This window comes from Enterobacter cloacae complex sp. 2024EL-00227, from assembly GCF_043945315.1.
Classification (GTDB): Bacteria; Pseudomonadota; Gammaproteobacteria; order Enterobacterales; family Enterobacteriaceae; genus Enterobacter; species Enterobacter roggenkampii.
On the sequence record NZ_JBIMQP010000005.1, the window covers coordinates 55,932 to 286,617 of the forward strand.

Genomic DNA, 230,686 nt, shown 5'->3' on the forward strand with positions numbered 1-230,686 from the left:
ACGGCCGCCGAGGATCACGCCCGCGTTGGCGGCGTTATCGGAGATGGTGTCGAACACCTTGCGCGGGCGCTGGGTGTCCGGGTCGACGTTGTGGCAGCGGGCGTCGATCAGCTCCAGCGCGGGGATCACGTAGTCCGTGGCGTTGTAGACGTCGAAGATCGTGCAGTTCGGGCCGCGCAGCGGTTTTGCCAGCACGAACGCCAGCTCCACTTCAATGCGCGGGACGATAAAGCGATCCACGGGAATGTCGCTGCCGTCGTGGAAGAACATGTCGTCCAGCAGCGCGCCGTAGTCCGGCTCGCTGATCTGCGAGCTGGCCTGCATCGCTTTGGAGGTCAGGCCGATCTTGTGGCCCTTCAGCACGCGGCCTTCGGCGATCTTCAGGCTGACCCATTCGCGCTGGACGGCGTAGGCGTCGTCGATGGTGATCGTCGGGTAGTCGAGGGAGATCTGGCGGATCTGCTCCCGGGACTGCTCCGCCTGATGCAGACGATGGGCGATCAGGGTATGGGTGTGTTTATCGAGCATGGCGTATCCTTTATGCGGCTGTTGCCGGGTGGCGCTGCGCTTACCCGGCCTACGTTCGAGCCGTTGTAGGTCCGGTAAGCGAAGCGCCACCGGGCGGAAAAGATGTCTACTTAAACAACGCGTGCACGTTGTTTTGTTTGTAATTAAGCGTCGGGTGCAGCTCGTCCAGCTCAAACGACAGCGCCAGATAGCGGCTCGCCATCAGCGCCGCGAAGTGCGTTTTAATCAGCGCAAACAGCATTTCACCGACCTCTTCCCGGCTCTCCAGACTGCGCCCCGCGCCAATCTTCAGCGTCATATGGACAAAGGCGTAATCGTGCTTGCCGTCGGCCATCTGCCAGGTGTCCAGCCAGTGGGCGCGGCTGCGGATACCGCCGATAGGGAAGATGCCCGTGGCGGCGAGCGCCTCGTTCACTTTGGCGAACAGTCCCGGCAGGTCGGCCTGCTCGCGGATGTTGTCGGTACATTCAGCAATAAAGTGCGGCATGGTGGCTCCTTAGGCGGGCAGCGGGAAAACGGCGTTGACCTGGCCGGTGCCGGAGCTGGCGAACAGCTCGGTGAGAAACTCCACCTTGCCGTCGTATTTGTCCCAGCCGAGCATCCCCAGCAGCATCACCGTGTCGTGCATGTTGCCCTCGCCGTAGCAGTAGTCGGCGTACTCCGGCAGCATGCTGCAGAATTCTTTGAACTGACCCTCGCGCCACAGCTTCACCACGCGCTCGTCCATCTGGCGGTCGAACTCCCGGGTGTAGCTGTTCATCCCTTCTTCCGCGCGCTGGTCGTCGATAAAGCGGTGCGACAGCGAGCCGCTGGCGAGTACCGCCACGGTGCCGTCGTATTTCTCAATGGCGCTGACGATGGCCTCGCCCAGCCTGCGGCTGTCGGCGAAATCGTGAACCGTGCAGAACGCCGAGATGGAGACCACTTTGAAGTGCTTATCCGCGTTCATGTAGCGCATTGGCACCAGCGTGCCGTACTCAAGCTTGAGGCTCGGAATGTTGTGCGCTTTGGCGCGCACGCCACGCTTCACCGCTTCGTCGGCGATCAGCTGGCCGAGTTCCGGGTTGCCGTCGTAGTCGTAGGTCATGTCGCGGATAAAGTGCGGCAGCTCGTTGCTGGTGTAGACGCCCGAAAAATGGTCCGCACAGTTAATGTGGTACGCGCTGTTCACCAGCCAGTGGGTGTCGAACACGATGATGGTGTCCACGCCCAGCTCGCGGCAGCGCTTGCTGATTTCTTTATGTCCGTCGATGGCCGACTGTCGGCAGCCGTGGTTTTTGCCCGGCAGTTCTGAGAGATACATCGACGGCACGTGGGTGATTTTTGCCGCTAACGCTAATTTGCCCATTTTCAGATCCCCCACTTTGGAATCGGATGGTCGCCCATGGAGATGCAGACGTTCTTCATCTCCGCGAACACCTCGAAGCTGTACTCGCCGCCCTCGCGGCCGGTGCCGGAGGCCTTCACGCCGCCAAACGGCTGGCGCAGGTCGCGCACGTTCTGGGTGTTGACGAACACCATGCCCGCTTCGATATTGCGCGCCAGGCGCAGCACCTTGCTGACGTCCTGGGTCCAGATGTATGACGCCAGGCCGTACTCCACGTCGTTGGCCAGGCGCAGCCCTTCCGCTTCGTCCTTGAACGGCAGCAGGCAGGCCACCGGCCCGAAGATCTCCTCCTGCGCCACGCGCATGCGGTTATCAACATCCGCCAGCACGGTCGGGCGCAGGAAGTTGCCGCCCTTCAGGTGCGCAGGCAGATCGGTCGGTTTGTCCGGGCCGCCCGCCAGCAGGGTTGCGCCTTCCTCGATGCCGAGGCGGATATAGCCGGAGACTTTTTCCCAGTGCTGTTGGCTGATGAGCGCGCCAATCTGGGTGTTCGGATCGGTCGGGTCGCCCACGCGCAGGCGGCTGGCTCGCTCGGCAAAGCGCTTCACGAATTCCGGGTAGATGCTCTGCTGGATGAAGATGCGCGAGCCCGCGGTGCAGCGCTCGCCGTTGATGGAGAAGATGGTGAACAGGGCGGCGTCCAGCGCGCGCTCGATATCTGCGTCTTCAAAAATCAGTACCGGGGATTTGCCGCCCAGCTCCATGGAGTACTTCTTCAGCCCGGCGTTTTTCATGATGTTGCGCCCGGTGGCGGTGCCGCCGGTGAAAGAGACCGCGCGCACGTCGTGATGACGCACCAGCGCATCGCCTGCCGTCGCGCCGTAGCCCTGCACCACGTTGAGCACGCCCGCCGGAATACCCGCTTCGAGGGCCAGTTCGCCCAGACGGTCGGCGGTCAGCGGGGAGAGCTCGGACATCTTCAGCACCGCGGTATTGCCTAAGGCCAGACAGGGCGCGACCTTCCAGGTGGCGGTCATAAACGGTACGTTCCACGGCGACACCAGCGCGCAGACGCCCACCGGCTGCACCAGGGTGTAGTTGAGCATCTTGTCGTCGACCGGGTAGGTCTTGCCGTTCATCTGCTGGCACACCTCGGCGAAGAATTCGAAGTTGTGCGAGGCGCGGGGAATGAGCACGTTTTTGGTCTGGTGGATCGGCAGGCCGGTGTCGGCGGTTTCCATGGCGGCGATCTCGGGCACGTTCTGGTCGATCAGATCGCCCAGGCGGCGCATCAGGCGCGCGCGCTCCTTCATCGGCAGGTTGGCCCACTTCGGAAACGCCTCTTTGGCGGCGGCAACGGCCTGATGGATTTCGGCTTCGCCGCCGGAGGCCACTTCTGCCAGGACCTCGCCGGAGGCCGGGTTAGTGGTGTGGAAGTAGTCGCTGCCCGCGACGTTTTTACCGTTGATCCAATGGTTTATCTTTTTCATTTTGCCGTCTCCTCACTCACAATTCGGTTCACCAGGCGTCCCACGCCTTCCACTTCCACCACCACCTCATCGCCCGGCACCACGTCGGACAGCCCCTTCGGCGTGCCGGTGGCAATCATGTCGCCCGGCTGCAGGGTCATAAAGTCGCTCAGGTAGGCGATCAGGTACGGGATGCTGAAGATCAGATCCGCCGTGGTGCCTTCCTGGCGCAGCTCGCCGTTGACGAAGGTGCGCAGGGCGAGGTTGTGCGGGTCCGGAATGGCCTCTTTTGGCACGATGTTGGGGGAAATGGGGGTCAGCCCGTCGCGGCTTTTTACCCGCAGGTTCGGGCGGTAGTAGTTTTCGAGATAGTCACGAATGGCGTAGTCGTTGCAGACCGTGTAGCCCGCAACATAGTCCATCGCCTCGGCTTCGCTCACCTTGCGGGCGGTTTTGCCGATGACCACCACCAGCTCCGCTTCATAGTGCATGTACTCGACGTTGTTCGGGCGCACCGAGGTCTGGTTGTCGCCGTTGAAGGTGTTCGGCGCTTTGATAAAGACCAGCGGCTCGGTGGGCGGCTTGAAGTCCAGCTCGCTGGCGTGATCGGCATAGTTCAGGCCGAGGGCAAACAGCGTGGCGTGCGGCGGCGTGCTGTGCGCAATAGTGACGTCGCGCTCGTCCACCACCGGGTTTTCCAGCGGCGGAAACCCTTCTGCCAGAATACGCACGCGATCGCCCGGGCGGATCTCAACGCGGCTGTGCGGGGTACCGAGCAGGATCGCATCGCCGGGATTAAGGGTGGCGAACTCGCTCAGGGCGCTCAGCAGTTCGGCAGCGTTACGCTGCAGATCGGCGGTGTTCCAGTGGTCCGCTTCGCGGCCGTTGATCTCCGTGATGATGGTCAGGCTATCCACGTTATCAACGGCGACCGGTTCGCCGAGCGGGCAGAATCCGTCCCGGCATTTGGCCTTGATGGCCGGGCGGTAGAAGCTCTCTTCCGGCAGGCTCACCTCGTTGGCCAGCGCATATCCGGCGATGTACGCCGCGGCGTCCTCCACGCGCACCTTGCTGGCGATTTTACCGACCACCAGCGCTACCGTGGCGCCGCTCAGCACCGTTTCCCCCTGCGGGAACGGAATGGGGTCGCCCGCGCGAATCACGGTGTTATGCGGTTTGATAAACCACACCGCCGTTTTCGGCGGCGTGTTGTAGGGGGCTTTTTCAAACGCCTCTCGCCAGGCTTCGCGCTGGCTCTGATGGTTGAGGGCGACGGCAAAGACGGTACCTTTCATTCACATACTCCTCAGGCCGGAGGTCCGGTTTGGATTTCATTAATATGTTAATGATCTGGTTTTATGCTTTTGCTGATTATTTCGCAATCAGAAGTGAAAGATTTGTGATACGAATAACAATAAATTTACATATTGGTTTTTATTGATATTAAAATCAGAGGGTTAATAAACTTAGTGGGTTTCTGTTAGACTTTTTGACGGAAAACGTGTTGTTTATAAAAGCATCTTATATGAATTGTTTACGTGTTAATGATGTGAAGGGGAGAGGCTATGCATGATTCATTAACCATCGCGCTGCTGCAGGCGCGGGAAGCGGCGATGTCCTACTTCCGTCCGATCGTGAAGCGCCATAACCTGACCGAGCAGCAGTGGCGCATTGTGCGCGTGCTGGCTGAACATCCGTCGATGGATTTTCACGATCTGGCGTTTCGCACCTGTATTTTGCGCCCGAGCCTGACCGGCATTCTGACGCGCATGGAGCGCGACGGCCTGGTGCTGCGCTTAAAGCCGATGAACGACCAGCGCAAGCTGTACGTCTCGCTGACCAAAGAGGGCAATGCGCTGTATGAGCACGCCCAGGCGCAGGTGGAGGAGGCGTATCAGCAGATTGAGGCGGAATATACGCCGGAGAAGATGAAACAGCTGACGGCGCTGCTGGAAGAGTTTATTGAACTCGGAAACCGACATAACGCAGCGCGGGAAGAAGAGTAAAAACCACAAATTTCAGGATGAATTTCGTAAAGTTTTCCCTTTCCAGGCCGAAAATTCTGTATCTGTCTGAGGAAAGAGAAAACATGTTAAACCGTATCAAGATTGTCACCAGCTTAATGCTGGTTTTAGCGATATTTGGCCTTTTACAACTCACATCCGGTGGTCTTTTCTTTAATGCTCTGAAGAATGACAAAGAGAATTTCACCGTCCTGCAAACCATTCGCCAGCAACAGTCCACGCTGAACGGCAGCTGGGTTGCGTTGCTGCAAACCCGTAATACCCTGAACCGCGCGGGTATCCGCTACATGATGGATCAGAGCAATATCGGCAGCGGCGCGACCGTGAACGATTTGATGCAAATCGCGTCTGCGTCTCTGAAGCAGGCGGAAAAAAACTGGGCTGCCTACGAAGCCCTGCCGCGCGATCCGCGTCAAAGCGATGCGGATGCCATGGAGATCAAGCGTAACTATGATATTTACCACGGCGCGCTGGCGGAGCTGATCCAGCTGCTGGGCGCGGGCAAAATCAACGCCTTCTTCGACCAGCCAACCCAGAGTTACCAGGACGGTTTTGAGAAGCAGTACGTGAGCTACCTGCAGCAGAACGACAAGCTGTACCAGATGGCGGTCGAAGACAGCAACAGCTCCTACAGCCAGGCTATCTGGGTGCTGATCGGCGTCCTGATTGCCGTGCTGGTGGTGATTGTGGCCGTCTGGCTCAACATCAAGCAGACGCTGATCTCCCCGCTGAATCGTCTGATCGACAACATTCGCCATATCGCCAGCGGCGACCTGGTGAAGCGCATTGAGGTTCAGGGCACCAACGAGATGGGTGAACTGGCCGACTCGCTGCGTCATATGCAGGGCGAACTGGTGCGTACCGTTGGCGACGTGCGTAACGGCGCGAATGCGATCTACAGCGGCGCGAGTGAAATCGCGATGGGCAACAACGACCTCTCCTCCCGTACTGAACAGCAGGCCGCTTCCCTGGAAGAGACCGCTGCCAGCATGGAGCAGCTGACGGCGACCGTTAAGCAGAACGCCGAGAACGCCCGTCAGGCGAGCCATCTTGCGCTGAGCGCCTCTGAAACCGCGCAGAAAGGCGGCAAAGTGGTGGACAACGTGGTGCAGACCATGCGCGATATCGCGGGCAGTTCGCAGAAAATCGCCGACATTATCAGCGTGATCGACGGTATTGCTTTCCAGACCAACATCCTGGCACTGAACGCGGCGGTAGAAGCGGCGCGTGCGGGCGAGCAGGGCCGTGGTTTTGCGGTGGTGGCAGGTGAAGTGCGTAACCTGGCCCAGCGCAGCGCCCAGGCGGCACGCGAGATCAAGAGCCTGATCGAAGACTCCGTGGGTCGCGTGGAAGTGGGTTCAACGCTGGTCGAAAGCGCCGGTGAAACCATGGGTGAGATCGTGAATGCGGTCACCCGCGTCACGGACATCATGGGTGAAATCGCCTCTGCGTCTGACGAGCAGAGCCGCGGTATCGACCAGGTCGGTCTGGCGGTGGCAGAGATGGATCGCGTGACCCAGCAGAACGCCTCGCTGGTGGAAGAGTCTGCCGCAGCGGCGGCCGCACTGGAAGAGCAGGCAAGCCGTCTGACCCAGGCCGTGGCGGTGTTCCGCATTCAGCAGGAGCAGATGAAAGCGCGTGAGTTCGCTTCTGCGAAAACCGTTGCAGCACCGGCGATGGCGCGTAAAACGGTTACCGCTGATGCAGGTGATAACTGGGAAACGTTCTAACGCCGTATGTTGTGCCGGGTGGCGGCTGCGCCTTACCCGGCCTACGGTTCAGGGTTTTGTAGGCCCGGTAAGCGCAGCGCCACCGGGCGGTATTACAGAGGCAGGCGCATGGCGCAGCGCGTTTCATACGCGAAACCGTGCGCCGTCTCTTCTTCCCTTTTCTGACGCAGTTCAGGCGTCAGGGTCGTCATTTTTTCAAACCCCAGCCGCGCATAGAACGGCGCATTCCACGGTACGTCCCTGAACGTCGTCAGCGTCAGCGCTGTCAGCCCCCTGTTACGGGCATGGTCTGCCACGCAGGCGATGAGCTGCCTGCCGATCCCTTTTCCCTGCCAGTCCAGATCAACCGAGAGTTCGACAATAAACAGTGAAGACGGATGGGCTTCGGCAAGGATAAACCCGACGGGCAGGTCGTTTGCCAGCGCCAGCCAGCTTAACCCGCGTTCGACATAGCCGAGGTGTTGCTCAGCGGAAATGACCTCGCCATCGGCAAGCCAGGCGAGTGCCGGGAAGTCACGGAAGCGCCCGGCCGCCGCGCGTTCAATGGCGGGCAGGGCGGCAATGTCGTTGCGGGTGGTGGGGCGAATGCGAAGAGTCATGGCGGCAAGTATAGCCTGACCCGTCGACATTATTCCGAGCAGATCAGCACCGGCGAATAGAAATTGCTGATCACCAGCGCGTCTTCCGGCGTGCGCTCTATTGTCAGGAGCCTTTTATTGCCCAGCGTCAGGCCGGCAACGTATTTTTCAAAGACCCCGGGCGGCATGGCGTCATGGCTAAAACGCTCCACTTTTTGAATAGCGATCTCATACAGTTCGCCCTCCACGTGACGCCATTTAAACATCTCCTGGCGGGAAACCTCCCAGCTGCGTGGGGCATTCACCACGCTGCCGTTAACCGTGATGTACCCGGTTTTGTCGGGATGAAAACGCATAATGATCTCACCGTCAAAGGTGAAATCGTGGTTGTCGCGCCGGTCGGAAAAGGTCAGGTTTCCGTCGCAGGCCACCGACAGCGGGGGCGTGTGAAAGTACCACGCCAGCACGGTGCCCAGCAGCAGCAGGTTGAGGATCAGGATTAGCCAAACTTTTTTGTGTCTCATCATCACCACTCGTAATAGTAAAGCGTACGACAGGCGCTGGCTTTACCCTGCGTGAGGGAACATTGGGAGAGCACCAGCCGCCCTTCGTGGCCGTAGAAAAGCGTTCTCTGAATGTGCATGTAGAAAATTGAATTTTTCAGGCACGGAAGATGGCCGTCCTTCTGAAGCGTTTGCGCCAGCGTTATTGCCTTCCCGTGAAATACGTCCGCCAGCGGCGTAAAGGTGTAGACCGGGCAGGTGCCGATATGCGTCAGCAGATGGATCTCCCTTTGTGAATTTTCTGGCTTGATCAGCGCGATCCAGAGGCATAGCGCAACGACGACCAGCGTGAGCGCGCCGCAGAACAGCCATTCAGGGCGAACGCGCCATGCAGGTTTCGCCGTTTCGGCGGTCGGCGGGGCCTCCTCCAGCGGAGTGACCGTAACGTCCGCGCTGAGCATAAAGCCCGTTTTCGGTACGGTAACGATAAGCAGCGCGTCGGGAAGCAGGGCCGCCAGCATCTTGCGCAGAATGCTGATGTACTGGTTTAAGGAGTTGTTAGACCCCTGAAGCCCTCGCCGATCCCAGACTTCCTGGAGAAAGGTTTCCCGTTCAACCACGTTCCCATGATGCTGAACCAGCAGCTTCATGATGGTATTGGCCGTACAGGTGAGGAGCTGCGCATCTTCATCCGGCGCATTGATAAGAGAAACAGAACCGTCCTCGTCGTTATAGACGATGGCGTCAGCAAGCAGGTATTTCATAAGTTGTTGTAATAAAAACAGAGATAAAAAATAAAAAGAGAAGGTCTACGCCTTCCGGGCTGCATTGCTGGCTATTTTAACGCCACTGTTACCGATAACATTGATCCAGACAGGATTTTGGGTGGTTTAATAAGTCAGCGTGATAATCACGTCATCAATAAATTCCCCGGTACCGGTTAGCGGCTGTGCCGGGACCTCGCCGTAAACGGTGTAGTTCTGGGTGCCGCCAGCGGGATTGGTGACCTGCAGCGCATCGCCGCTGCTTTGATCTCCCCAGCGTTGCGTGGCCGCCTCATCCTGCCAGAGCCCGTAGCGCAGGCACTGGCCCTCGTTGTTGCAGAGCTGCCGCTGATTACCGCTGGCATGGTTGCCTTTGCCCATGGCAAGGGTGAATGCGGTTCCGGCCGGGCAGCGCGTGGTCAGGGTGGCGGTGGAACGCGTCGGACGCAGGGTCGCGGTGCTGGTCAGGGTGCCGAAGTTAAGGGGCGTCACGCGCTCGATGTAGCATCCCTGGCTGATTTCGGCCTGCGCGCTGGTGCCGCCCTGCACTTGCTCCCCCTCTGCGGAACCGTCCGAGCAGTTTTGCAGGGCATCCTGACGCAGGGCGCTGTGCCAGGCGATGCGCAGATTCATGTTGTAGTTGTAATAGTGGTAGGCCGGAAGCTGGCTTTGCCCTGCCGGAATGGTAGCGATAAGCGGAAAGGTACCGCTGACGTTGGCATTGCTTTGCGCGGCCAGAGTCTGCTGAATCAGGTTCCCGCTGCTGGCGGGCCCCAGCTCCTGAGAGCGTGCTGCGCCGTTCAGCAGGCGGAAGAGGAGGGTGTACTGTTTTCCCTCCTGGTCCCCCGGCGAGATCATCTCAAAGGGCGGGGCGTCTACGCTGCTCAGGCAGACGTTGAGATATTCCGTCCTGCCCTCGTTGTCGGCCTGGCAGCTAAACTTGACCTCGGTGTTGACGGAGGTGGTATTGCCCGCCACGACGTTGCCAAAGTTAATGGCGGGCATGGAGGTTATCCAGCAGGCTGCCGCCATCGCCTTTACGGACAGGACGAGCAGCAATAATAACGGCGCTCTTAATGACACAGTTGTTCTCCCATATTCTGTATAGATGACGCGGTACGGGGCGCCGGAAGCGCGACCCGGCACTCTCCCTCATCGGTCTTCACCACCAGTTCACCCGGCAGGGGCGGATCTTCAAGCCAGATAAAGCCATCGCGGCCCACGATGGTGGCACCCTGCGGCGTTGACACGACGCTGCCCAGCGGGAGCGGCCTGCGGCGGCTGTCGACCAGCCGGGCCTGAACCGTGACGGCGTGATGGACGTTAAAATCGACTTTGACCGCGCTGTTATTGCCCGGCCTGGCATGCATGTCGGTGACGGGGGCGATCACATCGGCGGGCAGATCGAGCGGGTTAATGCTGACTTTGCTGTTGTGGTAGCGCGGCAGGTCGGTCAGCAGGAGATAACCGTCCTCATCCGTTTCACCGGCCGGGCGGTTTTCCAGCATCACCGGTACGTGCCCAATGCCGTGCGTGGAGACCAGCGCCATGCCCTGCTGGATGTAGCGCAGCGCGTGCAGGCTGCCGTCCAGCAGCGTCAGGCTCCCTTCGGCTGAGGCGTACTGGTTGCGCTGGCTGGCACCTTGCTGCAGCCCAACGTGCCATTCGCCCGCGCGGCCCAGATAGCCTGCGTCTGCATATCTTTCACGTCGTTCGCCAAAGCCCTGGCCCAGCTCCCATGACCAGCCGCCGGCCTCATCGTCCGGCTGGTGGCGGTAATCCATGCGTGGTTTATCCCGGCTGGCCTGAACGGAGAGCGTGTCCTCGCGACCCAATGGGACGGAAAGCAGTAGCTGAACCTGACTCGACGCATCCGTAAACGAGCGGGTATAGCTCAGCGTGGTGGAGATGTGTGCCGGCAGCGACACCGACCAGGAGGCATTGAGGTAGCGCTGCGTGCTGCCCTGAATGTTCTGCTGTACCCAGCCCGCGCCCACGGTGCCGAAGTGGGGGACGGACTGGCTTACCCAAACGCTGTCGCTGCGTCTGACGGGGGCGGCACCGCTCATGCGGGCGTTGTCGGCGAAATCCGCCTCGGTGCGGACGGTGCTGGCAGAAATGCCCGTTCCTCTGCCGTTCCACTGCCAGCCGAGGCCCCACTGAACGCCCTGACCGTAAGGGCTGTCGCTCACGGCAACGTGCTGGCTAACCACCCCTACGGCGGGAGAGACCAGCCAGTCAGCGCCCGTGCCCACGTTGTGCAGCCTGCGCTGCTGCTCCGTATGCAGTGCCAGCGTCAGGTGATTATTCACCCCATAGCGCCAGCCCGCGTCCAGCAGCGGCGAGGCGGCATAGTCGTCGGAGTGCAGGGCGTAGTTTTCCCGCATCCAGCCGATGTCCAGCGAACCGCTGCTGAGCCCTTCCGCCAGCATGCCCGGCGCGCCGTAGAGATCGAGCTGTACGGTGCGACGCTGGCCGTTGATATCGGTAATCACCACCTCCGCCTGCCCGCTTCCGGTGAAGGAGGGCAGGGTATCCAGCAGAAAGTCACCCGGCGTGATGCGCTGGCTGCTCTGCTTAAGGCCGTCGATATACAAATCGACCGTGGAAGGCAGTACGGCCGTGTCGCTGTAGCGGCTGCGCGGTTCAGTATTGAGTTGCGGATTGAGCTCAAAATTACGTGCCCAGTGCAGCCCGCCAAAGCGCACCTGTCGGCTCCAGCGGGTGCCGGTGGTGATGCTGTCGCCCAGCGCCAGCGTGGTCAGCGAGTCGGTGTTGTCCCACTGCCAGCGGGTTTCGAGACGCGTGTGGGTCGGTCGACCGGCGCTGTTTTCCTCCCCGGCATGGCTTGAGAAACTGCTGCTGAACGTTCCGGGTAATCCTCCGGATGCGGTCAGCATGGTCTGGGCGTTGAGCTGGCGCTGCCCCTGCGCATCGCTGGCGTAGAGCGCGTATCCGAGCGTATAGGCGCTGACGGGTTGCGCATCAGGGTAGCGATACATCGGCGCGGGCTTTGAGGCGGTGAGATGCTGCTGGCCCTCGAGTGCGTCTGCCTCTGCGGTAATCGACACCTGCTGGGACAGCACGTCGAGATTAACCTTCAGGCCCGGCAGGGACGTCAGCTCAACCCATTCGGCGCGATCGTCCGGGGCGTGAAGCCCCAGCTTTTTCATGTCGCTGCGGCTTATCCATAACGCATTATCCACCACCCGGCAGGCCCAGAGCTCGCCTCGCGGGGCGTGGTTCACGGTAATGGCCAGCCATTGTAGGGTGTCTGCGGGTTCAGTCCGGGCTGACAGCATGAGCGGTAGCCAAAACAGGAGCGCGAGAAGCGAGCGAGCGCAGGGGTATCTGGCTGGCATGGTGGTCATCATTGAGATAGACGCGCAGCGTGCTGAGCGCGTGACGTGAAGCGTGTTTAAGCGGCAAAAGGGCGGTTTGTCCCGGGAGCACATAGCCCGCCAGGCCTTTAATCGACCCTACAACCTGCCCATCGGCCGTCAGGGCCTCAAGGTGGCTCAGACGGATGTGGCGGTTTCCGGCATTAAAGCAGCGAAGGGTGGCCGGTATTTCAGACTGCTCACAGTTCAGGGCATCGTGGCTGACGGGCGCGCTCTGGTTCCCGGCAATAAACACCGGAATCGAGTAGCGCAGCAGGAAGTGCACCGCGGTGGGATTGGCGGCACGGGACGTGGCGTCCGGCAGTTCGTCGATAACCAGCCGGTAACTTTGCTCCTGTGCACGGATGCCGGGCTGCATGACGATAATACGCACCAGCTGCTGCTGGCCCGGCGCCAGTGATGTCATCGCCGGGCTGCTGACCACCTCCCCGGTGGCCACCAGCACATCTTTACCGTTTTTTTGCGTCCATTCGTACACCCGAATCTGCGCATGGATGGCCGCTTTCCCACTGTTAGTGAGATAGACCGCCGCTGCCCGCTGGTCGCTCTGCAGATCGAGCGTTACCGGGGCCACCTGAAGCGTGGCGGCCAGCGCGTAGCGTGACAGCAGCGCCAGCATCATGAGCCACAGAATGAAGCAGGAAAGATAGCGACGCACGATCAGTACTCCAGTTTTAACGTGATATCGCCGCTGTAGGTACCTGCCTGGGCGGTTGTCAGCGCCCCGGCGTCAATCACGCCATACAGCGTTTCTTCCTGTTCCGCACCGTTGCCGGTATCGTCCAGGCCATTCGTGCCGGTGATTTGCGTCTGTTTGCCTTCGTCAGCAAAGAGTTTCCACGCAATCTTCTGCGCGCCCGTGTCGCCGTTTTCCGGCTTCAGCCAGAAGGTTCCATTTTCGCCGTCGTTGCTGGTGGCGGTCAGAGTGAACGGCGTGCCGTTGGTACAGACGATATCGACCTGCGTTTTGGCCTGGATTTCGCTCGACTCATCGGAGCCGTGACGCGAGAAGTTGAGGTCGTTGGCTTTGAGGGTGCACGACTTCACGACCTCAAGTGATACGTGCATCGTCGCGCTTGCGGTGCTGTCTGCGGCGATCGCAGCAGCAGGAAGCAGGAGAACGGAACAACATACAACGGTGGGAATAATTTTCATGATCTTATTTCCTGACGTGAGTAACAGTGCAATTACAAAGCGAATGACTGAGCGTCCAGCAGGCAGCGTTTTTGATGGAATGCCGCCAGGTTGTGGCAGCAACAAGTGGGGCAAGGCCATAAGCAGGCATTGCCGCGCAGAACGATGACCTTATCGCCAGCATTCGGAATGAGAGGGGTCATTTTCTGCCCCACAGATAGCCCTGGCCGTAATCGGCCGCGCTGGCGCGGGCCAGCGCGAAATCACCCGCGGTTTCAATGCCTTCGATCAGCACCTTGCTGGCGACGCGCTTGCACTGGCGGGTGAGATGCAGAAACTTCGCCTGCTCGGTCCGTCCGTTCCAGAAGGTATGTTTGTCAATTTTGATGCCGCAGAAGCGGATCTGGCTGGTCAGAAGTTCGGGAAGAAGGTCTTCGCAAACATCGTCTGCCCACACTTCTATCCCCCACTCATGGAGCGTTGCGATGCATTTCCGCAGCGCCCGGCTTTGCGTATCGTCGAGTTGTACCATCGAATGGAGATCGGTGACCTCGATAGCAAGTCTCTCCGGGCAGGGTGTTTCTTCTTTGAGCCTGTCGAGGAAGTCCGTGTCCAGCAGTAAATCCGATGTCGCATTGAGGTAATACTTGTCGCCATCCTTGCAAAACATGGCGTGACGAAGCTGCGCAAAGAAGTGCGCTTTACGCTGGGTCGCGGTCATCGAGCCAAAGTAATCTTCAAGATTGACGTGGGGCTTTGCCGTGGACAATACCTCCCAGGCAATCACATTTTCACTGCGCAGTGCCCGGATGGATTCGAACTTATAGCCGGTTAGCATGATAAAAGTGCGTAACGCTCCGTGGTGATTTCAGGAGCTGCACATTTTATAGATTTGGTTTTTGACAGGATATTTATAGATAAAAATGGCCTATATAAAGTGTTTTTATCTATTTTATAAGATTTACAAAGGATTATTTATTTTCATAAGCGCCCGGCAGAACGCCGGGCGCGACGTGCATTAGCCCGCTTTGCTGATGATTTTGATTTCGACCATGCCAATTCCGATCTCGCGCGGCGAATGCCCAAGGATATTTCCCTCATTCGTCGACTGCGGGTCCGGCGGTACAATCACCAGGGTATTGCTGCGTGAAGGATTCTCAAAATGCAGCGTTTGTGTGCTCACGTCGTTTCCAAGCGTTAACGTCTGCTCCCGATCGCCCACGCGCACGGGTACGGGCTTGTTAGCATTAGGCCCATAGGCCCTGGCGGTGATCACCAGATCAAATTGTTCCGGCAGGGGATGGGTGTACTCAATTTTCACCTCATTGCCCAGCTGCGCGTTGGACCAGCGTCCCCAGGACTCCGGCCGCGAGATGCCGCTAAACTGTTTCACTTCCTCCGGTGCGCCGGCCACGTTAAAGATAAAGCTGTCCGCTTTGTAGCGAATATCGTTGTCGACGATTTTCAGCATGTCGACGTTACGCTGATAGCGCGCGGTATCTATCACCGTATCTTTAAAGGCGGTTTTGCCCTTCCACTGCGCCTTATCCACGTGCTGCACGGTTTGTTCTCCGCCAAGCTGGCCCTGCGAGACGCACCAGTCGGTCGAGAGCGCCAGCGGCTGAGACCAAAGCTGGCCCATTTTGTAGCACCGGTCGACCCAGACGAAGTTATCGCGTGGCGCAAAATCGGCCAGCTGGTAGCGCAGCGGCGCGGAATACTCGCTTTCCGGCAGCGGCTCAACGCGTCCTTCCGATACGCGCAGCAGCAGCGGCAGACGGAAGTTGCTGCCCGAGAAGGCAATGGTGTTTTTATCCCGATCGACGGTGAAGTCCTTCATCTCTTTCGGGAAGTTCCACAGGCGGATGATGTCTGGCTTCCAGGCGAGAATTTTTTCCTTCATGTTGAGGAACACTTCCGACAGGGATTGCCCCGACAGCGTGCTGCGGCCCAGGCCAATAAAGTTGTCGCCGCCCAGAATGTCCAGCACGGTGGCGCCGTTATCCATGGAGTTGCGTTTGGTGGCGATCTCCTCCTGCTGCGGCTGGTCGCCGCGCAGGACGAAGAACAGGTTGCTGCGATCCTGCTTGTTGAGCTGATCCCACGCGCTGTTTTTCATCGCCAGATGGTCAGATGAGACGACGATGACGGTGTTTTTAAACCAGGGCGAGGCTTTGATTTTCTCGACCAGTGCGGCGATGTGCTCCTGACTGCAGGTGACGGCGCTGAACGATTTGTTGTTTTTGCCATCAATCTCATAGCTTTTGCGCTTACAGGTGCGCGAGACAAACCCGTCCGGATGGTGGGTGTCCACCGTCAGTGCAAAGAGAGAGAAACGCTTGCCCGCGCGGGACAGCTCCTCGAATTTCTTCCAGGTTTCGTCGAGTACCGTATCGTCATAGAAGCCCCAGTCGTTGCGGTAGCTTGGATCGGCAACCGTCGTTTTTAACTCTTCTGAGCCGTACAGGTGGTCAAAACCGTGGGATTTCAGGAACACATCTTTTCCGGCGAAACGCAGGTTTGCTCCCTGCATAAAATAGTTTTCGTAGCCGGAGTTTTTCAGGATATCGCCGAGGCAAATATTCTGCGGGAAGAAGGTCGACATGGAGGCTGAGGCGTTACCTTCAAAAGGCGCGAACAGCGGGATACCACACTGGGAGGCAACCATCCCGGCAATCGTATAATCCGTGCCGGGCAGCTGCATGGTGTGGCTGAAATCGAGACCTTCATTTTTCAGGGCGCCCAAATCTGGCGTCAGGTCCGGGAAGGCATCGTTATCAAAGTAGGTGCGCTCCAGGCTTTCACCGTAGATATAGACCAGATTGAGCGTCGGGTTGGCGATCGTTTTCGACGGCTCTTTGTAGTAAGCCGCGAAATCCGGATCGCCATCGCGCGACTGGGATTTCACCAGCTCGGTGATCTGATGGAACGCCGGGCTGGCGTCGACGGAGGCCAGCGCCAGGAATAACGCCAGCAGGCTGTAGCCATGATGGTGTGGATGATGGCGACGGCGACGCAGCACCCAGGCCAGCGCGCCAAAAATCATCACCAGCGCGACGATAAGGCCGAGCCCCGGAAGTATGTACTTACCCACACCTGCGCCCGTCAGGCTGTTCGTCAGGGTGTAGAGCACCGCATCGTTAATACCGTCACCGGTAAAGTAATCGCTGGCGTATAAGGTAATGTTTAAAATAATAAAAATGCCGAGCACCACCAGCGTGGCGATAAACCACCAGGTGTGACGGCCAGCTTTCCAGGCGTAAACGCCGACAGAAGCCAGAAAAAGGATAAGAGACATGAATTCTGACAACAGCATATCCTCATGACGCCAGGTGCTTCGCTGGCTAACTGTTTATTTTTTGGGTCATACAATGTAATTGCGATGTCGTTAAGCTGCAATTTTAGTGTCACGAAAGTGTGCTGTTGTTAGGATTTGGTTTAGAAAATCGTTTTTATGAAGATGTGCACATCCTGACAAACGGACGCTGAGACGGTAGCAGGCAGGAAAAACGCTCATTTAGCGCCGCGCTGCAAGACTATCGCACTAAACGCGGCGTGTTGTGGCAGAAAATGGGGTGGATCAGGAGATGAAATTAACGCCTTGTTTCAGCACCAGATCGCAGGCTTTGGTTTTCACCTGTTTGGCCAGAGAAGAGTTGCCGAGGGTGCTCAGGTTAAGCTGCTGACCGTTCTGCGCGTTAAGCAGGCCCTGAATGCCGTCCATGTAGTTGGTGTCCGCTTTTTGCTCCTGAGTATCCAGACCCAGTTTACCCAGCACCTGGTTTTTCACGTTTTGCGCGTCGGTCACGGAGGCCAGCTTTTGCTTCGCGCAATATTCCAGAATCCCCGCCGCGTTGTTCATCGTCCCCGCGCTCAGGCTCTGGGAACTGTTGCCCAGCAGGCTGGTGAGGGAAGAGGCGGAGAGTCCGCCCTGCGTGCTGCTGCTCTCTTTGGTCAGCTCATTTGCTGCGCTTGACAGGGACTCCTGCCAGGACGCCGCCTGCGCTGCGCCGGTTACCAGCAGCGCGCCTAAAAAGGTGCTGATTAGAATCTGTTTTTTCATCATGGCTCTCTCAAAAAGGTCCGTTTTGGGCCGAAGGGGTTCCAGTATATACCTGCGACCTGTCGGCGATTCCTGGAACTGTCTTAATACTCTTTCCCGGTGACGCGGCTGCGGTAACTGTCCCAGTCGAAGATGACATACAGGCTGTTACCCAGCTTCATGCGGTCCATGACGCGTTCCCCCAGCAGGCGGGTCATCTCGTCGATGTTGTGGTTTGTCAGCATGCCGGTGGGGCGTTTGGACGAGGAGCGGCGATCGACAATCTGGTTGATGATGACTTTTTCATAGCGGGATTCCGTCTGAACGCCAATCTCATCGATGACCAGCAGGTCGACGTTACTCAGATCGTTAAGCAGCTGTTCTTCGCTGGTTTCACGGTTGCTGAAGGTGTCTTTCATCGCGGACATGATATCGGCCACGGTGATGATGAGGACCGATTTACCGCGCAGAAGCAGCTCGTTGCAGATGGCGGCAGCAAGGTGGTTTTTGCCGGTGCCCGGCTTGCCGCTAAAGATGAAGCTGGCGATATTACCGTCGAATTCATCCACGTACTGACGCGCGGCGGCGAGCGCGTTCATCTGCCCGGTGGTCTCAATTTTATAGTTATCGAACGAGCAGTTCTGGTGCAGGGGACGAATACCGGAACGGTTAAAAGTGCGCTGCATTTTCATCGCCCGATTTTCGCGGGCGAGCGCGGCGGCGCGGATCTTGCCTTGCTCTTTTTGCCACGCCAGCAGCTCTTCACCGGTGGTGAAAGCAGGCTTCACGTTGGCAGGCATCATTTTTTGCAAACGTTTCATCAGGTCGCCGACGTTCTTCATTTCGCACCTCGGAATCCGCTGGGGATCTGTTTATCCGGTTCTGAAAAGGCATTGATATCACGTTTTGGCTGGCCGTTGTTGCCGGCGCGGGTAATCTGAAGATGACGCGCGAGCTTTTGCTGCCACTGAATATGGGTGAACACTTTACCCTCCGCCTGCCACCAGGCGGTAAACGCGGCAAGCTCTTCCGCTGTGGCGGGTTGGGTTAACGCAATGCCCCACAGCGCGGCCTGCCGCTGAAAATCTGCATCCGGCTGCCAGCCCGCATAGAGGGCAAATTTACCCATCGGAACGGTCACGGGAACGTTAACCGGTTCATCAAAGAACTGGGTATCCAGCGTGACATCGCTTGCCGGGCGTGCCAATTGCGCTTCGATCTCCAGAAGCTGTGCCAGACGTTCCGGTGTGATTGCGTAAAACGCTGGCGCGTTGTCGGCAAAAACCGCAACCGTGCCGCCTTCGGCGTGGGTCAACACGCCGCGTGGGTCGCGCATAAAGGCATCAATACCAGCAATGCTGGTGGTCAGAATTCTGGAGGACATAACGCTTACTCTACTGATGACTACGGGCGTGATATGGGCTTATGGTAGCACAGAGAGGGGGAAGGAAAGGAGGGGATTTCCCCGCTGGCGCTGCGCTTACCGGGGCTACAGTCGTAGGCCGAATAAGCGCAGCGCCATCAGGCAGTTATCACGCAATGATGTTCAGCGTGACGTCGATGTTGCCGCGGGTCGCGTTAGAGTACGGGCAAACAATGTGTGCCGCATCGACCAGCTTTTTAGCTTCCGCAGGATCCATACCTTCAACATGGATGTTCAGTTTTGCTTCGATACCAAAACCGGTAGGCAGCGGGCCAATACCCACTTCGCCTTCAATAAAGGCATCTTTTGGCAGGGTAAATTTGTCGCGTGCGGCCACGAACTTCATCGCGCCCAGGAAGCAGGCAGAGTAGCCCGCGGCAAACAGCTGCTCAGGGTTGGTCACGTCTCCCCCCATGCCGCCCATCTCTTTTGGCACACCCAGTTTGACGTCCAGTACGCCATCGGAGGAGGTGGCACGACCGTCACGGCCACCGGTGGCTTTTGCTTTGGCGGTATAAACAACTTTTTCTAAAGACATGGCAGGTTCCTCATTTTGTTTAGATGCGTGCTATTAAATAGCGTGCGATATATATAGGTAAATAATGACGCGTAAAGTATAGCGTTACGCGCGGTGTAGCTGTTGTCGCAAAAGTTCGAGCTGCTGTTTGAGTGCCAGCAAGGTGTCTTTATCACACTGCGCTGCGCAACCCACCGCATGGGGGATACCCAATGCCTGCTGCTGGAGTTCACGTCCCGCTTCACTCAGGGTGACGGCGACCTGACGCTCGTCTTTGCGCGAACGGTGGCGGTTGATGAGCCCGGCGCTTTCCAGACGTTTCAACAGCGGCGTCAGGGTCGCAGAGTCAAGGAACAGCCGTTCACCGATGTCCGACACCGTCATATCATCCTGCTCCCACAGCACCAGCATCACCAGATATTGCGGGTAGGTCAGGTTCAGCGGGGCCAGCAGCTGCCGGTACAGCTTGTTAAGCGCCAGGTTTGCCGAATAGAGGGCAAAGCAGAGCTGGTTATCCAGCTTGAGCGCAGCGGTTGCATCGTTCGTTTTCGCGTTCATGAGATGAATATAGATAGTGTACGATTTAATTGCAAGCAATTTTATGGGCAGGTGTAACGGAGCGCCACCCGAACGGCCATTTTACGGTAGTGCTGGCGCTGCGCCTGCTCGTCTGCGCCTTCTTCAAACAGCAGCGTAAAGGTGTAGCTGTTGGCAACGTAGTGAAAGCTGAAGCTGCTTATCAGACGATGAAGATCGCGGGCGTCAACCGTCTCACTGAAGAGCTGTTTTTCTTTCCCCCGGCGCAGGATCTCCTCCAGCAGATCGAGCGCGCTGCGGTTGACCTGGCGGAGATAGCTCGACTGCTGCATAAAGCGGCCGCGCTGCATGTTTTCCATGCAGATAATCCGGATGTAGTCAGGGTGGTCGGCATGATAGTCAAAGGTGGCTTCAACCAGATTGACCAGCGCTTCGACCGGGGGCATTCCCGTCAGGCTTAGCGCTTTTTCACTGGCGCGAATCTGGGTGTAAACATGTTCAAGTACGAGGAGATAGAGGTTCTCTTTATTCTTGAAATGGTAAACCACCATGCGTTTGGTGGTGCCCGCTTTCTCTGCGATCTGCTCCATCCTTGCACCGTTCAATCCATACTCGGCAAAAAGCGCGATGGCGCTCTGAAAGATTTTCTCTTTCAGGCTGGATTCTTCACTGTGCTCGGGGTGTTCGCTGCCAGGGTTAGCCACATCCTTTCCTTATTTTCACCAAACGGACCAGACGGATTATCTCCACGGCAGCGAAATAACACAAATATCAAACGCGTGGGCGTTTACGGTACAGCCACAGGCCGGGGATCGACAGCCCGATGGAGAGCGCGCCGACGATGGATGACGCCTTAAGAAAGTTGCTGAGAAGAAGGATCATCTGAGGCTCGGTATAGCCGAAATGGCTAATTTTCACCGCGGAAATCATCGCGGTATAGGCCGATATCCCCGGAAACATGGGGATCACGGCCGCAACGGTGAATACTTTGGGATGCGCCAGGTACCAGCGCGACCACTGGATGCCGATACTGCCGACCAGCATGGAGGCCATAAATGTTGACCATTCGATGTTAAAACCCGCCGTCATCATCACCATTCGCGAGCCATGGCCAATCGCGCCCAGCAGCGCACACCACGGCAGCGCGCGTTGCGGTACGTTAAATACCATCGCGAAGCCGACGGCAGGAATGGCGGCCAGAAGCATGTCCTGCGCCAGCGCCAGCAGAAAATCGATCACGCCCATCCGCGTAACCCCCAAAGTGTCATGGCCATGACCACGCCGATGCAGGTCGCCAGCGTCAGCAGGCTGGCGATAGCCCAGCGAGCCAGGCCGGTATTGATGTGCCCTTTAAACATGTCGGCGACAGCGTTGATCAACGGAAAGCCCGGGACCAGCAGAAGCACGCTGGCGGCCATGGCAACGGTCGGCGTGTTGGCAAACTGCGGCAGGCGCAGCAGCAGACCGGAAACCGTAGTGGCGACAAACGCGGTAATGCAGAAGTTAATTTGCGGATGCAGCTGCCGATGCGTCAGCAGCTGGCGAACATACATGGCGATACTGCTGGCGAAAAAGGTGATGATTGCACCGTCCCAGCCGCCTTTGTTGAGCTTACAAAAGCAGGCGCACGAGAGCCCTACCATCACCACGACGAGCCAGCGCGGATAACGTAATGGCTTGATCTGGTTGAACCGTTTTTCAATGTCACTGAGATCGAGAAGCTTATGTTCTGCAAGGATGACAATGTGCTGCACTTCGGTCACGACGTGCATGTTGATGCCGCGATCATGGTTTTTGCGCGTGGAGGTCAGGCACTGACCGTCCTTGATTGTGGTCAGCACAATGGCGTTGGATGAGATTGCGCTTTCGACGCTGTCCATCCCTAGCGCCAGCCCCAGCCGGGTGGAAAGCTCCTCAACCAGCGCGCTTTCCGCGCCGTGCTGGAGCAGAAAAAGACCGCACTGAATACATAGCCGCGTGATAGCACGCTGCGTTGACCGCTCTGCCTGCATGTATTGTCCTGAAAAAAGATGGATAGCAATCTGTTAACCCATAGTGGGTACTTTTAGCACAGAGTGCAGTCCCTCTTGCTGTGGGCCAGATCAAGGTTTGTGCAAACAGTTGCAGTCCGTGTCGTGGAAGGGGGAAGGGGGAAGGGGGAAGGGATTAATTTATCAATACCATGAATTATAAATACCAAAATATAAAATATTTGTATTTAGTTATTCTAATTTTATATTGTCGTTATTTTAATGTCTCCACAATTAATTTTTGTTTCGCTTTGTGAGATATTACTGCTGTTTAGGCATTTCTTAAACTAAGCATACATCTCATCTTCTGCTTGTATTAACCAGTCTTACACTCAGGGACGAAAATACTCATACGTTGATGCGTTTTAACGTTACTCATCAAATGAAAAATGGACACGGAGGGTCTATGTTGTCATTGCATGGTAAGCATGGCGTTGTCATTAGCCGGATGCCCGTGATGCAAAACGGGTTAGGGGGCCTGATGGCACGTCATTTCCCCGAATTTGAATTGAGCTATTGCCGCTCATTGCAGGAATTAACGCTGCTCCAGTTGCGCCGCGCGGACGTCATTATTGCCGATATTTCAGGCGAATACAGGAACCCTCGGGGTGCGCTTGAAGAGTATTACGGTTTATTGAATCAATACCGGGATATTCACTGGATCTTTTTAGTCTCGCGGCCGCTTTACCCTATTGCGGTTGAGTTACTTATGCGCCCGGAAAGCACGTTGCTTTCTGACATGGAGCCTATTGAAGGCGTGGTTAACGCTATTCGGGCCGGTAGCGAGCGGGCAGAGCGGATTAGCCAGACGTTATTAACTCCGGAACCACAGAGTACGGAGAATGAAAATGAACACGTTATCGCGCTCACGCACTCCGAACGTAAGGTCCTGCGTCTGTTAGGGAAAGGATGGGGGATTAACCAAATCGCCACATTGCTCAAGAAGAGCAATAAAACCATCAGTGCGCAGAAAAACAGTGCGATGCGACGGCTGTCATTACGAAGTAATGCGGATATGTATGCCTGGATCAACAGTACACAGGGAATGAGAGAGCTGAGTTTGCTATCAGCCTATGGAGAGTTCGAGGAATGGAAAAAACCGATTCAACAAGACATATCGCCATCATCGAAAATTGCGCGATGAGTGCCGTCGGGCTACAGCATCTTTTTGCGATGCCCGGCCTGAGCCATTATCAGCTACACCTGTTTAGTGAATTTGACAGTTTTAAGAATGCACTTCATCACGTTAATTTTTTCTCACTGATCTACTCCCTTTCCGATGCGCGAGAGGAGCGCCGTAACTGTCTGGCGCACCTGCGGGATCTGGCGTTTACGCACGGTCATATCCAGCGCATCATTTTGGTTTCTGACGAGATGGAAGCACGGTTAATTAGCCATCTTTCGCCATCGCGCCTGCACGGAGTAGTCAGTAAATCAGTGACGCTTGAGCATCTGCAGAAGGAACTTGTGGAGTTGCTCAGCGAAACGCTGCGCATCAATGACAATATGCTGAATCACTGGTACCGGAGTCAGAACAGGATGCTAAGCCCCACAGAACGGGCAATATTGCGTTATATGTCCTGCGGGTATTCCATCCCTGAAATCGCGGCACAGCTTGAACGGAATATTAAGACCATTCGGGCACATAAGTTTAATGCGATGGTGAAACTGGGCGTGAATTCAGACGTAGGGTTGCTCGATGCGGCGGATATTATTACGCATCTTCCTGCAAGAGAGCCGCAATGTTTGGCTCTCCTCACGCCCACATTTTTATAACCCGTCTTTTGCGCGCCAGATACACTCTGGCGCGTCAATCAGATACAGACATCCACCCATTTTGCGGAAGTCAGTTCTGCCATTCTGTCAGGTGAAATGCGCACAGCGCTGTGAATTGCGCCTGCGGCGGGCAGCACTTCGGCATACTGCTTCAAAGAGATATCGCAATATACCGCGAGCGGGTTTTCCAGTCCGAACGGGCATACACCGCCAACGGGATGACCGGTAATGGTCACCACTTCATCACTGCTGAGCATGCGCGCTTTGGCACCGAACGTGTCTTTGAGCTTTTTGTTATCCAGACGCGCGTCGCCTTTCGCCACCACCAGGATCACCTCATTTTTAACCTTGAGTGACAGGGTCTTGGCGATTTGTCCCGGCTCGACACGATGGGCGGCAGCAGCCAACGCAACGGTAGCAGTACTTTGACTAAGCTCAATAACGTCTATATCCGGCGCGTTGTCGGCAAAAAACTGCTGTACAGACTGCAAACTCATTGTTTCCTCCTGACAAATATCCTGCGTAATCTGTCATAAGAATTTATGCTCTGTAAATATCTCTTAAGTAACAAATACCCCAAACGGCTGATTTCTGGATCCTCTTCACAATCACAGAAACCGGTTACAGTAACCGGTTGCAGAGCGCGGGGCGTAGATTAATACTGAGTACGTAACGTCCCCTGTATCCAATAATAAGAGCCAAATATGAAACCATTTCGTCTGAGCAGTACCGCTGGTTGGCAAGCCAGCAAGGTTGTGAAGCTGATGTATGGAACAACGTGCGGCGCGTATGTGCCCGTAACAAACGTCTGACAGGAGATCTGCCATGTCTGCCAACCATGCTGCGTTTAATCTGATATTCCGTTTCGTCGAAAATTACGTCAGCCCGATAGCCGGGCGGATCTCTTCCCAGCGTCACGTTATGGCGATTCGTGACGGGTTCATCTCCGCGATGCCGTTTATGATTGTGGGTTCGTTTTTGTTAGTGTTCGCTTACCCACCTTTTTCGCCTGATACCACCTGGGGTTTCGCCCGCGCCTGGCTGGATATGGCGAAGCAGTTTGAAGGCCAAATCCTGACGCCGTTTGATATGACGATGGGCATCATGTCCATTTATATCTGTGCCGCCATTGCCTATAACCTTGGCAAACACTACGTCAAATCTCACCAGCTGGACCCCTTTATGTGCGCCATGCTGTCGCTGATGGCGTTTCTGCTGGTCGCGGCACCGAAAACCAAAGGCACGCTCCCTGTCGACAGTCTGGGGGGAACGGGCATTTTTACCGCGATTCTGGTGGCGATTTATTGCGTTGAGATGATGCGTTTCCTCAAAGCGCATAACATCGGCATTCGTCTGCCGGACCAGGTCCCGCCGATGATCAAAAACTCTTTTGATCTGCTGATTCCGGTGCTGGTGGTGGTGGTGACCCTCTATCCTCTGAGCCTGGTGATTCAGTCACAGTTTGGCATGCTGATCCCGCAGGCCATTATGTCGGTCTTTAAGCCTCTGGTTTCCGCGGCAGATTCCCTGCCTGCGATCCTGCTGGCCGTGTTGATTGGTCATCTGCTCTGGTTCGCCGGGATCCACGGCGCCGCCATCGTCTCCGGAATGTTGCAGATGTTCTGGCTGACTAACCTGGGCGCTAACCAGACCGCGCTGGCCGCCGGTCAGCCTTTGCCGCATATTTTTATGGAAGCGTTCTGGACGTTCTTTATCGTGATTGGCGGGTCGGGCGCCACGATGGGATTGGTGATTTGCTATCTGCGTAGCCGTTCAGCGCATTTACGCTCTATCGGGCGTTTGAGCGTGGTACCCAGCTTCTTTAACATCAACGAGCCGGTCATTTTCGGTACGCCAATCGTGATGAACCCGGTGTTCTTTATCCCGTTCCTGCTGGCACCGATGGTTAACGCCGTGCTGGCGTGGGCGGCGATGACGTTTGATTTGATTGGGCGCGTCATCTCCGTAGTTCCCTGGACGGCACCGGCGCCGATAGGCGCAGCGTGGGCCCTGGGCTGGGATTTCCGCGCGGCGATTCTGGTTGTGGTTCTGGCCTGCGTATCGGCGATCATCTACTTCCCGTTCTTCAAAGTGTATGAGAAGCAGCTGCTGGAGCAGGAAGCGAAAGAAGCGCAGCGTAGCGCGGAAGAGGACAATCAGCAGGTGGCATAGGTAAAAGCAAAACGGCAACCCAGGTTGCCGTTTTTTGTTTTTGTAGGCCCGGTAAGCGAAGCGCCACCGGGCAAATCACTGCTCTACTTCAGCGTGCAATCCCCACACTGCTTAACGTCCGGCAGGCGATAGCGCTGGCAGCAGGTGCGGCGAACCAGAAGCCCATCACGGAGCACGACGGTACGGAATAGCGGGTTGTCACGGCCATCGGAAAGCTGCTTTGCAAAGAAACAGGACTGACGCAGGGCCTCAACGTTCTCATCACCGAGAAGCGGCTTCATTTCCGTTAAATACCAGTGGATTAAATAGCCCGTATTGCTCCAGATAAGCTTCCCGTTAATCTCTCCCGTCGCTTCCAGCGCTTCCACCACCGGGATCAGGGCCTGCGTGACGAGCCGCCCCATACGTTCCTGAGCAGTGAGGCGTTCAGCGCTGTGGTCTTCGTGGAGATCAATCCAGAAGCAGGCAGCACGTCCGGTTTCGTGAAACTCGACGTGGAAATTATCCGGCGAGAGTTCAAGCATGCTCTTCTGTGTTAACAGCGCCAGCATGAGCGGAGGCACCATCAGCCCGATATACCACTGCGCCCAGAGGGAGAGCAGGGGTTTATTTTCCCGCGTAAGGGTAGGCTGGTTGCGATAAATATGGTCGGAATAGGTGGCCAGCAGTGATTGCAGCTTAGACGGTTTGCGCCACTCTGAGAGCGTCATCGCGTGGGACGGGGGCGCTTCATCAAGCCGGATAAAGTCCAGCAGGTGGGCGCGCGTTTCCGCAATCTTTTCCCGTATCGCATCTGCAAGCGAAGCATTCCCGCTGGTGAGCGGCGCTCGCCAGAGGAGAGGTTCGACGATGTGTGCGGTATGCGTGGCCATAGTATAGATAGAAATCTAAATGATAATGATTGCCAATCCTAACTATTGCTCATACCAATGGCAAGACTTTTGTCCTGGTGACCTCGTCGGTAGGTTTATGCCGTCTGAATCTCTTCGCTTAGCAGAATGTTATTGCGTCCCATATGCTTTGCTTCATAGAGGGCTTTGTCCGCTTTTTCCAGCGCGCCTTCCACGTCTTCATCCTCGAAAATGGCGATACCAATGCTGATGGTGACGTTTGTCGCGACGCTTTCGTTAAACAGATGCGGGATTTTCAAATCATAGACTTTCTGACGGATCCGCTCGGCCGTCTGGCGAGCGTGTTCGAGTGAAATGTTGGTCAGCAGCACCATAAACTCTTCCCCACCAAAACGCGCCACAATATCGCGAGAACGCACGGCGTCACGGATTGCCGCAGAGACGCGCTTCAGCGCCTGGTCGCCCATCATATGGCCGTAATGGTCGTTATAGGCTTTGAAGTGGTCGATATCCATCAGCAGGACAAAGTGTTCGCCATTTTCTACCGTGGGCAGATTCTCCAGACGGCTTTGCAGACCGCGACGATTATAGAGCCCGGTAAGCGGGTCCATCATACTGAGGTCGGTAAGGGTTTCTCGTTCTTCCAGAAGGCGAGAGAGCAGCTCCTGAGCGAAACGGTCGTTGCGTCTTTGCAAAATGTTATGAATAGCAATTGCCACCACAGGAAGTGCGAAAGAATAGGTCATTCGCAGCCATATATCGTGATCGCTTAACCACAGGCAGACAATAAAGGTGGGCAATGAATGCAGCGTAAACGCTTTGATATTACTGGCGAACGCCAGCGTGCCGATAAAAAGTACCGTTAAAAGAGCAATTAGCAAATACGTCGCATGGTCCTGAGTAATTAAGGCGAATTTGGAGACAATTTGCCAGGCCCATAAAATACCGAAGATCGCTGAAACGACAGGAATATTTATCTTCCGCGCGCGCTTTCTCCAGTGCCAGACGAACAGGCCAGTACTGATGGCGAAAATAGCAATCAGAGGGGCAGAAAACAGGCGTACAGAATTGAGCGGATTTGTTACCGAGAACACTGCCGAGGTTGCGTTCAGAAATAAAAATAAACGTAACGATAATTGATATTTTCTGTGAACCAAAGACCGCCAGGATTGTGATGTCATAGTCGCGTGTTTTTATTAAAATTTAATTAAAACAGATAAATAGGTGTTATTTCGCAATAAAATATGCAAAAAACTCAAAGAGTAATTATCAGAAAATCTTTAGACGTTGTTAACAGGTGCGCAATTTATCACCTTAGACAATTCCTGTCATTACGGGAAAGGTAAAGGTCGATGGATTTTGATTCATTCAGCTGGCAAATGATAATTTTTGCTATATGATATTGGTTATCATTATCGTTGATAGAGGGAAAAGCATGTTGAACAGAGCGCTGGGCAGTGGTTGGGGGGTATTGCTACCGGGAGCTATTCTTGGCGGTTTGACGTTTGCCGATCTCTCTCTCGATACCTGGAAAGTCATCATCGCGTCAGGACTGTTAGTCACGTCAGGCATGATCTGGCATAAGCAGCTACGTCACTTTGTTTTACTGCCATCCTGTGTCGCGCTGGTCAGCGGAATTTTGGTGATATTGATGAGTTTGAAATAACAGGAAAAAGAAGAAATTCAGAGGGGTTGTAAGATAATTGGTGCGAGGGGGGGGACTCGAACCCCCACATCCGTAAGGACACTAACACCTGAAGCTAGCGCGTCTACCAATTCCGCCACCTTCGCACAGTCATCTTACTCTTTATTGCTATGTTGATATCGCCTCGTTGGTGCGAGGGGGGGGACTCGAACCCCCACATCCGTAAGGACACTAACACCTGAAGCTAGCGCGTCTACCAATTCCGCCACCTTCGCCCAGTGCGAGCAATATCATCGTGATTTATGGTGCGAGGGGGGGGACTCGAACCCCCACATCCGTAAGGACACTAACACCTGAAGCTAGCGCGTCTACCAATTCCGCCACCTTCGCATACCATCGATACTGTAAAAGTATCGTAACCACGGAGGCGCATTCTAGTTGTTTTCAGCTTTACGTCAACAGAAAAGTGCGCGTGATGCCTTGATTGATGCAAAAATGGCCGATGGACGCGCCGTGTATAGCCGGATGGCGCTTTCGCTTATCCGGCCTACAGGGGAGGCGATTACTTTTTGGCCTGACGCGTCATCACGGTGCGGTAGACCTTAAAGCGGCCGGTCTGGGCGATAACTTCGTGGAAGCCAAAAGTTTCATCCAGCACTTTCGGGTACGCCAGGAAGGCGTTCGCGACGATACGCAGCTCACCGCCGCTGTTGAGGTGACGAACTGCGCCACGGATCAGCGCTTGTGCCGCTTCCAGGCTGGTCTCCATACCGTCGTGGAACGGCGGGTTAGAGATGATCATGTCGAAGCGACCGGTGATGTCGGAGAAGACGTTGCTGGCAATGACTTCGCCTTCAATGCCGTTTGCGGCAAGCGTTGCGCGGCTGGCTTCAACCGCCGGGGCGCTCACGTCACACAGGGTTAAGCGCACTTTTGGCGAATGGCTGGCGAGCACGGTAGAGAGCACGCCCGCACCGCAGCCTACGTCCAGCACTTTGCCTTTGGTGTGCGGCGTCAGGGTGGAAAGCAGCAGCTTGCTGCCCGTATCCAGCGCGTCACGGCTGAACACGCCCGGCAGGGTTTTGATGGTCAGGCCGTTAAGCTGGTACTCGTCCCAGTATGCCTGCGCATCAAACGTTGTCTGTTTTTCCAAACGGCCATGGTACAGACCACAGCGGCGAGCGCTGTCGACTTTATTCAGCGGCGCGTAGCCTTCCAGCAGCTGTTCCGCGCTACGCACGCCGCTGCGGTTTTCACCGACCACGAAAATATCGCAGCCGACCGGCAGCAGGGAGAGCAGGTTCATCAGCTGGAACTGGGCTTCCGGTTTATTCTTCGGCCAGTAGTAGATCAGCGTATCGCAGTCGGCGATATCGCTCTGCTCTGCCACCAGGCTAAAGCGCGCGCGCTCGCCCATCTGGCGGCTCAGCACCTGCCAGTGGTGGTAGTATTGGGTGTGGGCACGGCTTTCAGCACAGTCGAAACGCGCGGGCAGGTCATCCTGCATATCTCCGGCAAACAGAATACGGCTTTCTTCGAAATCATCACTGTGACGCAGCAAGACTTCACTTGCCGGGGTAAATGCAGACATGAATTGTTCCTCAATAAACTCAGGCGGGGATTATAGTAGGTAGATGGCGCACTTTCGACACATTTGCTATATTTGCGCGCCTGAGAGACAGGAGTTTTCCCTATGACATCCCGACGAGACTGGCAGTTGCAGCAGCTGGGCATTACCCAGTGGGCTTTGCGTCGCCCGACGGCGTTGCAGGGCGAAATCGCTATCTCCATCCCGGCGCACGTTCGCCTGGTGATGGTGGCGGAAGAACTGCCTGCCCTGAATGACCCCCTGATCGGTGATGTCCTTCGCAGCCTGAAGCTGACGGCCGACCAGGTTTTACCGCTGACGCCAGAGCGTGTCGCGATGCTGCCTCCTGATAGCCGCTGTAACAGCTGGCGTATCGGAGAGGCAAATGAGATCTCTCTTCAGGGGAGCCAGATCTGCTCGCCAGCGCTGGACGAACTGAAAGCCAACCCAAAAGCGCGCAGCGCGCTATGGCAACAAATCTGCGAATATGAACACGATTTCTTCCCTCACGACGCCTGACCTGTCCACCGCGTTCGCGATTGAAACACGCGCCCACGCGTTTCCGTGGAGCGAAAAAACCTTCGCCAGCAATCAGGGCGAACGGTATCTGAACTACCGCCTGGACGTTGACGGCACCATGGCCGCTTTCGCGATCACGCAGGTTGTTCTTGATGAAGCGACGCTGTTTAATATCGCGGTTGATCCCGCGTTTCAGCGCCGCGGGCTGGGAAGAGAACTGCTTGAGCATCTCATCCGTGAGCTCGAAACCCGTGACGTTTTCACCCTGTGGCTGGAGGTGCGCGCGTCGAATGTCGCCGCCATCGCGCTCTATGAAAGCTTAGGCTTTAACGAGGCGACAATCCGCCGTAACTACTACCCCACCGCAGAGGGACGTGAAGACGCCATCATAATGGCTCTGCCGATTGGATAATAAAAAATAAGGTTGTAACGATGAAATGGGACTGGATTTTCTTTGATGCCGACGAAACGCTGTTTACGTTCGACTCGTTCGGCGGCCTGCAGCGGATGTTTCTCGACTATAGCGTAACCTTCACCGCTGAAGATTTTCAGGACTATCAGGCGGTCAACAAACCGCTGTGGGTGGATTACCAGAACGGTGCCATCACTGCGTTACAGCTTCAGCACCAGCGCTTTGACGTCTGGGCGGAACGCTTAAAGGTCAGTCCGGGAACGCTGAACGAGGCTTTCCTCAACGCCATGGCCGATATTTGTGCGCCCCTGCCGGGCGCGGTTTCCCTGCTGAATGCGTTGAAAGGTAAGGTGAAACTGGGGATCATCACCAACGGTTTTACCGCCCTGCAGCAGATCCGCCTTGAGCGCACCGGTCTGCGCGATCATTTCGACGCGCTGGTGATCTCGGAAGAGGTGGGCGTGCCGAAGCCGGATCCGCGAATTTTCGACTACGCGCTGGCGCAGGCTGGCAATCCCGACCGCGATCGTGTCCTGATGGTGGGGGATACCGCAGAGTCAGATATTCTGGGCGGCATGAAGGCTGGTCTGTCGACCGTCTGGCTCAATGCGCATGGCCGCGTGAAGCCTGAAGGCATCGAGCCGACCTGGACCGTGACGTCGTTGAACGAACTGGAGCGACTCCTGTGTAAACAATGATTGCCTGCCCCCCGTTGATGGGTAAAATAGCCGCAATTTTGTATTCCATGATGCGTGGCGTGCTGCCGCGCTTATAAAAGAAGATTTAATTATGACGTTGTCTCCTTATCTGCAAGAGGTGGCCAAGCGCCGCACTTTTGCCATTATCTCGCACCCGGATGCCGGTAAAACGACCATCACTGAGAAGGTGTTGCTGTTCGGACAGGCGATTCAGACTGCGGGTACCGTTAAAGGCCGTGGCTCCAGCCAGCATGCAAAATCCGACTGGATGGAGATGGAAAAACAGCGTGGTATTTCGATCACCACCTCCGTGATGCAGTTCCCGTATCACGACTGCCTGGTGAACCTGCTGGACACCCCGGGTCACGAAGACTTCTCCGAAGATACCTACCGTACCCTGACGGCGGTGGACTGCTGTCTGATGGTGATCGACGCCGCGAAAGGTGTAGAAGATCGTACCCGTAAGCTGATGGAAGTTACCCGTCTGCGCGATACGCCGATCCTCACCTTTATGAACAAACTCGACCGTGACATCCGCGATCCGATGGAGCTGATGGATGAAGTGGAAAACGAGCTGAAGATCGCCTGTGCGCCAATCACCTGGCCAATTGGCTGCGGTAAGCTGTTCAAAGGCGTTTATCACCTCTATAAAGACGAAACCTACCTGTATCAGACCGGTAAAGGCCACACCATTCAGGAAGTGCGCATCGTGAAAGGTCTGGACAACCCGGATCTGGACGCGGCGGTCGGCGAAGAGCTGGCCGCGCAGCTGCGCGACGAGCTGGAGCTGGTCAAGGGCGCGTCTCACGAATTCGACAAAGAGCTGTTCCTGAGCGGCGAAATTACCCCGGTCTTCTTCGGTACCGCACTGGGTAACTTCGGCGTTGACCACATGCTCGACGGTCTGGTGGAGTGGGCGCCGCAGCCGATGCCGCGCAAAACCGACACCCGTGAAGTGGAAGCGAAAGAAGAGAAGTTCACCGGCTTCGTGTTTAAGATTCAGGCCAACATGGACCCGAAACACCGTGACCGCGTGGCCTTTATGCGCGTGGTGTCCGGTAAATATGAAAAGGGCATGAAGCTGCGCCAGGTGCGTATCGGGAAAGACGTTGTCATCTCCGACGCGCTGACCTTTATGGCGGGTGATCGTTCCCACGTTGAAGAGGCCTATCCGGGCGACATCATCGGGCTGCACAACCACGGCACCATCCAGATCGGTGATACCTTCACCCAGGGCGAAATGATGAAGTTCACCGGTATTCCGAACTTCGCGCCGGAGCTGTTCCGTCGCATTCGTCTGCGCGATCCGCTTAAGCAGAAACAGCTGCTGAAAGGCCTGGTTCAGCTCTCCGAAGAGGGCGCCGTGCAGGTGTTCCGCCCGATTGCGAACAACGATCTGATCGTTGGCGCGGTCGGCGTGCTGCAGTTTGACGTGGTCGTTGCGCGCCTGAAGAGCGAATACAACGTAGAAGCGATTTACGAATCGGTGAACGTCGCGACCGCGCGCTGGGTTGAGTGTTCTGACGTGAAGAAATTCGAAGAATTTAAGCGTAAGAATGAAGTTCAGCTGGCGCTGGATGGCGGCGATAACCTGACCTATATCGCGCCAACGATGGTCAACCTGAACCTGACGCAGGAACGTTATCCGGACGTTCAGTTCCGTAAAACCCGCGAGCACTAATCCCCTCTCAGAGCACGGCATTCGCCGTGCTCTTCTTTATTTCCTGTCTTATTAATCCCTTGCGGAATGTTCTTAATTCAACGCAATTTCACGCTATTCGCCCATTTTTTACCCAATTCTGAAAGCGGCTCTGTGAGAGTGATCTATATTTAACTCAGTGTTTAACACCGGGCGTGGATAAATTAACTGTTCAATGCATGGCTTTAGGTTATCCATTTTGCCCGTGTGTTTATTCGCAATATATATCACTACTAAGGAAGTATGTAGCCCGAATAACGGGTCAACACAGGAATAGATCGATGAATATGACAAGACTGAAGATTTCTAAAACTCTGCTGGCTGTAACACTGGGTAGCGTTCTGGTGAGCGGCTCCGCCCTGGCGGAAAGCAGCACCATGGATAAAGCACAATCCACGGCCGATAGCGCAGGGCAAAAAATCGATAGCTCTATGAATAAAGTCGGCAATTTCATGGATGACAGCTCTATCACAGCAAAAGTGAAGGCCGCACTGGTGGATGATGAAGCCATCAAGAGCACCGATATTTCCGTTAAGACCGACAAGAAAGTGGTCACGCTGAGCGGCTTTGTTGAAAGCCAGGCTCAGGCTGAACAGGCGGTGAAAGTGGCGAAAGGCGTCGAAGGCGTCGCCTCCGTCAGCGATAAGCTGCACGTCCGTGACGGCAAAAACGCGTCGGTGAAAGGTTATGCCGGTGATGCAGCCACCACCAGCGAAATCAAAGCTAAACTTTTAGCAGATGACATCGTGCCGTCCCGTAAGGTGAAAGTGGAAACCACCGATGGCGTGGTTCAGCTTTCCGGTACGGTAGATTCGCAGGCGCAAAGTGAACGTGCCGAGTCCATCGCGAAAGCGATTGATGGTGTGAAAAGCGTTAAAAACGATCTGAAAACGAAGTAAATCTCGACCATTCGCCCGTCTGGCTAAACCCTGCGGGCGAAATAAGAACGACTCTGGAAAAACGCCGGTGAGTGACCTGAGCGCTCACGTTTAGCGGCCGACATTAACTATGGTAAAGGAGAAGCTTATGTTTCGTTGGGGCATTATATTTCTGGTTATCGCGTTAATTGCCGCCGCATTGGGCTTTGGTGGACTGGCAGGTACAGCGGCATGGGCAGCTAAAATTGTCTTCGTTGTGGGTATTATTCTGTTCCTGGTCAGCCTGTTTACAGGGCGTCGACGTCCATAGCAAACGCAATATTCCTTCAACAAAATAAAGCCAGTCACTGTGACTGGCTTTTTCTTATTTGCGTAACAGGTCGGGTGCGTTACTGTGGTGTTATAAAATAATCAAAACAGGAAAGCAGAGGTGGGGCAACGAATTCCCGTTACGCTCGGCAATATTGCGCCGCTGACGTTAAAACCGTTTCGCGCGGGTCAACTCGCGCTGGTCTGCGAGGGTGGCGGACAGCGCGGCATTTTCACCGCTGGCGTGCTGGACGAATTTATGCGCGCGCAGTTCAACCCCTTTGACCTTTACTTCGGCACCTCTGCCGGGGCGCAGAACCTCTCTGCCTATGTCTGTAACCAGCCCGGCTACGCGCGAAAGGTCATCATGCGCTACACCACGGCGAAAGAATTTTTTAACCCGGTGCGGTTTGTGCGCGGCGGCAACCTGATCGATCTCGACTGGCTGCTGGAGTCAACCTCCAGCCAGATGCCGCTGGCCATGGATACTGCCGCCCGTCTGTTTGATAGCGGTAAAGAATTCTGGATGTGCGCCAGCCGGGGCGATGACTATTCGCCGGGCTATTTTTCGCCTCAGAAAGATAACTGGCTGGACATCATCCGCGCCTCCAGCGCCATTCCCGGTTTTTATCGTACCGGTGCGCTGCTGGACGGCATTAGCTATCTGGACGGCGGGATCAGTGACGCCGTGCCGGTGCAGGAAGCCGCCCGTCGCGGGGCGAAAACCATTGTGGTGATCCGTACCGTACCGTCGCAAATGTATTACACCCCGCAGTGGTTTAAGCGGATGGAGCGCTGGCTGGGCGACAGCAGCCTGCAGCCGCTGGTGAACATCGCGAAGCAGCATGAAACCACCTACGGCGCGATGCAGCGCTTCATTGAGAAACCGCCGGGCAAGCTGCGTATTTTTGAAATTTATCCGCCTAAGCCGCTGCTGAGCATGGCGCTGGGCAGCCGCGTTCCTGCGCTGCGCATGGATTACAAAACGGGGCGGCTGTGCGGGCGCTACTTCCTGGCGACGGTGGGGAAAATGCTGGCGGAGCAGCCGCCGCTTCATCGCCATAAACGCATTATTACGCCGCCTGCGATTGTCGCCAACGACGCCCTGACGGTGCCCCTGGTTGACATTCCGCAGGCGAATGACGCTTTACTGGATAACGAGGATCTGGCGTGATGCACCGCTTTGTCGACACCCATTGCCACTTTGATTTCCCGCCGTTTACGGGAGATGAAGAGCAAAGCATTGCGAAAGCGGCCGAGGCAGGCGTTCAGGCCATTATTGTGCCTTCAGTGGAAGCGGCTTACTTTTCCCGGGTGCTGGATCTTGCTGCACAGCACCCCGCGCTCTATGCGGCGCTTGGCCTGCATCCGATCGTGATTGAGCGGCATCGGGATGAGGACATTGAGCGACTTGATGAGATAGTGCAGACCGCAGGCGACAAGCTTGTCGCCATCGGTGAGATCGGCCTCGATCTTTATCGCGAGCATCCGCATTTTGAGCGCCAGCAGACGATCCTCGACGCGCAGCTCAGGCTGGCGAAGCGTCACGATCTGCCGGTGATCCTCCACTCCAGACGCACGCACGATAAGCTGGCAATGCACCTGAAGCGTATCGATTTGCCGCGTAAGGGCGTCGTGCATGGTTTCTCAGGCAGCCTGCAGCAGGCGCAGCGTTTTATCGAGCTGGGCTACAAAATCGGCGTTGGGGGCACCATCACCTATCCGCGCGCCAGCAAAACCCGGGACGTGATGGCACAGCTGCCGCTGTCGGCGCTTCTGCTGGAAACCGACGCGCCGGACATGCCGCTGAACGGTTTTCAGGGCCAGCCGAATCGTCCGGAACAGGCGGCGCGCGTGTTTGCCACCCTGTGCGAACTGCGAAAAGAGACTGAAGAGGCTATAGCCAGTGCGCTGCTGGAAAATACGCGTTCGGTATTTGGCATCACGCTATAGATAAAGCGCCGGACGGATCACCGTTATCTTCTGTTTTTCCAGCGCCCGCGCCAGCGGTTCAACGTCTTCCGGCGTGGCGCTGCGCCATGACGCCGCCTCGCCGTACACGCCATGCGCATGAAACGCGTTGATGCGCACCGGCACGTTTCCCAGCCCGTGGATAAACGCCGTCAGCGGCTTCAGATGTTCCGGATAATCACACTGTTCCGGAATCACCAGCAGGCGGAGCTCCGTTAAACGATTACGATCTGCCAGCCAGCGGATACTCTGCTTGATCTGCGGGTTTTCGCGCCCGGTCAGGAAGCGGTGGTGTTCGTTCCCCCATGCTTTCAGGTCCAGCATCGCGCCATCCATTACCGGCAGCAGCTTTTGCCAGCCGGTTTCGCTTAACAAACCGTTGCTGTCGACCAGGCAGGTCAGATGATTCAGGTCGGGATCGGCTTTGATCGCGGTGAACAGCGTCACTAAAAACGGTAATTGCGTTGTGGCCTCACCGCCGCTCACGGTGATCCCCTCGATAAACGGTGCGGATTTGCGGATCTGTGAAAGGATCTCCTCCACGCTCAGGCGGTGTGCCATGGGCGTTGCCTGCTGCTGGCACAGGTGCAGGCAGGTGTCGCACTGCTGGCAGTCACTCTCCTGCCACCAGACGCGTCCCGCCTGTATGGTCAGCGCGTCGTGCGGGCAGTGGGGCACGCAGTCCCCGCAGTCGTTGCAGCGGCCGATCGTCCACGGGTTGTGGCAGGTTTTACAGCGCAGGTTGCAGCCCTGCAGGAACAGGGCCAGGCGGCTGCCCGGCCCGTCCACGCAAGAGAAGGGGATGACCTGACTAACTAAAGCGCATCTGCTGTTCATGGCTTATCACGCGCGGCTGACGTTCCAGAATACGGGTATTGCGTGCGGCCTCTTCCCCCAGCCACGTGGTGTTCGTTCTTGAACCCGCTTCCCGGTATTTCTCCAGATCCGACAAGCGAACCATATAGCCGGTCACGCGTACCAGATCGTTACCGGCCACATTCGCGGTGAACTCACGCATACCGGCCCTGAACGCCCCCAGGCAAAGCTGAACCACCGCCTGCGGATTGCGTTTTACCGTCTCATCCAGCGTTAAAATATCGCTGATCCCGGAAGCGTAGTGCTTGTGGTGCGGCGCCACCGCCAGCAGGTGGCTGATGGGATCCGGCTCGTCGCCGTAGGGCAGGCGCGCGCCCGGCGTGGTGCCCGAATCGGAGCTGATCCCCGACTGCGCATGCAGCATCGCGCGCTGCTTCCAGCCGTGTTTCACCGGCGTGTTTTCGACAAACGCCGCAAGCTGTTCGCTGATGCGATAGCCCAGCGCGTTGGCCTGCTCGTCTTTGCCGTAACGCCCAGTCATCCCGGCTTTCTCACAGAGCACGTTTACCGCTTCTGCCAGGCCGTACATGCCAAACATTGGCACAAACCGATCGGCATCAATCAGCCCCTCTTTCACCAGGAAGCTATTCTCAAAGAAGCCGGATTGTTGATACAGGAAATCGCAGCGGGCATCGATGATGGCCATTTGCTGCTGGCAGTAATGCGGGAGGGCGCGGCTGAAGAAGTCTTCCATTGACGTACTGTGTTCGGCGATGGCCTTGAGGTTGAGGCGCACCAGGGTGCTGCCACCGCCTGCCAGAGGCAGGGAGTTGTAACAGCTCACTACGCCGTAATGGCCTTTTGTGAAAATTTTATCATTCACCGGGCCATTAGCAATATGCGGTTTACTGCATTCACATATGTTTTTCGCCACCTCAAGCAGCAAATCATCCGGGGTGATCGCTGGATCATAAATAAAGGTCAGGTTCGGCGCGACCTGCTTCAGCTCTGCATCGGCACGCAGAATGGCGCGCGTGACGGGGGTATCTTCCGGCCCGATATTGGCATGCATAAAGGCATCGGGCAGCGTACGGTCGAGATAGCGCCAGAAACGTTTTATTCGGCTATTGATTTCTTCTTGTGTTAGAATTCTAACATAAGGTTGCAGCAACGCATCAAGCTGACCGAGATAGACCGGCATCGATGTGACGGACGGAACATGGTGGTAGAGGATGGTTAACAGTGAGAGGGCGTCGTCGAGATCTTTTGCTCCTTCCAGCTCCAGCCATTCTGAACCATTAGCCAGAAATTTTGCGTAATCCGGCAGAACGTAACGGGGTTTGTAAGGCGCATGGCCTTCGAACATGTCGCAGATGAACCCCTCGTCCAGCGCGGCGCGCGCAGCTTCAGGAAGTGCCGGATACGGCAGGTTGTTTTCCGCTTCCAGCGCCAGAAAATGACGTTTTTGTTCCGGGGATAACGCCGGGCTTGTCACAATCTGCTGGCAACGTTGCTGCAGGGCGTCGGGGCTGGAGTGGGACATGTTCGCTTCCTTGAGTGTTCTGCGGATGATGAACGGATTGTAGAAAGCCTGCCTGTCGGCACTTTTGATCCGACAGGGGGTATCGCTGCTTTAGTCGGCAATGTGCACGCTAAAGTTTGAAGAAGATCGCATTACAGTAATGCAAATTTGCACGCAGTTTTCATTAACTGTGATGAATGTCGAAGTGTGGATGCGGGTGGATGTTAGAATACTCACAGACCCGCAAGGTAAAATTTATACGGCACTGCCGTTGGAGAATGTTATGACCGATTTAACTGCAAGCAGCCTGCGCGCGTTGAAACTGATGGACCTGACCACCCTGAACGATGACGACACCAATGAGAAAGTCATCGCTCTGTGCCATCAGGCGAAAACGCCGGTGGGCAACACCGCAGCCGTCTGTATCTACCCGCGCTTTATCCCGATTGCCCGTAAGACGCTGAACGAGCAGGGCACCCCGGACGTGCGCATTGCTACCGTCACTAACTTCCCGCATGGCAACGATGATATTGAGATTGCGCTGGCAGAAACCCGCGCGGCGATTGCCTACGGCGCAGACGAAGTGGACGTGGTGTTCCCGTACCGCGCGCTGATCGCCGGCAACGAGCAGGTCGGTTTTGACCTGGTGAAGGCCTGTAAAGACGCGTGTGCGGCGGCAAACGTGCTGCTGAAAGTGATCATCGAAACCGGCGAGCTGAAAGAAGAGGCGCTGATTCGTAAAGCCTCTGAAATCTCCATCAAAGCCGGTGCGGATTTCATTAAAACCTCTACCGGTAAAGTACCGGTAAATGCGACCCCGGAAAGCGCGCGCATCATGATGGAAGTGATCCGCGACATGGGCGTGTCCAAAACCGTGGGCTTCAAACCTGCGGGCGGCGTGCGTACCGCGGAAGACGCGCAGCAGTTCCTGGCGATTGCCGACGAGCTGTTCGGTGCCGACTGGGCCGATTCCCGTCACTACCGCTTCGGCGCCTCCAGCCTGCTGGCCAGCCTGCTGAAAGCGCTGGGTCACGGCGACGGTAAGAGCGCAAGCAGCTACTAAGTTTGAATTGCCGGGTGGCGCCACGCTTACCCGGCCTACCCGGATCGTGGTCGGGTAAACCGTACCCGCCACCATTCACCCGATTCCTCATGGGGGTTACCGTGTTTCTCGCACAAGAAATTATTCGTAAAAAACGTGATGGTCATGCATTAAGCGACGAAGAGATCCGCTTCTTCATCAACGGCATTCGTGATAACACCGTCTCAGAAGGGCAGATTGCGGCTCTGGCGATGACCATTTTCTTCCACGATATGTCGATGCCTGAGCGCGTGTCGCTGACCATGGCGATGCGAGATTCAGGAACCGTTCTGGACTGGAAAAGCCTCAACCTTAACGGCCCGATTGTGGATAAACACTCCACCGGCGGCGTGGGAGACGTGACCTCCCTGATGCTTGGCCCCATGGTGGCAGCCTGTGGCGGTTATATCCCGATGATCTCCGGGCGCGGCCTGGGCCACACCGGCGGTACGCTCGACAAGCTGGAAGCCATTCCGGGCTTCGATATCTTCCCGGATGACAACCGCTTCCGCGACATTATTAAAGACGTTGGTGTGGCGATTATCGGCCAGACCAGCTCTCTTGCTCCGGCAGACAAGCGTTTCTACGCGACCCGCGACATCACCGCGACCGTTGACTCCATCCCGCTGATCACCGCCTCTATCCTGGCGAAGAAGCTGGCAGAAGGGCTGGACGCGCTGGTGATGGACGTGAAGGTAGGCAGCGGCGCGTTTATGCCAACCTATGAACTCTCTGAGGCGCTGGCCGAAGCGATCGTTGGCGTCTCCAACGGCGCGGGCGTGCGCACTACCGCACTGCTCACCGACATGAACCAGGTGCTGGCTTCCAGCGCCGGTAACGCCGTCGAAGTGCGTGAAGCCGTGCAGTTCCTGACGGGGGAATACCGCAACCCGCGTCTGTTCGACGTCACCATGGCGCTGTGCGTGGAGATGTTAATCTCCGGCAAACTGGCCAAAGACGACGCCGACGCCCGCGCGAAGCTACAGGCGGTACTGGACAACGGCAAAGCGGCGGAGATCTTTGGCCGCATGGTTGCGGCGCAGAAAGGCCCAACCGACTTCGTCGAAAACTATGCGAAGTACCTGCCGACCGCGACGCTCAGCAAAGCGGTGTATGCCGACAGCGAAGGGTTTGTCTCGGCAATGGATACCCGCGCGCTGGGTATGGCGATCGTGTCTATGGGCGGCGGCCGTCGTCAGGCGTCAGATACCATTGATTACAGCGTCGGCTTCACCGATATGGCCCGTCTGGGCGACAGCGTTGACGGCCAACGTCCGCTGGCGGTGATCCACGCCAAAGATGAAGCCAGCTGGCAGGAAGCGGCGAAAGCGGTGAAGGCGGCTATTACGCTTGACAATAAAGCGCCGGAAACCACACCGACTGTCTATCGCCGTATCACCGAATAGCGGTATACTGATCTGATCGATAATTTTTGAAGCACTACGTACGGAGAACAATTATGAAACGTGCATTTATTATGGTGCTGGACTCATTCGGCATCGGCGCAACCGAAGATGCGGAACGTTTTGGTGACGTGGGTTCCGATACCATGGGTCACATCGCGGAAGCCTGTGCGAAAGGCGAAGCGGACAACGGTCGTAAAGGCCCTCTGACTCTACCTAACCTGACCCGCCTCGGGCTGGTGAAAGCGCATGAAGGCTCTACCGGTAAAATCGCAGCCGGTATGGACGGCAACGCGGAAGTCGTGGGCGCCTATGCCTGGGCGCACGAGCTCTCCTCCGGTAAAGACACCCCGTCTGGACACTGGGAAATCGCCGGTGTGCCGGTGCTGTTCGACTGGGGTTACTTCTCCGATCACGAGAACAGCTTCCCGCAGGAGCTGCTCGATAAGCTGGTGAAGCGTGCCAACCTGCCGGGCTATCTCGGCAACTGCCACTCCTCCGGTACCGTGATTCTGGACCAGCTCGGCGAAGAGCACATGAAAACCGGCAAGCCGATTTTCTACACCTCTGCTGACTCCGTGTTCCAGATTGCCTGCCACGAAGAGACCTTTGGCCTGGATAAACTCTACGAGCTGTGCGAAATCGCCCGTGAAGAGCTGACCGAAGGCGGCTACAACATTGGCCGCGTGATCGCGCGTCCGTTTATCGGCGACAAAGCGGGTAACTTCCAGCGTACCGGTAACCGTCACGATCTGGCCGTTGAGCCGCCGGCGCCAACCGTGCTGCAGAAGCTGGTCGATGAGAAAGACGGCCACGTGGTGTCCGTGGGTAAAATCGCGGATATCTACGCTAACTGCGGCATCACCAAAAAGGTCAAAGCGACCGGACTCGATGCGCTGTTCGATGCCACCATCAAAGAGATGAAAGAAGCGGGCGACAAGACCATTGTCTTCACCAACTTCGTCGACTTCGACTCCTCCTGGGGTCACCGTCGCGACGTAGCGGGTTATGCTGCGGGTCTTGAGCTGTTCGACCGCCGCTTGCCGGAGCTGATGGAGCTGGTGGGTGAAGATGACATTCTGATCCTGACCGCGGACCACGGCTGCGATCCGACCTGGACCGGTACCGACCACACCCGTGAGCACATTCCGGTGCTGGTATACGGCCCGAAAGTGAAGCCGGGTTCGCTGGGTCACCGTGAAACCTTCGCGGACATTGGCCAGACCCTGGCGAAATACTTTGGTACGTCTGACATGGAATATGGCAAGGCCATGTTCTGATGTCATTGCCCGGTGGCGCTTCGCTTACCGGGCCTACGGTTTTGTAGGCCGGGTAAGGCGTAGCCGCCACCCGGCAAAAACAACAAGTTAAAAGGAACTGAAGATGGCAACTCCTCACATTAATGCAGAAATGGGTGATTTCGCTGACGTCGTATTGATGCCGGGCGACCCGCTGCGCGCGAAGCACATTGCAGAAACCTTCCTGGAAGACGTGCGTGAAGTGAACAACGTTCGCGGCATGCTGGGCTTCACGGGTACTTATAAAGGCCGCAAAATCTCCGTTATGGGCCACGGCATGGGTATCCCATCCTGCTCCATCTACACCAAAGAGCTGATCACCGATTTCGGTGTGAAGAAAATCATCCGCGTAGGCTCCTGCGGTGCGGTGCGTATGGACGTTAAGCTGCGTGACGTGGTGATCGGCATGGGCGCGTGTACCGACTCTAAAGTCAACCGCATCCGTTTTAAGGATCATGACTTTGCGGCCATCGCTGACTTTGACATGGTGCGTAACGCGGTTGACGCGGCAAAAGCGCTGGGCGTTGACGCGCGCGTGGGCAACCTGTTCTCTGCCGATCTGTTCTACTCGCCAGAAGGCGACATGTTCGACGTGATGGAAAAATACGGCATCCTGGGCGTGGAAATGGAAGCGGCCGGTATCTACGGCGTAGCGGCTGAATTCGGTGCGAAAGCGCTGACCATCTGCACCGTTTCTGACCATATCCGTACCCACGAGCAGACTACCGCTGCCGAGCGTCAGACCACCTTCAACGACATGATCAAAATCGCGCTGGAATCCGTTCTGCTGGGCGATAAAGAGTAAGCGCTGTTGTGCCGGGTGGCGGCCTCGCCTGACCCGGCCTACGGTTTTGTAAGCCCGCTAAGCGTAGCGCCAGCGGGCTTATTTACTAGCGCACGGCCTGTGCAACCCATGCTGACAAATCCCTTAACTCTTTTTCCTGCTCCGGAAAATCGCCGATCAGCGCATCACACTCCTGCTGCAACATATCCGCCCGATACAAACAGCCCTGCAGACGAGCGGCTAACGCCTCTAACGGTGCCGGATTGAGACTATCCGTAAACACCTGCGTGCGGGTGATATGGCCTTTCTCCACGTCGAAGTGCAGCTCCACGCCGCCCCAGGTAAACCGTTCGTCCAGCAGATGGGAAAAGGCAGGGGCCTGACCGAAGTTCCACTCCCAGCTGCTCTGGCGCGCAAAGGTTTCCGCGAAGTTGGGCAGGTCCGGGGTTTTGTCAGGGGAGATCGCTTCAGCTTCTACCCGCTCGCCGTAATGTTCGAAGAAGGCTTCACGAATCGCATCGCAAATCTGCTCGTGAGTAATCCCGGGCAGCAGTTCCACCAGATTCGCCACGCGCCCGCGCACGGAGGTGATGCCCTTAGCCTGTAGCTTTTTCTTATCTGGATTAAGGTAGTTAGCCAGACGGCTGAGATCGGCGTTCAGCAGCAGGGTACCGTGGTGGAATCCGCGATCCATCGTTTCGCGATAGGCAGAGCCGGATACCTTGCGGTCGCCATCGGGCGTTTTGACCACCAGATCGTTACGTCCGGAGGCTTCCGCCGTCACGCCGAGCGAATTGAGCGCGTTGAGGACGATGGACGTTGAGATGGTTTTGTCGTATTCCGGTTTGCCCGCCATAAAGGTAAAGCAGGTATTGCCCAGATCGTGGAATACCGCGCCGCCGCCGCTGCTACGGCGCGCCAGACGGACGTTGTCCTCTTCCATACGGCGGGTGTTGCACTCTTTCCACGGGTTTTGCGCACGACCAATAACCACCGTATCGGCATTGCGCCAGAGAAACAGTACGCGCTGGGTGGCAGGCATCTGGCGGAAGATGCACTCCTCCACCGCCAGGTTAAACCAGGGATCGTAAGAGTCAGAGATAAGCAGGCGTAACGTCGACATGGCAGAGTTCCTTTTCCGAATCATTCGCCTACTTTATCACTATTCTTTCTTCTCGCTCTCTTCGTCTTCGGGGACTGACCGGCTGGCGGTCAGCAGGAACGGGGATTGCTGCCAGCGCGTGCGCTTGCCGCGAAGCAGGGTACGCGCCAGCACAACGCCGATGGCGAGTGAAAGCAGCAGCATCAGGCGCAGAATGTTGGTGGTATTATCGACCTGTTTGGCTTCAGTGGGCAGGGTGTGGGTATCAAGGGTGAGGCGCAGATAGCCCAGCGGGCCATTCTTCCCCTGAATAGGTTCAACAAGCTGTTGGTTGAAGTAGCCGCCGGCTTTTTTGCCGTCCAGCGCCAGCCTGTCTCGCACGTCGACGTGCTCACCCGCGCGGGCAATCAGGTTGCCTTGCTCATCATAGACACCGGCATCAAGAATGCGGCTGTTCTCCGTGAGCAGGCGTAAAACCTGGCCTATCCGCTTCTCGTCAGGCGTTTCGTTACGCATGGACGGCGCGACGTTGAGCGTGACCTGGCGTGCCAGCGTGCGGGCCAGCTCTTCAAACTGCGGGTTGCGTTGCCGTTGATGGTTCTGGCTAAACCACGATGCCCCTTGCATCAGCACCACTAAGAGTGCGAGACAGGAAAGGACAATCACGGCGCGATGGAGCCGGAATTTCAGTTTTGCGCGAGCCATATTCCACCTGCTGAAAATTTACGGCTTAATGTTGCCAGAAGTGATGGTTACAGGGTAGCCTCATGCGTTATTTTCCCTCTGCAACCTTCCGGCGCGAACGAAATTACAGGAGCTTTAATGCCGAACATTACCTGGTGTGACCTGCCAACGGATGTCTCTTTATGGCCAGGATTGCCGCTCTCTTTAAGTGGCGATGAGGTGATGCCTCTGGATTACCACGCCGGTCGTAGCGGCTGGCTGCTGTATGGACGCGGTCTGGATAAGCAACGCCTGACCCAGTATCAAACCAAACTGGGGGCCGCGATGGTCATCGTCGCCGCCTGGTGCGTGGAAGACTACCAGGTCATTCGCCTGGCGGGCTCTCTGACCCAGCGCGCCACGCGCCTGGCGCATGACGCCGGGCTGGATGTCGCACCATTGGGTAAAATTCCGCACCTGAAAACGCCTGGCCTGCTGGTCATGGACATGGACTCTACCGCCATTCAGATCGAGTGTATCGACGAAATTGCGAAGCTGGCGGGCAGCGGCGAGCTGGTGGCTGAAGTCACCGAGCGTGCGATGCGCGGCGAGCTGGATTTCACCGCCAGCCTGCGACAGCGCGTGGCGACCCTGAAAGGGGCCGATGCCAACATTCTGCGCCAGGTGCGCGACGTGCTGCCGCTGATGCCCGGGCTGACGCAGCTGGTGCTGAAGCTGCAGTCCCTCGGCTGGAAGGTGGCGATCGCCTCCGGTGGCTTCACCTTCTTCGCGGATTATCTGCGGGAAAAACTGCATCTGACCACCGTGGTGGCCAACGAGCTGGAGATTATGGACGGCAAGCTGACCGGTCAGGTGATCGGCGATATTGTGGATGCCCAGTACAAAGCCAATACGCTGACGCGCCTCGCGGAAAAATATGAAATTCCGGTTGTCCAGACCGTCGCCATCGGTGACGGCGCGAACGACCTGCCGATGATCAAAGCGGCCGGCCTGGGCATTGCCTACCATGCCAAGCCAAAAGTGAATGAAAAGACGGAAGTGACTATCCGTCACGCTGACCTGATGGGGGTGTTCTGCATTCTCTCCGGCAGCCTTAATCAGAAATAACGGTCTGCTTTGTAGGCCGGGTAAGCGTAAGCGCCACCCGGCTCGCAGGCCGCAGAGAAATAACGAGGTAAACCGTGGCGAAAGCTCCAAAACGCGCATTTGTCTGTAATGAATGTGGTGCGGATTATCCGCGCTGGCAGGGGCAATGTAGCGCCTGCCATGCCTGGAACACCATCACCGAAGTGCGTGGTGTGGCGGCTTCGCCGAGCGTGGCGCGCAATGAACGCCTGAGTGGCTATGCGGGCAATGCGGGCGTGTCGAAGGTACAAAAACTTTCAGACATCAGCCTGGAGGCGCTGCCGCGCTTCTCCACCGGCTTTAAGGAATTTGACCGCGTGCTCGGCGGCGGCGTGGTGCCGGGCAGCGCGATCCTGATCGGCGGTAACCCGGGCGCGGGTAAATCGACTCTGCTGCTGCAAACGCTTTGCAAGCTCGCCGAACAGATGAAAACCCTGTACGTCACGGGCGAAGAATCACTCCAGCAGGTGGCGATGCGCGCGCACCGCCTGGGCCTGCCGACCGGCAACCTGAATATGCTGTCGGAAACCAGCATCGAGCAGATCTGCATGATCGCCGAAGAAGAGCAGCCGAAGCTGATGGTGATCGACTCCATCCAGGTGATGCACATGGCGGACATCCAGTCCTCGCCGGGCAGCGTCGCGCAGGTGCGTGAAACCGCGGCCTACCTGACGCGCTTTGCCAAAACGCGCGGCGTGGCGATTGTGGTGGTGGGTCACGTGACCAAAGACGGCTCGCTGGCGGGACCGAAGGTGCTTGAACACTGTATCGACTGCTCGGTGATGCTCGACGGCGACGCGGACTCTCGCTTCCGTACCCTGCGCAGCCATAAAAACCGCTTTGGGGCGGTTAACGAACTGGGCGTCTTTGCCATGACCGAACAGGGGCTGCGCGAAGTCAGCAACCCGTCGGCCATCTTCCTGAGCCGGGGAGATGAAATCACCTCCGGCAGCTCGGTGATGGTGCTGTGGGAAGGGACGCGCCCGCTGCTCGTCGAAATTCAGGCACTGGTGGATCACTCGATGATGGGCAACCCGCGGCGCGTGGCGGTCGGTCTGGAACAGAATCGTTTGGCGATCCTGCTGGCGGTGCTGCACCGTCACGGCGGGCTGCAGATGGCGGATCAGGACGTCTTCGTTAACGTGGTCGGCGGCGTCAAAGTCACCGAGACCAGCGCAGACCTGGCGCTGCTGCTGGCGATGGTCTCCAGCCTGCGCGACAGACCGCTGCCGCAGGATCTGGTCGTCTTTGGCGAAGTGGGCCTCGCCGGGGAAATCCGTCCGGTGCCGAGCGGCCAGGAGCGTATCTCCGAGGCGGCAAAACACGGTTTCCGTCGGGCTATCGTTCCCGCCGCCAACGTGCCGAAAAAAATCCCGGAAGGGATGCAGGTCTTTGGCGTGAAGAAACTCGCAGATGCGTTAAATGTCTTTGACGACTTATAATTACGTATTCGATTTTGCAGGAGGCACCGTAATTTATGTCATCATTTGACTACATCAAGACCGCTATCCGCCAGAAAGGCTGCACGCTGCAGCAGGTGGCAGACGCCAGCGGCATGACCAAAGGCTACCTGAGCCAACTGCTGAACGCCAAAATCAAAAGCCCCAGCGCGCAGAAGCTGGAAGCGCTGCACCGCTTTCTGGGGCTGGAATTCCCGCGTATGCAAAAGAACATCGGCGTGGTGTTCGGCAAGTTTTACCCGCTGCATACCGGGCATATCTATCTGATCCAGCGCGCCTGTAGCCAGGTGGACGAGCTGCACATCATCATGGGGTACGACGAAACCCGCGATCGTCAGCTGTTTGAAGACAGCGCCATGTCGCAGCAGCCGACCGTGCCGGACCGTCTGCGCTGGCTGCTTCAGACCTTCAAGTACCAGAAAAACATTCGCATTCATGCCTTTAACGAAGAGGGTATGGAGCCGTACCCGCACGGCTGGGACGTGTGGAGCAACGGCATCAAAGCGTTTATGGAAGAGAAGGGCATTGCGCCTAACTGGATCTACACCTCTGAAGAGTCCGACGCGCCGCAGTTCCGCGAGCATCTGGGCATCGAGACGGTGCTGATCGATCCGAAACGCACCTTCATGAACATCAGCGGAGCGCAGATCCGCGAAAACCCGTTCCGCTACTGGGATTACATTCCGACCGAAGTGAAGCCGTTCTTCGTGCGCACGGTAGCTATTCTGGGCGGCGAGTCGAGCGGTAAATCAACGCTGGTCAACAAGCTTGCTAACATCTTCAACACCACCAGCGCGTGGGAGTACGGCCGTGACTATGTCTTCTCGCACCTGGGCGGCGACGAGATGGCGCTGCAGTATTCCGACTACGACAAAATCGCGCTTGGTCATGCCCAGTACATTGATTTCGCGGTGAAATACGCCAATAAAGTCGCCTTTATTGATACCGATTTCGTCACCACGCAGGCGTTCTGCAAAAAGTACGAAGGGCGCGAGCACCCGTTCGTGCAGGCGCTGATTGACGAATACCGCTTTGACCTGGTGATCCTGCTGGAAAACAACACCCCGTGGGTGGCCGACGGCATGCGCAGCCTCGGCAGCTCGGTGGACAGGCGGGAATTCCAGTCCATGCTGGTGGAGATGCTCAACGAAAACAACGTTGAGTTTGTGCACGTTGAAGAGTCAGGCTACGACTCCCGTTTCCTGCGCTGCGTCGAACTGGTGAAGGAGATGATGGGGGAGCAGGGGTAATAACTTATCCCCCTCATCCTGCCCTCTCCCCATAGGGGAGAGGGTAAAGACAGCGCCGTGCGATCCCCTCAGAGGGCTAGGGTGAGGGGAATCAGACCACTCAGAACTCAACCACCATCTTCCCGCGCATATGCCCGTCCAGCACCTTGCGGTGCGCCTCGGTAATGCTTTCCACGCTCAGCCCGTGCAGCGTTTCACTCAGTGAGCTTTCCACCACGCCGTTATCCACCAGCTTCGCCACCTCATTGAGGATCTCACCCTGACGCGCCATATCAGCGGTCTGGTACATGCTGCGGGTGTACATAAATTCCCAGTGCAGGGCGGCGGATTTGGACTTCAGCTTGTCCTGGTTCAGCGGGTGTTCATTCTCCACGATAGAACAGATATGCCCCTGCGGTGCAATCAGGTCGCTGACCGCATCCCAGTGCCCGTCGGTGTCGTTGAGGATGAAAATGTAATCCACAAAGGTCAGCCCGTGCTTCGCCAGTTCGCCTTTCAGATCGCGGTAGTTCACCACCACATCTGCACCGCGATCGCGGCACCACCGGGCGGAATCTTCACGGGACGCGGTTGCGATCACCTTTACCTTGCTGTTGTGCTTCGCAAACGGGATCGCCAGCGATCCCACGCCGCCCGCACCGCCGATGATCAGCAGGGTTTTGTCCGTACCGGCATCCTGAATATTCAGCCTTTCAAACAGGCCTTCCCACGCGGTGAGCGCGGTCAACGGCAGCGCGGCGGCAGCCGCCCAGCCGAGGCTTGACGGTTTGTGCCCGACAATGCGCGCATCGATCAGCTGATGCGTAGCGTTGCTGCCCGGTCGGGTGATGTCGCCTGCGTACCACACTTCATCTCCCGGTTTGAATCCGGTCACGCCAGCCCCAACGTCTTTGACGATCCCGCTGGCATCCCATCCAAGAATACGCGGCTCGTTCAGCCCGTTCTTAGCAATGCCCGCGTGGACTTTGGTATCGACCGGGTTAACGGAGACGGCTTTCACCTCCACCAGCAGATCGTGCTCGCCGGGCTGCGGCATCGGTGGAGTGATTTCAATGAAAGTAGAGGGATTTTCAGGGTTAACGGCGATGGCTTTAACTGACATGGTGTGCTCCTCAATGGCATGCGTTTTGTTGAGGCTAGTCTATTAAGTGGCCATCTGCGTGATAAGATGGACAATTAAGAACTCAGCGTTCGTACAGGATGAACAATCATGTTTAAACAGCTGCAGGATATGGCGCTATTCGCGCTGGTGGCCGAGATGGGCAGCTTTACCGCGGCAGCCCAGAAGGCGGAGCTGCCAAAATCCAGCGTGAGCCAGCGGATTAGCCAGCTGGAGCAGCAGGTGGGCATTCGCCTGCTTAACCGAACCACGCGCAGGCTGAACCTGACGTTTGCGGGCGAGCACTATCTGGTGCACTGCCGCGAAATGCTGGCAGCCAGCGAGCGGGCGGAGTACGCCATCCAGCGCCTGCGCGAAAACCCCAGCGGGCGGCTGCGCATCACCTGCCCGGCGGGGATTGGCGCGACGCTGCTGGCGCATATGAATGCCGAGTTCCAGCTTCGCTATCCTGAGGTTTCGCTGGACGTGTCGATCTCTGATGACGTGGTGGATCTGGTCGAGGCCGGCTTTGACGTGGCGCTGCGTACCGGCAAGCCGCAGGACTCCTCCCTGATTGGCCGCATGATCGGGCACTGCCCGCGCTACATGCTGGCCTCGCCGGACTATCTGGCGCGCCGTGGGCCGCTAACGCATCCCCGACAGCTGGTGGAGCACCGCAGCATTACGCATCGGGCGTGGTCAGAGTGGCTTCTGCGAAGCGAGAGCGAGGACTATCGCTACCTGCCGGATAACGCGCACATGACCGACAACCTGGTATACGCCCGCGAATGTGCGATTGCCGGTGCGGGGATTACGCTCCTTCCGGCTTTTTTGCTGGAAGATAAGGTCGAGAAAGGGGCGCTGGTGCAGGTACTGCCGGAGTGGAACGTTGAAGGAAACGACCTGTGGCTGGCCTATCCGAGCCGTAAGCTCAACTCACCCGCGCTGATGAGCTATATCGACTTTGCAATGCAGTTTGACGAGGTGAAGCGGTATTACGTGGGTAAATAAAAAAGCCGGGTGGCGGCTTCGCCTTACCCGGCCTACAAACAGCGCAGAACCGTAGGCCGGGTAAGCGTGAGCGCCACCCGGCTTTTGGGCACTTACTTAGAAATACGCTTGTACTTAATACGCTTCGGCTCCAGCGCGTCGGCGCCCAGCGTGCGTTTCTTGTACTCTTCGTATTCGGTGAAGTTACCTTCGAAGAACTCCACTTTACCTTCATCCTGGTAGTCCAGAATGTGGGTCGCGATACGGTCAAGGAACCAGCGGTCGTGCGAGATAACCATTGCACAGCCCGGGAACTCCAGCAGGGCGTTTTCCAGCGCGCGCAGGGTTTCGATATCCAGGTCGTTGGTTGGTTCATCGAGCAGCAGTACGTTACCGCCCACCTGCAGCAGCTTCGCCAGGTGCAGACGTCCGCGCTCACCGCCGGACAGCTCGCCCACGCGTTTGCCCTGGTCGGTGCCTTTGAAGTTAAAGCGGCCAACATAGGCGCGGCTTGGCATCTCGGTGTTGCCGATACGCATGATATCCAGACCGCCGGAAACTTCTTCCCACACGGTTTTGCTGTTATCCATCGCGTCACGGAACTGGTCAACGGAGGCCAGCTTCACGGTCTCACCCAGGGTGATAGAGCCGCTGTCTGGCTGTTCCTGACCGGACATCATGCGGAACAGGGTCGATTTACCCGCGCCGTTCGGACCGATGATGCCCACGATAGCGCCTTTCGGTACGGAGAAGGTCAGATCGTCGATCAGCACGCGGTCGCCGTAGGACTTACGCAGGTTGGTCACTTCAACCACTTTATCCCCCAGACGAGCTCCAGGTGGAATAAACAGTTCGTTGGTTTCGTTACGTTTCTGGTATTCGGTGTTGTTCAGCTCTTCGAAGCGTGCCAGACGGGCTTTGCCCTTAGACTGACGGCCTTTCGTGCCCTGACGCACCCACTCCAGCTCTTTCTCGATAGACTTACGGCGCGCCGCTTCCTGAGACGCTTCCTGAGCCAGACGCTGATCTTTCTGCTCCAGCCAGGAGGAGTAGTTGCCTTCCCACGGAATACCTTCACCGCGGTCCAGCTCCAGGATCCAGCCGGCGACGTTGTCGAGGAAGTAACGGTCGTGGGTGATCGCCACAACGGTGCCTTCGAAGTCGTGCAGGAAGCGCTCCAGCCACGCCACGGATTCCGCATCCAGGTGGTTAGTCGGTTCGTCGAGCAGCAGCATGTCTGGTTTTTCCAGCAGCAGGCGGCACAGCGCCACGCGGCGGCGTTCACCCCCGGAGAGGTTCGCGATTTTTGCATCCCAGTCCGGCAGACGCAGGGCATCCGCCGCGCGCTCCAGCTGCACGTTCAGGTTGTGACCGTCGTGCGCCTGGATGATCTCTTCATACTTGCCCTGCTGTGCGGCCAGCTTGTCGAAGTCCGCATCCGGTTCGGCATATTTGGCATACACTTCATCCAGACCTTTCAGGGCGTTAACCACTTCGGACACCGCTTCTTCAACGGATTCGCGAACGGTGTGTTCCGGGTTCAGCTGAGGTTCCTGCGGCAGGTAGCCAATCTTGATGCCAGGCTGCGGACGGGCTTCACCTTCGATGTCTGTATCAATGCCGGCCATGATGCGCAGCAGGGTGGACTTACCGGCACCGTTGAGACCCAGAACACCGATTTTTGCGCCCGGGAAGAAGCTCAGCGAGATATTTTTAAGAATATGACGTTTCGGCGGAACAACTTTGCCGACACGATGCATGGTATAAACGAATTGAGCCACGTTGGACTTCGCCTCTTTTATCGTAATGAGAAGGAATTTCAGCCTCGAAGTGTAGCCTTTTTCCCGCCCTAATCCCAGCCAGGAACGTCGGGAGTGTTAAAACGCGCAAGAAAGGTAAAAAAGTGTCCATGACGTGGCGCGTTGCAGGATGCCTGGTTAGCATAAGTTAATGAGACTTTGACGTGGCAAGACGCTGCAATTGACGAAAAAACAATGAGGAAGAGCTTGTGGAAAAAGCCAAACGGGTGGTCTGGCGTCTGCTGGCTGCCAGCGTATGCGTAATGGCGGTAAGCCAGGCGGTGCATGCCGATTCACTGGATGAACAACGTAGCCGGTATGCCCAGATTAAGCAGGCATGGGACAACAAGCAGATGGATACCGTGCAGGCGCTGATGCCGACGCTCAAGGATTATCCGCTGTATCCGTATCTGGAGTATCGTCAAATTACGGACGATCTCATGAACCAGCCCACCGTTACCGTGAATAACTTCATTCAGGCGAACCCGACCCTGCCGCCAGCCCGGAATCTTCAGTCTCGTTTTGTGAACGAACTGGCGCGTCGCGAAGACTGGCGCGGGCTGCTGGCGTTTAGCCCTGACAAGCCGAATACCACCGAAGCGCAGTGTAACTACTACTACGCAAAATGGGCGACCGGCCAGCAGGAAGAGGCCTGGGCCGGGGCGAAAGAGCTCTGGCTGACCGGGAAAAACCAGCCGAACGCTTGTGATTCCCTGTTTGGCGCGTGGCGTGCTTCCGGCAAGCAGGATCCGCTGTCCTACCTCGAGCGTATCCGCCTGGCGATGAAAGCCGGTAATACGCGTCTGGTGACTGCGCTGGCGGGGCAGATGCCGTCCGATTACCAGACGATCTCCACGGCAGTTATTTCGCTGGCAAACGATCCCAACAGCGTCCTGACCTTTGCCCGAAGTACGGGCGCGACCGATTTTACCCGCCAGATGGCGGCGGTGGCTTTTGCCAGCGTGGCGCGTGACGATGTGGAAAACGCGCGGCTGATGATCCCGCAGCTGGTGCAGGCGCAGCAGCTTAATGAGGAGCAAACGCAGGAGCTGCGCGATATCGTGGCGTGGCGACTGATGGGCACCGATGTGACCGACGAGCAGGCGCGCTGGCGAGACGATGCGATTATGCGTTCGAACTCCACGTCGCTGGTGGAACGCCGCGTGCGCATGGCGCTGGGTACGGGCGACCGTCGTGGGCTCAATACCTGGCTCGCCCGGTTGCCTATGGAGGCCAAGGAGAAAGATGAATGGCGCTACTGGCAGGCCGATCTGCTGCTGGAGCGCGGTCGTGATGATGAGGCCAAAGAAATTCTTCATACGCTGATGCAGCAGCGCGGGTTCTACCCGATGGCGGCCGCGCAGCGCCTGGGCGAGGAGTACACCTTCCGCATTGATAAAGCGCCCGCTAACGCGAATCCGGCGCTGACCCAGGGGCCAGAAATGGCGCGCGTTCGCGAGCTGATGTACTGGAATATGGACAACACCGCGCGCAGCGAGTGGGCGAATCTGGTGACCAGCCGCACCACCGATGAAAAAGCTCAGCTTGCCCGCTATGCGTTTGATAACCACTGGTGGGATCTGAGCGTGCAGGCGACGATCGCCGGTAAGCTGTGGGATCATCTCGAAGAGCGTTTCCCGCTGGCTTACAAGGATCTGTTCGATCGTTACACCAGCGGCAAAGATATCCCGCAAAGTTACGCGATGGCGATTGCCCGTCAGGAAAGCGCCTGGAACCCGAAAGTCCGTTCCCCGGTGGGCGCCAGCGGCCTGATGCAGATTATGCCGGGAACGGCGACGCACACGGTGAAGATGTTTAACATCCCTGGATACAGTAGCCCGTCACAGCTTCTCGATCCGGATACCAACATCAACATCGGTACCAGCTACCTGCAGTATGTGTATCAGCAGTTCGGCAATAACCGTATCTTCGCGTCGGCGGCGTATAACGCGGGGCCGGGTCGCGTGCGCACCTGGCTCGGCAACAGCGCCGGACGCATCGACGCCGTGGCGTTTGTCGAGAGCATCCCGTTCTCGGAAACGCGCGGCTACGTGAAGAACGTGCTGGCTTATGACGCCTACTATCGCTACTTCATGGGGCAGAAAGATACCCTGATGAGCGATGCCGAGTGGCAGAGACGTTACTGATCGGCGTGGGTTGTGTTATGCTGTACTCGCTAATGAGTACAAGAGGCAGCATAACATGACCCAGCATTCCCCGTATTCCTCGGCAATGGCCGAACAACGTCATCAGGAGTGGCTTCGTTTTGTGGAGCTGCTTCGCCAGTCTTACGAGCAGGATTTGCATTTACCCCTGATGCAGCTAATGCTCACGCCGGACGAGCGTGAGGCGCTGGGCACGCGCGTGCGGATCATTGAAGAGCTGCTGCGCGGCGAGATGAGCCAGCGCGAGCTGAAAAATGAGCTCGGCGCGGGCATCGCGACGATTACCCGCGGATCGAACAGCCTAAAGTCGGCGCCCGTTGAGCTGCGCCAGTGGCTGGAAGCGGTGTTGTTGAAAAACGCCTAACGATAGATCGCGTTATGGAACGGGCTTAACGCCAGGATCACCGCCTGGTGATAAACGCCTGAACGCGTCAGCGCACCGGCGGTAAAGACGCCAATCGCTCCTTCTTTACGGCCAATCTCATCAATGCCGGTGTACCGCGACATCACCGGCCCGAGCGCTTCACCCGCACGCACTTTTTCCAGAATGATCTCCGGCAGGGGCAGGGTGGCCGAACGCGCCTCGCCGCGCTGCTCGCGGCTTTCGATCACCACCCAGCTAAAGGTTGCGCCTTCGTCGATACCGGCTTCAATCGCCACCCAAAAGTCCGCATCCGGGGCCGCAGCTCTGGCATTTGCCACGCGATTTCGTGCGCCAGCGCGCGTTTCCTCGCTGCCAAACGGCTGTTCAGGAACGCCACTCTCGACGCCGATGGCCTCAATATGGCAGGATCCTGCGCCGAAGATCTCGTCAAATGCCCTTAGAATTGCCTGAATTTTGGCAGGATTAGTGGTAGCAGAGACAACATGGTGCATAATTAAGCTCGATTCAAAAAAAACTCATCGCAGTATAACGGAAAAAAAGCATGTTACAGGTATACCTTGTTCGCCACGGTGAAACGCAGTGGAACGCCGAGCGACGTATTCAAGGCCAGTCAGACAGTCCTCTCACTGAGAAGGGTGTGCAGCAAGCGTGGCAGGTGGCGGAACGCGCCAGAACGCTGGGCATTACCCACGTGATTACCAGCGATTTAGGTCGCACACAGCAGACGGCGCGCATCATCGCGGACGCCTGCGGCTGTGACGTCATGCTTGAGCCGCGCCTGCGCGAGCTGGATATGGGCGTGCTGGAAAAACGCCATATCGATACGCTGACGGAAACGGAAGAGGGCTGGCGTCGCACGCTGGTGAACGGTACCGAAGATGGCCGTATTCCTGAGGGCGAATCCATGCAGGAGCTCAGCGTACGTATGCATGCCGCCCTGGCGGAATGCCTGAAGCTCCCGGCGGGAAGCCGTCCGCTGCTGGTGAGTCATGGGATTGCGTTGGGATGCCTGGTGAGCACCATTCTGGGACTACCGGCTTACGCTGAGCGCCGTTTGCGTCTGCGCAACTGCTCTATTTCCCGAATTGATTATCAGGAGAGCGCGTGGCTGGCGTCAGGTTGGGTGGTGGAGATGGCAGGGGACATTTCGCATCTCGATGCCCCTGCGCTTGACGAACTGCAGCGTTAACGACGTATCGGAATCAAGAATTCCATACGCAGATTGATGGGGCCTTCTTCCGGTTTGGCATCCTGCGCCGGGTAGTAGCGCTCAATGTCCTGACCTTTACGGCGATTCAGATTCAGCATCGGCATGCAGGTTCCGTAAACGGTCAGGATGAACTCCTGAACACCCGTTCCCAGCCCTTCATAGGCGAACATCACGTATTCACCGCCTTCCAGCACGACAGGTTTTGAACCCTGAATGTAGCCATTGGCCATCTCTGGCGTCAGCGCGGTGGTGTAGAACACCTCCTGCTCGTCGTCCTTTTCCTGGCTTGGGTGCGTTTCGTTGAGACCATACAGAATAGGCGGGATCGCCGGTGCGTGGCTCAGGAAGTCGCGCCAGAACTGGACGCGCATCTGATGACGGAACTCGGAAATCTGCTCCAGCGAACAGGAGTAGCTCTGCGTCGTGCCGATCAGATGGGTTTCCGGCAGGGTAATAATTTCATACTTCGGCATCGCGAACTCGCCCAGACGCAGCGGCGGACGCATGCCAAACGAGCTCCAGTCAGGCGAGCGACGATACAGCGCTGGCGTCAACGAGAACTGTTTTTTAAAGGCGCGGGTGAAGGTCTGCTGCGAATCGAAACGATATTGCAGGGCAATATCCAGAATCGGGCGCGCGGTCAGGCGCAGAGCCACAGCAGATTTCGATAAACGACGTGCGCGAATATAGGCCCCGATAGCATGACCGGTGACATCCTTGAACATCCTTTGCAGATGCCACTTGGAATAGCCTGCTTTAGCCGCCACATTATCCAGTGACAAAGGCTGGTCGAGATGACCTTCCAGCCAGGTGAGCAGGTCGCGAATAATTCCAGCCTGATCCATATACTATCCTCATCCTTAAAACAGCAGGTGCCTGATAACAGGTTAGCGGATAATAGCATTTTTTGATGTTTTAGCATTCAGTGTTTTTTTTGCGCTTTCATGCTTTTTGTAGGGCATTATGGGTAAATATATTCTAATCCTGTGATCTTGCTACTTTTTTGTCTAAAGTGTTGAATAATCGCTCAGTGTAATTTTAAAGAATGGTAACAATATGAAATACAAGACTTTGCTCTTCACCGCGCTGATGTTGATGGCCGGGCGCGTGGCACAGGCGGAACAGATTGGTTCTGTCGACACCGTGTTCAAAATGTTTGGCCCGGACCACAAAATCGTGGTGGAGGCGTTTGACGATCCGGACGTGAAAAACGTCACCTGCTATGTCAGCCGTGCGAAAACGGGCGGTATCAAGGGCGGTCTGGGGCTGGCGGAAGACACCTCCGATGCGGCGATCTCCTGTCAGCAGGTGGGCCCGGTTGAATTGAGCGATAAAATTAAAAACGGCAAAGCGCAGGGCGACGTGGTATTCCAGAAACGAACCTCGCTGGTGTTCAAAAAGCTGCAGGTTGTGCGTTTCTATGATGCCAAACGCAATACGCTGGCTTACTTGGCCTATTCCGATAAAGTGGTAGAAGGTTCACCGAAAAACGCGATCAGCGCGGTGCCGATTATGCCGTGGCAGTAATTCAGGGATGAATCATGCAACAACCTGTGGTCTGGCTGGTTGAAGACGAAACCAGTATCGCCGATACGCTGATCTACATGCTTCAGCAGGAAGGATTCGCGGTAAAGGCGTTTGAACGCGGCTTACCCGTGTTGGAGGAGGCGCGGCGGCAGGTTCCGGCGCTCGCCATTCTGGATGTCGGACTGCCCGACATCAGCGGGTTTGAGCTTTGCCGTCGGCTGCTGGCGCAGCATCCCTCGCTGCCTGTGCTGTTTCTGACGGCGCGCAGTGATGAGGTAGACAAGCTGCTTGGCCTGGAAATGGGCGCTGATGACTACGTTGCGAAACCTTTCTCCCCTCGTGAAGTCTGCGCCCGGGTGCGGACGATTTTGAGGCGCATGCAAAAATCCGCTGCACCGTCAGAAACGTTGCGTATCGGGCAGTTTGAACTGAACGAACCTGCCGCGCGAATCAGCTGGTGCGGGGAAGCACTGCCCCTGACCCGCTACGAATTCTTGCTGCTCAAAACCTTGTTACAGGCACCCGGGCGGGTCTTTTCGCGTCAGCAGCTCATGGACAAGGTATGGGGTGAAGACGGCGACAGCTTCGATCGTACTGTGGACACCCACATCAAAACCCTGCGCGCCAAGCTGCGTGCGGTGAACGAAGAACTGTCACCCATCAGCACCCATCGCGGTATGGGCTACAGTCTGGGCCTTTACTGATGCGCATTGGGATGCGGCTATTGCTGGGATACTTCCTGATCGTCGCTATCGCCGCGTGGTTTGTGCTGTCGATCTTTGTTCAGGAAGTAAAGCCCGGCGTGCGTAGGGCAACCGAGGGCACGTTAATCGATACCGCGACCTTGCTCGCCGAAGTCGGGCGTGAGGATCTTCTTTCGGGCAATGCACAGCAGGGCAAACTGGCGCAGGCCTTTTCCCAGCTCCATCAGCGGCCTTTCCGCGCCAATATCGGCGGCATTCATAAAGTGCGCAATGAGTATCACGTCTATATGACCGATGCGCAGGGTAGAGTGGTTTTTGATTCCGCCGGTCTGGCCGTGGGGCAGGATTACTCTCGCTGGAACGACGTCTGGCTGACGCTTCGCGGCGAATACGGCGCGCGCAGTACTCAGATCAATCCCGAAGACCCGGAGAGCACGGTGATGTATGTTGCCGCGCCGGTTGTGGAGCAGGGAAAAATCATCGGCGTGCTGTCGGTGGGGAAACCGAACAGCGCGATGGCGCCGGTGATTCACCGCAGCGAGCGACGGATACTGTGGGCAGGCGGTGCGCTGCTCGGCATTGCCCTGCTGATTGGCTTGGCGGTGGCGTGGTGGATCAATCGATCTATCGGTACGTTATCGCGCTATGCCGACTCGGTAACCACCGATACGCCTCTCCCATTGCCTAATCCAGGCAGTAGCGAGCTGCACAAGCTGGCACAGGCGCTGGAAAATATGCGCATTCGCCTTGAAGGGAAAAACTACATTGAACGCTATGTCCATGCGTTGACCCACGAGCTGAAAAGCCCCATTGCCGCTATACGCGGCGCGGCAGAAATTCTCTCCGAGCAGCCACCGCCGCAGGTGGCCGCGCGGTTTATCGATAATATTCTGGTGCAAAACGCGCGTATGCAGTCGCTGGTTGAAAAACTGCTCACTCAGGCGCGGCTTGAAAATCGGGTCGAGATTACGCCTCAGACCGTCCGCGTCGATCTGCTGTTTACGCGGCTTGCCGATGCGCGCTCGGCGGTGCTGGCGGCAAAAGAGATTGCGCTGACCCTCCAGCCCGCTTCGCTTCATGTTGAAGGCGATCCCGATCTGCTCGAACAGGCGCTCGGCAATTTGCTGGATAACGCTATCGATTTTACCCCGCAGGGCGGTGCCATTGAACTGGCGGCCCGGGAGGAGCACGGGCAGATACAGCTTCTCGTCACCGACAGCGGAAGCGGGATCCCGGATTATGCGCTGGAGCGAATTTTTGAGCGTTTTTATTCCCTGCCGCGCGAGAACGGGTTGAAGAGCAGCGGGCTCGGGCTGGCGTTTGTCCAGGAGGTGGCGCGTCTGCATCAGGGAGAGGTTACATTGCGTAATCGTGATGAAGGTGGCGTGATGGCCACGCTGAGACTTCACCGTCCCTTCACATAACTTCAAACTGCCCCCACACAGCCTGGTTACGCTCTCCTCATCACAAAGGAGACGTAATGATGAAATCCCCCCTGTTCTGGAAAGTCAGCACCCTGCTGGGGTGCATTCTGCTGCTGTTAGTTCCGCTGTTTATGGTGAGTAACCTCATTTCAGAGCGTGAAAGCTACCGTAACGATGTCGAAAATACGCTTCGCCAGAGTACCAGTGGACCGCAAAAACTGGTCGGCCCGCTGATTGCTATCCCGGTGACGGAGATCTTCTACAAGTTAGAGGATGAGAAGAAAGTCGAATACAAGAAAAGCTATATGCGCTTTATCCTGCCGGAGTCTCTGCTGGTTGAGGGTAACCAGCACGTTGAGTCCCGAAATATCGGTATTTATGACGGGCAGATCTGGAACACTAAACTCAACATAAAAGCGCGGTTCAACACCGAAAAAATCACGCAGCTGAAAGGGGAGGCGATGACCCTGGGGCAGCCGTTTATCGTTGTTGGCGTGGGCGACGCTCGCGGTATTGGCACGGTGAACGTCTCCAGTATCAACGGTGAGACGCTGGGCGTAGAGCCGGGTTCAGGCGTGTATGGGGGGCTTTCCGGGATTCATATCCCGCTGACGGACAAAGCGCTGGAGCCAAAAACGTTTGTCATGGAGATGTCGCTGAATCTGGCAGGGACGGGAAGTTTTGCCGTGGTGCCTGTGGGACGTAACAGTGAAATGGCGCTGAACAGCAACTGGCCACATCCAGGCTTTATGGGTAACTATCTGCCGGTGAAGCACAAAATTGGTGATTCCGGTTTCCAGGCGAACTGGCAGAGCAGCTGGTTTGCGAACAACCTTGAGAGCTGGTTCAACGGCAGTGAATCTCCGGCGTGGGAGTCGATCCCCGCTTTCAGCGTCACGGTGGCCACGCCCGCCGATCAGTATCAACTGACTGACCGGGCGATAAAGTACGCTATTTTACTGATTGCGCTGACGTTTATGGCCTTCTTTGTTTTCGAAACTCTGACCCGGCTGCGCCTGCACCCGATGCAGTATCTGCTGGTGGGGCTGTCGCTGGTGCTGTTCTATCTGGTGCTGTTGGCGCTGTCAGAACACGTCGGCTTTACGCCAGCCTGGGTTGTTGCAAGTCTGGTTGGCGCGGCGATGAACGGGATGTACCTGCGGGCTGTGCTGAAAAGCTGGAAGCGTAGCGGGCTGTTCGTGCTGGCCCTGCTGGGGCTGGACGTGGTGATGTGGTTCTTGCTGCGCTCGGAGGATAGCGCGCTGCTGTTGGGGTCAGCGGTGCTGGCGCTGGCACTGTTCGCCGTGATGTACCTGACCCGACATCTCGACTGGTATTCACTTTCACAGCCGAAGCGGCCTGAGCCACCTGCATCGCCGGATGACGATACGATGCGGATCTGGAAATAAAAAAAAACGGCGCAAATGCGCCGTTTTTTATTGCGTTAACTGCGGGATTACTCCTGCAGGTCACCGCAGAAACGGTACCCTTCGCCGTGGATCGTGGCGATGATTTCCGGCGTATCTGGTGTAGATTCGAAGTGCTTACGAATACGACGGATGGTGACGTCTACGGTACGGTCGTGCGGCTTCAGCTCACGGCCGGTCATTTTCTTCAGCAGCTCTGCACGGGACTGGATCTTGCCCGGGTTTTCGCAGAAGTGCAGCATCGCGCGGAATTCACTGCGCGGCAGTTTATACTGCTCGCCGTTCGGGCTAATCAGCGAACGGCTATTGATATCAAGTTCCCAGCCGTTGAATTTGTAGCTATCGACGCTACGACGCTCTTCGCTGACCGTGCCCAGGTTCATGGTGCGGGACAGCAGGTTGCGTGCACGAATGGTTAACTCGCGAGGGTTGAACGGCTTGGTGATGTAATCATCCGCACCGATTTCCAGGCCAAGAATTTTATCAACTTCGTTGTCACGGCCCGTCAGGAACATTAACGCGACGTTCGCCTGCTCGCGCAGTTCGCGCGCCAGAAGAAGACCGTTTTTGCCCGGCAGGTTAATGTCCATGATCACTAGGTTGATATCATTTTCAGAAAGGATCTGATGCATCTCTGCGCCATCGGTCGCTTCAAAGACATCGTAGCCTTCTGCTTCGAAAATGCTCTTTAACGTGTTGCGTGTTACCAACTCGTCTTCAACGATAAGAATGTGCGGGGTCTGCATGTTTGCTACCTAAATTGCCAACTAAATCGAAACAGGAAGTACAAAAGTCCCTGACCTGCCTGATGCATGTCGCAAATTAACATGATCGGCTTAACGTGACTAAAGTACGTAATTGCGTTCTTGATGCACTTTCCATCAACGTCAACAACATCATTAGCTTGGTCTTGGGTACTTTCCCTTTGGACCCGACAGTGTCAAAAACGGCTGTCATCCTAACCATTTTAACAGCAACATAACAGGCTAAGTGACACCAGACACCCAATAAAACTACGCTTCGTTGACATATATCAAGTTCAATTGTAGCACGTTAACAGTTTGATGAAATCATCGTAGCCGAATGCTAGCCTTTGTCACAATTTTTCAATAAACCAACTAGTTGCGGACATTGATTTATAAACGAAGCGAATCCAATCAGAATAGAGTATTCATGTTACTATTATCATTATAAAACATAGGGATAATAGTGTTCTGTTAACATTCTAACTGATTGTTCAGACACAGAATAGTTTAGCGTTTTTAATTTGTTATGAAACGCTATTTCGGTGATTTGTGTTGCAATTTTGTAAATTCGCGCTGCGTAATATGTTGAAGTGCATCACATTTTTACCGGCTAACTGATTAAAAAGAGAGCATAAATGCATCTGTCGATTGTACTGGTTGCACCAGCCAGAGCAGAAAATATAGGCGCAGCGGCGCGTGCGATGAAGACCATGGGTTTTACCGATTTACGTATTGTGGACAGCACGGCCCATCTGGAGCCAGCCGCCCGGTGGGTGGCGCATGGTTCGGGAGATATTCTCGATAATATAACCACTTACGCTACGCTTGCCGACGCGCTGCATGACATTTCGTTTACCGTTGCAACCACCGCGCGCAGCCGGGCGAAGTTCCACTATTACGCCACGCCTGCTGAACTGGTACCCATGCTCGAAGAGAAAAGCCAGTGGCTGGAGAAAGCCGCGCTGGTATTTGGACGTGAAGATTCCGGATTAACCAACGAAGAGCTGGAATTGGCGGACGTTCTTACCGGTGCGCCGATGGTGGCCGATTATCCTTCCCTGAATTTGGGCCAGGCGGTCATGGTCTATTGCTATCAATTAGCCTCCCTAATGCAAATCCCTCAACCTCAGCCAGAAGCGGCAAATGAAAATCAGCTGGCCGCGCTGCGAACTCGCGTGCAGGGGCTGTTATCGAGCCTTGGCGTCGCGGACGATCAGAAAATGGCCGACTGGCTGCAGCAGCGTCTTGGTCGTCTTGAGCAACGGGACACCGCCATGTTGCACCGTTTGCTGCACGATATTGAAAAAAAATTGGCCGAGTAAAATACTGCCATAAGTTTTTATTATGGCGAATAAGTCTGTCTGAGCGGGTTGCGTTTGGGGTAATCGGATGAAAATAAAGCGGCGCGCAGCGGGACCTGAGAGTCTCCCAAAATGTGATCAAATTAAAAATCCATTGACTTAAGGGGCCCGATCCTTTAACCCTAAAAGAATACAGCACAGACAGATAATAATGACAGAGTACACAACATCCATGAAACGCATCAGCATCACCACCATTACCACAACCATCATCATTACCACAGGTAACGATGCGGGCTGACGCGTACAGGAAAAACAGAAAAAAGCCCGCACCTGAACAGTGCGGGCTTTTTTTTCGGCTAAAGGAAACGAGGTAGAACCATGCGAGTGTTGAAGTTCGGCGGTACATCAGTGGCAAATGCAGAACGTTTTCTGCGTGTTGCCGATATCCTGGAAAGCAACGCCAGGCAGGGGCAGGTTGCGACCGTGCTCTCTGCCCCGGCAAAAATCACGAACCATCTGGTGGCGATGATTGAAAAAACCATCGGTGGCCAGGATGCACTTCCGAACATCAGCGACGCAGAGCGTATCTTCGCTGACTTACTGCAAGGCCTGGCAGAAGCGCTGCCTGGCTTCCCGCATGCGCAGCTGAAGTCTTTTGTTGAACAAGAATTCGCGCAAATTAAACATGTCCTGCACGGCATCAGCCTTCTCGGCCAGTGCCCGGACAGCATCAATGCAGCGCTGATTTGTCGCGGTGAAAAACTCTCTATCGCCATCATGTCCGGCGTGCTGGAAGCGCGCGGCCATAGCGTGACCGTGATCGATCCCGTTGAAAAACTGCTGGCGGTGGGCCACTACCTCGAATCCACCGTTGATATTGCCGAATCAACCCGCCGTATCGCCGCCAGCAAAATTCCCGCTGACCACATGATCCTGATGGCAGGCTTCACCGCCGGTAACGAGAAGGGCGAGCTGGTGGTGCTGGGCCGTAACGGTTCCGACTACTCCGCCGCCGTGCTGGCCGCCTGCTTACGCGCGGACTGTTGTGAGATCTGGACTGATGTTGACGGCGTGTATACCTGCGATCCGCGCCAGGTACCGGACGCCAGGCTGCTGAAGTCGATGTCGTACCAGGAAGCGATGGAGCTTTCCTACTTCGGCGCCAAAGTACTTCACCCGCGTACCATCTCCCCGATTGCCCAGTTCCAAATCCCTTGCCTGATTAAAAACACCGGTAACCCGCAGGCGCCGGGTACGCTGATTGGCGCGAGTACCGATGAGGACGGACTGCCGGTGAAAGGCATCTCCAACCTGAACAACATGGCGATGTTCAGCGTCTCGGGTCCGGGGATGAAAGGGATGGTCGGCATGGCGGCACGCGTGTTTGCGGCCATGTCCCGCAACGGTATTTCGGTGGTGCTGATCACCCAGTCATCCTCCGAGTACAGCATCAGCTTCTGCGTGCCGCAGGCTGACTGCCTTCGCGCCCGCCGCGCGCTGGAGGAAGAGTTCTATCTGGAGCTGAAAGAAGAATTGCTGGAGCCGCTCGCGATTCAGGAGCGTCTGGCGATCATCTCCGTGGTGGGCGACGGTATGCGCACCCTGCGCGGTATCTCCGCCAAATTCTTTGCCGCGCTGGCGCGCGCCAATATCAATATCGTGGCGATTGCCCAGGGCTCGTCAGAGCGTTCAATTTCTGTTGTTGTGGATAACGACGATGCCACCACCGGCGTTCGTGTGGTTCACCAGATGCTGTTCAACACCGATCAGGTTATCGAGCTGTTCCTGATTGGCGTGGGCGGCGTCGGCGGCGCGCTGCTGGAGCAGGTGAAGCGTCAGCAGGAATGGCTTAAGAAGAAACACATCGACCTGCGCGTCTGCGGGATCGCGAATTCCAGAGCGCTGCTGACCAACGTCCACGGCCTGAACCTGGAAAACTGGCAGGCCGAGATGAATGAGGCAAAAGAGCCGTTCAACCTGGGGCGCCTGATCCGTCTGGTAAAAGAGTATCATCTGCTTAACCCGGTCATCGTCGACTGTACCTCGAACCAGGCGGTGGCCGACCAGTACGCGGACTTCCTGCGCGAAGGTTTCCACGTGGTGACGCCGAACAAAAAGGCCAACACCTCGTCGATGGATTACTATCACCAGCTGCGTCTGGCAGCGAGCAAGTCGCGCCGCAAGTTCCTCTACGACACCAACGTGGGGGCAGGCCTGCCGGTTATCGAGAACCTGCAGAACCTGCTTAACGCGGGCGATGAGCTGCAGCGTTTCTCCGGCATTCTCTCCGGATCGCTGTCGTTTATCTTCGGCAAGCTGGACGAAGGGATGAGCCTCTCGGAGGCCACCCGCGCCGCGCGCGAGCTGGGCTATACCGAGCCGGATCCGCGTGACGACCTTTCCGGTATGGACGTGGCGCGCAAGCTGCTGATCCTCGCGCGCGAAACGGGCCGTGAGCTTGAGCTTTCCGATATTGTGATTGAGCCGGTCCTGCCGGCAGAATTTGACAGCAGCGGTGACGTCAGCGCCTTTATGGCCAGGCTGCCGCAGCTTGACGACGCGTTTGCCGCCCGCGTGGCGAAAGCCCGTGATGAAGGTAAGGTATTGCGCTATGTTGGCAACATTGAAGAAGATGGCGTGTGCCGGGTGAAGATTGCCGAAGTGGATGGCAACGACCCGCTGTACAAAGTCAAAAACGGCGAAAACGCCCTCGCGTTTTACAGCCACTATTATCAGCCACTGCCGCTGGTGCTTCGCGGCTATGGCGCAGGGAACGACGTTACGGCGGCGGGTGTCTTTGCCGATCTGCTGCGTACCCTGTCATGGAAGTTAGGAGTTTAACATGGTCAAAGTTTATGCCCCGGCTTCCAGCGCGAATATGAGCGTCGGATTTGACGTGCTGGGTGCGGCGGTGACGCCGGTAGACGGTTCGCTGCTGGGCGATACGGTGACGGTGGAAGCGGCAGACAGCTTCAGCCTGAATAACGTGGGCCGCTTCGCCAGCAAACTGCCGTCTGAGCCACGCGAGAATATCGTCTATCAGTGCTGGGAGCGTTTCTGTCAGGAGATCGGTAAAAACGTGCCGGTCGCCATGACGCTGGAAAAAAGTATGCCGATTGGCTCCGGGCTGGGTTCCAGCGCCTGCTCGGTGGTCGCCGCGCTGGTGGCGATGAACGAGCACTGCGGCAAGCCGCTGAACAACAACCGCCTGCTTGCCTTAATGGGCGAGCTGGAAGGGCGTATCTCCGGCAGCATTCATTATGACAACGTTGCGCCATGCTTCCTCGGCGGCATGCAGCTGATGATCGAAGAAAATGGCATCATCAGCCAGCAGGTGCCAGGGTTTGATGAGTGGCTGTGGGTGCTGGCCTATCCGGGTATCAAGGTATCAACCGCGGAAGCGCGTGCGATCCTGCCCGCGCAGTATCGCCGTCAGGACTGTATCGCCCACGGGCGTCATCTGGCGGGCTTTATCCACGCCTGCTACACCCGTCAGCCGCAGCTGGCGGCCAAACTGATGAAGGACGTCATTGCCGAGCCGTACCGCACGAAGCTGCTGCCCGGCTTTAACGAGGCGCGACAGGCGTCCATGGATATCGGCGCGCAGGCGTGCGGCATCTCCGGCTCCGGCCCGACGCTGTTCGCCCTGTGCGACAAGCCTGACACTGCGCAGCGCGTGGCGGACTGGCTCTCTAAACACTACCTGCAAAATCAGGAAGGCTTTGTTCATATTTGCCGTCTGGACACGGCTGGCGCACGAGTACTGGGATAATTAATGAAACTCTACAACCTTAAAGATCATAACGAGCAGGTCAGCTTCGCGCAGGCGGTGACTCAGGGACTGGGCAAAAATCAGGGGCTGTTTTTCCCGCATGACCTGCCGGAATTCCAGCTGACCGAGATTGATGACCTGCTGAAGCAGGATTTTGTCACCCGCAGCACCAAAATTTTGTCCGCGTTTATCGGCGATGAAATTCCGCAGGAGCTGCTGGAAGAGCGCGTACGCGCGGCATTCGCCTTCCCGGCGCCGGTTCAGCAGGTTGAGCCTGATGTTGGCTGCCTGGAGCTGTTCCACGGTCCGACGCTGGCGTTCAAAGACTTCGGCGGCCGCTTTATGGCGCAGATGCTGACCCACATCAGTGGCGACAAGCCGGTGACCATCCTGACCGCGACCTCCGGGGATACCGGCGCGGCGGTCGCCCACGCGTTCTACGGCCTGAAAAACGTCCGCGTGGTGATCCTCTATCCGAAAGGCAAAATCAGCCCGCTGCAGGAGAAACTGTTCTGCACCCTCGGCGGCAACATTGAAACCGTGGCAATTGACGGCGATTTCGATGCCTGCCAGGCGCTGGTCAAGCAGGCCTTCGACGACGAAGAGCTGAAGGTGGCGCTGGGTCTGAACTCCGCCAACTCCATCAACATCAGCCGTCTGCTGGCGCAGATCTGCTACTACTTCGAAGCGGTGGCGCAGCTGCCGCAGGACGCGCGTAACCAGCTGGTGATCTCCGTGCCGAGCGGTAACTTCGGTGACCTGACGGCTGGCCTGCTGGCGAAATCCCTGGGTCTGCCGGTGAAACGCTTTATCGCCGCCACCAACGCTAACGACACCGTGCCGCGCTTCCTGAAAGACGGTAAGTGGGCGCCGAACGCCACGCAGGCGACGCTCTCCAATGCGATGGATGTGTCTCAGCCGAACAACTGGCCGCGGGTGGAAGAGCTGTTCCGCCGTAAGATCTGGCGCCTGGGTGACCTGGGCTATGCTGCGGTGACGGATGAGACCACCAAATCCACCATGCGCGAGCTGAAGGCGGTGGGGTATACCTCTGAACCGCACGCGGCGATTGCCTATCGTGCGCTGCGCGACCAGCTTAACCCGGGTGAATACGGCCTATTCCTGGGGACCGCACATCCGGCGAAGTTCAAAGAGAGCGTGGAAGCGATCCTGGGCGAAACGCTGCCGCTGCCGAAAGAACTGGCCGAGCGTGCCGACCTGCCGCTGCTGTCCCATGAGCTGCCGGCGGACTTTGCGGCGCTGCGTAAGCTGATGCTGACCCTCGCGTGATTTTTGTCGGGTGCGGCTACGCCTTACCCGACCTACAACTGATGATGACGCGTGCGTGATTGTGTTGCTCGGTGGCGGCTTCGCCTTACCGGGCCAACAAAGACGAACAAACCGTAGGCCGGGTAAGCGAAGCGCCACCCGGCTTTTTTTGTGAAGAAATTAAGGAGAAAAATAGCAGGGAAAAAGCAGAAATTCCCAATAAATGCGGTCACTTAGCGTTTAGGATTGCAGAGAATAACATCCCCCGTTCCCCTCGCGTAATCTCCTTACAACGGCCCACGTTGGGCAACGATAATAAGGAGTCACCGATGTCAAAACTGAAACCTGCGCTGATTGCGCTTTCACTGATGCTGGTCGCTCCCATGGCGGTTCAGGCATCTGAAATTACCCTCGTACCTGCGGTCAAACTGCAGATTGGAGACCGGGATAATAACGGGCACTACTGGGACGGTGGCCGCTGGCGCGACCATGACTGGTGGAAGGCGCATTATGACTGGCGCGATAACCGCTGGCGTCCTCACGATGAGCATCGCGAGCGTGACCACCATCATGACGATCGTCGCCATGACGATCGCCGTCCGGGCCCGGACTGGAAACACCACTAATGCAAAACCCCGCCAGCGGGCGGGGTTTGTTTTTACTGCTCGTGGCGCTTAAATACCAGCTCGCCTTTCCCCGACGCTTCTTCGTCAAAGAAATAGCCTTCGCTGTTGAAGGCGGTTAGCTGCTCCGGCTTCGTCAGGCGGTTCTGAATGATGTAGCGGCTCATCAGGCCACGCGCTTTCTTGGCGTAGAAGCTGATCACTTTGAACTTGCCGTTCTTCTCGTCGAGGAACACCGGCTTGATGATGTCGGCATCCAGCTTTTTCGGCTTCACCGACTTGTAGTATTCATCGGACGCCAGGTTAATTACCACGTTATCGCCCTGAGCGTGCAGGGCCGCATTCAGCTTATCGGTGATGATATCGCCCCAGAAATGGTACAGGTCTTTGCCTTTGGCATTCTCCAGGCGAATCCCCATCTCCAGACGATAAGGCTGCATCAGATCCAGCGGGCGCAGTACGCCGTACAGGCCCGACAGCATGCGCAGATGCTGCTGGGCAAAATCGAAATCGGCTTCGCTAAAATCTTCCGCCTGCAGGCCAGTGTACACATCGCCTTTAAACGCCAGAATCGCCTGGCGAGCGTTGGCAGGGGTGAAATCCGGGTGCCACTCGTGAAAGCGGGTCGCGTTCAAATCGGCCAGCTTGTCGCTGATGCTCATCAGCGAGGCGATTTGCGGTGCTGAGAGCTTACGCGCTTCGCGGATCAGCTGTTGCGAATAGTCCAGCAGTTCAGGCTGGGTATAGCGCTCGGTGGCGAGCGGGCTCTGGTAGTCGAGCGTTTTTGCAGGTGAAATCAGAATCAACATATCCAGTCCTTGCAGGAAATTTAGAGCGACTTTAGCAAAAAAACGCCCTGAATTGATCGATAGCTGTTATTGCCGTGGCAAATCATCCCACGTGCCGGGGGCAAGCTGCGCCTTGATATCGGGATAGCGGGCGGGATCAAAGACCGGCGGAACGCCGAGTTTGCGCTGACGCAGATAGTCTCTGGCAATCAGGGTCACCACGGGCGAGAGCAGCAGGATCGCCGTGAGGTTAGTGATTGCCATCAGCGCCATAATGATATCGGCCAGCTGCCAGACCAGCGGCATACTGAGCAGGGAGCCTGCTACCACCATCAGGATAACCCCAAGACGCAGGGTTCCGATCGCGGCGCGGGAGTCGAGTTTCAGGAAAATAAGGTTATTTTCGGCGTAGAGGTAATTCACCACAATCGAGCTGAAGGCAAACAAGATCAGGATGAGAGAGACAAATCCGGCTCCCCAGCCGCCGGTCAGGGTCACCAGCGCCTGCTGGAGAAGCTGTATCCCGACGGTTCCCGACGCGTGGGGGACGGGGCCTGCCAGCAGCAAAATCATGGCGCTGGCGGAACAGATAATAATGGTATCGGTAAAGACGCCAATCATCTGCACAATGCCTTGTGCGGCCGGGTGTGGCGGCCAGGAAGAGGCGGCGGCTGCCGCATTGGGGGTTGACCCCATACCGGCTTCATTGGAGAACATGCCCCGCTGAAAACCCGCCATCAGCGCCTGGCTGAAGGTGTAGCCCAGCGCGCCGGATGCCACTTCGCGCCAGCCAAAGGCGCTTTTGACGATGGTGGCAAGCACGCCCGGCACCTGGTCGAGATGCAGTGCGGCGACGAACAGGCTCGCGGCAACCCAGAGCAGCGCCATAATGGGCACCAGCCACTGCATCAGGCGAGCGATACCCTTGAGACCGAATGAAATGGTAAGCAGAACGATCGAAGCTAAAGCGAGACCCGCGAGCCACTCGGGGCAGGAGAAGGCATAGCGCATGGCATGGGCGACCGAGTTCGCCTGGACGGTATTAAAAATAAGACCGTACGCGAGCAGTAAAAAAAGCGAGAACAGGACGCCCATCCAGCGCATCCCCAGGCCACGCGCCATGTACCAGGCTGGACCACCGCGAAACTGGCCGCGCTTATCTTTCTCTTTGTAGAGTTGCGCAAGCGAACTTTCGGCAAAGGAGGTGGCCATACCGAGAAGTGCCGTCATCCACATCCAGAAGACCGCGCCTGGCCCACCGGCGCTGATGGCCAGTGCTACCCCCGCCAGATTCCCGCTGCCCAGGCGTGCCGCAAGGCTGGTACAGAGCGCCTGAAACGACGTTAATCCGCCCGGCTGGGGCGTGACGCTGTTTTTCAGACTTCTGCCAAACTTGCGAATATAGCGAAACTGGATAAACCCACTGCGTAGCGTAAACCAAATACCTGCTCCCAGAAGCAGGTAAATCATTATCGAACCCCAGAGGACTTCGTTAATAAAGAAAAAGAAATCAGGCATTAACGTCCCTCTTGTTGATGCCAACGTGAATATGTAAGCGCTACCACTGATTGGGCATGCTGTTGCTTAGCAGCCTGTTAATATTCTGAGTTTATCATACTCTGCCTAAGCGCACTGTCTGCGGTTGCGCTACCCCTCCGTCGTGTTATCATCAGGGCAGACCGGTTACATCCCCCTAACAAGTAAACCTGTCATTTTTCCGCTGCAGGCATGCTGTCGGTAGCGTGAATTATCCAGGGCACGTTAAAAGAGAAACACTATCATGACGGATAAATTGACCTCCCTTCGTCAGTTCACCACTGTCGTAGCTGACACCGGAGATATCGCGGCAATGAAGCTGTACCAGCCGCAGGATGCCACAACTAACCCTTCTCTGATCCTTAACGCCGCACAGATCCCTGAGTATCGCAAACTGATTGACGAGGCTGTGACCTGGGCGAAAGCGCAGAGCAACGACCGCGCGCAGCAGGTTGTGGACGCTACTGATAAACTGGCCGTGAACATCGGTCTCGAGATCCTGAAACTGGTTCCGGGCCGTATCTCTACCGAAGTGGACGCGCGTCTCTCCTACGACACCAAAGCGTCTATCGCGAAAGCAAAACGTCTGATCAAACTGTACAACGATGCGGGCATCAGCAACGATCGTATCCTGATCAAACTGGCTTCTACCTGGCAGGGTATCCGCGCGGCAGAGCAGCTGGAAAAAGAGGGTATCAACTGTAACCTGACCCTGCTGTTCTCCTTCGCACAGGCGCGTGCATGTGCAGAAGCTGGCGTATACCTGATTTCTCCGTTCGTGGGCCGTATTCTGGACTGGTACAAAGCCAACACCGATAAGAAAGAGTACGCACCGGCTGAAGATCCAGGCGTGATTTCCGTGACTGAAATCTACGAATACTACAAACAGCACGGCTATGAGACCGTGGTTATGGGCGCAAGCTTCCGTAACGTCGGTGAAATCATCGAGCTGGCTGGCTGTGACCGCCTGACCATCGCGCCAGCGCTGCTGAAAGAGCTGGCTGAAAGCGAAGGTACTCTGGAGCGTAAACTGTCCTACACCGGTGAAGTGAAAGCACGCCCAGAGCGCATCACTGAATCCGAGTTCCTGTGGCAGCACAACCAGGATCCAATGGCAGTAGACAAGCTGGCGGACGGTATCCGTAAGTTTGCTGTTGACCAGGAAAAACTGGAAAAAATGATCGGCGACCTGCTGTAATCATTCCGCGTGACCGGGCTCCCGGTCACGCGACTGCTTTCGTACCCTGTCTGAATTTCCTCTCTGCGTGTATCATTCCCTTTAATCAGTACTCTTTGAATGGAATGGATATGAATACCTTACGCATCGGCTTAGTGTCGATTTCTGACCGCGCCTCCAGCGGTGTTTACCAGGATAAAGGCATCCCCGCTCTGGAAGCGTGGCTGGCCAGTGCACTGACTACCCCGTTTGAGATCCAGACTCGCCTGATTCCCGACGAACAGCCGATTATCGAGCAGACCCTGTGTGAGCTGGTGGATGAGATGAGCTGTCACCTGGTGTTAACCACCGGCGGAACCGGGCCCGCGCGCCGTGATGTGACGCCGGACGCGACGTTGGCGATTGCCGATCGTGAAATGCCGGGCTTCGGCGAACAGATGCGCCAGATCAGTCTACACTTTGTCCCGACAGCCATTCTTTCCCGCCAGGTAGGGGTGATCCGCAAGCAGGCGTTGATACTGAACCTGCCGGGCCAGCCGAAGTCGATCAAAGAGACGCTGGAAGGGCTAAAAGCGGAAGACGGCAGCGTCATCGTTCACGGCATCTTTGCAAGTGTACCGTATTGTATACAGCTGCTTGACGGCCCGTATGTCGAAACCGATGAGAAAGTGGTAGCAGCTTTTCGTCCTAAAAACGCGCGTCGCGAAACAATCTCCTGAAATTAATCAATATGTGACATAAGCTGAAGCGGCGATAGCGTGGTAACGGTTTTACGGTATAGTAATTTTTTCTTTACGATTGCTGTAAAAATAAATCCACAATACACGCATAATGGTTCGCTATGTCACATAACACCCGACCTCTGAATCGACAGGACTACAAAACCCTCACGCTCGCGGCCTTAGGCGGTGCGCTGGAGTTTTACGACTTCATTATCTTCGTCTTCTTCGCTGCCGTAGTGGGGGAGCTCTTCTTCCCGGCCGATATACCGGAGTGGCTGCGTCAGGTGCAAACCTTCGGCATTTTTGCTGCCGGGTATCTGGCGCGTCCGCTGGGCGGCATTATCATGGCCCACTTTGGCGATCTGGTCGGGCGTAAAAAGATGTTTACCCTCAGCATCCTGCTGATGGCGGTCCCCACGCTGGCCATTGGTCTGCTGCCCACCTATGCCTCGATGGGCATTCTCGCGCCGTTGCTGCTGTTGCTGATGCGCGTGCTTCAGGGCGCGGCGATTGGCGGTGAAGTGCCGGGCGCGTGGGTGTTTGTCGCAGAGCATGTTCCGGCGCGCCGGATTGGTATCGCCTGTGGAACCTTAACCGCGGGGCTGACGGTCGGGATCCTGCTCGGCTCGGTGGTCGCCACCATTGTGAATACCAGCATGACGCAGCAGGCCGTACACGACTGGGGCTGGCGTATTCCGTTCCTGCTGGGTGGGGCGTTTGGCCTGGTGGCGATGTACCTGCGCCGCTGGCTGCAGGAGACACCGATTTTCCTCGAAATGCAGCAGCGTAAAGCGCTGGCGCAGGAGCTGCCGGTGAAGGCGGTTGTGGTACGTCATAAAAAGGCGGTGGTGGTGTCGATGCTGCTCACCTGGCTACTCTCGGCCGGGATTGTGGTGGTGATATTGATGTCTCCGGTGTGGCTGCAAAAGCAGTACGGTTTCGCCCCAGCCGTGACGCTACAGGCAAACAGTATTGCGACAATCATGCTCTGCTTTGGCTGTCTGGCCGCCGGGCTGGCGGCAGATCGTTTCGGGGCCAGCGTTACCTTTATTGTCGGCAGCCTGTTACTGGCCGCTTCAAGCTGGGCGTTTTACCATCTGGCTGGCAGCCATCCTGAACAGTTGTTCCTGCTGTACGGCGTGGTAGGGCTGTGCGTGGGCGTTGTCGGGGCGGTGCCTTACGTCATGGTGCGCGCGTTCCCGCCGGAGGTTCGCTTCACCGGGATCTCATTTTCCTACAACGTGTCGTATGCCATTTTCGGTGGGCTGACGCCGATTGCGGTGACGGTCCTGATGAGCGTCTCTCCCATGGCTCCGGCCTGGTACGTGCTGGCGCTGTCGGTGATGGGGCTGGTATTGGGATTTTGGCTTCGTCAGGCGGGGGGATGTCGTGCCCGCGAGGCGGGCACGACAGAGGGATCAGTGTTTTTCACCAATCGGTAGCACGGTGCGGTCAAACTGCTCGTTCAGCACTTCACCCATTGCCAGGTAGATAGCGCTTGCGCCGCAAACCAGACCAATCCAGCCGGCAACGTGAACGATGCCTTCGTTATCCACCAGGTGACCGATTGCCAGCAGGGCAAACAGCACGGTCAGGCTCAGGAAGACGAACTGCAGCATGCGGTTGCCTTTCAGGGTACCGAAGAACATGAACAGGGTGAAGACGCCCCACAGGCCCAGGTAGACGCCCAGGAAGTGGGCGTTTGCCGCGTCTGCCATGCCCATTTTAGGCAGCAGCAGAATGGCGACCAGGGTCAGCCAGAAAGAACCGTAAGAGGTGAAGGCGGTTAAGCCGAAGGTATTGCCTTTCTTATATTCCAGCAGGCCCGCAAAGATTTGCGCGATACCGCCATAAAAAATGCCCATCGCCAGGATGATGCCATCCATCGGGAACATCCCGATATTGTGCAGGTTCAGCAGAATAGTGGTCATGCCAAAACCCATCAGGCCCAGCGGAGCCGGATTAGCCAACTTAGTGTTGCCCATAAGTCCTCAAAAAAATCATCATTAATATGGTGAAATGGTTAAACCCGCGTCAGTTCTCCCTGACGGGGCGCGGCATCATAATGGGCGCAATCGATGGCGTCTATGATCTCATCAGGGTGAAATTAAAATTTTTTTTATGCTTGCCCCTTGATGGATGCCGTCGCGACCCCATCTTGTAGTCAACCGCAGTGTGTGGACCTGAAAAAAATCAAATCTGGGCAGTTGAAAAAGCACGTTCTGCCCTTATTACAGGTACACAACCACATGTTGACTGAATTTTTAGTGGAGACGTTTAGATGGGTAAAATTATTGGTATCGACCTGGGTACTACCAACTCTTGTGTAGCGATTATGGATGGCACTACTGCACGCGTGCTGGAGAACGCCGAGGGCGATCGCACCACGCCTTCTATCATTGCTTATACCCAGGACGGTGAAACTCTGGTTGGTCAGCCGGCTAAACGTCAGGCAGTGACAAACCCGCAAAACACTCTGTTTGCGATTAAACGCCTGATCGGTCGCCGCTTCCAGGACGAAGAAGTTCAGCGTGACGTTTCCATCATGCCTTACAAAATCATCGCGGCAGATAACGGCGATGCATGGCTTGATGTGAAAGGCACCAAAACGGCACCACCGCAGATTTCTGCTGAAGTGCTGAAAAAAATGAAGAAAACCGCGGAAGATTACCTGGGTGAGCCGGTAACTGAAGCTGTTATCACCGTTCCTGCATACTTCAACGATGCTCAGCGTCAGGCAACCAAAGATGCTGGCCGTATCGCAGGTCTGGAAGTAAAACGTATCATCAACGAACCAACCGCGGCTGCTCTGGCTTACGGTCTGGATAAAGAAGTCGGCAACCGTACTATCGCGGTTTACGACCTGGGTGGTGGTACCTTCGATATCTCTATTATCGAAATCGACGAAGTTGACGGCGAAAAAACCTTCGAAGTTCTGGCAACCAACGGTGATACCCACCTGGGTGGTGAAGACTTCGATACCCGTCTGATCAACTACCTCGTTGACGAGTTCAAGAAAGATCAGGGCATTGACCTGCGTAATGACCCGCTGGCTATGCAGCGCCTGAAAGAAGCCGCTGAGAAAGCGAAGATCGAACTGTCTTCCGCTCAGCAGACCGACGTGAACCTGCCGTACATCACTGCAGACGCGACCGGTCCTAAACACATGAACATCAAAGTGACCCGTGCGAAACTGGAAAGCCTGGTAGAAGACCTGGTGAACCGTTCTATCGAGCCGCTGAAAGTTGCTCTGCAGGACGCTGGCCTGTCCGTGTCTGATATCAACGACGTTATCCTCGTTGGTGGCCAGACCCGTATGCCAATGGTGCAGAAGAAAGTGGCTGAGTTCTTTGGTAAAGAGCCACGTAAAGACGTTAACCCGGACGAAGCAGTGGCTATCGGTGCTGCGGTTCAGGGTGGCGTACTGACCGGTGAAGTGAAAGACGTACTGCTGCTGGACGTTACCCCGCTGTCTCTGGGTATCGAAACCATGGGCGGTGTGATGACTGCGCTCATCAACAAAAACACCACCATCCCAACCAAGCACAGCCAGGTGTTCTCTACCGCTGAAGACAACCAGTCTGCGGTAACCATCCATGTGCTGCAGGGTGAGCGTAAGCGTGCGGCGGATAACAAATCTCTGGGTCAGTTCAACCTGGACGGTATTAACCCGGCACCGCGCGGCATGCCACAGATCGAAGTCACCTTCGACATCGATGCTGACGGTATCCTGCACGTGTCTGCGAAAGACAAAAACAGCGGTAAAGAGCAGAAGATCACCATCAAGGCATCTTCTGGTCTGAACGAAGCGGAAATCGAAAAAATGGTTCGCGATGCCGAAGCTAACGCGGAATCCGACCGTAAGTTCGAAGAGCTGGTTCAGACCCGCAACCAGGGTGACCATCTGCTGCACAGCACCCGTAAGCAGGTTGAAGAAGCAGGCGATAAACTGCCAGCGGAAGACAAGACTGCTATCGAAGCTGCACTGAGTGCGCTGGAATCCTCACTGAAAGGTGAAGATAAAGCGGACATCGAAGCGAAGATGCAGGAACTGGCACAGGCTTCTCAGAAGCTGATGGAAATCGCTCAGCAGCAGCACGCTCAACAGCAGGCGGGCGCTGACGCTTCGGCGAACAATGCGAAAGACGACGACGTTGTCGACGCTGAGTTCGAAGAAGTTAAAGATAAAAAATAATCGCCCTGATGCAGGGTAATTAATCGGCACGGGCGTAGGAGAACTCTCCACGCCCGTGCTCGCATGTTAAGGGGCTTAAAAAAACCAATGGCAAAGCAAGACTATTACGAGATTTTAGGCGTTCCGAAAACTGCGGAAGAGCGTGAAATCAAAAAGGCGTATAAGCGCCTGGCCATGAAATTCCACCCGGACCGTAATCAGGGTGACAAAGAGGCTGAAGCCAAATTTAAAGAGATCAAAGAAGCCTACGAAGTCCTGACCGATGCACAAAAACGTGCAGCCTATGACCAGTACGGTCACGCAGCCTTTGAACAGGGCGGCATGGGCGGCGGTGGATTCGGTGGCGGCGGCTTTGGCGGCGGTGCCGACTTCAGCGATATCTTTGGCGATGTCTTCGGCGACATCTTCGGCGGTGGGCGTGGTCGTCAGCGCGCGGCGCGCGGCGCGGACCTGCGCTACAACATGGATCTGACGCTGGAAGAGGCCGTTCGCGGTGTTACCAAAGAGATCCGTATTCCGACGCTGGAAGAGTGTGACGTCTGCCACGGCAGCGGCGCGAAAGCGGGTACCCAGCCTCAGACCTGTCCAACCTGTCACGGCTCTGGCCAGGTCCAGATGCGTCAGGGCTTCTTCGCGGTACAGCAGGCCTGTCCGCACTGTCACGGTCGCGGTACGCTGATTAAAGATCCGTGCACCAAATGCCACGGCCACGGTCGCGTTGAGAAAACCAAGACCCTGTCCGTTAAAATCCCGGCTGGCGTGGATACGGGCGACCGCATCCGTCTGGCGGGTGAGGGTGAAGCTGGCGAACACGGCGCACCGGCAGGCGATCTGTACGTTCAGGTGCAGGTGAAACAGCACGCTATCTTCGAGCGCGAAGGGAACAACCTGTACTGTGAAGTGCCGATCAACTTCGCTATGGCGGCTCTCGGCGGCGAAATCGAAGTGCCGACGCTGGATGGTCGCGTCAATCTGAAGATCCCGGGCGAGACCCAGACCGGTAAGCTGTTCCGCATGCGCGGGAAAGGCGTTAAATCCGTTCGCGGTGGTGCGCAGGGCGACCTGCTGTGCCGCGTCGTCGTGGAAACGCCGGTTGGCCTGAACGATAAGCAGAAACAGCTGCTGAAAGAGTTGCAGGAAAGCTTTGGTGGTCCGACGGGTGAGAAAAACAGCCCGCGTTCCAAAAGCTTCTTCGATGGCGTCAAAAAATTCTTCGATGATTTGACCCGCTAATCCGTTAGCTGGTTTTTATCTTCAAAAAGCCCGGAAGCGATTCCGGGCTTTTTTTATTTACGGTTATTGCTCGGTAAAAGTGAATCTATACTCAATATTAATCTGTTTTTGCCGAGCTATTTGGCTTGGTATTATGGTTTTATCGAGGTATTGTTGTAAAAGAGAGAACTTAAATGAAATTACTACACCGTTTCTTTAGCAGTGAGGCGTCCGGTGGCGTGCTCCTGATTATTGCCGCAGCGGCCGCGATGGTGCTGGCTAATCTTGGCATCACGCGGGATCTCTATCATGCATTTCTGGAAACGCCCGTTGAGCTGAAGGTCGGGGCGCTGGAAATTAACAAGAACATGCTGCTGTGGATCAACGATGCGCTGATGGCGGTGTTCTTCCTGCTGGTGGGGCTTGAAGTTAAGCGTGAGCTGGTGCTGGGCTCGCTTGCCAGCCGCCAGCGCGCGGCGTTCCCGGTCATTGCCGCGCTCGGTGGGATGGTGGTGCCGGCGCTGCTCTTCCTGGCGTTCACCTGGCAGGATCCGGTTGCACGTCACGGCTGGGCGATCCCGGCCGCGACGGATATCGCCTTTGCGCTCGGGGTGCTGGCCTTGCTGGGAAGCCGCGTGCCGGTTGCCCTGAAAATCTTCCTGATGGCGCTGGCGATCATCGATGATCTTGGCGCCATTGTGATTATCGCGCTGTTCTACACCAGCGATCTGTCGATCCTGTCTCTGAGCGTGGCTGCCGGAGCGATTGCGGTGCTGGCGCTGCTGAACATCTTTAATGTGCGCCGCATTGGTATCTACATCCTCGTGGGGATGGTGCTGTGGACGGCGGTGCTGAAATCCGGCGTGCACGCCACGCTGGCTGGGGTGATCGTCGGCTTCTTCGTGCCGCTTAAGCCGCAGGACGGCAAGTCGCCGGCCAAACAGCTGGAGCATGTACTGCACCCGTGGGTCGCCTTTATGATCCTGCCCCTGTTTGCGTTTGCCAATGCCGGGGTTTCGCTGGGCGGCGTGACGCTGGACGGGCTGACGTCCGTGCTGCCGCTGGGCATTATTGCCGGTCTGTTTATCGGTAAGCCGCTGGGTATTAGCCTCTTTTGCTGGCTGGCGACGAAACTGAAGCTGGCGTCATTGCCGCACGGCACCACGTTTAAGCAGATTATGGCCGTCGGCGTGCTGTGTGGAATAGGGTTTACGATGTCGATCTTTATCTCGACGCTGGCGTTTGGCGCGCATGCGCCTGAGCTGATCGTCTGGGCGAAACTCGGCATTCTCATCGGGTCATTACTGGCCGCCGTAATTGGTTATACCTTGTTGAAGGTGAAATTGTCCGGACAGGCCGTCCAGGCATAACGGAACACCGGGAGAAGGCGATCCTTCTCCCGAAACACACTCAAGGAGCGAAGACGCGATGTCTCATTTGAATTACAACCATCTTTACTACTTCTGGCACGTCTATAGACAGGGCTCGGTGGTCGGGGCTGCAGAGGCGCTCTACCTGACGCCGCAAACCATTACCGGGCAAATCAAGGCGCTGGAAGAACGTTTGCAGGGCAAGCTGTTCAAACGTAAGGGGCGCGGGATTGAACCCAGCGAGCTGGGTGAGTTGGTTTTCCGCTACGCGGACAAAATGTTTACCCTTAGCCAGGAGATGCTGGATATCGTCAACTACCGCAAAGAGTCGAACCTGCTCTTTGATGTTGGCGTGGCGGATGCGCTGTCCAAACGGCTGGTGAGCGGCGTGCTGGATGCGGCGGTGGTCGAAGACGAGCAAATCCACCTGCGCTGCTTTGAATCCACTCACGAGATGCTGCTGGAACAGCTGAGCCAGCACAAGCTGGACATGATTATCTCGGATTGTCCGATCGACTCCACGCAGCAGGAAGGGCTGTTCTCGGTGAAAATTGGGGAATGCGGCGTGAGCTTCTGGTGCATTAATCCGCCGCCGGAGAAACCCTTCCCGGCCTGCCTGGAAGAGCGTCGACTGCTGGTGCCGGGAAGGCGTTCCATGCTGGGGCGCAAGCTCCTGAACTGGTTTAACTCGCAGGGGCTGAACGTGGAAATCCTCGGCGAATTTGACGATGCGGCGCTGATGAAAGCCTTTGGTGAAGCCCATAACGCCATCTTCGTTGCGCCAACGCTCTACGCGCACGATCTCTATTCGGACGACAAGATTACGGAGATAGGCAGAGTGGATAACGTGATGGAGGAGTATCACGCCATCTTTGCTGAAAGGATGATTCAGCATCCGGCGGTACAGCGAATCTGTAACCGTGACTACTCGGCGCTGTTTACGCCACCGGCAATCTGAAGATATAAAAAAACCCGCGTTAAGCGGGTTCTTTTAAAACAAGCAACAACAAGCGGCGATTAAGCCAGTTTGTTGATCTGCGCGGTCAGGTTTGCTTTATGACGCGCTGCTTTGTTTTTGTGGATCAGACCTTTAGCAGCCTGACGATCCACGATTGGTTGCATTTCGTTAAATGCGTTCTGCGCAGCAGCTTTGTCGCCAGCTTCGATAGCTGCGTATACTTTCTTGATGAAAGTACGCATCATAGAGCGACGGCTTGCATTGTGCTTACGAGCCTTTTCAGACTGAATAGCACGTTTCTTAGCTGATTTGATATTAGCCAAGGTCCAACTCCCAAATATGATCTATGTGGACAATTCAAAGGCCGAGGAATATGCCCTCTATACCTTCTTTTGTCAATGGATTTGTGCAAATAAGCGCCGTTAATGTGGCGACGCTACGTTACGTAGTGATGGCGCAGGATTCTACCAGCTTGTTGTCCGTGAATACAGCTTTTCGGCATAAAAATCGCAGTTCGCGAGCAGATTTTTTCGCTGCGAAAGGTCAGCCTGATGAAATCATTACGGCTTTCTGTTTTGCACGAACAATCGCCGGTTAACCTTAACCGCTGTACAAGGTATACTTTGGCGATTTTCACTGTTTTGAGCCAGACATGAAGCTGATACGCGGCATACATAATCTCAGCAGAGCCCCGCACGGGTGCGTGCTGACCATTGGTAATTTCGACGGCGTGCATCGTGGTCATCAGGCGCTGTTGCAGGGATTGCGTAAAGAAGGGGAGGCTCGCGGCCTGCCCGTAGTAGTGATGATTTTCGAACCGCAGCCGCTGGAGCTGTTCGCGGGCGACAAATCTCCCGCACGTCTTACACGCCTGCGCGAGAAGTTGCGCTATCTGGCTGAGCCCGGTGTGGACTATGTATTGTGCGTACGTTTCGATCGCCGCTTTGCCGCGCTGACAGCACAAAATTTCGTCAGCGACCTGCTGGTGAAGCGTCTTGGCGTGCAGTTTCTTGCCGTGGGCGATGATTTCCGCTTTGGCGCTGGTCGTCAGGGTGATTTCTTGCTATTACAGAAGGCTGGTCTGGAGTACGGTTTTGACGTAACCAGCGCGATGACCTTCTGTGAAGGCGGCGTGCGCGTCAGCAGCACGGCAGTGCGGCAGGCGCTGGCCAACGATGAACTGGATACGGCAGAAAACCTGCTGGGACATCCGTTCACCATCTCTGGTCGCGTGGTCCATGGCGATGCGCTGGGCCGCACGATAGGTTTCCCGACGGCGAATATACCGCTGCGTCGTCAGGTTTCCCCGGTTAAAGGGGTCTATGCGGTGGAAGTGGCAGGACTGGGCGATAAGCCGTTCTACGGCGTCGCCAATATTGGCACGCGTCCGACCGTTGCCGGTGTGCGTCAACAGCTAGAAGTGCACCTGCTGGACGTTGTAATGGACCTGTATGGTCGCCATATAGATGTGATACTGCGTAAAAAAATACGCAACGAGCAGCGATTTGGTTCGCTGGATGAACTCAAAGCGCAAATTGCGCGAGATGAATTAACAGCCCGCGAGTTTTTTGGGCTTTGAACCCGGCTTAACTGCCTACGTGATAAATACGGAACCGAGAATCTGATGAGTGACTATAAATCAACCCTGAATTTGCCGGAAACAGGGTTCCCGATGCGCGGCGATCTCGCCAAGCGTGAACCGGGAATGCTGGCGCGTTGGACCGATGATGACCTGTACGGCATCATTCGTGCAGCCAAAAAAGGCAAAAAAACCTTCATTCTGCATGATGGCCCTCCCTATGCGAATGGCAGCATTCATATTGGTCACTCTGTAAACAAGATTCTGAAAGACATTATCGTGAAGTCCAAAGGACTCGCGGGATATGACTCGCCTTACGTTCCGGGCTGGGACTGCCACGGCCTGCCAATCGAGCTGAAAGTTGAGCAGGAATTTGGCAAGCCTGGTGAGAAATTCACCGCCGCTGAGTTCCGTGCGAAGTGCCGCGAATACGCAGCCACCCAGGTTGACGGTCAGCGCGCTGACTTCATCCGTCTGGGCGTACTGGGCGACTGGTCGCATCCGTACCTGACCATGGACTTCAAAACCGAAGCCAACATCATCCGTGCGCTGGGCAAAATCATCGGTAACGGCCACCTGCACAAAGGCGCGAAGCCGGTGCACTGGTGCGTGGACTGCCGTTCTGCGCTGGCAGAAGCGGAAGTGGAGTATTACGACAAAACCTCTCCGTCTATCGACGTAGCCTTCCATGCCGTCGATCAGGATGCGGTGAAAGCCAAATTTGGCGTGTCGTCCGTTAACGGCCCGATCTCGCTGGTGATCTGGACCACCACCCCGTGGACCCTGCCAGCCAACCGCGCGATCTCCCTGTCCGGTGAGTTCGAATACGCGCTGGTGCAGATTGACGGCCAGGCGGTTATCCTGGCGAAAGATCTGGTTGAAAGCGTGCTGAAGCGCGCGAACATCGCCGATTACACCGTGCTGGGCACAGTTAAAGGCGACGCGCTGGATCTGATGCGCTTCAAACACCCGTTCCTGGACTTCGACGTTCCGGCGATCCTGGGCGACCACGTCACGCTGGACGCGGGTACCGGTGCGGTACATACCGCCGGTGGCCACGGTCCTGACGACTACAACATCAGCCTGAAGTACGGTCTGGAAATCGCTAACCCGGTGGGGCCGGACGGCTCCTACCTGCCTGGCACCTACCCCGCGCTGGACGGCATCAACGTCTTCAAAGCGAACGACATTATTGTCGACATGCTGCGCACCAGCGGCGCGCTGCTGCACGTTGAAAAAATGCAGCATAGCTATCCGTGCTGCTGGCGTCACAAGACGCCAATTATCTTCCGTGCGACCCCGCAGTGGTTCGTCAGCATGGATCAGAAGGGCCTGCGCGAGCAGTCTCTGAAAGAGATCAAAGGCGTGCAGTGGATCCCGGACTGGGGCCAGGCGCGTATCGAATCCATGGTGGCTAACCGTCCTGACTGGTGTATCTCCCGCCAGCGTACCTGGGGCGTGCCGATGTCGCTGTTCGTGCATAAAGAGACGCATGAGCTCCACCCGAACACCCTGGAACTGATGGAAGAAGTGGCGAAGCGCGTCGAAGTTGACGGCATCCAGGCGTGGTGGGATCTCGACGCCCGCGACATCCTGGGCGCTGATGCTGACAACTACGAGAAAGTGCCGGATACCCTGGACGTATGGTTCGATTCCGGGTCTACCCACTCCTCCGTGGTTGACGTGCGTCCGGAGTTTGCCGGTCACGCTGCCGATATGTATCTGGAAGGGTCTGACCAACACCGCGGCTGGTTCATGTCATCTCTGATGATCTCCACCGCCATGAAGGGTAAAGCGCCTTACCGTCAGGTACTGACTCACGGTTTCACCGTGGATGGTCAGGGCCGTAAGATGTCCAAATCCATCGGTAACACCGTTTCTCCGCAGGACGTGATGAACAAGCTGGGCGCAGACATTCTGCGTCTGTGGGTGGCGTCGACCGACTACACCGGCGAAATGGCGGTGTCTGACGAGATCCTGAAACGCGCTGCCGACAGCTATCGTCGTATCCGTAACACCGCGCGCTTCCTGCTGGCGAACCTGAACGGGTTTGATCCGGCAAAAGACATGGTGAAACCGGAAGAGATGGTGGTGCTGGACCGCTGGGCGGTAGGCTGCGCGAAAGCGGCGCAGGAAGATATCCTGAAGGCCTATGAGTCTTATGACTTCCACGAAGTGGTGCAGCGCCTGATGCGCTTCTGTTCCATTGAGATGGGCTCGTTCTACCTCGACATCATCAAAGACCGTCAGTACACCGCGAAAGCGGATAGCGTGGCGCGTCGTAGCTGCCAGACCGCGCTGTTCCATATCGCAGAAGCGCTGGTACGCTGGATGGCGCCGATCATGTCCTTCACCGCGGATGAAATCTGGGGTTATCTGCCGGGCGACCGTGAGAAGTATGTCTTCACGGGCGAGTGGTACGAAGGTCTGTTCGATCTCTCCAGCACCGAAGCGATGAACGATGCCTTCTGGGACGAGCTGCTGAAAGTGCGTGGCGAAGTGAACAAGGTTATCGAGCAGGCGCGTGCTGATAAGAAAGTCGGCGGCTCTCTGGAAGCGGCAGTGACCCTGTACGCGGAGCCAGAGCTGGCGGCGAAGCTGACGGCGCTGGGCGATGAATTACGATTTGTCCTGTTGACCTCCGGTGCGAAAGTTGCGGATTATGCTGACGCGTCTGCTGATGCTCAGCAGAGCGAACTGCTCAAAGGACTGAAAGTCGCGCTGAGCAAAGCCGACGGTGAGAAATGCCCGCGTTGCTGGCATTACACCACCGATGTCGGTCAGGTGGCGGAACACGCAGACATCTGCGGACGCTGTGTAAGCAACGTCGCCGGTGACGGCGAAAAACGTAAGTTTGCCTGATGAGTAAAACTCTCTGTTCAACAGGACTGCGCTGGCTGTGGCTGGTTGTGGTGGTGCTGATTATCGATCTGGGCAGCAAGTTCCTGATCCTCCAGAACTTTGCTCTGGGGGAGACGGTGCCGCTGTTCCCGTCGCTTAACCTGCACTACGCGCGCAACTACGGTGCGGCGTTCAGTTTCCTTGCCGACAGCGGTGGCTGGCAGCGCTGGTTCTTTGCGGGTATCGCTCTCGGTATCTGCGTGATCCTGGCGGTGCTGATGTACCGCTCGAAGGCAACGCAAAAGCTGAATAACATCGCCTACGCGCTGATCATTGGCGGCGCGCTGGGCAACCTGTTTGATCGCCTGTGGCACGGCTTTGTGGTCGATATGATCGACTTCTACGTCGGCGACTGGCACTTCGCGACCTTTAACCTCGCCGATAGCGCCATTTGCATCGGTGCGGCGTTAATCGTGCTGGAAGGCTTCTTGCCTAAACCGGCCGCGAAAGAGCAGGCGTAAGCATCAATGCCGGGTGGCGCTACGCTTACCCGGCCTACCGAATATGCCGACACTTGTAGGCCGGGTAAGCGCAGCGCCACCCGGCACACAGGCGAGACAACATTAAAGAGCATTGTGTATGTCTAAATCCGTACAGAGCAACAGCGCGGTTCTCGTTCACTTTACGCTGAAGCTGGATGACGGCTCCACGGCCGAATCCACCCGCAACAACGGCAAACCGGCCCTGTTTCGTCTTGGCGATACCTCCCTGTCTGAAGGTCTTGAGCAGCAGCTTCTCGGTCTGAAAGAGGGTGAAAAAAAAGCCTTTTCGCTGGAGCCGGATGCCGCGTTTGGCGTGCCAAGCCCGGATCTGATCCAGTACTTCTCCCGTCGTGAGTTTATGGACGCGGGTGAACCGGAGATCGGGGCAATTATGCTCTTTACCGCTATGGACGGCAGCGAAATGCCTGGCGTGATCCGCGAAATCAACGGTGACTCGATTACCGTTGACTTCAACCATCCGCTTGCCGGGCGTACCGTTCATTTTGATGTTGAAGTGCTGGAAATCGATCCGGCACTGGAGGCTTGAAATGCAGATCCTGTTGGCTAACCCGCGCGGCTTCTGCGCCGGTGTAGACCGCGCTATCAGCATTGTTGAAAACGCGCTGGAGATTTACGGCGCGCCGATTTATGTGCGTCACGAAGTGGTGCATAACCGCTACGTGGTCGACAGCCTGCGCGATCGCGGTGCCATCTTTATCGAGCAGATCAGCGAAGTGCCGGACGGTGCGATCCTGATTTTCTCCGCGCACGGCGTCTCTCAGGCGGTCCGTAACGAAGCGAAAAGTCGCGATCTGACCGTCTTCGATGCCACCTGCCCGTTGGTGACCAAGGTGCATATGGAAGTGGCACGCGCCAGCCGCCGTGGTGAAGAGTCGATCCTGATTGGCCATGCTGGCCACCCGGAAGTCGAGGGCACCATGGGCCAGTACAGCAACCCGGAAGGGGGAATGTATCTGGTAGAGTCGCCGGAAGATGTCCTGACGCTGAACGTGAAGAACGAATCCCGTCTGTCGTTTATGACCCAGACGACGCTCTCCGTCGACGATACCTCAGACGTGATTGACGCCCTGCGTCAGCGCTTCCCGAAAATCGTCGGGCCGCGCAAGGATGACATCTGCTACGCCACCACCAATCGTCAGGAAGCGGTGCGCGCGCTGGCTGAACAGGCGGACGTGGTGCTGGTGGTCGGCTCTAAGAACTCCTCCAACTCCAACCGTCTGGCTGAACTGGCACAGCGAATGGGGAAGGCGGCGTTCCTGATCGACGATGCCACGGATATTCAGGAAGCGTGGGTTAAAGACGCGGCCTGCGTTGGCGTGACGGCCGGGGCGTCCGCGCCGGATATTCTGGTACAAAACGTCATTTCCCGCCTGCAGGAGCTGGGCGGCGGCGAAGCGGTGCCGCTGGAAGGACGTGAAGAGAACATTGTTTTCGAAGTGCCGAAAGAACTGCGCATCGACGCCCGCGAAGTCGAATAGTCCCTTTTCTGATGAAAGGCCAGCACCTCCTGTGCTGGCCTTTTTTTTACCCGTTACTTTATCGTGACGACAAAATCATGTCTTTTACTGATATTTAAGTCGGTTTCACGTTAAATTCTAATTATTGGTGTTTTCAGTTGGCAGTGCTCAGAAAGGCTGGTTAATCTGAAAACGGTTTACATCATTTTAACGTAAGAGAATAACTATGCATGATGCACAGATCCGTGTCGCCATTGCGGGCGCGGGTGGACGTATGGGCCGTCAGCTGATTCAGGCGGCACTTCAGATGGATGGCGTAGCACTTGGCGCGGCGCTGGAGCGTGACGGTTCATCACTTCTGGGGACCGATGCTGGTGAGCTGGCGGGCGCGGGAAAGACCGGCGTAACCGTACAAAGCAGCCTGGAGGCGGTTAAAGAGGACTTCGATGTCTTCATCGATTTTACCCGCCCGGAAGGGACGCTCGCGCATCTGGCATTTTGCCGCCAGCACGGCAAGGGGATGGTGATCGGCACCACCGGTTTTGACGATGCGGGCAAGCAGGCTATCCAGGATGCATCCAAAGAGATTGCGATCGTCTTCGCCGCAAACTTTAGCGTGGGCGTTAACGTCATGCTGAAGCTGCTGGAGAAGGCCGCGAAGGTGATGGGCAACTACACCGATATTGAGATTGTTGAAGCTCACCACCGCTATAAGGTTGATGCGCCATCCGGCACGGCGCTGGCGATGGGCGAAGCGATTGCTCATGCACTTGATAAAGATTTAAAAGACTGTGCGGTCTATGCCCGCGAAGGCCACACCGGGGAGCGCGTGCCAGGCACCATTGGTTTCGCAACCGTCCGGGCGGGTGACATCGTCGGCGAACATACCGCGATGTTCGCCGATATTGGCGAGCGCGTCGAAATTACGCATAAAGCGTCCAGCCGAATGACGTTTGCCAATGGTGCCGTTCGATCCGCTTTGTGGTTGAAAGAGAAGAAAAATGGTCTTTTTGATATGAGAGATGTGCTGGATCTCAACAATTTGTAAGCATTATTACCCATCGTGATGTGGTTATTGCAGTCGTAATTACTTGATTGCATAGGGCAATAATTTATTGCCCTTTTATTTTATCTGTTTCGTGATTACTTTGTTCACTTAGCCTTGAAAGTATAGCTGTTTCTCTTGATTCTCGTTACAGAAATGTAAATTTTGACCATTTGGTCCACTTTTTGATGCTGCGTCGACTCATTTTTCATTAAACCCAGCGCGCAAGCGTTTTCCGTAGTGATTTACCTGATCTTTTTGTCGCTTAAGCTTCACTCACCTCGTCAGATACGCAAAAGACTAAACAAAATGTCGGTTTTAAGTTGACTTTTACCCACCAAATCTCCAGAATGCCGCCGTTTGCCAAAAATCCGCTGGCAACACATTTGCATTGATCCATGACATGGTTATGAATTAATATGCAAATAAAGTGAGTGAATATTCTCTGGAGGGTGTTTTGATTAAGTCAGCGCTATTGGTTCTGGAAGACGGAACCCAGTTTATCGGTCGGGCCATAGGGGCAACGGGTTCGGCGGTTGGGGAAGTCGTTTTCAATACTTCAATGACCGGTTATCAAGAAATCCTCACTGATCCTTCCTATTCTCGCCAAATCGTTACTCTTACTTATCCTCATATCGGCAATGTCGGCACCAATGCGGCTGACGAAGAATCTTCTCAGGTACATGCGCAAGGCCTTGTCATTCGTGACCTGCCGCTGATTGCCAGCAACTTCCGCAACACTGAAGATCTCTCTTCTTACCTGAAGCGCCATAACATCGTGGCGATTGCCGATATCGATACCCGTAAGTTAACGCGTCTGCTGCGCGAGAAGGGTGCACAGAACGGCTGCATCATCGCAGGTGATAACCTCGATGCGACGCTGGCGCTGGAAAAAGCGAAAGCTTTCCCGGGCCTGAACGGCATGGACCTGGCGAAAGAAGTGACTACCGCTGAAGCCTACAGCTGGACTCAGGGTAGCTGGACGCTGGAAGGCGACCTGCCGGAAGCGAAAAAAGAGAGCGAGCTGCCGTTCCACGTGGTGGCCTACGATTTTGGCGCCAAGCGCAACATCCTGCGCATGCTGGTTGACCGCGGCTGCCGCCTGACGGTAGTGCCTGCACAAACGTCTGCCGAAGACGTATTGAAGATGAATCCGGACGGTATTTTCCTGTCCAACGGTCCTGGTGACCCGGCGCCGTGCGATTACGCCATCGCCGCCATCAAGTCCTTCCTGGAAACCGATATCCCGGTATTCGGCATCTGCCTCGGCCATCAGCTGCTGGCGCTGGCGAGCGGTGCGAACACCGTCAAGATGAAGTTCGGCCACCACGGTGGTAATCACCCGGTGAAAGACATCGATAACAACACGGTGATGATCACCGCGCAAAACCACGGCTTTGCCGTCGATGAAGCCTCAATGCCGGCTAACCTGCGCGTGACCCATAAGTCGCTGTTCGATGGCACCCTGCAGGGGATTCATCGTACCGATAAGCCAGCGTTCAGCTTCCAGGGCCACCCGGAAGCGAGCCCGGGCCCACACGACGCCGCGCCGCTGTTCGATCACTTCATCGAACTTATCGAGCAATACCGTAAGACCGCTAAATAATCAGGAGCCGAGAAGACAATGCCAAAACGTACAGACATAAAAAGCATCCTGATCCTTGGCGCTGGCCCGATCGTTATCGGCCAGGCCTGCGAATTCGACTACTCCGGCGCGCAGGCGTGTAAAGCCCTGCGTGAAGAGGGCTACCGCGTCATCCTGGTGAACTCTAACCCGGCCACCATCATGACCGACCCGGAAATGGCTGATGCAACCTACATCGAGCCGATTCACTGGGAAGTGGTACGTAAAATCATCGAAAAAGAGCGCCCGGACGCGGTGCTGCCGACCATGGGCGGCCAGACGGCGCTGAACTGCGCGCTGGAGCTGGAGCGTCAGGGCGTACTGGCCGAATTCGGCGTCACTATGATTGGTGCCACCGCCGACGCGATTGATAAAGCCGAAGACCGTCGCCGCTTCGACGTGGCGATGAAGAAAATCGGCCTCGACACCGCGCGTTCCGGTATCGCACACAACATGGAAGAGGCGTTGGCCGTTGCGGCTGAGGTGGGCTATCCGTGCATCATCCGTCCATCGTTCACCATGGGCGGCACCGGCGGCGGTATTGCCTACAACCGCGAAGAATTCGAAGAGATTTGCGAACGCGGTCTGGATCTTTCCCCAACCAAAGAGCTGCTGATTGATGAATCGCTGATTGGCTGGAAAGAGTACGAGATGGAAGTGGTGCGTGATAAAAACGACAACTGCATCATCGTCTGCTCCATCGAAAACTTCGATGCGATGGGTATCCACACCGGCGACTCCATCACCGTTGCGCCAGCCCAGACGCTGACCGACAAAGAGTACCAAATCATGCGTAACGCCTCGATGGCGGTACTGCGTGAAATCGGCGTGGAAACCGGCGGTTCTAACGTGCAGTTCTCCGTGAACCCGAAAACCGGCCGTCTGATTGTTATCGAAATGAACCCGCGCGTGTCCCGTTCCTCCGCGCTGGCCTCTAAAGCGACCGGCTTCCCGATTGCGAAAGTGGCGGCGAAACTGGCGGTGGGTTATACCCTCGACGAGCTGATGAACGACATCACCGGTGGCCGCACCCCTGCGTCCTTCGAGCCGTCCATCGACTACGTTGTGACTAAAATTCCTCGCTTTAACTTCGAGAAATTCGCAGGCGCGAACGACCGTCTGACCACCCAGATGAAATCCGTCGGTGAAGTGATGGCGATTGGCCGCACGCAGCAGGAATCCCTGCAGAAAGCGCTGCGCGGCCTCGAAGTGGGCGCGACCGGCTTTGACCCGAAAGTGAGCCTGGACGACCCTGAAGCGCTGACCAAAATCCGCCGCGAGCTGAAAGACGCGGGTGCGGAGCGCATCTGGTACATCGCCGATGCCTTCCGTGCCGGCCTGTCCGTCGACGGCGTGTTCAACCTGACCAACATCGACCGCTGGTTCCTGGTACAGATTGAAGAGCTGGTGCGTCTGGAAGAGAAAGTGGCAGAGCTGGGCATCAACGGCCTGGACGCAGACTTCCTGCGCATGCTGAAGCGTAAAGGCTTCGCCGACGCGCGTCTGGCTAAGCTGGCGGGCGTGCGCGAAGCGGAAATCCGCAAGCTGCGCGACCAGTATGACCTGCACCCGGTGTACAAGCGCGTCGACACCTGTGCGGCAGAGTTTTCTACCGACACCGCGTACATGTACTCCACCTATGAAGACGAGTGCGAAGCGAATCCGTCAGTTGACCGCGACAAGATTATGGTGCTGGGCGGCGGTCCAAACCGTATCGGCCAGGGCATCGAGTTCGACTACTGCTGCGTACACGCCTCGCTGGCGCTGCGTGAAGACGGTTACGAGACCATCATGGTCAACTGTAACCCGGAAACCGTCTCCACCGACTACGACACCTCTGACCGCCTCTACTTCGAGCCGGTGACGCTGGAAGACGTGCTGGAAATCGTGCGCATCGAGAAGCCAAAAGGCGTTATCGTGCAGTACGGTGGCCAGACTCCGCTGAAGCTGGCGCGCGCGCTGGAAGCGGCAGGCGTGCCGGTTATCGGTACCAGCCCGGATGCGATTGACCGCGCGGAAGACCGTGAACGTTTCCAGCAGGCGGTTGACCGTCTGAAGCTGAAACAGCCGGCGAACGCCACGGTGACGGCCATCGAACAGGCCGTAGAGAAGGCGAAAGAGATTGGCTACCCGCTGGTGGTGCGTCCTTCCTACGTCCTGGGCGGCCGCGCGATGGAAATCGTCTACGACGAAGCCGACCTGCGTCGCTACTTCCAGACGGCGGTGAGCGTCTCCAACGATGCGCCAGTGCTGCTCGACCGCTTCCTCGACGATGCGGTAGAAGTGGACGTTGACGCCATCTGCGACGGCGAAATGGTGCTGATTGGCGGCATCATGGAGCATATCGAGCAGGCGGGTGTACACTCCGGTGACTCCGCCTGTTCTCTGCCAGCGTACACCCTGAGCCAGGAGATTCAGGACGTGATGCGCCAGCAGGTGCAGAAGCTGGCCTTCGAGCTGCAGGTTCGCGGCCTGATGAACGTCCAGTTCGCGGTGAAAGATAACGAAGTTTACCTGATTGAAGTCAACCCGCGTGCGGCACGTACCGTCCCGTTCGTCTCTAAAGCCACCGGTATTCCGCTGGCGAAAGTGGCGGCGCGCGTAATGGCAGGCCAGACGCTGGCACAGCAGGGCGTGACCAAAGAGATCATTCCACCGTACTACTCGGTGAAAGAAGTGGTGCTGCCGTTCAACAAATTCCCGGGCGTTGACCCGCTGTTAGGGCCAGAAATGCGCTCAACCGGGGAAGTGATGGGCGTGGGCCGTACCTTCGCAGAAGCGTTTGCCAAGGCGCAGCTGGGCAGCAGCTCAACCATGAGAAAATCGGGCCGTGCGCTGCTCTCCGTTCGCGAAGGCGATAAAGAGCGCGTGGTTGACCTTGCGGCCAAGCTGCTGAAGCAGGGCTTTGAGCTGGACGCGACCCACGGTACGGCAATTGTGCTGGGCGAAGCGGGCATCAACCCGCGTCTGGTGAACAAGGTGCATGAAGGTCGTCCGCACATTCAGGATCGTATCAAGAATGGCGAATACACCTACATCATCAACACCACCGCAGGCCGCCAGGCGATCGAAGACTCCAAGCTGATTCGCCGCAGCGCGCTGCAGTACAAAGTGCACTACGACACCACCCTGAACGGCGGTTTCGCAACGGCCATGGCGCTGAACGCGGATGCTACCGAGAAGGTGATTTCGGTTCAGGAAATGCACGCGCAGATTAGCAAGTAAGTAAAAATGCCCGGTGCCGTTCGGGTGCCGGGCATTCACCCCATCTTCAGAACCTTCTGGTTTTTCATCCTCTTTCAGTCAGTTAGCCTAAAATTGTTAGGTCGATAACGAAATTCAACTGAGAGCAGGGGAAAACACCATGCAAAATAAATTACTGATCGCCACCCTTCTTGCCGCCACTGCAACGTTTACCGTCGCGGGCTGTTCCTCTAACCAGGCAGTGAAAACCACCGATGGCAAAACCATTGTCACCGACGGAAAACCGCAGGTCGATGACGATACCGGTCTGGTGTCGTATAAAAATGCGGAAACGGGTCAGACCGAGCAGATCAACCGCGATCAGGTGAAATCAATGGGCGAGCTGGATAACTAATAAAAAAAGCCGTGGCGTTTGCCACGGCTTTTAGTCTTTCAGGAACGATTACCAGCGGTGATTCAGCAGGATATGACCGCCATAAGCAGCATAGCTGTTCTCACCCCACTCGCCGCTGGCGCGCAGGGAGAGCGTCGTGGTTTCGTTCAGGTTGCCGGTGACGCCCAGCTCTAACTGACCACGATCTTCCGGCGTATCGTTGCTGACGGCCTCGCCGTTAAACGCCAGATCGTTCTGACCTGCGCCTTTCAGCCAGTTCACGGCAACGTACGGCTGCCAGGCTTTCACGTCTTTCTGTTCGAAGTAGCTTGATTTGACGCCCAGACGACCAAACAGACCGTCGTTGTCCAGCGTGGTAATCCGCACGCCGTCGCGATCGGTATGGTTTTCCTGATCCAGATAGCTGTAGATAACCTGCGCCTGAGGTTCGATTTTCCAGGTGCGCTCATTTTCTGAATCAATCACCCATGCATGGCCCACTTCGACGGATGCCGCGAAGCCTTCACTGTCGTAATCTTCATCATTACGGTTGCTGGTCACTTTATTGTTGTACCAGCTATAGGCGGCCCAGGTATCAACGTAGCTGCCCAGACGCAGCTTCTGATCTTCCTGCCAGGTTGCATACAGGCCGACGTTAAAGCCATCCACTTTGCCCTGCGCATCACGTACGTTGTGTTTTGCATCAGAGTGGGTCTTCGCCTGGCCTGCCCCGAACATGCCACCCGCACGCAGGATGCCGTTGTCCATTGGCTTACTCATGAAGTCGCTGCCTACCTGAAGGACAGTGGTGGTGGTGTCATAGCTAACTTTGTCACCGCCCGCATTGTTTTCATGGTAGCGGCCTTTGACGTACATCCAGGTGTTGAGATCTTCCTCGTTACGGAAGGTGATCTGATCGCGATCGTCACGCTTGTGCAGGAACATGCTCTGCGCGGCAAGGTAGTTACCTAAGTAAGCGCCGACCTCAGGAGCCATGACTTCGGGACCGCTATTGCTGCCGTTGTCGGTGTTACCACCGTTGTCAGTGTTACTGCCGTTGTCGGTGTTACTGCCGTTGTCGGTATTACCGCCATTGTCGGTATTACCGCCATTGTCGGTGTTACTGCCGTTGTCGGTATTACCACCGTTGTCGGTATTATTGCCGTTGTCGGTATCGGTATCGTCTGCCGGAATGTCTGATGGCGTTGCCTTCGATTCCAGATACCAGTTTCCGTCGCCGTGCTGATAAAGATTATACTCATACGCACCCGCAACAACCGGTTTTGCCAGGGTGAGCTGAGCTTCTGAACTGCCGCCAACTCTGACAATTTCCATCCCGTTTACGGTTTGCGCGCCCAGCCCCCCCATGTTGCTGACGCTGACCCCGGATTGGCCAAAGCTGCTCCCGGTGATGGTGAGATGGTCGGTTGGTGCATTATCCTCACCGAGCGTACTGTTTAACACGATCTGGCTGCCCGCGGAGCCGGTATAGTCGCCGTTAATGGTGAAATTGTTGCCAACGCTGTTATTGGCGGCGCTGAGCAACAGTTTGCCGCCATTAGCCACGTTGCCGTTGATAGTATCAACGGCGGCAGCGCTGAGCGTGGCGTTACCCTGGACTGCATTCCATGCCGCCAGCGTACCGCCCGCCAGAACATGAATGTTATTGTTCACTTCACCCGCAGTAGCAAACGTAGCGCCATTTTCAACGGTGACGGTGGCGTTACTGTTCTTTACGCCGAGCGTAGCACCATTAGCGACCAGGGTGGTGCCGCCGTGCAGAACAGTATCGCCCGTGTAGCTGTTCTTGCCGGTGAGGGTCAGGGTGTGTGAATCTACTTTCTCAACCTTGCCGCTACCGGTCATATCGGTGGCGAAAGTGGAATTGTTGCCCTGATTAAATATTACCGTACCGTTGTTTTTCAGGCCGCCACTGAGCGAAGCTGTTTTTTGGCCATTGCCTAATTGTAGAGAGGCATCTTTAGTAACCAGCGTATTGCCGCTATTAGAGACGGTTCCCGCCAGCGTTAAATCACCGCTGTTAACCTGAAGGGAATCGCCAGAACCGATCACGTCGAGATCACCCGTCAGCGTCCAGCTTTCACCCTCCATTTTGACAGAGGCAAAACCGTCTCCCTTATTCAGGCCAACAAAATTGCTGTCTTCTATTCCGGCACCAACCAGCGTGAGGCTATTTCCCGTTGAGCCGGTAGAGATCACATCACCGTTGAGCGAGGAGCCGGTATTGAGTACCAGCGTATTATTTTTATTACTGGCAAAGGAGATTGCCGTATTGCCGCCACCGATTGAACCACTGTTTATGATGTCGACTTTAGCGGTATTCGTTACGTTGATTCCGTGCTGAAGGCCCTCTACGGTACCCGTGTTCGTGAGCTTAATATTGCCATCGCTCAGGGTAATACCGTCAACTTCTGTACCCTTGATGGTGCCAGCGTTATTAATGGCAACACCTACTTCAGCATTAAGACCTGATTTGCCTTTAATAAGACCGGTAGCGGTATTGGAAATACTGACAGCAGATGAGTTTTTACTGACGAAAACACCATTTTCAGCCGCAGTAATATTCCCTTTGTTAATCAGGTCCCCTTGCATGGTATCAATATTAACACCTGTCGCTGAAGTAGAGGAAATTGTCGCCCCTTCCTCGTTATTCACTACTAAACGTTGTGCTCCAGTGCTAATATCAAGTCCATTCCCGTAACCAGAAATATTTCCCATATTTTCAACGTTTGAAACATCAATCCCATTGACCGACACGGCAGCTTCATTCCCGGAAGAGGTTATCGTAACGTCTTTATTAATGACGTATTCAGCGTCGGTGGAGAAGTTTTGTGGAATTGAGGTTGATTGGTCAATCGTGCTGGCAAAAGCGACGGCGGGGGTGAATAACAATAGGGCAGGAAAGAGACTTCCCAGAGTTTTAGTCGTTTTATTGAGTCTGAAATGTTTGTTGCTCATTTACACATCCATTTGAATTAGAAAGGCGCGATACGACGTATTAAAATCACGTCAGTATGCGGAGAAAAAGAATGAGCTCGCTACAAAGAGCGTAAAATTATTATTTTTTCAATGTTTTATGTATAGATCGATTTATTAAATAATTATTTTAGATTTTCTTAAAATATCTCATTCCTATATGGATTGAAGTGAGATATTCACATCCTGGATTTTTTGGAGAGGAAAAATCGTCCAACGAATGATGATTACCAATAGCTGCGCTTTCCTTTTCATGGCTGCTGCGCCCCTTTCACCGGGCGGGTTAACTGTCTACACTCACTGCTACAAGAAGAGAAGAAGACAGGCCATTTGATGATACTCATAATTTACGCGCACCCCTATCCGCAGCACTCGCATGCGAATAAGCGGATGCTTGAGCAGGTAAGGACGCTTGAAAACGTCGAGATACGTTCTCTCTATCAACTCTATCCCGATTTCAACATCGATATTGCCGCCGAACAGGAGGCGCTCTCCCGTGCCGATCTGATCGTCTGGCAGCATCCCATGCAGTGGTACAGCACGCCCCCACTCCTGAAATTGTGGATTGATAAAGTCTTCTCCCACGGCTGGGCTTACGGCCACAACGGCCATGCGCTAAAGGGGAAAAGCCTGATGTGGGCGGTCACCACGGGTGGAGGGGAAAGCCACTTTGATATTGGTTCCTTCCCGGGGTTTGAGGTTCTGGCACAGCCACTGCAGGCGACCGCACTTTATTGCGGGCTGAACTGGCTCCCGCCTTTTGCGATGCACTGCACCTTTGTCTGCGACGATGAAACGCTGCAGGCGCAGGCGCGCCATTATAAACAACGCTTACTTGAGTGGCAGGAGGCGCACCATGGATAGCCATACGCTGATACAGGCGCTGATATACCTCGGCGCGGCGGCGCTGATTGTGCCCGTGGCGGTTCGCCTGGGACTGGGCTCTGTTCTCGGCTATCTGATTGCGGGCTGCGTCATTGGGCCGTGGGGCTTTCGACTTGTGACGGATGCAGAGGCAATCCTCCATTTCGCTGAAATCGGCGTTGTGCTGATGCTCTTTGTGATTGGTCTGGAACTCGATCCGCAGCGCCTGTGGAAGCTTCGCGCCTCGGTGTTTGGCGGCGGGGCGCTGCAGATGGTGGCCTGCGGCCTGCTGCTGGGTGGGTTCTGCATCCTGCTGGGCATGGACTGGAAAGTGGCAGAGCTTATCGGCATGACGCTGGCGCTCTCCTCGACCGCCATTGCCATGCAGGCCATGAACGAGCGCAATCTGACGGTCTCCCAGATGGGACGCAGCGCGTTCTCGGTGCTGCTGTTCCAGGACATAGCCGCTATCCCGCTGGTGGCGATGATCCCACTGCTGGCGGCCAGCGGTTCCGCCACGACGCTGGGGGCGTTTGCGCTGTCGGCATTAAAAGTGGTAGGGGCGCTGGCGCTGGTGGTGCTGCTTGGTCGCTACGTCACCCGTCCGCTGCTGCGGTTCGTTGCCCGCTCGGGCCTTCGCGAAGTGTTCAGCGCCGTGGCGCTGTTCCTGGTGTTTGGCTTTGGTTTGCTGCTGGAGGAAGCCGGGCTGTCGATGGCGATGGGGGCGTTCCTCGCAGGCGTTCTGCTGGCGAGTTCTGAATACCGTCACGCGCTGGAAAGCGATATCGAGCCGTTTAAAGGCTTGCTGCTGGGGCTGTTTTTCATCGGCGTGGGGATGTCCGTCGACTTCGGCACGCTGGTGACGCACCCGCTGCGGATCGTCATCCTGCTGGTTGGCTTCCTGATCATTAAAATGGCGATGCTGTGGCTGATTGCGCGTCCGCTGAAGGTGCCGAATAAGCAGCGCAGCTGGTTTGCGGTTCTGCTGGGGCAGGGGAGCGAATTTGCGTTTGTGGTTTTTGGCGCAGCACAGATGGCAAACGTCCTCGACCCAGAATGGGCGAAAGCGCTGACGCTCGCGGTCGCGCTGTCGATGGCCGCGACGCCTATTCTGCTGGTGGTGCTGACGCGTCTGGAAAAATCGGGTAGCGAGCAGGAGCGCGAAGCCGATGAAATTGACGAAGAGCAGCCGCGCGTCATTATTGCCGGATTTGGCCGCTACGGGCAGATCGTTGGCCGTCTGCTGCTGTCCAGCGGGGTGAAAATGGTTATCCTCGATCACGACCCCGACCATGTCGATACCCTGCGAAAATTTGATATGAAGGTGTTTTACGGCGACGCGACCCGCGTCGATCTGCTGGAATCTGCCGGGGCGGCAAAAGCGGAGGTGTTGATTAACGCCATTGACGATCCGGAGACCAGCATGCAGATGGTGGAAATGGCGAAAGAACATTTCCCGAATCTGACCATCATTTCCCGCGCGCGCGATGTGGATCACTATATCCGTCTGCGGCAGGCGGGGGTAGAAGCACCGGAGCGTGAAACCTTTGAAGGCGCGCTGAAATCTGGCCGCATGGCGCTGGAAAATCTGGGGCTCGGCGCGTACGAAGCGCGCGAGCGTGCGGACCTGTTCCGCCGCTTTAACACCGAGATGGTCGAAGAGATGGCGGCGATGGCCGGGAGTACGGCCACCGAGCGTGCGGCGGTGTTTAAACGCACCAGCGCGATGCTGACGGAAATCATTAACGAGGACCGTAATCACCTGTCGCTGATCCAGCGTCACGGCTGGCAGGGAACGGAAGAGGGCAAGCATACCGGGGATCCGGCTGACGAGCCGGAGAGTAAACCTTCCGCGTGAAGTGGAGTTGCCAGCAATAATAAAAAATTTCTTTATCTTTACCCTGCCGCCAGTCGACGAAAGATTAAGCTTTCCGTATAGTGGCGGCAATTTTTTGCATCCGGGAAATTTTCAATGATCAGTCTGATTGCAGCGCTGGCGGTGGACCGCGTTATCGGTATGGAAAATGCCATGCCGTGGAACCTGCCTGCCGATCTCGCATGGTTTAAACGTACTACGTTAAACAAGCCGGTAGTGATGGGCCGCCTGACCTGGGAGTCGATTGGTCGTCCATTGCCGGGCCGTAAAAATATCGTTATCAGCAGCCAGCCGGGCACTGACGATCGCGTCGAATGGGTAAAATCAGTCGACGAGGCGATTGCTGCATGCGGCAATGCCGAAGAGATCATGGTGATTGGCGGCGGGCGCGTGTACGAGCAGTTCCTGCCAAAAGCGCAGAAGCTGTATCTGACCCACATTGATGCGGAAGTGGAAGGGGATACCCATTTCCCTGACTACGATCCGGACGAGTGGGAATCGGTATTCAGTGAATTCCACGACGCGGATGCACAGAATTCTCACAGCTACTGCTTCGAGATTCTGGAACGTCGTTAAGTGATTTTTTCCCTCTCCCGGCCGGGAGAGGGAAGTGCATATCAGGAGGCAACCGCCTCGTCTCCCCCTAAATCCAGCTGTCGGTTGGACGGCTGAACAAAGTAAGTTTTATCTTCCCAGCGTAAGCAGGTTAACTCTCCGCCCCAGCAGCATCCGGTATCCAGACCGTAGATCCCTTCCGGCGTTCCTTTTCCTTCCAGTGCTGCCCAGTGACCAAATACCACGTTGTACTCACTTGTCACCGGCCCCGGAATGGCAAACCACGGTTTGAGCGGAGCGGGCGCGCTCTCCGGCGTCTCTTTGGAATACATGTCCAGCTGTCCGTTCGGGAAGCAGAAACGCATGCGGGTGAAAGCGTTGGTAATAAAGCGCAGACGCGCCAGACCGCTGAGATCCTCGCTCCAGTGGTTCGGCATATCGCCGTACATGGCATCGAGGAAGAAAGGATAGGAGTCGCTCGCCAGCACCGCCTCAACGTCGCGCGCACAGGTTTTCGCCGTCTCAAGATCCCATTGTGGCGTGATCCCGGCATGCGCCATGACCAGCTTTTTCTCTTCGTCGACCTGCAGCAGCGGCTGACGGCGCAGCCAGTTAATCAGATCGTCGGCATCTGGCGCATCCAGCAGCGGGGTGAGGCGATCTTTAGGCTTGTTGCGGCTGATCCCGGCGAACACCGCCAGCAGATGCAGATCGTGATTGCCCAGCACCATGCGCACGCTGTCGCCTAGCGATTTGACGAAACGTAATACTTCAAGGGAGCCGGGGCCACGCGCGACTAAATCGCCCGTCAGCCAGAGTGTGTCCTGTCCTGGCGTAAAGTCGACCTGTTTTAATAATGCGATCAGTTCATCGTAGCAACCGTGAACGTCGCCAATCAGATATGTAGACATTAGATTAATGAATGAGTGTGGTTACGGCGAGACGGAACACAGGAATGGCAACGCGGAAATCATTGCCATCGACGTCGACCATTTCATAATGGCCTTGCATGGTACCCATCGGCGTTTCAATCACCGCGCCGCTGGTGTACTGGTATTCTTCGCCAGGGGCGATATGAGGCTGTTCACCGACCACACCTTCCCCCTGGACTTCGATTTCGCGGCCATTGCCGTTGGTGATAAGCCAGTAGCGTCCGCGCAGCTGCACGGGCGTCCGCCCCAGATTGCGAATGGTCACGGTGTAAGCAAAGACAAAACGTTCTTCATCCGGTGAGGACTGTGATTCAACATAGACGCTTTGTACATGGACACATACGCGGGGCGAATCAATCATGGCTTAACTCTCCTTCGGCGGCGCATTTTCGCTGATGTAATTAGCCAGCTTGCAGTATTGCTCTACGGAGATGTTCTCCGCACGCATTGCCGGGTCGATCCCAAGCTCAGCTAACACCTCAACGGTGAAGGAATTGCTGAGGCTGTTACGGATCGTTTTACGACGCTGGTTAAAGGCTTCAGTGGTAATGCGGCTCAGTACACGCAGATCTTTTACCGGGTACGGTTTCGTTTTGTGCGGCACAAGGCGCACAACCGCTGAATCCACTTTCGGTGGTGGTGTGAACGCTGACGGCGGTACTTCGAGTACCGGGATCACGTTGCAGTAATATTGCGCCATCACGCTTAAACGACCATACGCTTTACTGTTCGGGCCTGCAACCAGGCGGTTAACCACCTCTTTTTGCAACATGAAGTGCATGTCGGCAATGGCATCAGTATAGCTAAAGAGGTGGAACATGAGCGGCGTGGAGATGTTATACGGCAGGTTGCCGAATACGCGCAGCGGCTGACCCATTTTTTCTGACAGTTCGCCGAAGTTCATGGTCATGGCGTCCTGCTGATAGATGGTCAGCTTCGGCCCGAGGAACGGGTGCGTTTGCAGGCGTGCGGCCAGATCGCGGTCCAGTTCGATGACGGTCAGCTCGTCGAGGCGCTCGCCTACCGGTTCGGTCAGCGCGGCAAGACCCGGGCCGATTTCGACCATCGCCTGGCCTTTTTGCGGATTAATAGCCGAGACAATGCTTTCGATCACGAACTGATCGTTTAGGAAGTTTTGCCCGAAACGTTTACGGGCTAAGTGGCCCTGATGGACTCGATTAGTCATTGAGTATTAACAATCATTTTGATGGCGAGATTAAGCGCCGTAATAAAACTGCCGACATCCGCCTTCCCCTGGCCTGCCAGATCCAGCGCAGTACCGTGGTCAACGGACGTTCGAATAAAGGGTAAACCGAGGGTGATATTCACGCCGCGGCCAAAGCCCTGGTATTTTAGCACGGGCAGGCCCTGATCGTGGTACATCGCGAGCACGGCGTCGGCATTATCCAGGTATTTCGGCTGGAAAAGGGTATCAGCAGGCAGCGGACCGCTGAGATTCATCCCCTTCGCCCGCATTTCGTTGAGTACCGGAATGATGGTGTCGATCTCTTCGGTACCCATGTGCCCGCCTTCGCCGGCGTGCGGATTCAGGCCGCAGACCAGCACATGCGGCTGCGGGATCCCAAATTTTGTCTGCAGATCGTGATGCAAAATCCCGATGATCTCGCGCAGGAGTTCAGGCGTGATCGCATCCGGAATCGCTTTGATCGGCAGATGGGTGGTCACCAGCGCAACGCGCATTTCTTCCGTCGCCAGCATCATCACCACTTTCGGACTGTGCGAGCGCTCTTCAAAGAACTCCGTATGCCCGGTAAACGGTATACCCGCTTCGTTGATGACGCCTTTGTGGACGGGGCCGGTAATCAGGGCGGCAAATTCGCCCTTCAGGCAACCGTCGCAGGCGCGCGCAAGGGTTTCAACGACATAGTGGCCGTTTTCCGTGCTAAGCTGGCCAGGAATGACCGGCGTACGAAGGGGAACAGAAAGAAGGGTGAGGGTACCGGCTTGCTGCGGTACAGGCTGTTGACCTTCAACGTAAGGGATGAGCGTTAAAGGCAGACCGAGCAGCGCTGCCCGGTCTTGTAACAGTGTTGCATCGGCGCAGACAACCAGTTCTACTGGCCAGCTGCGCTGGGCAAGCTGGACAACGAGGTCAGGCCCAATCCCGGCGGGTTCGCCGGGCGTGATAACAACACGATGCTGTTTCATTAGTTGCTCAGCACTTTCACGTAAGCACTGGCGCGTTGTTCCTGCATCCAGGTGGCTGCTTCTTCAGAAAACTTACGGTTAAACAGCATGCGGTAGGCTCTGTCTTTCTGTGCTGCATCCGTTTTATCAACGTTACGAGTGTCCATCAGCTCGATCAGATGCCAGCCAAACGAAGAGTGTACCGGCGCGCTGATCTGGCCTTTGTTCAGCTTCATCAACGCGTCACGGAAGGCAGGATCGTAAATATCCGCCGCTGCCCAGCCCAGATCGCCACCCTGGTTAGCAGAGCCAGGATCCTGAGAGAACTCTTTTGCTGCCTTCGCAAACGAGGTTTTACCGCTCTTAATATCTGCCGCAATCTGTTCCAGCTTCGCACGCGCCTGATCGTCAGTCATGATTGGTGACGGCTTCAGCAGAATGTGGCGAGCGTGAACTTCGGTAACGGAGATATTTTGGCTCTGGCCGCGCAGATCGTTCACTTTCAGAATGTGGAAGCCCACGCCTGAACGGATTGGACCGACGATATCGCCTTTCTTAGCCGTGCTCAGTGCCTGAGCAAAGAGGGATGGCAGCTCCTGAATACGTCCCCAGCCCATCTGGCCGCCTTTCAGCGCCTGTTGGTCTGCGGAGTAGGTGATGGCCAGCTTGCCAAAGTCACCGCCGTTACGCGCCTGTTCGACAATTGAACGTGCCTGGCTTTCTGCTTCCGCAGCCTGATCGGACGTAGGGTTCTCTGGCAGTGGGATAAGAATGTGGCTCAGGTTCAGCTCTGTGCTTGCATCGTTCTGGTTACCCACCTGTTTTGCCAGCGCGTCCACTTCCTGAGGCAGGATAGTGACGCGGCGACGCACTTCGTTGTTACGTACTTCCGAAATCAGCATCTCTTTCCGGATCTGGTTACGGTAGGTAGCGTAGCTGATGCCGTCATAGGCCAGACGGCTGCGCATCTGGTCTAAAGACATATTGTTCTGCTTTGCGATGTTAGCGATCGCCTGATCGAGCTGCTCGTCAGTAACCTTCACACCCATTTTCTGCCCCATCTGAAGAACGATCTGATCCATGATCAGGCGTTCCAGGATCTGGTGGCGCAGCGTGGCGTCATCCGGAAGCTGCTGACCCGCTTCGCCCGAATTGAGCTTCACCGATTTCATCAGACCGTCAACGTCACTTTCAAGCACGACGCCGTTGTTAACCACAGCAGCGACTTTATCAACAACCTGGGGGGCCGCGAAGCTGGTATTCGCAACCATAGCGACACCGAGCAGCAGCGTTTTCCAGTTCTTCATACTTTTTCCATTTCAATTAACCGCAAAGCGGATTACGTTGCAAATCAAGCACATTACAAGGAACTGCGGTAAGGCAGTATGTTCGAGCGCAGCATTTTCTGCGTACCCAGACCGTAGTTGGAACTCAGGCCGCGTAACTCGAAGTTAAAGCCAATCACGTTATCGTATTTGCTCTGATTGTTTTCCCAGCCGTTAAGCTTACGTTCGTAACCGACACGCAGCGCGTAGCAGCAGGAGTTATATTGCAGCCCCAACATCTGGTCAGCAGCTTTATTGGTGTTAGTGTCAAAGTAGTAAGCGCCTACGATTGACCAACGGTCGGCGATAGGCCAACTCGCTGCCGCACCGACCTGAGAAATACCATCCGAATATTGCGGTGATTTCCAGTAGTTGATGCTGTTCTGGTCATTGCTTTTCGGTAGCGTTGCCTGAATGTATTCCGGGCTAGCGTAGCGATAGCTTACCTGAATCATGCGATCTTCATCACGACGATACTCTATGGCGGCACTACTGTTAGCAACGTTGTCGAGACGCGTGTCATATTGCACGCCGCCACGCAGGCCCCAACGGTCAGTCATACGCCAGTAGGTATCTCCCGCCCAAACTATTGCTCCCGTTTTGTTGTCTTTCTCCCACTGAATATTGTCATCGCCCGTGCGAGACTCTGTGAAGTAGTAGATTTGACCCACAGAAACGTTAAAACGTTCAACGGCTGCATCATCATAAACACGTGTTGTGACGCCGGTCGTTAACTGATTCGCTGAGGCGATACGGTCCAGACCTCCGTAGGTACGGTCACGGAACAGACCACTATAGTCAGACTGAAGTAAAGAGGAGTCGTAGTTCTGAATGTTGCTCTGGTCGCGATATGGCACGTACAAATACTGCATACGCGGTTCAAGCGTCTGGGTATAACCATCCGCCAGCAGGGCCATATCACGCTCGAAAATCAGCTTGCCGTCCATTTTAAACTGAGGGAGCGTTCGGTTGACCGACTCTTCGAGATGCGCACTGTTAGTGGAGTTGTAATTATCAAGATTTTTTTGCTGATAGTGAGTCGCCATCAGCTTGGCTTCGGTATTCAGGCTTGCCCAGTCGTTAGACCACGGCAGATTGATCGTCGGCTCAAGGTGAACACGCGTGGCTTCAGGCATATCCGAATTCGTGTTAACGAAATGCACTGCCTGAGCGTAAATCCGGGTGTCGAATGGACCTACGTCATTCTGGTACCAGTTGACGTCCAGCTGTGGCTCAGCACCATAGGTAGGCGTGGACTGGTCAGAAAACACCTGGAATTTCTTGGTCGAGACGGTTGCATCAAAATTCTGCACCGCATAGCCTACGCTGAATTTCTGCGTGGCATAGCCATCAGTACTCGAGCCGTATTTGGACGAAAAGTCATTAAAATAAGCCGAATCGCTGACTTTGGTGTAATCAACATTAAAGCGCCACACCTGATCCATCACCCCGGAATGCTGCCAGTAGTACAGCCAGCGGTGACGGTTATCACCAGAAACGTTTCTGGCGTCGTCCTTGTAAACGTTATCCGACGGCAGATAATCCAGCTCCATCAGACCCGCACCTGCCTGAGTCAGATAGCGGAATTCGTTCTCCCACATGACGTTACCGCGCTTGTGGATATAGTGCGGCGTGATCGTCGCATCCATGTTAGGCGCGATGTTCCAGTAATACGGCAGGTAGAACTCAAAGTAGTTCGTGGTGCTGTATTTGGCATTCGGGATCAGGAAACCGGAGCGACGTTTGTCACCCACGGGAAGCTGCAGATAAGGGCTGTAGAATATGGGGACCGGACCCACCTTGAAGCGGGCGTTCCAGATCTCTGCGACCTGCTCTTCGCGGTCATGGATAACTTCGCTCCCGACCACGCTCCAGGTATTTGAACCCGGCAGACACGACGTGAACGTGCCATTTTCCAGGATCGTATAGCGGTTTTCACCGCGCTGTTTCATCAGGTCTGCGTCACCGCGCCCCTGGCGACCCACCATCTGGTAATCACCTTTCCAGACGTTAGTGTCTTTGGTATTCAGGTTTGACCAGGCTTTCGGACCTTTCAGGATGACCTGATTGTCGTCATAGTGCACATTACCCAGCGCATCCACCGTTCGTACCGGCTCGGCCGCACCTTCCGGCTGCTTCTGGTGCAACTGCACTTCATCTGCCTGCAGGCGGCTATTGCCCTGGTTAATATCGACATTGCCTGTAAAGGTGGCATTGTCAGGGTAAGTCCCTTTTGAACTGTCGGCAGTAATGGTTACCGGCAAGCTATTTGTATCGCCACTCACCAGTGGGCGATTATAACTTGGGACGCCAAGCATACACTGCGAGGCGAGATCGGCCGCCAGCCCCTGTTGACTGTACAGGGCGGTGCCAATCATTGTGGCCAGGAGGGTGGGGATACGTTTTTTCATACGTTGTATTTTATTGTTCCGTCATCAGTGGCTACGGCTTACAAACGCTCAGAGACTATCTTACTCATCTGCGCAGTACCAGCGTTAATCCTGCCCGTTTGCGTGCCAGAGTGTTAGGCTCGCTATCGAATGACGAGTATGATAAAGCAAATTATAGGCGATGTCCTTCAATTGACCGTGACTTGAACACAGTGATGATGACGTTGCGTCGGCCAGGAATATGACTATCCGGGGAGTATATGCAGTATTGGGGTAAAATAATCGGCGTTGCGTTCGCCATCATCATGGGTGCCGGGTTCTGGGGAATAGTGCTGGGGCTTATTATTGGCCATATGTTTGATAAGGCGCGCAGCCGTAAAATGGCCTGGTTTGCCAACCAGCGCGAGCGCCAGTCACTCTTTTTCTCCACCACTTTTGAGGTGATGGGGCATTTAACCAAATCCAAAGGGCGCGTCACGGAAGCCGATATTCAGATTGCCAGCGTCTTTATGGATCGCATGAATCTGCACGGTGACTCCCGCCTGGAGGCGCAAAATGCGTTTCGCATCGGGAAATCCGATAACTACCCGCTTCGCGAAAAAATGCGCCAGTTCCGCAGCATCTGCTTCGGCCGTTTTGATTTAATTCGGATGTTTCTGGAAATCCAGATTCAGGCGGCCTTCGCCGACGGCTCGCTTCACCCTAACGAACGCGATGTTTTATACGTGATTGCGGAAGAGCTGGGTATCTCCCGTATGCAGTTCGATCAGTTCCTGCGCATGATGCAGGGTGGCGCGCAGTTTGGCGGCGGGTATCACCAGCAGTCTTCTGGCGGTGCCTGGCAGCAGGCGCAGCGTGGTCCGACGCTGGAAGATGCCTGCAACGTGCTTGGCGTAAAACCCTCTGACGATCAGACTACCATCAAACGTGCCTATCGTAAGCTCATGAGCGAGCACCATCCAGACAAGCTCGTTGCAAAAGGCTTACCGCCTGAAATGATGGAGATGGCGAAGCAAAAAGCGCAGGAAATTCAGAAAGCGTACGAGCTGATTAAAGAGAAGAAAGGCTTCAAATAAGCCCCTTTTTAGAATGATGAAGGGCCTGGCAGCATGAGCTGCCAGGCCCTTTATACAGCGTTACCAGCTGTAGCGCACGTTCAGGCTACCGTTTACATCGCTGTAATCATTATCACCTTTCTGTCCGGAGACCTGGGCAATAACGCTCCATTGCTTGCTCATATTTGCCTGAATACCCGCTTTCAGCTCCGCACGATCGGCAGGAAGGTCCTGTTTGATCTGTGTGTCACCAAAGTTGACTGCCGTGTCTTCAGAGGTATGCAGCCAGTTGGCCTCCGCAAACGGCTGGATAACCGCGTCGTTCGACTTATTCATCTTGCTGTCAATGCGCAGGCCTAAACGGGTGGTCCAGCTTTCGCCGTTTTGCCCATCAATCGTCGTGCCGCTGCTGTCTTTGATATCATCCGCACTGTAATCCTGCCAGACGACCTGTGCCTGCGGCGTAAGGCTCAGCGTGTTGTCGCCGAGTGCGATATCGTAGCGGTAGCCTGTTTCCAGCGAAACGGCGTTGGCGTTTGAATCGTAATCCGTTGAGCCAACGTCACCGTTATCTACGCTGTTGTGGTACATCCCATACTGATACCAACTGTCGACATAAAAACCCTGATGCTGTCGGGCATCGGCAAACCATGTTGCATAGACTCCGAGGTTATAGCCATCGACTTTACCGTCAGCGCTAAAGCGGCTGCCGTCAGCACCTTTATTGCCAGTGCTGTCGCTGCTGGCGTTCATATAGCTACCCATAACCCCGACCACCAGGCTTTGTTCGCCGTTGTTCCAGGCGGCAACATCGCCCCCAATCTGGAACTGGGAATAGTTGCTGTCGATATCAATATTGCTCTCTGCCGCAGTAGACTGGTTCTTACCTGCTTTGAAACGCGCCCATGTCGTGCCGTTTTCCGATTTGAACTGACTGCCTTCTCGGTCTGACAGGGTCTGCATTTGCAGATCGCGAGCCAGCCACTGGTTGCTGAGGTATGAACCGATATCGGCACGATACTGAGGCGTTACGTCGCCATTATCACTCGTGGCCTGGGAACGAAGATACCAGTCCCCTGAGTCCTGATACAGGCGGTATTCGTAGGCGTTAATCTGGACCTGATTACCCTGAACAAAGGTGCCGTTTGATTCACCGCCGACCTTAATCACTTCAATACCGTTTTGGGTCAGTGCGCCCTGACCACCAACGTTGTTAATGTACAGGGTGGTGTTCCCGGACGTATTCCCCTTAATGTTAAGCATATCGGTTGGAGACGTGTCGTCGCCTAACTGCGTATTTAGCGTCACAGAACCCTGGTTGCTGGTGTAATCGCCGTTTACGATCAGCGTGTTGCCGGTCGTCGCACCATTGGTTCCTTCAATATTGCCGCTGACAATGCTGCCTGCGTTGCTCAGATCACCATTGATCGTTAGCGTGTCGTTGAACTGAACGGTACCCTTGCTATTAACATTGCCGTTCACCACACCGTTGGAACCGCCAAACGTGGCGCCTGCCGCGACATTCACGGCCTGCTCGCTGTTTTGTACGCCGATAACGCCAGCCTCGTCCAGCCAGAGCGTTCCCTGGTTCACATCCGTTGTGCCGCTGTAACTGTTTGCGGCATTAAGGATCAGCGTACCTTGCCCCTCTTTGGTCAGCGATTTTCCGTCCCATCCGGTCGTGGCTTCGGCATTTTGATCGACAAGCGCCGTGCTCAGCGTAAAGCTGCCGTCAGGATTGGTCAGAGTGAATGTGCCGTGAGCCGCTGTTGCCGCTGGGTTCTGGCTGGCATACCAGGTTAATGACGGTGTCAGGACGTAATTGGTCACGTCGGCGGGGTCCATGGTGCCGCTAAAGGTGATGAAGTCAACGGAGCCAGATGCCATGCCCGCGACGGTGAGGTTGGTAAAATTGCCACTGATTGCATTTTCAGCGTCAATCACCGTGAAGGCGCTATCCGCGGAAAGCGTGCTGGCACTACCGTAACCTGTAATATTTAGTGTGCCATCAAGCGTCGCATTCTGAGCGACAATAGGCGCACTGGTCGCGTTTGCGTCAAGATAGACATCAGTTTGGCTGTTAGCCCGAAGGGTGAGATTACCGACATTGAGTGTACCAGTACTGCCGTTTTCATCGCCGAGTGTGATGCGTCCGCTGCTGGTAAGATTACCGACGCTGGAATCGGCCGTCAGCAGCCATTGGCTGTTCGCATCCAGCGTCATGCTGACGTTATCACCGCTGGCCTTAACGGCGCCGGACAGCTTGCTGTTTTCAGCGCGAAGGGTGACTGCATCAGTGGTATTGGCCACGGTGAGCAGATTGTCTGCGTTCATCGTTTGCACATTCTTCACGTTAATTTCGGCAGATCCGGAATCCACCGCAAAAGCACTTCCTCCGGACGCGGTTGCCGTAATGCTCCCTCCGTCAATCGTAGCGACATTTTTTCCACCGCTGAACGAGAAGGCGACATTGCTACCGGAAACGTTGCTGTGGGTGACGGTCGCGCTGCTGGCGCTTTCTAAGGCAATGGCAGCAGATTGTTCGCTGGTGATATCTGTGCTGTTCGCCTCAAGGGCTCCACCGTGAGTCATCGCCACTGCCCGCGAATTTTCTCCGGACGCGATCGTTGAACCGTTATTCAGTACGAATGTGCTCTTTGCCCCGTCAGAGGATATTGCGTCAGCATTTTTCCCATGAGTGACGATATGAGTGTCAGTGAGTTCTGCGCGTCCGGTATTCATTATGCCAACTGACTGCTCACCGTAAGTTTCAACGTGGGATGCCGCTAAATTAAATGTGTTGGTATAGTTTTGAATACCAAAGCTCTGGCTTCCGGTAGTGGTAATCGTGACGTTTGAGCCGGTCAATTCACCGTCGTTATATATACCTGCATTACCAAAATCTCCCGTGGTGTTTATATTCACATTGTCTAATGAAAGGGTGGCATATCGGTTAACAATAGCCCGAGCCATGCCATACCCGGAAGTCGTAATGGTCGCGTTTTTTATCGTCAGGTCTGCGCCATTCAATATCTCAACACCATAAGAACCCTCTCCCGTCGCCGTATAGCTCCCCCCGTCAATGGTGCCTTTTGCATTAGAGCTAAACAATACGGCAGATGCGATCTCGCCTTCCGTCGAAACGGTAAGGTTGTTCAACATGGCTTCTGAGTTATCACCGACAATGGTTATCGCATGACTGCCTTCCCCGGAAGTGCGGATTGTGGATCCCGAATCATCGAGCGTGATTTTCGCTCCATTCGACACGGATAGCCCCATGCCTGCATCCCCGGTTGTGGATATCGTTAAGGCGCCGTTATCGGTGACGATGACATCAGAGCCAGAGGCGGATACCGCCGAGGTATTAGGGCTCGTCGTTGAATATTCACCACTGATGGTGTTATTACCCGGGACTGCAACAAACGTCGTGTCACTGGCGTGTGCGGTACTCATAACACCTGACAAGATAAACGTTGCGATCGCGCTTCCGGCGCGTACGCAGGATTTAACTTTGCTGTCCCCTTTTGAAAACTCCGAGGCAACGATGTACATATTTCTGGCGCAATTCCAGACGATGTTATACGAACGGTTCATACACTTCCTTGTGAATCAATGAGTAAACTAAGTGTGGCTGTTGAGTAGAAAAATAACTCCGTTTGGATAGGGTAGAGTTAGTATTTCCTTAAAATGAGCTGGATTATCAGTAATAAATTGCATCGTGTTCAATTTAATATTTTTTAATCCAAACCTTAGTCTTTCTAAAAATACTGAGTGTTATTTAAGGAAGAGATAATTATCGTGAATGAACTTGGGCGGGTTTTCAGATGAGCAGGGGAGATATATATGCTGTGTGAATATTTACCGTCGACAGTGAGCTGGCAGTAAATATTCACATCAGGAATTTAAAAATCGACCGGGGCTTTAAACGTCATCGCGTTACCGAAGGCCGGATGGGTGATGGTAAGCGTCTGCGCGTGCAGCTGCAGACGTGGCGCTAAGGCCAGCGCTTCAGGCGGCGCGTAAAAGCGGTCGCCCAGAATCGGATGACCCAGCGCAAGCATATGCACGCGCAGCTGGTGTGAACGTCCGGTAATCGGCTTAAGCAGGACGCGCGCGGTATTATCCGGCGCGTACTCAAGCACTTCATACTCGGTTTGCGCGGCCTTGCCGGTTTCATAACACACCTTCTGCTTTGGCCGATTCGGCCAGTCGCAGATCAGCGGTAAATCCACCAGCCCTTCCGCCTGCGCCGGGTGACCCCAGACGCGGGCGACATACTGCTTCTTCGGCTCGCGCTCGCGGAACTGGCGCTTCAGCTCGCGTTCTGCCGCTTTGTTCAGCGCCACCACAATCACGCCGCTGGTCGCCATGTCCAGGCGATGGACCGACTCCGCCTGAGGATAATCGCGCTGAATGCGCGTCATCACGCTGTCTTTGTGCTCATCCAGACGACCCGGCACGGACAACAGCCCGCTGGGCTTGTTGACCACCATAATGTGTTCATCCTGATACAGAATGACCAGCCAGGGATCCTGCGGCGGATTGTACGGCTCCATCACCATCTTGCGCTCCGTTTACTGATGCGTCACAACGATAAGACGCAGGGCATCCAGACGCCAGCTTGCCTGATCCAGGCTTTCCAGCACCTGCTGACGGTTGCTTTCAATCGCCGCCAGCTCGTCGTCACGAATGTTCGGGTTCACGGCCTTCAACGCCTCCAGACGCGACAGCTCTGCAGACAGTTTCTCGTCAGCTTCACTGCGCGCGGCGTCAATCAGCGCTCTGGCCGCTTTTTCAATCTGGGTTTCACCCTGCTGGAGAATGGCATGCACGTCCTGCTGCACCGCATTGACCAGCTTGCTGCCGGTATGGCGGTTCACCGCGCTCAGCTGGCGGTTGAAGCTCTCAAATTCAACCTGTCCTGCGAGGTTCGTGCCGTTTTTATCCAGCAGCAGACGCACCGGCGTTGGTGGCAGGAAGCGGTTGAGCTGCAGCTGTTTCGGCGCCTGCGCTTCCACAACGTAGATCAGCTCCAGCAGCAGCGTGCCTACGGGCAGCGCCTTGTTTTTCAACAGCGAGATGGTGCTGCTGCCGGTATCGCCAGAGAGGATCAGATCCAGCCCGTTACGGATCAGCGGGTGTTCCCAGGTGATGAACTGAGCATCTTCGCGGGACAGCGCCACATCACGCTCGAAGGTGATGGTGCAGCCATCTTCCGGCAGGCCCGGGAAATCTGGCACCAGCATGTGATCGGACGGGGTCAGGACAATCAGGTTCTCGCCGCGGTCGTCCTGGTTAATGCCAACGATGTCGAACAGGTTCATGGAGAAGCTGATGAGGCTGGTGTCATCATCCTGCTCTTCAATGCTCTCAGCCAGCGCCTGCGCTTTTTCCCCGCCGTTGGAGTGGATCTCCAGCAGGCGGTCGCGGCCTTGTTCAAGCTGCGCTTTCAGCGCGTCGTGCTTCTCGCGGCAGGACTTAATCAGATCGTCAAAGCCGTCGGTGTTTTCCGGCGCGGCCAGATAGCCGATCAGATCGCCGTGCACCTGATCGTAAATGGTGCGGCCCGTCGGGCAGGTATGTTCAAACGCATCCAGACCTTCGTGGAACCAGCGCACCAGCACGGACTGGGCCGTTTTTTCCAGATACGGCACGTGGATCTGAATATCGTGCGCCTGACCGATACGATCCAGACGGCCAATACGCTGCTCCAGCAGATCCGGGTTGAACGGCAGATCGAACATCACCAGGTTGCTGGCGAACTGGAAGTTACGGCCTTCAGAACCGATTTCAGAACACAGCATAACCTGAGCGCCGCTGTCCTCTTCGGCAAACCACGCAGCAGCGCGGTCGCGTTCAACGATGGACATGCCTTCGTGGAACACGGCGGCGCGAATGCCTTCGCGCTCGCGCAGGACCTGCTCCAGCTGCAGCGCGGTGGCCGCCTTGGCGCAGATCACCAGCACCTTTTGGGAGCGGTGCGCGGTCAGGTAGCCCATCAGCCACTCTACGCGCGGATCGAAGTTCCACCAGGTGCCGGTATCGCCTTCAAATTCCTGGTAGATTTGTTCCGGGTAGAGCATGTCGCGGGCGCGCTCTTCCTGCGTTTTGCGCGCGCCCATGATGCCGGAAACTTTAATTGCCGTCTGATACTGCGTCGGCAGCGGCAGCTTAATGGTATGCAGCTCGCGTTTCGGGAACCCTTTCACACCGTTACGGGTGTTACGGAACAGGACGCGACTGGTGCCGTGGCGATCCATCAGCATGTCGATCAGCTCTTTACGCGCGGATTCCGCGTTGTCGCTGTTAGCGGCCTGCAGCAGCGGCTCGATATCCTGCTCGCCAATCAGATCGCTCAGGGTGTTGAGTTCGTCATCAGAAAGACGCTTGCCCGCCAGCAGCAGCGCGACGGCATCTGCAACCGGACGGTAGTTATTCTGTTCTTCCACAAACTGCCCGAAGTCGTGGAAACGGTTTGGATCGAGCAGGCGTAGACGGGCGAAGTGGCTTTCCAGACCCAGCTGTTCCGGCGTAGCGGTCAACAGCAGGACGCCAGGCACGCGCTCGGCAAGCTGCTCGATAGCCATATATTCGCGGCTCGGCGCGTCTTCGCTCCAGACCAGGTGGTGCGCTTCGTCGACGACCATCAGGTCCCACTCGGCATCGCACAGATGCTCAAGACGCTGCTTGCTGCGGCGCACGAAGTCGAGAGAACAAATCACCAGCTGTTCGGTTTCAAACGGGTTGTCCGCATCGTGCTGGGCTTCGGCGTAGCGTTCGTCATCGAACAGAGAGAAACGCAGGTTAAAGCGGCGCAGCATCTCAACCAGCCACTGGTGTTGTAAGGTTTCTGGCACCACAATCAGCACGCGCTCGGCAGCGCCGGAAAGCAGCTGCTGGTGCAGGATCATGCCCGCCTCGATGGTTTTACCCAGGCCCACTTCATCTGCCAGCAGCACGCGCGGCGCATGGCGACGGCCCACGTCATGGGCGATGTTCAGCTGGTGGGGGATCAGGCTGGTGCGCTGGCCGCGCAGGCCGCTCCAGGGCATGCGGTACTGTTCACTCTGGAACTTACGCGCGCGATAGCGCAGGGAGAAGCGATCCATACGGTCGATTTGCCCGGCAAACAGGCGGTCCTGCGGCTTGCTGAACACCAGCTTGCTGTCGAGCAGCACTTCGCGCAGGATGACATTGGCCTCGTCGGTGTCCAGGCGAGTGCCGATGTAGGCGAGCAGTCCATTCTCTTCTTTTACGTCTTCAATCTTGAGCTGCCAGCCGTCGTGGCTGGTCACGGTGTCACCCGGATTAAACATCACGCGGGTTACAGGGGAGTCATTGCGGGCGTACAGGCGGTTTTCACCGGTGGCAGGGAAGAGGAGGGTAACCATGCGCGCATCAACGGCAACGACGGTTCCTAATCCAAGTTCGCTTTCTGTATCGCTGATCCAGCGTTGACCAAGTGTAAAAGGCATAGTTGTTCGGCTCTAATCTTTAATTGCAGGCAATAGTTCGACCACCGTCAAAAAAGACGGTCATCGAAAAATGGGTCCGGGAATGGAAAGGGCGCTATGGTACTGGATGGCAGCCATTTCGTCACGCGTCAAAATAGGCCAAGTTGCCCTGTCACTAGTGTAGCAAAATCATCGTCGATGAAGGGCAAAATTCCGTCGGCAACCGGCTGAAGCTGACGCGTCAGATAGTGTTCATAATCCAGAGGCGAGTGCTGATAATCCACCGGTTCCGGACCGTTTATCGTCCAGACGTATTTGATGGTTCCCCGATTCTGATACTGCGGCGCGCGGCCACGGCGGACGTTTTCTTCGTCCGCGAGGCGCGCGGCGCGAACGTGCGGAGGAACGTTACGCTGGTACTCCGCGAGCGGGCGGCGCAGGCGTTTGCGATACACCAGCTGCGCGTCAAGTTCGCCTGCCATCAGGCTGGCTATCGTCTCGCGCACGTAGTCCTGATACGGCTCATTGCGAAATACCCGCAGATAGAGCGTTTGCTGGAACTGCTGGGCCAGCGGCGTCCAGTCGGTACGCACTGTCTCGAGCCCTTTAAAGACCATCCGCTGCGCGTCGCCTTCCTGAATCAGCCCGGCATAGCGCTTCTTGCTGCCCTGATCGGTACCGCGGATGGTGGGCATTAAGAAGCGGGCAAAATGGGTTTCAAATTCCAGCTCCAGCGCGCTGGTTAACCGCACTTTCTGCAGATGTTCCTGCCACCAGTCGTTCACGAAGGCAACCAGCGCTTTGCCGATTTGCGCGGCATCGTCTTCGGAATGCGCGCCCTTAAGCCATACAAAGGTGGAGTCCGTGTCGCCGTAGATGACGTCATAGCCCCGGGATTCAATCAGCGCTTTAGTCTGGCGCATGATCTCGTGCCCGCGCATCGTGATCGACGACGCCAGCCGAGGGTCGAAGAAGCGACAGGCGCTGGTGCCCAGCACCCCGTAGAAGGCGTTCATGATGATTTTCAGCGCCTGTGAGAGGGGCTTGTTGCCGTGGCGCTTGGCCTCGTCGCGGCCGTGCCAGATGTTGCCTACGATGTCGGGCAGGCAGTGTTTTTCCCGCGAGAAGCGTGCGCCGAGGAAGCCTTCGGTGCTGTGTTCATCATCCGGCTGGGCCAGCCCCTCAACCAGCCCGACGGGATCGATCAGGAAGGTGCGAATTATCGACGGGTAGAGGCTTTTGTAGTCCAGGACCAGAACGGAGTCATACAATCCTGGTCGGGAATCCATGACGTACCCGCCGGGGCTGGCCTGCGGCGGCACGTCCCCGAGGTTGGGGGCAACGTATCCTGCCCGGTGCATTCGGGGAAAATAGAGGTGGCTAAAGGCCGCCACGGAGCCGCCGTGCCTGTCCGCCGCGAGTCCGTTCACCGTCGCGCGCTCCAGCAGGAAGGGCATGATCTCGGTTTTGTGGAAAATCCGCGTGACCAGCTCACAGTCTTTCAGGTTATAGGTGGCGAGCGCGGGCTTGTCTTCGTTAAAGCGCCGGTCGATCTCGTCCATTCTGTCCCAGGGGTTGTCGATGGATTTGCCTTCGCCAAGCAGCTCCTGCGCCACCGCTTCGAGGGCGAATGACGAGAAGTTCCAGAAGGCGGACTTGAGCGCCTCGATGCCGTCGATAATCAGGCGGCCGTTCGCCTGTGCGAAGAAAACGCCGTTCTTAAAACCGTGTTCGCGCCACTCAAGCTCGCTGTTGCCGCGCCCGAGCATCAGCGGGATGCGGTAACGCTCGGCGTGTTTTTGCAGCACGCGCAGGTCGAACTGCACCACATTCCAGCCGATCAGAACGTCGGGATCGAAGTCGGCAAACCACTGGTTGAGCTTCTCCAGCAGCTGCGGCCGGCTGGTAACATACTCAAGCCGGAAATCCAGCGCGGAGGCATCACCATTCGGTGGCCCGAGCATATAGACAACCCGATCGCCGCAGCCTTCAAGTCCTATACAGTACAGTTCGCCGTGACGGGTGGTTTCGATATCCAGGGAGACCCACTTCAGCGGCGGGCGGTAATGTGGGTTAGGCTTTAGCCGCGCGTTGATGAGACCGCCATTTTGCGGAGAACCATCGACCCAGACGGGCGCGGTAATAAACCGCTCCATCAGAAAGCGTTCGGGTGGGCGGATATCCGCTTCGTAGAGCGTCACGCCTGCTTCACGGAGCAGTTTTTCATAGCGCATCAGCTGACGATGGGCGCGACAGTAGAGGCCGTAAACCGGCTGACGGTGGAAATCTTTCAGTTCAAGCGGGGTAATGCGCCAGCCGTTTTCACCGCGCAGCAACTGTTTCACTTTTTCGACGTGCGGCTCTGGGATAAACGCCACGGACTCCTGCGGCGGCAGCGTCACCTGCAGCGGGCCGTTGTCCGTTGCCAGCCAGAATTCAACCTCGGTGCCCTGAGGCGTATCCCGCCAGTGTCGGGTCAGTAAAAAGCCTTCTTGCGCCTGCGCCACGCCGTTATCCCATAAAACAAAACCAGGCCTGATTATAGCCTGGTTAAGATTTTAATGCTGGGTTTATATACAGTTTACTGCCCGTAGTAGGCCTTCGCGCCGTGCTTGCGCAGATAATGCTTATCGAGCAGGGTCTGCTGCATGTCCGGCAGCTGCGGCGCCAGCTGTCGACAGAAGATCCCCATATAGGCGATCTCTTCAAGCACGATGGCGTTATGCACCGCGTCTTCTGCGTTTTTACCCCAGGCGAACGGGCCGTGGGAGTGCACCAGCACGCCGGGCATCTGCGCGGCGTCGATGCCCTGTTTTTCGAAGGTTTCGACAATGACGTTGCCCGTTTCCCACTCGTACTCACCGTTGATCTCCGCATCGGTCATCAGACGCGTGCAGGGAATGGTGCCGTAGAAGTAGTCCGCGTGGGTGGTGCCTGTCGCCGGGATGGACTGGCCCGCCTGCGCCCAGATGGTGGCATGGCGTGAATGGGTATGCACGATACCGCCGATGGTTGGGAATGAGCGGTACAGCAACCGGTGGGTTGGCGTATCGGAGGAGGGCTTTTTGTTCCCTTCCACCACTTCACCCGTTTCGATGCTGACCACCACCATATCGTCCGCCGTCATCACCGCGTAATCGACGCCGGAAGGCTTGATCACAAACACGCCTTTATCGCGGTCAACGGCGCTGACGTTGCCCCAGGTCAGGGTGACCAGATTATGTTTCGGCAGCGCCAGGTTGGCTTCGAGCACCTGGCGTTTGAGCTCTTCTAACATTGTTGTCTCCAGTGCCGGATGGCGCTTCGCTTATCCGGCCTACAGAACCGTAGGCCCGGTAAACGCGGTGCCACCGGGCATTCAGGGCTTAGCGTTTTGAACCGTAATAGACTTCGTTCCAGCGCAGCGCGTCTTTGAAGGCGGGCAGGCGGGTATCGTTATCAATGACGGTCAGCTCGATATCATGCAGCTCGGCGAACTGACGCATGTCGTTCAGATCCAGCGCGTGGCTGAACACCGTGTGGTGCGCGCCGCCGGCCAGAATCCAGGCCTCAGAGGCGGTTGGCAGGTCAGGCTGTGCTTTCCACAGGGCGTTGGCGACCGGCAGTTTCGGCAGGGAGTGTGGCGTTTCAACCGCATCGACGCAGTTCACCAGCAGGCGGAAACGATCGCCGAGGTCGATCAGACTGGCGTTGATGGCCGGGCCCGTGCGGGTGTTGAAGATCAGACGCGCCGGATCGGCTTTACCGCCGATGCCGAGGTACTGCACGTCGAGGATCGGTTTTTCCTCTACCGCGATGGAAGGACACACTTCCAGCATGTGCGAGCCGAGCACCAGGTCATTGCCGTTTTCGAAGTGGTAGGTGTAATCCTCCATAAAGGAGGTGCCGCCCTGCAGACCGGTCGACATCACCTTCATGATGCGAAGCAGAGCGGCAGTTTTCCAGTCGCCTTCGCCGGCAAAGCCGTAGCCCTGCTGCATCAGACGTTGTACTGCCAGACCCGGCAGCTGTTTCAGACCGTGGAGATCTTCAAAAGTGGTGGTAAAGGCGTGGAAACCGCCCTGTTGCAGGAAGCGCTTCATGCCCAGTTCGATGCGCGCCGCATCCAGCACGTTCTGACGCTTGTCGCCGTTGATTTGTGCCGCAGGCGTCAGGCGGTAGCTGCTTTCGTACTCGTCCACCAGCGCGCTCACGTCGCCATCGCTGATGTCATTCACCACCTGCACCAGATCGCCCACGGCCCAGGTATTCACTGAGAAGCCGAACTTGATCTGCGCGGCGACTTTATCGCCGTCTGTGACCGCCACTTCACGCATGTTGTCGCCGAAACGCACCACTTTCAGGTGGCGGGTATCCTGCTTAGAGACCGCCTGACGCATCCAGGCGCCGATACGCTGTTGCGCCTTGCCATCCTGCCAGTGGCCGGTGACCACCGCGTGCTGCTGACGCATACGCGCGCCGATGAAGCCGAACTCGCGGCCGCCGTGTGCGGTCTGGTTCAGGTTCATAAAGTCCATGTCGATGCTGTCCCACGGCAGGGAGGCGTTGAACTGGGTATGGAACTGCAGCAGCGGTTTGTTGAGGATAGACAGGCCGTTGATCCACATTTTTGCCGGTGAGAAGGTGTGCAGCCACACCACCAGACCGGCGCATTTATCGTCGTAGTTGGCGTCGCGGCAGATGTGGGTGATTTCGTCCGGCGTCGTGCCCAGCGGTTTCAGCACCAGTTTGCACGGCAGTTTGGCTTCCGCGTTCAGCGCGTTAACGACGTGCTCCGCGTGTTTCGTTACCTGCTGCAGCGCTTCCGGTCCGTAAAGATGCTGGCTGCCAATCACAAACCACACTTCATAGTTATTAAAAATGGTCATCATCGTGTCCTTAATGGGTCAGGGTTGCCGTAGTGTCCGCGGTGCTTTTGGCCGGGGCGGCGACAGGGAGATAGTGAAGTTCGGCGCTTTTTGCCCATTGCTGGTAGCGCTGATAAAGCTGTTCAAAGCGTTGTGCCTGCTGGGCACGCGGCTGAAGGGTGTTTTCGACGGCACTCGCCATATGCTGCTGCGCGGTGGGGATATCCGCATGGACGCCAGCGGCTACGGCGGCGAAAATTGCCGCCCCCAGCGCGCAGCACTGATCGGAGGCCACAATCTGGAGCGGACGGTTCAGCACGTCGCAGCAGGCCTGCATGATCACCGGGTTTTTACGGGCGATGCCGCCCAGCGCCATCACGTTGTTCACGTCGATGCCCTGCTCGGTGAAGCACTCCATAATCGCGCGGGCGCCGAAGGCGGTGGCGGCAATCAGACCGCCGAACAGCGCAGGCGCGTCGGTCGCCAGGTTGAGGTCGGTAATCACCCCTTTCAGGCGCTGGTTGGCAAACGGCGTGCGGCGGCCGTTAAACCAGTCCAGCACCACCGGGAGGTGGTCGAGAGACGGATTTTTGGCCCAGGCGTCGGTAAGCTGCGGCAGGAGCTGCTTTTTGCTCTCGGCGATCTGGGTTTTCAGTTCAGGATGTGACGCCGCCAGCCGATCCAGCGGCCAGCCGAGCACGCGGCCAAACCAGGCGTAGATATCGCCAAACGCGGACTGACCGGCTTCGAGGCCGATAAAGTCCGGCACCACGCTGCCGTCAACCTGGCCGCAGATGCCTTTTACCGCGCGGTCGCCGACGGTGGCTTTATCTGCCGTCAGGATGTCGCAGGTGGAGGTGCCGATCACTTTGACCAGCGTGTTTGGCTGTGCGCCCGCGCCCACGGCGCCCATATGGCAGTCAAACGCGCCGCCGGAGATAGCTACGTTCTGCGGCAGGCCGAGACGCGTCGCCCACTCTTCGCAGAGGGTGCCGACGGGAATATCGGCGGTGAAGGTGTCGGTAAACAGCGGGTATGACAGGCTCTTGTTGATGATCGGGTCGAGCTCATCAAAGAACGCGGCCGGAGGCAGGCCGCCCCAGCTTTCATGCCACAGGGATTTATGCCCGGCGCTGCAGCGGCCGCGGCGGATATCCTGCGGGCGCGTGGTGCCGGAGAGCAGGGCGGGAACCCAGTCGCATAGCTCAATCCATGACGCCGCTGCCTGTGCGACAGACGCGTCCGCGCGGGTGACGTGCAGGATCTTGGCCCAGAACCACTCGCTGGAGTAAATCCCGCCGATATAACGTGAGTAGTCCGTTTTGCCCGGCTGATGGCATAAGCGGGTGATGGCTTCGGCCTCTTCCACGGCGGTATGGTCTTTCCACAGCACGAACATGGCGTTCGGGTTGTCGGCAAACTCCGGGCGCAGTGCCAGCACGTGGCCTTCGGCATCGACAGGGGCAGGCGTAGAGCCGGTGCTGTCGACGCCAATCCCCACAACATCGGCCCGCTGGGCGTCGGTCAGGTCCGCCAGAACGGTTTTGATCGCCGCTTCCATCGACTCGATGTAGTCCCGCGGGTGGTGACGGAACTGGTTGTTTGGCGCATCGCAGTAGCGCCCCTCTTGCCAGCGCGGATACCACTCAACGCTGGTTGCTATCTCCTGGCCGGACGTACAGTCCACTGCCAGCGCGCGAACTGAATCGCTGCCAAAATCGAGGCCAATCGCAATTGCCATGGTGTTGCTCCATCGAAAAAACAGGTATGGAAGAACATTAGAGACTGGGGACAAAAGTCGTCAGGCAGGATCCGCTAATCTTATGGACTAAATTGCTGTTACAACGGAAAGTGTGACGCCGTGCAAATATTCAATGTGGACATTTCTGCCGCACTTATAGACACTTTTGTTACTGGTTATCTGCCTGCTCTGGCGGAGAAATCAGGGGGAAAGGCTGAAACATGGCGGACGTAAAAGCGGCGTGATGCTTTTTGGATCTTTTCGCGGGCCATTTTTAACCTGCATTTAGTGATATGGACAATTGGTTTCCTTCAGGACCCTTGGGAGAACTGAATCTATGGCCGAAACGCAGAACGATCCCCTGCTGCCGGGATACTCGTTTAACGCGCACCTTGTGGCGGGGCTGACCCCTATCGAGGCTGAGGGATATCTCGACTTTTACGTCGACCGACCGCTCGGGATGAAAGGGTATATCCTCAACCTGACCGTGCGGGGGGAAGGGATCATCAAGAACGGTGACCAGCAGTTCGTCTGCCGCCCGGGGGATATCCTGCTGTTCCCGCCGGGGGAGATCCACCACTATGGCCGTCATCCGGATGCCAAAGAGTGGTATCACCAGTGGGTCTACTTCCGTCCGCGCGCCTACTGGCAGGAGTGGCTTTCCTGGCCGGCTATTTTTGCACACACCGGGTTTTATCGCCCGGATGAGGTGCATCTGGCGCAGTTTCGCGAGCTTTTTGCGCAGATTATCGAGGCGGGGCAGGCTGGTGGACGCTATGCCGAACTGCTGGCGATAAACCTCCTTGAACAGCTGCTGCTGCGGCGGATGGAGGCGATTAACGCGTCGCTGAATCCGCCGCTGGATAACCGCGTGCGCGACGCCTGCCAGTACATCAGCGACCACCTGGCCGATAGCCAGTTTGATATTGCCAGCGTCGCCCAGCACGTCTGCCTGTCGCCGTCGCGGCTGTCGCACCTGTTCCGCCAGCAGCTTGGCGTCAGCGTGTTGAGCTGGCGCGAGGATCAGCGCATCAGCCAGGCGAAGCTGCTGCTCAGCACCACCCGGATGCCCATCGCCACCGTGGGGCGCAACGTGGGCTTTGAGGATCAGCTCTATTTCTCCCGCGTATTTAAAAAATGCACCGGTGCCAGCCCCAGTGAATTCCGCGCGGGATGTGAATAAACGGTAAAAAAAGATAAACAAACAGGTGAATGCGGGAAGCAACTTGTAAACTATTCAGACAATTGTTGCCTTGACGCGGTGCGGGGCGCTAAGCAGAATCGCTGATTCGTTTTCTGACCGGAATAGTTATGCAGGCATTGCTGGAACACTTTATTACCCAGTCCGTTATGTACTCGCTCATCGCCGTGGCGCTGGTGGCGTTTCTGGAATCGCTGGCCCTTGTCGGGTTAATCCTGCCCGGCACCGTGATGATGGCGGGGCTTGGGGCGTTGATCGGCAGCGGTGAGGTCAATTTCTGGCAGGCATGGCTGGCCGGGATTATCGGCTGTCTGCTGGGGGACTGGATCTCCTTCTGGCTGGGCTGGCGCTTTAAGAAGCCGTTGCACCGCTGGTCGTTCATGAAAAAGAACAAAGCGTTGCTCGATAAAACCGAGCATGCGCTGCACCAGCACAGCATGTTTACCATCCTCGTGGGCCGCTTTGTTGGGCCAACGCGTCCGCTGGTGCCGATGGTGGCCGGGATGCTGGATCTGCCCGTCGCGAAATTTGTGGTGCCGAACATTATCGGCTGCGTCTTCTGGCCGCCGTTCTACTTCCTGCCGGGTATTCTGGCCGGTGCGGCGATTGATATTCCTGACGGTATGCAAAGCGGTGAGTTTAAGTGGCTGCTGCTGGGCACGGCGGTCCTGCTGTGGCTGGCGGTCTGGCTCTGCTGGCGCCTGTGGCGCAGCGCGAAAGCGAGCGTCGATCGCCTGACGCGCTATCTTCCGCGCTCTCGTCTTTTGTGGCTGGCCCCGCTGACGCTGGGTGTGGCCGTGGTGGCGCTTGTGGCGCTGATTCGCCACCCGCTGATGCCGGTGTACGGTGAGATCCTGTTGAAAGTTGTGAGCCGTTAAGCGCCGGGCGGCACTGCGTTTGCCCGGCCTACGGTTTTATACCCAATAATCCAGAAGCGCTTTCTTTTCCGCTCATTAATGCTTCTGTTGCTCCATCCCACAAAATGCGTCCCTCCGCGATCACCACCGATCGCGGCGCAATCCGTGCGGCATCTTCGATACTGTGCGACACCATCAGCATCGTCAGCTGCTGGCGCTGGCAGACCTCCTGCACCAGGGCGAGCATCTCCTGGCGCAGCGCGGGATCGAGCGCCGAGAAGGGCTCATCCAGCAGCAGCAGCGGCTGCTCGCGCACCAGACAACGCGCCAGCGCCACGCGCTGACGCTGGCCGCCGGAGAGCTCGCCCGGCAGCCTGTCGATAAATTCAGCGATCCCCATCTGTGCGGCAATCACTTCAAGTTTTTCGCGTTGGGCATCGTTCAGCCTGAGCCCCGGATGCATTCCCAGCGCGATGTTTTGCCGCACCGTCAGGTGGGTAAACAGGTTGTTTTCCTGAAACAGCATCGACACAGGGCGTTTAGCCGGAGGGGCGTTGGTGAAATCACGATTATCGATGGCTATCGACCCGCTGGCAGGTTGCAGAAAACCGGCGATCAAATTGAGCAAGGTGCTTTTCCCGGCACCGCTTGGGCCAAGCACCGCAATCCGCTCGCCCTGCTGAACGGAGAGCGTAAAGCGCATCGGCAGATGCTGATAGAGCCAGGTTACATCAGTCAGTTTTAACATCACGCCCCGGGAGTTTTTCGATAACGGTAAATAAGGCAAAGCACAGCAGCAGCAGTAACAGCGCGGTGACCGCGCCGTCCTGACTGCGGTAAGAGCCGATTTGCTGATAAAGCCAGTACGGCAGCGTGCGGAAATCGTCATTACCGAACAGCGCCACGACCCCAAAGTCTCCAATGGAGAGCACGCAGGCAAACGCCAGCGCCTGAGCAAGCGGACGTTTTAGCGCGCGCAGTTCCACAACCTTCAGCCGCTGCCAGCCCTGCATGCCCAGCGACTGACACAGCAAACCGTAGCGGCTGTTGACGTCGCGCATCGGGTTTTCCAGCACCTTAAGCGCGTAGGGGATGGCCATTAAGGCGTTAGTGAAAATCACAATGCCATCGGCCCTTTCCGGCAGGCCGAGGGTGCTGTTGAACAGTAAAAAGAAGCCCGTTGCCAGCACGATCCCCGGCATCGCCAGTATCAGCATGCCCGTCAGTTCCAGCATTTGTCCGGCTTTTTGCGCCTGGCGGGCGTAGAGCTCACGGCTGCTCCACAGCAGCATCATGGTCAGCATAACGCACAGCAGTCCGGCAGCCAGCGCTATGCGTACCGAGGTCCAGGTCGCCTGCCAGAGAACGGGCTGTTGCAGGACGGATATAAGATTGAGGTTCAGGCCGTCAACGATAACGGCCAGCAGCGGCGGCAGCAACAGCAGCAGCGCCAGCGCGATCAGGATAACATCGCTGATGCGGCTGTGCAGGCTGTCCTGCGGATCGCGCCAGCCGGTTATTTGATGACTACCTGCGGGAATGGCTTTACTCAGCCGCTGGCTCAACAGCACCAGCACCAGACAGCACGCCATCTGGACTATCGCCAGCAGTGCGGCGCGACCGGGATCGTAGTCGTAACTCAGCGCCTGGTAAATCGCCAGCTCAATGGTGGTGGCCTGCGGCCCGCCGCCAAGTGACAGCACGGTGGCAAAGCTGGCAAAGCAGAGCATAAAGATTAATGCCGCCACGGGCGGGAGCTGGCGGCGCAGCCACGGCCATTCGACAAAACGGAAGAACGACCAGCCGCGCATGCCGAGCTGGGCGGCAATCTGCCGCTGCTCGCCGGGAATGTTCTCCAGCGCCTGCAAAAAGAGGCGCGTTGCCATCGGCATATTGAAAAACACGTGCGCCAGCAGAATGCCCTGCAGTCCGTAAGGCGAGAATGACCACTCAATACCAAGCTGGCCGAACAGCGAGGCCAGCCAGCCCTGACGACCGTAGACACTCAGAATGCCAAAAACGGCCACCAGAACCGGCAGGATCAGCGTCATGGCGCACAGGCGCAGCAGGGCCTGCCTGCCGGGGAAACGCCGCCGATAGAGCGCGCGAGCAAGAAAAATAGCCGGGATCGCCGACAGCAGGGCAGAAAGAGACGCCTGCCAGAAGGAGAACCGGATAACGTGCCAGAGGTAGCTGTCGTGCCAGAGGGCGAGCAGGTCGCTCTCCGGTGCGTTAAACCACAGCGCAAGAAAGGCTCCCAGACTGACCGCCACCATCACGACGGCGGCGAGCAATCCGGGGAGTAACCAGCCGGGAATTAACGGCTGACGGCGCGTTGCCATTCACTTACCCATGCGGCACGCTGCGCGGCGACCTGCTGCGGCGTAAACTCCAGCGAGGTTTTCGGCTTGGTCAACTGTTCAAAACCTGCAGGCAGCGCAACGCTGGTGACCGGATACATCCAGTTGCCCGCTGGAATGGCGTTCTGGAATGCCGGTGAAACCATAAACTTCAGGAACTTCTCGGCCAGTTCCGGCTGTTTGCTGGCGGCGGTACGCGCGGCCACTTCCACCTGCAGATAGTGCCCTTCCGCAAAATCAGCCGCAGCATAGTTGTCTTTCTTCTCAGCGATAATGTGGTAGGCCGGGGAGGTGGTGTAGCTCAGCACCAGATCGCTTTCGCCTTTCAGGAACAGGCCATAGGCTTCGCTCCAGCCTTTGGTTACGGTGACGGTTTTGGCGGCCAGCTTCTGCCACGCTTCCGGCGCCTTATCGCCGTAGACTTTCTGCATCCACAGCAGCAGGCCCAGGCCCGGCGTGCTGGTCCGCGGGTCTTCGTAAATCACGCGCCACTTCTGGTCGCTTTCCACCAGCTCTTTCAGGCTCTTCGGCGGGTTTTTCAGCTTGTTTTTATCGTAGACGAAAGCAAAGTAGCCGTAGTCGAACGGCACAAAGGTGTCGTTCTTCCAGCCGCCCGGCACGTTAACGGCCTCTGCCGCGACGCCGCTTTTGGCAAAGAGTTTGGTTTGCGAGGCGGCTTCCAGCAGGTTGTTATCCAGTCCGAGCACCACGTCGGCCTTGCTGTTTTTGCCTTCCATGCGCAGGCGGTTGAGCAGCGAAACGCCATCTTCCAGCGCCACGAACTTCAGCTCGCAGTTGCAGTCGGCTTCAAAGGCTTTTTTGACGACCGGGCCAGGGCCCCAGTCGGCAGAGAAGGAGTCGTAGGTGTAGACCGTCAGAACGGGCTTGGCTAAAGCGGGCAGCGCGAACAGCGCCAGCAGGGGGAGAACTTTTTTTAACACTTTGCACCTCAGGGTTGAGTGGCAAAGGATTTTGAGCGACAGCCTCAAATCCCTTCGCCGGCGTTATCCGGATCAGGTTCGACGGGTATTATCTCAGCGCACATCTGTGATGCAGCACCCCGTTGAGAACGGCGCTATTGTAATGATTTGGTGAATATTACGAAAGCGTTATGGCTCCGGGGGCGCAAACCAGGCGGATTTAAAATCAAACCAGCCCAGGGTGTTCATCCGCAGGCCGCGCATGCTGCGCTGGCCCTGGATCATCAGCCAGTGGTGGATCAGCGGGACGATCGCCTGCTCGGCCAGCAGCTGCTGGCACCATACGGCAAGATTCATCTCGCCCGCACGCCACAGGGCGGCATCCTGCTGCCAGTCCCGGTCGATGCAGTGCTGGATCAGCGGGACTTCATACAAATGCGAGAAGAGGGAAAAATCGAGCGGCAGGGTGAAGTTGGCGCTGTTCAGCCAGATATCGCTGGCGATTTCCCCCTGATGCCATTCGTCATAGTCCACTTCCCTGATGTCCAGCCTGACTCCCTCCGCTGCCAGCAGGCGGGTCATGATCCTCGCGATAAAACGATGCTCAACATGATCGCGGTAGTAGGTCAGGGTGATGGACTCCAGCCCTGCGGGCTTGTCGCAGCGCGTTGGTCGGGCATGGTGCCAGCGCGGAAGCAGGCCGTACGCCGGGAACCAGTATGTCTGGTACTGGTCTTCCGCATGGTAGATAAGATTGGAAGGAGACAGCACGTGGCTGATCCACTTGCGGACAGCCGGGTTTGCCCCACGGTGGGTGCGGCGGTCAAAGAGGAGATAGTAGCAGCCCTCCTCCAGGCGGCTCTCCACGGCCTTTTCTCCGGTGGTGGGGCCTTCAAGCGTCAGCCCGCAGCTCAGGTCTTCATTGAGATCCGGCAATACCCACACGTTCACTTCGTCGATCAGCGCCCGATAGCCAAAGTAGTCATCGAACGCGCGGATTTTCAGCTGGTTGCTGTTATTGCGGGAGACGGAGTAGGGCCCGGTGCCAATCGGCAGGCTGGCAAAATTGTTCAGAGATTCCCACTCGGCAGGCAAAATCATCGACGGCACATAGCCCAGCAGCCAGGGAAGCCACTTGTCCTGCTGCGCCAGCTCGATATCCAGCGTCCAGGCCGTGGGGGAGTGGATGCGCGATATATGCGAGTAGAGCGGCAGCCTGCGGGCGCGTTCCAGAGAGGCGATGACGTCGTGCATCTCCAGTTCGCGACCGTGGTGAAAGTGGATGCCGGGGCGTAAGAAAAAGCGCCAGTGGCGCGGGGAAAGCTGTTGCCAGTGGTGCGCGATATCCGCCTCCAGTTCCCCGTTTTCCTCATTTATCCGCGTCAGGCCGCTGAAGATTTGTCGGGCCATGTGGGTTTCAGAACGCCGTAACGCCGTGCCGGGCAACAGATTTTTCATCGGACGGTAGTAGAGCACCCGCAGAATGTGTCGGCCCTGACGAAAACTGCGTCCGAGATGGGAGACCAGCATCTGGCGCACGGCGGCCTTGTCGCCCACCAGCTGGACCAGCTGATCGATGCGGTCCTGCTCGAGCAGGTCTTCTGCACGCTGCTGCTGCAATGCCAGCCCGGTGTAGAGAAAGGTCAGCCGCGAGCGTTTCCCGCGTCCCGCCTCCGCTTCCCAGCTTAACCACCCCTGCTGCTGCATGGTATTGAGCAGCGTGCGCATATGGCGGCGGGAACAACTAAGCAGGTCAGCCAGCTCGTTGAGCGTGGTTTCCTGCGATTGCCCCTCGCAGCACTGCCAGAGGCGGATAAATTGTTGCTGCAGACGACCGGAAGGCATAAAAGAGGAACTCCTGACAAAAAACCAGCAATTTATTAATCCCTATATTAGGCCAATAATGCTTCCCGATGAAGCGAGGAGGTAAATGATGAAGAGGTCTACCGCACGTCAGTTTTATCAGCAGTACTTTTCAGCGACAAAAGGATCGTCCTGGCTGGCCCGCCCGTGTGCAGAGCAACGGCTGAAAATGTTAGAAGAACTGATGCAGTGGGACGTTACGAAACCGGCCTCTTCTCGCTGACTCGCCTCGATCATGTGTGACTGAGTATTGGTGCTAATCACCCGCCAGCAAAATGTTTTTGCTGGCTTTTTTCGTTTATTCTTTCACCCAATTTCGATTCGCTTTCACAAGGACTTGCGCATGCTGTGGTTGATGACGATGGGGCGACGCCTGAACGGCGTGTATGCCGCTTTTATGCTGGTGGCCTTTATGATGGGCGTGGCGGGGGCGCTGCAGGCACCGACGCTGAGCCTGTTTCTCAGCCGCGAGGTGGGGGCACAGCCGTTCTGGGTGGGGCTGTTTTATACCGTCAACGCGATAGCCGGGATCCTGGTCAGCCTCGCGCTGGCGAAGCGATCGGACAGCCAGGGCGATCGTCGTAAGCTGATCCTCTTTTGCTGCGCCATGGCCGTGGGCAACGCGCTGCTCTTTGCTTTCAATCGTCATTACCTGACGCTCATTACCTGCGGCGTGCTGCTGGCCTCTCTTGCGAATACCGCCATGCCGCAGCTGTTTGCGCTGGCCCGGGAATACGCGGATAGCTCGGCGCGGGAAGTGGTGATGTTCAGCTCGGTGATGCGTGCCCAGCTCTCGCTGGCGTGGGTCATTGGCCCGCCGCTGGCCTTCATGCTGGCGTTGAACTACGGCTTTACCGCGATGTTCTCAATCGCGGCCGGGATTTTTGTCATCAGCCTGGCGCTGATTGCCTTCGCACTGCCGTCCGTGGCGCGCGTCGAACAGACAGCGGATAAACCGCTCACCCAGGTGAGCGGCTGGCAGGACAAAAACGTCCGCATGCTGTTTATTGCCTCCACGCTGATGTGGACCTGCAACACCATGTACATCATCGACATGCCGCTGTGGATCAGCAGCGATCTGGGCTTACCGGACAAGCTCGCGGGGATCTTAATGGGCACCGCTGCCGGGCTGGAAATTCCGGCGATGATTCTGGCGGGCTATTACGTTAAGCGCTTTGGGAAGCGTCGGATGATGATCGTCGCCGTGGCGGCCGGGGTGCTGTTTTACGCGGGACTGATCCTTTTCCATTCGCGTGAAGCGCTGCTTGCGCTGCAGCTGTTTAATGCTGTGTTTATTGGCATCGTTGCCGGGATCGGCATGCTCTGGTTCCAGGATTTAATGCCGGGCCGCGCCGGGTCGGCGACCACGCTTTTTACCAACAGCATTTCGACCGGAGTGATCCTGGCGGGGGTGATTCAGGGGGCGCTGGCGCAAAGTTACGGGCATGGCTCAGTTTACTGGGTGATTGCCGCGATTTCGGTGGTTACGCTTGGGCTGACTTGCCGGGTTAAGGATGTCTGATTCTGGAAGGCGGCTTTACGAAACAAATCAATGGCCCGCTTTTTGCGGGCCATTGTCTTTAGCCCATAAACGCAGGCTGTTTTTTCTCGTACGCGGAGATGGCGTCTTCGTGCTGGAGCGTCAAACCAATGCTGTCCAGACCGTTCAGCATGCAGTGGCGACGGAAGGCATCAATGCTGAAGCTGTAGGTTTTATCCCCGGCTTTCACCACTTCCCCTTCCAGATCCACTTCAAACGACATGCCCGGATTTGCCTTAACCAACGCGAACAATTCATCGACCTGTTCGTCGCTCAGCGTCACCGGCAGCAGCTGGTTGTTGAAGCTGTTGCCATAAAAGATATCCGCGAAGCTGGGGGCAATGACCACTTTAAAGCCGTAGTCCGTGAGCGCCCACGGCGCATGTTCACGGGATGAACCACAGCCAAAGTTTTCCCGCGCCAGCAGGATGGATGCGCCTTTGTACTCCGGGAAGTTCAGAACGAATTCCGGATTAGGCACCTCGCCTTTATCGTCCAGGAAACGCCAGTCGTTGAACAGGTGCGCGCCAAAGCCGGTGCGGGTCACCTTCTGCAAAAACTGCTTAGGAATGATCGCGTCCGTATCAACGTTAGCGGCGTCCAGCGGGACAACACGGCCCGTATGTTGGGTAAATTTCTCTGCCATGATTGTCTCCTTATTTCAGGCTGCGAATGTCGGCGAAATGACCGGTGACTGCCGCAGCGGCGGCCATTGCCGGGCTGACCAGATGGGTGCGCCCACCGCGGCCCTGACGGCCTTCAAAGTTACGGTTGCTGGTGGAGGCACAGCGCTCACCCGGATTCAGGCGATCGTTGTTCATGGCCAGGCACATGGAGCAGCCAGGCAGGCGCCACTCGAAGCCTGCTTCGATAAAGATCTTATCCAGACCTTCGGCTTCCGCCTGGGCTTTCACCGGACCGGAGCCTGGAACCACCAGCGCCTGCACGCCCGGTGCGACTTTACGGCCTTTGGCAATCTCTGCCGCCGCACGCAAATCTTCGATACGGGAGTTGGTGCAGGAGCCGATAAATACCTTATCAATGGTCACGTCGGTCAACGGTACGCCGGGTTTCAGCCCCATATAGGCCAGCGCTTTTTCCGCACTGGCGCGCTCGACAGGATCGGCGAAGGAGGCCGGATCGGGAATGGCGTCGTTGACGGAAATTACCTGGCCCGGGTTGGTTCCCCAGGTCACCTGAGGGGCAATCTCTTCTGCCTGCAGCGTGACAACGGTATCAAACGTTGCCCCGTCGTCGGTTTTCAGGGTTTTCCAGTACGCTACCGCGTCGTCAAAATCCTGGCCCTTCGGCGCGTGCAGACGGCCCTTCACATAGTTGAAGGTCGTTTCATCTGGCGCGACCAGACCGGCTTTGGCACCCATCTCAATGGCCATATTGCACAGGGTCATGCGACCCTCCATGCTCAGCGCCTGAATCGCGTCGCCGCAGAATTCAACGACGTGGCCGGTACCGCCTGCGCTGCCGGTTTTACCGATGATCGCCAGCACGATGTCTTTCGCGGTAATGCCAGGTGCCGCCTTGCCCTTCACTTCAATCTTCATCGTTTTGGCGCGGCCCTGCTTCAGGGTCTGCGTCGCCAGCACGTGTTCAACTTCAGACGTGCCAATCCCGAACGCCAGGGCGCCAAACGCGCCGTGGGTTGCGGTATGGGAGTCGCCGCAGACGATGGTCATGCCCGGCAGGGTAATTCCCTGCTCTGGCCCCATCACGTGAACGATGCCCTGATAGGGGTGGTTCAGATCGTACAGCTCAACGCCAAATTCGTTGCAGTTCTTGATCAGCTCCTGCATCTGGATACGCGCCATCTCACCCGAGGCATTAATGTCTTTGGTCTGGGTGGAAACGTTGTGATCCATCGTCGCGAAGGTTTTACCCGGCTGACGTACCGGGCGCTTGTGCGCGCGCAGGCCGTCAAATGCCTGAGGAGAGGTCACTTCGTGTACCAGATGACGGTCAATGTACAGCAGTGGGGTTTCGTTTGGTGCCTCGTAGACAACGTGCGCATCAAACAATTTTTCGTATAACGTTTTGGCCATGATTACACCCCTTCAGCGACATAGCGGGCAATAATGTCGCCCATTTCATCGGTACTGACTGCCGCCGCGCCGCGTGATAAATCACCGGTACGAACGCCTTCTTCTAACGCCCGGTTAATGGCATTTTCAATTGCGGTTGCTGCATCGCCTGCATCCAGGCTGTAGCGCAGCAGCAGGGCCAGAGAGAGGATCTGCGCAATCGGGTTAGCGATGTTTTTGCCCGCAATATCCGGCGCGGAACCGCCTGCCGGCTCGTACAGGCCAAAACCTTCTTCATTCAGGCTGGCGGATGGCAGCATGCCCATAGAGCCGGTGATCATCGCGCACTCGTCTGACAAAATGTCGCCGAACAGGTTGGAGCACAGCAGGACGTCAAACTGAGACGGATCCTTGATCAGCTGCATCGTCGCGTTGTCGATGTACATGTGCGACAGCTCAACGTCCGGGTACTGCTTCGCGACTTCGCTGACGATCTCGCGCCACAAGATGGAAGACTGCAGCACGTTCGCTTTATCAATGGAGGTCACTTTATGGCGGCGCTTGCGCGCTGACTCAAAGGCGATATGGGCGATACGTTCAATTTCGAAGCGGTGATACACCTCAGTGTCGAACGCCTTCTCATGCTGGCCGCTGCCTTCGCGCCCTTTTGGCTGACCGAAATAGATCCCGCCGGTCAGTTCACGCACGCACAGAATGTCGAAGCCGTTGGCGGCGATATCCGCGCGCAGCGGGCAGAACTCTTCCAGGCCCTGATACAGCTTCGCCGGACGCAGGTTGCTGAACAGCTTGAAATGTTTACGCAGCGGCAGCAGCGCGCCGCGCTCTGGCTGCTCTGCAGGCGGCAGGTGTTCCCACTTCGGGCCACCGACGGAACCAAACAGCACGGCATCGGCATTTTCACAGCCTTCCACGGTCGCTTTCGGCAGTGGCGTACCGTGGTTATCAATCGCAATACCGCCCACATCGTAGTGGCTGGTGGTGATTTTCATCGCAAAACGCGCGCGAACGGCTTCCAGTACTTTCAGCGCCTGTGCCATCACTTCCGGGCCAATACCGTCGCCCGGTAACACAGCAATATGGTAATTCTTCGACATTACACGGTTTCCTTGTTGTTCTCTTTATTCTGAGCTTTGCGTTGCAACTCTTTTTCGACTTCGGCGGCGCGCCAGATGTTGTTCAGCACATGCACCATCGCTTTCGCGGAGGATTCAACGATATCGGTCGCCAGGCCCACGCCATGGAAACGGCGGCCATTGTGGGTCACAACAATGTCGACCTGGCCCAGCGCATCTTTGCCGTGGCCCTTGGCCGTCAGGTCATATTTCACCAGCTCAACGTCGTACTCGGTGACGCGGTTGATCGCCTGATAAATGGCATCCACAGGGCCATTTCCGTTCGCCGCTTCGGCCTTAATTTCATCACCGCAGGCCAGCTTGACAGAGGCAGTGGCGATGTCGCTGGAGCCGGACTGCACGTTGAAGTAATCCAGACGGAAGTGCTCTGGCTCTTCCTGCTGCTTGTTAATAAAGGCCAGCGCTTCCAGGTCGTAGTCGAACACCTGACCTTTTTTATCGGCCAGCTTCAGGAAAGCGTCGTACAGCTGATCCATGTTGTAATCGCTGTCCTTATAACCCATCTCTTCCATGCGGTGCTTCACCGCCGCACGGCCGGAACGGGAGGTCAGGTTCAACTGGACCTGATTCAGGCCAATGGATTCCGGGGTCATAATTTCGTAGTTTTCACGGTTCTTCAGCACGCCATCCTGGTGAATACCGGAGGAGTGCGCGAAGGCGCCCGTGCCGACGATCGCTTTGTTGGCCGGAATCGGCATGTTGCAAATCTGGCTGACGGTCTGGCTGGTGCGCCAGATCTCGTTGTGATTGATGCGGGTGTGCACATCCATGATGTCTTTGCGCACTTTGATCGCCATGATCACTTCTTCCAGCGAGCAGTTGCCCGCGCGTTCACCGATACCGTTCATCGCGCCTTCTACCTGACGCGCGCCAGCGTGGACGGCTGCGATGGCATTGCCCACGGCCAGACCCAAATCATCGTGGGTGTGGACGGAGATAATCGCTTTATCAATGTTCGGTACGCGGTCATACAGGCCGGTGATGATATTGGCGAACTCAAACGGCATGGTGTAGCCGACGGTATCAGGGATGTTGATGGTTTTGGCGCCGGCATTGATGGCGGCTTCCACCACACGGGCCAGATCTTCAATCGGCGTGCGGCCCGCATCTTCACAGGAGAATTCAACGTCATCGGTGTAGTTGCGTGCGCGTTTCACCATATATACCGCGCGTTCAATCACCTCATCCAGCGTACTGCGCAGCTTGGTGGCGATGTGCATAGGTGAGGTGGCAATAAAGGTGTGGATACGGAACGCTTCGGCCACTTTCAGCGACTCAGCCGCGACGTCGATATCTTTTTCAACACAGCGTGCCAGACCGCACACGCGGCTGTTTTTAATGGTGCGGGCGATAGTCTGGACGGATTCGAAATCACCCGGAGACGAGACCGGGAAACCCACCTCCATCACGTCGACACCCATACGTTCGAGAGCCAGCGCGATCTGCAGTTTCTCTTTTACACTCAGGCTTGCCTGTAATGCCTGTTCACCGTCACGTAAAGTAGTATCGAAAATAATGACTTGCTGGCTCATGGGTTAGGTCCTTGTCAGTCTTAGGGCGCCTTGCTACGAGCATAAAAAAACCCGCGCAGTGGCGCGGGTTTTTAGTCTTACTGGTGACGATTCAACGCTGAATTTCGCCCGCCAGTCTACCGCGCACAGTGGATGCGTTTAGTAGTAGTAGACCGGTGAAACGAATGGTGCGAATCATGAATCGTGCTCCGTTAAATTCAATATGCTTTTAGTGGTACTGGATACGCCAGTTGATGTCAACCCCTGATGATAAAAACGGGCCCGACGGGCGTAATCAGCAGGATAATTACTTTAGCTAATTGTGCTGGTTTTGGCTTTTACGACCCGACTAATTGTCTAATTTTGGACTGAAGAAAACAGTTGCAGAAACAAATAAATATAATTGTTTCAAATGAGTGACGCACGTTACTGAGAATGTTCTGTACGTAAAGGGTTTTAATATCATTAAGTTATAATTATGGTGAATCTATTGCGCTTCGCTGAAAAACGAAAAGAGATAACATGTTATTAACTAACTGCAGAGCGGTGGCGATAACAGTTTAATAATACTTAAGTCATCATTAACCTGGCGGTCATTGTGTATTTGTTTGGTTTATGGTTTCATTTCAATCCTAAAGTCAAACATATCATTTGCGCTATTTTCTTTTCGTTTATATAGCGTCTTTATATATTCTGAATTTTAAATAATTCTCTTTCGCTGATCGTATTTGCATGATAAATCATATTTTTCGAGATGATTAGCGTACGTTGGCAAAGGGAGTTTAGCGTGACAGTGGAGTCAGAAGTGCCAGAAAATAATATTAAACAACCTCAAGCTACTGATGGGATTAAACCGCAGTTACGCACGGTGGATCTTAATCTTCTGACGGTGTTTGATGCGGTCATGCAGGAACAGAATATCACCCGTGCCGCCCAGGCGTTGGGGATGTCGCAACCTGCTGTGAGTAATGCCGTTGCCAGACTCAAGCTCATGTTTAACGACGAATTATTCGTTCGTTACGGGAGGGGGATCCAGCCTACGGCACGCGCATTCCAGCTGTTCGGTTCCATCCGCCAGGCGTTGCAGTTGGTGCAAAATGAGCTGCCGGGATCGGGCTTTGAACCCTTGAGCAGCGAGCGCGTATTCCATCTTTGTGTCTGCAGTCCATTAGATAATTATTTAACGTCGATTATTTATAATAAAGTTGAAGAAATCGCACCAAATATCAATCTGGTTTTTAAATCATCCCTGAATCAAAACACGGAACATCAGTTACGCTATCAGGAGATCGAATTCGTGCTGGGGTATGAAGAGTTCCGTCGTCCGGAATTTTCCTGCGTGCCGCTCTTTAAAGATGAAATGGTTCTTGTCGCCAGTAAAAAACACCCACGTCTGAATTCTCCGCTGCGAGAACACGATGTTTATAACGAACAGCACGCCGTTGTTGCTCTCGACAGATATGCTTCCTTTAGCCTGCCGTGGTATGACACTGCGGATAAACAGGCTTGCGTGGCTTATCAGGGCATGGCTATGGTCAGCGTATTAAACGTGGTCTCCCAGACACAGCTGGTGGCGATTGCACCGCGCTGGCTGGCAGAAGAGTTTTCTGACCCATTAAATCTGCAAATTTTGCCATTGCCGCTTAAGTTAAATAGCCGAACCTGTTATCTCTCCTGGCATGAAGCGGCCGGACGGGATAAAGGACACCAGTGGATGGAAGAGTTGCTGGTTGGTATCTGTCGCCGGTAAACGCATCGGGATAAATCGCATCGGATCATGTGATTTATCCTGAGTTTTTTTGGATAGTTGCTATTTTGTTCTGTGAGTCTTTTTTTCGGGCGGCTCTTCGGCACGCAAAAATAGATGATTTCCTGCATTGTCCTGCTTTTCAGCGATGATTTATCACACCGTCCTCTATTCTCAGAGGAATTAACCATATCTTCTGTTAACGGCTGCGTTTTCTACTTTACGCACCGTTTATCTCCCCGGGTTTGCTAATTGCCTGCCTCATAACGAGCGGTTAAGGTAAAGAACACTCTGCAAAATATAAGATTGGTTCATCCCAATCGTAAGACGGGGCGGAAATGAATTCGGCAGTCCGTCTATAACAAAATGCCTGGAGGCAAAGCATGGAGATGTTGTCTGGCGCGGAAATGGTCGTCCGGTCGCTGATCGATCAGGGCGTAAAGCAAGTGTTCGGCTACCCTGGCGGCGCGGTCCTCGATATTTATGATGCCCTCCATACGGTAGGGGGCATTGACCATGTTCTGGTACGTCACGAGCAGGCGGCCGTACATATGGCCGACGGCCTGGCGCGTGCGACGGGTGAAGTAGGCGTGGTGTTAGTCACGTCAGGCCCCGGCGCGACAAACGCCATTACCGGCATTGCGACGGCGTATATGGACTCTATCCCGCTGGTGATCCTCTCCGGGCAGGTAGCCACCTCGCTGATTGGCTACGATGCTTTTCAGGAGTGCGACATGGTCGGGATTTCGCGTCCCGTGGTGAAGCACAGCTTCCTGGTTAAGCAAACCGAAGATATTCCCGGCGTACTGAAAAAAGCCTTCTGGCTGGCGGCAAGCGGACGCCCGGGACCGGTGGTGGTCGATCTGCCTAAAGACATTCTGAACCCGGCAAACAAGCTGCCTTACGTCTGGCCGGAATCGGTGAGCATGCGTTCTTACAACCCGACAACGCAGGGGCATAAAGGTCAGATCAAGCGGGCGTTGCAAACGCTTCTGGCAGCCAAAAAACCGGTCGTCTATGTCGGGGGCGGAGCGATCAATGCAGCCTGTGAAGCCCAGCTTCGTGAACTGATTGAAAAACTCAACCTTCCTGTTGCGTCGTCGCTGATGGGGCTGGGGGCGTTTCCCGCCACCCACCGCCAGGCGCTGGGTATGCTGGGTATGCACGGTACCTATGAAGCCAACATGACGATGCATCACTCCGATGTGATCTTTGCCGTCGGTGTGCGTTTTGACGATCGTACCACCAACAACCTGGCGAAATATTGCCCGAATGCCACCGTGCTGCATATTGATATCGATCCGACGTCAATATCTAAAACGGTGTCGGCTGATGTGCCGATCGTCGGTGATGCCCGTCAGGTCCTGGAACAGATGCTGGAGCTGCTGGCCCAGGAGAAAGCGACCCAGCCGCTGGATGAGATCCGCGACTGGTGGCAGCAGATTGAACAGTGGCGCGCGCGTCAGTGCCTGAAATATGACACGCGGAGCGAAAACATTAAGCCGCAGGCGGTCATCGAAGCGGTGTGGCGACTGACGAAAGGTGAAGCGTATGTGACCTCAGACGTGGGCCAGCATCAGATGTTTGCTGCCCTGTATTATCCGTTTGATAAACCGCGACACTGGATCAACTCGGGTGGCTTAGGCACCATGGGCTTTGGTCTGCCTGCCGCACTGGGCGTGAAGCTGGCGCTGCCGGATGAAACCGTCGTCTGCGTGACCGGAGACGGTAGTATCCAGATGAACATTCAGGAGCTGTCTACCGCGCTGCAGTATGAACTGCCGGTTCTCGTGCTGAACCTGAATAACGGCTACCTCGGCATGGTGAAGCAGTGGCAGGATATGATTTATTCTGGCCGTCACTCACAGTCATACATGAGATCGCTGCCGGATTTTGTTCGTCTTGCTGAAGCTTACGGCCATGTTGGCATGCGGGTAACCGATCCGGCCGAGCTGGAAACGAAGCTCGCACAAGCGCTTGAGCACGTTAAAAACAACCGCCTCGTCTTTATGGATGTGATTGTTGATGGAACCGAGCACGTCTATCCGATGCATATTCGGGGTGGTGGTATGGATGAAATGTGGTTAAGCAAAACGGAGAGAACCTGATATGCGCCGGATATTATCAGTTTTACTGGAAAACGAGTCTGGCGCACTGTCGCGCGTCATTGGCCTTTTTGCGCAGCGCGGCTATAACATTGAAAGCCTGACTGTCGCCCCGACGGAAGACCCAACGCTGTCGCGCATGACGATCCAAACCGTCGGCGACGCTAAGGTGCTTGAACAGATTGAGAAACAGCTGCATAAGCTGGTCGACGTGCTGCGCGTGAGCGAGCTGGGGCAAGGGGCCTACGTTGAACGTGAGGTCATGCTGGTGAAAATTCAGGCCAGCGGCTACGGGCGTGAAGAAGTCAAACGCAATGCGGATATTTTCCGCGGACAGATTATCGACGTCACGCCTTCTCTTTATACCGTTCAGCTGGTCGGGACGAGCGACAAGCTGGATGCGTTCCTGGCGTCCGTACGGGATGTCGCAAAAATTGTCGAGGTGGCGAGATCGGGGGTTGTGGGTCTGTCACGCGGCGAGAAAATCATGCGTTAGTTGTCAAAAAGGTTCGCCTCTTTCTGCCCGGTCACCAAAGCCGGGCTTTTTTTTGCGTAATCAGCCGACAACGCAGATAAAAGCGGTTGCCGCGAAGGCTTTTCTGCGTTTAGATGTTAAAAGATTTAACCATAACCTTGACAGGGCCATGGACTCTTTTCTTTTTTTAAGGGGCAATTGTGAAACTGGATGAAATCGCCCGGCTAGCCGGCGTGTCACGAACAACGGCCAGCTATGTGATTAACGGTAAAGCAAAGCAGTACCGTGTCAGCGACAAGACCGTTGAAAAAGTTATGGCGGTGGTTCGTGAACATAACTACCATCCGAATGCTGTCGCAGCCGGTCTGCGCGCCGGGCGCACCCGCTCTATTGGTCTGGTGATCCCGGACCTGGAAAACACCAGCTATACCCGTATCGCCAACTATCTTGAACGTCAGGCGCGTCAGCGCGGCTATCAACTGCTGATTGCCTGCTCGGAAGACCAGCCTGATAACGAGATGCGCTGCATTGAACATCTGCTTCAGCGCCAGGTGGATGCCATAATTGTTTCGACCTCCTTACCGCCGGAGCATCCTTTCTACCAGCGCTGGGCGAATGATCCGTTCCCGATCGTTGCGCTTGACCGTGCCCTCGATCGCGAGCACTTCACCAGCGTGGTGGGTGCCGATCAGGACGATGCCGAAATGCTGGCCGCAGAGCTGCGGACGTTCCCGGCGGAAACGGTACTGTATTTGGGCGCGCTGCCTGAACTTTCCGTGAGCTTCCTGCGCGAGCAGGGATTCAGAACGGCCTGGAAAGACGATCCGCGCGAGGTTCACTACCTCTATGCCAACAGCTACGAACGTGAAGCCGCCGCGCAGCTGTTCGAAAAATGGCTGGAAACGCATCCGATGCCTCAGGCGCTGTTCACTACCTCGTTTGCGCTCTTGCAGGGTGTCATGGATGTGACCTTACGTCGTGAAGGTAAACTGCCTTCCGATCTGGCGATTGCCACGTTCGGGGATAATGAGCTGCTCGACTTCCTTCAGTGCCCGGTGCTGGCGGTTGCACAGCGCCATCGCGATGTGGCTGAACGCGTGCTGGAGATTGTGCTGGCGAGTCTGGATGAACCCCGCAAACCGAAGCCGGGCCTGACGCGTATCAAACGTAACCTCTACCATCGCGGAATTTTAAGCCGCCAAAAATGAAATGACCGGGGCGGTGAAATCTGCCCCTTTTTGCTGCAATAATTCGTGCAGATAATTCCCGGAGAGAAATTAGGATAATTCTTGGGAGATCATAATCGCCTATTTTTCTTTATTCATTTTGGCTTTTAAGTTGCCCTTTAAACAACATCTCAGCGATTTTAAACGGCACTCTTTGTATTATTTTGTTACAAACCCTCTTCGGTCGATGAATATTCAGACGTTTTTTCCTCTTCCTTTGACAGCTTACGCGATAACCACTGCGCTTACCGCTCGCCTGAGTGAATCTGGCGCTGTCATCCCCTGAGAATCTGTCATAAAATGCTGCCCGCGTCGCAAACTGACACTTTATATTTATCTGCGATGATATTGAGTGAGCCTTAACGCTAGTGTGCATATTCGGTTTTTTTCTTACAAATATTCATAACGTTAATTTTGCCTCGCCAGTTGTGCAGTTATTAACCAGGACTGTTTATCTCTGTAAATAGAGGGCTTTCGAGTCCTTATGCCGAGAGTCCTGGCTTGACAAGCTTTTCCCTCGCTCCGTAAACTCCTTTAGGTGGGAATTTGTGGGTTAAAGTGGTGAGGAGGGGTGAGACTGGCATGTTCCGTGGAGCTACGTTAGTCAATCTCGACAGTAAAGGGCGTTTATCGGTACCAACCCGATACCGCGACCAGCTGATTGAGAACGCTGCGGGTCAAATGGTTTGCACCATTGACATTAACTCCCCCTGCCTGCTGCTTTACCCCCTGCCTGAATGGGAAATTATTGAGCAAAAGCTGTCGCGACTGTCGAGCATGAACCCGCAGGAACGCCGCGTGCAGCGGTTGTTATTGGGACATGCCAGTGAATGTCAGATGGATAACGCAGGGCGATTACTGATCGCGCCTGTGTTACGGCAACATGCCGGTCTGACCAAAGAAGTGATGCTGGTCGGGCAGTTCAACAAATTTGAACTGTGGGATGAAACGACCTGGTATCAACAGGTCAAGGAAGATATCGACGCTGAGCAGTCTGATTCCGCGACATTATCGGAACGGCTGCAGGACTTGTCTCTATAAATATGATGGAAAATTATAAACATAAAACGGTGTTACTGGACGAGGCCGTTAACGGCCTGAATATTCGTCCGGATGGCATCTACATTGATGGCACTTTTGGTCGCGGTGGTCACTCGCGTTTGATCCTCTCCCAACTGGGTGAGGAGGGGCGTCTGCTGGCAATCGATCGCGATCCGCAGGCAATTGCCGTTGCACAGACTATCAATGACCCACGCTTTTCCATCGTGCATGGACCCTTTTCTGCGCTCGCGGACTATGTGGCTGAGCGCGGCCTGACGGGCAAGATCGACGGGATTCTTCTCGATCTTGGCGTCTCTTCACCCCAACTTGATGATGCTGAACGCGGTTTCTCCTTTATGCGTGACGGTCCGCTGGACATGCGTATGGACCCGACTCGCGGCCAGTCTGCCGCCGAGTGGTTACAGACCGCTGATGAAGCGGATATTGCATGGGTCATCAAAACCTTCGGCGAAGAGCGCTTTGGCAAACGTATTGCGCGCGCCATTGTTGAGCGCAATCGCATTGAGCCGATGACCCGCACCAAAGAGTTGGCTGAGGTGATCGCGGCGGCAACGCCGGTGAAGGATAAGCACAAACATCCCGCGACCCGTACCTTCCAGGCGGTTCGCATCTGGGTAAACAGTGAACTGGAGGAAATAGAGCTGGCGCTAAAAAGCTCGCTCGACGTGCTGGCCCCGGGTGGGCGGTTATCCATCATCAGCTTCCATTCGCTGGAAGACCGTATTGTTAAACGCTTTATGCGTGAACAAAGCCGCGGTCCACAGGTACCCGCGGGGCTGCCGATGACGGAAGAACAACTCAGGAAGCTGGGTGGCCGTCAGTTGCGAGCATTAGGCAAGTTGATGCCGGGCGAAGAAGAGGTGGCAGAGAATCCACGCGCCCGTAGTTCAGTGCTGCGTGTTGCAGAGAGGACGAACGCATGATCGGCAGAGTGACAGAGACCCTAAGCAAAGTTAAGGATTCGTTAGGAAGCAACGAGCGCCATGCCTTGCCTGGCGTGATCGGCGACGATCTTTTGCGGTTTGGGAAACTGCCACTCTGTCTGTTCATTTGCATCATTGTCACGGCTGTGACGGTGGTCACCACCGCCCACCACACACGTTTATTGACTGCGCAACGCGAGCAGATGGTACTGGAACGCGATGCGCTGGATATTGAATGGCGAAATCTGATCCTTGAAGAAAACGCGCTCGGCGATCACAGCCGGGTTGAACGGATCGCAACGGAAAAGCTGCAGCTGCAGCATGTTGATCCTTCACAGGAAAATATCGTAGTACAAAAATAAGGGAAAACGCGACGCATGAAAGCAGCGGCAAAAACGCTAAAACCAAAACGTCAGGAAGAACAGGCCAACTTTATCAGTTGGCGTTTTGCGTTGCTTTGCGGCTGCATTTTACTGGCGCTGGGTTTTCTACTGGGCCGCGTGGCCTGGCTGCAAATCGTCGCCCCTGACATGCTGGTACGCCAGGGCGATATGCGCTCTCTGCGCGTTCAGGAGGTTTCCACGTCCCGCGGGATGATCACCGACCGCTCCGGTCGTCCGCTGGCGGTGAGCGTGCCGGTGAAAGCGATCTGGGCCGATCCGAAAGAGCTGCACGACGCCGGTGGCATTACCCTTGATAACCGCTGGAAAGCCCTCTCTGATGCGCTGAAAATGCCGCTGGATCAGCTGGCTTCCCGCGTTAACGCGAACCCGAAAGGACGTTTTATCTATCTGGCGCGTCAGGTTAACCCTGACATGGCGGACTACATTCGCAAACTGAAGCTGCCGGGTATTCATCTGCGTGAAGAATCCCGCCGTTACTACCCATCCGGCGAAGTAACCGCTCACCTCATTGGCTTTACCAACGTCGACAGCCAGGGGATTGAGGGCGTTGAGAAAAGCTTCGATAAGTGGCTCACCGGCCAGCCGGGCGAGCGAATCGTGCGTAAGGACCGTTACGGGCGCGTCATCGAAGATATCTCTTCCACGGACAGTCAGGCAGCGCATAACCTGGCCCTGAGTATCGACGAGCGCCTGCAGGCGCTGGTCTACCGCGAGCTGAACAACGCGGTGGCGTTCAACAAGGCGGAGTCAGGCAGCGCCGTGCTGGTGGATGTCAGCACCGGTGAAGTGCTGGCGATGGCCAACAGCCCGTCCTACAACCCGAACAACTTTACCGGCACCGCAAAAGATGCCATGCGTAACCGGGCAATTACCGACGTGTTCGAACCCGGCTCCACGGTGAAGCCGATGGTGGTGATGACCGCGCTCCAGCGCGGTATTGTCAATGAAAACACGGTCCTGAACACTGTCCCATACCGTATTAACGGCCACGAGATAAAAGACGTGGCGCGCTACAGCGAATTGACCCTGACCGGGGTGTTACAGAAGTCGAGTAACGTCGGTGTTTCAAAGCTGGCGTTAGCGATGCCGTCCTCAGCGTTAGTAGAGACTTACTCACGTTTTGGACTGGGAAAGGCGACCAATTTGGGGTTGGTCGGAGAACGCAGTGGCTTATATCCTCAAAAACAACGGTGGTCTGACATAGAGAGGGCCACCTTCTCTTTCGGCTACGGGCTAATGGTAACCCCGTTACAGTTAGCGCGAGTCTACGCAACGATTGGCAGCTATGGCGTCTATCGCCCGCTGTCGATTACCAAAGTTGATCCACCGGTCCCGGGCGAGCGTATCTTCCCGGAATCCATCGTTCGTACCGTGGTGCACATGATGGAAAGCGTGGCGCTGCCGGGCGGCGGCGGCGTGAAGGCGGCGATTAAAGGCTATCGTATCGCCATTAAAACCGGTACAGCGAAAAAAGTGGGGCCAGACGGCCGCTACATCAACAAATACATTGCCTATACCGCAGGCGTTGCGCCTGCAAGCAATCCGCGTTTTGCGCTGGTGGTCGTGATAAACGATCCACAGGCGGGTAAATACTACGGCGGCGCCGTCTCCGCGCCTGTGTTCGGGGCCATCATGGGCGGCGTGTTACGCACCATGAACATTGAACCGGATGCGCTGGCGACGGGCGAAAAAAGTGAATTTGTAATTAATCAAGGCGAGGGTACAGGTGGCAGATCGTAATTTGCGCGACCTTCTCGCTCCGTGGGTGCCAAATGCACCGGAGCGAGCACTGCGAGAGATGGTTCTGGACAGCCGCGTAGCGGCTTCTGGCGATCTTTTTGTGGCGGTGGTCGGTCATCAGGCGGACGGGCGTCGTTATATCCCGCAGGCGATTGCGCAAGGTGTGGCTGCCATTATTGCTGAGGCCAAAGATGAGGCAACCGACGGTGAGATCCGTGAAATGCACGGCGTGCCGGTCATCTATCTCAGCCAGTTAAACGAACGTCTTTCCGCACTGGCGGGACGTTTTTATCACGAACCTTCCGACCAGCTGCGCCTGGTTGGCGTAACGGGTACGAACGGAAAAACCACCACCACGCAGCTGATGGCGCAGTGGGCTCAGCTGCTGGGTGAAACCGGTGCGGTGATGGGAACCGTAGGTAACGGTCTGCTGGGCAAAGTGAGCCCGACGGAAAACACCACCGGCTCGGCGGTTGACGTACAGCACGTGCTTGCCGGTCTGGCAGGGCAGGGCGCAACCTTCGCCGCGATGGAGGTCTCTTCGCACGGTTTGGTACAGCACCGCGTCGCGGCGCTGAAATTTGCTGCATCCGTGTTTACCAACCTGAGCCGCGACCATCTTGATTATCATGGCGATATGGAGCACTACGAAGCCGCGAAATGGCTGCTGTTCTCTACTCACCATTACGGTCAGGCCATCATCAACGCCGACGACGAAGTGGGCCGCCGCTGGCTGGCGAAGCTGCCGGATGCGGTTGCCGTCTCGATGGAAGACCATATCAATCCGAACTGCCACGGCCGCTGGCTGAAGGCGGTTGAGGTGAATTATCACGACAGCGGGGCGACCATCCGCTTTGCCTCTTCCTGGGGGGAAGGCGAAATTGAAAGCCGCCTGATGGGGGCGTTTAACGTCAGCAACCTGCTGCTGGCCCTGGCAACGCTGCTGGCGCTGGGTTACCCGATGGCTGAACTGCTGAAAACCGCCGCGCGACTGCAGCCGGTTTGTGGCCGTATGGAAGTATTTAGCGCGCCGGGTAAGCCGACCGTTGTGGTTGATTATGCCCACACGCCGGATGCGCTGGAAAAAGCGCTGGAAGCGGCGCGCCTGCACTGTACCGGTAAGCTCTGGTGCGTGTTTGGCTGCGGCGGCGATCGCGACAAAGGCAAACGCCCGCTAATGGGGGCGATTGCGGAACAGTTCGCGGATATTCCGGTTGTCACCGATGACAACCCGCGTACGGAAGAGCCGCGCGCCATCATTAATGACATTCTGGCGGGTATGCTGGACGCAGGCCACGCGCGCGTCGTGGAAGGCCGTGCTGAAGCCGTGACAAACGCCATCATGCAGGCACAGGAGAATGATGTTGTTCTGCTGGCGGGCAAAGGCCATGAAGATTATCAGATCGTTGGCAATCGCCGTCTGGACTACTCGGATCGCGTAACGGCAGCTCGCCTGCTGGGAGTTGTCGCATGATTAGCCTCTCCTTAAGCCAGGCCGCAGAAGTACTGCACGGCGACCTGCACGGGCAAGACCTGACCATCGATGCCGTGACGACGGACACCCGTAAAGTCACCGCAGGCTGTCTCTTTGTGGCGCTGAAAGGCGAGCGTTTTGACGCGCATGATTTTGCCGAGCAGGCCAAAGAGAACGGCGCCGGTGCGCTGCTGGTCAGCCGCAAGCTTGATATCGATCTGCCGCAGGTTGTGGTGAAAGATACACGTCTCGCGTTCGGTGAGCTGGCTGCCTGGGTTCGTCAGCAGGTGCCGGCTCGCGTCGTCGCGCTGACAGGGTCATCAGGCAAAACGTCAGTGAAAGAGATGACGGCGGCGATCCTCAGCCAGTGCGGCAATACGCTTTATACCGCGGGCAACCTCAATAATGACATCGGCGTGCCGATGACATTGCTTCGCCTGACCAAAGAGCATGACTATGCGGTGATCGAGTTAGGCGCAAACCACCAGGGTGAAATCGCCTGGACCGTGAGCCTGACTCGCCCGGAAGCGGCGCTGGTGAATAACCTCGCGGCTGCGCACCTGGAAGGTTTTGGCTCGCTGGAAGGCGTGGCGAAAGCGAAAGGTGAAATTTACACCGGCCTGCCGGATAACGGTATTGCCATTCTGAACGCCGATAACAACGACTGGCTTAACTGGCAGAGCATCATTGGTGCGCGTAAAACCTGGCGCTTCTCACCAAATGCGGCCAACAGTGATTTTACGGCGACCAATATCCATGTGACGTCGCACGGCACCGAGTTCACCCTCACTACCCCAACGGGTGGCGTGGAGGTGCTGCTGCCGCTGCCGGGTCGCCATAACATCGCCAATGCCCTTGCGGCGGCTGCGCTGGCAACGGCGGTGGGCGCTTCACATGAGGCAATCAAAGCCGGGCTGGCGAACCTGAAAGCCGTACCGGGACGCCTGTTCCCGATTCAGCTTTCGGAAAACAAGCTGCTGCTGGATGACTCCTACAACGCGAATGTTGGCTCGATGACGGCGGCGGTGCAGGTGTTATCTGAAATGCCGGGCTACCGCATCATGGTGGTTGGCGACATGGCAGAACTGGGCGACGAAAGCGAAGCCTGTCATACCCAGGTCGGTGAAGCGGCGAAAGCGGCGGGGCTGGACTGTGTACTGAGCACAGGAAAATTGAGCCAGGCGATTAGCCAGGCCAGCGGCGTTGGCGAGCATTTTGCCGATAAAGCCGCGTTGATTGAGCGCCTTAAGGCATTAATGACAGAAAAACAAATTGTGACAGTGTTAGTGAAAGGTTCACGTAGTGCCGCCATGGAAGAGGTTGTGCACGCATTACAGGAGAACGGGACATGTTAGTTTGGCTGGCCGAACATTTGGTCAAATATTACTCAGGCTTTAACGTCTTTTCGTATCTGACGTTTCGCGCCATCGTCAGCCTGCTGACTGCGCTGTTCATCTCGTTGTGGATGGGCCCGCGCATGATTGCCCGTCTGCAAAAGCTCTCTTTCGGCCAGGTTGTGCGTAATGACGGCCCGGAATCGCACTTCAGCAAGCGCGGTACGCCGACCATGGGCGGGATCATGATCCTGACTGCCATCGTCGTTTCCGTGCTGTTGTGGGCGTACCCGTCCAACCCGTACGTCTGGTGTGTGCTGACGGTACTGGTGGGTTACGGGATCATCGGTTTCGTCGATGATTACCGCAAAGTCGTCCGCAAAGATACCAAAGGCCTGATTGCCCGCTGGAAGTATTTCTGGATGTCGGTGATCGCGCTGGGCGTGGCCTTCGCACTGTATCTTGCCGGGAAAGACACGCCAGCGACCGAGCTGGTCGTGCCGTTCTTTAAAGACGTAATGCCGCAACTGGGTCTGTTCTACATTCTGCTGGCGTACTTTGTGATTGTCGGCACCGGTAACGCCGTTAACCTGACCGACGGTCTGGATGGCCTGGCAATCATGCCTACCGTCTTCGTGGCGGCCGGTTTTGCGCTGGTGGCGTGGGCGACCGGTAACATGAACTTTGCGAACTACCTGCACATCCCTTATCTGCGTCATGCGGGTGAACTGGTGATCGTCTGTACGGCGATTGTCGGCGCGGGTCTTGGCTTCCTGTGGTTCAACACCTATCCGGCTCAGGTCTTTATGGGTGACGTCGGTTCACTGGCTTTGGGCGGCGCGCTGGGCATTATTGCCGTGCTGCTGCGCCAGGAGTTCCTGCTGGTGATCATGGGCGGCGTGTTTGTGGTTGAGACGCTGTCGGTGATTTTGCAGGTCGGCTCCTTCAAGCTGCGCGGTCAGCGCATCTTCCGTATGGCGCCGATTCACCACCACTATGAACTGAAAGGCTGGCCGGAGCCGCGTGTCATTGTGCGCTTCTGGATTATTTCGCTGATGCTGGTGCTGATTGGCCTGGCAACGCTGAAGGTACGTTAATCATGGCAGATTACCAGGGCAAAAAAGTCGTTATCATCGGGTTAGGCCTTACGGGGCTTTCCTGCGTGGACTTTTTCCTCGCGCGTGGCGTGACGCCGCGCGTGATGGATACGCGTGTCTCTCCGCCGGGTCTGGACAAGCTGCCGGAACAGGTTGAACGCCACCTGGGTGGTCTGAATGATGACTGGCTGCTGGCAGCCGATCTGATTGTCGCCAGCCCGGGTATGGCGCTGGCGCATCCTTCACTGAGCGCTGCCGCAGATGCGGGCGTTGAGATTGTTGGCGATATCGAGCTGTTCTGCCGCGAAGCGCAGGCTCCCGTTATCGCGATTACCGGTTCTAACGGTAAAAGCACCGTCACCACCCTGGTGGGGGAAATGGCGAAAGCGGCGGGCATGAACGTCGGCGTTGGCGGTAACATTGGTTTGCCAGCTCTGATGCTGCTGGACAAAGGCTGTGAACTGTATGTTCTCGAGCTTTCCAGCTTCCAGCTGGAAACGACCTCCAGCCTGCATGCTGCCGCTGCGACGATCCTCAACGTGACTGAAGATCACATGGACAGATATCCCTTTGGTCTGCAGCAGTACCGTGCCGCCAAGCTGCGCGTTTATGAGAATGCCAAAGTCTGCGTGGTGAACGCCGATGACGCGCTGACCATGCCGGTGCGTGGCGCAGACGACCGCTGCATCAGTTTTGGCATCACCATGGGTGATTATCATCTGAACCGCCAGCTGGGCGAAACCTGGCTGCGCGTGAAAGGTGAGAAAGTGCTGAACGTGAAAGAGATGAAGCTCTCTGGGCAGCACAACTATACCAATGCGCTGGCGGCGCTGGCGCTGGCGGACGCAGTGGGGCTGCCGCGCTCCTCGAGTCTGAAAGCGTTAACCACGTTTTCTGGCCTGGCGCACCGTTTCCAGCTGGCGCTGGAGCACAACGGCGTGCGCTGGATCAACGACTCCAAAGCCACCAACGTGGGCAGCACGGAGGCCGCGCTGAACGGGCTGCACGTTGACGGTACCCTGCATCTGCTGCTGGGTGGCGACGGTAAGTCAGCTGATTTCTCGTCCCTGAAGCCGTATCTCTCCGGCGATAACATCCGTCTCTACTGCTTCGGCCGTGACGGCAGCGAGCTGGCTGAACTGCGCCCTGAGATCGCCGAGCAAACCGAAACCATGGAACAGGCGATGCGGCTGATTGCCCCTCGCGTGAAGCCGGGTGATATGGTGCTGCTCTCTCCGGCCTGTGCCAGTCTCGATCAATTCAAGAATTTCGAACAGCGTGGTGATGTCTTTACCCGCCTGGCGAAGGAGTTAGGCTGATGCGTTTATCTCTCCCTCGCCTGAAAATGCCGCGCCTGCCAGGATTTGGGATCCTGGTGTGGTTGTTTGCGGCGCTCAAAGGCTGGGTGATGGGCTCTCGTCAAAAAGATAACGACAGCCTGATCATGTACGACCGCACGCTGTTCTGGCTCACAATGGGGCTCGCGGCGGTCGGCTTTATTATGGTGACGTCAGCGTCAATGCCCGTCGGGCAGCGTCTGGCGAACGATCCTTTCCTGTTTGCCAAACGTGATGGTCTGTACATCATCCTGGCATTCTGCCTGGCGCTGGTGACCTTGCGTCTACCGATGGAGTTCTGGCAGCGGCACAGTACGGCGATGCTGATCGCCTCGATCATTATGCTGCTGATCGTTCTGGTGGTGGGGAGTTCCGTAAACGGGGCATCACGCTGGATCGCCTTTGGCCCGCTGCGTATTCAGCCTGCGGAATTTACCAAGCTCTCCCTGTTCTGCTACCTGGCGAACTACCTGGTGCGTAAAGTAGATGAAGTGCGTAACAACCTGCGCGGCTTCTTAAAACCGATGGGCGTGATTCTGGTGCTGGCGGTCTTACTGCTGGCGCAGCCTGACCTCGGTACCGTGGTGGTACTGTTTGTCACCACGCTGGCCATGCTGTTCCTGGCGGGCGCGAAGCTGTGGCAGTTCATCGCCATCATTGGGATGGGGATTTCAGCGGTTGTGCTGCTGATCCTCGCCGAGCCTTACCGTATTCGCCGCGTGACCTCTTTCTGGAACCCGTGGGAAGACCCGTTCGGCAGCGGTTATCAGCTGACGCAGTCACTCATGGCCTTTGGTCGTGGTGAGCTCTGGGGACAGGGACTGGGTAACTCGGTACAGAAACTGGAGTATTTACCGGAAGCGCATACTGACTTTATCTTCTCCATTATTGCGGAAGAACTGGGTTATATCGGTGTGGTATTAGCGCTATTAATGGTATTCTTCGTCGCTTTCCGCGCCATGTCCATCGGCCGGAAAGCGCTGGAGATCGATCACCGTTTCTCAGGCTTCCTGGCCTGCTCAATTGGTATCTGGTTTAGTTTCCAGGCATTGGTTAACGTCGGGGCCGCAGCGGGTATGCTGCCGACCAAAGGTCTGACGTTGCCGTTGATCAGTTATGGTGGTTCCAGTCTGTTGATTATGTCGACGGCCATCATGCTGTTGTTGCGCATAGATTATGAAACGCGTCTGGAAAAAGCCCAGGCGTTTACACGAGGTTCACGATGAATCAACCGAAGCGGTTAATGGTGATGGCAGGCGGTACCGGCGGACATGTGTTCCCGGGACTGGCGGTTGCGCACCATTTAATGGATCAGGGCTGGCAGGTACGCTGGCTGGGAACCGCAGACCGCATGGAGGCCGACCTGGTACCGAAACACGGTATTGAGATCGACTTTATTCGTATTTCCGGCCTGCGCGGCAAAGGCCTCAAGGCAATGCTGCTGGCTCCGGTGCGCATTTTTAACGCCTGGCGTCAGGCGCGCACCATTATGAAGCGCTTTAAGCCCGATGTGGTGCTGGGCATGGGCGGCTATGTCTCGGGTCCGGGCGGGCTGGCAGCGTGGTCGTTAGGTATTCCCGTCGTCCTGCATGAGCAGAACGGTATTGCCGGTCTGACCAACAAATGGCTGGCGAAAATCGCCACCAAAGTCATGCAGGCGTTTCCCGGCGCGTTCCCGAAAGCGGACGTGGTAGGTAACCCGGTCCGTGTGGACGTGCTGGCGCTGCCGTTGCCGGACGCTCGCCTGGCGGGCCGTGAAGGGCCGGTTCGTGTGCTGGTCGTCGGTGGCTCTCAGGGGGCACGCATTTTAAACCAGACGATGCCGCAGGTTGCTGCAAAGCTGGGGGATGCCGTCACCATCTGGCACCAGAGCGGAAAAGGCGCTCAGCAGACCGTTGAGCAGGCTTACGCCGAGGCGGGGCAGCCGCAGCATAACGTGACGGAATTTATCGACGACATGGCGGCAGCGTATGCCTGGGCCGATGTCGTGGTCTGTCGTTCTGGCGCCTTAACGGTAAGCGAAATCGCTGCTGCAGGTCTGCCAGCCCTGTTTGTGCCTTTCCAGCACAAAGACAGACAGCAGTACTGGAATGCCCTGCCGCTTGAGAAAGCCGGTGCGGCGAAAATTTTTGAGCAGCCACAATTTACCGCCGACGCGGTCGCCACCACCCTGGCGGGCTGGAACAGAGACGTATTGCTTGAGATGGCTGAACGCGCGCGCGCGGCGGCTATCCCTGATGCGACGGAACGGGTGGCAAAAGAAGTGAGCCTGGCAGCCCAGGCTTAACCCTCGCAGCGCGTGAAGCGCGGCACGAATTTTAAGTAGTCGATGGCGTTTAGAGAATGAATACACAACAACTGGCAAAACTGCGTTCAATCGTGCCCGAGATGCGTCGCGTCCGGCACATTCACTTTGTTGGCATCGGTGGTGCTGGCATGGGCGGTATTGCCGAAGTGTTAGCTAACGAAGGCTATCAGATCAGTGGGTCTGACCTGGCGCCAAACCCTGTAACGCAGCAGCTGGCGTCGCTTGGGGCGACTATCTATTTCAACCATCGCCCGGAAAACGTGCGCGATGCGAGCGTGGTGGTGGTATCGAGCGCCATCTCCTCTGACAACCCGGAAATCGTTGCCGCGCATGACGCGCGCATTCCGGTGATCCGCCGTGCCGAAATGCTGGCGGAGCTGATGCGCTTCCGCCACGGCATCGCGATTGCCGGGACCCACGGTAAAACCACGACCACGGCGATGGTTTCCAGTATTTATGCAGAAGCGGGTCTCGACCCGACGTTCGTCAACGGCGGCCTGGTCAAAGCCGCGGGCGTACATGCGCGTCTGGGCCACAGTCGTTATCTGATTGCTGAAGCGGACGAGAGCGACGCGTCGTTCCTGCACCTGCAGCCGATGGTGGCGATTGTCACCAACATCGAAGCTGACCATATGGATACCTACCAGGGTGACTTCGAGAACTTAAAGCAGACCTTTATCAACTTCCTGCACAACCTGCCGTTCTACGGGCGCGCGGTGATGTGCGTGGACGATCCGGTGATCCGCGAGTTGCTGCCGCGCGTGGGTCGTCAAATCACCACCTACGGCTTCAGCGAAGACGCTGACGTCCGCGTGGAAGAGTACAAACAGATTGGCGCGCAGGGACACTTCACGCTGGCGCGTCAGGACAAAGAGCTGCTGCACGTGACGCTGAATGCGCCAGGGCGCCATAACGCGCTCAATGCCGCAGCGGCAGTGGCCGTCGCGACGGAAGAAGGCATTGATGATGATGCGATTCTGCGCGCACTGGAAAGCTTCCAGGGCACCGGACGTCGTTTCGATTTCCTCGGTGAATTCCCGCTGGATGCCGTGAACGGTAAAGCCGGTACGGCGATGCTGGTGGACGACTATGGCCACCATCCGACCGAAGTGGACGCCACCATTAAAGCCGCTCGTGCAGGCTGGCCAGACAAAAATCTGGTGATGGTGTTCCAGCCGCACCGCTTCACGCGTACGCGCGATCTGTATGACGATTTCGCCAGCGTCCTGTCACAGGTAGACACCCTGTTAATGCTGGATGTGTACGCCGCAGGCGAGACGCCGATTCCTGGTGCAGACAGTCGTTCTCTGTGTCGCACCATTCGTGGACGCGGTAAAGTTGACCCTATTCTGGTTTCTGACCCTGCGCAGGTGGCGGAAATTCTGGCACCGGTCCTGACAGGTAACGATCTGATTCTGATTCAGGGCGCGGGAAATATCGGCAAAATCGCCCGTACCTTAGCTGAAATCAAACTGAAGCCGCAAAACCAGGAGGATGAGCATCATGGCTGATAAGATTGCTGTCCTGTCTGGCGGCACCTCCGCCGAGCGCGAGGTTTCCCTGAATTCAGGCGCCGCTGTACTGGCGGGCCTGCGTGAAGGTGGCGTCAATGCGCACCTGGTCGATCCAAAAGAGGTCGACGTGACGCAGTTAAAAGCCATGGGCTTCGATAAAGTCTTTATCGCTTTACACGGTCGTGGCGGCGAAGACGGCACCCTGCAGGGGCTTCTGGATCTGATCGGTCTGCCGTACACCGGCAGCGGCGTGATGGCGTCTGCTATCTCTATGGATAAACTGCGCAGCAAGCTGCTGTGGCAGGGCGCAGGTTTACCTGTTGCGCCATGGGTGGCACTGACGCGTCGCGAATTTGAATTGGGCCTGCCGGATAGCGTTAATGCACGCATTGCTGAACTGGGCTTACCGGTTATTGTAAAGCCCAGCCGGGAAGGCTCCAGCGTGGGAATGTCCAAAGTCGACAAAGCTGACGATTTAGCGTCCGCTTTAGCGCTGGCATTTCAACATGATGATGAAGTTCTGATAGAAAAATGGCTTAGCGGGCCGGAATTTACCGTCGCGATGCTTGGCGAAGAAATTTTACCGTCAATCCGTATCCAACCCGCCGGAGTCTTCTATGATTATGAGGCGAAGTATCTCTCTGATGAGACGCAATATTTCTGCCCAAGTGGTCTTGAAGCTGAGCGTGAAGCCGATTTACAGTCCCTGGTGCTTAAAGCCTGGCATGTTCTGGGTTGCCAGGGCTGGGGACGCATCGATGTGATGCAGGACAAAGATGGACAATTTTATCTGCTGGAAGCCAACACCTCTCCGGGTATGACGAGCCACAGCCTTGTGCCGATGGCTGCGCGTCAGGCGGGGATGAGCTTCTCGCAGTTAGTCGTACGCATTCTGGACCAGGCGGGCTGATATGTCTCAGGCTGCATTGAACACGCGCAACCGCGATGACGAGGAAGAATACATCTCTTCACGCCGCAGTAATGGAACGCGTCTTGCAGGCATCATTTTCCTGCTCGGGGTGCTGTGCACCGTGTTTATCAGCGGCTGGATGGTCCTGGGCTGGATGGAAGATGCGCAGCGGTTGCCGCTTTCTAAGCTGGTGGTCACCGGTGAGCGTCACTACACGCGTAACGACGATATTCGCCAGTCAATACTGGCGCTGGGTTCGCCTGGCACCTTTATGACGCAGGACGTCAATATTATCCAGAGCCAGATTGAACGTCTGCCATGGATAAAACAGGCGAGCGTAAGAAAGCAATGGCCTGATGAATTGAAGATTCATCTGGTTGAATATGTGCCCATTGCGCGTTGGAATGATCAGCACATGGTAGACGTCGACGGAAATTCCTTCAGCGTCCCGACCGATCGTGTCAACAAGCAGAATTTACCGATGTTGTATGGCCCTGAAGGCAGCGAAAACGAGGTGTTACAGGGTTTTCGTGAAATGGGCCAGGTGCTGGCGAAGGACAGGTTTACGTTAAAAGATGCTGCAATGACGGCGCGCCGCTCCTGGCAGCTTACGTTAACGAACGGCATTAAGCTCAACCTGGGACGCGGGGACACCATGAAGCGTCTGGCGCGTTTTGTCGAACTTTACCCGGTTTTACAGCAGCAGGCACAGACTGACGGCAAACGGATAAGCTACGTTGATTTGCGCTATGACTCAGGCGCAGCAGTCGGTTGGGTACCGGCTCCGGTCGAGGAACCTAATCAGCAACAGAATCAGGCACAGGTACAGGCAGAACAACAATGATCAAGGCGACGGACAGAAAACTGGTAGTTGGACTGGAGATTGGCACCGCGAAGGTTGCCGCTTTAGTAGGGGAAGTTCTGCCCGACGGTATGGTCAATATCATTGGCGTGGGCAGTTGCCCGTCACGTGGTATGGATAAAGGTGGGGTAAACGATCTTGAATCGGTGGTGAAATGCGTCCAGCGCGCCATCGATCAGGCTGAATTGATGGCAGATTGCCAGATTTCTTCTGTCTATCTTGCCCTTTCTGGTAAGCACATTAGCTGCCAGAACGAAATCGGTATGGTGCCGATTTCCGAAGAGGAAGTGACGCAGGAAGACGTTGAAAACGTTGTGCATACGGCGAAGTCCGTGCGTGTTCGCGATGAGCATCGCGTATTGCACGTGATCCCGCAGGAATATGCGATTGACTACCAGGAAGGGATCAAAAACCCTGTTGGTCTGTCAGGCGTTCGTATGCAGGCAAAAGTGCACCTGATCACATGTCACAACGATATGGCGAAGAACATTGTAAAAGCCGTTGAACGTTGTGGCCTGAAAGTTGACCAACTTATTTTCGCCGGTCTGGCGGCAAGTTATTCCGTACTGACCGAAGATGAACGTGAACTGGGTGTCTGTGTGGTCGATATTGGTGGTGGTACAATGGACATGGCCGTGTATACCGGCGGTGCGCTGCGCCACACCAAAGTGATCCCGTACGCAGGGAACGTCGTGACCAGCGATATTGCTTACGCTTTTGGTACGCCACCGAGCGATGCAGAAGCGATTAAAGTGCGCCACGGCTGTGCGCTGGGTTCTATCGTTGGCAAAGATGAGAGCGTTGAAGTGCCAAGCGTCGGTGGTCGTCCACCGCGCAGCCTGCAGCGCCAAACGTTGGCAGAGGTGATCGAACCGCGCTATACCGAGCTGCTCAACCTGGTCAACGAAGAAATTTTACAGTTACAGGAACAGCTTCGTCAGCAGGGTGTTAAACATCATCTTGCGGCGGGGATTGTATTAACCGGCGGTGCAGCGCAAATTGAAGGTCTTGCGGCCTGTGCGCAGCGCGTCTTCCATACGCAGGTACGTATTGGGGCGCCGCTGAATATCACCGGTTTAACGGATTATGCTCAGGAGCCGTATTATTCAACGGCTGTGGGCCTGCTCCACTACGGGAAGGAATCTCATCTCAGTGGTGAAGCGGAAGTGGAAAAACGCGTCTCAGTGGGGTCGTGGGTCAAACGACTGAACAACTGGTTGCGAAAAGAGTTTTAATTTTTTTAAGAGACCGGAGAGAATTAGCGGTCTCGGGCGACAGGCACAACGGAGAGAGAAATTATGTTTGAACCTATGGAACTGACCAACGACGCGGTGATTAAAGTCATCGGCGTCGGTGGCGGCGGCGGTAACGCCGTAGAGCATATGGTGCGTGAACGCATTGAAGGTGTTGAATTCTTCGCGGTTAACACCGATGCGCAGGCACTGCGTAAGACGGCGGTAGGCCAGACTATCCAGATCGGCGGTGGTATCACCAAAGGGCTGGGAGCTGGGGCTAACCCGGAAGTGGGTCGCAATGCGGCTGAAGAAGATCGTGAAGCCCTGCGCGCTGCACTGGAAGGTGCGGACATGGTCTTCATCGCAGCAGGTATGGGGGGCGGTACCGGTACCGGCGCAGCACCTGTTGTCGCTGAAGTAGCTAAAGATTTAGGTATCCTGACCGTTGCTGTCGTGACCAAGCCTTTCAATTTTGAAGGCAAGAAGCGTATGGCCTTCGCGGAGCAGGGTATCACCGAGCTGTCCAAGCATGTGGACTCGCTGATCACCATCCCGAACGACAAACTGTTGAAAGTTCTGGGTCGTGGTATCTCCCTGCTTGACGCCTTCGGCGCAGCAAACGACGTGCTGAAAGGCGCGGTTCAGGGTATCGCTGAACTGATTACCCGTCCTGGCCTGATGAACGTTGACTTTGCAGACGTTCGCACCGTGATGTCTGAAATGGGCTACGCGATGATGGGCTCTGGCGTGGCGAGCGGCGAAGACCGTGCAGAAGAAGCGGCTGAAATGGCTATCTCTTCTCCACTGCTGGAAGATATCGACCTGTCTGGTGCGCGCGGCGTGCTGGTCAACATTACCGCTGGCTTTGACCTGCGTCTGGATGAGTTCGAAACCGTGGGTAACACCATCCGTGCGTTCGCCTCTGACAACGCTACCGTGGTAATCGGTACTTCACTTGACCCTGAAATGAACGACGAGCTGCGTGTTACCGTTGTGGCAACCGGTATCGGTATGGACAAGCGTCCTGAGATCACCTTAGTGACTAACAAGCAGACTCAGCAACCGGTAATGGATCGTTACCAGCAGCACGGTATGTCTCCGCTGACTCAGGAGCAGAAACCGGCCGCGAAAGTGGTGAACGACCCAACGCCGCAAACGGCGAAAGAGCCAGATTATCTGGATATCCCGGCGTTCCTGCGTAAGCAAGCTGATTAAGAATTGGCTGGAATTAGGGGATTTGCGCTCTTTGTGCTAAACTGGCCCACCGTTAGTGATATACACTCTCGGTTGGATAGTTAATTTGGCGAGATTATACGATGATCAAACAAAGGACACTTAAACGTATCGTTCAGGCGACGGGTGTCGGTTTACATACCGGCAAGAAAGTCACGCTGACGTTACGCCCTGCGCCGGCCAATACCGGGGTCATCTATCGTCGCACCGACTTGAATCCACCGGTAGATTTTCCGGCCGATGCCAAATCTGTGCGTGATACTATGCTCTGTACTTGTCTGGTGAACGAGCATGACGTGCGGATTTCTACCGTAGAGCACCTGAACGCCGCCCTGGCGGGTCTGGGTATCGACAACATTATTGTTGAAGTCGACGCGCCAGAAATCCCGATTATGGATGGCAGTGCTGCACCGTTCGTCTATCTGCTGCTGGATGCCGGCATCGAAGAACTGAACTGCGCGAAGAAATTTGTCCGCATCAAAGAGACCGTTCGCGTCGAAGATGGCGACAAGTGGGCCGAATTTAAACCGTACAATGGTTTCTCGTTGGACTTTACCATCGACTTTAACCATCCGGCGATTGATTCCAGCACCCAGCGCTATGCGATGAACTTCTCTGCCGATGCGTTTATGCGCCAGATCAGCCGAGCCCGTACGTTTGGCTTCATGCGTGATATCGAATATCTGCAGTCCCGCGGCCTGTGCCTGGGCGGCAGCTTCGATTGTGCCATCGTTGTTGACGATTATCGCGTACTGAACGAAGACGGCCTGCGTTTCGAAGATGAATTCGTTCGTCACAAAATGCTGGACGCTATCGGCGACCTGTTCATGTGTGGTCACAACATCATTGGTGCATTTACCGCGTTCAAATCCGGTCATGCGCTGAACAACAAACTGTTGCAGGCCGTCCTGGCAAAACAGGAAGCCTGGGAATATGTGACCTTCGAAGACGAAGCAGAACTGCCGTTGGCTTTCAAAGCGCCAAGCATGGTTCTGGCGTAACGGTTCACGCCGTTTCGTAAAAAATCGACTGGTTAACCTGGTACTCTCTCCGGCCAGGAAGACCAGTCGTTTTTATTTTTACCCTTCTTTGTTTGTCCCTGCGTTATTTCTAGTCTGTCCTGCGTAGAAAGTGTGTGCGTTAGCTGCATTCTTGACCGTTTTTCCCCGCGGCGGCGCCTCATTCCTGCTGATGTGTATTGGCTTTAGTGGTAATATCTGGGCGCTTAAAAAAATAACTGAAGATAGCCTGTAGCAGGCTGGCTTATGTGGTGGAGCAAGTGAGCGGAATACTGACGCGCTGGCGACAATTTGGCAGACGTTACTTCTGGCCGCATCTCTTATTAGGGATGGTCGCGGCGAGTTTCGGCTTGCCTGCGCTCTGCAACAGTGCCGAAGCGGCGACGCCGACGAAGACCTCTACCAGCAAACACGATCTCAATACGCGGGTTAACTTTACAAATCTCGCCTGGCTTGAAGCCAGTCGCCGCCCGAATTTCTCCGTTGATTACTGGCACCAGCACGCTATCCGCACGGTTATCCGCCATCTCTCCTTCGCGATGGCGCCGCAGGCAATGCCTGTTGCGGAAGAGGCGCTGCCGGTGCAGGCGCAGCATCTTGCCCTGCTGGACACGCTCAACGCGCTGCTCACGCAGGACAGCCAGCCGCCGGTCATGGTTCGCCAGACGGCGCAACGCGCGCTCGTTCCTCCTGTTTCATTCTCTGTTTCAAACTGGATTAGCCAGGTTCACGGCATTCGCGCCGGGCCTCAACGCCTCAGCTAAATTAACTTTTTCAATACCTTAATTTATCTGCCCATGATGGGGCGTTTGAGAATTTATTATGCTAATCAAATTATTAACTAAAGTTTTTGGTAGTCGTAACGATCGTACCCTGCGCCGTATGCGCAAAGCTGTTGCCGTCATCAACGGTATGGAACCGGCGATGGAGAAGCTCTCTGATGATGAGCTGAAAGCGAAAACGACGGAATTTCGTGCGCGTCTGGAAAAAGGTGAAACCTTAGAAAGCCTGATCCCGGAAGCATTTGCGGTCGTGCGTGAAGCAAGTAAGCGCGTGTTCGGCATGCGTCACTTCGACGTTCAGCTGCTGGGCGGGATGGTGCTTAACGAACGCTGCATCGCGGAAATGCGTACCGGTGAAGGTAAAACCCTGACCGCAACGCTGCCGGCTTACCTGAATGCGTTGACCGGTAAAGGCGTTCACGTCGTTACCGTCAACGACTATCTGGCGCAGCGTGACGCCGAAAACAACCGTCCACTGTTCGAATTCCTCGGCATGACCGTCGGCATCAACATGTCTGGCCTGCCTGCACCAGCCAAGCGTGAAGCGTATAACGCGGACATTACCTACGGTACCAACAACGAATACGGCTTCGACTACCTGCGTGACAACATGGCGTTCAGCCCTGAAGAGCGCGTCCAGCGTAAGCTGCACTACGCGCTGGTGGATGAGGTGGACTCCATCCTGATCGATGAAGCGCGTACTCCGCTTATCATCTCCGGCCCGGCTGAAGATAGCTCCGAGATGTACCGTAAAGTCGACAAAATCATTCCACACCTGCTGCGCCAGGAGAAAGAAGACTCGGATACCTTCCAGGGTGAAGGTCACTTCTCCGTGGATGAAAAAGCGCGCCAGGTGAACCTGACCGAGCGTGGTCTGGTGAAAATCGAAGAGCTGCTGGTGGCTGAAGGCATTATGGAAGAGGGCGAGTCTCTGTACTCCCCAAGCAACATCATGCTGATGCACCATGTGACCGCCGCGCTGCGTGCCCACGCGCTGTTCACCCGCGACGTCGACTACATCGTAAAAGACGGCGAAGTGATCATTGTCGATGAGCACACCGGTCGTACCATGCAGGGACGTCGCTGGTCTGACGGTCTGCACCAGGCTGTAGAAGCCAAAGAAGGCGTGGATATTCAAAACGAAAACCAGACGCTGGCCTCTATCACCTTCCAGAACTACTTCCGTCTGTACGAGAAGCTGGCGGGCATGACCGGTACAGCCGATACCGAAGCGTTTGAATTCAGCTCTATCTACAAGCTGGATACCGTGGTCGTTCCAACCAACCGTCCGATGATCCGTAAGGATATGCCGGACCTGGTATACATGACTGAAGCGGAAAAAATTCAGGCGATCATCGAAGATATTCGCGAGCGTACTGCCAAAGGCCAGCCGGTTCTGGTGGGGACCATCTCCATTGAAAAATCCGAAGTGGTTTCTCACGAGCTGACGAAAGCGGGCATCAAGCACAACGTACTGAACGCCAAGTTCCACGCCAAAGAAGCAGATATTGTTGCGCAGGCAGGTTATCCGGCTGCGGTAACCATCGCCACCAACATGGCGGGTCGTGGTACCGATATTATGCTGGGCGGAAGCTGGCAGGCCGAGGTGGCTGAGCTGGAAAACCCAACGCCTGAACAGATTGCTCAGATTAAGGCCGACTGGCAGGTGCGTCACGACGCGGTGCTGGCATCCGGCGGTCTGCATATCATTGGTACCGAGCGTCACGAATCGCGTCGTATCGATAACCAGCTGCGTGGCCGTGCGGGCCGTCAGGGTGATGCCGGTTCTTCCCGCTTCTACCTGTCGATGGAAGATGCGCTGATGCGTATTTTCGCCTCCGACCGCGTGTCCGGCATGATGCGTAAGCTGGGCATGAAGCCGGGTGAAGCCATTGAGCACCCGTGGGTTACCAAAGCGATCGCGAACGCACAGCGTAAAGTGGAAAGCCGCAACTTCGATATTCGTAAGCAGCTGCTGGAATACGATGACGTGGCTAACGATCAGCGTCGTGCGATCTACACCCAGCGTAACGAACTGCTGGACGTGTCCGACGTGAGCGAAACCATCAACAGCATTCGCGAAGATGTGTTTAAAGCCACGATTGATGCGCACATTCCGCCGCAGTCTCTGGAAGAGATGTGGGACATCGAAGGCCTGCAGGAACGTCTGAAAAACGACTTTGACCTCGATCTGCCTATCAAAGAGTGGCTGGATAAAGAGCCTGAGCTGCACGAAGAGACCCTGCGCGAGCGTATCTACGAAACCGCGCTGGACGTCTACAAGCGCAAGGAAGAAGTGGTTGGCGCTGAAATGATGCGTCACTTCGAAAAAGGCGTGATGCTGCAGACGCTGGACTCCCTGTGGAAAGAGCACCTGGCGGCGATGGACTACCTGCGTCAGGGTATCCACCTGCGTGGCTATGCGCAGAAAGATCCGAAGCAGGAATACAAGCGTGAGTCCTTCTCCATGTTTGCCTCTATGCTTGAGTCGCTGAAGTATGAAGTCATCAGCACCCTGAGCAAGGTTCAGGTGCGTATGCCGGAAGAGGTGGAAGCGATGGAACAGCAGCGTCGTGAAGAAGCCGAGCGTCTGGCGCAAATGCAACAGCTGAGCCATCAGACCGACGACAGCGAAGCCGCAGCGGCGATCGCCGCGCAAACCGGCGATCGTAAAGTGGGTCGTAACGATCCATGCCCTTGCGGTTCTGGTAAAAAGTACAAGGCGTGCCACGGCCGTCTGAGCTAAGTTCATAAAAAACAAAAAGGCGCAGAAATCTGCGCCTTTTTTATGGAAGTGACAATATGAAAATACTGCAAATTGCCGTCGGGATTATTCGCAACCCGCAAAACCAAATCTTTATCACCCAGCGTGCTGCCGACGCCCATATGGCGAACAAGTGGGAGTTTCCAGGCGGTAAAATCGAGGCCGGTGAAACCCCGGAAGCGGCGCTGGTTCGCGAGCTTCAGGAAGAAGTCGGGATCACCCCGCTTGGCGCAACGCTGTTTGATAAGCTTGAGTACCAGTTCCCGGACAGACACATCACGCTGTGGTTCTGGCTGGTGGAAAACTGGGAAGGTGAACCCTGGGGGAAAGAGGGGCAGCCGGGTAACTGGGTGGAGCTTCAGGCAAGTGATGCCGAAAAATTCCCGCCAGCTAATGAGCCTGTGATCCTGCGGTTAGTCGAACAACCGAAGGCCTGCTAAGCGACGCGCCAGCAGGCTTTACGGATTACTGCTGGTTTTCACTCCAGTCATCGCTGTCCGAAAGATCGCCTTTACTCGGAATGCGTTTCTCTTCCGCCGCCCATTCGCCCAGGTCAATAAGCTGGCAGCGTTTGCAGCAGAATGGGCGGAATGGACTCACTTCGCCCCAGACAACGGTTTTGCCACAGGTCGGGCAGTTTACGGTGGTGACATCAGACATCGGCACTCCTTAACAACAGGCCAGTTCAAAATCGAGGCGTTCCGGCACGGTGCCATTTTCGCTGTCCAGCGGCATAAAGCGAATCGCAAAGCGGCTCTTATGCCCGGAAATTTGCGGATAAAGCTGTTCGCCAAGCGATAAATTCAGGCGCAGAAGATCGGCATCATCACCGTTGTCCTGGTAGAAACCGTTCAGGCTGGTTTGCTTGCGGAACGGCGCTGAGTTACGGATCAGATCGAGGATCAGCGACAGCGTCTGGTGCACCGGCTCCAGGCTTGCCAGCCAGCTGTTCACCTGCGCGTCACGCTGCGCTTGTGGCATATGGAGCCACATATGCAGCGTCGGCAGGTCGAAGCTGCAGCAACCGCCAGGGATGCTCAGGCGCTGGCGCACCAGGCCAATCAGGCGGTCCTCACGCAAAAACTGCCCGACGCGCGGTGCGGCCATCAGGATGCTGCTGCTGGTTTTAAGCTGCTGACGAAGGGAATCGATACGGCTTACGTCCACCCCCGGAACCTCAGCCCATGCCTGCAATTTACGCTGCTGGCGCTCCAGCTCTTTAAGCAATTCTGTGCGGACATCGCCGCGTTCAATCACATCCAGCAGATCGCCTACATTGCGGAAGAAGTGCAACGCCGTAGCATGATCGTTAACCGGCAGATGTTGTGAAAGCTGCTGAATGAGGAATTCGATGCGCAGCCAGGTACGCATTTTTTCGTTGAGCGGATGCTCAAAAAGGATGTGAGTCGACATTATGGTTTTTCCTGTGCAACGGCCTGCCCGGCTAACGTCAGATACTGCGCGTGCAGACGGGCAACATCCGATGCAATAGCATCTGGTGCGCCGTTATTATCAATAACATCATCCGCCACGGCAAGGCGCTGAGCGCGCGTGGCCTGAGCGGCGAGAATATGTTCAGCATGCTCGCGCGAGACGTGGTCTCGCATCATGGTTCTCTGGATTTGCGTCTCGGGTGCGACATCAATCACCAGTACCCGATCGGCTTTCTGATGCAGCTGATTTTCCACCAGCAGCGGAACCACCCACAAGACATAGGGCGAGCGGGCTTCGGCTATCTGACGCTGTGTTTCCTGGTGGATAATGGGATGGAGCAGGGCATTAAGCCAGGCTTTTTCCGCTGAATCGGAAAAAATGCATTCGCGAAGCTGACGGCGATTTAGCGTGCCATCGGCATTGATGATTGCCTGGCCAAAATGTTCTGCGATGGCCTTAAGCGCGGGTGTATTGGGCTCTACCACCTGGCGGGCAATAATATCGGCATCGATAATCGTGATACCCAAACGAGAAAACGCGTCTGCAACGGTACTTTTGCCACTACCGATGCCACCGGTTAATGCAACGATATACCCCATTAAATCAAATCCTGGGAATTATTCATTATTAAAATCAGTTGATTAAAACTCTCAGGTGCGCCAGCAACTGTTTAGCCCTGTTTACCGGCTTTTTACCAGGTAAATTTATAGGATTGTAGCGTAAAAAAAGAGAATTTCGCAGTCTTGCGGAGCAGGTATTAGTGCGTATGATAGCGTCACTGGAGTTGTGCTTTTAACATATTTGCCTCTAACCCCAGGAATCCGCACATGCGTATCGAAGAAGATCTGAAGTTAGGTTTCAAAGACGTTCTTATCCGCCCTAAACGCTCTACACTGAAAAGTCGCTCAGACGTTGAACTCGAACGTCAATTCACCTTTAAGCATTCCGGTCAGACCTGGTCTGGCGTGCCGATCATCGCTGCCAACATGGATACTGTGGGAACCTTTGAGATGGCAACCGCGCTGGCACAGTTCGACATCCTCACCGCCGTGCACAAACATTACAGCCCTGAAGAGTGGGATGCGTTTGTGGCGTCCGCCTCTGCTGATGTGGTGAAGCACGTGATGGTCTCCACCGGTACCTCCGATGCGGATTTCGAGAAGACCAAACAGATCCTGAAGGCTAACCCGGCGCTGAACTTCGTTTGTATTGATGTGGCGAACGGTTACTCCGAGCACTTCGTACAGTTCGTCAGCAAGGCGCGTGAGGCCTGGCCGACGAAAACCATCATCGCGGGCAACGTGGTGACCGGTGAAATGTGTGAAGAGCTGATCCTCTCCGGTGCCGATATCGTGAAAGTGGGCATCGGTCCGGGCTCCGTATGCACCACGCGCGTCAAAACCGGCGTCGGTTATCCGCAGCTCTCTGCCGTCATTGAATGTGCCGATGCGGCGCACGGGCTGGGCGGCCAGATCATCAGCGACGGTGGTTGCACCATGCCGGGTGATGTCGCAAAGGCCTTCGGTGGCGGCGCGGACTTCGTGATGCTCGGCGGTATGCTGGCAGGCCATGAAGAGAGCGGCGGTACCGTAGTAGAAGAGAACGGCGAGAAATTTATGCTGTTCTACGGTATGAGCTCTGAGTCTGCGATGACCCGTCACGTCGGCGGCGTGGCAAAATACCGTGCGGCAGAAGGTAAAACCGTCAAGCTGCCTCTGCGCGGTCCGGTTGAAAACACCGCACGCGATATCCTCGGCGGCCTGCGCTCTGCCTGCACCTACGTTGGCGCCTCCCGCCTGAAAGAGCTGACAAAGCGTACGACGTTTATTCGCGTTCAGGAACAAGAAAACCGCGTATTCAACAGCCTGTAATGGCTATCGCTGGCGCATGCCCGTGCGCCAGCCCTGTTGTACTATCCCGCGCTCATCGCATCTCCCAGGTGGAATATCGGCAGGTACATTGCCACCACCAGCGTACCGATAATGACCCCCGTCACTATCAGAAGCACTGGCTCCAGAAGCGCCGCCAGATTCTCTGCACGTTGAAAGGTCTGTTCCGTATGATGGCGGGCAAGGTTTGCCAGCATGATATCCAGCGCACCTGACATTTCACCGGTTCGTAAAAGCTGAACACACAGCGGGGTAAAGATTGCCGCTCTTTGAAAGGATGACCAGACGGGAAGGCCTTTTTCAATGTCCTCCCGCACGCCGCGCAGCATTCCCTGCCAGTACTGACTTTCAACGGTCTCCTCGGCGCTCTCCAGGCCCTGTAAAAAGGGGATACCCGCCTGTTGCGTGAGTGACAGCACGGTAAAGACGTGTCCCAGCTTTTGACCTTTTGCCAGTGCGCCCATCACGGGCGTATGCAGCAGGATGCACTGCCAGCGAGGATTCTGCCGCAGAGCCCAGGCGACGGCTAAGGGGGCTAATAGCAGGACGAACAACGCAAGGGCATATGACTGCATAAAGGCGGCCATCCCCATAACCATCTGTGTCAGCACGGGAAGCGGGGTATTAAACGTTTTGTAGATCGCGGCAAACTCGGGCAGGACCAGAGTGACCATCGCCAGCACGACGAGCACAGCCAGCGTCAGGACGATCGCCGGGTAGCGCAGCGCCTTTTTCACTTTCGCACTGAGCTGCTGCTGCGCTTTTTGTTGCTGCGCGAGCTGACGACAGCACACCTCCAGCTTCCCCGTCAGCTCTCCGGTTTTCACCATCGAGACATGCAGCGGGCTAAAAACGGCTGGCCACTTTTTTAGCGACTCAGAAAACGGGCATCCTTCACTGAGCTCATCGGCAATGCTTTGCAGCAGCGCCTGCCACGGTTTTAACGGATGTTGCTCTGCCAGCATTTGCAGGCTGTGGGACAGCGTCAGCCCAGCCTGCAGCAGCGAGGCGAGCTGATGAAACATCTCGCCGCAGTGGTGTGGCCGCCAGCGCTGTCGCTGCGCGCATCGGGTCAGCGTCAGAGGATGGAGGTCGTTACGCATCAGCCGGGTGAAGGCCGCATTGCGGTCTGTGGCCCAGAGTGTCCCGCTTCGGGGTTCTCCATCTTTGGTGAGCGCACGCCAGCGCCAGAGCTGATTAGCCGCCATTGGGCATTCCCAGGACGCGCAACAACTCTTCAATCGTGGTTAGCCCTTGTTCGACGGCCCTGCAGCCGTGTTCAAAAAGAGAAACCATCCCCGCCTGCCGGGCGCTCGCCTCTATGACGTCAGTTCCCGCCCCGCTGGCAATGGCCTGCCGCAGGGCATTGTCGATGGCGAGTACTTCAAAAATGGCCACGCGGCCATAAAAGCCGTGATAACAGCGATCGCAGCCGGTGGGCTGCCAGCGTGGAAGCGGCCTGGGCCATACTGAGCGAGGTAGTTGAGCCTGATCGCGGGTTTCCCGGCGACAATGTGGGCACAAACGCCGGACCAGTCGCTGGGCAATCACCATCGTCAGCGCGGAAGAAATCATCCAGCGCGCGACGCCCATCTGCTCCAAGCGAATCAGCGTTTCCGTCGTCGAGTTGGTGTGCAGGGTCGACAGCACCAGATGCCCGGTCTGGGCAGCATTAGTGGCAATCCCGGCCGTTTCTCCGTCACGGATTTCGCCGACCATAATGATGTCGGGATCCTGACGTAGCAGTGCGCGCAGCACGTTCTGGAAGGTTAAACCCGCCCGGGGATTAACCTGTGTCTGGTTTAATCCGGCAAGGGGGATCTCAATAGGATCTTCCACGCTGCAGATGTTGACGTCAGGGGTGTTACGCGACTGCAAAGCGCTGTACAGCGTCACGGTTTTGCCGCTGCCGGTAGGGCCGGTGACCAGAATCAGCCCCTGCGGCTGGTGGAGAACCGCATTAAAACAGGCCAACTGTTCAGCATTCATGCCAAGCGCTTTCGGCTCAAGGGCCTGCGGAACCTGATGCAGGAGGCGCAGCACAATTTTTTCGCCGCCGCTGCAGGGAAGCGTCGCGATCCGAAACGAGACCGGCTCATTGGCCAGTTCAATCGTAAACTGGCCGTCCTGAGGCAGCCGGCGTTCTGCAATATCCAGGTTACCCAGCACTTTTAAACGTGCGCTTAACAGGTTAGCCAGTTCAGCGGCAAGCGGAGGCTGCGGACAAAGTACGCCGTCGATACGTAAACGAATCTGGCACGCGTGCTCCATCGGTTCGATATGAATATCAGAGGCGCGCTGGTTGATTGCCTGCTGCAGCGTGTGGTTAAGGACATCTACCGTAGAGTGTGTTTGCGAAACGCCGGGCAGATGCGATTGAGACGTCAGCTGCCGGTGTTTTTCCATGCGCTCCGCGCTCCAGCACTCAATATCAATCCGTTTCTGGGTCGCGAAACGCAACGCCTCCATGAGTTCGGTCGCGGGCTTTCCCACGACGGCAATGTTGATCCTCTCACTGTCGCTGGATAGCAGCAGTGCGTGATGGCGAAGACAAAGCGCCACGAGTTGATCGGTATTCATTATCCGCTCCTCAGTTATTGCTGAAGCGGAAAACGTCTTCGCAGGCCTGCTTCAGAGCGCTATCAGCACTGATGTTGCAGACGCGCGTCCAGCCCGTCATCCCGTTGCCGTTGTTCCACTGCGGCGTCATGACCACTTCCAGCCCGTTAAGACTTTCCTGTCCTGTTAAGGTCACGATCCCTTTCGCTACGCTCATTCCGGAAACGTAGCGTGTCGTGGTGGGGGAAGGGATGCCGTTGCTGTTGGCATCGCAGCTCTCCACACCACCGTGATCCAGCGCGCAAAGTTCAATGGCGGTGCGGTAGGGAACGAAGGTTTGCAGCATATCGGTCAGCGCCGCTTTGCGCAGGTAGTTCTGATAGGCAGGTATGCCGATGGCGCTCAGAATCGCAATAATGCCGATGACCACCATCAGCTCAATAAGAGTGAATCCGTGTTGTCTGTTCATATCTGCTCCTTACGTTAAGTGGCGCTACTCTGTCAGCGCAAAAGGGCAGAAACGAGGGGCAAAAAAGGGAACGGGAAAGCGCGTTCAGAGAATTAATGCAGTGTTGCAGGAAAGAACAGCGGATTTGCGAGCGGGGCTGAAATTCCCCTCTCCAGGCGGAGAGGGGAGGAATCACTATTTAAAACGCATCGAGAGGTCGAGGGCGCGAACGTGCTTGGTCAGCGCGCCGACGGAGATGTAATCCACGCCGGTTTCGGCGAATTCACGGATCGTTTCGAAGGTGACGTTTCCGGAGACTTCGAGCTGGGCCCGGCCATTGGTCAGTTTTACCGCCTCACGCATCTGCTCGGTTTCGAAGTTATCGAGCATGATGATATCGGCCCCGGCCTTAATCGCCTGCTCCAGCTCGTCCAGGTTTTCCACTTCTACTTCAACCGGCACATCCGGATGCAGCCAGAAGGCCTTCTCCACCGCCTGACGTACGGAACCCGATGCAATAATGTGGTTCTCTTTAATCAGGAAAGCGTCGGACAGGCCCAGACGATGGTTTGCGCCGCCGCCGCAGAGCACCGCGTACTTCAGCGCCGTGCGCAGGCCCGGCAGCGTTTTGCGGGTATCCAGCAGCTGGGTTCGGGTGCCGGCCAGCAGGTCAACGTAACGACGCACTTCGCTGGCGACGCCAGAGAGCGTTTGTACAAAATTGAGCGCGGTACGTTCGCCGGTCAGCAAGACGCGGGAAGGGCCGTCCAGCTCGAACAGCGGCTGATTTGGCGTGACGCTATCGCCGTCCGCCACGTGCCATGTGACCTGCACATCATCGCCCGCCAGCTGGGTAAAGACCTCTTCAACCCAGCGCTTGCCGCAAAAAACACCTTCTTCGCGGGTGATAATGACCGCATGGGAGCGCGTCTCTTTCGGCAACAATTGTGCGGTAATATCTTTATCGGCATTGACGTCACCGCCCAGATCTTCTTTCAAAGCATGGGCAACGCTTGCCGGAATATCCATATTAATACGTTCCAGAAGCGCTTCACGTCGGTGGTCGGGGTTGTAGCGGCGAGGCGGCATGATAAAACTCCAAATTGGTAACGAATCATAATATTGAAACATGCTACTCTGAACCGAGTAACAGCACCATACATAAGGAGTTCCAGCATGTTGTTAGAAAACGGATGGCTGGTGGATGCGCGGCATGTGCCTTCGCCGCACCACGACTGCCGCCCGGAGGATGAAAAGCCCACACTGCTGGTGGTTCATAATATTAGTCTCCCGCCGGGGGAATTTGGCGGCCCGTGGATCGATGCGTTATTCACGGGAACGATAGATCCCGATGCCCATCCTTTCTTTGTTGAGATTGCGCATCTGCGCGTGTCGGCTCATTGCCTGATTCGTCGCGATGGTGAAGTGGTTCAGTATGTTCCCTTTGATAAGCGCGCCTGGCATGCCGGGGTGTCGATGTATCACGGGCGCGAACGGTGCAACGATTTTTCTATCGGGATAGAACTGGAAGGCACGGATACCACGCCCTACACCGATTCACAGTATCAACAGCTAGCGGCTGTGACCCGCACGCTTATCGGACTTTACCCGGCCATCGCCGACAATATTACAGGGCACAGCGATATCGCTCCGGCGAGAAAAACCGATCCCGGCCCGGCATTTGACTGGCCACGGTTCCGCGCCATGCTCACCGCGTCGTCAGAATAAGGAGATACCATGACGTTGTTTACCATGCTGCTGGTTATCATCGCTGAACGCCTGTTCAAGCTCGGTGAGCACTGGCATCTGGATCACCGGCTGGAGGTGTTATTCCGCCGTATTAAGCACTTTTCCATGCTGCGCACGCTGCTGATGATGGCGGGCGTGATGGTGATTACGTTCCTGCTGCTGCGCGCGCTGTATGGACTCTTTTTCAACGTGCCGCTGTTGGTGGTGTGGATCCTGCTCGGCGTGCTGTGCATTGGTGCGGGCAAGGTGCGTTTGCACTATCACGCGTACCTGAAAGCCGCCTCCCGTGACGATGCCCATGCGCGCAATGCCATGGCGAGCGAGCTGACGATGATCCACGGCGTGCCGCCGGACTGCGACGAGCGCGAGTTCCTGCGCGAACTGCAGAACGCGCTGCTGTGGATTAACTTCCGTTACTACCTGGCGCCGCTGTTCTGGTTTGTGGTGGGCGGTCCATGGGGACCGGTCTTGCTGATGGGGTATGCGTTCCTGCGCGCCTGGCAGACCTGGCTTGCCCGCTATCTGACGCCGCACGAGCGTTTGCTGTCCGGCATTGATGCCATCCTGCACGTGGTTGACTGGCTTCCGGTGCGTCTGGTGGGCGTGGTGTACGCGTTAATTGGCCACGGTGAAAAAGCGCTGCCCGCGTGGTTCGCCTCGCTTGCCGACCGCCATACGTCGCAGTATCAGGTGTTAACGCGTCTGGCGCAGTTCTCGCTGGCGCGCGAGCCGCATACCGACAAGATTGAAACGCCGAAAGCCGCTGTCTCCATGGCGAAGAAAACGTCGTTTGTGGTCGTGGTTATCGTGGCGCTGCTGACGATCTACGGCACGCTGGTGTAAGCCAGCGCGCCGCAAAGACTAAAGCGTATCCGCGGGCGGGATGCCGAAATCAGGCATCCCGTTTTCGTCCCAGCGGACAAGCTTCAGCCGGGTGTGGCGGTTCGGATCGTACAGCGGGTCGCCCTCAATTTCGGTGTAATTACGCGCGTGATACACCAGCACATCTTCCCCTTCCGGCGTTTGCGTAAAGCTGTTGTGTCCCGGGCCGTACTGGCGATTTTCGTAGCTGGTGGCGAATACGGGGCACGGGGATTTGTGCCAGTTCAATGGGTTTTGCGGATCGGCATTCAGGTCTATCCACAGCAGCCCCATGCAGTAGTTCTCGTCGGTGGCGCTGGCGGAATAGCTGATAAACAGTTTGTTGCCATGGAACAGCACCGCCGGGCCTTCGTTGACCCAAAACCCGCGACACTCCCAGCCATACTCCGGCTTGCTGAGCATCACAGGCTCGCCTTTCAGCGTCCACGGGTTCGCCATTTCACACAGATAAAGGTTGGAGTTCCCGGAGATGTCCGGCGCTTTTTGCGCCCACAGATACCAGCGTTTTCCCTGATGCACAAAGGTGGTGGCGTCCAGGGCGAAGGTGTCGAACGGGGTTTCGATCTGGCCTTTTTCTACCCACCTGCCGGTGAGCGGATCGCTGTCGGCACATTCAATGGCAAACATGCGGTGCTGGAACATCCCGAGCGCGTCGAGCGCCTGGGTGTGCGTCGCGGCAAAATAGATGTACCACTTTCCGTCAATGTGGTGCAGTTCCGGCGCCCATATCAGCTGGCTCATTGGTCCGGCGTCGGGTTTACGCCAGACCACCACCTCTTCGGCATGACGTAAGCCTTCCAGCGAGTCTGCACGGCGGATCGCCAGCCTGTCGTACTGCGGCACGGAGGCGATAAAGTAATATTGCCCATCGTGGCGCAGGATATACGGGTCGGCGCGTTGTTCAATAAACGGGTTTGGCCAGGTTTGCATTCGGCTTTCCTTATTTAGTCTCAGCGGCTTTCAGTTCCTGATAATCGTTCAGCTCGTGGTAGTTGTTGCGGCGTTTTTCCAGATCGAGCTGGATCTGCTTCATGGTTTCACGATCCACCTTCAGCAGGCGCACCACGCCCGCGGTAATCAAATAACCCACCCCCGGGATAACGGTAAACAGCAGCACAATCCCGTTCAGGGCGTCTGCGCTTTGCGCTTTCGCCCCCGCGTCGTAGCCGTACCAGGAGAGCAGAAAACCGACCATCGCCCCGGCAATCGCCAGCCCCAGCTTGAGGAAGAAGATGTTGCCCGAGAAGCTGATGCCGGTGATGCGTTTCCCGGTTTTCCACTCGCCGTAGTCATCCACGTCGGCCATCAGCGACCAGTGCAGCGGAGACGGGATCTGGTGCAGGATGTTCAGCAGGACGTAGAGCACCACGATGGTGACGGTCGCTTTCGGGTCGAAGAAATAAAAGGCGCAGGAGAAAATCGCCAGCACGATGTTGGTCCAGAAGAAGACCTTCAGCTTGCACCAGCGGTCGGTCAGCACTTTTGCCAGCACGCTGCCGAGCATCATGCCGACAACGCCCAGGCTGATAAACAGCGTGGCGAAGTGGGTGCTCTGGCCCATCACCCAGGTGACGTAATACATGGTGGCCGCCATGCGGATAAAGCCCGGGCAGACGTTGCAGAGCGTCAGGAGCAGAATGCGCACCCACTGGTCGTTCTTCCACACGTCTTTCAGATCGTTTTTCAGCTCGTCGTTGGTCTGCACCGCCGGGCGCACGCGCTCGCGCACGGTGGCGAAGCAGAACAGGAACATACAGGTGCCAATTAGCGCCAGCACGGTCATGGCCATCTGGTAGCCTTTGGCTTTGTTGTCCCCGCCAAACCAGTCTGCCATCGGCAGCAGCGTTAATGAGAGCAGCAGCGTGGCGATGCCGACCAGCACGAAGCGATACGACTGGCAGGCGACGCGCTCTTTAGGATCGTTAGTGATCACCCCGCCCAGCGAGCAGTAGGGGATGTTGATGGCGGTGTAGGTGAGCGACAGCAGGAAGTAGGTGACAAAGGCATAGATAACTTTGCTGTTATAGCTCCACTCTGGCGTGGTGAACATCAGGATACTGAACAGCGCGTAGGGGAACGCAATCCACAGCAGCCATGGACGAAAGCGGCCATATTTGCTGCGGGTGCGGTCGGCAATCGCGCCCATGATCGGGTCCGTTACGGCGTCAATCACGCGGACGGACAGCAGCAGCACGCCGACCAGCGCAGGGGCCAGACCAAAAATATCCGTATAAAAATAGTTAACAAACAGCATGATGGCGCCAAAGATAATGTTGCATCCGGCGTCGCCCATCCCATAGCCGATCTTTTCTTTTACTGACAGCTTTGCGTTATCCATTGACTGCTCTCCGGGTTACGGTATGGAGAGAATTATTTGCTGGCGAAGGGATATATGCGTTGCAGTATCAGGGCGGTGATATGGATAAATGCGCTGTGGGCGTGAAAGTGTGAGGGAGGTAACAACGCGCGGCACCCGCAAAAGCAGGCACCGCGGTGGGAGGCTTAGTGCGCCTTCATGGCATTACGGCTTTTCTGACTGGAGAGATAGCCAACACCGAGTACTGCAATCCAGACCGGGATCAGGTAGACGGAAATCGCCATACCTGGGGTGATCAGCATGATCACCAGCACGGCCGCCATGAACAGCAGGCAGATCCAGTTACCCAGAGGATAGAGCAGGGCAGGGAAGCGCGTGGTGACGCCCTGCTGCTGTTTCGCGCGGCGGAACTTCATGTGCGCCAGGCTGATCATCGCCCAGTTGATGACCAGCGCAGAGACCACCAGCGCCATCAGCAGGCCAAACGCCGATTCCGGTGCCATGTAGTTAATGAGCACGCACAGGGCGGTCACGATGGCGGAAACGATGATGGTATTCACCGGCACGCCGCGTTTATCAACGTTAAGCAGCATCTTCGGCGCGTTACCCTGCTGGGCGAGGCCGAACAGCATGCGGCTGTTGCAGTATACGCAGCTGTTGTAAACGGAGAGCGCTGCGGTCAACACCACGATGTTCAGCGCGTTGGCGACAAAGGTATCGCCCAGCTCGTGGAAGATCAGCACAAACGGGCTGGTGTCAGCAGTCACGCGCGTCCACGGCAGCAGCGAGAGCAGCACCGCCAGTGAGCCCACATAGAAGATCAGGATGCGGTAGATAACCTGATTTGTGGCTTTCGGGATGCTCTGCTCCGGATTGTCGGCTTCAGCAGCGGTGATGCCCACCAGCTCCAGGCCGCCGAAGGAGAACATAATGATCGCCATCATCATCACCAGGCCGGTCATGCCGTGAGGCAGGAAGCCACCCTGTTCCCAGAGGTTGCGAACCGTGGCCTGCGGGCCGCCGTTGCCGCTGAACAGCAGCCAGCCGCCGAAGATAATCATCGCCACCACGGCAATGACCTTGATGATGGCAAACCAGAACTCCATCTCCCCGAACACTTTAACGTTGGTCAGGTTAATGGCGTTGATAATGACGAAGAAGGCTGCAGCAGAAGCCCAGGTTGGGATTTCGGGATACCAGAACTGAATGTATTTCCCGACGGCGGTCAGTTCGGCCATGGCAACCAGAACGTACAGCACCCAGTAGTTCCAGCCCGAGGCGAAACCGGCAAAGCTGCCCCAGTACTTATAGGCAAAGTGGCTGAAGGAGCCTGCGACCGGCTCTTCCACGACCATTTCGCCCAGCTGGCGCATGATCAGAAAAGCAATGAAACCCGCAATCGCGTAACCCAAAATAATGCCCGGACCGGCAGACTGGATAACGGATGCGCTGCCCAGAAACAGGCCGGTACCAATCGCACCGCCCAGTGCGATGAGCTGAATATGGCGGTTTTTAAGCCCGCGCTTTAGCTGATCGCCGTGCTGTTGAGCTTCCATTTGAAACCTCGTGTGTGGTTGTTATGTTCACGCTGAGCGTGTGTAATTATGAAAATCCATATTCTGTATTTATTTCTTTACGGTTAACGAGACCGAAAAAAGCGGAGATGACTTCCGTAAGCGCCAGAATAGTGGTAAGTGCCTGCGAATGCACCTGCTTTATGAAGGGGTGATGACGACTTGAATAAAAAGAAAGCATTTGTAAATCGGCCCGCTCGTTGTTCCTAACCCAACCTATAGAATAGAAATGCGCCTTAAGTGGGCGAATTTTCATTATTTGCCTTGTTGAATCGCTTCAGATTGCAAAAACCCTCGTTTCATTATGGTTAAAGCTCCCTCTTTGGGGGTAATCAACTCATTTGTGCAAAGTTACATTTCTGAAACGTTATTTCTGTAAGGTTGTTAAAATGTGCAGGGTTTACTGATTTCAATCAAAACCAATATGGACAGAAGGTGAATACTTTGTTACTTTAGCGATACGAAATAGAAATTGGTAAGACCAATTGACTCCGGGCAAAAAGGCGTAAGACAGGGAATATGGCCTACAGCAAAATTCGCCAACCAAAACTATCTGATGTGATTGAGCAGCAGCTGGAGTTTTTAATCCTCGAAGGGACTCTGCGCCCGGGTGAGAAACTTCCGCCAGAACGCGAACTGGCAAAACAGTTCGACGTTTCACGTCCCTCTCTGCGTGAGGCGATTCAACGTCTCGAAGCAAAGGGCTTGCTGCTTCGTCGCCAGGGCGGCGGAACCTTTGTGCAAAACAGCCTGTGGCAGAGCTTCAGCGATCCGCTGGTAGAACTTCTCTCTGACCACCCAGAATCCCAGTTTGACCTGCTTGAGACCCGTCACGCGCTGGAAGGTATTGCGGCCTATTACGCCGCCCTTCGCAGCACTGATGAAGATCGCGTGCGTATCCGCGAGCTGCATCAGGCCATTGAACGGGCACAGCAGTCCGGCGATTTAGACGCCGAGTCCAGCGCCGTCGTCCAGTATCAAATTGCCGTCACCGAAGCGGCCCACAACGTGGTGCTCCTCCATCTGCTACGCTGCATGGAGCCGATGCTGGCCCAGAACGTTCGTCAAAATTTTGAATTGTTGTATGCCCGTCGGGACATGCTCCCACTGGTAAGCAACCATCGCACCCGAGTATTCGAGGCGATAATGGCCGGGGAACCGGAGCAGGCGCGCGAAGCGTCGCACCGCCATCTGGCTTTCATTGAGGAAATCTTGCTGGACCGCAGCCGTGAACAATCGCGTCGCGAACGTTCATTACGCCGCATACAGCAACGAAAGGATTAAGCGCCAGGTACTTTTAGAGCGCGGCAACTAAACGCAGAACCTGTCTTATTGTGTTCTTGCCCAAGAGCACAATGGGACAGGTTCCAGACAAATCAACGTATTAGATAGATAAGGAATACCCCCATGTCAGAACGTCTCCAAAATGACGTGGATCCGATCGAAACTCGCGACTGGCTACAGGCGATCGAATCGGTCATCCGTGAAGAAGGTGTTGAGCGCGCTCAGTATCTGATTGATCAGCTGCTTTCTGAAGCCCGCAAAGGCGGCGTGAAGGTTGCTTCAGGTGCAGGGGCTAGCAACTACGTAAACACGATTGCCGTTGAAGACGAACCGGAATACCCGGGCAATCTGGATCTGGAACGTCGTATCCGTTCTGCAATCCGTTGGAACGCCATCATGACCGTTCTGCGCGCATCCAAGAAAGACCTGGAACTGGGTGGCCACATGGCGTCCTTCCAGTCTTCTGCGACCGTTTACGAAGTGTGCTTCAACCACTTCTTCCGTGCAGCGAACGAGAAAGACGGCGGCGATCTGGTGTACTTCCAGGGCCACATCTCTCCGGGCATCTATGCACGTGCATTCCTGGAAGGTCGTCTGACTGAAGAGCAGATGAACAACTTCCGTCAGGAAGTTCACGGTAAAGGTCTGTCTTCTTACCCGCACCCTAAACTGATGCCTGAATTCTGGCAGTTCCCGACCGTATCCATGGGTCTGGGCCCAATCGGTGCGATCTACCAGGCGAAATTCCTGAAGTATCTGGAACACCGTGGTCTGAAAGACACCTCTGAGCAGACCGTATACGCCTTCCTGGGCGACGGCGAAATGGATGAGCCAGAATCTAAAGGCGCGATCACCATCGCGACCCGTGAGAAGCTGGACAACCTGTGCTTCATCATCAACTGTAACCTGCAGCGTCTGGATGGTCCGGTAACCGGTAACGGCAAGATCATCAACGAACTGGAAGGCATCTTCGCAGGTGCTGGCTGGAACGTGATCAAAGTCATGTGGGGTTCCCGTTGGGACGAACTGCTGCGTAAAGACACCAGCGGTAAACTGATCCAGCTGATGAACGAAACCGTTGACGGTGACTACCAGACCTTCAAATCCAAAGACGGTGCCTACGTGCGTGAGCACTTCTTCGGCAAATATCCAGAAACCGCAGCCCTGGTTGCAGACTGGACTGATGAGCAGATCTGGGCCCTGAACCGCGGTGGTCACGATCCGAAGAAAATCTACGCTGCACTGAAAAAAGCGCGTGAAACCAAAGGTAAAGCGACTGTAATCCTGGCCCACACCATCAAAGGTTACGGCATGGGTGATACCGCAGAAGGTAAAAACATCGCTCACCAGGTTAAGAAAATGAACATGGACGGCGTGCGCTATATCCGCGACCGTTTCAACGTTCCAGTGACCGATGAGCAGGTCGAAAACCTGTCTTACATCACCTTCCCGGAAGGCTCCGAAGAGCACAAGTACCTGCACGAACGTCGTCAGGCGCTGAAAGGCTACCTGCCAGCTCGTCAGCCTAACTTCACCGAGAAGCTGGAACTGCCAGCGCTGCAAGACTTCTCTCAGCTGCTGGAAGAGCAGAACAAAGAGATCTCTACCACTATCGCTTTCGTTCGTGCCCTGAACGTGATGCTGAAGAACAAGTCGATCAAAGATCGCCTGGTGCCAATCATCGCCGACGAAGCGCGTACTTTCGGTATGGAAGGTCTGTTCCGTCAGATCGGTATCTACAGCCCGAACGGCCAGCAGTACACCCCGCAGGACCGTGAGCAGGTTGCATACTACAAAGAAGACGAGAAAGGTCAGATCCTGCAGGAAGGTATCAACGAGCTGGGCGCAGGCGCATCCTGGCTGGCTGCTGCGACCTCTTACAGCACCAACAACCTGCCGATGATCCCGTTCTACATTTACTACTCCATGTTCGGGTTCCAGCGTATCGGTGACCTGTGCTGGCAGGCAGGCGACCAGCAGGCTCGCGGCTTCCTGATCGGTGGTACTTCCGGTCGTACGACCCTGAACGGTGAAGGTCTGCAGCACGAAGATGGTCACAGCCACATTCAGTCTCTGACTATCCCTAACTGTATCTCTTACGACCCGTCTTACGCGTATGAAGTGGCAGTCATCATGCATGACGGTCTGCAGCGCATGTACGGTGAAGCGCAGGAGAACATTTACTACTACATCACCACCCTGAACGAAAACTACCACATGCCGGCAATGCCAGCAGGTGCCGAGGAAGGTATCCGTAAAGGTATCTACAAACTCGAAACCATCGAAGGTAGCAAAGGTAAAGTTCAGCTGCTGGGCTCCGGTTCTATCCTGCGTCACGTTCGTGAAGCAGCGCAGATCCTGGCGAAAGACTACGGTGTCGGTTCCGACGTGTACTCTGTGACCTCCTTCACTGAACTGGCGCGTGATGGCCAGGATTGTGAGCGCTGGAACATGCTGCACCCACTGGAAACCCCACGCGTACCGTACATCGCTCAGGTGATGAACGACGCGCCAGCGGTGGCGTCTACTGACTATATGAAACTGTTCGCTGAGCAGGTTCGTACTTACGTTCCAGCTGATGATTATCGCGTTCTGGGTACTGACGGCTTCGGTCGTTCTGACAGCCGCGAAAACCTGCGTCACCACTTCGAAGTTGATGCTTCTTACGTGGTTGTAGCAGCACTGGGCGAACTGGCTAAACGTGGCGAAATCGATAAGAAAGTGGTTGCAGACGCAATTACCAAATTCAACATCGATGCAGAAAAAGTTAACCCGCGTCTGGCGTAAGAGGTAAAAGAATAATGGCTATCGAAATCAATGTACCGGACATCGGGGCTGATGAAGTTGAAATCACCGAGATCCTGGTCAAAGTAGGCGACAAAGTTGAAGCTGAACAGTCGCTGATCACCGTAGAAGGCGACAAAGCCTCTATGGAAGTCCCGTCTCCTCAGGCTGGCATCGTTAAAGAGATCAAAGTCTCTGTTGGCGATAAAACCGAGACTGGCAAACTGATCATGATTTTCGATTCCGCCGACGGTGCAGCAGCTGCTGCACCTGCGCAGGAAGAGAAGAAAGCCGCTCCGGCCGCCGCTGCTCCAGCCGCTGCTGCGAGCGCGAAAGAAGTGAACGTGCCTGACATCGGCGGTGACGAAGTTGAAGTCACTGAGATCCTGGTGAAAGTGGGCGATACCGTTGCGGCCGAGCAGTCACTGATCACCGTAGAAGGCGACAAAGCCTCTATGGAAGTGCCAGCGCCGTTCGCAGGTACCGTTAAAGAGATCAAGATTAACACCGGCGACAAAGTGTCTACCGGCTCTCTGATCATGATCTTCGAAGTGGCAGGTGCTGCACCTGCTGCCGCGCCTGCACAGGCCGCTGCTCCGGCTCCGGCCGCTGCACCAGCCGCTGCTGGCGGCGCGAAAGACGTTAACGTACCGGACATCGGCGGTGACGAAGTTGAAGTCACCGAAGTGATGGTAAAAGTGGGCGACAAAGTTGCCGCTGAACAGTCACTGATCACCGTTGAAGGCGACAAGGCTTCTATGGAAGTCCCTGCGCCGTTCGCGGGTACCGTTAAAGAGATCAAAATCAGCACCGGCGACAAAGTGTCTACCGGCTCTCTGATCATGGTCTTCGAAGTGGAAGGCGCTGCGCCTGCCGCAGCTCCGGCTGCCGCGGCTGCTCCAGCACCGGCTGCTGCACCGGCTCAGGCTGCTAAACCAGCCGCTGCCCCTGCTGCAAAAGCAGAAAAATCAGAGTTCGCTGAAAACGACGCTTACGTCCACGCGACGCCGCTGATTCGTCGCCTGGCGCGCGAATTCGGTGTGAACCTGGCGAAAGTGAAAGGGACCGGCCGTAAGGGTCGTATCCTGCGCGAAGACGTTCAGACCTACGTGAAAGACGCCGTGAAACGCGCCGAAGCTGCTCCAGCTGCAGCCGCTGGTGGCGGTATCCCGGGCATGCTGCCATGGCCGAAAGTGGACTTCAGCAAGTTCGGCGAAATCGAAGAAGTGGAGCTGGGCCGTATCCAGAAAATCTCTGGTGCGAACCTGAGCCGTAACTGGGTGATGATCCCGCACGTTACGCACTTCGATAAGACCGATATCACCGATCTGGAAGCGTTCCGTAAACAGCAGAACGCCGAAGCTGAGAAGCGTAAACTGGACGTGAAATTCACCCCAGTGGTCTTCATCATGAAGGCGGTTGCTGCGGCTCTGGAACAGATGCCACGCTTCAACAGCTCCCTGTCCGAAGACGGCCAGAAGCTGACGCTGAAGAAATACATCAACATCGGTGTTGCGGTTGATACGCCAAATGGTCTGGTTGTTCCGGTCTTCAAAGACGTGAACAAGAAGAGCATTACTGAGCTGTCCCGTGAACTGACCACCATCTCCAAGAAAGCGCGTGATGGTAAGCTGACTGCCGGCGAAATGCAGGGCGGCTGCTTCACCATCTCCAGCATCGGCGGCCTGGGTACCACCCACTTCGCGCCGATTGTTAACGCGCCGGAAGTGGCTATCCTCGGTGTGTCCAAGTCCGCGATGGAGCCGGTGTGGAATGGCAAAGAGTTCGTGCCGCGTCTGATGATGCCAATCTCTCTGTCCTTCGACCACCGCGTGATCGACGGTGCTGATGGTGCGCGTTTCATCACCATCATCAACAACATGCTGAGCGACATTCGCCGCCTGGTGATGTAATCGAAAAGCCGGCCAGTCGGCCGGCTTTTTTCTGATAATCTCATGGCGTTTGTGAGGTTATTGGCGAAAGCGACAATTCGTGAGCCGTTTGTTGTTTCAAAATTGTTAACAATTTTGTAAACTGCGGGCGGATAGAACGACCCGGTGGACGACGGGTATAAACTAAGAGGTCATGATGAGCACAGAAATCAAAACTCAGGTCGTAGTACTTGGGGCAGGCCCGGCAGGTTACTCCGCAGCATTTCGCGCAGCGGATTTAGGTCTGGAAACCGTCATCGTAGAACGTTACAGCACCCTCGGCGGTGTTTGTCTGAACGTCGGCTGTATCCCTTCTAAAGCGCTGCTGCACGTAGCGAAAGTTATCGAAGAAGCCAAAGCGCTGGCTGAACACGGTATCGTCTTCGGCGAGCCAAAAACTGATATCGACAAAATTCGTACCTGGAAAGAGAAAGTTATCACTCAGCTGACCGGCGGTCTGGCGGGTATGGCCAAAGGCCGTAAAGTGAAAGTGGTAAACGGTCTGGGTAAATTCACCGGTGCGAACACCCTGGAAGTGGAAGGCGAAAACGGCAAAACCGTGATCAACTTCGACAACGCGATCATCGCGGCAGGCTCTCGACCAATCGAACTGCCATTCATTCCACATGAAGATCCACGCGTGTGGGATTCCACCGATGCGCTGGAGCTGAAAACCGTTCCTAAGCGTCTGCTGGTGATGGGCGGCGGTATCATCGGTCTGGAAATGGGTACCGTGTACCACGCGCTGGGTTCAGAGATCGACGTGGTTGAAATGTTCGACCAGGTTATCCCGGCTGCTGACAAAGACATCGTTAAAGTCTTCACCAAGCGCATCAGCAAGAAATTCAACCTGATGCTGGAAACCAAAGTGACTGCCGTTGAAGCGAAAGAAGACGGTATTTACGTTTCCATGGAAGGCAAAAAAGCCCCATCCGAACCACAGCGTTACGACGCCGTGCTGGTGGCGATCGGCCGTGTGCCGAACGGTAAGAACCTCGACGCGGGCAAAGCTGGCGTGGAAGTGGACGACCGTGGCTTCATCCGCGTTGACAAACAGCTGCGCACCAACGTGCCGCACATCTTTGCTATCGGCGATATCGTCGGTCAGCCAATGCTGGCGCACAAAGGTGTTCACGAAGGTCACGTTGCCGCTGAAGTTATCGCCGGCATGAAGCACTACTTCGATCCGAAAGTGATCCCATCTATCGCGTATACCGAGCCAGAAGTGGCATGGGTGGGTCTGACTGAGAAAGAAGCGAAAGAGAAAGGCATCAGCTACGAAACCGCCACCTTCCCGTGGGCTGCTTCTGGCCGTGCTATCGCGTCCGACTGCGCAGACGGTATGACCAAACTGATCTTCGACAAAGAGACTCACCGCGTAATCGGTGGTGCGATTGTCGGTACCAACGGCGGCGAGCTGCTGGGTGAAATCGGTCTGGCTATCGAAATGGGCTGCGACGCGGAAGACATCGCGCTGACCATCCACGCTCACCCAACTCTGCACGAGTCCGTGGGCCTGGCGGCAGAAGTGTTTGAAGGCAGCATCACCGACCTGCCAAACGCGAAAGCGAAGAAGAAATAAGTTTCTTCAGATGAAAAAAAGCGGCCTGAGGCCGCTTTTTTTATGCGCTGCGTTCAGGGAGCCACGGGTTGCCAGGTTTTATCCGGGTTATAGGCGGTTAACGCCCGGGCTTTCTGCTCAGAATCCTTGCCGAGATCGGACTGATACACCTTGTCGTCCTGATTTATCACAAAGCTCATCACGCCCGTTTGACCGTAGCTGACCGGCCACGCCACCATCGCAAAACCGTTATTATCCGGCAGGATCCGGAAGCGATAGCCGTGATAGCCGGTACCCGGCTCTTTCGGGCTAAATGCCGGTCCGAGCGGACTGGGCGTTTCGCCGGGTGAGACGGGCCAGTACAAACCGTCTTTCTTCCCTTCCGAGCTGACAATCTTCTGCGCGTATGTCAGGTTCATCGCAAAGTAGCTTTGCTGCGCATCAACATAGGCATGCAGGGCTTCAATGGCGGCAAGTTCGTTACGCCCGATTTCACGGGTCAGGATCTCTTCAGCCCCTTCTTTGATATCGAATTGCCAGCCGGCGGCGGTTTTGATCACCGGGATGGGAAGCTGCCAGTCGTTGTCTCCAACAACAAGATGCGCCGTATCTCCTTCGACAACGGTGTTATGACGAACTTTCCAGTCGCGCAGGAAACGATCGACGGCATCCGGATCAACGCCTTCGGGGGGGAGAAAATCGCGCCAGTTTTCTCCAAGCAGATTGCTCATCGCGCGCTCATTATGCTCACTAATGGCGCTGGCCAGCGCATCGGTCGCCTGGTCGGGCGTGCTAAAGGACTGCTGCGCTATCGCCGAGGCCGAAAGCATGAACAACACCATTCCACTGAGTAGTTTACTTTTCATGTCGGTTCCCTTAGCGATGTCTAAATTCACGGCGTTCAGCGCGTCCACCAGATACCTGACGGGGCTGCTGCTGGCGAGCCGCAAGCTGCCTGCTTTGCGCACCGCGCTGCTGCTGCGCCTGCCAGTTCGCGGAACGGCTGTCGTTGCCGCTCAGCGCATTGGCCCGGGACTGACCGTTTCGCTGCTGCAGAGCGCGTTGCTGCGCGGGCTGTGAAGCGCGTTTCTCCTGTCTTTGGGTTACAGCTTGACGATTTTCTCGCTGCTGCGTGGTGGTCCGCTTCGCCGTCTGCGGTTTGGTGTCGTAGCCACGGTAGTTGTTGCGCTGCGAAATTTGCTTCAGCTGTTCACTCGAGGCCTGACGCTGCACATCTTTCGTGCCGGGACGTGCCGTTTGCGGGAAGGTTTTCCCCGTGGATTTCTCCATCTGGCTCAGGGCCGCCTGGCGCTGGCTGTCGCGATTAACCGGCTTTTGCTGCGTTGCGCTTAGCCCGGTCGCCGTGCTGGTTGAGTGGAAGCGACTGTTGAGCTGGTTAGTCGGATAGGGCACGCCTTCCCGATAGGCCGGGTTATGCTGCCAGGTACGGTTGGCGTCCGTCAGACGCTGTCCGCTGATTTTATTGAAGTTCTCAACGTTGATATTGATGTTGTTATCACCGTTGCGGTTATAGCCGCCGTGATTATCCCAGTCACCGTCATGGTGGTGGTCCCAGTCATCGTCGTCATCCCAGTCGATATTGCTGAAAATGGCATAGGTTGTGGCAACGCCCAGGCTGAAGCCTAAGCCGTTGACGAAGCTGTTGCCAAACTGCTCTCCGGGCGTGGGCGGGAGATAGGTGGGAGGATAGGCCGTGTTGGGCCAGGTCCCGTAAACCGTATTGGGGTTATAGGTGGGAACATAAACAACCTGCGGATCGGCTGATTCAATTTTGATCACCGTTGGGGCGGGCGCAGACGCGGTTGTTGTCGTTGCCTCGGTGGCGCGGGTTTTCGCTGGTGCTGGCTTTGTCACGGTGGTGACCGTCTGCTGAGGCGTAGATTGTAAAGCACCGGTCTTCTGTGCCAGCGCGCGCAGGCGTTGAACGGAATCCATCACGTCTTTCGGCTGCGCGAGAAACGCATCGCCCAGATTTTGTACCCATGGGGGGTTTTCACCCATCAGCGACATAAGCTGAGGAAACGCGACCAGCGATTTTACGCTCGGATCCCAGGGCTGGCTGGCAACGGCCTGAATGGCGGCGTCCCCTTCCATTTTAGGGTTGTCTTTTGACCACTGAGCCGCCTGAATCACGTTGGCCGGGTAAGTCGAGGCCATCAGAATTTGTGAAAGCAGGGCGTCAGGGTAGAGCGCAATGGGGGCAACCCACTGATCGATTTGCGCGGCAGTGTAGGTCGGCGCGACCACAGGGGCGGGCTGGGCTACGGCAGGTGCCGCCGGTTGTTGAGCGACGGGGGCTGGCGCAACGGGTTCCGTTGCACGACTTTTGACAAACAAGACGCCTGAGGCGGCAAGCAGCCCGGCACTGCACAGAAGGATGAGCAGATGTGGCTTAAAGGGCAACTTCATAAAATGACTCCAACGAGACCAGCGCTGTGCCGTGAGGCGTTACGGTTGGCGTGAGTATTATTCACCCGTCTTTTACTGTTTTGACTTTTATTGGGAAGCGTCCGGTACGTCCGGATAAAGAGTGTGAGTATTTATTACACAATTATATCTGATGAAGAAAAAACTGAAGCGTCACGGTGCAGAAGAACTGCAAAATGATGCCCTAAATCCCCGCTACACCATGCTTAACGATTCAGCAAACTTTTTAATGTTGCTTTTTTGTAAACGGATTAACACTGTGCAGAAATCCTGCTATGCTGCCCGACGCGGTATCGGGCATTTACCCTACAAACTGCTGTCTCACAGGAGCGTGAAGAGAACGCCCGCCGCATATGACAATGAGAGCGAGGAGAACCGTCGTGCTAGAAGAATACCGTAAGCACGTAGCAGAACGTGCCGCCGAGGGAATTGTACCCAAACCTTTAGATGCAACCCAAATGGCCGCGCTCGTCGAGCTGCTGAAGAACCCGCCTAAGGGCGAAGAAGAATTCCTGTTAGATCTGCTGATCAACCGCGTACCGCCTGGCGTAGATGAAGCTGCCTACGTAAAAGCCGGATTCCTTGCTGCTATCGCCAAAGGCGAAGCCACCTCCCCACTGGTTACTCCTGAAAAAGCCATCGAACTGCTCGGCACCATGCAGGGTGGTTACAACATTCATCCGCTGATTGACGCGCTGGATAATGACAAGCTGGCACCGATTGCCGCTAAAGCGCTCTCGTCTACGCTGCTGATGTTCGATAACTTCTACGATGTGGAAGAAAAAGCCAAAGCAGGCAACGTCTATGCGAAGCAGGTGATGCAGTCCTGGGCCGATGCCGAATGGTTCCTGAATCGTCCAGCGCTGGCTGAAAAAATTACCGTTACTGTTTTCAAAGTGACCGGTGAAACCAACACCGATGACCTCTCTCCGGCACCGGACGCGTGGTCTCGCCCGGATATCCCGCTGCACGCCCTGGCGATGCTGAAAAACGCCCGTGAAGGCATTGAGCCGGATCAGCCAGGCGTTGTCGGCCCGATCAAACAGATCGAAGCGTTGCAGAAAAAAGGCTTCCCGCTGGCTTACGTGGGTGACGTTGTGGGTACCGGTTCTTCCCGTAAGTCTGCCACCAACTCCGTGCTGTGGTTCATGGGCGACGACATTCCGCACGTGCCGAACAAGCGCGGCGGCGGCCTGTGCCTGGGCGGTAAGATTGCCCCAATCTTCTTCAATACCATGGAAGATGCGGGCGCACTGCCAATTGAAGTGGATGTTTCTAACCTGAACATGGGCGACGTGATTGACGTCTACCCGTACAAAGGTGAAGTCCGTAACCACGACACCAACGAACTGCTGGCAAGCTTCGAGCTGAAAACCGACGTGCTGATTGACGAAGTGCGCGCCGGTGGCCGTATTCCGCTGATCATCGGCCGCGGCCTGACCACCAAAGCGCGTGAAGCACTGGGCCTGCCGCACTCAGACGTGTTCCGTCATGCGAAAGACGTAGCGGAAAGCAACCGCGGCTTCTCGCTGGCACAGAAAATGGTCGGTCGCGCCTGCGGCGTCGCCGGTGTTCGTCCTGGCGCCTACTGCGAGCCGAAGATGACCTCCGTCGGTTCTCAGGACACCACTGGCCCAATGACCCGTGATGAACTGAAAGACCTGGCTTGCCTGGGCTTCTCTTCCGATCTGGTGATGCAGTCCTTCTGCCACACCGCGGCGTATCCGAAGCCGGTTGACGTGACCACGCACCACACGCTGCCTGACTTCATTATGAACCGTGGCGGTGTCTCCCTGCGTCCGGGCGACGGCGTTATCCACTCCTGGCTGAACCGCATGCTGCTGCCGGATACCGTGGGTACCGGCGGTGACTCCCATACCCGTTTCCCAATCGGTATCTCCTTCCCGGCGGGCTCCGGTCTGGTGGCGTTTGCTGCCGCGACCGGCGTGATGCCGCTGGATATGCCGGAATCGGTGCTGGTGCGCTTCAAAGGTAAAATGCAGCCGGGTATTACCCTGCGCGACCTGGTTCACGCGATCCCGCTGTATGCGATTAAACAAGGTCTGCTGACCGTTGAGAAGAAAGGGAAGAAAAACATCTTCTCTGGCCGTATCCTGGAAATCGAAGGTCTGCCGGATCTGAAAGTAGAGCAGGCGTTCGAGCTGACCGATGCCTCCGCTGAGCGTTCGGCTGCGGGCTGTACCATCAAGCTGAACAAAGAGCCGATCATTGAGTACCTGAACTCTAACATCGTGCTGCTGAAGTGGATGATTGCAGAAGGCTACGGCGACCGTCGTACGCTGGAACGTCGTATCCAGGGCATGGAAAAATGGCTGGCCGATCCGCAGCTGCTGGAAGCCGATGCTGACGCAGAGTACGCGGCGGTGATCGACATCGATCTGGCGGATATCAAAGAGCCAATCCTGTGTGCACCGAACGATCCGGACGACGCGCGTCCGCTGTCTGAGGTCCAGGGCGAGAAGATCGACGAAGTGTTCATTGGTTCGTGCATGACCAACATCGGTCACTTCCGCGCGGCCGGTAAGCTGCTGGATACCCACAAAGGCCAGCTGCCAACCCGTCTGTGGGTGGCGCCGCCAACCCGTATGGACGCGGCTCAGCTGACCGAAGAGGGCTACTACAGCGTGTTTGGTAAGAGCGGTGCGCGTATCGAAATTCCTGGCTGTTCCCTGTGTATGGGTAACCAGGCGCGCGTAGCCGACGGCGCGACCGTGGTCTCCACCTCGACCCGTAACTTCCCGAACCGTTTAGGTACCGGTGCGAACGTCTTCCTGGCCTCTGCGGAGCTGGCGGCGGTTGCGGCGCTGATTGGCAAATTGCCAACGCCGGAAGAGTACCAGACCTTCGTGGCGCAGGTGGATAAGACCGCGGTGGATACCTATCGCTACCTGAACTTCGACCAGCTCTCTCAGTACACCGAGAAGGCTGACGGGGTGATCTTCCAGACGGCAGTATAAACAGCAAAACCGTCTCTACGAGACGGTTTTTAGTGTTTGCACCCTCTCCCGTGGGAGAGGGACGAGGTGAGGGCATCAGGCCGCAGGGTCTTGCTCTCACCTTTTTATTTTCATTCCTCCCACCTCCCACGCTTTTTTTCTTCCTCGCTGCTGCGATAATTACCTTAATGGCTTTGCAGAGGAAAACACTATGGATTACGAATTTCTGCGCGACATCACCGGAGTGGTGAAAGTGCGTATGTCGATGGGCCACGAAGCCGTTGGACACTGGTTTAACGAAGAGGTGAAAGAAAATCTCTCCCTTCTTGATGAGGTTGAACAGGCGGCAAAGACGGTGAAAGGCAGTGAGCGCTCCTGGCAACGCGCCGGGCACGAATACACGCTGTGGATGGACGGTGAAGAGGTCATGGTGCGTGCCAACCAGCTCGAGTTTTCAGGCGACGAGATGGAAGAGGGGATGAGCTACTACGACGAAGAGAGCCTGTCGCTGTGCGGCGTGGAAGACTTCCTGCAGGTAGTGAATGCCTACCGTGAGTTTATGAAACAGAAGTAACTCCCCGAAGCGTCCCTGCTCCGGGCAACACTTACACGGCCGGAATATTGCGGCCGTAGTAGATTTCGCGCATCTCTTTCCAGAGCAGGTCGGTGATGACCTTGCGCTCTTCTTCGCTTAAATCTTCCGGCTTCGTGTGGAACATATAGTGCTTAAGGTCGAACTCCTTAAGTAACATCTTGGTATGGAAGATGTTTTCCTGATACACGTTCACGTCCATCATGTCGTACAGCGACTTCATGTCCTCGGACATAAAGTTCTGAATAGAGTTGATCTCGTGGTCGATGAAGTGCTTCATGCCGTTGACGTCACGGGTAAAACCGCGCACGCGGTAATCAATCGTGACGATATCCGATTCCAGCTGGTGGATGAGATAGTTCAGTGCGTTCAGTGGGGAAATCACGCCGCAGGTCGACACTTCAATATCGGCGCGGAACGTACACAGCCCGCCTTCCGGGTGACTCTCCGGGTAGGTATGGACGCAGATATGGCTTTTATCCAGGTGAGCAACCACCACTTCCGGCAGCGGGCCCGGATGTTCCGTTTTGTCGATAAGCTGTGGGTCAACCGGCTCTTCACTCACCAGAATGGTGACGCTCGCACCCTGAGGCTCATAATCCTGGCGCGCGATATTGAGGATGTTCGCGCCGATAATCGAGCAGGTCTCTGTCAGGATCTCGGTCAGACGGTTGGCGTTGTAGAGTTCGTCGATATAGGCGATGTAACCATCGCGTTCTTCCGCTGTTTTGGCATAGCAGATATCGTAAATACAAAAACTCAGGCTTTTGGTCAGGTTGTTAAAGCCATGCAGTTTAAGCTTTTTCAATTAGCTCACCCCCTTAGTGGATAATGCGTCTTGCAGGTACTGCGGCAGAGCAAACGCTGCGGTATGAATAGCCGGATTGTAGTATCGGCACTGTAGACCTGCCTGATGGAAGCGGGCCTGAATAATTTCGGTGGAAAGATGACGTAATACGTCGTTATCCGTCGCCCAGGCAAAGGTCATGATCCCACCGTAGTACGTCGGAATGGCCGCCTGATAGAAGCTGACATCCTCGAAATAGGTGCTGAGCTTGCGATGGCTATCCAGCGCTTCATCCTGTTGCAGGAAGCAGACGCCGTTTTGGGCGACGAAGATCCCGCCCGGGTTCAGGCAACGCTTGCAGCCTTCGTAGAACGAGGAGGTAAACAGCGACGCGCCAGGGCCGATAGGATCGGTGCAGTCGGAGATAATGACGTCAAAGGTCTGGGTTGTCTGGTTAACAAAGTTAACCCCGTCATCAATCACCAGATTAAAACGCGGATCGTCATAGCTACCGGCATTGTGGTTGGGCAGGTACTGGCGGCAGAACGAGACGACGCCCGCATCGATTTCCACCATGGTGATGGTTTCAATCGAGCGATGGCGGGAAACTTCACGCAGCATTGCACCGTCGCCACCGCCGATAATCAGGACATGCTTTGCATGGCCGTGCGCCAGCAGCGGGACGTGGGTCATCATCTCATGATAGATAAACTCATCTCGCTCGGTCGTTTGCACGACGCCGTCCAGCGCCATTACGCGGCCAAAGGCAGCATTCTCGAAGATGATGAGATCCTGGTGATCGGTTTTTTCATGATAGAGCACGTTATCAACGGCAAAGTACTGACCAAACTGGTCATGCAGTGTTTCATGCCACAACGTGTGGTCGGCCATACGCGGACTCCTCCTTTGTTAACATCCGTTACGCTCACAAAAAATGAGCGAAACATGATAGCTAACTCTAACCGTGGTTGCACGGCTATAGGTTTAACAGGAGGCGTCGGGAAGGTTATTTGACGTAGGCGAGCAGGCTGAGCGAATCGCGAGCCAGCGCTTTGCATTTTTTAGCCGTGGGAATGCCAATACCGCTTAGGTCACGGTAGCTGTCTTCGCCGAGCGCCTTCATGTCAAAGCTGTCGTAGTTGCTGAGATCCCACTGGTTCTGCTGGGCAAAAAAGACCAGCGCGCGGCGAATTTGCCCGTTGGGTAAATTCTGGTAGCCACAATCATTTTTCAGGAATACAAAAACCGCCGTTAAATCGGCCATATCTTCCGCTTCATTTTCACTTAGCGCATAGCTGTTCGCACACATTGCCATCAGGCTACCGAACAAAATTGTCCTGAAAAACGTCTTCATTGCTTCTACCACTTCTTCACGGAAAATTAACGTTAGCATACTTGATGCCAGTGCGACGATCTTTATTATTGCCGCTTTACTTGACCTTCCGGTAAGGGGAGGGTTTATGCTCAAAAGATCGCCTGCTGGAAATAAGGAAATGAACATGCAACGTCGTGATTTTTTAAAATATTCCGTGGCGCTGGGGGCTGCCAGCGCCTTACCCCTCTGGAGCCGTGCGGTTTTCGCGGCTGACAGGCCTGCCTTACCCATCCCTGATTTGCTGACCGCTGACGCCCGCAGCCGTATCCAGCTTGTCGTTCAGTCCGGTAACACGCTGTTCGGTGCGCACAACGCGACAACCTGGGGCTATAACGGCAATCTTCTCGGTCCTGCGCTACAGCTGCGCAAAGGTAAAGCGGTGACGGTGGATATCCACAATACGCTTGCTGAAGAGACGACGGTGCACTGGCACGGACTGGAAGTGCCGGGCGAGGTAGACGGCGGGCCGCAGGGCATCATCAAAGCGGGCGGCACGCGCAGCGTCACCTTTACGCCCAACCAGCGCGCGGCGACCTGCTGGTTCCATCCGCATCAGCATGGCAAAACGGGCCATCAGGTAGCGATGGGGCTGGCGGGGCTGGTGCTGATTGAAGACGACGAAAGCCGACTGCTGCGCCTGCCGAAGCAGTGGGGCATCGATGATGTGCCGGTGATTGTGCAGGACAAGAAATTCACCGCTGACGGGCAAATTGACTACCAGCTGGATGTGATGAGCGCGGCGGTCGGCTGGTTTGGCGACACGCTGCTGACCAACGGCGCCATTTATCCTCAGCACGCCGCGCCGAAAGGCTGGCTGCGCCTGCGTCTGCTTAACGGCTGTAACGCGCGTTCCCTCAACTTCGCCACCAGCGATAAGCGTCCGCTGTACGTGGTTGCCAGCGACGGCGGGCTGCTGCCTGAGCCGGTGAAGGTCAACGAACTGCCGATGCTGATGGGGGAGCGCTTTGAGGTGCTGGTGGATATCAGCGACGGCAAGCCGTTCGATCTTGTGACCCTGCCGGTTAGCCAGATGGGGATGGCGGTCGCGCCGTTTGACAAGCCGCATCCGGTGCTGCGTATCCAGCCGTTACGGGTGACCGCTTCCGGCACGCTCCCTGATACGTTAACCACGCTGCCGGCACTTCCGTCGCTGGATGGGCTTACGCAACGGAAACTGCAGCTCTCCATGAACCCGATGCTCGATATGATGGGCATGCAGGCGCTGATGGCGAAATATGGCGATAAGGCGATGGCGGGGATGCATCACGGGCAGATGAGGGGGCACATGAACATGGACCACGGCAACATGGGCGGCATGGGGAACATGAATCACGGCGACCATGGCTTTGATTTCCACAACGCCAATATGATCAACGGTAAAGCGTTCGACATGAACACGCCGATGTTTGCAGCGACAAAAGGGCAGTTTGAGCGCTGGGTGATTTCAGGTGAAGGGGACATGATGCTGCACCCGTTCCATATCCACGGCACGCAGTTCCGCATTCTCTCTGAGAACGGCAAAGCCCCGGACGCGCATCGCGCGGGCTGGAAGGATACGGTGAAGGTGGAAGGCGGCGTCAGCGAGGTGCTGGTGAAGTTTGACCACGACGCGCCGAAGGAGTTTGCCTATATGGCGCACTGCCATCTGCTGGAGCATGAAGATACGGGGATGATGCTGGGCTTTACCGTATAAAAAAAGCCGGGTGGCGGCTTCGCCTTACCCGGCCTACATAGCGTATCCATAGGCCCGGTAAGCGTAAGCGCCACCGGGCTTTTCAGTTACTTGTTTTCGTCAGGCAACGCATACGCGACAATATAGTCGCCCATCTTCGTGCCAAACGAGCCGTGACCGCCCGCGGAGATGACAACGTACTGCTTGCCATTCACTTCATAGGTCATCGGCGTAGCTTGTCCACCCGCTGGCAGACGGCCTTGCCACAGTTTTTCACCGTTGGTCATGTTGTACGCGCGCAGGTAGTTATCTGCGGTTGCCGCGATGAACAGCACGTTACCGGCGGTGGAGATTGGGCCACCCAGCATTGGCATACCCATATTGAACGGCACCGGAACCGGCATTGGGAACGGCATGCTGTCCTGTGGCGTACCAATACGTTTTTTCCAGACGATCTGGTTAGTTTTCAGATCCAGACCGGAGATATAACCCCAGGCAGGCTGTTTACACGGCAGACCGAACGGCGACAGGAACGGGTTCAGCGTCACGCCGAACGGTACGCCATACTGCGGCTGAATACCGGCTTCGGTACCGCTGCCTTTCGCGTCTTTCGGCTGCTCCATTGGGTTGCCCGGACCGCGTGGGATCAGACGGGAAACGAACGGCAGCGCCATTGGGTTGGCAATCGCGACCTGACGGTTAGGGTCAACGGAGATCCCACCCCACTCGAACATCCCCAGGTTACCCGGGAAGACCAGCGTGCCCTGCTCAGAAGGCGGCGTGAAGATGCCTTCATAGCGCAGCTGATGGAACATCACGCGGCACACCAGCTGGTCAAACATCGTGGCACCCCACATGTCTGCCCCGCTGAGGTCTTTCTTCGGACGGAAGCTCAGATCGGAGAACGGCTGGGTTTTGCTGACGTAATCGCCTTTCGCCGCACCCTGCGGAACCGGTTTTTCCGGTGCAGGCACAACCAGCTTGCCGTTGCTGCGATCCAGAACGAAGATGTTGCCGGTTTTCGCCGGGGCGTAAATCACCGGAACGGTTTTACCGTTTACGGTAATGTCCGCCAGCGTCGGCTGGGACGGCATATCCATATCCCACAGATCGTGGTGAACGGTCTGGTAGCTCCAGGCCAGCTTACCGGTGGTCGCGTTCAATGCCACGATAGCGCTGGCATAACGTTCCTGCTCCGGCGTGCGGTTACCGCCCCAGATATCTGGCGTAGTAACGCCCATCGGCAGGTAGACCAGGTCCAGCTTCGCGTCATACGCCGCAGGCGCCCAGGAGTTTGGCGAGTTAAAGGTAAAGGTGTGTTCGTCCGACGGGATCGCGTTCGGATCTTTCGCGCCCGGGTCGAAGGCCCACAGCAGTTTACCGGTGTTCACGTCGAAACCACGGATAACGCCGGAGGTTTCGCGGGTGGAGAAGTTATCTGTTACCGAACCGGCAATCACGATGGTTTTATCGGTGATGATGGGCGGGGAGGTCGGCTCATACAGACCCGGCGTGGTGTCCGGCATATTGGTCTGCAGATTCAGGATACCTTTGTTGGCAAAGGTTTCGCACAGCTTGCCCGTTTCGGCATTGATGGCGAACAGACGACCATCGTTCACCGGCAGCATGATGCGGCGAGGACAGTCGGCAATGACTTCCGGGCTCGCATTATCCGGGCGCGCTTCGTGATAAGAGACGCCACGGCAGGTCACGTGCTGGAAGGACGGGTTGGAGTTCAGCTGCGGATCGAAGTGCCATTTCTCTTTACCGGTGGCCGCGTCGAGCGCGAACAGACGCTGATGCGCCGTACACAGATAAAGCATATCGCCGACTTTAATTGGCGTCACTTCGTTGGTCAGTTCACCCGGATCGTTCGGCATCTTCAGATCGCCGGTACGGAATACCCAGGCTTCTTTCAGGTTTTTAACGTTGTCCGCGTTGATCTGCTTCAGCGGAGAGTAGCGCTGACCTTCCTGGTTGCGGCCATAGGCAGGCCAGTCCCCGTCAGCAACCTGAGAGATCGCCGCCGCAGGCGTCGATTCTGCGTTCAGCGTACCGTTGATCTCCTGCGGATCGTTGAAGCCAGCCCAGGTCAGGATACCGCCGCTGATTAACAACGCTACCACCAGCGCCGCGACCGCACCGCTGGACGGCACGATCAGGCGACGCCAGACGAACGGCAGGATCAGCCAGATGCCGAAGAAGACCAGGATGTCACTGCGCGGCGTCAGCGCCCAGAAGTCAAAGCCGACTTCCCAGACGCCCCAGATCATGGTGGCAAGAAGGAGTGCGGCATACAGCCACAGTGCAGATTGTTTTCTACGCCAGAGCAGGACGGTTACGCCAAGCATAACCAGGCCCGCAATCGGGTAGTACCAGGAGCCGCCGATCGCGACCAGCCAGACGCCACCGATTAACAGGTACAGGCCGCAGAAGGCGGCGAATAGCGCTGTTAATGTCACCAGTAGACGCGGCTGTTTAGAGTTTGTTTCAGCCATAGAAAGTGTACTCGTCAGTTTTTGTTAATAATTTGCTAGCAACTAATTATAGGTATTAACAAGTGTGATCGGAATCACAATATTTGCTTTTTATAACTCATACGCCAGGGTTATCCATTTGCTGATATAATGGCTGGCTTGCGTATCAGTGCTGGATATTAACGCATCCGTATTGAGAGATTTTCATTAAAATCATTTGGTTAGTAATATGAAACATACTGTTGAAGTGATGATCCCGGAAGCCGAGATCAAAGCGCGTATCGCCGAACTGGGTCGTCAAATCACCGAACATTACAAGGACAGCGGCAGCGAAATGGTGCTGGTCGGTCTGTTGCGCGGCTCTTTCATGTTCATGGCAGACCTGTGCCGTGAGGTGCATGTGCCCCATGAGGTCGATTTTATGACCGCCTCCAGCTACGGCAGCGGCATGTCCACCACCCGTGATGTGAAAATCCTGAAAGATCTGGATGAAGATATTCGTGGCAAAGATGTGTTGATCGTTGAGGACATCATCGACTCCGGCAACACGCTGTCAAAAGTGCGCGAGATCCTGAGCCTGCGTGAGCCAAAATCGCTGGCGATTTGCACCCTGCTGGATAAGCCTGACCGCCGAGAAGTGCAGGTGCCGGTGGAGTTTGTTGGTTTCTCTATCCCGGACGAGTTCGTCGTCGGTTACGGCATTGACTACGCACAGCGTTATCGTCATCTGCCGTATGTTGGGAAAGTGGTATTGCTGGACGAGTAATTGCGGTTTGTTGCCCGGTGGCGCTGCGCTTACCGGGCCTACGAATGGGCACATGTAGGCCGGGTAAGGCGCAGCCGCCACCCGGCTTTGTTTATTTATGGTTTACGTGCTTAAGCTGAAGGTTGGCAATTCCTGAACGGTAACGCTGCTCCAGCGTTTCGCGGTTGGTGGCGGTCACTTCCAGGTTGCGCAGCAGACCATCGTGAATACCGTACGCCCAGCCGTGGATCGAGACCTTCTGCCCGCGCTTCCACGCCGATTGCATGATCGTTGAGTGGCCCAGGTTATACACCTGCTCCATCACGTTGAGTTCGCACAGGGTATCCATGCGGCGCTCCTGCGGCATTTCGCCCAGCAGTGAGCTATGTTTGAACCAGATATCGCGGATGTGGAGCAGCCAGTTATCAATGAGCCCCAGCTCCGTGTTTTCAACCGCCGCCTGCACGCCGCCGCAGCCGTAGTGGCCGCAAATGATGATGTGCTCGACTTGCAGAACGTCAACGGCATACTGAACAACAGAAAGACAATTGAGATCGGTGTGAATCACCAGGTTGGCAACGTTGCGGTGAACAAACAGTTCGCCGGGCTCGAGGCCGGTCAGGCGCTCCGCCGGTACGCGGCTGTCGGAGCATCCAATCCAGAGAAAGCGTGGGTTTTGCGCCTGCGCGAGTTTTCCAAAAAATCCGGGGTCTTCCTCCACCAGCATTTTTGACCATAGTGCATTGTTGCTGATGAGTGTATCTATGTTGTTCATGGAGGTTAGCGACCTGTAACCGAGTAATTGCGTTGCGCTACTATAGGGTAACCCGACTTTTAATGAAACCACACAACGTGTGTCAGAACTGAAGGTAAGTTAATTTCATGGCAATTGCACTGGAGCTTGAGCAGCTTAAAAAAACCTATCCGGGCGGCGTTCAGGCGCTGCGCGGAATAGATCTTAAAGTAGAGGCCGGTGATTTTTACGCGCTTCTGGGGCCGAACGGGGCGGGGAAATCGACTACCATCGGCATCATTAGCTCGCTGGTGAACAAAACCTCCGGCCGCGTCAGCGTGTTCGGATACGACCTGCAAAAAGATGTGGTCAACGCCAAGCGCCAGCTGGGTCTGGTCCCGCAGGAATTCAACTTCAACCCGTTTGAGACGGTGCAGCAGATCGTCGTTAACCAGGCGGGTTATTACGGCGTTGAGCGTAAAGAGGCCCTGGAGCGGAGCGAAAAATACCTCAAGCAGCTCGATCTGTGGGAAAAGCGTAACGAACGCGCCCGGATGTTATCCGGCGGGATGAAGCGCCGCCTGATGATTGCCCGTGCGCTGATGCACGAGCCAAAGCTGCTGATCCTCGATGAGCCGACGGCGGGCGTAGACATTGAGCTGCGCCGCTCCATGTGGGGCTTCCTGAAAGACCTCAATGACAAAGGCACCACCATCATTCTGACTACCCACTACCTGGAAGAGGCGGAAATGCTGTGCCGCAACATCGGCATCATTCAGCACGGCGAGCTGGTGGAAAACACCTCGATGAAGAACCTGCTCTCCAAGCTGAAATCAGAAACCTTTATTCTCGATCTGGCGGCAAAGAGCCCGCTACCGAAGCTTGAAGGGTACCAGTATCGTCTGGTGGATACCTCGACGCTGGAAGTGGAAGTGCTGCGCGAGCAGGGGATTAACAGCGTGTTCTCCCAGCTGAGCGCGCAGGGTATTCAGGTTTTAAGTATGCGTAACAAAGCGAACCGACTGGAAGAGCTGTTTGTCTCTCTGGTGCAGGATAAACAAGGAGACAAGGCATGACGCATCTTTACTGGGTCGCGCTGAAAAGTATCTGGGCGAAAGAGATTAACCGTTTTATGCGCATCTGGGTGCAAACCCTGGTGCCGCCAGTCATCACGATGACGCTCTATTTCATCATCTTCGGTAACCTGATTGGTTCCCGGATTGGTGAGATGCACGGCTTTACCTATATGCAGTTTATCGTGCCTGGCCTGATCATGATGGCGGTGATCACCAACGCCTATGCCAACGTGGCGTCGTCCTTTTTCAGCGCCAAGTTCCAGCGCAATATCGAGGAGCTGCTGGTGGCACCGGTGCCAACGCATGTGATCATTGCCGGTTACGTCGGTGGCGGCGTGGCGCGCGGTCTGTGTGTTGGGATCCTGGTGACGGCCATTTCGCTGTTCTTCGTGCCGTTCCAGGTGCACTCCTGGCTTTTCGTGGCCCTGACCCTGCTGCTGACGGCGATCCTCTTCTCGCTGGCCGGTCTGCTGAACGCCGTGTTTGCCAAAACGTTTGACGACATCAGCCTGATCCCGACCTTCGTGCTGACGCCGCTGACCTATCTCGGCGGGGTGTTCTACTCCCTGACGCTGCTGCCACCGTTCTGGCAAGCGCTGTCGCACCTGAACCCGATCGTCTACATGATCAGCGGTTTCCGCTTTGGCTTCCTCGGCATCACCGATGTGCCGCTGTTTACCACGGTGGCGGTGCTGGTGGTGTTCATCATCGTCTTCTACCTGCTGTGCTGGTATCTGATCCAGCGCGGACGCGGTCTGCGCAGCTAGCCCTCAGCCCGGCGACATTCTGTCTGCCGGGCACTTTCTTTGACAGTTATCACCGAAAGCTAACCTTCACTCCGCTAAACTACTTGCCTGCTAAGGAGAGAGTTATGCTGGGATGGGTTATCACCTGCCACGATGAACGGGCGCAGGACATGCTGCTGAAGCTGGAAGCCAGGTTTGGTCCGCTGCCACAGTGTCGCGCGGTTAACTACTGGCGCGGCTTGAGTACCAACATGCTTGGCCGGATGATGTGCGATGCCCTTCATGAAACCGACACCGGAGACGGCGTGATTTTCCTTACCGATAAATCCGGCGCGGCGCCGTACCGTGCTGCGGCCCTGATGAGCCATAAGCACGACTGCTGCGAGGTGATCTCCGGTATTAGCTTTCCACTGCTTGAAATGATGTATCCCCATCGCGAGACCTTAACCAGCGCAGCGTTCCGTAACGCTATCGTTTCGCTGGGTACCCCGGGCGTCAGCAGCTTGTGGCATCAACAGCAAAAAAATCCTCCCTTTGTCCTGCTGCATGACCTGTATAAGAATTAAACATTGGTATTGATGTCGCTTTTGCTACAATGGCGTAAGTATTTCCGCTTCGAATAAGACCCTCATGTTCACGCGTATTGTTTTCCTGCTATTGATGTTCGTGTCCGGCACTGTTTCTGCCAGTTTATTAAGTCAGCAAAGACTACCTGCTCAATATATGCAAACCACCGAAGATGCGGCGATTTGGGCGCAGATCGGCAACAGCGTCATTAACGTTGGCAACGTGCGGGCAGGGCAGATCCTCGCGGTGGTGCCTGCGGCGGCGGACTACTATGAATTTCGCTTCGGATTTGGCACGGGCTTTATCGACAAGGGGCATCTGGAGCCGGTTCAGGGCAAACAGCGCGTCGAGGATGGCCTGGGGGATTTGAACAAACCGCTGAGCAATCAAAACCTGATAACGTGGAAAGACACGCCCGTTTATAACGCCCCGAACAACGGCAGCGCACCCTTCGGCACCTTAAGCGCCAATCTGCGCTATCCGATCCTGAACAAACTTAAAGACCGTTTAAACCAGACCTGGTTTCAGATCCGCATCGGTAATCGTCTGGCGTGGATCAGCAGCCTGGATGCGCAGGAAGATAACGGCCTTCCTGTTCTGACCTACCATCATATTTTGCGTGATGAAGAAAACACGCGCTTTCGACATACGTCCACAACGACCAGCGTACGTGCGTTTAATAACCAGATGGCATGGCTTCGCGATCAGGGCTATACCACCCTGACGATGTACCAGCTGGAAGGGTACGTGCGTAACAAAATGAACCTGCCTGCGAAATCGGTGGTGATAACCTTTGACGATGGCCTGAAATCTGTCAGCCGCTATGCTTATCCTGTGCTGAAAGAGTACGGCTTCAAGGCTACCGCGTTTATTATCTCTTCCCGCATAAAAGGCCATCCGCAGAAGTGGGATCCTAAATCCCTGCAGTTTATGAGCGTGCAGGAGATTAAGGGGATTCAGGATGTGTTCGATATTCAGTCTCATACCCACTTCCTGCACCGCGTGGATGCCAATAAGCATCCGATTTTACTGAGCCGCAGCTATCACGTGATTTTGTTTGATTTTGAACGCTCGCGTCGCGCGCTGGCGCAGTTTAACCCGCGCGTGCTGTATGTCTCTTACCCCTTCGGCGGCTACGACAATAAAGCGATAAAGGCGGCGAATGATGCCGGTTTCCATCTGGCGGTGACGACGGTGAAAGGAAAGGTGAAGCCGGGGGATAATCCGTTCTTACTGAAACGCCTGTACATCTTAAGAACGGATTCGCTGGAGACGATGTCGCGGCTGATCAGCAATCAGCCGCAGGGGTAGTGCTTATGCAACCTGAACCGGAATCGCCTTTGCGGTGCGCTTCATTTCATTCTCGCCTTCGAAGTAGGCGACTTTAGGCTGCCAGCGGCGCGCTTCTTCGTCAGACATCATCACGAAGCTGGCGATGATCACGATATCACCCACGTCCGCGCAGTGCGCCGCAGCGCCGTTAACGGAGATGATTTTGGACCCGCGCTCGGCGGCGATCGCGTAGGTGGAGAAGCGTTTGCCGTTGTTCACGTTCCAGATATCAATCGCTTCGTTTTCGAGGATACCTGCTGCATCAAGGAAATCCTGGTCAATAGCGCAGGAGCCTTCATAGTGCAGGTCGGCCTGCGTGACTTTCACACGGTGAAGCTTACCTTGCAGCATTTTGCGAATCATTACGTTTACCTATCATTATCAGGGGTGAAGGGAACTACGCCAGCTCAACCACTTTATTGTCGATCAGACGCGCCTGACCTAGCCAGGCCGCCACCAGGATGACTGCGCGCTTGCTGTTCTGGGTTAATTCCAGCAGCGTATCAGCATCACGAATTTGTACGTCGTCAGCACGAAGGCCTTTATCGTTAAGCGCCTGCTCGGCAAGGGCGATAATCTCTTCTGCTGTTAACTCTTTTGCCAGCATCTGCTCTGCCATGGTGTTCATGACCTTGCTTAAGCCCGGCGCGATTTTACGCTGTTCGGCAGTCAGGTAGCCATTTCGCGAGCTGAGTGCCAGACCGTCTTTGGCGCGTACAATCGGTACGCCGACAATCTCGATATCGTAACCCATATCCGCAACCATCTTGCGGATCAGCGCCAGCTGCTGGAAATCTTTCTCGCCAAAGCAGGCTACGTCCGGCTGTACCAGGTTGAACAGCTTGCTGACGATGGTGGAAACGCCGCGGAAATGGCCCGGGCGGCTCGCGCCTTCGAGCATGGTGGAAATGCCCGGGACGTCAACGTAGGTTGCCTCTTCGGTACCCTGCGGGTAAACATCCGCCGGTGCAGGTGAGAAAACGATATCCGCGTGGCGTTTTTTGAGCTTCTCGCAATCTTCCTGCAGGGTACGCGGGTAGCGTGCCAGATCGTCTGCGCGGTCAAACTGCATGGGGTTCACGAAGATACTGACCACCACGATATCTGCCCGTGCACGGGCTTCGTCGACGAGCTTCATGTGGCCGTCATGCAGATTGCCCATGGTCGGGACCAGTGCGATACGTTTACCTTCCTGTCGCGCGCGGCGGATATGCTGGCGAAGCAGCGGCAGGGTTTCAATGATTAGCACAACGAGACTCCTTAATGGAAACTGTGTTCTTCACCCGGGTAAACACCGGATTCAACGTCGGCAATATACTGCCTGACCGCAGCGCGCATGTCGCCCGCTTCGGCGAGGAAATTTTTGGCAAATTTCGGGATGTGTCCGCCGGTGATACCGAAGGCGTCGTGCATCACCAGAATCTGACCGTCGGTGACGTTGCCTGCACCGATACCAATCACCGGAATGGACAGCGCGTCGGTGATGCGTTTCGCCAGCTCAACCGGCACGCACTCCAGCACCAGCAGCTGGGCACCTGCGGCTTCCAGCGCCAGGGCATCATCCAGCAGCGTCTGGGCGGCATCGCCACGGCCCTGCACCTTATAGCCGCCAAAGATATTGACGGACTGCGGCGTCAGGCCTAAATGCCCGCACACCGGCACGGCGCGCTCGGTGAGCATCTTCACCGTATCCACAAGCCAGGCGCCGCCTTCAATTTTGACCATATTGGCACCGGCACGCATCACTGCCGCCGCGTTTTCGAATGCCTGTTCCGGCGTGGCATAGGCCATAAACGGCAGATCGGAAAGCAGCAGGCACGCTGGGGCGCCACGGCGCACGGCGCGGGTATGGTAAGCGATATCCTCAACCGTTACCGGCAGGGTGGAATCATGTCCTTGTACCGTCATCCCTAACGAGTCCCCGACCAGCATGACGTTGATCCCCTCTTCGGCAAACAGTTTGGCGAAGCTGTAGTCATACGCGGTGATGGTGGCGAAGCGTTTTTTTTCCTGTTTGCATTTCTGCAGTAAGGAGATGGTGGTTGGTTTCATACTGTTTCCTGATAGCCCAAAAGCGAATCTTTGCGCATTCTAACAGTAACATTCGAGGGAACAATGATTTTAGGTAAACGATTAACCATAAATATTTTATGGTTAATCGCTAAAAAAACAGCCTTACCAGCGGGCGGGTTTCTCCGCACCGAGACTGTTGAGAACGGCCTCTAGCGAGAGCCCGTCAGGGAAGGTAAGGGAAGGGGCAACTTCATACAGCGGCCAGAGCATAAACCCGCGATTTTTCATGTCGTAATGCGGAACGGTGAGACGTTCAGTGTTAATCGTCTCGTGACCAAACAGCATAATATCGAGATCAAGCGTGCGCGGCCCCCAGCGTTCGGCTTTGCGTACGCGGCCCTGCTGAAGCTCAATACGCTGGGTATTGTCCAGCAGCGCTTCGGGACCCAGCTCAGTCTCAAGAACCACGGCGGCGTTGAGGTAGTCTGGCTGATCCTGCGGCCCCAGCGGCGGGGTGCGATAGAACGAGGAGACCGCCACGATGCGGCTTTGCGGGATCTCACCCAGCGCCTCTACGGCAGCATTCACCTGCTCCAGCGGTGAGGCTAAATTGCTGCCGATGGCGATATACGCGAGGGTCATGCTGTCCCTTCACGACGCGGCGCGCGTTTGCGCGGGCGACGATGACGGCGACGCGGTTCCGGCTCTTCATCCAGCCCGGTCAGCATATCTTTCTGCTCTGGCGGGGCGGAGACCTGGAATTCAGCCCACCACTGCGCCAGACGCTGCAGCTCCTGGTTGCGTTCAATTTCAGCGCGCAGCGACAGGAGATCGAAGGCGGCACGGAACTTAGGATGTTCCATTAGCTTCCAGGCGCGTTTGCCCTGACGACGGGACATGCGCAGCTGAAGCTGCCAGATGTCGCGCACCAGAGTGGTAATACGTTTCGGAATGGCGAGCGTGCGGCAGCCTTCGTCCAGCACGTCGTTGGCGGCCAGCGCGAACGCATCGTAATAGGCGAGCCCGCTCTCCTGGGTAATGCGCTGGGCCGTTTCCAGCAGCGGATACCAGAACATCGCGGCAAACAGGAACGCCGGGTTCACGCGCATGTCGTTGCGAATGCGGGTATCGGTATTCTTCAGCACCTGCGCAATCATCCGCTCCATTGGGCTGTCACCGTTTTCGGTGAAGTAGCGGGTAATGGTCGGGAACAGCGGCTGGAACAGGTTGTATTCGCGCAGAAGATTATAGGTTTCAAAACCGTGGCCGGCCTGCAGCAGCTTCAGCGCCTCTTCGAACAGGCGAGCAGGCGGCACGTCGTTAATCAGCGTCGCCAGACGCGGGATCGGCTCGGCCGTTTCCGGGCTGATGCGCATATTGAGCTTGGCGGCGAAACGCACGGCGCGCAGCATACGTACGGGATCTTCACGGTAGCGCGTTTCCGGCGTGCCGATCAGGCGGATCAGACCTTCTTTCAGGTCCTGCATGCCGCCGACGTAATCGCGCACGGTGAAATCCGCCACGCTGTAATAGAGGCTGTTGATGGTGAAGTCGCGACGCTGGGCATCTTCTTCGATAGAGCCGAAGATGTTGTCGCGCAGCAGCATACCGTTCTGGCCGCGCTGCGACGTGGTGCGATCGGATGCGCCCGCTTCGTGGTGGCCGCGGAAGGTCGCCACTTCGATAATTTCCGGCCCAAACATCACGTGAGCCAGACGGAAGCGGCGGCCAACGAGACGACAGTTGCGGAATAATTTGCGCACCTGCTCAGGCGTGGCGCTGGTCGTCACGTCGAAATCTTTCGGTTTTTTGCCCAGCAGTAAATCACGCACCCCACCGCCGACGAGATAGGCCTCGTAGCCCGCTTTATTCAGACGATAGAGTACCTTGAGGGCATTTTCACTGATATCTTTGCGGGAAATAGAGTGCTGCTCACGCGGAATAACCGACATGTGTGGCTGTGCAATAGCATCATTCGCCATGCTCTCTTCGCGGCTTAGCACTTTACGGCAAAAATTAGCGACTCGGGTAAAAATGGTACACCTCGTAGTGTGTTTTGTTATGAAAAAAGCGGCTAATCATAGCTCAGCGCAACGCATTTGAGAATGCTGGATTTTTGGCACAGCCCTGAGCGTCCAGTTGGCGATGGCCATTTTCAGCAGTTCGTCAATACGCAGATCCTGCCATTCGTTGGTTACATTCTGGTTGAGAAAACGCAGCGCGTCGATCAAAACAGGACGCGGATCGCCGTCTGGCAGGGCCGGGGCGTGGTTCTGCTTTGATAATTTTAAGCCCTGCGTATTAACCGCCAGCGGCAGATGAATGTAGTCCGGTGCTGTCCAGCCAAACTGGTGATACAGCGAGATTTGCCGTACGGTCGGCTCGACCAGATCCGCCCCGCGCACAATTTCCGTCACGCCCTGGAAATGATCGTCCACCACCACGGCCAGGTTGTAGGCGAACAGGCCATCGCGACGGTGAATAATAAAATCCTCACGCGCCAGACGTTCATCGGCATGAATCTCACCGGAGAGTAAATCGTGAAAGCGCGTCACCGGTGAGCGCTGCAGTATTCGCACGGCGGCATTTTCAGGACCGTTGTTCAACGTGCGGCAGTGGCCGTCATAGACGCCGCCTGCGCTCTGGATACGCGCGCGGGTGCAGGTGCAGTTATAGGAAAGCCCCTGAGCGCGAAGCCAGGCCAGACGTTCCCGATACGCCTCGTGACGTGTTGACTGCCACAGAACCTCGTCATCCCAGTGAAGACCGTAATGTTCCAGCTGACGCAGAATCGTCTCTGCTGCACCGGGAACTTCACGCGGAGGGTCAATATCTTCAATGCGGACGAGCCATTTTCCCTGACGGGCGCGAGCCTGCAGGTAGCTGCCAAGCGCGGCAATTAATGAGCCGAAGTGTAATTCACCGGAAGGAGATGGCGCGAAGCGCCCAATATAGTGTGATTCAGACATATCAACAGTAACAAGGCGGGAGAGACTCCCGCCTTTGGAGTGTGTAAACAGCGCTGGTGTTAACCGGCCATCTGTTTTTCGCGGATTTCGGCCAGCGTTTTGCAGTCGATGCACAGATCGGCGGTTGGACGCGCTTCCAGGCGACGAATGCCAATTTCAACACCGCAGGATTCGCAGTAGCCAAAATCTTCGTCTTCGACTTTTTTCAGCGTTTTCTCGATCTTTTTGATCAGTTTGCGTTCGCGGTCACGGTTACGCAGTTCGAGGCTGAACTCTTCTTCCTGAGCGGCACGGTCTACCGGATCCGGGAAGTTAGCAGCTTCATCCTGCATATGAGTAACGGTGCGATCGACTTCATCCCTGAGTTGATTACGCCATGCTTCAAGAATACGCTTGAAGTGCGACAGCTGGGCTTCGTTCATATACTCTTCGCCCGGTTTCTCTTGATACGGCTCCACCCCAGCGATGGCGAGAATACTCAGGGACGATGTTTTACGGTTTTGCCCTTCTTGCATGTTGCTTCTCCTTAACACGCACTATCGATCCCCGTGTTGGGGGAAAAATCAGGTCGCTATAAATAGCAGATGCTTTTCCGTATGGCAATTATCTAAACGTAACACTTGACAAGCCTGTGAGGAAAAGCGTATTTGCGCACGCGGCCAGAACACTTAATAGTCAATCGTCTAATCCCTTATAAGACAATGGGAAGAGAGGATCTCAGAGTCATATTATCGGCAGAAAGTTCCGCTTTATAAGCGAAAACCTCTACCCCCTGCTTTTGTGCCTCATTCAACAATTGCGCGTATTTAGGATCAATATGGCGGGCAGGGGAGAAACGTTCAATGGCTGAATGCAATACCGCAAACAGCAATACGGCGCGTTTGCCCGCCGCCGCAACACTCATTAGCTCTCGCAGATGCTTCTGGCCACGTAGCGTTACCGCATCCGGAAAGTAGCCATTTTCCTGTTCCGCTAACGTCACTGATTTTACTTCAATATAGCACTCCGGCCTGTCTTCCGCCTGTAACATGAAGTCAATTCTGCTGCCTTCATCGCCATATTTCACTTCGCTTTTATGCGTGCCATAACCAACCAGTTCGGGAATAACGCCATGGGTCAGCGCTTCCTTAACTAACTGATTGGCGCGCAGGGTATTAACGCAAATAAATGCCCCGTTTTGGGTTTCGGTCATTTCCCAGGTATGAGCATATTTGCGTTTAGTATTTTCTGATGTGGAATACCAGACCCTGTCACCCGGCGTCGCACAGCCCGTCATGGCACCGGTATTGGGGCAGTGCAGGGTGAGCTGTTCGCCTTCTGGCGTGATCACATCGGCGAGGAAGCGTTTGTAGCGTTGGACAAGCGTAGCGTGCTGCAGGGGAGGACTAAACTTCATCAGAATTCCTTTCGGTGTCGCCCAGCGTCCAGCGCTGTAGCGGCGTATAGCGGGTGCGTCCCTGAATAAAGACGGATTCATAAAGCGCGAATGTGTTGACCTGAAAGGCCCAGTGAAAACCCGGCGGCGGGATGGCAACGGCCTGACCGGCATCGCGCAGCAGGGTGATGTGCGGATGAAACGGCTGTGGGCTTTGATAACAGCCGCTGCGCGCCGCCTGCGCGCGCAGCATGTTCGCCAGCTGTAATAATCCGCGCGGAGGCTGTCGCGTACCCAGCCAGACCACGCGCGAACGCAGCCACTGACCCGCGTCGTCGAGGTGCAGCGTAAATTCCGGCTGGGTAATACGCCCTGCCATGGCGGCTAGCGCCCGCTGTTTTTCGGCACTGACGTCGCCCAAAAAGGCCAGCGTCAGGTGCAGGTTGGCCGCCGCGACAGGGCGACCGGCCTCCGGCGAGAAGTGGTCAGCGCGCCAGCGAACAATTTGACGCTGTAAGGGGGTGGGCAATTCAATGGCAAAAAACAGCCGTTTCGACTCAGGCATACGGAGGACTCGGTAATGATATGCGCCGATGCTACAATGTACGCCGACGAATGTTAACCCTCTGGAGCTGTTAGTGTCCTCATTGCCGGTCGCCGTTGTTCTTCCTGACCTTCTCGCTGCCTTACGCCATTCCCCGCAGGTTTTGCTGAATGCCCCGACGGGGGCGGGTAAGTCCACCTGGCTGCCGCTGCAGATTCTGAAAGAGGGGAACATCAGCGGGAAAATTATCCTGCTGGAGCCGCGCAGGCTGGCCGCACGCAACGTGGCGCAGCGCCTCGCGGAACTGCTGAAAGAAAAACCGGGCGAAACGGTAGGGTACAGGATGCGCGCCGAGACCTGCGTGGGTCCGTCAACGCGCCTTGAGGTGGTCACCGAGGGCATTCTCACCCGCATGCTGCAAAACGATCCGGAGCTGACCGGCGTCGGGCTGGTGATCCTGGATGAATTTCACGAGCGCAGCCTGCAGGCGGATCTGGCCCTCGCGCTGTTGCTGGACGTTCAGCAGGGACTGCGTGACGATCTCCGGCTGCTGATAATGTCGGCCACGCTGGACAATGCGCGGCTACGGCAGGCGTTACCCGATGCGCCTGTCATCAGCTCTGAAGGGCGGGCGTTTCCAGTTGAACGCCGCTATCAACCGCTTCCCTCCCATCAGCGTTTTGACGAAGCGGTCGCCATTGCCACCGCAGAACTGCTGCGTCAGGAACCCGGCTCGCTGCTGCTGTTTTTGCCGGGCGTCGGGGAGATCCAGCGCGTGCAGGAGCAGCTTTCCTCTCGCGTAGGCGGTGATGTACTGCTCTGCCCGCTCTACGGCGCGCTGTCGCTGCAGGAGCAGCGTAAAGCTATCCTTCCTGCCCCGGGCGGGCAGCGCAAGGTGGTACTGGCAACCAATATTGCTGAAACCAGTTTGACCATCGAAGGTATTCGCCTGGTGGTCGATAGCGCACAGGAGAGGGTGGCAAGCTTTGACCCGCGCACCGGGCTGACTAAACTCCTGACGCAGCGCATCAGCCAGGCATCATTGGTGCAGCGCGCGGGCCGCGCGGGGCGACTTGAGCCGGGTATCTGCCTGCATTTGACCAGCGCAGAGCAGGCGGAACGCGCGGCGCAGCAAAGCACACCGGAAATTCTACAAACCGATTTGTCTGGCCTGGTGATGGATCTGTTGCAGTGGGGCTGCCCGGATCCTGGACAGCTTACCTGGCTTGATTCCCCGCCAGCCGTGAACCTCACCGCTGCGCGCAACCTGTTGACCCAGCTTGGTGCGCTGGAAGGCGAACGTCTGACGGTACGCGGCCAGAAAATGGCGGCACTGGGCAACGATCCGCGTCTGGCCGCGATGCTGGTGGCCGCGCAGGGGGAGGATGAGATTGCCACGGCGGCCAAACTGGCGGCTATCCTTGAGGAGCCGCCGCGCGGAGGCAGCAGCGATCTGGGGCAGGCGTTTTCGCGCAATCAGGGGAACTGGCAGCAGCGGGCCCAGCAGCTCTGTAAGCGGCTTAACAGCCGCGGCGGCGTGCCAGACAGTGAGAGCATCTCCCGGCTGTTAGCGCAGGCGTTTCCGGACCGGATTGCGCGTCGGCGCGGGCTGGACGGTCGCTACCAGCTGGCAAACGGTATGGGGGCGATGCTGGACAGCGATGATGCCCTGACGCGTCATGAGTGGCTGATTGCGCCGCTCCTGCTGCAGGGGAGCAACTCCCCGGATGCGCGTATCCTGCAGGCGATTGCCGTAGATATTGACGCCCTGACCCGTACCTGTCCGCATCTGCTCCAGCAATCGGACATCGTCGAGTGGGATGACGCCCAGGGCACGCTGAAGGCGTTTCGTCGCAGCCAGATTGGCAAACTGACACTCGGAACGAAGCCGCTGGCGAAGCCGTCGGAAGACGAGCTCCATCAGGCTATGCTGAACGGCATTCGGGAAAAAGGGCTGAGCGTGCTGAACTGGACACCGGAGGCTGAGCAGTACCGCATTCGCCTGCACTGCGCCGCTCGCTGGTTGCCGGAGTACGCCTGGCCAGCGGTGGATGACGAAACGTTACTCGCGTCGCTGGAGACCTGGCTACTGCCGCAGATGAGCGGCGTACACTCCCTGCGGGCGCTGAAAGCGCTTGATGTTAAGGTCGCGTTACAGAATTTACTGGACTGGTCATTGCGTCAACGTCTGGATAGTGAACTGCCAGGGCATTACACTGTGCCGACCGGAAGCCGGATTGCCATCCGTTATCATGAGGATAATCCGCCGGCGCTGGCGGTTCGAATGCAGGAGATGTTTGGTGAGGCAACCACGCCGTCTATCGCTGAAGGGCGCGTGCCGTTGGTGCTTGAACTGCTGTCGCCTGCGCATCGACCCTTGCAGATCACTCGCGATTTGGGGGCGTTCTGGGCGGGGAGCTACCGTGACGTGCAAAAAGAGATGAAAGGGCGGTACCCCAAACACGTCTGGCCGGACGATCCGGCAAATACGGCGCCGACGAAGCGGACGAAGAAGTATTCCTGAAAGGGATGTGCGGCCTGATGCCCTCACCCCGGCCCTCTCCCACAGGGAGAGGGAGAACTAATTTTGAGAGATTTCTTCTTTCACAGACCGGTGGAAGAAAAGAGAATCGGGCCTTTGCGCCTGAAAGTTGCGGAGAAAAAGCATGGCGGGGAATGACCGCGAGCCAATAGGACGTAAGGGAAGACCAACGCGTCCGGCGAAAGAAAAGGTAAGCCGTCGTCGCCTCAGAGATGAGGACTATGACGATGACTATGAAGACGATGATGAGGATGAAGAACCGATGCCGCGTAAAGGGAAAGGCAAAGGGCGCAAGCCTCGGGGCAAACGCGGCTGGTTCTGGCTGCTGCTGAAGCTCTTTATTGTTTTTGTTGTGCTGATGGCAATTTACGGCGTCTATCTGGATCAGAAGATCCGCAGCCGTATCGACGGTAAAGTCTGGCAGTTGCCTGCGGCAGTGTATGGCCGCATGGTGAACCTTGAGCCAGATATGTCCATCACGAAAAACGAAATGGTAAAACTGCTGGAAGCCACCCAGTATCGTCAGGTGTCAAAAATGACGCGCCCTGGCGAATTCACCGTGCAGGCCAACAGCATTGAGATGATCCGCCGTCCGTTTGATTTCCCGGACAGCAAAGAGGGTCAGGTGCGCGCGCGTCTGACCTTTGACGGCGATCGTCTGGATACCATCGAGAACATGGATAACAACCGTCAGTTCGGTTTCTTCCGTCTCGATCCCCGCCTGATCACCATGCTCTCGTCGGCGAACGGCGAACAGCGTCTGTTCGTGGCGCGTAACGGCTTCCCGGATCTGCTGGTTGATACCCTGCTGGCAACCGAAGACCGCCACTTCTACGAGCATGACGGCATCAGCCTCTACTCGATTGGCCGTGCGGTCCTGGCTAACCTGACCGCGGGCCGTACCGTGCAGGGGGCAAGTACGCTGACCCAGCAGCTGGTGAAGAACCTGTTCCTCTCCAGCGAGCGCTCTTACTGGCGTAAAGCGAACGAAGCGTATATGGCCGTGCTGATGGATGCGCGCTACAGCAAGGATCGTATCCTTGAGCTGTATATGAACGAGGTGTACCTCGGTCAGAGCGGCGACAACGAAATCCGCGGCTTCCCGCTGGCGAGCCTGTACTACTTTGGTCGTCCGGTTGAAGAGCTGAGTCTGGATCAGCAGGCGCTGCTGGTGGGCATGGTGAAAGGGGCATCCATTTATAACCCGTGGCGTAACCCGAAACTGGCGCTGGAGCGTCGTAACCTCGTTCTGCGTCTGCTGCAACAGCAGCAGGTGATTGACCAGGAGCTGTACGACATGCTGAGCGCGCGTCCGCTTGGCGTGCAGCCGCGCGGCGGGGTGATCTCGCCTCAGCCTGCGTTTATGCAGCTGGTGCGTCAGGAGCTGCAGAGCAAGTTGGGTGACAAAGTGAAAGATCTCTCCGGCGTGAAGATCTTTACGACCTTTGACTCCGTGGCGCAGGATGCGGCAGAAAAAGCGGCGGTGGAAGGCATTCCGGCGCTGAAGAAACAGCGTAAGCTCTCCGATCTTGAAACCGCGATGGTGGTGGTTGACCGTAACTCCGGCGAAGTTCGTGCGATGGTGGGCGGTGCCGAGCCGCAGTTTGCTGGCTATAACCGTGCCATGCAGGCGCGTCGCTCGATCGGCTCTCTGGCAAAACCGGCGACCTATCTCACTGCCCTGAGTCAGCCAAACCAGTATCGTCTGAATACCTGGATTGCGGATGCGCCGATCTCCCTGCGCCAGCCTAACGGCCAGGTGTGGTCACCGCAGAACGACGACAAGCAGTTTAGCGGTCAGGTGATGCTGGTGGATGCGTTGACGCGCTCCATGAACGTGCCGACGGTGAACCTGGGCATGTCGCTGGGTCTGCCAGCGATTGTCGATACCTGGCAGAAGCTGGGCGTGGCGAAAGATCAGCTGCACCCGGTACCGGCGATGATCCTGGGTGCGCTCAACCTGACGCCGATCGAAGTGGCGCAGGCGTTCCAGACGATCGCCAGCGGCGGTAACCGCGCGCCGCTCTCCGCCCTGCGTTCGGTGATTGCCGAAGATGGCTCCGTGCTGTATCAGAGCTTTCCGCAGGCGGAACGTGCCGTTCCTGCGCAGGCGGCCTATATGACGCTGTGGACGATGCAGCAGGTGGTGCAGCGCGGTACCGGCCGTCAGTTGGGGGCGAAGTATCCGGGCCTGCATCTGGCGGGTAAAACCGGGACCACCAACAACAACGTTGATACCTGGTTTGCCGGTATTGATGGTCGTGAAGTGGTGATCACCTGGGTAGGCCGCGACAACAACCAGCCGACCAAGCTGTACGGCGCGAGCGGGGCGATGTCGATTTACCAGCGCTATCTGGCGAATCAGTCCCCGGTGCCGCTGAACCTGGTTGCGCCGGAAGATATCGTCGATATGGGCGTGGACAGCTCCGGTAACTTCGTCTGCGGCGGCGGAATGCGTACTCTGCCGGTCTGGACAACCAACCCGGATTCCCTGTGCCAGCAAAGCCAGCCAGAACAGCCAACGGGTAACCCGTTCGAGCAGTCTTCTCAGCCACAGCAGCCGCAGCAGCAACAGCCGCAGCAGCAGAACGAGAAGAAAGACAGCGATGGTGTCGCAGGCTGGATTAAAGATATGTTCGGCGGTAACTAACCGCGTGAGGTCCCCCCGCAAGGGGGGATTTTTTTACCCATTCCCCCCCTTTTTTTAACCCTCTTTTTAATATTGATTAACCCTTCGTTCTCTCCTGGTTATTTCTTAAACCCTTAATTCTCGTAGGGCCGCTTACTGCTTGCTATGCAGTCAGCGTTTCGCCTATTATGCTGCGGTCATAATAATAATTCTCGTTTACGTTATCATTCACTTTTCCATCAGAGATACACCATGGCGCTTTCCAATACTGCTCAGCCAATCAATACGTCGCTGCGTAAAATCGCGGTCGTCGTCGCCACAGCGGTTGCCGGCATGTCGGCTTATACACATGCTGCCGAAACCCCGAAAAAAGAAGAAACCATTACGGTAACCGCAGCACCTGCGGCACAGGAAAGTGCCTGGGGACCGGCACCCACGATTGCGGCTAAACGCACCGCCACCGCGACCAAGACCGATACCCCGATTGAGAAAACCCCGCAGTCTATTTCTGTCGTCACCCGTGAAGAGATGGACATGAAGCAGCCGGGGACGGTTAAACAGGCGCTGGCCTATACGCCGAGCGTGTTCGCAACACGCGGGGCGTCTACAACGTATGATGTTGTTTCTATTCGTGGGTTCACCACCTCCAGTACCGTGAATACTAACCAGTATCTGGACGGGATGAAGCTGCAGGGAGATAACTATTCTGAAGCGTCCATGGATCCGTATTTCCTTGAGCGCGTCGAGCTGCTGCGTGGCCCAACGTCCGTTCTGTACGGTAAAAGCCACCCGGGCGGCGTGGTCAGCATGGTCAGCAAGCGCCCAACCACCGAGCCACTGAAAGAAATTCAGTTCAAAATGGGTACCGATAACCTGTGGCAGACCGGGTTTGATTTCAGCGATGCGATTGATGATGACGGCGTGTGGTCATACCGTCTGACCGGTCTGGGGCGCAGCGAAAATGCGCAGCAGGAGATGGTGAAATCTTCCCGCTACGCCATTGCACCTGCTTTCAGCTGGCGTCCTGACGATAAAACCGATTTTACTTTCCTGAGCAACTTCCAGAGCGATCCGGATGCAGGCTATTACGGCTGGCTGCCGCGGGAAGGTACCGTTGTGCCTTACTACGATGCCAACGGCAAAGCACACAAGCTGCCGACCGATTTCAACGAAGGTGAAGAAGATAACAAGATCTCCCGTCGTCAGAAAATGGTGGGTTACAGCTTCTCGCATCAGTTTGATGACACCTTTACCGTGCGTCAAAACCTGCGCTACACCAAAATCAATACGCTTTACCGTTCCGTCTACGGTAACGGCTATATTGCACCGGCTCAGATCAGCCGCGCGTATGTGCGCTCCGATGAGGACCTCAACTCGTTTACCGTTGATACTCAGCTTCAGTCCAAATTCGCGACGGGTGCAGTGGATCATACCCTGTTGACGGGCGTTGATTACCTCCGCATGCGTAATGATATTGATGCTGACTACGGCACGGCCGATCCCATCAGTATGACGAAGCCTGCGTACGGCAATCCAAATGTCGACGTTTACTACCTTTACAAAGTGCTCAACCGTCAGGAACAAACCGGCCTTTATGCGCAGGATCAGGCTGAATGGGATAAGTGGGTACTCACAATGGGTGGCCGCTATGACTTTGCGAAAACCTCAGCACTGACGCGTACAACCGGTACTACCGCGGAAATCAACGATCAGGCATTCACGTGGCGCGGCGGGATTAACTACCTGTTCGACAACGGCATCACGCCTTATTTCAGCTATAGCGAATCGTTCGAACCGATTTCAGGTACCACTCAGGGCGGCAAACCGTTCGATCCTGCACGCGGCAAGCAGTATGAAGCGGGCGTGAAGTACGTACCGAAAGATCTGCCTGTTGTGGTCACGGCTGCTGTTTATCAGTTAACCAAAAACAACAACCTGACGGCCGATCCGGCGAACCCAACCAGCGGCTTTAGCGTGCAGGGCGGTGAAATTCGCTCTCGCGGTTTCGAACTGGAAGCGAAAGCTGCCGTCTCTGCCAACGTGAACGTGACGGCTTCCTATAGCTTTACTGATGCCAAATACACCCACGATACCTGGTATGAAGGCCGTCGTCCGGCGGAAGTGCCGCGCAATATGGCGTCTCTGTGGGCAGATTATACCTTCCATGAGACGGCGTTGAGCGGTCTGACGGTAGGGGCTGGCACCCGTTACATTGGTAACACCGTGTCCTATTACTCTGCCTCGTCGCCAAAAGCCTACCAGTCGTTCAACGTCGCGGGCTATGCCCTGGCGGATGCCACCGTGAAATACGATCTGGCACGCTTTGGACTTCCCGGCTCTTCTGTCGGCGTCAACGTGAACAACATCTTCGATCGCGAATACGTCTCCAGCTGCTACAGCGAATATGCCTGCTACTGGGGAGCAGGACGTCAGGTTGTTGCTACCGCGACCTTCCGCTTCTAATCTCTCTTCGGGCACGGTTCGCCGTGCCCTTTTTATTTAAGTTGGCTGATATGCAGGATAATCAAACGCAACCCGACACCACCTTTACGCTCAACCATCTCTCCTTTCGCGTACCCGGGCGCACCCTGCTGCATCCGCTCTCTTTGACGTTTCCCGCAGGTAAAGTCACTGGCCTGATTGGTCACAACGGTTCCGGTAAGTCCACGCTGCTCAAGATGCTGGGACGACATCAGCCGCCGTCAGAAGGCGACATCCTGCTGGATGACCAACCGCTGGAGAGCTGGAGCAGTAAAGCCTTTGCCCGCAAAGTGGCGTATCTGCCGCAGCAGCTGCCGCAGGCGGAGGGGATGACGGTGCGAGAGCTGGTGGCGATTGGGCGTTATCCGTGGCATGGCGCGCTTGGACGCTTTGGCGTGGCCGACAGAGAGAAAGTGGAAGAGGCGATTGCGCTGGTCGGGCTTAAGCCGCTGGCGCACCGTCTGGTGGATAGCCTGTCCGGCGGTGAACGCCAGCGCGCGTGGATTGCAATGCTGGTGGCCCAGGACAGCCGCTGCCTGCTCCTCGACGAACCCACCTCCGCACTTGATATCGCCCATCAGGTCGATGTTCTGGCGCTGGTGCACCGCTTGAGCCAGCAGCGCGGTCTGACGGTGATTGCGGTGCTGCATGATATCAACATGGCGGCACGCTACTGCGATTACCTTGTTGCGCTGCGCGGCGGCGAAATGATTGCGCAGGGAACGCCGTCCGAGCTGATGCGCAGCGAAACGCTGGAACAGATTTATGGTATTCCGATGGGTATTCTGCCTCACCCGGCCGGGGCTGCACCGGTGAGCTTCGTGTACTGATGCTGGACAACATGCGCATTAGCCGCCGTCGCCTGCTGACGGCGATGGCCCTCTCACCGCTGCTGTTAAAAATGAATACGGCGCGTGCCGCCGCCGTCGATCCGCACCGCATAGTGGCGCTGGAGTGGTTGCCGGTCGAGCTGATGATGGCGCTCGGCGTTACGCCCTACGGCGTCGCGGACATTCCCAACTATAACCTTTGGGTGAATGAGCCGAAGCTGCCGGACTCGGTGATCGACGTCGGCCTGCGTACGGAGCCAAACCTCGAGCTGCTCACCCAGATGAAACCTTCGTTCCTGTTCTGGTCCGCGGGCTACGGTCCGTCAGAAGAGGTGATGGCGCGCATTGCGCCCGGGCGTGGATTCGCTTTCAGCGACGGTAAAAAACCGCTGGCCGTAGCGAAAAATTCGATTGGCGAGATGGCGCATTTCCTTAACCTGGAAGCGGAGGCCAAACGGCATCTCGACGAATTTGATGCCCTGATCGACTCCCTGAAGCCGCGTTTTGCTCACCGGGGCGATCGTCCGCTGCTGATGGTGACGCTGCTGGATGCCCGCCATATGCTGGTCTTTGGTAAAAACTGCCTGTTCCAGGAGGTGCTGGACAGCTTCGGCATTCGCAACGCCTGGGAAGGGGAGATGACGTTCTGGGGCAGTACCGCTGTGGGTATCGATCGCCTCGCGGCGTTTCGCGATGTGGATGTGCTGTGCTTCGATCACGGCAACGAGCGCGACATGCAAACCCTGATGGCGACTCCGCTCTGGCAGGCGATGCCGTTTGTGCGCGAGCGGCGCTTCCAGCGCGCTCCGGCGGTCTGGTTCTACGGCGCGACGCTGTCGGCGATGCATTTTGCCCGCGTGCTGGATAACGCCCTGGGAGGTAAAGCATGAGTACGCGTATTGCCCGTTTCCCGGCGCTTCTGCTGATGCTGATTTTTCTTGCCGCGCTGGCGTTAACCGGGTTCAACCTCTCTGCCGCGTTACCGCGCGCGCAATGGGGAGCCGCGCTGGCCTCGCCGGATATCGACAATATTCAGCAGATGCTGTTCCACTACAGCCTGCTGCCGCGTCTGGCAATCTCCCTTTTAGTCGGTGCCGGCTTAGGGCTGGTGGGCGTGCTGTTCCAGCAGGTGTTACGTAACCCGCTGGCGGAGCCAACCACGCTCGGCGTCGCGACCGGCGCACAGCTTGGGATCACTATCACCACGCTGTGGGCGCTGCCGGGAGCGTTAACCTCGCAGTTTGCGGCACTCGCGGGGGCGTGCGTAGTGGGCGCACTGGTCTTTGGCGTGGCCTGGGGCAAACGCCTTTCCCCTGTGACGCTCATTCTGGCCGGACTGGTGGTGAGCCTCTACTGTGGCGCGATTAACCAGCTGCTGGTGCTTTTCCACCACGATCGCCTGCAAAGCATGTTCCTGTGGAGTACCGGTACGCTCACCCAAACCGACTGGAGCGTTGTGCTGCGCCTGTGGCCGCAGCTGGCTGGCGGTGTCGTGCTGACGCTGCTGCTCCTGCGTCCCCTGACGCTGATGGGACTGGATGATGGCGTGGCGCGTAACCTGGGGCTGGCGCTGTCGCTGGCTCGCCTGGCGGCGCTGACGCTGGCGATTGTATTGAGCGCCCTGCTGGTGAATGCGGTTGGCATCATCGGGTTTATCGGCCTGTTTGCGCCGCTGCTGGCGAAAATGCTCGGGGCGCGTCGTTTGCTGGCGCGTCTGCTGCTGGCCTCGCTGATTGGGGCGTTGATCCTCTGGCTTTCCGATCAGCTTATTCTCTGGCTGGCGCGGGTGTGGCGGGAAGTTTCTACCGGCTCGGTCACGGCGCTTATCGGTGCGCCGCTGCTGCTTTGGCTGCTGCCGCGTCTGCGCAGCATGAGCGCGCCGGCGATGGATGCGGGCGATAAAGTCCATGCTGAACGTCAGTCGGTACTGTGGTTTAGCCTTGCCGGGCTGGCGGTGCTGATTATTGCCTCGTTCGCGGCGCTCTCATTCGGTCGCGATGCCGCGGGCTGGCACTGGGCAACGGGCGATTTACTCAACGACCTGCTGCAGTGGCGCTGGCCGCGTATCTTTGCTGCGCTGATCGCAGGGGTAATGCTGGCGGTGGCGGGGTGCATTATTCAGCGTCTGACCGGCAACCCGATGGCGAGCCCGGAAGTGCTTGGGATCAGCTCTGGCGCCGCCTTTGGCGTGGTGCTGATGCTGTTCTTTGTGCCGGGCAATGCGTTTGGCTGGCTGATGCCTGCCGGCAGTCTCGGTGCGGCCGTTACGCTGCTGATTATCCTGATTGCCGCCGGTCGCGGCGGGTTTTCACCGCACCGTATGCTGCTGGCGGGGATGGCGCTCAGCACCGCGTTCACCATGCTGCTGATGATGCTGCAGGCAAGCGGCGACCCGCGTATGGCGAAGATCCTGACCTGGATATCCGGCTCAACGTACGGCGCGACCGGCAGCCAGGCGATCGGGTCCGGGATCGTGATGGTCGTGCTGCTGGCGATGGTGCCGCTGTGCCGACGCTGGCTGACTATTCTGCCGCTCGGCGGGGAAACCGCACGTGCGGTGGGAATGGCGCTGACGCCAGCACGTGTAGCGCTGCTGCTGCTCGCCGCGTGCCTGACGGCGACGGCCACCATGACGATTGGCCCGCTGAGTTTTGTGGGGTTAATGGCGCCGCATATCGCCAGAATGATGGGGTTCCGCCGGACGATGCCGCATATTGTCATGTCGGCCCTCACGGGCGGCGTGATGCTGGTGTTTGCAGACTGGTGCGGAAGAATGGTGCTGTTCCCGTATCAGATCCCGGCGGGGCTGCTGTCGACCTTTATTGGTGCGCCGTATTTTATTTATCTGTTGAGAAAGCAGAGTCGGTAATCAGGTGCGGCCTGATGCCCTCTCCCACTGGGAGAGGGAGAACACCGTAGGCCGGGTAAGCGTTAGCGCCACCCGGCAATGCTCTTAGAGCTTCGCAAACACCTTACGCGCCGCGTCGATGGTGTTGTTGATATCTTCTTCGCTGTGCGCCACGGACATAAAGCCCGCCTCGAATGCGGACGGTGCCAGGTAGACGCCTTCTTCCAGCATCAGGTGGAAGAAGCGCTTGAAGCGTTCAACGTCGCACTTCACCACGTCCTGATAGCGGGTCACGGTTTTCGCCTCGGTGAAGAAAATCCCGAACATCCCGCCTACGTGGTTAACCACCAGCGGAATGCCGGCCTCTTCTGCCGCTTCCAGCAGGCCGTTTGCCAGCTGCGTGGTCCGGTCGGTCAGGGTTTCGTGAATACCTGGCTGCGCCACTTCGGTCAGGCAGGCAAAGCCCGCCGCCATGGCGATAGGGTTGCCGGAGAGCGTGCCCGCCTGGTAAACCGGGCCGGTTGGTGCCAGCGCTTCCATGACGTCCTTACGACCACCGAACGCGCCGACCGGCATGCCGCCGCCGATGATTTTACCCAGGCAGGTGAGGTCCGGCTCCACGCCGTAATAAGACTGGGCGCCCGCCAGCGCCACGCGGAAGCCGGTCATCACTTCGTCGATGATCAGCAGCGCGCCGAACTCATCGCACAGGGCGCGCAGGCCCGGCAGGAAGTCAGGCTGCGGTGGGATACAGTTCATGTTGCCCGCAACTGGCTCAACGATGATGCAGGCGATCTCCTGCGGATACTGCTCGAACGCCGCGCGAACGGTGTTCAGATCGTTGTAGGTACAGGTCAGGGTATGCTTCGCGAAATCCGCAGGTACGCCAGGCGAGTTTGGCTGGCCGAGCGTCAGCGCGCCGGAACCCGCTTTCACCAGCAGGCAGTCCGCGTGGCCGTGGTAGCAGCCTTCGAACTTGATGATTTTATCGCGGCCGGTAAAACCGCGCGCCAGGCGGATGGCGCTCATGGTGGCTTCGGTACCGGAGTTCACCATGCGCACCATGTCCATGGTCGGGACCAGCTCGGTGACCAGTTCCGCCATCTTCACTTCCATTTCGGTAGGCGCACCGAAGCTCAGGCCGCGCTGGGCGGCTTCAATTACCGCGTTACGAATGGCCGGATGGTTGTGCCCCAGCACCATCGGGCCCCAGGAGCCGACGTAATCGATATAGGCTTTGCCATCGACATCATACAGATACGCGCCGTCAGCACGTTCGATAAACAGCGGCGTGCCGCCCACGCCGGTAAAGGCGCGAACAGGTGAGTTCACGCCACCCGGAATAAGCTCGCGGGCTGCACTGTAGAGGTTTTCAGACTTGCTCATGGCGTCGTTCCTGGTTCGTATAAAATGATTAAGCCCACTATTCTAAGTGATTCGGGGAAGGTTATGAAATTTTTAGCCTGGTAATGCTTTAAGATTTGTTAAGTAATTTTCAGGAGACGGTGGGGCAGTCTCTGGTAAAATCCACGCGGCTTTTGTATGACGAATAAGTACAGGACATGAAATCAGATTCTCCGTCTTTTGAAGAACAACAGTTTACGCGCGCCCAGCATCGAATCAGTATTCGTCGGCTGCTCAATCGCGATAAAACGCCTCTGGCGATCCTGCTGGCCGCTGCCGTGGTGGGAACGCTCGCCGGTCTGGTGGGCGTGGCGTTTGAAAAAGCGGTTAATGCCGTGCTCAACTGGCGAGTGGGAACCGTGGCCGGTTTCGCCGACAGCCGATGGCTGGTCTGGGTTGCGGCGTTCGGGCTGTCGGCGCTGTTTGCCATGGTGGGGTATTTTCTGGTGCGTAAATTTGCGCCGGAGGCGGGCGGGTCCGGCATCCCGGAAATTGAAGGGGCGCTGGAGGAGCTGCGTCCGGTGCGCTGGTGGCGAGTCATTCCGGTGAAATTTATCGGCGGCATGGGTACGCTGGGCGCGGGGATGGTTCTTGGCCGGGAAGGACCCACGGTTCAGCTGGGCGGGAACGTCGGCCGCATGGTGGGCGATCTGTTTCGGATGCGCAGCGCCGAAGCGCGCCATACGCTGCTGGCTACCGGTGCGGCGGCGGGGCTATCGGCGGCCTTTAACGCGCCGCTGGCGGGCATTTTGTTTATCATCGAAGAGATGCGCGCGCAGTTTCGCTACAACCTGATCTCCATTAAAGCGGTGTTTACCGGCGTCATTATGTCGAGCATCGTGTTTCGCCTCTTTAATGGCGAAGGGGCGGTCATTGAGGTGGGTAAACTGACCAACGCGCCGGTTAACACCCTGTGGCTTTACCTGATCCTCGGCATGATTTTTGGCGTGGTGGGACCGCTGTTTAACACCTTTATCCTGCGCGCTCAGGATATGTTCCAGCGTATTCACGGTGGGAATACGACTAAATGGGTGCTGATGGGCGGCCTGCTTGGCGGAATCTGTGGCGTGCTCGGGTTTATCGAGCCAAATGCCGCGGGCGGCGGCTTCGGGCTGATCCCGATTGCGGCGGCGGGGAACTTCAGCGTGGGTCTGCTGCTGTTTATGTTTATCTCCCGCGTCATCACCACGGTATTGTGTTTTTCCTCCGGCGCGCCCGGCGGGATATTCGCCCCGATGCTGGCACTGGGAACCTTGTTGGGCACCGCGTTTGGTATGGCGGCTCAAGCGGGCTTTCCCGCCTATCACCTTGATGCAGGGACCTTTGCGGTAGCCGGAATGGGGGCGCTGCTGGCCGCCTCCCTGCGCGCGCCGTTGACCGGGATCGTGCTGGTGCTGGAGATGACGGACAATTACCAGCTCATTTTGCCAATGATCATTACCTGTCTCGGGGCGACACTATTAGCCCAGTTCCTGGGTGGAAAACCGCTATACTCCACCATCCTCGCGCGTACCCTGGCAAAACAAGAGGCGGAGCGGGCCGCCGCGCAGAATACTTGAATGAATTACCAGGGTATTAGATAATGACGAAAAGAATTGGGTGAATTTTACCCAATAGTAGTATTCATGGGAGCATAAGATGAGTGATGACGTAGCTGTGCCGCTGGAATTTACCGAAGCAGCAGCCAACAAAGTGAAAACCCTGATTGCCGACGAAGACAATCCGGATCTGAAACTGCGTGTCTATATTACCGGTGGCGGCTGCAGCGGCTTCCAGTACGGTTTTACTTTTGACGATCAGGTTAACGATGGCGATATGACCATTGAGAAACAGGGCGTCGCGCTGGTGGTTGACCCGATGAGCCTGCAGTATCTGGTAGGTGGTTCTGTCGACTACACCGAAGGTCTGGAAGGTTCACGCTTTGTGGTCACCAACCCGAACGCAACAAGCACCTGCGGGTGTGGGTCTTCGTTCAGCATTTAAGCCTGAATGCGGATTGTAGGCCCGGTAAGCGAAGCGCCACCGGGCTTATAAACGACGCCTATCTTGAAGTTTCATCCAGCGCAAACGTCGGCAGCTTCAGGTGCCAGCGTATCGCCGCTAAACGTATCGCCAGCGTCACGATCATCCCCAGCATCGCGGCGTTTTCCAGCGGAATGGCAAAGGTGTAATACGCGGTCGCGTGGACAATGCCGCCCGCAATACAGGCCGTTGCGTAAATTTCAGTACGCAGGATCATCGGCACCTCACGTGCCAGAATGTCGCGAATGATCCCGCCGCCCACGCCGGTTAACACGCCCATGCAGATCGCCACCATCGGACCGGTGCCCGCATTAAACGCCTTATTGACGCCAATACCGACAAACACGGCCAGACCGACGGCATCCAGTACCGGCAATATCCATTTTGGTAATCGACGGGGCTGGCGAACCAGCACAATGGTTAATAAACAGGTGACCATCGCGACCACCAGGTCGGTCGGATCTTTCACCCAAAACACCGGGCCATTGGCCAGCGCCATATCGCGGATTGTCCCGCCGCCCACGGCGGTCACCACGCCCAGCACCAGCACGCCAAACGGATCCATGCGTAGTTTTCCGGCGAGCAGGACGCCGGAGATAGCAAAAACGGCTGTGCCAAGAATATCCAGCCAATAAACGAGCATCGTTAAATCCTCGAAAAGGGTCTTATGTTAGTGACTCTCTGCCAGCGCGGCACAGAGCTGTTTTGCGGCGAGGATAATACGCGGGCTGGCGCGTTCAAACCAGTCGCTGTTGAGGGGTATTACCGGTATTTTTAGCTGCTTTTGCCAGAATTGCTCGATTTTGGGAATTTCGCTCGCATTTCCGACCACCACGATGGCCTGTGGCTGGCGCGCCAGAACCTGCTCACGGCTTACCTGAGGCCACGGTACCCGGCTGGCTGCAAAGATGTTTTCACCGCCACAGACTTCCAGTACCTGATTCTGAATCGACCCTTTACCGGTGGTGAACAGCGGCTGGCTGCCAAACTGCAGGAAGATGCGCTTTTTAACAGGGGTATCGTATCGGGATTTCAGCGCGGCATAGTCGCTGAGCATCAGTTTCGCTGCAGCCTCGGCTTTTTTGGGCGTAGGGCTATAGGGTGCCAGGGCCTGTAGCGCCTGAGCGACCTGCTCAATGCTGACGGCATCAATCCACATGACCTTGATGCCAAGGGAGGTAAGCTGGTTGACCTGCCGCTCGGCGTTTCCGCCGCGCCAGGCCAGCACGAGATCCGGTTTCAGCGCCACGATGCGCTCAAGGTTCATCCCTTGCCAGGTTGCCACCTGTTCAATGCCCGCAGCCTGTGGGGGATAATCCGAAAAGCTGCTCACGCCAACGGGCGTGATCCCGGCGGCAAACGCCAGTTCGGTATTGGCGGGAGAGAGGGTAATCACACGCGGCGCGGCAAAAAGCCACGCCGGTGCGAGCAGAAGCAGGGCGGCCAGCGCCCTGAGGGGATGTTTAGCCACGTGCCAGGTTCTGCACCAGGCGTTCCACCATCACGGTGGACTGTTTTGCCGCAACGGTCAGGAACTCGTCGAAGCTGATGTGGGACTGCTGATCTGCTACGTCAGAGATGGCGCGAACCACTACAAACGGTACGTTGAAATTATGGCAAACGTGCGCGATCGCGGTCGCTTCCATCTCAACGGCCACCGCCTGAGGGAAGTTATGACGGATTTTCGCCAGGCCAACGGAGCCGTTGATGAACGCATCACCGCTGACAATCAGACCGCGTACCGCGTTGAGGTTGAGCTCCGCAATGCAGGTCTCTGCCGCCGCAATCAGTTTGTCGTCCGCTTTAAACCCTGCCGGGCAGCCCGGAAGCTGGCCGTACTCGTAGCCGAACGCGGTGACATCCGCATCGTGATAGCGCGCTTCGTCGGAAACAACGATGTCACCCACTTTCAGCGTCGGCGCCAGGCCGCCCGCAGAGCCGGTATTCACGATCACGTCCGGCTTGCAGCGCTCAAGCAGCAGGGTGGCACCCAGCGCCGCAGCGACTTTACCGATGCCTGATTTCAGCAGAGCCACGTCAACACCGTTTAGCTGACCGGTATAGATCTCACAACCCCCCAGAGAGAGGGTCTGACGGTTCTCAATTTTGTCACGCAGAAGCGTAACTTCTTCTTCCATTGCACCAATAATGCCGATTTTCATAGATTTACTCGCGATGTGCCTTGTTAAGATGCATAGTCTATCATGCGGTTAAGGGGAAACGCATTCTCACGCGGGGGAGCACATGTCACCAATCGATTTTCGCACCAAAATTAACTGGCACCGACGTTTCCGTTCGCCGCAGGGCGACAAGAGCGAACATGAGATCCTGCGTATCTTCGAAAGCGATCGCGGGCGGATCATTAACTCGCCCGCCATCCGCCGTCTGCAGCAAAAGACCCAGGTCTTTCCGCTGGAGCGTAACGCCGCGGTGCGCACGCGCTTAACCCACTCCATGGAGGTGCAGCAGGTCGGGCGCTACATCGCCAAAGAGATTTTAAGCCGTCTCAAAGAGCAGCGCTTACTGGAAACCTATGGTCTGGACGAGCTGACGGGGCCTTTTGAGAGCATCGTTGAGATGGCCTGCCTGATGCATGACATCGGCAACCCGCCTTTCGGTCACTTTGGAGAGGCGGCTATCAATGACTGGTTTAAGCAACGGCTTTACCCTTCGGATGCGGTAAGCCAGCCGCTGAGCGACGACCGCTGCATCGTACGCGATTTACGCCTGCGTGAAGGTGAAGAGGGGCTGAACGATCTGCGCCGCAAGGTGCGCCAGGACCTCTGTCACTTTGAGGGTAACGCGCAGGGGATCCGGCTGGTGCATTCCCTGATGCGTATGAACCTGACCTGGGCGCAGGTCGGCTGCATTCTTAAATATACGCGCCCCGCGTGGTGGATGGGGGAGACGCCCGCGTCCCACAGTTATTTAATGAAAAAACCGGGCTATTATCTTTCCGAAGAGGCTTATATTGAACGGTTACGTAAAGAACTTTCATTGACGCCAAACGGCCGTTTTCCATTGACCTGGATTATGGAAGCCGCCGATGATATTTCCTATTGCGTGGCCGATCTGGAAGACGCCGTTGAGAAAAGAATTTTCAGCGTCGAGGAGCTTTATCAGCATCTTTATACGGCCTGGGGCACCCATGAAAAAGGCTCGCTGTTTGCGCAGGTTGTCGAAAATGCCTGGGAAAAATCACGCTCAAATACATTAAGCCGCAGTACGGAAGACCAGTTCTTTATGTATTTGCGGGTCAATACATTAAATAAGCTGGTGCCGTACGCGGCGTCACGCTTTATTGATAATTTGCCGCTGATTTTCAACGGAGAATTCAACCACGCCCTGCTGGAAGATGACAGCAGTTTCAGCCAGCTCCTCGAGCTTTATAAACATGTGGCGATGCGGCATGTATTCAGCCATCCGGATGTCGAACAGTTAGAGCTGCAGGGATATAGGGTGATCAGTGGGTTACTGGAAATTTATGCTCCGCTGCTCCAGCTGTCGGTCGACGAATTCAGCGAGCTGGTAGAACACGAGCGCGTGCGCCGTATTCCCATTGAATCACGACTTTATCAAAAACTTTCTACCCGACACCGTCTGGCGTATGTCGAAGCGATTGGCAAGCTGGATCGCCAGTCACCGCAGTGGCCAGTGATGGAATATTATTACCGCTGCCGTCTTATCCAGGACTATATCAGCGGCATGACGGATTTGTATGCCTGGGATGAATATCGCAAGCTGATGGCGGTGGAATAACCCGGAGTTTTGTAAAGACGGCCAATAAATTTTTACCTTTTCCATAAACTTATCGCCGGAACTAAGCGGTATAAAACGAATCTGAGTTACACAGCAATTTTGCGTTACTTGTAAATCGAGATTGAGAAACATGAAAAAAACCACATTAGCAATGAGTGCACTGGCTCTGAGTTTAGGTTTAGCGCTGTCTCCTCTGACTGCTACTGCAGCCGAGACCGCGTCGGCGGCAGCAACCGCGCAGCAGATGCCAAGCCTGGCACCGATGCTCGAAAAAGTGATGCCATCGGTGGTGAGTATTAACGTTGAGGGTAGCACGACCGTCAATACGCCGCGCATGCCGCGTAACTTCCAGCAGTTCTTCGGCGACAACTCGCCGTTCTGCCAGGACGGTTCGCCATTCCAGAGCTCTCCGTTCTGTCAGGGCGGTAGCGCAGGGGATGACAGCCAGGGCGGCGGCCAGCAACAGAAATTCATGGCGCTTGGCTCGGGGGTAATCATTGATGCAGCGAAAGGCTATGTCGTCACCAACAACCACGTTGTTGATAACGCGAGCAGCATTAAGGTTCAGCTGAGCGATGGCCGTAAGTTTGACGCCAAAGTGGTCGGCAAAGATCCGCGCTCCGACATCGCGCTGATCCAGATTCAGGATCCGAAAAACCTGACGGCGATTAAAATTGCCGACTCCGACGCGCTGCGCGTGGGTGACTATACCGTGGCGATCGGTAACCCGTTCGGTCTGGGTGAAACCGTGACCTCGGGTATCGTCTCTGCACTGGGCCGCAGCGGCCTCAATGCCGAAAACTATGAAAACTTCATCCAGACGGATGCAGCGATCAACCGCGGTAACTCCGGCGGCGCGCTGGTGAACCTGAACGGCGAGCTGATCGGTATCAACACCGCGATCCTGGCACCGGACGGCGGCAACATCGGGATCGGCTTTGCTATCCCAAGTAACATGGTGAAAAACCTGACCGCGCAGATGGTGCAGTATGGCCAGGTGAAACGCGGTGAGCTGGGTATCCTGGGTACGGAACTGAACTCCGAACTGGCTAAGGCAATGAAAGTTGACGCCCAGCGCGGGGCATTCGTCAGCCAGGTGATGCCGAACTCCTCTGCCGCGAAAGCGGGCATTAAAGCGGGGGATGTGATCACCTCCCTGAACGGTAAACCGATCAGCAGCTTTGCTGCCCTGCGTGCGGAAGTCGGCTCTATGCCTATCGGCAGCAAAGTGACCCTTGGTCTGCTGCGCGACGGCAAGGCGGTTAACGTCAGCCTGGAGCTGCAGCAGAGCAGCCAGAATCAGGTGGACTCCAGCACCATCTTCAGCGGGATTGAAGGTGCCGAGATGAGCAACAAAGGCGCAGATAAAGGCGTAGTGGTGAATAACGTGAAGGCGAATTCACCGGCAGCCCGTATCGGCCTGAAAAAAGGCGATGTGATCATGGGCGCTAACCAGCAGCCGGTGAAAAACATCGCTGAACTGCGTAAGATCCTCGACAGCAAACCTTCCGTGCTGGCGCTCAATATCCAGCGTGGTGACACCTCTATTTACCTGCTGATGCAGTAATCCTCTGAAGCCCCTGTTCGCAGGGGCTTTCCTCGTTTCTGTGACCTTTCACACAAGTCCACACTTCTTCCTCTCTCTTTGTGCATCTGCACAATGCAGGCGTCGCTGAACTTCCCTATGCTTGAGCTCTGCTCACGGGAGGGTTCTATGGCTGGCTGGCATCTTGATACCAAAATGGCGCAGGATATTGTGGCGCGCACCATGCGCATCATTGATACCAATATCAACGTAATGGATGCCCGCGGGCGCATTATTGGCAGTGGCGATCGCGAGCGTATTGGGGAATTGCACGAAGGCGCGCTGCTGGTGCTCTCCCAGGGGCGCGTGGTCGATATCGACGATGCGGTAGCGAAACACCTGCACGGCGTCCGTCAGGGCATCAATTTACCGCTGCGCCTTGAAGGCGAGATTGTGGGGGTCATCGGCCTCACCGGCGAGCCTGAGTCACTGCGAAAATACGGTGAGCTGGTCTGCATGACGGCGGAGATGATGCTGGAGCAGTCGCGGCTGATGCACCTGCTGGCTCAGGACAGCCGCCTGCGCGAAGAGCTGGTGATGAACCTTATTCAGGCAGAGGAGCATACGCCTGCGCTCAGTGAATGGGCCCAGCGTCTGGGGATCGATCTGAACCAGCCGCGCGTGGTGGCGGTCATTGAGGTTGACAGCGGCCAGCTGGGCGTAGACAGCGCGATGGTCGAGCTGCAGCAGCTGCAAAATGCACTGGCGACGCCGGAGCGCGATAACCTGGTGGCGATCGTCTCTCTGACGGAGATGGTGGTGCTCAAACCGGCGCTCAATGCGTTTGGCCGCTGGGATGCGGACGATCATCGCCGTCGCGTGGAGCAGTTAATTTCCCGTATGAAAGAGAATGGTCAGCTGCGTTTTCGCGTTGCGCTGGGCAACTACTTTACCGGTCCGGGCAGTATCGCCCGCTCCTGGCGAACCGCGCGCACCACCATGATGGTGGGTAAGCAGCGAATGCCGGAAAGCCGCAGCTATTTCTATCAGGACCTGATGCTGCCGGTGCTGCTCGACAGCCTGCGCGGGGGCTGGCAGGCCAATGAGCTTGCGCGGCCACTGGCGCGCCTGAAAGCCATGGACAATAACGGCCTGCTGCGCCGGACGCTGCAGGCGTGGTTCCGTCATAACGTGCAGCCGCTGGCGACGTCAAAAGCGCTGTTTATCCACCGCAATACCCTGGAGTATCGGTTAAATCGAATTTCAGAGCTGACGGGGTTAGATCTGGGAAATTTCGATGACAGGCTGCTGCTGTATGTGGCGCTGCAGTTGGATGAACAGAGATGATGCTGTTTGCCTGGGGGCGGCTTCGCCTTACCCGGCCTACATGCGTTCGTAGGCCCGGTAAGCGAAGCGCCACCGGGCAATAAAACGGCTTATTTGTTGCGGGTTAACTTCTCAAGATCCGCTTCAATCTCGCTGATCTTATTGGTAACAACGCTTTCAAGGTGACGCAGATCGTCAAGGATCTTGCGCTTGAGATCGACTTCGGTGCGGTCGCGCTGGCAGATCTGATCGAGTTCATCGATCACATAGCGCAGGTTAGGGCTGATTTCCTGTACTTCTTTGTATCCCTGTCCTACACCGTCAGCAACGACGGTCTTACGCTGGCGTGGGTATTTAAACTTCACGCTTTTGGCGAAAAACTCTCCTTTGTCCTTGTGAAAATAGATTTTCAAAATATCGTTATTGGCTTCCTGGCGGAGGCTGTAACGATCAATTTCATCAGGATTGGTAATGCCCAGACTTTTCAGATTATCGTACATAGCGGTACCCTTGATCTCAACATAACCTTTGAATAATTAACGAAAAAATCTATTTTCGCCACCCTCAGATATAAAAAAAGCGGGGTTGCCCCCGCTTTTTGTTATACCCGATTAATCGATGGTGCGCAGCAATTCGTTGATGCCCACTTTACCGCGCGTTTTCGCATCCACTTTCTTCACGATAACCGCACAGTACAGGCTGTATTTGCCATCTTTTGACGGCAGGTTGCCGGAAACCACCACGGAGCCCGCCGGAACGCGACCGTAATGCACTTCACCGGTTTCACGGTCGTAAATACGGGTGCTCTGGCCGATGTAAACGCCCATGGAGATCACGGAACCTTCTTCCACGATCACGCCTTCCACCACTTCTGAACGCGCGCCGATGAAGCAGTTATCTTCGATGATGGTTGGGTTAGCCTGCAGTGGTTCCAGAACACCGCCGATGCCCACGCCGCCGGACAGGTGAACGTTTTTCCCGATCTGTGCGCAGGAACCAACCGTTGCCCACGTATCCACCATGGTGCCTTCATCAACGTAGGCACCGATGTTCACGTAGGATGGCATCAGCACGGTGTTGCGTGCGATGAAGGCACCCTGACGCACCGCCGCAGGCGGCACCACGCGGAAACCTTCTTTCTGGAAACGCGCTTCGTCGTAGTCAGCGAACTTCATTGGCACTTTA

The 230,686-nt window shown here is 56.3% G+C and carries 205 protein-coding genes, 3 tRNA genes, 2 pseudogenes, 1 riboswitch and 1 other annotated feature (2 of these 212 only partly in view); of the genes and pseudogenes, 111 read left to right on the forward strand and 99 right to left on the reverse strand.

Annotation, left to right across the window (positions count from 1 at the left end; all coding sequences use genetic code 11):
• The 5 genes from hpaH to hpaG all read right to left on the reverse strand — a co-directional run.
• Positions 1-528: the 5' portion of a 2-oxo-hept-4-ene-1,7-dioate hydratase gene (gene hpaH / locus ACHH0Z_RS10760; protein ID WP_021240607.1), read on the reverse strand. The gene continues 276 nt to the left of window position 1, outside the view; 528 of the gene's 804 nt are visible here — the first part of the coding sequence; it begins with the start codon at positions 526-528; the stop codon falls past the left edge of the window.
• Positions 529-634: 106 nt separating this feature from the next.
• The gene (locus tag ACHH0Z_RS10765; protein ID WP_008502110.1) at positions 635-1,015 is read right to left on the reverse strand and encodes a 5-carboxymethyl-2-hydroxymuconate Delta-isomerase; all 381 of its coding nucleotides are present in this window, start codon (positions 1,013-1,015) and stop codon (positions 635-637) included.
• A gap of 9 nt (positions 1,016-1,024) precedes the next feature.
• On the reverse strand, positions 1,025-1,876 hold the full coding sequence (hpaD, locus tag ACHH0Z_RS10770) for a 3,4-dihydroxyphenylacetate 2,3-dioxygenase (RefSeq protein ID WP_039265383.1): 852 nt from the start codon (positions 1,874-1,876) through the stop codon (positions 1,025-1,027).
• Positions 1,877-1,878: 2 nt separating this feature from the next.
• Positions 1,879-3,345, reverse strand: a complete 1,467-nt coding sequence (gene hpaE / locus ACHH0Z_RS10775) for a 5-carboxymethyl-2-hydroxymuconate semialdehyde dehydrogenase (RefSeq protein WP_032675900.1) — start codon at positions 3,343-3,345, stop codon at positions 1,879-1,881.
• Positions 3,342-4,619 carry a 4-hydroxyphenylacetate degradation bifunctional isomerase/decarboxylase gene (gene hpaG, locus ACHH0Z_RS10780; RefSeq protein ID WP_045409204.1) on the reverse strand — a complete coding sequence of 426 codons (1,278 nt, stop codon included), beginning with the start codon at positions 4,617-4,619 and terminating at the stop codon, positions 3,342-3,344. The genes hpaE and hpaG overlap by 4 nt, the downstream gene beginning before the upstream one ends.
• Positions 4,620-4,889: 270 nt before the next feature.
• Between hpaG and hpaR the strand changes: the two genes are divergently transcribed.
• Both hpaR and tsr read left to right on the forward strand, forming a co-directional pair.
• Complete coding sequence (gene hpaR / locus ACHH0Z_RS10785; protein ID WP_045409202.1) at positions 4,890-5,330, forward strand: homoprotocatechuate degradation operon regulator HpaR; 441 nt, start codon at positions 4,890-4,892, stop codon at positions 5,328-5,330.
• Positions 5,331-5,413: 83 nt separating this feature from the next.
• Positions 5,414-7,078, forward strand: a complete 1,665-nt coding sequence (gene tsr, locus ACHH0Z_RS10790; RefSeq protein ID WP_023293346.1) for a methyl-accepting chemotaxis protein — start codon at positions 5,414-5,416, stop codon at positions 7,076-7,078.
• 92 nt (positions 7,079-7,170) lie between these two features.
• On the opposite strand, the gene ACHH0Z_RS10795 is transcribed toward tsr, so the two are convergent.
• From ACHH0Z_RS10795 to ACHH0Z_RS10875, 17 genes are all read right to left on the reverse strand, one after another.
• Entirely contained in the window at positions 7,171-7,677 is a 507-nt protein-coding gene (locus ACHH0Z_RS10795; protein ID WP_045409199.1) for a GNAT family N-acetyltransferase, read from the reverse strand.
• A gap of 29 nt (positions 7,678-7,706) precedes the next feature.
• Positions 7,707-8,180 (reverse strand): hypothetical protein, encoded by a 474-nt coding sequence (locus tag ACHH0Z_RS10800; protein WP_032635519.1) that lies wholly within the window; start codon positions 8,178-8,180, stop codon positions 7,707-7,709.
• A 2-nt stretch (positions 8,181-8,182) separates the two neighbouring features.
• Entirely contained in the window at positions 8,183-8,923 is a 741-nt protein-coding gene (locus tag ACHH0Z_RS10805) for a winged helix-turn-helix domain-containing protein (RefSeq protein ID WP_039023930.1), read from the reverse strand.
• 126 nt (positions 8,924-9,049) lie between these two features.
• Positions 9,050-10,006 carry a spore coat protein U domain-containing protein gene (locus ACHH0Z_RS10810; RefSeq protein ID WP_025912122.1) on the reverse strand — a complete coding sequence of 319 codons (957 nt, stop codon included), beginning with the start codon at positions 10,004-10,006 and terminating at the stop codon, positions 9,050-9,052.
• The gene (locus tag ACHH0Z_RS10815; RefSeq protein ID WP_045409195.1) at positions 9,997-12,225 is read right to left on the reverse strand and encodes a fimbria/pilus outer membrane usher protein; all 2,229 of its coding nucleotides are present in this window, start codon (positions 12,223-12,225) and stop codon (positions 9,997-9,999) included. Before ACHH0Z_RS10815 ends, ACHH0Z_RS10810 begins: the two co-directional genes overlap by 10 nt.
• The gene (locus ACHH0Z_RS10820) at positions 12,206-12,982 is read right to left on the reverse strand and encodes a molecular chaperone (RefSeq protein ID WP_045409193.1); all 777 of its coding nucleotides are present in this window, start codon (positions 12,980-12,982) and stop codon (positions 12,206-12,208) included. Before ACHH0Z_RS10820 ends, ACHH0Z_RS10815 begins: the two co-directional genes overlap by 20 nt.
• 2 nt (positions 12,983-12,984) lie before the next feature.
• A complete protein-coding gene (locus ACHH0Z_RS10825) occupies positions 12,985-13,479 on the reverse strand; it encodes a spore coat protein U domain-containing protein (RefSeq protein WP_045409192.1) in 495 nt (164 codons plus the stop codon).
• Positions 13,480-13,657: 178 nt separating this feature from the next.
• Positions 13,658-14,296 (reverse strand): EAL domain-containing protein, encoded by a 639-nt coding sequence (locus ACHH0Z_RS10830; protein ID WP_045409189.1) that lies wholly within the window; start codon positions 14,294-14,296, stop codon positions 13,658-13,660.
• Between the two features lie 180 nt (positions 14,297-14,476).
• Positions 14,477-16,768 (reverse strand): phosphatidylglycerol--membrane-oligosaccharide glycerophosphotransferase, encoded by a 2,292-nt coding sequence (opgB, locus tag ACHH0Z_RS10835; protein ID WP_045409234.1) that lies wholly within the window; start codon positions 16,766-16,768, stop codon positions 14,477-14,479.
• 270 nt (positions 16,769-17,038) lie between these two features.
• Positions 17,039-17,521 carry a DUF2501 domain-containing protein gene (locus ACHH0Z_RS10840; protein WP_021240596.1) on the reverse strand — a complete coding sequence of 161 codons (483 nt, stop codon included), beginning with the start codon at positions 17,519-17,521 and terminating at the stop codon, positions 17,039-17,041.
• A gap of 83 nt (positions 17,522-17,604) precedes the next feature.
• Positions 17,605-18,342, reverse strand: coding sequence for a DNA replication protein DnaC (gene dnaC, locus ACHH0Z_RS10845; protein ID WP_008502094.1), 738 nt, complete (start codon positions 18,340-18,342; stop codon positions 17,605-17,607).
• Positions 18,339-18,884, reverse strand: coding sequence for a primosomal protein DnaT (gene dnaT / locus ACHH0Z_RS10850; protein ID WP_021240595.1), 546 nt, complete (start codon positions 18,882-18,884; stop codon positions 18,339-18,341). The genes dnaC and dnaT overlap by 4 nt, the downstream gene beginning before the upstream one ends.
• Before the next feature lie 148 nt (positions 18,885-19,032).
• The gene (locus ACHH0Z_RS10855; protein WP_008502092.1) at positions 19,033-19,461 is read right to left on the reverse strand and encodes an organic hydroperoxide resistance protein; all 429 of its coding nucleotides are present in this window, start codon (positions 19,459-19,461) and stop codon (positions 19,033-19,035) included.
• 84 nt (positions 19,462-19,545) lie between these two features.
• Positions 19,546-19,998: a MarR family winged helix-turn-helix transcriptional regulator gene (locus ACHH0Z_RS10860; RefSeq protein ID WP_045409231.1), complete on the reverse strand. Its 453-nt coding sequence runs from the start codon at positions 19,996-19,998 to the stop codon at positions 19,546-19,548.
• 41 nt (positions 19,999-20,039) lie between these two features.
• Positions 20,040-20,681, reverse strand: a complete 642-nt coding sequence (locus ACHH0Z_RS10865; RefSeq protein WP_032654979.1) for a TetR family transcriptional regulator — start codon at positions 20,679-20,681, stop codon at positions 20,040-20,042.
• 67 nt (positions 20,682-20,748) lie between these two features.
• Positions 20,749-21,222, reverse strand: a complete 474-nt coding sequence (locus ACHH0Z_RS10870; protein WP_020885295.1) for a threonine/serine exporter — start codon at positions 21,220-21,222, stop codon at positions 20,749-20,751.
• Positions 21,213-21,989: a threonine/serine exporter ThrE family protein gene (locus tag ACHH0Z_RS10875; RefSeq protein ID WP_021240591.1), complete on the reverse strand. Its 777-nt coding sequence runs from the start codon at positions 21,987-21,989 to the stop codon at positions 21,213-21,215. Before ACHH0Z_RS10875 ends, ACHH0Z_RS10870 begins: the two co-directional genes overlap by 10 nt.
• 424 nt (positions 21,990-22,413) lie before the next feature.
• Between ACHH0Z_RS10875 and ACHH0Z_RS10880 the strand changes: the two genes are divergently transcribed.
• Both ACHH0Z_RS10880 and bglJ read left to right on the forward strand, forming a co-directional pair.
• Complete coding sequence (locus tag ACHH0Z_RS10880) at positions 22,414-23,151, forward strand: LuxR C-terminal-related transcriptional regulator (RefSeq protein WP_008502087.1); 738 nt, start codon at positions 22,414-22,416, stop codon at positions 23,149-23,151.
• On the forward strand, positions 23,148-23,783 hold the full coding sequence (bglJ, locus tag ACHH0Z_RS10885) for a DNA-binding transcriptional activator BglJ (protein WP_032622978.1): 636 nt from the start codon (positions 23,148-23,150) through the stop codon (positions 23,781-23,783). Before ACHH0Z_RS10880 ends, bglJ begins: the two co-directional genes overlap by 4 nt.
• Before the next feature lie 38 nt (positions 23,784-23,821).
• Here the strand turns inward: bglJ and ACHH0Z_RS10890 are convergent, their stop codons facing one another.
• A complete protein-coding gene (locus tag ACHH0Z_RS10890) occupies positions 23,822-24,280 on the reverse strand; it encodes a YbaK/EbsC family protein (RefSeq protein ID WP_008502085.1) in 459 nt (152 codons plus the stop codon).
• Between the two features lie 328 nt (positions 24,281-24,608).
• On the opposite strand from ACHH0Z_RS10890, the gene ACHH0Z_RS10895 reads away from it, so the two are divergent.
• Entirely contained in the window at positions 24,609-25,955 is a 1,347-nt protein-coding gene (locus ACHH0Z_RS10895; RefSeq protein WP_045409186.1) for a PTS sugar transporter subunit IIC, read from the forward strand.
• Positions 25,956-26,038: 83 nt separating this feature from the next.
• On the opposite strand, the gene fhuF is transcribed toward ACHH0Z_RS10895, so the two are convergent.
• The gene (gene fhuF / locus ACHH0Z_RS10900; RefSeq protein WP_045409185.1) at positions 26,039-26,827 is read right to left on the reverse strand and encodes a siderophore-iron reductase FhuF; all 789 of its coding nucleotides are present in this window, start codon (positions 26,825-26,827) and stop codon (positions 26,039-26,041) included.
• Between the two features lie 95 nt (positions 26,828-26,922).
• The gene (locus ACHH0Z_RS10905; protein WP_023293335.1) at positions 26,923-27,987 is read right to left on the reverse strand and encodes a GGDEF domain-containing protein; all 1,065 of its coding nucleotides are present in this window, start codon (positions 27,985-27,987) and stop codon (positions 26,923-26,925) included.
• A 215-nt stretch (positions 27,988-28,202) separates the two neighbouring features.
• Here ACHH0Z_RS10905 and ACHH0Z_RS10910 point away from each other — a divergent pair, with 215 nt between their 5' ends.
• Complete coding sequence (locus ACHH0Z_RS10910) at positions 28,203-28,472, forward strand: DUF1435 domain-containing protein (RefSeq protein WP_175441116.1); 270 nt, start codon at positions 28,203-28,205, stop codon at positions 28,470-28,472.
• 38 nt (positions 28,473-28,510) lie between these two features.
• Here ACHH0Z_RS10910 and ACHH0Z_RS10915 read toward each other — a convergent pair.
• The 4 genes from ACHH0Z_RS10915 to rsmC form a co-directional block, all read right to left on the reverse strand.
• Positions 28,511-28,597, reverse strand: a tRNA-Leu gene (locus tag ACHH0Z_RS10915).
• Positions 28,598-28,639: 42 nt separating this feature from the next.
• Positions 28,640-28,726 (reverse strand) — tRNA-Leu (locus tag ACHH0Z_RS10920).
• A gap of 28 nt (positions 28,727-28,754) precedes the next feature.
• A tRNA-Leu gene (locus tag ACHH0Z_RS10925) sits at positions 28,755-28,841 on the reverse strand.
• 172 nt (positions 28,842-29,013) lie between these two features.
• Entirely contained in the window at positions 29,014-30,042 is a 1,029-nt protein-coding gene (rsmC, locus tag ACHH0Z_RS10930) for a 16S rRNA (guanine(1207)-N(2))-methyltransferase RsmC (protein WP_021240587.1), read from the reverse strand.
• Between the two features lie 102 nt (positions 30,043-30,144).
• On the opposite strand from rsmC, the gene ACHH0Z_RS10935 reads away from it, so the two are divergent.
• The 8 genes from ACHH0Z_RS10935 (at position 30,145) to ACHH0Z_RS10970 (ending at position 36,507) form a co-directional block, all read left to right on the forward strand.
• Positions 30,145-30,558 (forward strand): DNA polymerase III subunit psi, encoded by a 414-nt coding sequence (locus ACHH0Z_RS10935; RefSeq protein ID WP_008502079.1) that lies wholly within the window; start codon positions 30,145-30,147, stop codon positions 30,556-30,558.
• Entirely contained in the window at positions 30,527-30,970 is a 444-nt protein-coding gene (rimI, locus tag ACHH0Z_RS10940) for a ribosomal protein S18-alanine N-acetyltransferase (protein ID WP_008502078.1), read from the forward strand. The genes ACHH0Z_RS10935 and rimI overlap by 32 nt, the downstream gene beginning before the upstream one ends.
• 20 nt (positions 30,971-30,990) lie before the next feature.
• Positions 30,991-31,668: a pyrimidine 5'-nucleotidase gene (yjjG, locus tag ACHH0Z_RS10945; RefSeq protein WP_044597180.1), complete on the forward strand. Its 678-nt coding sequence runs from the start codon at positions 30,991-30,993 to the stop codon at positions 31,666-31,668.
• Positions 31,669-31,759: 91 nt separating this feature from the next.
• Positions 31,760-33,349, forward strand: coding sequence for a peptide chain release factor 3 (prfC, locus tag ACHH0Z_RS10950; protein ID WP_008502076.1), 1,590 nt, complete (start codon positions 31,760-31,762; stop codon positions 33,347-33,349).
• A gap of 299 nt (positions 33,350-33,648) precedes the next feature.
• Complete coding sequence (osmY, locus tag ACHH0Z_RS10955; RefSeq protein WP_008502075.1) at positions 33,649-34,266, forward strand: molecular chaperone OsmY; 618 nt, start codon at positions 33,649-33,651, stop codon at positions 34,264-34,266.
• 127 nt (positions 34,267-34,393) lie between these two features.
• Complete coding sequence (locus ACHH0Z_RS10960) at positions 34,394-34,555, forward strand: DUF1328 domain-containing protein (RefSeq protein WP_003856556.1); 162 nt, start codon at positions 34,394-34,396, stop codon at positions 34,553-34,555.
• 120 nt (positions 34,556-34,675) lie between these two features.
• Positions 34,676-35,728, forward strand: a complete 1,053-nt coding sequence (locus ACHH0Z_RS10965; RefSeq protein WP_045406360.1) for a patatin family protein — start codon at positions 34,676-34,678, stop codon at positions 35,726-35,728.
• Complete coding sequence (locus ACHH0Z_RS10970; protein WP_074173162.1) at positions 35,725-36,507, forward strand: TatD family hydrolase; 783 nt, start codon at positions 35,725-35,727, stop codon at positions 36,505-36,507. The genes ACHH0Z_RS10965 and ACHH0Z_RS10970 overlap by 4 nt, the downstream gene beginning before the upstream one ends.
• Here ACHH0Z_RS10970 and ACHH0Z_RS10975 read toward each other — a convergent pair.
• Together ACHH0Z_RS10975 and ACHH0Z_RS10980 are read right to left on the reverse strand one after the other, a co-directional pair.
• The gene (locus ACHH0Z_RS10975) at positions 36,502-37,362 is read right to left on the reverse strand and encodes a YjjW family glycine radical enzyme activase (RefSeq protein ID WP_045406363.1); all 861 of its coding nucleotides are present in this window, start codon (positions 37,360-37,362) and stop codon (positions 36,502-36,504) included. The genes ACHH0Z_RS10970 and ACHH0Z_RS10975 overlap by 6 nt on opposite strands.
• Complete coding sequence (locus ACHH0Z_RS10980; RefSeq protein WP_045406366.1) at positions 37,337-38,884, reverse strand: YjjI family glycine radical enzyme; 1,548 nt, start codon at positions 38,882-38,884, stop codon at positions 37,337-37,339. Before ACHH0Z_RS10980 ends, ACHH0Z_RS10975 begins: the two co-directional genes overlap by 26 nt.
• 262 nt (positions 38,885-39,146) lie before the next feature.
• Between ACHH0Z_RS10980 and deoC the strand changes: the two genes are divergently transcribed.
• From deoC to deoD, 4 genes are all read left to right on the forward strand, one after another.
• Positions 39,147-39,926 carry a deoxyribose-phosphate aldolase gene (gene deoC / locus ACHH0Z_RS10985; protein WP_023293328.1) on the forward strand — a complete coding sequence of 260 codons (780 nt, stop codon included), beginning with the start codon at positions 39,147-39,149 and terminating at the stop codon, positions 39,924-39,926.
• Between the two features lie 101 nt (positions 39,927-40,027).
• The gene (deoA, locus tag ACHH0Z_RS10990; protein ID WP_045406369.1) at positions 40,028-41,350 is read left to right on the forward strand and encodes a thymidine phosphorylase; all 1,323 of its coding nucleotides are present in this window, start codon (positions 40,028-40,030) and stop codon (positions 41,348-41,350) included.
• A gap of 53 nt (positions 41,351-41,403) precedes the next feature.
• A complete protein-coding gene (gene deoB / locus ACHH0Z_RS10995) occupies positions 41,404-42,627 on the forward strand; it encodes a phosphopentomutase (RefSeq protein ID WP_014882457.1) in 1,224 nt (407 codons plus the stop codon).
• A gap of 103 nt (positions 42,628-42,730) precedes the next feature.
• Entirely contained in the window at positions 42,731-43,450 is a 720-nt protein-coding gene (deoD, locus tag ACHH0Z_RS11000; protein ID WP_003856538.1) for a purine-nucleoside phosphorylase, read from the forward strand.
• Between the two features lie 85 nt (positions 43,451-43,535).
• Here deoD and lplA read toward each other — a convergent pair whose 3' ends face one another.
• Entirely contained in the window at positions 43,536-44,552 is a 1,017-nt protein-coding gene (gene lplA / locus ACHH0Z_RS11005; protein ID WP_039023920.1) for a lipoate--protein ligase LplA, read from the reverse strand.
• Positions 44,553-44,591: 39 nt separating this feature from the next.
• Complete coding sequence (locus tag ACHH0Z_RS11010; RefSeq protein WP_008502067.1) at positions 44,592-45,236, reverse strand: YtjB family periplasmic protein; 645 nt, start codon at positions 45,234-45,236, stop codon at positions 44,592-44,594.
• A gap of 117 nt (positions 45,237-45,353) precedes the next feature.
• On the opposite strand from ACHH0Z_RS11010, the gene serB reads away from it, so the two are divergent.
• The 3 genes from serB (at position 45,354) to nadR (ending at position 49,050) form a co-directional block, all read left to right on the forward strand.
• Positions 45,354-46,322 (forward strand): phosphoserine phosphatase, encoded by a 969-nt coding sequence (gene serB, locus ACHH0Z_RS11015; protein WP_008502066.1) that lies wholly within the window; start codon positions 45,354-45,356, stop codon positions 46,320-46,322.
• A gap of 74 nt (positions 46,323-46,396) precedes the next feature.
• Positions 46,397-47,782 carry a DNA repair protein RadA gene (gene radA, locus ACHH0Z_RS11020; RefSeq protein WP_045406371.1) on the forward strand — a complete coding sequence of 462 codons (1,386 nt, stop codon included), beginning with the start codon at positions 46,397-46,399 and terminating at the stop codon, positions 47,780-47,782.
• 35 nt (positions 47,783-47,817) lie between these two features.
• Positions 47,818-49,050 carry a multifunctional transcriptional regulator/nicotinamide-nucleotide adenylyltransferase/ribosylnicotinamide kinase NadR gene (gene nadR, locus ACHH0Z_RS11025; RefSeq protein WP_045406373.1) on the forward strand — a complete coding sequence of 411 codons (1,233 nt, stop codon included), beginning with the start codon at positions 47,818-47,820 and terminating at the stop codon, positions 49,048-49,050.
• 100 nt (positions 49,051-49,150) lie between these two features.
• Here the strand turns inward: nadR and ACHH0Z_RS11030 are convergent, their stop codons facing one another.
• Positions 49,151-50,152, reverse strand: coding sequence for a zinc-binding alcohol dehydrogenase family protein (locus ACHH0Z_RS11030; RefSeq protein ID WP_045406375.1), 1,002 nt, complete (start codon positions 50,150-50,152; stop codon positions 49,151-49,153).
• Positions 50,153-50,260: 108 nt separating this feature from the next.
• Between ACHH0Z_RS11030 and ACHH0Z_RS11035 the strand changes: the two genes are divergently transcribed.
• The gene (locus ACHH0Z_RS11035; RefSeq protein ID WP_021240577.1) at positions 50,261-51,160 is read left to right on the forward strand and encodes a LysR family transcriptional regulator; all 900 of its coding nucleotides are present in this window, start codon (positions 50,261-50,263) and stop codon (positions 51,158-51,160) included.
• Positions 51,161-51,252: 92 nt separating this feature from the next.
• Here the strand turns inward: ACHH0Z_RS11035 and ettA are convergent, their stop codons facing one another.
• Positions 51,253-52,920 (reverse strand): energy-dependent translational throttle protein EttA, encoded by a 1,668-nt coding sequence (gene ettA / locus ACHH0Z_RS11040; RefSeq protein ID WP_021240576.1) that lies wholly within the window; start codon positions 52,918-52,920, stop codon positions 51,253-51,255.
• A 227-nt stretch (positions 52,921-53,147) separates the two neighbouring features.
• Here ettA and sltY point away from each other — a divergent pair, with 227 nt between their 5' ends.
• Both sltY and trpR read left to right on the forward strand, forming a co-directional pair.
• Positions 53,148-55,085 (forward strand): murein transglycosylase, encoded by a 1,938-nt coding sequence (gene sltY, locus ACHH0Z_RS11045; protein WP_045406377.1) that lies wholly within the window; start codon positions 53,148-53,150, stop codon positions 55,083-55,085.
• Between the two features lie 55 nt (positions 55,086-55,140).
• On the forward strand, positions 55,141-55,467 hold the full coding sequence (trpR, locus tag ACHH0Z_RS11050) for a trp operon repressor (protein WP_021240574.1): 327 nt from the start codon (positions 55,141-55,143) through the stop codon (positions 55,465-55,467).
• Here the strand turns inward: trpR and yjjX are convergent.
• The gene (yjjX, locus tag ACHH0Z_RS11055; protein ID WP_045406379.1) at positions 55,464-55,979 is read right to left on the reverse strand and encodes an inosine/xanthosine triphosphatase; all 516 of its coding nucleotides are present in this window, start codon (positions 55,977-55,979) and stop codon (positions 55,464-55,466) included. The two genes, trpR and yjjX, sit on opposite strands and share 4 nt — an antisense overlap.
• A gap of 50 nt (positions 55,980-56,029) precedes the next feature.
• On the opposite strand from yjjX, the gene gpmB reads away from it, so the two are divergent.
• Positions 56,030-56,677 carry a 2,3-diphosphoglycerate-dependent phosphoglycerate mutase GpmB gene (gene gpmB / locus ACHH0Z_RS11060; RefSeq protein WP_008502057.1) on the forward strand — a complete coding sequence of 216 codons (648 nt, stop codon included), beginning with the start codon at positions 56,030-56,032 and terminating at the stop codon, positions 56,675-56,677.
• On the opposite strand, the gene robA is transcribed toward gpmB, so the two are convergent.
• Positions 56,674-57,543 (reverse strand): MDR efflux pump AcrAB transcriptional activator RobA, encoded by an 870-nt coding sequence (gene robA / locus ACHH0Z_RS11065; protein ID WP_008502056.1) that lies wholly within the window; start codon positions 57,541-57,543, stop codon positions 56,674-56,676. The two genes, gpmB and robA, sit on opposite strands and share 4 nt — an antisense overlap.
• A 211-nt stretch (positions 57,544-57,754) precedes the next feature.
• Between robA and creA the strand changes: the two genes are divergently transcribed.
• The 4 genes from creA to creD are packed head-to-tail and all read left to right on the forward strand — an operon-like array spanning position 57,755 to position 61,762.
• Positions 57,755-58,225: a protein CreA gene (gene creA / locus ACHH0Z_RS11070; protein WP_021240573.1), complete on the forward strand. Its 471-nt coding sequence runs from the start codon at positions 57,755-57,757 to the stop codon at positions 58,223-58,225.
• 14 nt (positions 58,226-58,239) lie between these two features.
• Positions 58,240-58,929, forward strand: a complete 690-nt coding sequence (gene creB, locus ACHH0Z_RS11075) for a two-component system response regulator CreB (RefSeq protein WP_032649878.1) — start codon at positions 58,240-58,242, stop codon at positions 58,927-58,929.
• On the forward strand, positions 58,929-60,353 hold the full coding sequence (gene creC / locus ACHH0Z_RS11080; RefSeq protein ID WP_045406381.1) for a two-component system sensor histidine kinase CreC: 1,425 nt from the start codon (positions 58,929-58,931) through the stop codon (positions 60,351-60,353). The genes creB and creC overlap by 1 nt, the downstream gene beginning before the upstream one ends.
• A 56-nt stretch (positions 60,354-60,409) precedes the next feature.
• Positions 60,410-61,762: a cell envelope integrity protein CreD gene (gene creD, locus ACHH0Z_RS11085; RefSeq protein ID WP_045406383.1), complete on the forward strand. Its 1,353-nt coding sequence runs from the start codon at positions 60,410-60,412 to the stop codon at positions 61,760-61,762.
• Between the two features lie 47 nt (positions 61,763-61,809).
• Here the strand turns inward: creD and arcA are convergent, their stop codons facing one another.
• Positions 61,810-62,526 carry a two-component system response regulator ArcA gene (arcA, locus tag ACHH0Z_RS11090; RefSeq protein ID WP_003856501.1) on the reverse strand — a complete coding sequence of 239 codons (717 nt, stop codon included), beginning with the start codon at positions 62,524-62,526 and terminating at the stop codon, positions 61,810-61,812.
• Between the two features lie 95 nt (positions 62,527-62,621).
• Here arcA and yjjY point away from each other — a divergent pair, with 95 nt between their 5' ends.
• The 7 genes from yjjY (at position 62,622) to ACHH0Z_RS11125 (ending at position 69,497) form a co-directional block, all read left to right on the forward strand.
• Positions 62,622-62,762: a protein YjjY gene (gene yjjY / locus ACHH0Z_RS11095; RefSeq protein WP_085928893.1), complete on the forward strand. Its 141-nt coding sequence runs from the start codon at positions 62,622-62,624 to the stop codon at positions 62,760-62,762.
• A 399-nt stretch (positions 62,763-63,161) separates the two neighbouring features.
• Positions 63,162-63,848, forward strand: coding sequence for a tRNA/rRNA methyltransferase (locus tag ACHH0Z_RS11100; protein WP_008502053.1), 687 nt, complete (start codon positions 63,162-63,164; stop codon positions 63,846-63,848).
• A gap of 211 nt (positions 63,849-64,059) precedes the next feature.
• Positions 64,060-64,128, forward strand: a complete 69-nt coding sequence (gene thrL, locus ACHH0Z_RS11105; protein WP_015572623.1) for a thr operon leader peptide — start codon at positions 64,060-64,062, stop codon at positions 64,126-64,128.
• Positions 64,067-64,184: a sequence feature (Thr leader region), on the forward strand. It overlaps the preceding gene by 62 nt.
• 24 nt (positions 64,185-64,208) lie before the next feature.
• Positions 64,209-66,671: a bifunctional aspartate kinase/homoserine dehydrogenase I gene (gene thrA / locus ACHH0Z_RS11110; RefSeq protein WP_045406385.1), complete on the forward strand. Its 2,463-nt coding sequence runs from the start codon at positions 64,209-64,211 to the stop codon at positions 66,669-66,671.
• A gap of 1 nt (position 66,672) precedes the next feature.
• Complete coding sequence (gene thrB / locus ACHH0Z_RS11115) at positions 66,673-67,602, forward strand: homoserine kinase (protein ID WP_021240567.1); 930 nt, start codon at positions 66,673-66,675, stop codon at positions 67,600-67,602.
• A gap of 3 nt (positions 67,603-67,605) precedes the next feature.
• Positions 67,606-68,892: a threonine synthase gene (gene thrC / locus ACHH0Z_RS11120; RefSeq protein ID WP_045406387.1), complete on the forward strand. Its 1,287-nt coding sequence runs from the start codon at positions 67,606-67,608 to the stop codon at positions 68,890-68,892.
• A 308-nt stretch (positions 68,893-69,200) separates the two neighbouring features.
• Complete coding sequence (locus ACHH0Z_RS11125) at positions 69,201-69,497, forward strand: DUF2502 domain-containing protein (RefSeq protein ID WP_023618636.1); 297 nt, start codon at positions 69,201-69,203, stop codon at positions 69,495-69,497.
• 32 nt (positions 69,498-69,529) lie between these two features.
• Here ACHH0Z_RS11125 and yaaA read toward each other — a convergent pair whose 3' ends face one another.
• Both yaaA and ACHH0Z_RS11135 read right to left on the reverse strand, forming a co-directional pair.
• Positions 69,530-70,303, reverse strand: a complete 774-nt coding sequence (gene yaaA / locus ACHH0Z_RS11130) for a peroxide stress protein YaaA (protein ID WP_045406389.1) — start codon at positions 70,301-70,303, stop codon at positions 69,530-69,532.
• A 66-nt stretch (positions 70,304-70,369) separates the two neighbouring features.
• The gene (locus tag ACHH0Z_RS11135) at positions 70,370-71,800 is read right to left on the reverse strand and encodes a sodium:alanine symporter family protein (RefSeq protein ID WP_021240561.1); all 1,431 of its coding nucleotides are present in this window, start codon (positions 71,798-71,800) and stop codon (positions 70,370-70,372) included.
• 262 nt (positions 71,801-72,062) lie between these two features.
• On the opposite strand from ACHH0Z_RS11135, the gene tal reads away from it, so the two are divergent.
• The 3 genes from tal to ACHH0Z_RS11150 all read left to right on the forward strand — a co-directional run bounded on the left by tal (position 72,063) and on the right by ACHH0Z_RS11150 (position 75,159).
• Entirely contained in the window at positions 72,063-73,016 is a 954-nt protein-coding gene (gene tal, locus ACHH0Z_RS11140) for a transaldolase (RefSeq protein ID WP_045406391.1), read from the forward strand.
• A 110-nt stretch (positions 73,017-73,126) separates the two neighbouring features.
• Complete coding sequence (mog, locus tag ACHH0Z_RS11145) at positions 73,127-73,714, forward strand: molybdopterin adenylyltransferase (RefSeq protein WP_008502044.1); 588 nt, start codon at positions 73,127-73,129, stop codon at positions 73,712-73,714.
• 122 nt (positions 73,715-73,836) lie between these two features.
• Entirely contained in the window at positions 73,837-75,159 is a 1,323-nt protein-coding gene (locus ACHH0Z_RS11150; RefSeq protein ID WP_045406393.1) for an MFS transporter, read from the forward strand.
• Here ACHH0Z_RS11150 and satP read toward each other — a convergent pair.
• Complete coding sequence (gene satP, locus ACHH0Z_RS11155) at positions 75,136-75,702, reverse strand: acetate uptake transporter (RefSeq protein WP_008502042.1); 567 nt, start codon at positions 75,700-75,702, stop codon at positions 75,136-75,138. The two genes, ACHH0Z_RS11150 and satP, sit on opposite strands and share 24 nt — an antisense overlap.
• A 296-nt stretch (positions 75,703-75,998) precedes the next feature.
• Between satP and dnaK the strand changes: the two genes are divergently transcribed.
• The 4 genes from dnaK to nhaR all read left to right on the forward strand — a co-directional run bounded on the left by dnaK (position 75,999) and on the right by nhaR (position 81,452).
• Entirely contained in the window at positions 75,999-77,912 is a 1,914-nt protein-coding gene (gene dnaK / locus ACHH0Z_RS11160) for a molecular chaperone DnaK (protein ID WP_008502041.1), read from the forward strand.
• Between the two features lie 87 nt (positions 77,913-77,999).
• Positions 78,000-79,145 (forward strand): molecular chaperone DnaJ, encoded by a 1,146-nt coding sequence (gene dnaJ, locus ACHH0Z_RS11165; protein WP_008502040.1) that lies wholly within the window; start codon positions 78,000-78,002, stop codon positions 79,143-79,145.
• A 173-nt stretch (positions 79,146-79,318) separates the two neighbouring features.
• Positions 79,319-80,494 carry a Na+/H+ antiporter NhaA gene (gene nhaA, locus ACHH0Z_RS11170; protein WP_023326672.1) on the forward strand — a complete coding sequence of 392 codons (1,176 nt, stop codon included), beginning with the start codon at positions 79,319-79,321 and terminating at the stop codon, positions 80,492-80,494.
• Positions 80,495-80,552: 58 nt separating this feature from the next.
• A complete protein-coding gene (gene nhaR / locus ACHH0Z_RS11175; protein ID WP_008502038.1) occupies positions 80,553-81,452 on the forward strand; it encodes a transcriptional activator NhaR in 900 nt (299 codons plus the stop codon).
• Positions 81,453-81,511: 59 nt separating this feature from the next.
• Here the strand turns inward: nhaR and rpsT are convergent, their stop codons facing one another.
• On the reverse strand, positions 81,512-81,775 hold the full coding sequence (gene rpsT / locus ACHH0Z_RS11180; protein ID WP_008502037.1) for a 30S ribosomal protein S20: 264 nt from the start codon (positions 81,773-81,775) through the stop codon (positions 81,512-81,514).
• A gap of 115 nt (positions 81,776-81,890) precedes the next feature.
• On the opposite strand from rpsT, the pseudogene ACHH0Z_RS11185 reads away from it, so the two are divergent.
• The 10 genes and pseudogenes from ACHH0Z_RS11185 to ACHH0Z_RS11230 all read left to right on the forward strand — a co-directional run.
• Positions 81,891-82,097, forward strand: a pseudogene (locus tag ACHH0Z_RS11185) (DUF2575 domain-containing protein); the annotation flags it as partial.
• Between the two features lie 7 nt (positions 82,098-82,104).
• Positions 82,105-83,031, forward strand: a complete 927-nt coding sequence (ribF, locus tag ACHH0Z_RS11190; RefSeq protein ID WP_045406395.1) for a bifunctional riboflavin kinase/FAD synthetase — start codon at positions 82,105-82,107, stop codon at positions 83,029-83,031.
• Between the two features lie 45 nt (positions 83,032-83,076).
• Positions 83,077-85,893: an isoleucine--tRNA ligase gene (ileS, locus tag ACHH0Z_RS11195; RefSeq protein WP_045406397.1), complete on the forward strand. Its 2,817-nt coding sequence runs from the start codon at positions 83,077-83,079 to the stop codon at positions 85,891-85,893.
• The gene (gene lspA / locus ACHH0Z_RS11200) at positions 85,893-86,393 is read left to right on the forward strand and encodes a signal peptidase II (RefSeq protein WP_008502034.1); all 501 of its coding nucleotides are present in this window, start codon (positions 85,893-85,895) and stop codon (positions 86,391-86,393) included. The genes ileS and lspA overlap by 1 nt, the downstream gene beginning before the upstream one ends.
• A gap of 118 nt (positions 86,394-86,511) precedes the next feature.
• Positions 86,512-86,961: an FKBP-type peptidyl-prolyl cis-trans isomerase gene (gene fkpB / locus ACHH0Z_RS11205; protein ID WP_003856450.1), complete on the forward strand. Its 450-nt coding sequence runs from the start codon at positions 86,512-86,514 to the stop codon at positions 86,959-86,961.
• 1 nt (position 86,962) lies between these two features.
• Complete coding sequence (gene ispH / locus ACHH0Z_RS11210; protein WP_039023911.1) at positions 86,963-87,913, forward strand: 4-hydroxy-3-methylbut-2-enyl diphosphate reductase; 951 nt, start codon at positions 86,963-86,965, stop codon at positions 87,911-87,913.
• 205 nt (positions 87,914-88,118) lie between these two features.
• Positions 88,119-88,940 carry a 4-hydroxy-tetrahydrodipicolinate reductase gene (gene dapB / locus ACHH0Z_RS11215; protein WP_023293311.1) on the forward strand — a complete coding sequence of 274 codons (822 nt, stop codon included), beginning with the start codon at positions 88,119-88,121 and terminating at the stop codon, positions 88,938-88,940.
• Positions 88,941-89,394: 454 nt separating this feature from the next.
• On the forward strand, positions 89,395-90,543 hold the full coding sequence (gene carA / locus ACHH0Z_RS11220) for a glutamine-hydrolyzing carbamoyl-phosphate synthase small subunit (RefSeq protein ID WP_010427050.1): 1,149 nt from the start codon (positions 89,395-89,397) through the stop codon (positions 90,541-90,543).
• Between the two features lie 18 nt (positions 90,544-90,561).
• Positions 90,562-93,786 (forward strand): carbamoyl-phosphate synthase large subunit, encoded by a 3,225-nt coding sequence (gene carB, locus ACHH0Z_RS11225; RefSeq protein ID WP_008502028.1) that lies wholly within the window; start codon positions 90,562-90,564, stop codon positions 93,784-93,786.
• A 139-nt stretch (positions 93,787-93,925) separates the two neighbouring features.
• Positions 93,926-94,159 carry a YgdI/YgdR family lipoprotein gene (locus ACHH0Z_RS11230; protein WP_021240552.1) on the forward strand — a complete coding sequence of 78 codons (234 nt, stop codon included), beginning with the start codon at positions 93,926-93,928 and terminating at the stop codon, positions 94,157-94,159.
• A gap of 48 nt (positions 94,160-94,207) precedes the next feature.
• Here ACHH0Z_RS11230 and ACHH0Z_RS11235 read toward each other — a convergent pair whose 3' ends face one another.
• Entirely contained in the window at positions 94,208-97,117 is a 2,910-nt protein-coding gene (locus ACHH0Z_RS11235; RefSeq protein ID WP_186436485.1) for an autotransporter outer membrane beta-barrel domain-containing protein, read from the reverse strand.
• Between the two features lie 351 nt (positions 97,118-97,468).
• Here ACHH0Z_RS11235 and kefF point away from each other — a divergent pair, with 351 nt between their 5' ends.
• From kefF to folA, 3 genes are all read left to right on the forward strand, one after another.
• Positions 97,469-97,999, forward strand: coding sequence for a glutathione-regulated potassium-efflux system oxidoreductase KefF (gene kefF, locus ACHH0Z_RS11240; RefSeq protein WP_008502025.1), 531 nt, complete (start codon positions 97,469-97,471; stop codon positions 97,997-97,999).
• Complete coding sequence (kefC, locus tag ACHH0Z_RS11245; protein ID WP_023345417.1) at positions 97,992-99,857, forward strand: glutathione-regulated potassium-efflux system protein KefC; 1,866 nt, start codon at positions 97,992-97,994, stop codon at positions 99,855-99,857. The genes kefF and kefC overlap by 8 nt, the downstream gene beginning before the upstream one ends.
• A gap of 114 nt (positions 99,858-99,971) precedes the next feature.
• Positions 99,972-100,451 carry a type 3 dihydrofolate reductase gene (folA, locus tag ACHH0Z_RS11250; protein WP_008502023.1) on the forward strand — a complete coding sequence of 160 codons (480 nt, stop codon included), beginning with the start codon at positions 99,972-99,974 and terminating at the stop codon, positions 100,449-100,451.
• 41 nt (positions 100,452-100,492) lie between these two features.
• Here the strand turns inward: folA and apaH are convergent, their stop codons facing one another.
• The 6 genes from apaH to lptD are packed head-to-tail and all read right to left on the reverse strand — an operon-like array spanning position 100,493 to position 107,246.
• A complete protein-coding gene (gene apaH, locus ACHH0Z_RS11255; protein ID WP_032654900.1) occupies positions 100,493-101,341 on the reverse strand; it encodes a bis(5'-nucleosyl)-tetraphosphatase (symmetrical) ApaH in 849 nt (282 codons plus the stop codon).
• Between the two features lie 4 nt (positions 101,342-101,345).
• Entirely contained in the window at positions 101,346-101,723 is a 378-nt protein-coding gene (gene apaG, locus ACHH0Z_RS11260; RefSeq protein WP_008502021.1) for a Co2+/Mg2+ efflux protein ApaG, read from the reverse strand.
• A 3-nt stretch (positions 101,724-101,726) separates the two neighbouring features.
• Positions 101,727-102,548 carry a 16S rRNA (adenine(1518)-N(6)/adenine(1519)-N(6))-dimethyltransferase RsmA gene (gene rsmA / locus ACHH0Z_RS11265; protein ID WP_008502020.1) on the reverse strand — a complete coding sequence of 274 codons (822 nt, stop codon included), beginning with the start codon at positions 102,546-102,548 and terminating at the stop codon, positions 101,727-101,729.
• Positions 102,545-103,531, reverse strand: a complete 987-nt coding sequence (gene pdxA / locus ACHH0Z_RS11270; RefSeq protein ID WP_045406401.1) for a 4-hydroxythreonine-4-phosphate dehydrogenase PdxA — start codon at positions 103,529-103,531, stop codon at positions 102,545-102,547. The genes rsmA and pdxA overlap by 4 nt, the downstream gene beginning before the upstream one ends.
• The gene (gene surA / locus ACHH0Z_RS11275) at positions 103,531-104,817 is read right to left on the reverse strand and encodes a peptidylprolyl isomerase SurA (protein WP_008502018.1); all 1,287 of its coding nucleotides are present in this window, start codon (positions 104,815-104,817) and stop codon (positions 103,531-103,533) included. Before surA ends, pdxA begins: the two co-directional genes overlap by 1 nt.
• 53 nt (positions 104,818-104,870) lie before the next feature.
• On the reverse strand, positions 104,871-107,246 hold the full coding sequence (gene lptD / locus ACHH0Z_RS11280; protein ID WP_045406404.1) for an LPS assembly protein LptD: 2,376 nt from the start codon (positions 107,244-107,246) through the stop codon (positions 104,871-104,873).
• A 239-nt stretch (positions 107,247-107,485) separates the two neighbouring features.
• Here lptD and djlA point away from each other — a divergent pair, with 239 nt between their 5' ends.
• Complete coding sequence (djlA, locus tag ACHH0Z_RS11285) at positions 107,486-108,301, forward strand: co-chaperone DjlA (RefSeq protein WP_008502016.1); 816 nt, start codon at positions 107,486-107,488, stop codon at positions 108,299-108,301.
• A gap of 60 nt (positions 108,302-108,361) precedes the next feature.
• On the opposite strand, the gene ACHH0Z_RS11290 is transcribed toward djlA, so the two are convergent.
• From ACHH0Z_RS11290 to araB, 8 genes and pseudogenes are all read right to left on the reverse strand, one after another.
• A complete protein-coding gene (locus ACHH0Z_RS11290; protein WP_261307752.1) occupies positions 108,362-111,733 on the reverse strand; it encodes an autotransporter outer membrane beta-barrel domain-containing protein in 3,372 nt (1,123 codons plus the stop codon).
• 15 nt (positions 111,734-111,748) lie between these two features.
• Positions 111,749-111,874 (reverse strand): annotated as a pseudogene (locus tag ACHH0Z_RS11295) (ESPR domain-containing protein); the annotation flags it as partial.
• Between the two features lie 308 nt (positions 111,875-112,182).
• Complete coding sequence (gene rluA / locus ACHH0Z_RS11300; protein WP_008502014.1) at positions 112,183-112,842, reverse strand: bifunctional tRNA pseudouridine(32) synthase/23S rRNA pseudouridine(746) synthase RluA; 660 nt, start codon at positions 112,840-112,842, stop codon at positions 112,183-112,185.
• A 12-nt stretch (positions 112,843-112,854) separates the two neighbouring features.
• Complete coding sequence (gene rapA / locus ACHH0Z_RS11305; RefSeq protein ID WP_045406409.1) at positions 112,855-115,755, reverse strand: RNA polymerase-associated protein RapA; 2,901 nt, start codon at positions 115,753-115,755, stop codon at positions 112,855-112,857.
• Between the two features lie 128 nt (positions 115,756-115,883).
• Positions 115,884-118,241, reverse strand: a complete 2,358-nt coding sequence (polB, locus tag ACHH0Z_RS11310) for a DNA polymerase II (RefSeq protein ID WP_045406411.1) — start codon at positions 118,239-118,241, stop codon at positions 115,884-115,886.
• A 74-nt stretch (positions 118,242-118,315) separates the two neighbouring features.
• Positions 118,316-119,011, reverse strand: a complete 696-nt coding sequence (gene araD / locus ACHH0Z_RS11315) for an L-ribulose-5-phosphate 4-epimerase (protein ID WP_008502011.1) — start codon at positions 119,009-119,011, stop codon at positions 118,316-118,318.
• 88 nt (positions 119,012-119,099) lie between these two features.
• Positions 119,100-120,602: an L-arabinose isomerase gene (araA, locus tag ACHH0Z_RS11320; RefSeq protein ID WP_023293303.1), complete on the reverse strand. Its 1,503-nt coding sequence runs from the start codon at positions 120,600-120,602 to the stop codon at positions 119,100-119,102.
• Positions 120,603-120,612: 10 nt separating this feature from the next.
• Positions 120,613-122,322, reverse strand: coding sequence for a ribulokinase (gene araB / locus ACHH0Z_RS11325; protein ID WP_045406414.1), 1,710 nt, complete (start codon positions 122,320-122,322; stop codon positions 120,613-120,615).
• 337 nt (positions 122,323-122,659) lie between these two features.
• Between araB and araC the strand changes: the two genes are divergently transcribed.
• The gene (gene araC / locus ACHH0Z_RS11330; protein WP_023293301.1) at positions 122,660-123,505 is read left to right on the forward strand and encodes an arabinose operon transcriptional regulator AraC; all 846 of its coding nucleotides are present in this window, start codon (positions 122,660-122,662) and stop codon (positions 123,503-123,505) included.
• Between the two features lie 128 nt (positions 123,506-123,633).
• Positions 123,634-124,401, forward strand: a complete 768-nt coding sequence (locus tag ACHH0Z_RS11335; protein WP_008502007.1) for a DedA family protein — start codon at positions 123,634-123,636, stop codon at positions 124,399-124,401.
• 28 nt (positions 124,402-124,429) lie between these two features.
• On the opposite strand, the gene thiQ is transcribed toward ACHH0Z_RS11335, so the two are convergent.
• The 4 genes from thiQ to sgrR all read right to left on the reverse strand — a co-directional run bounded on the left by thiQ (position 124,430) and on the right by sgrR (position 129,505).
• A complete protein-coding gene (gene thiQ / locus ACHH0Z_RS11340; protein WP_025912163.1) occupies positions 124,430-125,128 on the reverse strand; it encodes a thiamine ABC transporter ATP-binding protein ThiQ in 699 nt (232 codons plus the stop codon).
• Entirely contained in the window at positions 125,112-126,722 is a 1,611-nt protein-coding gene (thiP, locus tag ACHH0Z_RS11345) for a thiamine/thiamine pyrophosphate ABC transporter permease ThiP (protein WP_045406416.1), read from the reverse strand. Before thiP ends, thiQ begins: the two co-directional genes overlap by 17 nt.
• Positions 126,698-127,681: a thiamine ABC transporter substrate binding subunit gene (thiB, locus tag ACHH0Z_RS11350; protein ID WP_023345430.1), complete on the reverse strand. Its 984-nt coding sequence runs from the start codon at positions 127,679-127,681 to the stop codon at positions 126,698-126,700. Before thiB ends, thiP begins: the two co-directional genes overlap by 25 nt.
• A 31-nt stretch (positions 127,682-127,712) precedes the next feature.
• Positions 127,713-127,813: riboswitch (TPP riboswitch) on the reverse strand.
• Between the two features lie 36 nt (positions 127,814-127,849).
• On the reverse strand, positions 127,850-129,505 hold the full coding sequence (sgrR, locus tag ACHH0Z_RS11355) for an HTH-type transcriptional regulator SgrR (protein WP_045406418.1): 1,656 nt from the start codon (positions 129,503-129,505) through the stop codon (positions 127,850-127,852).
• Between the two features lie 88 nt (positions 129,506-129,593).
• On the opposite strand from sgrR, the gene sgrT reads away from it, so the two are divergent.
• Positions 129,594-129,746, forward strand: a complete 153-nt coding sequence (sgrT, locus tag ACHH0Z_RS11360; RefSeq protein ID WP_008502002.1) for a glucose uptake inhibitor SgrT — start codon at positions 129,594-129,596, stop codon at positions 129,744-129,746.
• 120 nt (positions 129,747-129,866) lie between these two features.
• Positions 129,867-131,045, forward strand: a complete 1,179-nt coding sequence (locus ACHH0Z_RS11365) for a sugar efflux transporter (protein WP_032654857.1) — start codon at positions 129,867-129,869, stop codon at positions 131,043-131,045.
• Between the two features lie 58 nt (positions 131,046-131,103).
• Here ACHH0Z_RS11365 and leuD read toward each other — a convergent pair whose 3' ends face one another.
• The 5 genes from leuD to leuL all read right to left on the reverse strand — a co-directional run bounded on the left by leuD (position 131,104) and on the right by leuL (position 135,963).
• Positions 131,104-131,709: a 3-isopropylmalate dehydratase small subunit gene (gene leuD / locus ACHH0Z_RS11370; RefSeq protein WP_023324149.1), complete on the reverse strand. Its 606-nt coding sequence runs from the start codon at positions 131,707-131,709 to the stop codon at positions 131,104-131,106.
• A gap of 10 nt (positions 131,710-131,719) precedes the next feature.
• Entirely contained in the window at positions 131,720-133,120 is a 1,401-nt protein-coding gene (leuC, locus tag ACHH0Z_RS11375) for a 3-isopropylmalate dehydratase large subunit (RefSeq protein ID WP_008501999.1), read from the reverse strand.
• A gap of 2 nt (positions 133,121-133,122) precedes the next feature.
• Entirely contained in the window at positions 133,123-134,214 is a 1,092-nt protein-coding gene (gene leuB / locus ACHH0Z_RS11380; protein ID WP_021240531.1) for a 3-isopropylmalate dehydrogenase, read from the reverse strand.
• Complete coding sequence (gene leuA, locus ACHH0Z_RS11385) at positions 134,214-135,785, reverse strand: 2-isopropylmalate synthase (protein WP_021240530.1); 1,572 nt, start codon at positions 135,783-135,785, stop codon at positions 134,214-134,216. Before leuA ends, leuB begins: the two co-directional genes overlap by 1 nt.
• A gap of 91 nt (positions 135,786-135,876) precedes the next feature.
• Positions 135,877-135,963, reverse strand: a complete 87-nt coding sequence (gene leuL / locus ACHH0Z_RS11390; protein ID WP_071530973.1) for a leu operon leader peptide — start codon at positions 135,961-135,963, stop codon at positions 135,877-135,879.
• Positions 135,964-136,569: 606 nt separating this feature from the next.
• Between leuL and leuO the strand changes: the two genes are divergently transcribed.
• The 23 genes from leuO (at position 136,570) to mutT (ending at position 163,755) form a co-directional block, all read left to right on the forward strand.
• The gene (gene leuO / locus ACHH0Z_RS11395) at positions 136,570-137,514 is read left to right on the forward strand and encodes a transcriptional regulator LeuO (protein WP_025912169.1); all 945 of its coding nucleotides are present in this window, start codon (positions 136,570-136,572) and stop codon (positions 137,512-137,514) included.
• A gap of 380 nt (positions 137,515-137,894) precedes the next feature.
• The gene (gene ilvI / locus ACHH0Z_RS11400; protein ID WP_045406419.1) at positions 137,895-139,619 is read left to right on the forward strand and encodes an acetolactate synthase 3 large subunit; all 1,725 of its coding nucleotides are present in this window, start codon (positions 137,895-137,897) and stop codon (positions 139,617-139,619) included.
• A gap of 1 nt (position 139,620) precedes the next feature.
• Positions 139,621-140,112, forward strand: a complete 492-nt coding sequence (ilvN, locus tag ACHH0Z_RS11405; protein ID WP_008501994.1) for an acetolactate synthase small subunit — start codon at positions 139,621-139,623, stop codon at positions 140,110-140,112.
• A gap of 179 nt (positions 140,113-140,291) precedes the next feature.
• A complete protein-coding gene (cra, locus tag ACHH0Z_RS11410; RefSeq protein WP_008501993.1) occupies positions 140,292-141,299 on the forward strand; it encodes a catabolite repressor/activator in 1,008 nt (335 codons plus the stop codon).
• A gap of 600 nt (positions 141,300-141,899) precedes the next feature.
• The gene (gene mraZ / locus ACHH0Z_RS11415; RefSeq protein ID WP_021240528.1) at positions 141,900-142,358 is read left to right on the forward strand and encodes a division/cell wall cluster transcriptional repressor MraZ; all 459 of its coding nucleotides are present in this window, start codon (positions 141,900-141,902) and stop codon (positions 142,356-142,358) included.
• Between the two features lie 2 nt (positions 142,359-142,360).
• Positions 142,361-143,302, forward strand: coding sequence for a 16S rRNA (cytosine(1402)-N(4))-methyltransferase RsmH (gene rsmH / locus ACHH0Z_RS11420; protein ID WP_021240527.1), 942 nt, complete (start codon positions 142,361-142,363; stop codon positions 143,300-143,302).
• A complete protein-coding gene (gene ftsL, locus ACHH0Z_RS11425; RefSeq protein WP_008501989.1) occupies positions 143,299-143,664 on the forward strand; it encodes a cell division protein FtsL in 366 nt (121 codons plus the stop codon). Before rsmH ends, ftsL begins: the two co-directional genes overlap by 4 nt.
• Before the next feature lie 15 nt (positions 143,665-143,679).
• On the forward strand, positions 143,680-145,446 hold the full coding sequence (locus ACHH0Z_RS11430) for a peptidoglycan glycosyltransferase FtsI (protein ID WP_008501988.1): 1,767 nt from the start codon (positions 143,680-143,682) through the stop codon (positions 145,444-145,446).
• Positions 145,433-146,920: a UDP-N-acetylmuramoyl-L-alanyl-D-glutamate--2,6-diaminopimelate ligase gene (murE, locus tag ACHH0Z_RS11435; RefSeq protein WP_023293292.1), complete on the forward strand. Its 1,488-nt coding sequence runs from the start codon at positions 145,433-145,435 to the stop codon at positions 146,918-146,920. Before ACHH0Z_RS11430 ends, murE begins: the two co-directional genes overlap by 14 nt.
• Positions 146,917-148,275 (forward strand): UDP-N-acetylmuramoyl-tripeptide--D-alanyl-D-alanine ligase, encoded by a 1,359-nt coding sequence (gene murF / locus ACHH0Z_RS11440; RefSeq protein WP_045406421.1) that lies wholly within the window; start codon positions 146,917-146,919, stop codon positions 148,273-148,275. Before murE ends, murF begins: the two co-directional genes overlap by 4 nt.
• Positions 148,269-149,351, forward strand: a complete 1,083-nt coding sequence (gene mraY, locus ACHH0Z_RS11445; RefSeq protein ID WP_008501985.1) for a phospho-N-acetylmuramoyl-pentapeptide-transferase — start codon at positions 148,269-148,271, stop codon at positions 149,349-149,351. The genes murF and mraY overlap by 7 nt, the downstream gene beginning before the upstream one ends.
• Positions 149,352-149,353: 2 nt before the next feature.
• Complete coding sequence (gene murD, locus ACHH0Z_RS11450; RefSeq protein ID WP_045406424.1) at positions 149,354-150,670, forward strand: UDP-N-acetylmuramoyl-L-alanine--D-glutamate ligase; 1,317 nt, start codon at positions 149,354-149,356, stop codon at positions 150,668-150,670.
• Positions 150,670-151,914, forward strand: a complete 1,245-nt coding sequence (gene ftsW / locus ACHH0Z_RS11455; protein WP_008501983.1) for a cell division protein FtsW — start codon at positions 150,670-150,672, stop codon at positions 151,912-151,914. Before murD ends, ftsW begins: the two co-directional genes overlap by 1 nt.
• Positions 151,911-152,975: an undecaprenyldiphospho-muramoylpentapeptide beta-N-acetylglucosaminyltransferase gene (murG, locus tag ACHH0Z_RS11460; RefSeq protein ID WP_021240525.1), complete on the forward strand. Its 1,065-nt coding sequence runs from the start codon at positions 151,911-151,913 to the stop codon at positions 152,973-152,975. The genes ftsW and murG overlap by 4 nt, the downstream gene beginning before the upstream one ends.
• A gap of 56 nt (positions 152,976-153,031) precedes the next feature.
• Positions 153,032-154,507: a UDP-N-acetylmuramate--L-alanine ligase gene (murC, locus tag ACHH0Z_RS11465; protein ID WP_023326695.1), complete on the forward strand. Its 1,476-nt coding sequence runs from the start codon at positions 153,032-153,034 to the stop codon at positions 154,505-154,507.
• Positions 154,500-155,420: a D-alanine--D-alanine ligase gene (locus ACHH0Z_RS11470; RefSeq protein ID WP_023293286.1), complete on the forward strand. Its 921-nt coding sequence runs from the start codon at positions 154,500-154,502 to the stop codon at positions 155,418-155,420. Before murC ends, ACHH0Z_RS11470 begins: the two co-directional genes overlap by 8 nt.
• Position 155,421: 1 nt before the next feature.
• Positions 155,422-156,264: a cell division protein FtsQ gene (gene ftsQ / locus ACHH0Z_RS11475; RefSeq protein ID WP_395149533.1), complete on the forward strand. Its 843-nt coding sequence runs from the start codon at positions 155,422-155,424 to the stop codon at positions 156,262-156,264.
• Positions 156,261-157,517: a cell division protein FtsA gene (gene ftsA / locus ACHH0Z_RS11480; protein WP_006173845.1), complete on the forward strand. Its 1,257-nt coding sequence runs from the start codon at positions 156,261-156,263 to the stop codon at positions 157,515-157,517. Before ftsQ ends, ftsA begins: the two co-directional genes overlap by 4 nt.
• Positions 157,518-157,580: 63 nt before the next feature.
• On the forward strand, positions 157,581-158,732 hold the full coding sequence (gene ftsZ / locus ACHH0Z_RS11485) for a cell division protein FtsZ (RefSeq protein WP_008501978.1): 1,152 nt from the start codon (positions 157,581-157,583) through the stop codon (positions 158,730-158,732).
• 101 nt (positions 158,733-158,833) lie between these two features.
• On the forward strand, positions 158,834-159,751 hold the full coding sequence (lpxC, locus tag ACHH0Z_RS11490) for a UDP-3-O-acyl-N-acetylglucosamine deacetylase (RefSeq protein ID WP_008501977.1): 918 nt from the start codon (positions 158,834-158,836) through the stop codon (positions 159,749-159,751).
• A gap of 278 nt (positions 159,752-160,029) precedes the next feature.
• Positions 160,030-160,533, forward strand: coding sequence for a secA translation cis-regulator SecM (gene secM / locus ACHH0Z_RS11495; RefSeq protein WP_163291565.1), 504 nt, complete (start codon positions 160,030-160,032; stop codon positions 160,531-160,533).
• A gap of 58 nt (positions 160,534-160,591) precedes the next feature.
• Positions 160,592-163,297 carry a preprotein translocase subunit SecA gene (secA, locus tag ACHH0Z_RS11500; RefSeq protein ID WP_045406426.1) on the forward strand — a complete coding sequence of 902 codons (2,706 nt, stop codon included), beginning with the start codon at positions 160,592-160,594 and terminating at the stop codon, positions 163,295-163,297.
• Positions 163,298-163,353: 56 nt separating this feature from the next.
• Entirely contained in the window at positions 163,354-163,755 is a 402-nt protein-coding gene (gene mutT, locus ACHH0Z_RS11505) for an 8-oxo-dGTP diphosphatase MutT (RefSeq protein WP_021240520.1), read from the forward strand.
• Between the two features lie 25 nt (positions 163,756-163,780).
• On the opposite strand, the gene yacG is transcribed toward mutT, so the two are convergent.
• From yacG to coaE, 3 genes are read right to left on the reverse strand one after another with little or no spacing between them, the layout of a single operon-like run.
• Positions 163,781-163,975 carry a DNA gyrase inhibitor YacG gene (yacG, locus tag ACHH0Z_RS11510; protein ID WP_023615920.1) on the reverse strand — a complete coding sequence of 65 codons (195 nt, stop codon included), beginning with the start codon at positions 163,973-163,975 and terminating at the stop codon, positions 163,781-163,783.
• 9 nt (positions 163,976-163,984) lie between these two features.
• A complete protein-coding gene (gene zapD, locus ACHH0Z_RS11515) occupies positions 163,985-164,728 on the reverse strand; it encodes a cell division protein ZapD (protein ID WP_045406428.1) in 744 nt (247 codons plus the stop codon).
• Positions 164,728-165,348, reverse strand: a complete 621-nt coding sequence (gene coaE, locus ACHH0Z_RS11520) for a dephospho-CoA kinase (protein ID WP_008501971.1) — start codon at positions 165,346-165,348, stop codon at positions 164,728-164,730. Before coaE ends, zapD begins: the two co-directional genes overlap by 1 nt.
• A 228-nt stretch (positions 165,349-165,576) precedes the next feature.
• Between coaE and ACHH0Z_RS11525 the strand changes: the two genes are divergently transcribed.
• Entirely contained in the window at positions 165,577-166,620 is a 1,044-nt protein-coding gene (locus tag ACHH0Z_RS11525) for a GMP reductase (protein WP_023293282.1), read from the forward strand.
• Between the two features lie 41 nt (positions 166,621-166,661).
• Here ACHH0Z_RS11525 and hofC read toward each other — a convergent pair whose 3' ends face one another.
• The 4 genes from hofC to nadC all read right to left on the reverse strand — a co-directional run bounded on the left by hofC (position 166,662) and on the right by nadC (position 170,734).
• Positions 166,662-167,846: a protein transport protein HofC gene (gene hofC / locus ACHH0Z_RS11530; RefSeq protein ID WP_045406430.1), complete on the reverse strand. Its 1,185-nt coding sequence runs from the start codon at positions 167,844-167,846 to the stop codon at positions 166,662-166,664.
• A complete protein-coding gene (gspE, locus tag ACHH0Z_RS11535) occupies positions 167,836-169,218 on the reverse strand; it encodes a type II secretion system protein GspE (RefSeq protein WP_045406432.1) in 1,383 nt (460 codons plus the stop codon). The genes hofC and gspE overlap by 11 nt, the downstream gene beginning before the upstream one ends.
• A gap of 10 nt (positions 169,219-169,228) precedes the next feature.
• Complete coding sequence (ppdD, locus tag ACHH0Z_RS11540) at positions 169,229-169,666, reverse strand: prepilin peptidase-dependent pilin (RefSeq protein WP_008501967.1); 438 nt, start codon at positions 169,664-169,666, stop codon at positions 169,229-169,231.
• Between the two features lie 174 nt (positions 169,667-169,840).
• A complete protein-coding gene (gene nadC / locus ACHH0Z_RS11545; RefSeq protein WP_008501966.1) occupies positions 169,841-170,734 on the reverse strand; it encodes a carboxylating nicotinate-nucleotide diphosphorylase in 894 nt (297 codons plus the stop codon).
• Between the two features lie 87 nt (positions 170,735-170,821).
• Here nadC and ampD point away from each other — a divergent pair, with 87 nt between their 5' ends.
• Positions 170,822-171,373 (forward strand): 1,6-anhydro-N-acetylmuramyl-L-alanine amidase AmpD, encoded by a 552-nt coding sequence (gene ampD / locus ACHH0Z_RS11550; RefSeq protein ID WP_045406434.1) that lies wholly within the window; start codon positions 170,822-170,824, stop codon positions 171,371-171,373.
• A gap of 9 nt (positions 171,374-171,382) precedes the next feature.
• Positions 171,383-172,237, forward strand: a complete 855-nt coding sequence (ampE, locus tag ACHH0Z_RS11555; RefSeq protein ID WP_008501964.1) for a beta-lactamase regulator AmpE — start codon at positions 171,383-171,385, stop codon at positions 172,235-172,237.
• Between the two features lie 18 nt (positions 172,238-172,255).
• Here ampE and ACHH0Z_RS11560 read toward each other — a convergent pair whose 3' ends face one another.
• The 4 genes from ACHH0Z_RS11560 to ACHH0Z_RS11575 form a co-directional block, all read right to left on the reverse strand.
• A complete protein-coding gene (locus tag ACHH0Z_RS11560) occupies positions 172,256-173,206 on the reverse strand; it encodes a family 43 glycosylhydrolase (protein ID WP_045406436.1) in 951 nt (316 codons plus the stop codon).
• 10 nt (positions 173,207-173,216) lie between these two features.
• Entirely contained in the window at positions 173,217-174,614 is a 1,398-nt protein-coding gene (locus ACHH0Z_RS11565) for a glycoside-pentoside-hexuronide (GPH):cation symporter (protein ID WP_008501962.1), read from the reverse strand.
• A 164-nt stretch (positions 174,615-174,778) separates the two neighbouring features.
• Complete coding sequence (gene aroP, locus ACHH0Z_RS11570; RefSeq protein WP_395149534.1) at positions 174,779-176,149, reverse strand: aromatic amino acid transporter AroP; 1,371 nt, start codon at positions 176,147-176,149, stop codon at positions 174,779-174,781.
• A gap of 46 nt (positions 176,150-176,195) precedes the next feature.
• On the reverse strand, positions 176,196-176,423 hold the full coding sequence (locus tag ACHH0Z_RS11575; protein WP_021240510.1) for a hypothetical protein: 228 nt from the start codon (positions 176,421-176,423) through the stop codon (positions 176,196-176,198).
• A gap of 263 nt (positions 176,424-176,686) precedes the next feature.
• Between ACHH0Z_RS11575 and pdhR the strand changes: the two genes are divergently transcribed.
• From pdhR to lpdA, 4 genes are all read left to right on the forward strand, one after another.
• Positions 176,687-177,451, forward strand: a complete 765-nt coding sequence (pdhR, locus tag ACHH0Z_RS11580) for a pyruvate dehydrogenase complex transcriptional repressor PdhR (RefSeq protein ID WP_008501960.1) — start codon at positions 176,687-176,689, stop codon at positions 177,449-177,451.
• Between the two features lie 123 nt (positions 177,452-177,574).
• Complete coding sequence (gene aceE, locus ACHH0Z_RS11585) at positions 177,575-180,238, forward strand: pyruvate dehydrogenase (acetyl-transferring), homodimeric type (RefSeq protein WP_395149535.1); 2,664 nt, start codon at positions 177,575-177,577, stop codon at positions 180,236-180,238.
• Between the two features lie 14 nt (positions 180,239-180,252).
• Complete coding sequence (aceF, locus tag ACHH0Z_RS11590) at positions 180,253-182,148, forward strand: pyruvate dehydrogenase complex dihydrolipoyllysine-residue acetyltransferase (protein WP_023326706.1); 1,896 nt, start codon at positions 180,253-180,255, stop codon at positions 182,146-182,148.
• A gap of 175 nt (positions 182,149-182,323) precedes the next feature.
• Positions 182,324-183,748 (forward strand): dihydrolipoyl dehydrogenase, encoded by a 1,425-nt coding sequence (gene lpdA / locus ACHH0Z_RS11595; RefSeq protein ID WP_003856313.1) that lies wholly within the window; start codon positions 182,324-182,326, stop codon positions 183,746-183,748.
• Positions 183,749-183,801: 53 nt separating this feature from the next.
• Here lpdA and ACHH0Z_RS11600 read toward each other — a convergent pair whose 3' ends face one another.
• Together ACHH0Z_RS11600 and ACHH0Z_RS11605 are read right to left on the reverse strand one after the other, a co-directional pair.
• Complete coding sequence (locus ACHH0Z_RS11600) at positions 183,802-184,593, reverse strand: DUF2950 domain-containing protein (protein ID WP_045406439.1); 792 nt, start codon at positions 184,591-184,593, stop codon at positions 183,802-183,804.
• A gap of 10 nt (positions 184,594-184,603) precedes the next feature.
• Entirely contained in the window at positions 184,604-186,157 is a 1,554-nt protein-coding gene (locus ACHH0Z_RS11605) for a DUF3300 domain-containing protein (RefSeq protein WP_047722381.1), read from the reverse strand.
• Between the two features lie 151 nt (positions 186,158-186,308).
• Between ACHH0Z_RS11605 and ACHH0Z_RS11610 the strand changes: the two genes are divergently transcribed.
• The 3 genes from ACHH0Z_RS11610 to yacL all read left to right on the forward strand — a co-directional run bounded on the left by ACHH0Z_RS11610 (position 186,309) and on the right by yacL (position 189,706).
• Positions 186,309-186,575, forward strand: a complete 267-nt coding sequence (locus tag ACHH0Z_RS11610; RefSeq protein WP_127913788.1) for a hypothetical protein — start codon at positions 186,309-186,311, stop codon at positions 186,573-186,575.
• A complete protein-coding gene (gene acnB / locus ACHH0Z_RS11615; RefSeq protein ID WP_023326709.1) occupies positions 186,556-189,153 on the forward strand; it encodes a bifunctional aconitate hydratase 2/2-methylisocitrate dehydratase in 2,598 nt (865 codons plus the stop codon). Before ACHH0Z_RS11610 ends, acnB begins: the two co-directional genes overlap by 20 nt.
• Positions 189,154-189,343: 190 nt before the next feature.
• Positions 189,344-189,706 carry a protein YacL gene (gene yacL / locus ACHH0Z_RS11620; protein ID WP_045353239.1) on the forward strand — a complete coding sequence of 121 codons (363 nt, stop codon included), beginning with the start codon at positions 189,344-189,346 and terminating at the stop codon, positions 189,704-189,706.
• A gap of 31 nt (positions 189,707-189,737) precedes the next feature.
• Here yacL and speD read toward each other — a convergent pair whose 3' ends face one another.
• The 3 genes from speD to ACHH0Z_RS11635 form a co-directional block, all read right to left on the reverse strand.
• Positions 189,738-190,532, reverse strand: coding sequence for an adenosylmethionine decarboxylase (gene speD / locus ACHH0Z_RS11625; RefSeq protein WP_045406444.1), 795 nt, complete (start codon positions 190,530-190,532; stop codon positions 189,738-189,740).
• Positions 190,533-191,402 carry a polyamine aminopropyltransferase gene (gene speE / locus ACHH0Z_RS11630; protein WP_008501952.1) on the reverse strand — a complete coding sequence of 290 codons (870 nt, stop codon included), beginning with the start codon at positions 191,400-191,402 and terminating at the stop codon, positions 190,533-190,535.
• Between the two features lie 115 nt (positions 191,403-191,517).
• On the reverse strand, positions 191,518-191,865 hold the full coding sequence (locus ACHH0Z_RS11635; protein WP_014882582.1) for a YacC family pilotin-like protein: 348 nt from the start codon (positions 191,863-191,865) through the stop codon (positions 191,518-191,520).
• Between the two features lie 145 nt (positions 191,866-192,010).
• On the opposite strand from ACHH0Z_RS11635, the gene cueO reads away from it, so the two are divergent.
• Complete coding sequence (gene cueO, locus ACHH0Z_RS11640) at positions 192,011-193,579, forward strand: multicopper oxidase CueO (RefSeq protein WP_045406447.1); 1,569 nt, start codon at positions 192,011-192,013, stop codon at positions 193,577-193,579.
• Between the two features lie 86 nt (positions 193,580-193,665).
• Here cueO and ACHH0Z_RS11645 read toward each other — a convergent pair whose 3' ends face one another.
• The gene (locus tag ACHH0Z_RS11645) at positions 193,666-196,056 is read right to left on the reverse strand and encodes a glucose/quinate/shikimate family membrane-bound PQQ-dependent dehydrogenase (protein WP_023293268.1); all 2,391 of its coding nucleotides are present in this window, start codon (positions 196,054-196,056) and stop codon (positions 193,666-193,668) included.
• Between the two features lie 208 nt (positions 196,057-196,264).
• On the opposite strand from ACHH0Z_RS11645, the gene hpt reads away from it, so the two are divergent.
• Positions 196,265-196,801, forward strand: coding sequence for a hypoxanthine phosphoribosyltransferase (gene hpt / locus ACHH0Z_RS11650; protein WP_008501948.1), 537 nt, complete (start codon positions 196,265-196,267; stop codon positions 196,799-196,801).
• Positions 196,802-196,892: 91 nt separating this feature from the next.
• On the opposite strand, the gene can is transcribed toward hpt, so the two are convergent.
• Complete coding sequence (can, locus tag ACHH0Z_RS11655; protein ID WP_008501947.1) at positions 196,893-197,555, reverse strand: carbonate dehydratase; 663 nt, start codon at positions 197,553-197,555, stop codon at positions 196,893-196,895.
• A 107-nt stretch (positions 197,556-197,662) separates the two neighbouring features.
• Here can and ACHH0Z_RS11660 point away from each other — a divergent pair, with 107 nt between their 5' ends.
• The 4 genes from ACHH0Z_RS11660 (at position 197,663) to ACHH0Z_RS11675 (ending at position 201,213) form a co-directional block, all read left to right on the forward strand.
• Complete coding sequence (locus ACHH0Z_RS11660; protein WP_008501946.1) at positions 197,663-198,589, forward strand: ABC transporter ATP-binding protein; 927 nt, start codon at positions 197,663-197,665, stop codon at positions 198,587-198,589.
• A complete protein-coding gene (locus ACHH0Z_RS11665; RefSeq protein ID WP_008501945.1) occupies positions 198,586-199,356 on the forward strand; it encodes an ABC transporter permease in 771 nt (256 codons plus the stop codon). Before ACHH0Z_RS11660 ends, ACHH0Z_RS11665 begins: the two co-directional genes overlap by 4 nt.
• A 104-nt stretch (positions 199,357-199,460) precedes the next feature.
• Positions 199,461-199,901, forward strand: a complete 441-nt coding sequence (locus ACHH0Z_RS11670) for a PTS sugar transporter subunit IIA (RefSeq protein ID WP_008501944.1) — start codon at positions 199,461-199,463, stop codon at positions 199,899-199,901.
• Between the two features lie 64 nt (positions 199,902-199,965).
• Positions 199,966-201,213 (forward strand): polysaccharide deacetylase family protein, encoded by a 1,248-nt coding sequence (locus tag ACHH0Z_RS11675; protein WP_008501943.1) that lies wholly within the window; start codon positions 199,966-199,968, stop codon positions 201,211-201,213.
• 3 nt (positions 201,214-201,216) lie between these two features.
• Here ACHH0Z_RS11675 and panD read toward each other — a convergent pair whose 3' ends face one another.
• The 9 genes from panD to thpR all read right to left on the reverse strand — a co-directional run bounded on the left by panD (position 201,217) and on the right by thpR (position 208,156).
• The gene (gene panD, locus ACHH0Z_RS11680; RefSeq protein ID WP_006173750.1) at positions 201,217-201,597 is read right to left on the reverse strand and encodes an aspartate 1-decarboxylase; all 381 of its coding nucleotides are present in this window, start codon (positions 201,595-201,597) and stop codon (positions 201,217-201,219) included.
• Between the two features lie 34 nt (positions 201,598-201,631).
• Positions 201,632-202,483: a pantoate--beta-alanine ligase gene (gene panC, locus ACHH0Z_RS11685; protein ID WP_008501942.1), complete on the reverse strand. Its 852-nt coding sequence runs from the start codon at positions 202,481-202,483 to the stop codon at positions 201,632-201,634.
• An 11-nt stretch (positions 202,484-202,494) separates the two neighbouring features.
• The gene (gene panB / locus ACHH0Z_RS11690; protein ID WP_008501941.1) at positions 202,495-203,286 is read right to left on the reverse strand and encodes a 3-methyl-2-oxobutanoate hydroxymethyltransferase; all 792 of its coding nucleotides are present in this window, start codon (positions 203,284-203,286) and stop codon (positions 202,495-202,497) included.
• Between the two features lie 123 nt (positions 203,287-203,409).
• Complete coding sequence (gene folK / locus ACHH0Z_RS11695; RefSeq protein WP_023345448.1) at positions 203,410-203,889, reverse strand: 2-amino-4-hydroxy-6-hydroxymethyldihydropteridine diphosphokinase; 480 nt, start codon at positions 203,887-203,889, stop codon at positions 203,410-203,412.
• The gene (gene pcnB / locus ACHH0Z_RS11700) at positions 203,886-205,283 is read right to left on the reverse strand and encodes a polynucleotide adenylyltransferase PcnB (protein ID WP_072203850.1); all 1,398 of its coding nucleotides are present in this window, start codon (positions 205,281-205,283) and stop codon (positions 203,886-203,888) included. The genes folK and pcnB overlap by 4 nt, the downstream gene beginning before the upstream one ends.
• A 42-nt stretch (positions 205,284-205,325) precedes the next feature.
• A complete protein-coding gene (gluQRS, locus tag ACHH0Z_RS11705; protein WP_023293246.1) occupies positions 205,326-206,216 on the reverse strand; it encodes a tRNA glutamyl-Q(34) synthetase GluQRS in 891 nt (296 codons plus the stop codon).
• A 59-nt stretch (positions 206,217-206,275) separates the two neighbouring features.
• Positions 206,276-206,731, reverse strand: coding sequence for an RNA polymerase-binding protein DksA (gene dksA / locus ACHH0Z_RS11710; protein WP_001155232.1), 456 nt, complete (start codon positions 206,729-206,731; stop codon positions 206,276-206,278).
• A gap of 176 nt (positions 206,732-206,907) precedes the next feature.
• Positions 206,908-207,612 (reverse strand): DNA/RNA nuclease SfsA, encoded by a 705-nt coding sequence (sfsA, locus tag ACHH0Z_RS11715; protein WP_021240498.1) that lies wholly within the window; start codon positions 207,610-207,612, stop codon positions 206,908-206,910.
• Positions 207,602-208,156: an RNA 2',3'-cyclic phosphodiesterase gene (thpR, locus tag ACHH0Z_RS11720; RefSeq protein WP_045353245.1), complete on the reverse strand. Its 555-nt coding sequence runs from the start codon at positions 208,154-208,156 to the stop codon at positions 207,602-207,604. Before thpR ends, sfsA begins: the two co-directional genes overlap by 11 nt.
• A 73-nt stretch (positions 208,157-208,229) precedes the next feature.
• On the opposite strand from thpR, the gene hrpB reads away from it, so the two are divergent.
• From hrpB to fhuB, 6 genes are all read left to right on the forward strand, one after another.
• Positions 208,230-210,659: an ATP-dependent helicase HrpB gene (gene hrpB / locus ACHH0Z_RS11725; protein WP_045406450.1), complete on the forward strand. Its 2,430-nt coding sequence runs from the start codon at positions 208,230-208,232 to the stop codon at positions 210,657-210,659.
• Between the two features lie 142 nt (positions 210,660-210,801).
• Positions 210,802-213,327 (forward strand): bifunctional glycosyl transferase/transpeptidase, encoded by a 2,526-nt coding sequence (gene mrcB, locus ACHH0Z_RS11730; protein ID WP_008501930.1) that lies wholly within the window; start codon positions 210,802-210,804, stop codon positions 213,325-213,327.
• Positions 213,328-213,558: 231 nt separating this feature from the next.
• Complete coding sequence (fhuA, locus tag ACHH0Z_RS11735) at positions 213,559-215,769, forward strand: ferrichrome porin FhuA (protein ID WP_021240495.1); 2,211 nt, start codon at positions 213,559-213,561, stop codon at positions 215,767-215,769.
• Positions 215,770-215,819: 50 nt separating this feature from the next.
• Positions 215,820-216,617 (forward strand): Fe3+-hydroxamate ABC transporter ATP-binding protein FhuC, encoded by a 798-nt coding sequence (gene fhuC, locus ACHH0Z_RS11740; protein ID WP_008501928.1) that lies wholly within the window; start codon positions 215,820-215,822, stop codon positions 216,615-216,617.
• Positions 216,617-217,507: a Fe(3+)-hydroxamate ABC transporter substrate-binding protein FhuD gene (gene fhuD, locus ACHH0Z_RS11745; protein WP_395149536.1), complete on the forward strand. Its 891-nt coding sequence runs from the start codon at positions 216,617-216,619 to the stop codon at positions 217,505-217,507. Before fhuC ends, fhuD begins: the two co-directional genes overlap by 1 nt.
• Positions 217,504-219,486 carry a Fe(3+)-hydroxamate ABC transporter permease FhuB gene (gene fhuB, locus ACHH0Z_RS11750; protein ID WP_021240493.1) on the forward strand — a complete coding sequence of 661 codons (1,983 nt, stop codon included), beginning with the start codon at positions 217,504-217,506 and terminating at the stop codon, positions 219,484-219,486. Before fhuD ends, fhuB begins: the two co-directional genes overlap by 4 nt.
• Positions 219,487-219,570: 84 nt before the next feature.
• On the opposite strand, the gene hemL is transcribed toward fhuB, so the two are convergent.
• Positions 219,571-220,851, reverse strand: coding sequence for a glutamate-1-semialdehyde 2,1-aminomutase (gene hemL, locus ACHH0Z_RS11755; protein WP_008501925.1), 1,281 nt, complete (start codon positions 220,849-220,851; stop codon positions 219,571-219,573).
• Between the two features lie 176 nt (positions 220,852-221,027).
• Here hemL and clcA point away from each other — a divergent pair, with 176 nt between their 5' ends.
• Positions 221,028-222,428: a H(+)/Cl(-) exchange transporter ClcA gene (gene clcA, locus ACHH0Z_RS11760; RefSeq protein WP_008501924.1), complete on the forward strand. Its 1,401-nt coding sequence runs from the start codon at positions 221,028-221,030 to the stop codon at positions 222,426-222,428.
• Between the two features lie 79 nt (positions 222,429-222,507).
• The gene (gene erpA, locus ACHH0Z_RS11765; protein WP_008501923.1) at positions 222,508-222,852 is read left to right on the forward strand and encodes an iron-sulfur cluster insertion protein ErpA; all 345 of its coding nucleotides are present in this window, start codon (positions 222,508-222,510) and stop codon (positions 222,850-222,852) included.
• A 58-nt stretch (positions 222,853-222,910) separates the two neighbouring features.
• Here erpA and ACHH0Z_RS11770 read toward each other — a convergent pair whose 3' ends face one another.
• Genes ACHH0Z_RS11770 through mtnN form a run of 3 tightly spaced genes read right to left on the reverse strand, consistent with a single transcriptional unit; the run spans position 222,911 to position 225,053 of the window.
• The gene (locus ACHH0Z_RS11770) at positions 222,911-223,534 is read right to left on the reverse strand and encodes a TRIC cation channel family protein (RefSeq protein WP_008501922.1); all 624 of its coding nucleotides are present in this window, start codon (positions 223,532-223,534) and stop codon (positions 222,911-222,913) included.
• A 27-nt stretch (positions 223,535-223,561) separates the two neighbouring features.
• Positions 223,562-224,362 carry a vitamin B12 ABC transporter substrate-binding protein BtuF gene (btuF, locus tag ACHH0Z_RS11775; protein ID WP_045406453.1) on the reverse strand — a complete coding sequence of 267 codons (801 nt, stop codon included), beginning with the start codon at positions 224,360-224,362 and terminating at the stop codon, positions 223,562-223,564.
• Positions 224,355-225,053 carry a 5'-methylthioadenosine/S-adenosylhomocysteine nucleosidase gene (mtnN, locus tag ACHH0Z_RS11780; protein ID WP_008501920.1) on the reverse strand — a complete coding sequence of 233 codons (699 nt, stop codon included), beginning with the start codon at positions 225,051-225,053 and terminating at the stop codon, positions 224,355-224,357. The genes btuF and mtnN overlap by 8 nt, the downstream gene beginning before the upstream one ends.
• Before the next feature lie 82 nt (positions 225,054-225,135).
• Between mtnN and dgt the strand changes: the two genes are divergently transcribed.
• The 3 genes from dgt to cdaR all read left to right on the forward strand — a co-directional run bounded on the left by dgt (position 225,136) and on the right by cdaR (position 229,522).
• A complete protein-coding gene (gene dgt, locus ACHH0Z_RS11785) occupies positions 225,136-226,650 on the forward strand; it encodes a dGTPase (RefSeq protein WP_045406455.1) in 1,515 nt (504 codons plus the stop codon).
• A 130-nt stretch (positions 226,651-226,780) separates the two neighbouring features.
• Positions 226,781-228,217, forward strand: a complete 1,437-nt coding sequence (degP, locus tag ACHH0Z_RS11790; protein WP_045406457.1) for a serine endoprotease DegP — start codon at positions 226,781-226,783, stop codon at positions 228,215-228,217.
• A 147-nt stretch (positions 228,218-228,364) separates the two neighbouring features.
• Positions 228,365-229,522, forward strand: coding sequence for a DNA-binding transcriptional regulator CdaR (cdaR, locus tag ACHH0Z_RS11795; RefSeq protein WP_045406459.1), 1,158 nt, complete (start codon positions 228,365-228,367; stop codon positions 229,520-229,522).
• 89 nt (positions 229,523-229,611) lie between these two features.
• Here the strand turns inward: cdaR and ACHH0Z_RS11800 are convergent, their stop codons facing one another.
• Together ACHH0Z_RS11800 and dapD are read right to left on the reverse strand one after the other, a co-directional pair.
• The gene (locus tag ACHH0Z_RS11800) at positions 229,612-230,001 is read right to left on the reverse strand and encodes a DUF3461 family protein (protein WP_008501916.1); all 390 of its coding nucleotides are present in this window, start codon (positions 229,999-230,001) and stop codon (positions 229,612-229,614) included.
• Positions 230,002-230,112: 111 nt separating this feature from the next.
• A protein-coding gene (gene dapD, locus ACHH0Z_RS11805; RefSeq protein ID WP_008501915.1) for a 2,3,4,5-tetrahydropyridine-2,6-dicarboxylate N-succinyltransferase crosses the window boundary here: on the reverse strand, positions 230,113-230,686 show its 3' portion. The gene runs 251 nt beyond the window's last position; the window shows 574 of its 825 coding nt (coding positions 252-825); its start codon lies off the right edge, out of view; it ends in the stop codon at positions 230,113-230,115.

What these genes read in the sequence shown, in the direction of transcription:
- ACHH0Z_RS10765 (WP_008502110.1), bottom strand. Translation starts at nt 1,015, where the DNA reads ATGCCGCACTTTATTGCTGAATGTACCGACAACATCCGCGAGCAGGCC.
- hpaD (WP_039265383.1), bottom strand. Translation starts at nt 1,876, where the DNA reads ATGGGCAAATTAGCGTTAGCGGCAAAAATCACCCACGTGCCGTCGATG.
- hpaE (WP_032675900.1), bottom strand. Translation starts at nt 3,345, where the DNA reads ATGAAAAAGATAAACCATTGGATCAACGGTAAAAACGTCGCGGGCAGC.
- hpaG (WP_045409204.1), bottom strand. Translation starts at nt 4,619, where the DNA reads ATGAAAGGTACCGTCTTTGCCGTCGCCCTCAACCATCAGAGCCAGCGC.
- hpaR (WP_045409202.1), top strand. Translation starts at nt 4,890, where the DNA reads ATGCATGATTCATTAACCATCGCGCTGCTGCAGGCGCGGGAAGCGGCG.
- tsr (WP_023293346.1), top strand. Translation starts at nt 5,414, where the DNA reads ATGTTAAACCGTATCAAGATTGTCACCAGCTTAATGCTGGTTTTAGCG.
- ACHH0Z_RS10795 (WP_045409199.1), bottom strand. Translation starts at nt 7,677, where the DNA reads ATGACTCTTCGCATTCGCCCCACCACCCGCAACGACATTGCCGCCCTG.
- ACHH0Z_RS10800 (WP_032635519.1), bottom strand. Translation starts at nt 8,180, where the DNA reads ATGAGACACAAAAAAGTTTGGCTAATCCTGATCCTCAACCTGCTGCTG.
- ACHH0Z_RS10805 (WP_039023930.1), bottom strand. Translation starts at nt 8,923, where the DNA reads ATGAAATACCTGCTTGCTGACGCCATCGTCTATAACGACGAGGACGGT.
- ACHH0Z_RS10815 (WP_045409195.1), bottom strand. Translation starts at nt 12,225, where the DNA reads ATGCTGTCAGCCCGGACTGAACCCGCAGACACCCTACAATGGCTGGCC.
- ACHH0Z_RS10825 (WP_045409192.1), bottom strand. Translation starts at nt 13,479, where the DNA reads ATGAAAATTATTCCCACCGTTGTATGTTGTTCCGTTCTCCTGCTTCCT.
- ACHH0Z_RS10830 (WP_045409189.1), bottom strand. Translation starts at nt 14,296, where the DNA reads ATGCTAACCGGCTATAAGTTCGAATCCATCCGGGCACTGCGCAGTGAA.
- ACHH0Z_RS10840 (WP_021240596.1), bottom strand. Translation starts at nt 17,521, where the DNA reads ATGAAAAAACAGATTCTAATCAGCACCTTTTTAGGCGCGCTGCTGGTA.
- dnaC (WP_008502094.1), bottom strand. Translation starts at nt 18,342, where the DNA reads ATGAAGAACGTCGGCGACCTGATGAAACGTTTGCAAAAAATGATGCCT.
- dnaT (WP_021240595.1), bottom strand. Translation starts at nt 18,884, where the DNA reads ATGTCCTCCAGAATTCTGACCACCAGCATTGCTGGTATTGATGCCTTT.
- ACHH0Z_RS10855 (WP_008502092.1), bottom strand. Translation starts at nt 19,461, where the DNA reads ATGTCTTTAGAAAAAGTTGTTTATACCGCCAAAGCAAAAGCCACCGGT.
- ACHH0Z_RS10860 (WP_045409231.1), bottom strand. Translation starts at nt 19,998, where the DNA reads ATGAACGCGAAAACGAACGATGCAACCGCTGCGCTCAAGCTGGATAAC.
- ACHH0Z_RS10870 (WP_020885295.1), bottom strand. Translation starts at nt 21,222, where the DNA reads ATGGGCGTGATCGATTTTCTGCTGGCGCTGGCGCAGGACATGCTTCTG.
- ACHH0Z_RS10875 (WP_021240591.1), bottom strand. Translation starts at nt 21,989, where the DNA reads ATGCAGGCAGAGCGGTCAACGCAGCGTGCTATCACGCGGCTATGTATT.
- ACHH0Z_RS10880 (WP_008502087.1), top strand. Translation starts at nt 22,414, where the DNA reads ATGTTGTCATTGCATGGTAAGCATGGCGTTGTCATTAGCCGGATGCCC.
- bglJ (WP_032622978.1), top strand. Translation starts at nt 23,148, where the DNA reads ATGAGTGCCGTCGGGCTACAGCATCTTTTTGCGATGCCCGGCCTGAGC.
- ACHH0Z_RS10890 (WP_008502085.1), bottom strand. Translation starts at nt 24,280, where the DNA reads ATGAGTTTGCAGTCTGTACAGCAGTTTTTTGCCGACAACGCGCCGGAT.
- ACHH0Z_RS10895 (WP_045409186.1), top strand. Translation starts at nt 24,609, where the DNA reads ATGTCTGCCAACCATGCTGCGTTTAATCTGATATTCCGTTTCGTCGAA.
- fhuF (WP_045409185.1), bottom strand. Translation starts at nt 26,827, where the DNA reads ATGGCCACGCATACCGCACACATCGTCGAACCTCTCCTCTGGCGAGCG.
- ACHH0Z_RS10905 (WP_023293335.1), bottom strand. Translation starts at nt 27,987, where the DNA reads ATGACATCACAATCCTGGCGGTCTTTGGTTCACAGAAAATATCAATTA.
- ACHH0Z_RS10910 (WP_175441116.1), top strand. Translation starts at nt 28,203, where the DNA reads ATGATATTGGTTATCATTATCGTTGATAGAGGGAAAAGCATGTTGAAC.
- rsmC (WP_021240587.1), bottom strand. Translation starts at nt 30,042, where the DNA reads ATGTCTGCATTTACCCCGGCAAGTGAAGTCTTGCTGCGTCACAGTGAT.
- ACHH0Z_RS10935 (WP_008502079.1), top strand. Translation starts at nt 30,145, where the DNA reads ATGACATCCCGACGAGACTGGCAGTTGCAGCAGCTGGGCATTACCCAG.
- rimI (WP_008502078.1), top strand. Translation starts at nt 30,527, where the DNA reads ATGAACACGATTTCTTCCCTCACGACGCCTGACCTGTCCACCGCGTTC.
- yjjG (WP_044597180.1), top strand. Translation starts at nt 30,991, where the DNA reads ATGAAATGGGACTGGATTTTCTTTGATGCCGACGAAACGCTGTTTACG.
- prfC (WP_008502076.1), top strand. Translation starts at nt 31,760, where the DNA reads ATGACGTTGTCTCCTTATCTGCAAGAGGTGGCCAAGCGCCGCACTTTT.
- osmY (WP_008502075.1), top strand. Translation starts at nt 33,649, where the DNA reads ATGAATATGACAAGACTGAAGATTTCTAAAACTCTGCTGGCTGTAACA.
- ACHH0Z_RS10960 (WP_003856556.1), top strand. Translation starts at nt 34,394, where the DNA reads ATGTTTCGTTGGGGCATTATATTTCTGGTTATCGCGTTAATTGCCGCC.
- ACHH0Z_RS10975 (WP_045406363.1), bottom strand. Translation starts at nt 37,362, where the DNA reads ATGAACAGCAGATGCGCTTTAGTTAGTCAGGTCATCCCCTTCTCTTGC.
- ACHH0Z_RS10980 (WP_045406366.1), bottom strand. Translation starts at nt 38,884, where the DNA reads ATGTCCCACTCCAGCCCCGACGCCCTGCAGCAACGTTGCCAGCAGATT.
- deoC (WP_023293328.1), top strand. Translation starts at nt 39,147, where the DNA reads ATGACCGATTTAACTGCAAGCAGCCTGCGCGCGTTGAAACTGATGGAC.
- deoB (WP_014882457.1), top strand. Translation starts at nt 41,404, where the DNA reads ATGAAACGTGCATTTATTATGGTGCTGGACTCATTCGGCATCGGCGCA.
- deoD (WP_003856538.1), top strand. Translation starts at nt 42,731, where the DNA reads ATGGCAACTCCTCACATTAATGCAGAAATGGGTGATTTCGCTGACGTC.
- lplA (WP_039023920.1), bottom strand. Translation starts at nt 44,552, where the DNA reads ATGTCGACGTTACGCCTGCTTATCTCTGACTCTTACGATCCCTGGTTT.
- ACHH0Z_RS11010 (WP_008502067.1), bottom strand. Translation starts at nt 45,236, where the DNA reads ATGGCTCGCGCAAAACTGAAATTCCGGCTCCATCGCGCCGTGATTGTC.
- serB (WP_008502066.1), top strand. Translation starts at nt 45,354, where the DNA reads ATGCCGAACATTACCTGGTGTGACCTGCCAACGGATGTCTCTTTATGG.
- nadR (WP_045406373.1), top strand. Translation starts at nt 47,818, where the DNA reads ATGTCATCATTTGACTACATCAAGACCGCTATCCGCCAGAAAGGCTGC.
- ACHH0Z_RS11030 (WP_045406375.1), bottom strand. Translation starts at nt 50,152, where the DNA reads ATGTCAGTTAAAGCCATCGCCGTTAACCCTGAAAATCCCTCTACTTTC.
- ACHH0Z_RS11035 (WP_021240577.1), top strand. Translation starts at nt 50,261, where the DNA reads ATGTTTAAACAGCTGCAGGATATGGCGCTATTCGCGCTGGTGGCCGAG.
- trpR (WP_021240574.1), top strand. Translation starts at nt 55,141, where the DNA reads ATGACCCAGCATTCCCCGTATTCCTCGGCAATGGCCGAACAACGTCAT.
- yjjX (WP_045406379.1), bottom strand. Translation starts at nt 55,979, where the DNA reads ATGCACCATGTTGTCTCTGCTACCACTAATCCTGCCAAAATTCAGGCA.
- gpmB (WP_008502057.1), top strand. Translation starts at nt 56,030, where the DNA reads ATGTTACAGGTATACCTTGTTCGCCACGGTGAAACGCAGTGGAACGCC.
- robA (WP_008502056.1), bottom strand. Translation starts at nt 57,543, where the DNA reads ATGGATCAGGCTGGAATTATTCGCGACCTGCTCACCTGGCTGGAAGGT.
- creA (WP_021240573.1), top strand. Translation starts at nt 57,755, where the DNA reads ATGAAATACAAGACTTTGCTCTTCACCGCGCTGATGTTGATGGCCGGG.
- creB (WP_032649878.1), top strand. Translation starts at nt 58,240, where the DNA reads ATGCAACAACCTGTGGTCTGGCTGGTTGAAGACGAAACCAGTATCGCC.
- creC (WP_045406381.1), top strand. Translation starts at nt 58,929, where the DNA reads ATGCGCATTGGGATGCGGCTATTGCTGGGATACTTCCTGATCGTCGCT.
- creD (WP_045406383.1), top strand. Translation starts at nt 60,410, where the DNA reads ATGATGAAATCCCCCCTGTTCTGGAAAGTCAGCACCCTGCTGGGGTGC.
- arcA (WP_003856501.1), bottom strand. Translation starts at nt 62,526, where the DNA reads ATGCAGACCCCGCACATTCTTATCGTTGAAGACGAGTTGGTAACACGC.
- ACHH0Z_RS11100 (WP_008502053.1), top strand. Translation starts at nt 63,162, where the DNA reads ATGCATCTGTCGATTGTACTGGTTGCACCAGCCAGAGCAGAAAATATA.
- thrA (WP_045406385.1), top strand. Translation starts at nt 64,209, where the DNA reads ATGCGAGTGTTGAAGTTCGGCGGTACATCAGTGGCAAATGCAGAACGT.
- thrB (WP_021240567.1), top strand. Translation starts at nt 66,673, where the DNA reads ATGGTCAAAGTTTATGCCCCGGCTTCCAGCGCGAATATGAGCGTCGGA.
- thrC (WP_045406387.1), top strand. Translation starts at nt 67,606, where the DNA reads ATGAAACTCTACAACCTTAAAGATCATAACGAGCAGGTCAGCTTCGCG.
- ACHH0Z_RS11125 (WP_023618636.1), top strand. Translation starts at nt 69,201, where the DNA reads ATGTCAAAACTGAAACCTGCGCTGATTGCGCTTTCACTGATGCTGGTC.
- yaaA (WP_045406389.1), bottom strand. Translation starts at nt 70,303, where the DNA reads ATGTTGATTCTGATTTCACCTGCAAAAACGCTCGACTACCAGAGCCCG.
- ACHH0Z_RS11135 (WP_021240561.1), bottom strand. Translation starts at nt 71,800, where the DNA reads ATGCCTGATTTCTTTTTCTTTATTAACGAAGTCCTCTGGGGTTCGATA.
- tal (WP_045406391.1), top strand. Translation starts at nt 72,063, where the DNA reads ATGACGGATAAATTGACCTCCCTTCGTCAGTTCACCACTGTCGTAGCT.
- mog (WP_008502044.1), top strand. Translation starts at nt 73,127, where the DNA reads ATGAATACCTTACGCATCGGCTTAGTGTCGATTTCTGACCGCGCCTCC.
- ACHH0Z_RS11150 (WP_045406393.1), top strand. Translation starts at nt 73,837, where the DNA reads ATGTCACATAACACCCGACCTCTGAATCGACAGGACTACAAAACCCTC.
- satP (WP_008502042.1), bottom strand. Translation starts at nt 75,702, where the DNA reads ATGGGCAACACTAAGTTGGCTAATCCGGCTCCGCTGGGCCTGATGGGT.
- dnaK (WP_008502041.1), top strand. Translation starts at nt 75,999, where the DNA reads ATGGGTAAAATTATTGGTATCGACCTGGGTACTACCAACTCTTGTGTA.
- dnaJ (WP_008502040.1), top strand. Translation starts at nt 78,000, where the DNA reads ATGGCAAAGCAAGACTATTACGAGATTTTAGGCGTTCCGAAAACTGCG.
- nhaA (WP_023326672.1), top strand. Translation starts at nt 79,319, where the DNA reads ATGAAATTACTACACCGTTTCTTTAGCAGTGAGGCGTCCGGTGGCGTG.
- nhaR (WP_008502038.1), top strand. Translation starts at nt 80,553, where the DNA reads ATGTCTCATTTGAATTACAACCATCTTTACTACTTCTGGCACGTCTAT.
- ribF (WP_045406395.1), top strand. Translation starts at nt 82,105, where the DNA reads ATGAAGCTGATACGCGGCATACATAATCTCAGCAGAGCCCCGCACGGG.
- ileS (WP_045406397.1), top strand. Translation starts at nt 83,077, where the DNA reads ATGAGTGACTATAAATCAACCCTGAATTTGCCGGAAACAGGGTTCCCG.
- lspA (WP_008502034.1), top strand. Translation starts at nt 85,893, where the DNA reads ATGAGTAAAACTCTCTGTTCAACAGGACTGCGCTGGCTGTGGCTGGTT.
- fkpB (WP_003856450.1), top strand. Translation starts at nt 86,512, where the DNA reads ATGTCTAAATCCGTACAGAGCAACAGCGCGGTTCTCGTTCACTTTACG.
- ispH (WP_039023911.1), top strand. Translation starts at nt 86,963, where the DNA reads ATGCAGATCCTGTTGGCTAACCCGCGCGGCTTCTGCGCCGGTGTAGAC.
- dapB (WP_023293311.1), top strand. Translation starts at nt 88,119, where the DNA reads ATGCATGATGCACAGATCCGTGTCGCCATTGCGGGCGCGGGTGGACGT.
- carB (WP_008502028.1), top strand. Translation starts at nt 90,562, where the DNA reads ATGCCAAAACGTACAGACATAAAAAGCATCCTGATCCTTGGCGCTGGC.
- ACHH0Z_RS11230 (WP_021240552.1), top strand. Translation starts at nt 93,926, where the DNA reads ATGCAAAATAAATTACTGATCGCCACCCTTCTTGCCGCCACTGCAACG.
- ACHH0Z_RS11235 (WP_186436485.1), bottom strand. Translation starts at nt 97,117, where the DNA reads ATGAGCAACAAACATTTCAGACTCAATAAAACGACTAAAACTCTGGGA.
- kefF (WP_008502025.1), top strand. Translation starts at nt 97,469, where the DNA reads ATGATACTCATAATTTACGCGCACCCCTATCCGCAGCACTCGCATGCG.
- kefC (WP_023345417.1), top strand. Translation starts at nt 97,992, where the DNA reads ATGGATAGCCATACGCTGATACAGGCGCTGATATACCTCGGCGCGGCG.
- folA (WP_008502023.1), top strand. Translation starts at nt 99,972, where the DNA reads ATGATCAGTCTGATTGCAGCGCTGGCGGTGGACCGCGTTATCGGTATG.
- apaH (WP_032654900.1), bottom strand. Translation starts at nt 101,341, where the DNA reads ATGTCTACATATCTGATTGGCGACGTTCACGGTTGCTACGATGAACTG.
- apaG (WP_008502021.1), bottom strand. Translation starts at nt 101,723, where the DNA reads ATGATTGATTCGCCCCGCGTATGTGTCCATGTACAAAGCGTCTATGTT.
- rsmA (WP_008502020.1), bottom strand. Translation starts at nt 102,548, where the DNA reads ATGACTAATCGAGTCCATCAGGGCCACTTAGCCCGTAAACGTTTCGGG.
- pdxA (WP_045406401.1), bottom strand. Translation starts at nt 103,531, where the DNA reads ATGAAACAGCATCGTGTTGTTATCACGCCCGGCGAACCCGCCGGGATT.
- surA (WP_008502018.1), bottom strand. Translation starts at nt 104,817, where the DNA reads ATGAAGAACTGGAAAACGCTGCTGCTCGGTGTCGCTATGGTTGCGAAT.
- lptD (WP_045406404.1), bottom strand. Translation starts at nt 107,246, where the DNA reads ATGAAAAAACGTATCCCCACCCTCCTGGCCACAATGATTGGCACCGCC.
- djlA (WP_008502016.1), top strand. Translation starts at nt 107,486, where the DNA reads ATGCAGTATTGGGGTAAAATAATCGGCGTTGCGTTCGCCATCATCATG.
- ACHH0Z_RS11290 (WP_261307752.1), bottom strand. Translation starts at nt 111,733, where the DNA reads ATGAGTACCGCACACGCCAGTGACACGACGTTTGTTGCAGTCCCGGGT.
- rluA (WP_008502014.1), bottom strand. Translation starts at nt 112,842, where the DNA reads ATGGTGATGGAGCCGTACAATCCGCCGCAGGATCCCTGGCTGGTCATT.
- rapA (WP_045406409.1), bottom strand. Translation starts at nt 115,755, where the DNA reads ATGCCTTTTACACTTGGTCAACGCTGGATCAGCGATACAGAAAGCGAA.
- araD (WP_008502011.1), bottom strand. Translation starts at nt 119,011, where the DNA reads ATGTTAGAAGAGCTCAAACGCCAGGTGCTCGAAGCCAACCTGGCGCTG.
- araA (WP_023293303.1), bottom strand. Translation starts at nt 120,602, where the DNA reads ATGACCATTTTTAATAACTATGAAGTGTGGTTTGTGATTGGCAGCCAG.
- araB (WP_045406414.1), bottom strand. Translation starts at nt 122,322, where the DNA reads ATGGCAATTGCGATTGGCCTCGATTTTGGCAGCGATTCAGTTCGCGCG.
- araC (WP_023293301.1), top strand. Translation starts at nt 122,660, where the DNA reads ATGGCCGAAACGCAGAACGATCCCCTGCTGCCGGGATACTCGTTTAAC.
- ACHH0Z_RS11335 (WP_008502007.1), top strand. Translation starts at nt 123,634, where the DNA reads ATGCAGGCATTGCTGGAACACTTTATTACCCAGTCCGTTATGTACTCG.
- thiQ (WP_025912163.1), bottom strand. Translation starts at nt 125,128, where the DNA reads ATGTTAAAACTGACTGATGTAACCTGGCTCTATCAGCATCTGCCGATG.
- thiP (WP_045406416.1), bottom strand. Translation starts at nt 126,722, where the DNA reads ATGGCAACGCGCCGTCAGCCGTTAATTCCCGGCTGGTTACTCCCCGGA.
- sgrR (WP_045406418.1), bottom strand. Translation starts at nt 129,505, where the DNA reads ATGCCTTCCGGTCGTCTGCAGCAACAATTTATCCGCCTCTGGCAGTGC.
- sgrT (WP_008502002.1), top strand. Translation starts at nt 129,594, where the DNA reads ATGAAGAGGTCTACCGCACGTCAGTTTTATCAGCAGTACTTTTCAGCG.
- ACHH0Z_RS11365 (WP_032654857.1), top strand. Translation starts at nt 129,867, where the DNA reads ATGCTGTGGTTGATGACGATGGGGCGACGCCTGAACGGCGTGTATGCC.
- leuD (WP_023324149.1), bottom strand. Translation starts at nt 131,709, where the DNA reads ATGGCAGAGAAATTTACCCAACATACGGGCCGTGTTGTCCCGCTGGAC.
- leuC (WP_008501999.1), bottom strand. Translation starts at nt 133,120, where the DNA reads ATGGCCAAAACGTTATACGAAAAATTGTTTGATGCGCACGTTGTCTAC.
- leuB (WP_021240531.1), bottom strand. Translation starts at nt 134,214, where the DNA reads ATGTCGAAGAATTACCATATTGCTGTGTTACCGGGCGACGGTATTGGC.
- leuA (WP_021240530.1), bottom strand. Translation starts at nt 135,785, where the DNA reads ATGAGCCAGCAAGTCATTATTTTCGATACTACTTTACGTGACGGTGAA.
- leuL (WP_071530973.1), bottom strand. Translation starts at nt 135,963, where the DNA reads ATGATTCGCACCATTCGTTTCACCGGTCTACTACTACTAAACGCATCC.
- ilvI (WP_045406419.1), top strand. Translation starts at nt 137,895, where the DNA reads ATGGAGATGTTGTCTGGCGCGGAAATGGTCGTCCGGTCGCTGATCGAT.
- ilvN (WP_008501994.1), top strand. Translation starts at nt 139,621, where the DNA reads ATGCGCCGGATATTATCAGTTTTACTGGAAAACGAGTCTGGCGCACTG.
- mraZ (WP_021240528.1), top strand. Translation starts at nt 141,900, where the DNA reads ATGTTCCGTGGAGCTACGTTAGTCAATCTCGACAGTAAAGGGCGTTTA.
- rsmH (WP_021240527.1), top strand. Translation starts at nt 142,361, where the DNA reads ATGATGGAAAATTATAAACATAAAACGGTGTTACTGGACGAGGCCGTT.
- ftsL (WP_008501989.1), top strand. Translation starts at nt 143,299, where the DNA reads ATGATCGGCAGAGTGACAGAGACCCTAAGCAAAGTTAAGGATTCGTTA.
- ACHH0Z_RS11430 (WP_008501988.1), top strand. Translation starts at nt 143,680, where the DNA reads ATGAAAGCAGCGGCAAAAACGCTAAAACCAAAACGTCAGGAAGAACAG.
- murF (WP_045406421.1), top strand. Translation starts at nt 146,917, where the DNA reads ATGATTAGCCTCTCCTTAAGCCAGGCCGCAGAAGTACTGCACGGCGAC.
- mraY (WP_008501985.1), top strand. Translation starts at nt 148,269, where the DNA reads ATGTTAGTTTGGCTGGCCGAACATTTGGTCAAATATTACTCAGGCTTT.
- murD (WP_045406424.1), top strand. Translation starts at nt 149,354, where the DNA reads ATGGCAGATTACCAGGGCAAAAAAGTCGTTATCATCGGGTTAGGCCTT.
- ftsW (WP_008501983.1), top strand. Translation starts at nt 150,670, where the DNA reads ATGCGTTTATCTCTCCCTCGCCTGAAAATGCCGCGCCTGCCAGGATTT.
- murG (WP_021240525.1), top strand. Translation starts at nt 151,911, where the DNA reads ATGAATCAACCGAAGCGGTTAATGGTGATGGCAGGCGGTACCGGCGGA.
- murC (WP_023326695.1), top strand. Translation starts at nt 153,032, where the DNA reads ATGAATACACAACAACTGGCAAAACTGCGTTCAATCGTGCCCGAGATG.
- ACHH0Z_RS11470 (WP_023293286.1), top strand. Translation starts at nt 154,500, where the DNA reads ATGGCTGATAAGATTGCTGTCCTGTCTGGCGGCACCTCCGCCGAGCGC.
- ftsQ (WP_395149533.1), top strand. Translation starts at nt 155,422, where the DNA reads ATGTCTCAGGCTGCATTGAACACGCGCAACCGCGATGACGAGGAAGAA.
- ftsA (WP_006173845.1), top strand. Translation starts at nt 156,261, where the DNA reads ATGATCAAGGCGACGGACAGAAAACTGGTAGTTGGACTGGAGATTGGC.
- ftsZ (WP_008501978.1), top strand. Translation starts at nt 157,581, where the DNA reads ATGTTTGAACCTATGGAACTGACCAACGACGCGGTGATTAAAGTCATC.
- lpxC (WP_008501977.1), top strand. Translation starts at nt 158,834, where the DNA reads ATGATCAAACAAAGGACACTTAAACGTATCGTTCAGGCGACGGGTGTC.
- secA (WP_045406426.1), top strand. Translation starts at nt 160,592, where the DNA reads ATGCTAATCAAATTATTAACTAAAGTTTTTGGTAGTCGTAACGATCGT.
- mutT (WP_021240520.1), top strand. Translation starts at nt 163,354, where the DNA reads ATGAAAATACTGCAAATTGCCGTCGGGATTATTCGCAACCCGCAAAAC.
- yacG (WP_023615920.1), bottom strand. Translation starts at nt 163,975, where the DNA reads ATGTCTGATGTCACCACCGTAAACTGCCCGACCTGTGGCAAAACCGTT.
- zapD (WP_045406428.1), bottom strand. Translation starts at nt 164,728, where the DNA reads ATGTCGACTCACATCCTTTTTGAGCATCCGCTCAACGAAAAAATGCGT.
- coaE (WP_008501971.1), bottom strand. Translation starts at nt 165,348, where the DNA reads ATGGGGTATATCGTTGCATTAACCGGTGGCATCGGTAGTGGCAAAAGT.
- ACHH0Z_RS11525 (WP_023293282.1), top strand. Translation starts at nt 165,577, where the DNA reads ATGCGTATCGAAGAAGATCTGAAGTTAGGTTTCAAAGACGTTCTTATC.
- hofC (WP_045406430.1), bottom strand. Translation starts at nt 167,846, where the DNA reads ATGGCGGCTAATCAGCTCTGGCGCTGGCGTGCGCTCACCAAAGATGGA.
- gspE (WP_045406432.1), bottom strand. Translation starts at nt 169,218, where the DNA reads ATGAATACCGATCAACTCGTGGCGCTTTGTCTTCGCCATCACGCACTG.
- ppdD (WP_008501967.1), bottom strand. Translation starts at nt 169,666, where the DNA reads ATGAACAGACAACACGGATTCACTCTTATTGAGCTGATGGTGGTCATC.
- nadC (WP_008501966.1), bottom strand. Translation starts at nt 170,734, where the DNA reads ATGCCGCCTCGCCGCTACAACCCCGACCACCGACGTGAAGCGCTTCTG.
- ampD (WP_045406434.1), top strand. Translation starts at nt 170,822, where the DNA reads ATGTTGTTAGAAAACGGATGGCTGGTGGATGCGCGGCATGTGCCTTCG.
- ampE (WP_008501964.1), top strand. Translation starts at nt 171,383, where the DNA reads ATGACGTTGTTTACCATGCTGCTGGTTATCATCGCTGAACGCCTGTTC.
- ACHH0Z_RS11560 (WP_045406436.1), bottom strand. Translation starts at nt 173,206, where the DNA reads ATGCAAACCTGGCCAAACCCGTTTATTGAACAACGCGCCGACCCGTAT.
- ACHH0Z_RS11565 (WP_008501962.1), bottom strand. Translation starts at nt 174,614, where the DNA reads ATGGATAACGCAAAGCTGTCAGTAAAAGAAAAGATCGGCTATGGGATG.
- aroP (WP_395149534.1), bottom strand. Translation starts at nt 176,149, where the DNA reads ATGGAAGCTCAACAGCACGGCGATCAGCTAAAGCGCGGGCTTAAAAAC.
- ACHH0Z_RS11575 (WP_021240510.1), bottom strand. Translation starts at nt 176,423, where the DNA reads ATGAAAATTCGCCCACTTAAGGCGCATTTCTATTCTATAGGTTGGGTT.
- pdhR (WP_008501960.1), top strand. Translation starts at nt 176,687, where the DNA reads ATGGCCTACAGCAAAATTCGCCAACCAAAACTATCTGATGTGATTGAG.
- aceE (WP_395149535.1), top strand. Translation starts at nt 177,575, where the DNA reads ATGTCAGAACGTCTCCAAAATGACGTGGATCCGATCGAAACTCGCGAC.
- aceF (WP_023326706.1), top strand. Translation starts at nt 180,253, where the DNA reads ATGGCTATCGAAATCAATGTACCGGACATCGGGGCTGATGAAGTTGAA.
- lpdA (WP_003856313.1), top strand. Translation starts at nt 182,324, where the DNA reads ATGAGCACAGAAATCAAAACTCAGGTCGTAGTACTTGGGGCAGGCCCG.
- ACHH0Z_RS11600 (WP_045406439.1), bottom strand. Translation starts at nt 184,593, where the DNA reads ATGAAAAGTAAACTACTCAGTGGAATGGTGTTGTTCATGCTTTCGGCC.
- ACHH0Z_RS11605 (WP_047722381.1), bottom strand. Translation starts at nt 186,157, where the DNA reads ATGAAGTTGCCCTTTAAGCCACATCTGCTCATCCTTCTGTGCAGTGCC.
- ACHH0Z_RS11610 (WP_127913788.1), top strand. Translation starts at nt 186,309, where the DNA reads ATGAAGAAAAAACTGAAGCGTCACGGTGCAGAAGAACTGCAAAATGAT.
- yacL (WP_045353239.1), top strand. Translation starts at nt 189,344, where the DNA reads ATGGATTACGAATTTCTGCGCGACATCACCGGAGTGGTGAAAGTGCGT.
- speE (WP_008501952.1), bottom strand. Translation starts at nt 191,402, where the DNA reads ATGGCCGACCACACGTTGTGGCATGAAACACTGCATGACCAGTTTGGT.
- ACHH0Z_RS11635 (WP_014882582.1), bottom strand. Translation starts at nt 191,865, where the DNA reads ATGAAGACGTTTTTCAGGACAATTTTGTTCGGTAGCCTGATGGCAATG.
- cueO (WP_045406447.1), top strand. Translation starts at nt 192,011, where the DNA reads ATGCAACGTCGTGATTTTTTAAAATATTCCGTGGCGCTGGGGGCTGCC.
- ACHH0Z_RS11645 (WP_023293268.1), bottom strand. Translation starts at nt 196,056, where the DNA reads ATGGCTGAAACAAACTCTAAACAGCCGCGTCTACTGGTGACATTAACA.
- hpt (WP_008501948.1), top strand. Translation starts at nt 196,265, where the DNA reads ATGAAACATACTGTTGAAGTGATGATCCCGGAAGCCGAGATCAAAGCG.
- can (WP_008501947.1), bottom strand. Translation starts at nt 197,555, where the DNA reads ATGAACAACATAGATACACTCATCAGCAACAATGCACTATGGTCAAAA.
- ACHH0Z_RS11660 (WP_008501946.1), top strand. Translation starts at nt 197,663, where the DNA reads ATGGCAATTGCACTGGAGCTTGAGCAGCTTAAAAAAACCTATCCGGGC.
- ACHH0Z_RS11665 (WP_008501945.1), top strand. Translation starts at nt 198,586, where the DNA reads ATGACGCATCTTTACTGGGTCGCGCTGAAAAGTATCTGGGCGAAAGAG.
- ACHH0Z_RS11670 (WP_008501944.1), top strand. Translation starts at nt 199,461, where the DNA reads ATGCTGGGATGGGTTATCACCTGCCACGATGAACGGGCGCAGGACATG.
- ACHH0Z_RS11675 (WP_008501943.1), top strand. Translation starts at nt 199,966, where the DNA reads ATGTTCACGCGTATTGTTTTCCTGCTATTGATGTTCGTGTCCGGCACT.
- panD (WP_006173750.1), bottom strand. Translation starts at nt 201,597, where the DNA reads ATGATTCGCAAAATGCTGCAAGGTAAGCTTCACCGTGTGAAAGTCACG.
- panB (WP_008501941.1), bottom strand. Translation starts at nt 203,286, where the DNA reads ATGAAACCAACCACCATCTCCTTACTGCAGAAATGCAAACAGGAAAAA.
- folK (WP_023345448.1), bottom strand. Translation starts at nt 203,889, where the DNA reads ATGACCCTCGCGTATATCGCCATCGGCAGCAATTTAGCCTCACCGCTG.
- gluQRS (WP_023293246.1), bottom strand. Translation starts at nt 206,216, where the DNA reads ATGTCTGAATCACACTATATTGGGCGCTTCGCGCCATCTCCTTCCGGT.
- dksA (WP_001155232.1), bottom strand. Translation starts at nt 206,731, where the DNA reads ATGCAAGAAGGGCAAAACCGTAAAACATCGTCCCTGAGTATTCTCGCC.
- sfsA (WP_021240498.1), bottom strand. Translation starts at nt 207,612, where the DNA reads ATGAAGTTTAGTCCTCCCCTGCAGCACGCTACGCTTGTCCAACGCTAC.
- thpR (WP_045353245.1), bottom strand. Translation starts at nt 208,156, where the DNA reads ATGCCTGAGTCGAAACGGCTGTTTTTTGCCATTGAATTGCCCACCCCC.
- mrcB (WP_008501930.1), top strand. Translation starts at nt 210,802, where the DNA reads ATGGCGGGGAATGACCGCGAGCCAATAGGACGTAAGGGAAGACCAACG.
- fhuA (WP_021240495.1), top strand. Translation starts at nt 213,559, where the DNA reads ATGGCGCTTTCCAATACTGCTCAGCCAATCAATACGTCGCTGCGTAAA.
- fhuC (WP_008501928.1), top strand. Translation starts at nt 215,820, where the DNA reads ATGCAGGATAATCAAACGCAACCCGACACCACCTTTACGCTCAACCAT.
- fhuD (WP_395149536.1), top strand. Translation starts at nt 216,617, where the DNA reads ATGCTGGACAACATGCGCATTAGCCGCCGTCGCCTGCTGACGGCGATG.
- fhuB (WP_021240493.1), top strand. Translation starts at nt 217,504, where the DNA reads ATGAGTACGCGTATTGCCCGTTTCCCGGCGCTTCTGCTGATGCTGATT.
- hemL (WP_008501925.1), bottom strand. Translation starts at nt 220,851, where the DNA reads ATGAGCAAGTCTGAAAACCTCTACAGTGCAGCCCGCGAGCTTATTCCG.
- clcA (WP_008501924.1), top strand. Translation starts at nt 221,028, where the DNA reads ATGAAATCAGATTCTCCGTCTTTTGAAGAACAACAGTTTACGCGCGCC.
- erpA (WP_008501923.1), top strand. Translation starts at nt 222,508, where the DNA reads ATGAGTGATGACGTAGCTGTGCCGCTGGAATTTACCGAAGCAGCAGCC.
- ACHH0Z_RS11770 (WP_008501922.1), bottom strand. Translation starts at nt 223,534, where the DNA reads ATGCTCGTTTATTGGCTGGATATTCTTGGCACAGCCGTTTTTGCTATC.
- mtnN (WP_008501920.1), bottom strand. Translation starts at nt 225,053, where the DNA reads ATGAAAATCGGCATTATTGGTGCAATGGAAGAAGAAGTTACGCTTCTG.
- dgt (WP_045406455.1), top strand. Translation starts at nt 225,136, where the DNA reads ATGTCACCAATCGATTTTCGCACCAAAATTAACTGGCACCGACGTTTC.
- degP (WP_045406457.1), top strand. Translation starts at nt 226,781, where the DNA reads ATGAAAAAAACCACATTAGCAATGAGTGCACTGGCTCTGAGTTTAGGT.
- cdaR (WP_045406459.1), top strand. Translation starts at nt 228,365, where the DNA reads ATGGCTGGCTGGCATCTTGATACCAAAATGGCGCAGGATATTGTGGCG.
- ACHH0Z_RS11800 (WP_008501916.1), bottom strand. Translation starts at nt 230,001, where the DNA reads ATGTACGATAATCTGAAAAGTCTGGGCATTACCAATCCTGATGAAATT.